Below are 226,354 nucleotides of genomic sequence, written 5' to 3' on the forward strand. Positions count from 1 at the left end.
GGCGTGTGTGTGGAACATGGGACCCGAGTGTGTAGTAGTCAAGTGATGGGGTGACGCAGGAAGGTAGTCGAACCGGCGCGATGGTTGTCGCCGGCCAAGCATGTAGGACTGAGTCTAGGCAAATCCGGGCTCTGTATGTCTGAGATGTGATGGGGAGCCGTTTGGTGAAGTCGATGATCCTATGCTGTCGAGAAAAACCTCTAGCGAGTCATGAGCCGCCCGTACCCCAAACCGACTCAGGTGATCAGGTAGAGAATACCGAGGCGATCGAGCGAACCATGGTTAAGGAACTCGGCAAAATGCCCCCGTAACTTCGGGAGAAGGGGGGCCCGGATCGTGAACCCACTAGCTGGGGGAAGCGTGAAGGGCCGCAGAGACCAGGCCCAAGCGACTGTTTACTAAAAACACAGGTCCGTGCGAAGTTGTAAGACGATGTATACGGACTGACTCCTGCCCGGTGCTGGAAGGTTAAGAGGACGGGTTAGCACTTGTGCGAAGCTCAGAATTTAAGCCCCAGTAAACGGCGGTGGTAACTATAACCATCCTAAGGTAGCGAAATTCCTTGTCGGGTAAGTTCCGACCTGCACGAATGGAGTAACGACTTGGGCGCTGTCTCAACCGTGGACTCGGCGAAATTGCACTACGAGTAAAGATGCTCGTTACGCGCGGCAGGACGGAAAGACCCCGGGACCTTTACTATAGTTTGGTATTGGTGTTTGGTTCGGCTTGTGTAGGATAGGTGGGAGACTGTGAAGCGCACACGCCAGTGTGTGTGGAGTCATCGTTGAAATACCACTCTGGTCGTACTAGATGTCTAACTTCGGACCATGATCTGGTTCAGGGACAGTGCCTGATGGGTAGTTTAACTGGGGCGGTTGCCTCCTAAAATGTAACGGAGGCGCTCAAAGGTTCCCTCAGCCTGGTTGGCAATCAGGTGGCGAGTGTAAGTGCACAAGGGAGCTTGACTGTGAGACAGACATGTCGAGCAGGGACGAAAGTCGGAACTAGTGATCTGGCCACGGCATGTGGAAGCGTGGTCACTCAACGGATAAAAGGTACCCCGGGGATAACAGGCTGATCTTCCCCAAGAGTCCATATCGACGGGATGGTTTGGCACCTCGATGTCGGCTCGTCGCATCCTGGGGCTGGAGTAGGTCCCAAGGGTTGGGCTGTTCGCCCATTAAAGCGGCACGCGAGCTGGGTTTAGAACGTCGTGAGACAGTTCGGTCCCTATCCGCCGCGCGCGTAGGAAACTTGAGAAAGGCTGTCCCTAGTACGAGAGGACCGGGATGGACGAACCTCTGGTGTGCCAGTTGTACCGCCAGGTGCATGGCTGGTTGGCTACGTTCGGAAGTGATAACCGCTGAACGCATCTAAGCGGGAAGCACGTTTCAAGATGAGGTTTCCCACCCTTTATGGGTTAAGGCCCCCTACAGACTATGGGGTTGATAGGCCGGAGGTGTACAGCAGTGATGCCCAGCCGACCGGTACTAATCGGCCGAGGGCTTATCTTTCATAAACCCTCAACAAAAACAACAACCATCGAAGACTGATTCTTTGATGAGACTGTTCGCGTCCACACCAACTAGCAACAAGCTAGAACTGAACAATGGCTTGGCCACCCCAAGCAGCTCTGCCTGGCAGCGAAAGCGCCGGCGGATGAGTGCGGGGGTGAGTCGATAGAGTTACGGCGGCCATAGCGAAGGGGAAATACCCGGTCCCATCCCGAACCCGGAAGTCAAGCCCTTCAGCGCCGATGGTACTGCAACCGAGAGGCTGTGGGAGAGTAGGACGCCGCCGGACAAAATTTCAGGTAGAGGCCGCCCTTTTGGGCGGCCTCTACTGCTTTTACCAGCACCGATCTTGTCTGCACAATGATCTGGGGATCTTTCGAAGTCGGCTGCCAGAGGCAGCAGTGAGGATGGCAGCTATGGCTGACGAGCGCCGTAGCAACAGGGGCGGTAAGCCCGCCGGACGCCCGGGGCGTCCGAAGAGCTCGGGTTCATCCGCTGGTGGCCGTGGAGGCCGATCGGGCGGCGGTCGGCCGGGCACCGGCGCCGGTCGCAGCAGCGACCGTCGTGACGGTGGCGGCGGCCGCGGAGGCGAGCAGCGCCGTGACGGTGCTCGTGGCGGAGACCAGCGCCGTGACGGCGGTCGTGGCGGCGAGGAGCGTCGCGACGGCAAGCCCTCGACCGGGCGCGGCGGTCCGCGCGCAGGTGGCCGTCCTGACGGTCCGAAGCGCGGCGGCGGCAGCGACCGCAAGGGCGGTTACTCCAAGGACCGCGGCGGCAGGCCTGGTGGCAAGCCGCAGCGGCGCTTCGACGAGCCGCGCGAGGAGCGTACGGCGGACCAGCGGGCCTACGACGGTCCGGAGCTGCCGGACGAGGTGACCGGCAAGGAGCTCGACCGGTCCATCGCGGCTCAGCTGCGCGGTCTCCCGGAGAAGCTGGCGGCGCGGATCGCCCGCCACCTGGTCGCTGCCGACATGTTCATCGACTCCGACCCCGAGCTGGCCTACCAGCACGCCAAGGCGGCCAAGTCGCGTACGCAGCGGATCGCCGTGATCCGTGAGGCGCTGGGGGAGGCGGCGTACGCGGCCGGCCACTACGCCGAGGCGCTGGCTGAGCTGCGCGCGGCGAAGCGGATGAACGGGGCGACGGCCTACCTGCCGATCATGGCGGACTGCCACCGTGCGCTGGGCCAGCCCGAGCAGGCCATCAAGCTCGCTCACAGCCCGTCCGTGGTGAACTTCGAGGCGCCGGCGAAGGCCGAGATGACGATCGTCGAGGCCGGTGCTCGCCGCGACATGGGCCAGTACGACGCGGCCCTGCGCATCCTCGAGCAGTCGCCGCTCAACAACAAGAGCCGCGAGCCGTGGGTGGTGCGGCTGCGCTACGCCTACGCCGACACGCTCCAGGACGCCGGCCGGGACAAGGACGCGCTGACCTGGTTCCACCGCACCTACGCGATCGACGCCGACGAGATCACCGACGCCGCGGCGCGGGCCGAGGCGCTCGAGAAGACGGTCGAGAGGGACTGAGTCCCTCATCGGTTCGGGTAGTCAGTGGCGATCGACCTCTGTGTCGGTCGCCACTGACCGTTTTGCCTCGATACTGGAGATCCTGGGCCGGGTAGGTAAGAATGGACTGCACAACTACATTCATGTGATCCACCGAAGTGTTTCCTTCACGCATGATCGAGCCCGCTGGGGAAGGCGTAGCTCGCGCCGCAACGAAGGAGATATTCGGTGACCACTCAGATCAAGGACCCGAGCGCCTCGCGTGGTATCGCCCGAGGCGTTGTGTTCGTGCATTCGGCTCCCTCCGCGCTCTGCCCTCACATCGAATGGGCCGTCGCGGGGGTTCTAGGTGTGCCGGTGAACTTCGACTGGACGGCGCAGCCCGCCCAGGCCGGCACCTACCGAGCCGAGCTCTTCTGGTCGGGTGCGATCGGTTCTGCGGCGGCCATCGCCTCGGCGCTCAAGGGATGGACGCACCTGCGCTTCGAGGTCACCGAGGACGCCACGTCCACCTCCGAGGGTGCGCGCTACTCCTTCACCCCCGACCTCGGCGTCTTCCACGCCGTCACCGGGATGCACGGGGACATCATGATCCCGGAGGACCGGCTCAAGGCCGCGGTCGTGAAGGCCTCTCTCGGCGACACCACGCTCGAGCTCGAGGTGGACAAGCTCCTCGGCAAGCCGTGGGACGACGAGCTGGAGACGTTCCGTCACGCGGGAGAGGGCGCGCCCGTACGCTGGCTGCACCAGGTCGTCTGAGCGACCCGTCGGCCGCAGAGCACGGCCGACGACCGACAGAGGCCCCGGAGCGTGAACTCCGGGGCCTCTGTGCGTTGTCTGGCCGGTGTCGGTCAGAGGGGGATGTTGCCGTGAGCACCGCGGCGTACGCCGACGGTCTGGATCGCGTCCTCGAAGGCGGCAGCGATCGCGCTGCGGGTGGCCGAGGGCTCGATGACCTCGTCCACGACGCCGATCTCGACGGCCTTGTCGACACCGCCGGCGAGACGCTCGTGCTCGGCTGCGAGCTCCGCCTCGACCTGAGGACGGAGGTCTGGCGCGACCTCGGCGAGCTTGCGGCGGTGCAGGATGCGGATGGCGGCGACCGGACCCATGACCGCGACCTCGGCGCCCGGCCAGGCGAAGACCTTGGTCGCACCGAGGGAGCGGGCGTTCATGGCGATGTAGGCGCCACCGTAGGTCTTGCGGGTCACCAGGGTGACCCGGGGGACCACACACTCGCCGAAGGCGTGCAGGAGCTTGGCGCCGCGGCGGACGACCCCGTCCCACTCCTGACCGACGCCCGGCAGGTAGCCCGGGACGTCGACGACGACGATCAGCGGGACGCCGAGCGAGTCGCAGAGACGTACGAACCGGGAGGCCTTCTCCGCGGAGAGGGAGTCGAGGCAGCCGCCGAGCCGCAGCGGGTTGTTGGCCACGACACCGACGGTGCGGCCGCCGAAGCGGCCCAGGGCGGTGACGATGTTGGGTGCCCAGCGCGCGTGCAGCTCCTGGGTGGTGCCCTCGTCGAGGATGTTCTCCACGAGCGGGTGTACGTCGTAGGCGCGCTTCTTCGACTCCGGCAGCTGCTCGGCGAGGTCCTTGTCCTCCACCGCGGCGACGTCGAGGCCGCCCTGGGAGCCGAGGAGGGAGGTGACCGTGCGGGCCTTGTCGAGCGCCTCGCGCTCGGACTCGGTGAGGATGTGGACGACACCGGAGCGGCGGCCGTGCGGCTCGGGGCCGCCGAGGCGCAGCATGTCGACGTCCTCACCGGTGACGGAGCGTACGACGTCGGGCCCGGTCACGAAGATGCGGCCTTCGGGGCCGAGGATGACGACGTCGGTGAGGGCGGGACCGTACGCAGCGCCGCCGGCCGCGGGGCCGAGGACGACCGAGATCTGCGGGATCTTGCCGCTGGCCTGCGTCATCGCGTGGAAGATCCGGCCCACGGCGTGCAGGGAGAGCACGCCCTCGGCGAGCCGGGCACCGCCCGAGTGCCACAGGCCGATGATCGGGATGCCGTCGGTCATCGCCCGGTGGTAGGCGTCGACGACCACACGGCAGCCGAGGTCGCCCATCGCGCCGCCCATGACGGTGGCGTCGGAGCAGAAGGCGACCGCGCGGGTGCCGTCGACCTCGCCGACGGCGGCCAGCATGCCGGAATCGTCGTCGGGGGAGATGAGCTTGACGGTGCCCTCGTCGAAGAGCGCCTTCAGACGGGTCAGCGGGTTGCGCGGGTCCTGGTCACGAGGAAGCTTCTGCTTCGCCGCGGGGGCCGGCGCAGGCGCCGTGATCGTCATCAGATGCTTCCGTAGACGACCGCGACGTTCGCGCCACCGAAGCCGAAGGAGTTGTTGAGCGCTGCGATGTCGCCGACCGGCAGGTCGCGCGTCTTGGTGGCGATGTCGAGCTCGACCGCGGGGTCGAGGTTGTCGAGGTTGATCGTCGGGGGCGACTGGCGGTGGTGGATCGCCAGCACGGTCGCGACGGTCTCGAGCGCGCCGGCTCCACCGAGCAGGTGGCCGGTCATCGACTTGGTCGAGGTGACCACGACGTTCTCGACGTGCTTGCCGAGGGTGGCGTGGAGCATCAGGCCCTCGGCGATGTCGCCCTGCGGGGTCGAGGTCGCGTGGGCGTTGACGTGGGCGATCGTGCTCGGGTCGATGTCGCCGTCCTCGAGCGCGCGCTTGATGGCGCGGCTGCCGCCACGACCCTCCGGGTCGGGCTGGGCGATGTCGTGGGCGTCGGCGGTCACGCCGGAGCCGAGGACCTCGGCGTAGATCCGGGCGCCGCGGGCCTGGGCGTGCTCGAGCGACTCGAGCACGACGATGCCGGCACCCTCACCGAGGACGAAGCCGTCGCGGGCGGTGTCCCACGGACGGCTGACCGAGGTCGGGTCGCCGCCGTCGGGGCCGGACGCCGTCTTGGACAGGGCCATCATGTTGGCGAACGCGGCGATCGGCAGCGGGTGGATCGCGGCCTCGGTGCCACCGGCGAGCACGACGTCGGCGCGGCCCAGACGGATCTGGTCGGCGGCCAGGGCGACCGCCTCGGAGCCGGAGGCGCAGGCCGAGATCGGGGTCTGAGCCGCGGCGCGGGCGCCGTAGGTCAGCGAGATGTTGGCTGCCGAGGCGTTGGCCATCAGCATCGGGACGGCCAGCGGGCTGACCCGGCGCGGTCCCTTGGCGAGAAGCGTGTCGTAGTTGTCGAGCAGGGTCGTCACCCCGCCGATCCCGGTGGCGACGGCGACGCCGAGACGCTCACCGTCGAGGCCGGCCTCGGTGGCCGTGCCTTCGAAGCCGGCGTCCTTCCAGGCCTCGGCCGCGGCGACCACGGCGAACTGCGCGGAGCGGTCCAGGCGCCGGGCCTTGACCCTCTCCAGGACCTCGGACGGCTCGACGGCGATGCGGCCGGCGATGCGTACGGGAAGCTCTTGAGCCCACTCCTCGGTGAGCTCGCGGATGCCGGAGCGGCCGGCGATCAAGGCATCCCAGGTGGTGGCTACGTCTCCGCCGACCGGGTTGGTGGTGCCCAATCCGGTGACGACTACTCGGGTGCGGCTGCTCATGTGGTCTCCGTGGGGTGTTCGGCGCGTTGGGATCGGGTGACGAAGGTCCGGCGGCTCGGCCTGGGAGGGTTGGCCGAGCCGCCGGGGCGCGTCAGGCGTTCGCGGAAGCCTTCTCGATGAAGCTCACCGCGTCGCCAACGGTCTTGAGGTTCTTGACCTCCTCGTCGGGGATGGATACGCCGAACTTCTCCTCGGCGGCAACGACGACCTCGACCATGGACAGCGAGTCGACGTCGAGGTCGTCGACGAAGGACTTGTCGAGCTGGACGTCGGCGACATCGATGCCGGCGACCTCGTTGACGATCTCGGCGAGGTCGGAGCGGATCTCTTCGGTGGTGGCCATGTGTGGTGCTTCCTCTCGGATTTTCTTTGTGGTGAAACTCTGGGTGGTGCGGGGGACTAGGGCAGGACGACGACCTGGGCGGCGTAGACCAGACCGGCGCCGAATGCGATGAGCAGAGCGGTGTCGCCCGACTGAGCCTGCCCTTCTTCGATCATCCGCTCAAGAGCCAACGGGACCGAGGCGGCCGACGTGTTGCCCATGGTGGCGATGTCGCGGGCGATCTTGACCGACTCCGGGAGCTTCATGGAGCGGGCCAGGGCGTCGACGATACGCATGTTGGCCTGGTGCGGGACGAAGCAGTCGAGCTCGTCGGCGGTGATGCCGGCCTTCTCGAGCGCCTCCTGGCCGACCTTGGCCATCGCGAAGGAGGCCCACCGGAAGACGGGGTTGCCCTCCATCGTCAGCCAGGGCGTCTCCTTGGCCTCGTTGGCCACGAACCAGTCGGGTGTCTGGATCAGCTCGGCCTTGTCGCCGGAGGAGCCCCACACGACCGGTCCGATCCCGGGCTCCTCGCTCGGGCCGACGACCGCTGCACCCGCGCCGTCGGCGAAGATGAAGGCGGTGCCACGGTCGTGCGGGTTGGTGATGTCGGAGAGCCGCTCGACGCCGATGACGAGTACGTGACGGGCGCTGCCGCCGCGGATGAAGTCGTTGGCCATCGCGATGCCGTGGCAGAAGCCGGCACAGGCGGCCGAGATGTCGAAGGCGGCCGGGTTGTCGGCACCGAGCTCGTCGGCGATCAGCGCCGCGACCGCGGGGGTCTGGCGCATGTGGCTGACCGTCGCGACGATGACGCAGTCGATCTGGTCGATGCCGATCCCGGCGTGCTCGAGGGCCTTGCGGGAGGCGGCGACCGACATCATCTGCACGGTCTCCTCGTCGTTCGCCCAGCGGCGCTCGACGATGCCGGATCGGGTGCGGATCCACTCGTCCGAGGAGTCGATGAGGCCGACGATCTCGCTGTTGGGGATCACCCGGCTGGGGCGGTAGCCGCCCACACCGAGGATGCGGGCGTTCGGGGCACCTGTAGGGGCTGAGATCACGAGTGCTGCGCTCCCGTCGGGTGCAGGCGGAGCAGGGGCTGACCGGGGGAGACGAGGTCGCCGTCCTCGACCAGCCACTCGATGACCTCGCCACCGTGGGCCGAGGTGATCGCGATCGTGTCGCGGAGGCTGGCGATCGCACCGATCTCGGTGCCGGCCGGGATCACGTCGAGGCCGGACACCGTCTCGGAGAGCTTGAAGGTGCCCTTGGAGGGGGAGACGACCATGCGCCAGGTCGGCGTGGTCTCGATCGGGTTGGCCTCGCCGTGCTTCTCGACGAACGCGCGGGCGTCCTCGAGCTGGTCGGGCGTCTTCAGGGCGAAGGTCTCGACGCCCTTGAGGGCTCGCTTGGCGATCCCGGTCAGGGTGCCGGCCGGCGGCATCTCCAGGATGCCGGTCACGCCGATGTCGGACATGGTGTCGAGGCAGAGGTCCCAGCGCACCGGGTTGGCGATCTGGCCGACGATCCGGTCCAGCGCCTTGGCGCCGTCGTGGACGATCTGGCCGTCCTTGTTGCTGATCAGGCGCGTACGCGGGTCGTGGGTCGAGACGCTCTGGGCCAGCCGGGCGAGGTGGCCGACAGCAGGCTCCATGTGCTTGGTGTGGAAGGCGCCGGCGACGCTGAGCGGCATCAGCCGGGCCTTGGCGGGCGGCTCGGCGGCGAAGGCCTCGAGCTGCTCGAGCGTGCCCGCGGCGACGATCTGGCCGGGGCCGTTGTCGTTGGCGGGGGTGAGACCGTGCTTCTCGATCGCGGCGAGGACCTCCTCGCGGACGCCGCCGAGGACGGCGGTCATGCCGGTCGGCGTCTTCGCAGCAGCCTCGGCCATGGCCTTGCCGCGCTCACGGACGAGGACCATCGCCTGCTCGGCGCTGATCGCGCGAGCGCCGGCGGCGGCGGTGATCTCACCGACGCTGTGGCCGGCGACGGCGCCGATCTTCGAGAAGGCGTCCGCGGGCTGCGGGAAGAGCTGCAGGGCCGCGACCAGGCCGGTGGCGACCAGCAGGGGCTGGGCGATCTCGGTGGCGCGGATGGTCTCGGCATCGGCATTGGTGCCGTAGTCGATCAGGTCGAGGCCTGCGACGGTTGAGAGCCACTCCATACGAGCGGCGAAAGCGGGGTCCTCCAGCCACGGGGTGAGGAATCCTGGTGTCTGAGCACCTTGTCCGGGGGCGACAATGACGAGCACGGAATGATGGTCCCGTCTGGAGGGGTCCTGGTTCACCTTCGGCGACAACGAATATCTGTCACGCAATCTTGTAGGAGTTCTACAATCCGCGCCGGAACCAGTGTCAGTGGTCCTGCTGTCGGCCGAGGATCAGCGCGACTTGCAGCGCCAGAGCGTCCCGTGAGTCGGTCGGGGTGAACCCGGTGAGCTCGGCGACCTGCTTGAGACGGTAGCGCACGGTGTTGGGGTGCACGAAGAGGGTCCGGCCGGTGGCTTCCAGGCCGCCTCCGGCCGCGAAGTACGCAGCCAGCGTCTCGATCAGCGTGCTGCGGGCCTCCACCAACGGCTGGTAGAGATGCTCGATCAGGTAGCGGTGAGCCCACGCGTCGCCGGCCAGGGCCCGTTCCGGCAGGAACGACTGACTGCGCGCCGGACGGGGTGCGTCGGGCCAACCGGGCGCCGCCCGGTAGGCCGAGAGCGCGGCCCGGGCCGAGTCGGCGGCGGTGGCAAGCCCGGTGGCCATCGGCCCGACCACGACGGGCCCGTCGGCGAAGAGGTCGGCGATGCGCTCGGCGGCTTCGAGGGGGTCTTCGATGCCACCGAGCAGCGCGACGAGCCGATCACCCTGGACCGCGCACAGGGTGTGCATGTCGTGGGCGCGGGCTCGGCGGCGTACCTCCTCCATGGCGGCGTCGAGGCCGATGCCCTCGGGCGCGTGGCCGAGGACGGCGCACAGCTGCAGGTCGGCATCCCAGCCGAGCGCGCTGGCCCGGGACAGGACGACCTCGTCGGTCTCGGCGCGCAGGACTGCGTCGACCACCAGCGCCTCGAGCCGGGCGTCCCACGCGCCACGCTGCTCGGCGGCGCGGGCGTAGACCTCGGCGGTGGCGAAGGCGACCTCGCGGGCGTAGCGGCCGATCGCCTCGTGCACGTCGGCGGCGTCCTCGGGGCCGAGCAGGTCGTCGATGTTGGCCTCGACCACCTCGATCGAGAGGCGGACCAGGTCGACGGTCTGCTGGAGCGTGATGATGCCGGTCAGCGCACGTGGCGCGACGCCGAACATCGAGGCGGCCAGGTCGGGCTTGGCGGTGTCGGCGGAGGCGCCGCCGGCGTACCAGCCGACGAACTCCTTGATGCCGGCCTGGACGATCAGGCCGACCAGGGAGCGGTTCTTCGCGGAGAGATCCTTGAACCACGGCATCGCGTCGTCCATCCGCGAGGTCGCTGCGGTCGCCAGCCTGCCGGTGGCACGCCGCAGCGCCTGCGCGGTGCGCTGGCGGGTGGGAGGGATCACTGCGGTCACGTTGTCCATTCTTGCGCTTAGTACATCTCATGACATGCCGAGTCGGCGCATCCGACCCCTCTGGCTCGCTTCGCTTCGCCAGACACGGGGTCAGATGCGCCGACTCGGCGCCACGAGAGTCAGGCGTCGCCGCCCTCTTGCATGATGCCCTTCGTCGCTGTCGGGTCGTCGATGCGGTAGGTGTCGAAGGCCTTCTTCACCAGCGCGGCGTCGATCTCGCCGGCCTCGGCCAGGGCCTGGAGGGCCTGGACGACGACGGACTGGGCGTCGATCTGGAAGAAGCGACGCGCGGCCGGGCGGGTGTCGGCGAAGCCGAACCCGTCGGCACCGAGGACGCGGTAGTCGTCCGGTACCCAGCGGGCGATCTGCAGCGGGACGGCCCGCATGTAGTCGGAGACCGCGATGACAGGGCCGTTGGACGCGGAGAGCTTCTCGGTGACGTACGGCGTGCGCGGGGTCTCGCCCGGGTGGTTGAGGCTCCACTGCTCGGCGTCGATGGCGTCACGAGCGAGCTCGTTCCACGAGGTGACCGACCAGGTGTCGGCGTTGACGCCCCAGTCCTCCTTGAGGATGCGGGCGGCCTCCTCGACCCACGGGAACCCGACGCCCGAGGCCAGCAGGCGGACCTTCGGGCCGTCGCCCTCGGCGGTCGAGACCTGGTGGATGCCCTTCAGGATGCCCTCGACGTCGACGCCCTCGGGCTCCTTGGGTTGGCTGACCGGCTCGTTGTAGACGGTCAGGTAAAAGATGACGTTCTCGCCGTGCGGGTGCTCCTCGGAGGTGCCGTACATCCGCTCGAGGCCGCTCTGCATGATGTGCGAGACCTCGTAGGCGAACGCCGGGTCGTAGTGGACGACCGCCGGGTTGGTCGCCGCGAGCAGCGGGGAGTGACCGTCGGCGTGCTGGAGACCCTCACCGGTCAGCGTGGTGCGGCCGGCGGTGGCGCCGATCAGGAAGCCGCGGCCCATCATGTCGGCCATGGCCCAGATGGAGTCGCCGGTGCGCTGGAACCCGAACATCGAGTAGAAGATGTAGAACGGGATCATCGGCTCGCCGTGGGTGGCGTACGCCGTGCCGGCAGCGGTCGCCGACGCGAGCGCCCCCGCCTCGGAGATGCCCTCGTGGAGCAGCTGGCCCTGTGCGGACTCCTTGTAGGAGAGCAACAACTTCCGGTCGACGCTCTCGTACTGCTGGCCGCCAGGGTTGTAGACCTTGGCACTCGGGAACATCGCGTCCATGCCGAACGTGCGGTACTCGTCGGGCGCGATCGGGACGATGCGCTTGCCGATCTCTGGGTCACGCATCCAGTCCTTGAGGAGCCGGACGGTGGCCATCGTGGAGGCGATCTTGTTCTTCCCGGAGCCCTGCTTGAGCTCGGAGTAGACCTTGTCGCCCGGCAGGGTGAGCGGCTTGAACTCGACCCGGCGCTGGGGGAGCGGGCCGCCGAGCTGCTTGCGGCGCTCCATCATGTATTCGATCTCGGCCGACTCCGGACCCGGGTTGAAGAACGGCGCGGCACCGGTCTGCTCGTAGGTCGCCTCGAGCTCCTTGTCGGAGATCGGCAGGAGCAGGCGGTCGCGGAACTTCTTCAGGTCCGCCATGGTCAGCTTCTTCATCTGGTGGGTGGCGTTCTTGCCCTCCAGAGCGTCGATGGTCCAGCCCTTGATGGTGTGGGCCAGGATCACGGTCGGCTGCCCGACGGTCTTGGTGGCCGCGTCGAAGGCCGCGTAGACCTTGCGGTAGTCGTGACCACCGCGGGGGAGCTTGCGGATCTGCTCGTCGCTCATCTGCTCGACCATCTTGCGCAGGCGCGGGTCGGAGCCGAAGAAGTTCTCGCGGACGTAGGAACCGGTCTCGACCGAGTAGGTCTGGAACTGGCCGTCGGGGGTGGAGTTCATCTTGTTGACCAGGACGCCGTCGACGTCCTTGGCGAGCAGCTGGTCCCACTCGCGGCCCCAGATGACCTTGATGACGTTCCAGCCGGCACCGCGGAAGTTGGACTCCAGCTCCTGGATGACCTTGCCGTTGCCGGTCACCGGGCCGTCGAGCTGCTGCAGGTTGCAGTTGACCACCCAGACCAGGTTGTCGAGCTCCTCGCGGGCGGCGACCCGGATGGCGCCGAGCGACTCGGGCTCACCCATCTCGCCGTCGCCGAGGAAGGCCCACACGCGCTGGTCGGAGGTGTCCTTGATGCCGCGGTTCTGCAGGTAGCGGTTGAACCGGGCCTGGTAGATCGAGTTGATCCCGGTCAGGCCCATGGAGACCGTCGGGAACTCCCAGAAGTCCGGCATCAGGCGCGGGTGCGGGTAGGACGAGATGCCCTGCCCGACGCCGTGCTGCACCTCCTGGCGGAAGCGGAAGAGCTGCTCCTCGGTGAGCCGGCCCTCGAGGAACGCACGCGCGTAGATGCCGGGGGAGGCGTGGCCCTGGATGAAGACCTGGTCGCCGCCGCCGGGGTGGTCCTTGCCGCGGAAGAAGTGGTTGAAGCCGACCTCGTAGAGGCTCGCGGAGGACTGGTAGGTGGCGATGTGGCCGCCCACCTCGAGGCCCTTGCGGTTGGCGGAGGAGACCATGACGGCGGCGTTCCAGCGGATGAAGGCGCGGATGCGTCGCTCGATGTCCTCATCGCCCGGGAACCACGGCTCGCGGTCGGAGGGGATGGTGTTGATGTAGTCGGTGCTCCGCAGGGCCGGGACGCCGACGGACTGCTCCCGGGCGCGCTCCAGAAGACGCAGCATGACGTAGCGGGCCCGTTCGCGCCCGCTCGACTCGAGCATCGCGTCGAACGAGCCGAGCCACTCACTGGTCTCTTCGGGATCGATGTCCGGAAGCTGGGTCGGTAGACCCTCGTGGATTACGGTCGGCTGGGCGGGGGTCGGGCCCTGCGGACCACCAGTCGTCTTGGTGGATTCTTCGGTCACATCCTCAATGGTCGCACGCGGTCGCGAGCGGTCGCGCACCCGCGGTGGGTTACTGGACAGTAGGAGGTTTCTGCTGGTCAACCCCGAAAATTCGTTGGTACGTCGAGTTGCTAATCTGCCGCCCGTGACCAGCCTGGATCGTGACAATGCCGTTGCTGACGTATTGGTGGTAGGTGAGGCACTGGTCGACGTGGTCACCACGTCCGACGGTGTGACCCGGGACCATCCCGGCGGCAGCGGCGCCAACGTCGCTGTCGCGCTGGGCCGGCTCGGCCGTCCGGTGCGCTACGCGGCGTCCTACGCCGACGACGCCCGTGGGCAGGCGCTGGCCGCCCACCTGGCCGGCTCCGGGGTCCGGATGGCCTGTGACCCGCACGTGCTGGCCCGGACCTCGACGGCGCAGGCGACCATCACGGCCGACGGGTCGGCGACGTACGTCTTCGACCTGGAGTGGAAGCTCGGCGAGGTCGCGGTGGGCACGCCGCGGTTCGTGCACATCGGATCGCTCGCCCCGGTGCTCTCGCCCGGTGCCGAGACGGTCTTCGCGCTGCTCGACGGGCTCCCGGAGTCGGTGCGCGTCCTCTACGACATCAACATGCGGCCCACGCTCACCGGTACCGGCCAGGAGGTCGTCTCGCGGATCGAGCGGGCAGCGGCGTACGCCGATGTGGTCAAGGCCAGCGACGAGGACCTGGAGACCCTCTACCCCGGGATCGGTCTGGACAAGGCGGCCGCGCGGCTGCTCGAGCTCGGTGCCGGTGCGGTCGCGGTGACCCGCGGCGGCGACGGCGCCAGCTGGATCACCGCCTCCGAGCGGATCGACGTCGAGGCCCAGAAGGTGACCGTCGTGGACACCATCGGTGCCGGTGACACCTTCTCCGCCGGCCTGGTCGACGCGCTGTGGGACGACTTCGACCGCGACCGCCGCGAGGTGCTCGCCCACGGCGTCCGGGCGGCGGCGGTCACCGTCTCGCGTGCCGGTGCCAACCCGCCGACCCGGGCCGAGCTGGGCAGCTAGGCCGAGTCTGCGAGAGCGGCCCGGAGCGCTGCTCGGGCGCGATGCAGGCGTGACTTCATCGCGGGCAGGCTCAGGCCCAGGTGCTTCGCGACCGTTCTGCCGCTGTAGCCGTGCACGTCGCGCAACAGCAGCACCTGCCGTTGGTCGGGTGGAAGCTCCGCGATGGCCGCGGAGACGAGACGAGCCTCGATCCCTGCCAGCGCGGCCTCCTCGGCCGACGAACTCGTTCGCAGGGGCAGATCGGTCACCTCGGCGAGGACGTGCCTCCGGCTGAGGGACCAGCGACGTACGCACTCGTTGCGCACGATCGTGAACATCCACGACGCCAACGCTCCGGTCGCTCGCAGTGTCCCGATCTTGCGGTAGAGGATGACCAGCGCCTCCTGCGTCGCATCCTCCGCGTCCTGCTCGCTCAGGCACAGCGACATGGCGAACCGCCGAACGTGCGGGTGGGCCCCTTCGACGAGCACCGAGATCGCGGCCACGTCGCCGGCCTGCGCTGACCGGACGACGGCCGTGTCGGGCCACGAGCGGCGCATGTCGGTCTGCTGGTTCATCATGGTCACCCCGCCCGTTGTGGCAGGGCGTCGAGCGCCGCGAGGACGTCGCGGTGACGGTATCCGCCGGTGGGCACGGTGACGATGTCCGCGTACGTGACCCGGCCGGTGGCGTCCACGATGACGGTTCCCGACTGCATCATCGAGCCGAGCAGGCGGCGGGCGAGGCCGAGGTCACCGTGGAGTCCGGGGACGACGGGGAACGGGACCTGCCGCCGCTCCACCCAGGCCCGGGCCGTGGTGGCGTCCTCGGGGACGGCGACCAGGACCCGAACGCCGCGGTCGCGGAAGTCTTTCGCGTTGGACGTGAGGGTGCGTACGTGGGCGTTGCACATCATGCAGGTCGTGGTTCGCATGAAGTAGACGAGTGTTCCCCGGTGGCCTTCCCCGAGGAGATCGGCCGTCATGCCGTCGCTCAGCTGCACGGAGGTGGACTCGATCGTGCTTCCTACGTCGATCACGTGTGTTCCTCTCTGTTCCGCCCGCGGCGCGGGCTGTCGCAGACAGGAGTGGTCCGGCGCGCAAAAGGATTCAGCTCGGCCGCCGCCGGTGGTCAGCTGGTCCCGAGCCGCTCGGCGAGCGTACGTCCCAGCCAGGCCGCCGAGCGGATGGCGCTGCCGCAGTTGGCGACGAGGACGCCCGGGCTCGGCTCGTCGACCACCAGGGTCTTCTGAGCGGTGTCGACGCCCCAGAGGATGTCGTCGACGCGGGCATCGCGGAGCCAGGGGAGGGTCTCGGCGAGACCGCTGTCGAGGATCTCCTTCCAGTGGTCGACGGCGCCCGAGGTGTCCTCGTCCTCGACGATGTCCTCCTGGCCGACGAGGACCCTCAGCCGCCCGTCGATGAGCTTCACGAAGACATAGCCGAAGCCGTCGCCGATCGGCACGATCGTGTGGGGCAGCTGCTCGCGTTCGGGCGGGACCGGGAGGTCGAGCACGAACAGCTGGCGCTTCTCCGGCTCCGCGCTGGCCTGCGGGAACACCGAGGCGTTCGCCGCGCCCATCGCGCCGAGTACCCTCCCGGCGCGGATGGTGCCACGGGAGGTCTCGACCACATGACCGCTGCCGTCGGGGCGTACGCCGGTGACGAGCGCGTCGACCAGCGTCGCTCCCGCTTCCCGGGCGTGGTCGCGGAGCATCCCGACGAGCCCGGTCGCGGAGACGTTGAGCGCGGGGATGTGCTCACCGGTGTGCAGCAGGTGGTAGGTGTTCTCGATCATCCCCAGGTCGGCGCCGGGCGCGGCACCGCGGATGTACTGCTCGGTCTGGGTCGTCATCTCGCGCTTGACCGGGTCGGGCCACGTCCACCGGATGCTGCCGCCCGCATAGCGATAGGTCGCGACATGGCCGGGGTCGTCGGCGGGGTCGTGGTCGATGAGGACCACCCGCAGGCCGGGCCGGGCCAGGAACGTGGCCGTCGCAGCGCCGATCGGGCCTGCTCCGCAGATCGCCACGTCGGCCTCCGCAGGCAGTGTCACGAGTCGGTCAGCGGGCAGGTCGGCGGGGAGATCAGTCAACGAAGTCCTTCCGGGTGGTACATCAGGCCGGTGCGCGAATATGCGTCCAGAAGGCTATCGGCTGGGGTACGTCCCTCGCTCAGCAACTGGTCCAGACCATCGAGGTGGCCGACTTCGTGCCGCAGGCCAGCACGTTCGGAGAGCGCCCGGCGCGCCGCCGCGAGCACCTGGCGGGCGCCGGCAGCGATCTCGGGATCGGCGAATGCCGCGGTCGCGGCCCGCTGATGGAGGTCGCGACTGGGCCTGTCGGCCAGTCCGGGCAGGTCGTCGGCGAGGCAGACGCCGAGCGTCAGCGCCGCGCCGCCGAGCAGCAGATCCCGGGTGAGGAAGGAGTCGAAGGCCTTGAACTCGATGCGTCCCTCCTCGCGAGGGATCCGCGGTGGGTGGACCATGGTGGGCTCGACGCCCGCGGTCGTCTCGACGAAGCAGCGCGCCGCCACCCGGCGCCAGGTGCGCTCGTAGGTGCGCTTGCTGGGGCCGTGCCAGACCTTTCCGGCGTGGAAGGGTGAGCTGAAGCTGAACGGCACCATGAACGGGCTGTAGTAGGTCAGCCTGCGGGTCACCTCGACGACCTGTGCCGCGGAGAGCCCCGGGAAGGACAGGTTGATGTCGGGGCCGTAGCTCAGGTTGGAGACCTCGGCGTGGTCGTACTCCCGGTGCTCGGCCCGCATCCGCTGCTCCCACTCGTTGAGCGGCGGGTCGAGGACGTACGCCTCGCGGACCGGGTTGAAGCCGACGATGCCCAGGTGCAGGCCGAGGGGCTCGAGACGCTTGGCGATGTCGCCCTGCAGGTCGACGAGCCGGTCGGCGGCCTCGGTGATGCTCGGGCAGATCGGGGTGCGGATCTCCACGCCCTTGACCAGCATCGTGGTGAAGGTGCCCTCGGCGTCGAACCGCTCGTCGCCCTCGAGGTACCAATAGCCGCTCTTGATGCCGAGGTCGCCGCGGACGAGGCCGTCGTCGGTGGTGCCGGAGCCGTCGGCGAGAGCGCGTTGGAGGGCGTCGAAGTCGAGGTCTTCGAAGTCATGGAATGTGCCCGCGTCGCGAATCGCACCCGCGCCTACGTCGGGTGACTCCGTCACCAGGGCATACTCGAACTCGAACCCGGCGGAGTAGAGCACGGCGCAACTCTAGGGCAGTCGGCGGGCCACCATCCGCATTTCTCGGAAATTAGGTTAGGCTCCCCTCATGTTTCGCGCGGACAAGCCGGAGACAAAGCCGGCGACACGGGTCGTGGTCACCTCGACCCGCCGGCTCAGTGCCGGGATGACCCGCGTCCATTTCCGTGCCGAGGACCTCTCCGCGTTCGACGGCAGCGTGTGCACCGACCGGTTCCTGCGTCTGGAGATCCCGGTCGGTGACGGCTCGACCGTCTGCCGCACCTACACCGCGCTCGACCCCTCCGTCGCCGAGGGCACCCTGGCCGTCGACTTCGTCCACCACGGTGACGAGGGCGTCGCCGGCAGGTGGGCTGCCGCCGCGGCTCCGGGTGACGTGCTGACCGTGCGCGGGCCCGGTGGGACGTACGCCCCGGACCCGGCTGCCGACTGGCACCTGCTCGTCGGCGACGAGTCCGGTCTGCCCGCGATCCGCGCGGCGCTGGCGGCGCTCCCGGCCGACGCGGTCGGCTACGCCGTGATCGAGGTGCCCTCCGCGGAGCACCTCCAGCAGGTCGAGGCGCCGGCCGGCGTCGAGGTGCGCTGGGTGGACGCCACGGTCGACCCGCCGCTGGAGACCGTCGTCCGCGAGCTGCCCTGGCTGCTCGGCCGGGTGCACGCCTTCGTGCACGGCGAGGCCGAGGTCACCATGCAGCGGATCCGTCCCTACCTGCTGCGTGAGCGCGGGATGCCGCGCGGGGACCTGTCGATCTCCGGCTACTGGCGCCGCGGCAACAGTGAGGACAGCTTCCGGGTGTGGAAGCGCAGCCAGGCCGCCGACCGGCAGGCTGCGTACGCCGGTCAGGCGCTGCGGTAGTCTGACGGCCATGTCGAGCCCTGAGGCAGCCACTGTGGGGGCTTTCGGTCACGCCGTCAGCCCCCTGAACCACTGAGGTTCGAGCCCTCCCGCCCTGGCGCGAAACGCGCGGGCGGTCGATAGGCCACCCCGGGTGCTGGCCGTGGTGACGAGACGCGTTCCGTCCGTTTCCTGCCTCGGAGTATCCACATGCCTCTCGCGCTCTACCTGCTCGCCCTGGCGGTCTTCGCCATGGGCACCTCGGAGTTCATGCTCGCCGGCCTCGTGCCGGACATCGCCGCCGGCCTCGACGTCTCGGTCGGGACCGCCGGTCTGCTCACGTCCGCGTTCGCCGTCGGGATGATCCTCGGCGCGCCCGTCATGGCCGCGTTCGCTCGCCGGTGGCCGGCCCGGGCCGCCCTTCTCGGCTGCCTGGCGCTCTTCGCCGCCTGCCATGTCGTCGCCGCCGTTACGCCGGCCTTTTCCGTGCTGTTCGCGACCCGGGTGGTGGCGGCGGTCGCCAACGCCGGGTTCCTGGCGGTCGCGCTCAGCACCGCCACCCGCCTCGTCGCTCCCGACCGGAAGGGCCGCGCGCTCGCCGTCCTGCTGTCGGGTACGACGCTCGCCACCGTCGCCGGTGTGCCCGGCGGGGCGCTGCTCGGCGCCGCCCTGGGCTGGCGGGCGACGTTCTGGGCGGTCGCGCTGCTGTGCGTGCCCGCCGCCATCGGGATCGCCCACGGGGTGCGGCCCGGCACGGTGGAGGCGTCGGTCCGGTCCGGTCCGTCCTTGGTCGCCGAGCTCGCCCAGCTGCGAGCGCCGCGACTGCTCGTCGCGATGTCGCTGGGTGCTCTGGTCAACGGCGGAACCTTCGCCGCGTTCACCTTCGTGGCACCGATCGTCACCGGCCCGGCCGGGTTGGCCGAGGTGTGGGTGTCGCTGGCGCTGGTGCTGTTCGGCATCGGCTCCTTCGTCGGGGTCGCCGCGGCCGGGCGGTTCTCCGACCGGCACCCGCGGCTGGTCATCGCCGTGGCCTCGCCCGCGCTGCTCCTGGGGTGGCTGGCTCTGGGGCTGCTCGCGGACCGTGCGGTGCCGCTGCTCGTGCTGGTGCTCGTCCAGGGCGTCCTGGCGTTCGCGGTCGGCAGCAGCCTGATCGCGAGGGTGCTCTACGCGGCCTCGGATGCGCCGACCATGGGCGGCGCCTACGCGACCGTGGCGCTCAACGTCGGTGCCGCGGCAGGTCCGGCGCTCGGGGCGGCCACCCTGTCGGGCACAGGCGTGCTCGGGCCGGTGTGGGTGGCGGCCGTCCTGACCGGGGTCGCGCTGGTCGCCATGGTGCCGTCGCTCCACCTGATCGCCCCGCGGGACCGGCCCGGGAGTGGCGTCGTGCCGACTCCGTGACCGGTCCGCGCGGCGCGACCCGATCAGGCCCGGGTCAGCGGGGCGCGACGATCTCGACCGGCCCGTCGACCCGGGCGGCGACCCAGGCGCGGTGGAAGTCGCTGCCCGGCGCGACCTCGGCCCGGCGCTCGGGCTCGCGGAGCAGGTCGACCGGGCACTCGAGCTGTCGGCGCGGTGTCGGAGCAGGGCGAGGACCGCTGTGCGCCGCGATCGCCTCGGCCAGCGCCTCGGCGACCGGCTTGCGCCGGTGGTCGACGGTGAAGAGACCGAGGTCGTACTCCCGCTCGGGGAAGTCGACCAGTGACCGGTCCAGGTCGTGGGAGCACCACCAGGTGATGCCGAACAGCGCCGGGTTCTGGACGACGTGGTCGACCGTTCCCCGGACGAACTCGCGGACGGACCCAGGGTCGATCTCCGGCAGGGGAGCGCCGATCTCCTGGAGCCAGACCGGGCGCCCCGGCTCGGTGGCGTACGCAGCAGCCAGCTCGACCAGGTAGTCGGCGTGCGTGAGCGTGGCCGGCCCCAGGGGCGCGTCGATCGCGCCGACGCCGTTGAAGACCCAGGAGTGCACGGTGCTCAGGTCGCCGAGCGTGGTGACGTCGGCAGGCGCGAAGGGATGGTCGGGCGCGTAGAAGGCGTCGTCGAAGAGCGAGTGGAGGCAGAGCAGGCCGGGGGCCGCCTTGCGGGCGGTCTCGAGGAGCTCGTGGGCCCACGAGCGCGAGTCGGCGATCGTGGTCGGGTTGGACGGCCACAGGTTGTTGACCTCGTTGCCGAGGGTGAGGGCGAAGACGTTGTCGCGGGTGGAGACCGCGGCGGCGAGGGTGTCGACGTAGGTGCGCAGGCCCGCGCGCACCTCCGGGTGGCTGAAGACCGATCGCTGGTGGTGGGTGAGCACCCACGAGGGCAGGAAGTCGAAGCTCGACAGGTGTCCCTGGACCAGGTCGACGCAGACGTCGAGGCCGCGGGCGGCGGCCAGATCGATGGTGGTGAGCACGTCGTCGACCGCCGCGGAGCGGATCAGCGAGCGGTTGGGCTGGATCCACGGCCAGACCGGGAAGATGCGTACGTGGTCGAGACCGAGGCCGGCGAGGTCGTCGAAGTCGCGGGCGATCTGGTCGGCGTCGAAGTCGAGCCAGGAGTAGAACCAGCCGGATGAGGGCACGTGGTTGGCTCCGAAGCGCAACGGGGCAGTGGCGGCGGGGGTCGGGTGAGCTGGCACCCGCGCAATATAAACCGTTTAAGTAAACCAGACAATCAGCGTCCGGCGGGCGGAGCCGTGCTCTCCCGCGGGACGAGGACCGGGGTGCTCGACTGGTGACGCACGGTGAGCGTCGGGTCGGCGATCAGCCGGAGCAGCTCACGGGCCGCCTCGGTGGCCCAGCCCTGGGTGTCACGGGTGAGTGCGGTCAGTGCGGGGTGGGTCAGCCGGGCCAGCAGGGAGTCGTCGAAGGAGAGGATCGAGAGGTCCTGCGGCACCCGTACGCCCATCTCCAGGGCGACGCCCAGTCCTGCCACGGCCATCACGTCGCTGTCGTAGACGATCGCGGTCGGCCGCTCCCGCCGCGAGAGGACCCGACGGGTGATGACGGCGCCCTCGGAGTCGCTGTAGTCGGTCGGGATCGAGACCACCTCGGCCAGCTCGTGGCGCGCCTTGGCCTCGGTGAGCACGTCCATCCGGCGCTTGGTGTGCAGGAACTGTGGCATACCGGCGACGTGGACGACGTGGCGGTGGCCGAGCGCTGCGAGGTAGTCGACCGCCTCGTGCATGGCCTCGCTGTCGTCGGCCCAGCTGTAGCTCAGCGACGTGTCCGGGAGCGGTCCGCCGAGCACCATCACCGGCACGTCGAGCGCCTCGAGCACGGCGAACCGGGGGTCCTCGATGAGCGGGTCGAGGAGCACGAAGCCGTCGACCCGCTTCTCGGCCGCCCAGCTGCGGTAGGCGGCCATCTCCGCCTCGGGGTCCTCGACTACGAGCAGCTGCAGCGCGGTGCCGTCCTCGGCAAGGCCGGCCTGCAGGCCGGAGACGACCTGGCCGAAGAAGGGCTCGAGCCCGAGCGTACGAGCGGGGCGGGACAGGATCAGGCCGACCGCTCCGGCGCGCGAGTTGCCCAGGGACCTGGCGGCCCGGTGGGGGCGCCAGTTCATCTCGTCGGCGACGGCCAGGATGCGTCGCCGGGTCTCCTCGCTGACTCCCGGCCGTCCGTTGAGCGCGAACGAGACCGCGCCCTTGGAGACGCCGGCGCGCTCGGCGATGTCCGCGATCGTGGGTCGTGCCATCGGGCAAGTCCTTCCTGGGTCGAGGCAGGAGGCTGATTGTGGCGCTCCTCACACGGATGCCTTGACGGCACACCTCGTTCGGTGAATAGTACGGCCCGAACTTAACCGCTTTATCAAAAGCTTTCAGCAAGGAGCCGAAAATGAGCGTACGCCGGTTGGTGGGGGTCGCCGCTGGATTGGCCATGGGCATCACTGCGATGACGGGTTGCGGGGCAGGTGACGAGCCGTCCGCCGGTGACCTCGAGGGCAAGATCGAGGGCAAGGTCTCGATCCAGACCTGGGCGCTGAAGCCCAAGTTCACCGACTACGTCGAGGGCGTGATCGCCGCCTTCGAGAAGGAGAACCCCGGCGTCGAGGTCACCTGGCTCGACCAGCCCGGCGACGGCTACGACCAGAAGGTGCTCACCCAGGCCCAGTCCGGTGATCTCCCCGACGTCGTCAACCTGCCGCCGGACTTCGCGCTGCCGCTGGCCGAGCAGGACCAGCTGCTCGACCTCGAGGAGACCGACGTCGACCTGGAGGGGACGTTCGTCGAGGGTGGCCTGCAGGGCTACCGGTACGACGGCCTCGACGGCACCTACGGCTACCCGTGGTACCTCGGCACCGACGTGAACTACTGGAACACCAAGCTGCTCGAGGAGAACGGCCTCGACCCGGAGAACCTCCCGACCGACTGGGACTCCCTCTTCGAGCAGGCGGCGACGTACCAGAAGACGGCCAAGGGCTCGTCCTACCTGGTCAGCCGCAAGCCGGGCATCAACGACTTCCAGAACCTCGGCGTCGACATCTTCAACGAGGACGGCACCGAGCTGACCTTCAACCAGCCCGAGGTGGTCGAGCTGGTGCAGAAGTTCGCCGACGGCTACGAGGCGGGCCTGCTGCCGAAGAACCTGCTCTCGGAGGAGTTCCAGGGCAACTCGGCGATGTACAACGAGTCCAAGGTCGCCTGGACCACCGGCGGTGGCCAGCACATCAACACGACGCTGAAGACCGAGGCCCCCAGCCTGGTCGACGTGACGACCTCCAACCACGCCTTCGGCGACGGCCCGCTCTACGTCCAGGGCCTCTCGGTCAACGCCGGGTCGAAGAACCTCGCCGCCGCCAACGCGCTCGCCCAGTTCGTGACCAACGCCGAGAACCAGAAGGCCTTCGCCGAGCTGGTCCCGGGCATCTACCCGAGCACCACCGAGTCCGCCGAGGACGAGTTCTTCGCCAAGAGCGACGGCACCAACGCCGGTGACGCCCAGGTGACCGCGTTCGAGACCCTCTCGACCGCGATCCCCAACAACCCGCGCTGGTCGCCGGCCATGGAGACGATCCTGCAGCAGCAGCTCGCCGCGGCGATCACCGGAGACGCGACCCCGCAGGAAGCCCTCGACAAGGCCGTCGAGGAATGCAACAAGATCCTCACCCAGTGACGAGTCCGATCACGAGGCCGGGCGGCCGGGTGCGTGACCACCGGTGGTTCACGCCCTGGCTGCTGGTCGCGCCGGCCGTGGTGTGGCTGTGCGTCTTCAACGTCTATCCCGCCCTCAACACCATCTACATGGCGTTCACGAACACCAAGCCACTGGGCGGCGGGGAGTTCACCGGGCTGGCCAACTTCGAGCGGATGCTCGACGACGACCAGCTCGTGCACGCGCTGACCAACTCGATCCTCTACATGATCGTCTGCGTACCGCTGCTCACCCTGCTGCCGCTGCTGCTCGCGGTGCTGGTGGAGAAGAAGCTGCCGGGCCTGACCTTCTTCCGGGTCACCTTCTACACGCCGGTGGTCGCCTCGGCGGTCGTGGTCGCGCTGATCTGGGGCTGGCTGCTCGACGACCGCGGCGCGATCAACTCGATCCTGTCGGCGCTGCAGGTGGTCACCGAGCCCATCCCGTTCCTGACCGACCGCTGGCTGCTGCTCTTCAGCGCGATCAGCCTGACGGTCTGGAAGGGTCTCGGCTACTACATGATCATCTACCTCTCGGCCCTCGGGAACGTCGGCAAGGAGCTGCACGAGGCGGCCGCCGTCGACGGCGCCGACCCGGTCCGCCGCTTCTGGAGCGTGACCGTCCCGGGCGTACGCGGCACGATGCTGCTGATCACGATCCTGATCACCATCTCGGCGCTGCGCGTGTTCACCGAGCTCTACGTGATGACCGGCGGCACGGGTGGCCCGGGCGGCAAGGTGAGCTCGATGGTCATGCTGATCCAGCTCTACTCCACGGGCTTCACCGGCAGCCTCGGCTACGCCTCCGCGCTGAGCCTGCTGCTCTTCGTGCTCACCCTCCTGCCGATGCTGCTGCTGGCCCGGCTCAACCGGAAGGACGGCTGATGACCGACACGCAACCGCGTGCGAAGCGCACGAGGAGGTCGTACTCCTTCCACCGGATGTCCACCGGCGAGATGGTGACGCGCTACGTGCTGCTGCTGGTGGTGCTCGCGATCACGGTCCTGCCGTTCGTGTGGCAGCTGTCGACCTCGCTGAAGTCGATCGACGAGGACGTCTACTCCTCGACCCCGAGCTTCATCCCGGAGCACCCGACGTTCGCCAACTACGTCAAGGTCGCCGAGGTCGTGCCGGTGGTCGACTACGCGATGAACTCGGTCGTCGTCGCGGTCCTGGTCGTGGGCGGGAACATCCTCGGCGCCACGATGGCGGGCTACGCGCTGGCGAAGCTGCGCTTCCGCGGGTCGAGGCTGGTGCTGGGCGCGCTGCTGGCCACGCTGATCCTGCCGGGGGAGGCCACGATCATCGCCCAGTACGTCACGGTCCGCTCGCTCGGGCTCACCGACACCCTTCTGGGCGTCGCGCTGCCCGGCATGATCGGGATGATCAACGTCCTGCTGATGCGGGCGGCGTTCACCGCGATCCCCGACGAGCTCGAGATGGCCGCCAAGGTCGACGGCGCCAACGCCTGGCAGCGCCTGATCCACGTCAACCTCCCCGGCGTACGCGGCATGCTCAGCGTCATCTCGATCTTCGCGTTCATCGGCGCCTGGGACGACTTCCTGTGGCCGCTGATCGTGCTGACCGACCCGGAGAACCTCACGCTGACCGTCGGCCTGCAGTATCTGTCCGGAACGTTCACCAACAACCCCCGCCTGATCGCGGCAGGCACCATGATCTCGTTCGTCCCGATCGTGATCGTCTTCGCGGTGCTGCAGCGCTACTTCTTCCGCGGGGTCGAGGAAGGGGCCATCAAGGGATGACCGAGGTGCAACTGACCGCCGCCGAGATCGCCCGCTTCGAAGAGGAGTCGGCCCGCTTGCTGGCCTTCGCCCGCGGGTCCCGTCACGAGGGCGGCGGGTTCGGGTGGCTCGACGAGCACGGTCTGCTCACTCCCGGACGGCCCGTCGAGACCTGGATCACCTGCCGGATGACGCACGTCTTCGGGCTCGCGCAGCTGCGTGGCGACGCCTCGGCCGCTGCGTACGTCGACCACGGCGTCGCCGCGCTCACCGGACTGCTCCACGACGCCGAGCACGGCGGGTGGCACTCCGCGGTCTCCCCGGAGACCGGCGAGGTGGTCAGCACCGTGAAGGAGGGCTACGCCCATGCCTTCGTCGTGCTCGCCGCCACCACCGCGTACGCCGCCGGCCACCCCGGTGGGGAGGCGCTGCTCGAGGACGCGCTGAGCGTGATGGAGGAGCGGTTCTGGCGCGAGGAGGACGGGCTCATCCTCGACGTGTGGAGCGCCGACTGGACATCGTTGGACGGCTACCGCGGCGTCAACGCCAACATGCACGCCGTCGAGGCGTTCCTCGCGGTCGCCGAGGTGACCGGGCGCCGGGTCTGGCTCGACCGCGCGCTGCGGATCCTGGAGCGGGTCGTGCACGGCTTCGCGCGCGAGCACGACTGGCGGCTCCCGGAGCACTTCTCCTCGTCCTGGACCGTGGAGCTGGACTACAACATCGACGATCCGGGGCACCCGTTCCGGCCGTACGGCGTCACCATCGGGCACCTCTTCGAGTGGGCGCGGCTGGCGCTGCACGCCCGGACCATGCTGGGGCCGGAGGCTCCTCCGTGGCTGCTCGAGGACGCCCGCTCGATGTTCGCCGCCGCGGCCTCGCGCGGCTGGGCCGTGGACGGGGCCGACGGCTTCGTCTACACCACCGACTTCGCCGACGAGCCGGTCGTGCGCGAGCGGATGCACTGGGTCGCCGCCGAGGCGGTCGCCGCGGCCTGGACGCTCTTCCGCGACACCGGCTCGGCCGATGCGCTGGCCGACGTACGCCGCTGGTGGGCCTGCTGCGAGGAGCACCTCGTCGACCGCGAGGGCGGTTCGTGGCACCACGAGCTCGATGCCCGCAACCGGCCCTCGGCCACCGTCTGGCCCGGCAAGCCGGACGTCTACCACGCCTACCAGATGGCGATCCTGCCGTTGCTCCCCTCAGGTGGCAGCTTCGCCGGTGCTGTGCTGAAGGGGCTCGCGTGAGCCTCACTCTCGGGAACGGGCCCGCCGACCCGGTCAACGCCCGTGCGGGCGTGGGGTACGCCTCGCCGCAGGCGTGGTGCTTCGAGGTCGAGCCGGGGGTCGGCCATGTCGAGGCGGAGCTGCCGCTGGAGGCGCCGATCGAGGTGGCCGCCGGGGACGAGCTGCGCTTCGTCGTGTTCCCCGAGTCGGCCTCGGCCGACCAGCGGCGGTGGGAGGCGACGTACGTCTGTGTGGACGGGCTGCTCGACGACGGCCGGCGGCTCAGCGAGATCGGGCTCGTGGACCAGTACGGGCAGGCGCTGACCCCGACCGGGCAGGGGGAGGGGAAGCGGTCCTGGGTGGATCAGTGGAACCTGCGCCGGGCGGCGCTGACCGGGCTCGCCGGGCGCCGGATCGAACGGCTCCTCGTCGTGGTGCGGGCGGCCGAGCTGCCGCTGCGGGTGTGGGTCGACGATGTCGCCGTCGGGCCCGCCCGCGTGCTCCCGGCCGCGCCGCTCGACCAGGTCGACACCCGACGCGGGACCCACTCCAGCGACCGGTTCTCGCGCGGCAACAACGCGCCGCTGGTCGGCCTGCCGCACGGCGGTGTCTTCGGGCTGCCGATGACCGACGCCTCGGCGGGCAACTGGCCCTACGCCTGGCACGCGCACCACCGTGAGACCGCCGGCGGACCCAACCGTCCGGCGATCGAGGCGTTCGCGACCTCGCACATCCCGAGCCCGTGGATGGGCGACCACGGGGTCTTCCAGGTGATGCCGAGCCCGCTCGTCGAGCCCGACGACGACCGGCGTGCGCGGGCACTCGGTTTCGACCACGCCGACGAGCAGGCCGGGCCGCACCGGTACGCGGTCGCGCTCGACGGCGGCGTCACCGCCGAGCTCGTCCCGGGCGACTTCGCGCTCGGGATGCGGTTCACCGGCGCCCGCTCGCTGGTGCTCGACCACCACGGCAGGATCCGGACGCTGACCTGCCAGAACGACCGGGGAGAGGTGGTCGTCCGTGCCCTCCTGGACGGCCGCGAGGGCAAGCCGGCCCAGCACATCCACCTCCGCGTCGCCGGGACCTCCCAGCTGCGCCTGGGCGGCGGCCGGCTCCGTGGCCACATCGCGCTGAGCGGGGCGGGGGCTGTCGACGTACGCCTGGGCATCTCGACGGTCAGCGACGAGCAGGCGGCAGCCAATCTCGAGGCCGCCGGGTCGTTCGACCAGATGGCCGCGCGGGCTCGCGCGGCGTGGGAGCAGGCTCTGGCGACCGTCGAGGTGGAGGGGGCGAGCGAGGACCAGCTGGTCTCGATCCGATCAGGGCTCTACCGGCTCTTCCTCTACCCCAACCGCTACGGCGAAGGGCCCACGCACGCGCACACCTCGCCCTACGACCTCGCCACCGTCCGGCATGCGCCGATGACGGTCACTCACGGCTTCTGGGACACCTACCGCACCGCCTGGCCGCTGCTCGCGCTGCTCGACCCGGCCGGTGCCGGTTCGCTCGCCGAAGGCTTCGTCGAGCACTTCCGCGACCGCGGCTGGACGCCGCGATGGAGCGCTCCGGGCGCCGAGGACTGCATGACCGGCACCACCTTCGACACGGTGGTCGCCGACCTGGCCCTGCGCGAGGTGCCCGGGATCGACCTGGAGACCGCCTACGCCTCGGCGCTCAAGAACGCGACCGTGCCGCCCGATGACGTACGCGTCGGCCGCAAGGGGCTCCGCCGCGGGATCTTCGCCGGCTACGTGGACACCGACACCCACGAGGGCATGTCGTGGACCCTGGACAACGCGATCAACGACTGGGGGATCTCTCGGCTTGCCCGGAGGTTGCGTGCGGGTGGATCACCCCGCACCTCGGAGGACCTCGCGGCGGAGGAGGAGTACTTCGCGCGGCGGGCGCTCGGATATCGCAACGTGTTCGACCGTGAGAGAGGGTTCTTCATCGGTCGCGACCCCGCGGGCGAGTGGCGTGGAACATTCGATCCCGACGTGTGGGGCCACGACTACACCGAGACCAACGCCTGGGGGACCGCGTTCACCGCACCCCACGACGGCGCCGGGCTGGCCGAGCTCCACGGCGGCGAGGAGGCTCTCGGCGCGAAGCTGGACGACTTCTTCGCCCGCCCGGAGACGGGCGCGGCCGAGCTGAGCGGCCACTACGGCTTCGCGATCCACGAGATGACCGAGGCCCGGGACGTACGCATGGGGATGCTCGGGCTCTCCAACCAGCCGGCCCACCACATCCCGTTCATGTACATGTTCGCCGGGCGGCACGACGACGCCCACCGGATCGTCCGCGAGTGCCTCTCCCGGCTCTTCGTCGGCTCCGACCTCGGCCAGGGATATCCCGGCGACGAGGACAACGGCGAGATGTCGGCCTGGTACGTCTTCGCGACGATCGGGCTCTATCCGCTGGTCCCCGGGACGGCGTCCTACGTGATCGTCCCGCCGTCGGTCCGGCGGACCGTGCTGCGGCCGACCGACGGCAAGGAGATCGTCATCGAGGCGGTCGGCACCGGAGGCCACATCCGCTCGGTGACGCTCGACGGCGAGCCCTGGGACGAGATCTCGGTCCCGCACGCCCGCCTGGCCGACGGCGCGCACCTGGTCGTCGAGCTCTCCGAGACGCCCTGCGGCTGGGCGAAGGCGTCCCGCCCGCCTTCTGCGTCCCGGACGGCTCCCGGTCTCCAAGTGACCGACGCGACCGTGGTGGTGCCGGACTCCCTGACCGACGACACCGGCGAGACCACGGTCGCGCTGAGGGCGGGGGAGCGGATGGAGGTCCCGCTCCTCGGCGAGCGGCGGCTCTCGCTCTACACCGTGACCTCCGCCGAGCCGGGCGACCTGGCCTGGAAGCTGGACTATCTCGGCCCCGACGGCACGACCGTGGCTCGCGAGGAGCGGGCTGATGAGACGTACGTCTGGGCAGGTCAGACCCGGGTTTTCCGGGTCAGGCGCGGGGAGCCGGTCGCGGCGGGAGCCGTACGGTTCACCGCGTCGACGGACTGCGTGCTCACGCAGCTGGAGTTCATCGAAGACGACGCCGACAACGCAGACAACAGACAGGACGAGCACTGATGCACGACGACGTACACCTCACCGAAGGCCGCGTGAGCCGGGTCCTCAAGGAGCGCCTGTGGCCGGCCGTGCACACCGCCTCGGCGCCCGTGAGCGTCGCCTGGCACGAGCTGCCCGGGGAGCCGATCGCTCCCGCGGAGGGGCTGGCGCTGACGTACGAGCCCTTCGAGGTCGGCAGCGACTGGGGTCCGGCGTGGGGGACCGCCTGGTTCCGGATCACCGGCACCGTGCCCGCGGAGTGGGCCGGCAGGCGGGTGGAGCTGGTCTGCGACCTCGGCTTCGACGTCAACATGCCCGGCTTCCAGTGCGAGGGGCTGGTCTACACGCCCGAGGGCGAGCCCATCAAGAGCCTCAACCCTCGCAACCAGTGGGTGCTGGTCGCCGACGAGGCGAAGGGTGGCGAGGAGATCGAGCTCTTCCTGGAGGCCGCGGCCAACCCGGTCCTGCTCGACTACCACCCCTTCCTGCCCACCCAGGAAGGCGACATCGAGACCTCCTCGAAGAAGAGGCTCTACACCACCCGCCGGGTCGAGCTCGCCGTCTTCGAGAAGGACGTCTTCGAGCTCTGCCTCGACCTGGAGACGCTCCACGAGCTGCAGGTCGAGCTGCCCGAGGGGCCGCGCAAGTTCCGCATCCTGCAGGCCATCGACGACGCCCTCGACCGTGTCGACCTGCAGCGGATCCGGGAGACGGCCGCCGATGCCCGGGAGGCGCTCGCCGAGGTCCTCGAAGCGACCGCGCACGACTCCGCCCACCAGATCGCCGCGATCGGCCACGCCCACATCGACTCCGCCTGGCTGTGGCCGGTTCGCGAGACGATCCGCAAGGTCGCCCGCACCACCTCCTCGATGACCGAGCTGCTCGGCGAGGACCCCGACTTCCGCTACGGGATGTCGAGCGCGCAGCAGTATGCGTGGCTCAAGGAGCACCGTCCGGAGGTCTACGCCAAGGTCAAGGCGGCGGTCGCCGAGGGCCGCTTCATCCCGCTCGGCGGCATGTGGGTCGAGTCCGACACCACGATGCCGTCGGGGGAGTCGCTGGTGCGGCAGTTCCTCTACGGGCAGCGGTTCTTCGAGACCGAGTTCGGGATCCGCTGCAAGGGTGTCTGGCTGCCCGACTCCTTCGGCTACAGCCCGGCGCTGCCGCAGCTGATGAAGCGGGCCGGGTTCGAGTGGTTCTTCACCCAGAAGATCTCCTGGAACCAGGTCAACAAGTTCCCCCACCACACCTTCGAGTGGGAAGGCATCGACGGCTCCCGGATCCTGAGCCACTTCCCGCCGATGGACACCTACAACTCCCGGCTCTCCGGCGCGGAGGTCGCCAAGGCCTCCCGCCAGTTCCGGGAGAACCGGATCGCCACCGGCTCGATCGCTCCGGTCGGCTGGGGCGACGGCGGTGGCGGCACCACCCGAGAGATGGCCGGCAAGGCCCGTCGTCTCCGCGATCTCGAAGGCTCCGCTCAGGTGTCCTGGCGTCACCCGGACGAGTTCTTCGCCGAGGCCCGGGCCGAGCTGCCGGACCCGGCGGTCTGGGTCGGCGAGCTCTACCTCGAGCTCCACCGCGCCACCCTCACCTCCCAGCACCTCACCAAGCAGGGCAACCGGCGCTGCGAGCACCTGCTCGTCGAGGCCGAGCTGTGGTCGGCCACCGCGGCCGTCCGCGGTCTGCTCGACTACCCCTACGACGAGCTGGACGCGCTGTGGCAGCAGGTCCTGCTCCAGCAGTTCCACGACATCCTGCCCGGGACGTCGATCGCCTGGGTGCACCGCGAGGCGGCGGCGCAGTATGCCCGGGTCGCCGAAGCGGCGACGGCCATCATCGAACGGGCGCTCACGGCGCTCGCCGGCGAGGGAACCGTCGCGCTGCGGGCCGACGGGCGCTCGGGTGCGGTGCTGGCGGCCGAGCCGGTGGCGGCCGTCTCCGTGGTCGAGAAGGACGGGACGTACGTCTTGGGGAACGGGGTCGTCGAGGTCACCGTCTCCGCCGAGGGCCTGATCACCTCGGCGATCGATCTCGCGACCGGGCGTGACGCGATCCCGGCCGGGGCCGAGGCCAACCTCCTCCAGCTCCACCAGGACTTCCCGAACATGTGGGACGCCTGGGACGTGGATCGGTTCTACCGCAACCGGGTCACCGACCTGCGCGAGGTCACCTCGATCGAGATCACCGAGGACGGGCTGGTCGTCGAGCGGCCGATCTCGCCCGAGTCGTCGACGACCCAGGTGCTCTCGCTGGCTCCCGGCTCGCGGGTGCTCGACATCGCGCAGAGCACCGAGTGGCACGAGACCGAGAAGTTCCTCAAGGTGGCCTTCCCGCTCGACGTCAAGGCAGAGCAGACGCTGGCCGAGACCCAGTTCGGCTACCACCGCCGCCCGACCCACACCAACACCTCCTGGGAGGCGGCGAAGTTCGAGACCTCGATGCACCGCTGGGTGCTGGCCTCCGAGCCTGGGTTCGGAGTGGCGCTGATCAACGACTCGACGTACGGCTTCGACGTGACCCGCCCGACGGCGCTCACCACCGAGGTGCGGCTCTCGCTGCTGCGGGCGCCGCGGTTCCCCGACCCGGAGACCGACCAGGGCGTGCAGACCCACCGCTACGGCCTGGTCATCGGTGCCTCTGTCGAGACTGCGACCGAGGCCGGGGCCGCGCTCAACACGCCGTCGCGCCAGATCACCGGCGCAGGTGCTGTCGAGCCGCTGGTGACCGTCTCCGGTGACGGTCTGGTGGTCTCGAGCGTCAAGCTCGCCGCCGACCGCTCCGGCGACCTGGTCGTGCGTGTCTACGAGTCGACCGGCGCGCGTACGCAGGGGGAGCTGCGCGTCGCGGAGAGCTACGAGCGGGTCGAGGAGATCTCGCTCGTGGAGGACCCGATCGCCGAGGTGAGCTCCGACGGCGGTGTCGTCGCGCTCAGTCTCGGGGCCTTCGAGGTCCGCACCCTGAGGTTCCACCGCAACTAAAGGAGACCAGCACCATGTCAGTTCCCCACATCTCACGCAGACACATGCTGCTCGGCGCGGGCGCCGCGGCCATCGGAGCGACCGCGGCCACCGGCCTCGCCCCCTCGGCGGGGGCGGCGCGCCCGCTCGCGTCGCCGACGCTGATGACCGGCTACGTCGAGGTCAACAACTACAGCATCGGCAACGTCGCCAAGTACGAGCTCGCCGGAGGCGGCAACGTCTTCGACATCGGTCTGATCTTCGCGGCCAACATCAACTACGACACCGTCGGCCAGCGGGCCTACCTCTACAACAACCCGCAGGTGCAGGCGCAGCTCGACGCCGCCGACGTGCACATCCGTCCGGCCCAGGCCAAGGGCATCAAGATCCTGCTCTCCGTGCTCGGCAACCACCAGGGCGCCGGCTTCGCCAACTTCCCGGACCGGGCGTCCGCCGAGGCGTTCGCCGACCAGCTCGCGGACGCGGTGACCCGCTACGGCCTGGACGGGATCGACTTCGACGACGAGTGGTCCAACTACGGCGCCAACGGCACCGGCCAGCCCAACGACTTCTCCTTCGTCTACCTGCTCCAGGCGCTGCGCTCGCGGATTCCGGACAAGCTGATCACCCTCTACTACATCGGCCCGTCCTCGCAGCGGCTCTCCTACGGCGGGGTCAACGCCGGCGACCTGCTCGACTACGCCTGGAACCCCTACTACGGCACCTGGGGCGTACCGAACGTCCCCGGGCTCGGCAAGCCCGAGCTCGCCCCCGCCGCGATCAACATCCAGGGCACCTCGGCCTCGACCGCCGCCAGTCTCGCCTCGCGCACGGTCTCCCAGGGCTACGGCGTCTTCAACACCTACAACCTCGGCTCCGCCGACGCGAGCGCCTACCTCTCCAACGTCACCCGCAACCTGTACGGCAAGGCGACCGTCTACACGGGCTGACCGAAAGGAGCGGTCGCCGCGGTCTGGGAGTATCGTTCGCGCACGGACCGCGGCGGCCGGTGCTGAGGGAGAAGAGGCGTAGATGGGTGTCACGAGCGAGAGCGGGCGGATCGTCGCGGGTGGCCGGAAGGGCACCTACGTACGTCTGGCCGAAGGCCCTCAGGAGCGCCACATCTCGCGCACCGACCTGGCCCGGAAGCCCGAGGAGCTCGGTGATCCGGTGCTCACCGTCGCCCACCTGTCCGACATGCACATCTGCGACCACCAGTCGCCGGCGCGGGTCGAGGTCCTGGACCGGCTCATGGACCCCGACGCCTCGACCCGGGAGCTGATCGAGGAGATCGGGACGTACCGGGCCCAGGAGCTGCTGACCGCACAGGTCGGGGCGGCGATGGTCGAGGCGATCAACGAGATCACCGAAGGACCCGTCGGCGGCGGCCCGCTCGACCTGGCGATCGCGACCGGCGACAACACCGACAACGGGCAGTACAACGAGCTCGACTGGTACCTGACGCTGCTCGACGGCGGCCGGCTGACCCCCGACTCCGGCGACATGCTGCACTACGAAGGCGTCGCCGCGCTGCCGGACAAGCGCTTCTGGCACCCCCAGGGCGAGACGTACGACATGCGCCGGGGCGACCACGGTTTCCCGCTCGTCCCCGGGCTGCTGAAGGCCGTGCGGCGTGCGATCGACTCACCCGGGCTCGAGGTGCCCTGGCTGGCCGTCAACGGCAACCACGACGGGCTGCTGCAGGGCACCGTGCCGGGCAACTCCGCCATCGCCGAGATCGCGGTCGGCGACCTGAAGGCGATCGCGATGCCCGAGCACTGGACCGACGAGGCGAAGGCGAAGCTCATCGCCGGGCTGATCTCCGGTGACCCGGCGGCGCTCGCGATGCTGGCCGAGCTGGAGCCGTACGAGGTGACCGCCGACCGGCGTCGCCGGCAGACGACGCTGCAGGAGTTCGTCGATTCCCACGTCCACGACGAGGCGAAGCCGCCGGGCCACGGGTTCCACGCCGGTGGCGAGTCCTACTACCGCCACGACGTCAACGACCAGGTCACCTTCGTCGTCCTCGACACGGTCAACCCGGCCGGCGGCTTCCAGGGGTCGATCGACGCCGAGCAGTTGGAGTGGCTCGACGCCGTGCTCGCCTCCACCGACTACGACGAGCGGCTCGCCGTGATCGCCAGCCACCACGACGTGGCCTCGCTGGTCAACGACATGAGCGGCGCGAGCGGCAGCCGGCGGGTCCTCGGCGACGAGATCGAGCAGACCGTCTCGCGTCATGAGAGCGCGGTCCTCTGGCTCAACGGCCACACCCACCGTACGTCGGTGAAGCCTCACGGCTCGTGGTGGGAGGTCACCGCGCCGTCCCTGATCGACTGGCCGCAGCAGGGCCGGGTGGTCGAGCTCATCTCTGACGGGGACGTGCTCACCATCGCCACCACGATGCTCGACCACGCCGGTCCCGCCCGGTGGAGCGGCTCCATCGAGGAGGTCGGCCACCTCGCCTCGCTGTCTCGTGAGCTGGCCGCGAACGACTGGCAGACGCCGAAGGTCCCCCTGGCCGAGCATCCCTTCTCCGGGACGGCCCAGGACCGCAACGTACTGCTCCATCTGCTCGATCCGAGGGCCTGAAGGGCCTCCGACACGCCGTTATCTAGCGGTTGACAGGCGGGTGGGGTTGCGTGGACCAGCGTTCTCCGCTGGACTACCACCAACCAAGTTCATGCAAGCGGCATGGACACATCAAGCCTTGGAGGAAAGACACGTGAGCTCGACCGCAGCCACAGGGCCTGCGGACCGGCTGGGCCTCAAGTCCGGCATGGTCATCCAGGAACTGGGCTGGGACAACGATACGGATGACGAGCTGCGGGTCGCCATCGAAGACGCCGTCGACGCGGACCTGGTGGACGGTGAGTACGGCAATGTCGTCGACGCCGTGCTGCTGTGGTGGCGCGACGACGACGGCGACCTCGTCGACGGACTCGTCGACGCGCTGACCGACCTCGTCGGAGGCGGGGTCATCTGGCTGCTGACGCCGAAGGTGGGCCGCCCGGGTGCGGTCGACGCGGCGGACATCGCCGAGGCCGCGCCGATCGCAGGACTGTCCCAGACCACCACCGCATCTGTGAGCAAGGACTGGGCCGCGACGCGTCTGCTGGCGCCGAAGACTCCTGCCTGATGGCAACGGTTCTCGGGGTCGGTGGACACCCGCAGGAGTCTTCGCGTGAGCGACGTTAGACTCCCAACGGTGTTCTCGACTACGGCTGCCAAGGCACGCACCGCCGGATCCGCGGCGATGATCCTGGCCGGTTCCGGCATCGTCCGGCCGGTCAGTCCGCTCGGGCTCGCACGGACCGGTCTGGCGCTCGCGCGCTGGGGCACCGGGCCGGCTGGAGGCTTCATCGGCCTCGCCCACCGCTATCCGCGCCGCACCGCGGTCATCGACGAGCTCGGGTCGCTGACGTACGCCGACCTCGACCGCCGCTCCAACGCGATCGCCCGGGCCCTCGCGGCCCGGGGGATCGGCGAGGGCGACGGGGTCGCGATCATGTGCCGCAACCACCGCGGGTTCGTCGACGCCACCCTGGCGGTCGCGAAGCTGGGCGCCGATGTCCTCTACCTCAACACCGCCTTCGCCGGTCCGCAGCTCGTCGGGGTGCTGGAGCGCGACAAGCCCGCGCTGATCATCCACGACGAGGAGTTCACCGGGATGCTGTCCTCGGCGGCCTCGGCCGAGCGCCTGGTCGCGTGGGTCGACTCCGACGATCCTGGTGAGACCCTCGAGTCGCTGGTCGCCGGCGACGCGCGGCCGGTGCCGCCGCCGAAGCGGCACGGCCGGATCGTGATCCTGACCTCCGGCACGACGGGGGCGCCCAAGTCGGCGCCGCGTCCGGAGGCCGGGTTCGACGCTGCGGTCGCGCTGATGTCGCGGATGCCGATGAAGGACGGCTGGCGCTGTTTCATCGCCGCGCCGCTCTTCCACACCTGGGGGCTCGCCCACCTGCTCTTCGCCGAGCTGCTCGGCACCACCATGATCCTGCGTCGCCGGTTCGACCCGGAGGACGCGCTGGCGACCCTCCAGGAGACCGGGGCCGACTCGTTCGTGGTCATCCCGGTCATGATGCAGCGGATCCTGTCGCTGCCGGAGGAGACGCTTGCTGCGTACGACCTGGAGGGGATCGCCTCCCGGCTGAAGGCCGTCGCGTCCTCCGGCTCGGCGCTGCCCGGCGACCTGGCGCTGGAGTGGATGGACCGCTTCGGGGACAGCCTCTACAACGTCTACGGCTCGACCGAGGTCTCCTACGCCTCGATCGCCGACCCCGTCGACCTGCGCGAGGCGCCGACCTCGGCCGGCAAGATCCCGTGGGGCACCAGGATGAGGATCCTCGACGCCGACGGCGTGCCGGTCCCCGACGGTGAGGCCGGCCGGATCTTCGTCGGCAACGGGCTGCTCTTCGAGGGCTACACCAGCGGCGGCGGCAAGGAGGTCGTCGACGGTCTGATGGCGACCGGCGACGTCGGACGGTTCGGTCCCGACGGCCGGCTCTACGTCGAGGGCCGCGACGACGACATGATCGTGTCCGGCGGCGAGAACGTCTTCCCGCAGGAGGTCGAGGACTGCCTGATGCGCCACCCGCTCGTCACCGACGCGGCCTGCGTCGGGGTCGACGACGCCGACTTCGGCAAGCGTCTGCGCGGGTTCGTCGTGGTGGTGCCCGGCACCGAGGACGGCGTCGATGCGGTCCTCAAGGACTGGGTCAAGGAGAATCTTGCTCGCTTCAAGGTGCCGCGGGAGATCGTCGTGACCGACGCTCTGCCACGCAACGCGACGGGTAAGGTGCTCCGCCGCGAGCTGGCCACCTGGGACATCGAGGCGGCAGGATCGAACGGCGAGAGGGCGGCAGGGCAGTGAGTGGACTTCAGATCGGCGGTCCGGCTCCGGACTTCACCCTCCGGGACCAGTTCGGGGCCGACGTCACGCTCACCGACTTCCACGGCAAGAAGGCCGTCGCGATCTTCTTCTTCCCGTTCGCCTTCTCCGGTGTGTGCACCGGCGAGATGAGCGGACTGCGCGACCGGCTCGACGAGTTCGTCACCTTCGACACCGAGGTCCTGGCGATCTCGTGCGACCCGGTCTACGCGATCCGGCAGTTCGCCGACACCGACCGGCTCAACTTCCCGGTGCTCTCCGACTTCTGGCCCCACGGCGAGGTCACCAAGGCCTACGACGTCTTCAACGAGCGCACCGGCGCCCCGCTCCGGTCCTCCTACGTCATCGACAAGGCGGGTGTCGTGCGGTGGGCCGTACACAACGACAACGCCGACGGCCGCGACCTCGAGGAGCACCTCCGGCAGCTCCACGCGGCCGTCTGAGCAGGTAGTTTACGGGTCATCAAAGGTCCATTAACAGGGTGGTTACATCGCTTTTCCTATGCCCTGGGCGGGATCTAATCTTGAGTTGTTGAGCCGCTGATGACCCGAGACGTCAGCGGCTCAACTTCCATTTCAGGGTTGGTACGTCGGCCCGGTTCGCCGGGCCCGCCCCTGATCGCGTACTCTTGGGGCGCTTCGGACGCATAGCTCAGTTGGTAGAGCGCCTCCCTTACAAGGAGGATGTCAGGGGTTCGAGTCCCTTTGCGTCCACCACAAGATCAGTCCTCCACGGCGATGTCGGCGACGGTGAGGTGGAAGACGGGATGGCGGTGTGCGTCGGCTGCGATGTCCTCGTCGGGGGAGTCCGCCGTCACGGCGAAGTAGGGCCGAGTCACCGGTACCTCGCGCAGGTACTGGCGCAGCACGGGAACGCTGGCCGACGGGTCCAGCTCGGTCACGTACAGCGTTTCAGATCGGCCGCCTCGGCTGAGCGTGACCTGACCGGCGGCGCGGGCGTTGCGCACCCAGTTGGTGACGCCGTAGCCGGCGACCAGCCAGCGCTCGCCGTCCCGGGCCATGACATCGACGGGCGTGGAGTGGGGTGTGCCCGTGCGGCGGCCGGGGACGGTGAGGATGTGTCGGTACGCCTTGCCGAGCCCCAGCCGGGTCATCGCCGCGAACGCGCGGTTGACCAGGCGTGTGACGGCGTTGACGCGATAGGTCCTGGCCATCGGCTTCTCCTCGGGTTCGTGGTCCGTCGGTGGTGACCTGGAGCGAATGACAGGCCGACCGCGCTGGTCCACGATACGGCGACAGCCGTCTCGCTGGTCAGCGCGGAGCTGCGTACGTCTTCGGTGGTGTCTGTGCACTGATTTCGTTTGCGGTGCCAGGCAGGAGGGTGCGGGCGGCGGCGAAGGCGATCAGGACGATCGCGATGACCATGGTCGCGGTGCCGGTCCAGCCGGCGGCGAAGGCGAGGCCGCCGAGCCAGCCGAAGAGGCTGGAGCCGGCGTAGTAGAAGAGCGTGTAGAGCGAGGTGGCCTGGGCGACGCCGCTGGTCGCCATGGGGCCTACCCAGCCCGACGCGATCGAGTGCGCGGCGAAGTAGGCGGTGGCGAACAGCAGCAGGCCGATCAGGACCGAGGCCAGCCGGTCGGGGATCGTCAGCGCGGCGCCGGCGACCATGGTCAGGGAAGAGGCCAGGAGTACGCGTCGACGGCCGAACCGGCCGGCGAGCGTGGCCGCCAGCCGGGCCGACACCGCGCCGGAGAGCCCGGCGAGGAAGATCACCGCGGTCAGGGACGGAGGCAGGTCGAACGGCTCGAGCTCGAGCCGGTAGCCGAGGTAGTTGAAGACCGCCACCTGAGCGCCCATGAGAAGGAATCCCTGCGCGTAGAGCGCCAGCTGGGCGGGGTTCGTGAGGTTGGCGACCATGCCCGGCCAGACACCGGCGGGGCGTGACCGTGCCGTGGCCGGGCGGGAGCGCTCGCGCGGGAGGGCGATGACCGCCACGGCGGCGCCGAGCGCGCTGACCACGCCGGCCACCAGGGCGGCCACGCGCCAGTCGCTCACGTCGGCGACCGGCGCCGCGATGAGCCGTCCCACCAGTCCGCCGACGACCGTCCCGGAGATGTACGTCGCGGCCGCGGCCATGGCGACGCGCCGGCTGACCTGCTCGTCGAGGTAGGCCAGGGCAAGTGCCGGGGTGCCGCCCAGGGCGATGCCCTGCCCGACGCGGAGGAGGACGAGCACGGGGAACGAGGTCACGAACGGAAGCACCAGCCCGATGGCAGCGGCGGCGAGGATGGCGATCGTCATCGCCCTGGCCCGGCCGATCCGGTCGGCGATCCACGACCAGCCGAGCGCGGCGACGGCGAGCCCGATCGTGGCTCCGGAGATGGTCAGAGCGGCCTGGGAGGCATCGACCTCGAAGTCGCGGCTGAGCGCCGGGATCAGCGCCTGGGGGTAGTACAGCTGCACGAACGTCGTCATCCCGATCGCGACGAGGGCGATCAGCACACGTCGATGTCCGGGTCCGTCCTGTTGGCTCATCTTCGTCACGCTAGGCAGTCCGAAACCATGCGTCCAATGCATTAGTGGTGTCGAAAGAATGCATCAACGCATACAGTGTCTGCCGTGGATGCCACCGCCAGAAATGTCCTGCCGATGCTCCCCGCCCTCGCTGCCCTCGCCGAGACGGGCCAGACGCTCGCCGCGGCCGACCTGCTGCAGATGCCCCAGCCGACGGTGAGCCGCATGCTCGCCCGGCTCGGCAGAGAGCTGGGCGTGGACGTGGTCGAGCGGCACGGACGAGGTCTGCGGCTGACCCGCGCCGGAGAGGCGCTCGCACCCCATGCCGCGGCCGCGGTCGCGGCGGCCACGGCAGGCATCGAGGCGGTCCAGGCTCAGGAGTCCGGCGCCCGCGGACGGATCGCCCTCGCCTTCCAGAGCACGCTCGGCGAGCGGGTCGTGCCGGCGCTGGTCAAGGCGTTCCTCCAGGAGCATCCGGGCGCGTCCGTCGACCTGATCCAGACCTCACGACCACGGTGCCTGGCGGCCGTCGCCGACGGCACCGCCGAGATCGCGCTGATCTCGCCGCTCGAGGAAGGCGCCGGTCTGCGCCGATGGCGGCTGCACACCGAGCCGCTCGTCCTGGTCGTGCCGCCCGGCCACCGCCTGTCGACACGTGCCCGGGTGAGCTTCGAGGAGGCTGCCGAGGAGATGTTCATCTGCATGAAGCGCGGCTACGGGATGCGTACGCTGCTCGAGGAGCTCGCCCAGGCCAGCGGCGTCACGCCCACGATCGGCTTCGAGGGCGACGATCTCGCCACCCTCCGAGGCCTGGTCTCGGCCGGCCTCGGGGTCAGCCTGGCACCTCGCGACCCCCACGGGGCCACGGGCTGTGTCGAGGTTCCGTTGACCAATCCGGAGGCGGTGCGGCACATCGGCGCCTGCTGGCTCGACCGCAAGCCCTCGACGCTGGCCGCTGCCTTCCAGGACCTGCTGCGCCGGCGCGGCCGACGGCTGACCGAGATCGGCCTGCGTCCGCCGACTGCCTGATCCGTCCTCCAGAAATCAGTGCGGCACCGGATCCGGCAGTGCCATCATGACGACATGGCAGGGCAGGCTCGGAACATCGGCAGGTGGCAGCCAACGGCGCCGAGGGGCTACTTCGACGGGACCGTCGAGGTCCTCCACCACGACCGCGCTCTGCCAGAGGCGTCGGTCAGCTTCTCCGGCGGCCCGGACCGCGTCCACACCGACGACTCCGAGACCGAGACCGAGTTCGACCCGGTCCGTCGCGTCGGCTTCACCGCCCCGCTCGCGGTCCGTGAGCCGCTCGTCTGGGAGGGCGACCAGGCCTGAGCGCGCGCCTCAGGAGTAGGTCGACGAGGTCTCGATGAGCACGTCGTGCAGGGCGAGCTCGGCAGCGCTGCGGACGCGACCGGTGCGGTGGGCGACGAGGATGCGCCTCGGGGGAGCGGTGTCGCCCAGGGAGATGACGCGTACGTCGGGATGCTGGTTGACGGTTGCCGTCCTGGGGGCGAGCGCGATCCCGAGACCGACGCTGACCATGGCCTGGGCCTCCTGGTAGTCGTTGGCCTGGAACGCGATGGTCGGGTTGAAGCCCGCGGCGACCGCGCTGCGCTGCAGGACTTCGACGACCGGGTGACCGCCCGCGCGGATGATCCAGGGTTCCTCGGCGAGGTCGGCCATCCGGACCGTACGCCGCCGGGCCAGGCGGTGGGTGGCCCCGACGAGCAGCACGGTGGGGTCGGTGAAGAGCTCGGTGAGCACCAGCTCGTCGTTGTCGACCCGCTCCCAGGCGTAGTCCCACAGGAGGGACATGGCGACCTTGCCCTCCTCCAGCATGCGCACGAGGTCGTCCTCGCGGCCGCTGTGGATGGTCAGCGCAATGTTGGGGTAGAGCTCCTTGTAGCGCCGGACCGCCAGGGGTAGGAACGAGCTGCCGATGGTGGGGAAGGTGCCGAGGGTGACGCTGCCGCGACGTACTCCTGCGATGTCGGCGAGGTCCGACTCGGCGGCTGCCAGCTGGCGCAGGACCTTGCGCGCGTGGGTGGCGAGCACCAGGCCCGCATCGGTCGGGGTCATGCCCCGGGCGTGGCGGTCGAGGAGCGGCTGGCCGGCCTCGCGCTCGAGCCTCAGAAGCTGCTGCGAAATCGCGGACGGTGTGTAGCCCAGCACCGTGGCGGCACTGGTCACGGATCCTTCCTCCACGATCGCCAACAGGATCTGCAGCCGTTTGATGTCGAGCACGACCCCAGTCTGCATGAAGGTCTGCTACATGGCCATGTAGGACCGTGCAGTGCTGCTTCCGCCGCGACGACGTGCAACGAGGCATGGGAACCGTGCCGGAGACGCCTGTTGAGCATGCAGTTTTACTACACGATGATGTTCGAACTCGCGATTGTGCTACAAGTCACCTCGCTCCAGTCTGTGTGGGTCCGGAGAGCCCGGACGACTCGGCTCAGGAGGCAATATGCGCGAGATCGCCGCGACATGGATGCGGGGTGGCACCAGCAAGTGCTGGGTCTTCCGTCGCGACGACCTGCAGGTCCCGGATCTGTCCGTCGACGAGGTGCTGCTGCGGATCTACGGCAGCCCCGACCACCGTCAGGTCGACGGGGTCGGTGGTGGCACGTCCACCACGAGCAAGGCGGTCATCCTGGCTCCCTCGGCGACGTCCGGGGTGGATGTGGAGTACACGTTCGCCCAGGTCGGCATCGAGGAGGCCAAGGTCGACTGGGGGAGCAACTGCGGCAACTGCTCCGCGGTGGTCGCGTCGTTCGCGATCAGGGAGGGCTGGGTACGGCCCGGGGCGTCCGAGACGGCGGTTCGGGTCCTCAACACCAACACCGACCAGCTCATCGTGCAGCGCGTCCCGACCCCCGGCGGCGTGCTCGACGAAGAGGCCTCCGCGACCATCCCCGGCGTCCCCTTTCTCGGCGCACCGGTGCACATGGGGTTCGTCGACCCGGCCGGCCGGAGCACCGGACACCTCTTCCCCACGGGGCATCAGCGCGACACCCTGTCCGAGGCGGCGGGCGGCGTGGTCGTCACGCTCGTCGACGCTGGCGCCCCGGTCGTCGCCGCCCACGCCGCCGACTTCGGTGTGCGCGGTGACGAGGACATCGCCGAGCTCGACATGGTGCCGGGCCTGCTGGCCCGTCTCGATGCCGTACGCCGGGAAGCGGGTGTCCTGATGGGACTCGCCCCGACCCCGGAGGCCGTCGCCCGGGCCGTTCCCAAGCTCGCGCTGGTCGCCGCTCCCGATGCGGCGAACGAGGAGGGGACCGACCTGACCGTCCGCATGCTGTCGATGGGGCGCTTCCACCCGGCGGTCCCGGTCACCGGCTCCGTGGCGCTGACGCTGGCCGCCGACGCCCCCGGAACGGTGGTGCACGACCTCGTCCCCGAGGGGCGGCCCACCACCGGCCTGCGGCTCGGCACGCCCGCAGGCCGGGTCAGCACCTTCGCCGAGGAGCACGACGGCGTCCCCGTCGTCGGCGTCGTACGCACCTACCGCCGTCTCGCCCACGGATCCGTGGTCCTGCCGGACCCGCCGCTGCTGCCGTCCGCATCGGCTTAACCATCTGACCCCTTGACACGGGATGCCCGTGTGAGGCTCGCTTCACCTGGAGGAACTCATGACCCAGCACGTCGATGAAGAGGACGTGGCCACGACTGCAGACGAGGATGCCGTCTCCGCGCAGGATCCGCCGGAACGCCCCGCGCCGAGCCCGCGACTCGCCGGCGCAGTCCTCGCAGGCTTCACCGCGTTGGCGGTGGGCGTCTCCGTCCTGGGCGGGGACTTCTTGAACCCGGCCGCCTCGACGGCCGACGGTGACTACTCGGGTGAGACCGTCGAGATGATGATCCCGCTGGCCGAGGGTGGCGGCACGGACACCTGGGCGCGGTTCGTCGGCGCCGAGCTGACCGAGGCGGTGCCCGGCTCGCCGGGCCTGGCGCCGGTCAACGACGACGGTGGCGAGGGCATCCTCGGCACCAACCACTTCATGACCTCGGCGAAGACCGATGGGACCGAGGTGCTGGTCAGCACGGCCTCGACGGTGGTGCCGTATCTCCTCGACATGCCGGCCGTGCGCTACGACTTCGACAAGCTCCGGCCCATCCTCGCCAACGGCACCGGAGCAGTCGTCTACGCCCGGACCGGCGCCGGCGTACGCGGGGTGGAGGACCTCGTCGGCCGCGACAAGCCCCTCATCTTCGGCGGCATCGCGGCGACCAGCCTCGACCTCACCACGATGCTGGCCTTCGACCTCCTCTCCGCCGACATCGACGCGACCTTCGGTTTCGAGGGCCGCGGCCCGGTCAACCTCGCGCTGCAGCGCGGCGAGGTCGACATCGACTACCAGACGACCTCCTCCTACGAGCCCGCGGTCGAGCCGCTGGTCGAGGACGGCACCGCGGTGCCGCTCTTCTCGCTCGGGCAGGTGGACGAGGACGGCGAGATCGTGCGCGATCCCAACTTCCCCGACCTGCCGACCGTCGTCGAGGTGTACGAGCAGATCCACGGCGAGCAGCCGGACCCCGAGGCGCTGGAGACCTATCGCGCCATCCTGGCGCTGACCTACACGTACCAGAAGGCGCTCTGGGTGCCCGAGGACACACCGGACGAGGCGGTCGAGCTGCTGCGCTCGACGGCGGACGAGATGGGCGCCGAGCCCGCCTTCCAGAAGTCCGCGGCCGAGGTGCTGGGTGGCTATCCGCTCGACGCCTCACCCGACCTCGCCGACCGGATCGGCGAGGCGTACCGCGTGGACGAGAGCGTCCGCGAGGACGTCCTCGAGCTGCTCGAGACCGACTACGACATCACCATCGAGCAGAGGTAGAACGATGACCGACGCAGCCTTCTCGGCCCTCGCCTCCCTGGCCGATCCCTCACTTCTCATCATGCTCGCCGTCGGCGTGGTGGCCGGCCTGATCATCGGCCTCATCCCCGGTCTCGGCGGCACGGGCGCGGTGGCGATCCTGCTCCCGATCACGTTCGGCATGGACCCCGAACCCGCTCTCGCCATGCTCATCGGCGCCCTGGCCGTCGTGCACACCTCGGACACCGTCGCCGCCGTGCTGCTCGGCGCACCCGGATCGGCCTCGGCCAGCGTGACGATGCTCGACGGCTACTCCATGGCGAGACAGGGGCAGGCCAAACGGGCGCTGTCCCTCGCCTTCCTCTCCTCGATGGCCGGCGGCCTGATCGGGGCGGTCGGGCTCACCCTCGCCATCCCGCTGGCGCGGCCGCTGGTGCTGTCCTTCGGCAGCCCGGAGCTCTTCATGCTGACCATCCTCGGCGTCTCGCTCGCCGCGGTGCTTTCGCGCGGCAACGTCGTCAAGGGCCTGACCGCCGGTCTGCTCGGTCTCCTGCTCGGTCTGGTCGGCACCTCGCCCACGACGGCCGAGGAGCGGTTCTCCTTCGGGTCGCTGTTCCTCAGCGACGGCATCTCCCTGGTCGCCGTCGCGCTAGGTGTGTTCGGTCTCGCCGAGATCGCCAGCCGCGTCGGTCAGCGCCGGGTGACCGAGAAGCCCGTGGAGCTCTCCGGCGGCTGGGGATCCGGCATCCGCGAGTGGATCACCCACTGGACCCACGTCATCCGGGGCGCCCTGATCGGCATCTGGGCTGGTGTCCTGCCCGGCGTCGGCGCGACCGCCGGCACCTGGCTCGCCTACGGGCAGGCCGTCGCCACCGCCAAGGACAAGCGCAAGTTCGGCAAGGGCGACCCCCGCGGCATCGTCGGTCCGGAGAGCGCCAACAACTCCGTCGAGGCCGGCGACCTGATCCCGACCTTCCTCTTCGGCATCCCCGGAGGCGTGCCGTCGGCGATGCTGCTCGGGATGCTGCTGACGTACGGCATCCAGCCGGGGCCGGCGATCGTCACCGACCATCTCGACCTGATGTACCTGATCGTGTGGGCGTTCGCGATCGCCTCGGTCGCGGGAGCGTTCCTCTGCTTCCTGGCCACCGGGTCGCTGGCGAAGCTCACCAAGGTGCCCTTCGCCGTGCTCGGGCCGGGTCTCCTCGTGGTGATGCTCCTGGGTGCGTTCCAGGAGGGTGGCCAGCTCGGCGACCTGTGGGTGATGGTCGTGCTCGGTGTCGTCGGATTCTTCCTCAAGGCGACCGGGATGCCGCGGGCACCGTTCCTGATCGGCTTCGTCCTGGCCATCCCGATGGAGCGCTACTACTACCTGACCGCGAGCCTGTACGACGGCGCCTCCTGGGTCGCCCGGCCCGGCGTGCTCGTCTTCGCCGCGCTGCTGGTCGTGCCCGTGCTGTGGTCCCTGGTCAAGCGGCTCCGCCGAGCGTCCGGGGCTGTCGACGACGGCCACCGTGACGAGCACGAGACCGACGAGAGCGATGCGGACGAGCTGGAGGGGTCGCTGGCACGTACGCCCTGGTCCCTCGGCGTCGCCGTGATCGCGGTGCTCGTCTTCGCAGGGGCGCTGTGGGTGAGCGGGTCGTTCTCCGACGAGGCGCAGCTGATGCCTCGGCTCGTGGCCCTGGGCGGTCTCGCCGCAGCGGCCGTGCTGACCTGGCAGGAGCTCCGGTCCCGGCGGGACGTCCCACGGAACAGCGGTGGTCCCGTCAGCGGTCCCGTCGACGAGCCGTCCGGTTCCTCCGGCGCGACCATGCTCGCCACCCGGGTCGAGCCGAGGCTCGACGCCCGGGCCCTGAGCCGGCGCCACGACCTGCTGATCGGGGCTCGCACCTTCGCGGCCATGGCAGCGTTCCTGGTGCTCGTCATGGTCGGTGGCTACCTGGCGGCGACGCTGGTGTTCACACCGCTGTTCCTCCTGTACGCAGCCCGCACCCGCCCGCGCACGGCGATCATCTACACCCTCGTCCTGGGTGCGGTGCTCCTGGCGCTGCCGTCGCTGCTGCCGGTCGACCTGCCGCTGGGTCTCCTGCAGTGACCGCGCCGATCTCCCGCCCGTCCACGTATCACCGAGAGGAACGCTGATGACCATCGTCGTCGCCTACGCCGACACTCCACCCGGACACGCCGCCGTCACGGCTGCAGTCACCGAGTCCCGTGAGGGCGAGACGGTGGTCGTCGTCCCCGCCGTACGCGGCGAGCGGATCCCCGAGGTGGGCGAGCTCGAGGGCCGCTGGCCCGATCTCGCCGGCCGCGTCGAGGTCGAGCGCGGAGACCTGGGTGACCCCAGTGACACCGTCGTCCAGGTCGCCCAGCGCCTCGAAGCACGTCTGATCATCCTGGGTCTGCGGGCGCGGACCCCGGTCGGCAAGCTGGTCTTCGGCAGCACCGCTCAGCGGATCCTGCTCGACGCCACCTCGCCGGTGCTCGCGGTCAAGCCGCCCGTGGCCGCCACCTGAGCGTGGACGAGGCGCCGCCGCATCAGCCATTTGGCTGATTCCCGGCTCAGCCTTGTTCGCGATGATCTGCCATGCCACCGCTGATGGAGTTGGTGGCATGGCAGATTCTCTTGTTCGTACGCGGTCGGTGGCCCGTCCGCACGTCGCAGACAGGTTGACCTCACGGCGGGGAGCGTGGCTGGCCCTCGGGCTCGCAGCGGTCGTGATGGGCGTGCTCTTCGGACTCTTCGGCGGGGTGGAGGCGCCGGAGCGGTCCGGGCAGGCGCCGGTGGGCTCGGAGTCGACGCGCGTCGGTGAGCTGATGGAGGAGTTCCCGGGGGCGGACCGTCAGGCAGCGATCGTCGTCGCCACGCGCGAGGACGGCGGCGAGCTCTCCGCGGGTGATCTCGAGGGTCTCCGCCCGGTCGGGGACGTGGCGGGTGCCGGCGAGCCCATGGTCAGCGAGGACGGGAGGGCGGCGGTCCTGTCGGCCCCGATCAGGGTCGGCGCCGACAACGCCGGGAACGAGGCGACGATCGAGGCCCTGCGTACGGCCATCGCGGCGAAGGCGCCCGACGGGATCATCCTCGAGGTGACCGGTGGGCCGGCGTTCGGTGCCGACATGGCCGCCGCCTTCGAGGGCGCGGACGTCACGCTGCTGCTGGTGACGATCCTGATCGTCGCGATCCTGCTGATCATCACCTACCGATCGCCGGTGCTGTGGCTCGTCCCGCTGATCGTGGTCGCGCTCGCCGACGGGCTGGCGGCGAGGGTCACCGCGGCGGCCGGAGCGCTGTGGAACCTCGAGTTCGACGCCGGCATCGTCAGCGTGCTCGTGTTCGGCGCCGGCACGAACTACGCGCTCCTGCTGATCTCCCGCTACCGGGAGGAGTTGCAGCAGAGCGACGACGACCGGGCGGCGCTGAGCCGCGCCTGGCGCACGACGGTTCCCGCGGTGCTCGCCTCGAACGTGACGGTCGTGCTCGCCCTGCTGGCCCTGGTCTTCGCCACGATCCCGATGACCCGCGGGCTGGGGATCCCGGCCGCGATCGGTCTGCTGATCGCGCTGGTGGCGGTGCTGTTCGTGCTGCCGCCGTTCCTGGCGGTGTGCGGGCGCAGGCTCTTCTGGCCGTTCATCCCTCGCCCCGGCGGGGCACGCACCCAGGGGCGTACGTGGCGGGTGATCGCCTCCCGGGTCGCGAAGCGGCCGGCGGCGAGCCTCGTCGGCGGGCTCGCGCTGCTCGCGGTGATGGCCGCCGGCCTGTTCGGCACCTCGGTCGGCCTCGACCAGGTCGAGAAGTTCCGGGTGCAGTCCGAGTCGGCCGCCGGCCTGGAGACGCTCTCGGCCCACTTCCCGCCCGGCGACGCCCAGCCGATCCACATCGTCGCCGACAGCACGGCGGCCGACGAGGTGGTGGCGGCCGTGGCCGAGGTCGAGGGAGTCGTACGCGCCCACCCGGCCGGAACCACCGACGACGGATCGCTCACGAAGATCTCCGTGACCAGCGCCTTCTCGCCCGGCACCGAGCGCAGCCTCGACCAGATCGCCGAGCTGCGTGAGGCCGTCCACCCGATCCCGGGCGCGGACGCGCTCGTCGGCGGTGCGGTCGCCACCGAGCTGGACGCGAAGGAGGGGAGCGAGCGCGACCTGCTGCTGGTCGCACCGCTGGTGCTCGCGGTGAGCTTCCTCGTCCTCCTCGCGCTGCTGCGTTCGCTGGTCGCCCCGGTGCTGCTGTTCCTGGTCAACCTCGCCAGCGCCGCGGCCGCGATCGGGGCGGGAGCCTGGCTGAGCCGGGTGCTGTTCGACCAGCATGCGCTCGACCTCCAGGTGCCGATCCTCGCGTTCCTGTTCCTGGTCGCGCTCGGCATCGACTACACGATCTTCCTCGTCCACCGCGCGCGTACGGAGGTGGCGACGGTCGGCACCCGGGCGGCCATGGTCGAGGCGGTCGCCCACACGGGCAACGTGATCACCAGCGCGGGCATCGTGCTGGCCGCGGTGTTCGCGGCGCTCGGGGTGCTCCCGCTGGTGGTCCTCGGGCAGCTCGGCCTGATCGTCGGGGTCGGTGTGCTCGTCGACACGCTCGTGGTGCGTACGGTGATCGTCCCGGCGATCTTCGCACTCGTCGGCGAACGAATCTGGTGGCCGAGCAGGTCGGCGGGGCGGGCCGGGAGAGTATTGGTCTCATGAGCGTCGTGCACATGCCGCTGGGGTGGACCGGCCCCTCGGGTTCCACCTCGGCCCGGTCGACGGTGCGGGCCATGGAGGTCGGCCAGCACGTCATCGCCGTCGTGCTGACCGCGATCGGTGTCAGCCGTGCCGTCGGCGACGGCGTGGCGCTTCCGGTCGCGGTCGCCTCGGGAGTCGCGATCCTCGGGTGGCACACCGCCGGGGTGGTCCTGCCCTCCCGGACACGCTCGCGCCGGCTCCTGGTGTGGTGGCTGGTCGGCTTCGCCGCGATCTGGACCGCCGCGGTCGTGGTCTCGGCCGAGTTCGTCTGGCTGGCGTTCCTGCTGTGGCTGCTCGCCGGTCACCTGCTGCCGCTGCGCTGGGGGCTGGCCTTCTCGGCACTGATCCTCGTGGTCGTGATCGTCGCCCCCGTCCTGGACCGCGGCACGACCAGCTATGCGGACGTCTTCGGCCCGGTCATCGGCGGCATCTTCGCGTTCGGCATCTCGCGTGGCTACCTCCAGCTCCTGCGGGACGCAGCCGAGCGCGAGCGGCTGGTGACCTCGCTGCGGAGCGCCCAGCAGGAGATGGCCGAGCTGCAGGACGAGCTCGTGCTGGCGCAGCGCCACTCCGGGGCCGTCGCCGAGCGCACCCGGATCTCGCGCGACATCCACGACACCATCGCCCAGGCGCTCTCCTCGATCCGACTGCTGACCCATGCCGGCGGCAGCCGCACCACGGACGAGGACGCGTCGCGGACGTTCGCGCAGGTCGAGGCGCTCGCCGGTGACAGCCTCGCCGACGTACGCCGGATCGTGGCGGCGCTGGCTCCCGCCGAGCTCGAGGACGCCGCGCTCGCCTCGGCGCTGCGGCGGATGCTCGACCGCGCGCACGACGAGGCGGGCTTGGTGGCCGAGCTCCATGTCGACGACACCCTCCCGCTGCTGCGGACCGAGGTCGAGGTCGCGCTGCTCCGCACCGCCCAGTCGGCGCTGTCCAACGTACGTCTCCACGCCGGCGCCACCCGGGTCGTCGTCACCCTGACCGACGACCAGGACTCGGTACGCATGGACATCAGCGACGACGGGGCCGGCTTCGACGTCGCCGCCTGGGAGCAGGACGCCGGCGCGGGATCGTCGAGCTACGGCCTGCGGTTCATGCGGGCCCGGCTCCGCGAGCTCGGCGGCGGGCTCGACGTGGAGAGCACCCCCGGCGAGGGCACCGCGGTCTCCGCCCATCTGCCGATCCACGTCGAGGGGCTGCGATGACGACGGTGCTCCTCGTCGACGACCACCCGGTCGTACGCAGCGGGCTGCGTGCGGTGATCGACGCCGGCGAGTCCCTGCGGGTGATCGGCGAGGCGGCCACGGGGGAGGAGGCGATCGTGCTCGCCGGTGACCTCCGTCCCGATGTCGTGCTGTGTGACCTGCGCCTCGGCAGCGGGATCGACGGCATCCGGACCACGGTCGCGCTGCGGGCGCTCGACCCGGCACCGGCGGTGCTGATCCTGACGACCTTCGACCGTGACGCCGAGGTGCTCGGCGCGATCGAGGCCGGTGCCGCCGGCTACCTCCTCAAGGACGTCGACCCGGGGGTCATCGTCGAGGGGATCCGGCGAGCCGCCGCCGGTGATATGGTGCTCGCCCCGGACCTCGCCGCGCGCGTGCTCAAGGGCATGCGCAGCCCGCTGCCACGGCTGACCGACCGGGAGATCGAGGTGCTGCGGCACCTGGCGCGGGGCGCCACCAACCGGGAGATCGCCCGCACCCTCTTCGTCACCGAGGCGACCGTGAAGAGCCACCTCGCGCACATCTTCACCAAGCTCGACGTCGACAGCCGGTCCCGAGCCATCCACGTCGCCCAGGAGACCGGCCTGATCTGAATCAGTGCTCGACGAGCCCGGACTGGTAGGCCCAGACGGCGGCCTGCAGCCGCGACTTCACCCCGAGCTTGGGCATCATCCGGGCCAGATGGGACTTCACCGTGGAGACCTCGAGGACGAGGGCCTGGGCGATCTCCTCGTTGGACATGCCCTCGGCGAGATGGAGCAGGATGTCGAGCTCCCGCGTGGTGAGGAGCTCGCTGCCGCGGGCGGCGGTCACGGGCTGCGTACGCCTCCGGGTGACGACCTCGCGCAGGACGCGGCGGGTCAGGGAGGTGTCGAGGGTGCCGTGACCGGCGGCGACGGAGCGGACCGCGGCGACGATGGCGTCGGGGTCGGCGTCCTTGAGGAGGAAGCCGGAGGCGCCGGCCTCGAGGGCGCCGAAGACGTAGTCGTCGATGTCGAAGGTGGTCAGGACCAGCACCGGGATGGGGTCGGCGACGTCGGGGCCGCAGAGCTCGCGGGTGGCGCTGATGCCGTCGCGGCCGGGCATCCGGATGTCCATGCAGACCACGTCGGGGCGCAGCGCCAACGCCTGCTCGACCGCGGCTGCGCCGTCCTCGGCCACCGCGACGACCTCGATGTCGGGCTCGGTCTCCAGCAGCGTACGCAGCCCGGCACGCACCAGCGGCTGGTCGTCGGCGACCACGACCCGGATCATCCGGACACCTCCGCGGTCTCGGCCGCCGGGATCCGCAGCCGGGTCTGCCAGCCCCCCTCGGCGGTCGGTCCGGCCTCGAGGGTCGAGCCGGTCAGATCGGCGCGCTCCTGCATCCCGACCAAGCCGAGCCCGCGACGCCTCGGGGACCCGGAAGGTGCGACGGGACCGGGCGGCGGCCCGTTGCGGACCGTCACCACCACCGCGGCCGGCTCCCGGGAATCGACGACCACCTCGCACGGCGCTCCCGGCGCGTGCCGGGCGGCGTTGGCGAGGCACTCCTGCACGGTGCGGTAGGCGGAGAGCTGGGCGAGCGGCCCGACCTTCTCGAACGCTGCCTCGGGACCCAGGTTCGAGAGCGACACCGGGAGCCCAGCACGACAGGCGTCCTCGACGAGCGATCCCAGATGGGAGAGGCGCTCGTGCCCGCTCGCCTCCTCGGCCTGCCCGGGGCTGCGCAGGAGCGTGACCAGGCCGCGCAGCTCGCGCAGCATCGCGGTGCTCTGGGTGCGGACCTGGCGTACGGACTCCTTCGCGCCCGCCGGGTCGGTGTCGATCTGCCGCTCGACCGCGCCGGTCATCACCGCGATGCCGGTCAGGTGGTGGGCGGCGATGTCGTGGAGCTCGCGCGCCATCGCGGTCCGCTCCTCCGCGATCGCCGCGGCGATCTGGGCGGCCTGCTCGCGGTCGACGGCGAGAGCGAGGTCGGTCCGGGCCTCCCGGGCATCGCGCCGCGCCCTCACGGTGGCGGCGAGCAGCGCCGGCAGGACGATCACGCCCGCGCCCTGGACGAGGCCGGCGAGGACCGCGGTGCCGGCCGCGAGGCCGATGCTCGTCTGGCTCAGTGCCGTTCCCGCCGCGACCAGCAGCCCGGCACCGGCCAACCCTCCGGCGAGCGCACGGATCCGGGGGAGCGGGGTCGAGGTCACCGCCGACCACACCGCGACCACCACGGCGGCCGAGGAGAGGCTGGTGACGTCGCCCGCGCCGCTCACCGCGAGCACGACCGCCCCCGCGGCGACGACCAGCAGCACCGCCAACGGCCGCGCACGCCGCCCTAGCAGCAGCACCGCCTGGCCGGTGAGCACCGCGAACGCGACCCACCAGCCGACGCTGCCGAGAGCCGGCGACCCAGCGACCGACGGGTCGGCGGAGTCGAGGCCGGGTGTGACCACCAGCAGCACCGTGGTGAGCAGCAAGACCACCAGGGGCGGGAGCAGTCGCGGCACGATCCGTGTCGTCACATCGTTCACGCGATCATCCTTTACGCAACCGGTCTCGGTCACCAGCATCTTTCGATGCAAGTACGAAGGTTCGCCCTTTTGCCCGGCGCGACAGGGTCGCTCCGATTCCTAGGTTCGGGTCACGGAATCGACCCAACTCGAAAGGGAACGACCATGACCACCACACTCCCGGTGACCCAGCCGGACCAAGGCCTACGAGCATTCGTACGCCGCCACCAGCTCTCCACGTTCTTCGTGCTCGCCCTGGCGGCGAGCTGGCTGGCCTGGACGCCCTATGTCCTGTCCAACAGCGGCCTCGGCCTCTGGGACCTCACCTTCCCTGGCGGCATGATCGGCGGGCAGCTCCTCGGGATGCTCCCGGGTGCGTACCTCGGCCCGATCGGCAGCGCCGCGCTGGTCACCGGGATCGTCGGCGGCCGGGCGGGCCTGCGGGCCTGGGTCCGGGGGATGTGGCGCTGGCGGGCGAGCTGGCGCTGGTACGCCGGCATCCTGATCGGCGTGCCGGCCGCGATCATCGTCTCGCTGCAGGCCACCGGGCACCAGATGGCGACGCCGTCGCAGGCGTGGCTGATCGTGGCGGTAGCGTACGTCCCGGGGCTGCTGATGCAGATGGTCACGACCGGTCTCGCCGAGGAGCCGGGCTGGCGCGACTTCGCTCTGCCCCGGCTGCAGCGCAAGGTCGGGCCGCTCGGGTCCGCCTTCGTGCTCGGTCCGATCTGGGCGCTGTGGCACATGCCGCTCTTCCTGACCGACTGGGGCGGCTGGCCGGAGGTCAGCTGGTTCGCGCCGCTCGTCTTCGCGGGCTTCTGCTTCACCTTCGGCATCGTGATGACCTGGGTCTTCAACCGCACCGGGCAGAGCCTGCCGCTGGCCATGCTCCTGCACGTCAGCGTCAACAACTTCGCGTCGGTGGCCTTCGCCGAGGTCTTCCCCGACGTCGACGCCGACGAGTTCCAGCTCGCGCTGCTGGTCGGGTCGGGTGTCGTCGCAGCGCTCCTTGTCCTCGCCACGCGCGGGCGGCTGGGATACGTAAAGGAATCGGCTCGGTCTGTATAGATTCAGCAGGTGCCTCTCCGTATCCGGCGCAGCGTCGCGCCGCTCGTCCTCGCCACCATCGCACTCGCCGTGTCGGCGTGCTCCTCCGAGAACACCGACGACGCCGGGGCGCAGAGCAGCCCCAGCCCGTCGGCGGAGAGCGGGTCCGCAACCCCGACGACCGAGCCGAGCACCGAGCCGAGCACCGAGCCGTCCGAGTCGGAGGAGGCCGGTGGGGAGTGCGCCACCGGCGACCTGACCTTCACGGTCTCCGAGGAGTCCCAGGCGGGTGGCTACTACCTGGTCACCGCGACCGCCAAGCCCGGCGTGACCTGCACCCTCGCGGGACGGACGATCGAGGCCGGCTTCGGCTCGGCCGTCTCCGGCGACGTGATGCCGAGCGAGCAGGCGGAGGGCGAGCCGATCACGATGACCGGCTCCACCAAGGCGTACGCCGGGGTCAACACGCACAGCGGAGCGCAGGACGGCGGCGTGCAGTTCGAGGAGATCATCGTCTCCGCGCACGAGGGCGACATGGACCCGGTGTCCCTGAAGCTGCCGAGCACCGCCGAGGTCGATCAGCCGATCGGCACCAACTGGCACACCGACGCCGCGAAGGCCGTGCCCTTCTCCAGCTGACCCGTCAGATCCGGCTGATCAGATCCGTTCGGCGACCGGCGCCTCGGAGGCCTCGGCCTCCGGGGCGCCGTCCTCGGCCGCGGTGAGCAGGAAGCGGAGCCGGGTCAGCACCAGGCCGGCGGTGAGGGTGCCGCCGATGACGACGAACGCCCACAGGTGGCCGAGGCCGCTGCCGATGAGGGAGCCGGCCAGCGCGGGGCCGAGGATCTGACCGAGGGTCAGGGTGAGCCCGAGCGAGGCGTTGTAGCGGCCACGCAGGTGGTCGGGGGCGATGGTGTTCGCCAGGCCGGTCACGATCGGCGCCCACAACGTCTCGCCGAGGCCGAAGATCGCCAGGCCGACCACGACGGCGGCCACCGCGCCGGCGACGGGCATCAGGTCCGCGGCCGCCAGCACGCTCCAGGCGAGCGACCAGGTCAGCACGGCACACGCCAGAGCAGTCGTACGCCGCCACCCCGATGTGAGCCGCAGCAGGACGACCTGCCCGCAGACGATCACGGCGGCGTTCGCGGCGAAGGCCCAGCCGAGGGCGGTCGCCGGCACCCCGGCCACGTCCACCGCGTAGGCGGTCGCGCCGGCCTCGAGCTGCCCGTAGCCGAAGGTCACCGCGAGCACGCCGCAGCCGACCAGGGCCACCGCCCGCCGGTCCCGGAGCACCTCGCCCCAGGAGCCGGCGGAAGCGTCGTCCGCGTCGCCCTGCGCGGGGCGGGCGGGGGAGCGGACCAGGAAGGCGAGCACCGCGGCATAGGCGAGGTAGGCGACGGCGTCGCACAGGTAGAGCGTCTGGAAGGTCTCCGGGCGCTCGACATCGATGAGGAACGCGCTGACCAGGCCGCCCAGGCCGATGCCCGCGTTGAGCCCCAGGAACGCGAAGCCGTAGGCGCGCTCGCGGTCGGCCGCGGGGACCATCGCGGCCAGCATGGTCGTCGTGCCCGGCCACAGCGGGGAGGCGCCCACGACCACGCCGGCGAGCACCGCCATCGTGGGAACGGTGCCGTCGACGAAGCCGAGCGACCCGATCGAGACCGCCTCCACGGCCAGCGCGCCCAGCAGCACCAAGCGAGGTCCGAAGCGGTCCAGGAGCGCTCCGACCCCGGGGGCGGCGAGCAGGCCGACCACGCCCATCCAGGCGAACATCCAGCCCGCGGTCGACGACCCGAGGTCCTGGACCTGGGCCATGTAGACGTAGAGGAACGGCAGGGTGAGGCCGTTGCCGAGGGAGGCGAACGCGAAGCCGGCGAGCACGCGAGCGGCCTGGCTGGGGGAGTTCGGCACGGGTGTGATCGTCCTCTCTCTGGCCCACCTGTCTGGCGGGGATGCGTTTAGGGTAGCCTCACTTAGGTTCGCCTAACCTAATCCCCCCGTGTCGAAGGAGACCAGTGAGCGCACCGCACTTGGAGCATCTGTTCCACCCCGACAATGCTCGTGAGTACACCAGCGGGATCACCGAAGCAATCAGACTGCTCGTCGACCAGCTCGCCACGCTCGAAGGCCCCACCACCGGGATCTCGCCCGAGACGGCCGCCGAACCGGTCGCCGAGGTCGACCTGGACAACCCTCTCGTCGACAGCACCGCGGCGCTCGCCGAGGTCAGCCGGCTGTGGCTCAAGGACGCGGTCTGGTTCCACGACCCGTCCTACGCCGCTCACCTCAACTGCCCGGTCGTCATCCCCTCCCTCGTCGGGGAGCTGCTGATCGCGGCCGTCAACACCTCGATGGACACCTTCGACCAGTCCGTGGGCGGCACGTTCATGGAGCGTCGCCTCATCGACTGGACCGCCGCCCGCGCCGGTTACCCCGAGGCGACCCGCGACGGCATCTTCACCAGCGGCGGCAGCCAGTCCAACCTGCAGGCGCTGCTCCTGGCCCGCGGCGAGGCGGAGCGCCGCGGCGTACCTCTGGACCGACTGCGCTTCCTGACCTCCGCGGACAGCCACTTCTCCATCGCCAAGTCGGCCCGTCTGCTCGGCATGGGCGAATCGGCCGCGATCGCGATCCCGACCGACGCCGAGCACCGGATGGACGTCGCCGCACTGCGCGAGGCGCTCGACGAGTGCGTCGTCGACGGCCTCGTCCCGGCGGCGGTCGTGGCCACCGCAGGCACCACCGACTTCGGCGTGATCGACCCGCTCCACGCCATCGCCGACGCCTGCCAGGACTTCAACGTCTGGTTCCACGTCGACGCGGCGTACGGCGGTGGGCTGCTGGCCTCGCCGAAGTACCGCCACCTGCTCGACGGCATCGAGCGGTCGAACTCGATCACGATCGACTACCACAAGACCTGGTTCCAGCCGGTCTCCTCCAGCGCGCTCCTGGTCCGCGACCTCGCGACCATGCAGCACGCCTCCTGGTACGCCGACTACCTCAACCCGCGGGAGTCGGAGAACCCGAACCAGGTCGACAAGTCCCTGCAGACCACCCGCCGCTTCGACGCGCTCAAGCTGTGGCTGACCCTGCGCACGATGGGCGCCGACCAGATCGGTGCCTACCTCGAGACCGTGATCGACCTGGCCCGCGAGGTCTACGACATCCTCAGCCTGCAGTCCGACATCGAGGTCGTCACGCCCTCCCAGCTCTCCACCGTCGTCTTCCGCTACGTGGACCCGCACCTGGACGAGGACGCCCTGGGCGACCTCAACCGACGGATCCGCGCCGAGATGTGGAGCGGCGGTCGCGGTGTCGTCGCCGCGACCAAGGTCGACGGCCGGCAGTTCCTCAAGCTCACCCTGCTCAACCCCATGGCCTCCGTCCAGGACGTGCTCGACATCATCGAGCAGGTCCGTACGCTGGGCCGTGCCGTTCCGGAGGTCGCCCGATGAACGCTCCCGACACATCAGCTCACGTCCATGACCTGATCGGCATCGGGCTCGGCCCGTTCAACCTCGGCCTGGCCGCGCTCGCCGACCCGATCGACGAGCTCGACTGCCTCTTCCTCGAGGGCCGCGACCGCTTCGACTGGCACCCGGGCATGATGCTCGACGAGGCCACCCTGCAGGTGCCGTTCCTCGCCGACCTGGTGACGATGGCCGACCCGACCTCGCGGTTCAGCTTCCTCAACTTCCTCAAGCAGACCGGGCGGATCTACCCGTTCTACATCCGGGAGAACTTCCTGCCCCACCGGCGCGAGTACAACCAGTACTGCCAGTGGGTCGCCTCGCAGCTCGGCTCCGTCCGGTTCGGGCAGCAGGTCATTTCCGTGGAGCACGACGGCGAGACGTACGTCGTCACCACCGCCTCCGGCGAGACACATCGGACCAGGCGGCTGGTGCTCGGGACCGGGACGAGCCCGCGGGTCCCCGAGTGCGCGGCCGAGGCGGTGGCGGCCGAGGGGCCGGCGCTGCACAGCTCGGAGTACCTGGCTCGCCGCGACGAGCTCGTGTCCCGGCGCAGCATCACCGTGGTCGGCAGCGGCCAGTCGGCCGCCGAGGTCTACCTCGACCTGCTGAACGCCCAGCCCGACCACGACTACCAGCTCGCCTGGCTGACCCGCAGCCCGCGGTTCTTCTCGATGGAGTACACCAAGCTCACCCTCGAGCTGACCTCACCGGAGTACTCCGCCTACTTCCAGTCGCTCCCGGCCGAGAAGCGCGACCGGCTGCTGAAGTCGCAGCAGAGCCTCTACAAGGGCATCTCGGGCGACACGATCGACGCGATCCACGAGGCGCTCTACACCCGCTCCGTCACCGAAGCGGCCGAGACCACGCTGCTGACCAACACCGAGGTACGTGGCGTGACCCGCACCGACGGTGGCTACCACCTCGCGCTCCACCACGTGGAGCAGGAGGAGGACTACGAGATGTCGACCGAGGCGCTGGTCCTGGCCACCGGTTACCGCGCCGGCATCCCGGACTTCCTGGAGCCGGTCCGCGACCGGATCCGCCTGGACGAACAGGGTCGCTACGCCGCCAGCCCGACCTTCTCGGTCGACACCGCCGACCGCGAGATCTGGGTGCAGAACGGCGAGGAGCACACCCACGGCTTCGTCGCCCCCGACCTCGGCATGGGCGCGTACCGCAGCTCGGTGATCCTCGCCGCCATCCTCGGCCGCGAGCCCTACCCGGTCGAGAAGCGGGTCGCCTTCCAGGAGTTCGGCGTCCCCGACCGCTTCAAGCTTCAGCCCGGGGTCTCGACAAGCTCGACCACCGTAGATATGGAGAACCGATGAGGATCACGATCGAACCGCTCGAGATCGAGGCCCACCTCGGCACCGTCCACTCCTGGGTGACCCATCCGCGCTCGGCGTACTGGATGATGCTCGACGCCACGCTGGAGGACGTCGCCGCGGAGTACGCGCGGATCGCCGCCCACCCGCACCACGACGCCTGGCTCGGCCGGGTCGACGGCGTGCCGGCGTTCCTGGTCGAGACCTACGACCCCGCGCGCAGCGAGCTCGCCGGGATCACCCACGTGCCCGACCTGGCGCCGGGCGACCTGGGCATGCACGTGCTGGTCGCACCGACCTCCGGCGAGCCCGTCTCGGGCTACACGACCCGGGTCTTCCGGGCGGTCATGCGGCACTGCTTCGCCGATCCCGGGGTCCGTCGCGTGGTGGTCGAGCCGGACGTACGCAACGAGCCGATCCGACGCAAGAACACCGAGGCCGGCTTCGTCGAGCTGCGCGAGATCAGCATCGGGGAGAAGACCGCGATGCTCTCGGTCTGCACCCGTGAGATGTACGCAGCCGCCCACCTGCGCCCGGAGAACGTGCGGGTCGCTCACCGGCACCTGGTCGCCAAGGCGATCGCGGAGTTCAGCCACGAGCGGCTGATCGCCCCGACTGCCGTCGACGAGGGGACCGACGGCGGCTGGGAGCTGCAGGGACCGTCCTCGACGTACGCGTTCTCCGCGCGTCGCTTCCTGCTCGACCACTGGGTCGTGGACCCGGAGTCGATCGTGCGACGCACCGGGGAGGCACGGGACGTGGAGGACGTGGTCGACGCGCAGGCGTTCGTCGCCGAGTTCGCGCCCGACCTGGGCATCCCGGACAAGCTGCTGCCGACCTACCTGGAGGAGCTGGCGGCGACCATCGCCTCGGCCTGCTGGAAGCTCGAGCACCAGACGCTGACCGCGGCCGACCTGGTCGACGCCGACCACCAGAGCGTCGAGGGGGCGATGAGCGAGGGCCACCCCGCCTTCGTCGCCAACAACGGCCGGATCGGCTTCGACATCGACGACCACGCCCGCTGGGCGCCGGAGACGAGCAACGACCTCAGCCTGCTGTGGGTCGCCGTCCCCCGGGACCAGTCCCACCTGGCCCTGGGCCGGGGTGAGGAGGAGGACCGCCTCTACGCGGCCGAGCTCGGTGAGGCCACGCTGGCCCGGTTCGCGGCGAAGCTGCGCGGGCTCGGGCTCGACCCGGACGGGTTCCGCTACCTGCCCGTCCACCCGTGGCAGTGGCGCCACAAGCTGGCGGTCACCTTCGCGGCGGACGTCGCCGCGCGCCGGATCGTGCTGGTCGGCTCGGGGGAAGATGTCCACCGCCCGCAGCAGTCGATCCGGACGTACTTCAACACTAGCCGGCCCGAGCGGCACTACGTCAAGACCGCGCTGTCGATCCAGAACATGGGCTTCATGCGCGGACTCTCCCCGGCCTACATGGCCGCGACCCCGGTCATCAACGACTGGGTCGCCGACCTGGTCGAGGGTGACGCGGAGCTGAAGGAGCGCGGTTTCGGCGTGCTGCGCGAGCTGGCCTCGATCGGCTGGACCGGCGACATCTTCCACGAGCTGCCGACCCCCTCGCCCTACCGGAAGATGATTGCCGCGCTGTGGCGCGAGTCGCCGGTGCCGCGGCTCGCCGAGGGGGAGCGGTGCGCGACGATGGCGGCGCTGCTCCACCGCGACGCGGCCGGTGCCTCGTACGCCGCCGAGCTGGTCCGTGCCTCCGGGCTGCCCGCCCGGGAGTGGGTGCGCAGCTACCTCGACGCCTACCTGCGGCCGCTGGTGCACTGCCTGCTGGCGTACGACCTGGCGTTCATGCCGCACGGCGAGAACCTGGTGATGGTGCTGCGCGACCACGTCCCGGTGCGGATGTTCATGAAGGACATCGGTGAGGAGGTAGCGGTGATGGGTGACCTGCCGCTCCCCGAGGAGGTCTCCCGGATCCGCGGTTCCTTCCCCGACGACGTCAAGGCGCTGGCCGTGCACACCGACATCTTCGACGGCGTGCTGCGCTACGTCGCCGCGATCCTCGATGATGAGGGGGTGCTGCCGGAGACCGAGTTCTGGGCCGAGGCCCGGGCGTGCATCGTCGACCACGCCGCCGACCACCCCGAGCTGGCCGACGCGGTCGCGCGCTACGACCTCCTGCGCCCGCGCTTCCGCCACTCCTGCCTCAACCGGCTGCAGCTGCGCAACACGCTGCAGATGGTCGACATCACCGACCAGGCCGAGTCGCTCATCTTCGCGGGCACCCTCGCCAACCCGGTCGCCGACCCGGTCGCCAGTCCGGTCGTATGACGCCCCCATCAAATGGGCTCTGCCGTGACGAGTGGGGCATCCCGCATGTGCGGGGTGCCTCGCTGACCGAGGTGGCCCGGCTCCAGGGCCGGGCCACCGCGCGGGACCGCGCCTGGCAGCTCGAGATCGAGCGCCTGCGCGGTGAGGGCCGCACCGCCGAGCTGCTCGGCCCGGCCGGGCTGGAGTGGGACACCTTCGCGCGCCGCGCCCGGATCGAGGCCGTCGCGCGCGCTGCCTACGCCGGGCTCGACGTGGAGACGCAGGAGTTCCTGGCGGCGTACGTCGACGGGGTCCGCACCGGACTCGCCGAGACGTCCTGCGTCGAGCTGGACGGGCCCGACGGGCTCGGGCCGGCGCCGGGGACCTGGCAGCCGTGGACGCCGCTGGCGGTCTTCTGGGTGCAGCAGATCCTCTTCGGCTCGTTCCCCTCGAAGCTCTTCGGCGCCCGGGCCGCGCGCGTGCTCGGCGCCGAGGCCGAGCTGTTCCGCACGGAAGGGTTGACCGGAGGCCTGTCCGGCGGCTCCAACGCGTACGCCGTCGGCGGCGGCCGCACCGGATCCGGTCTGCCGCTGGTGGCCGGGGACCCGCACCGGGTCTTCGAGGCGCCCAACGTCTACCTCCAGGTGCGGCTTGCGTGCACCGATCCCGACGACGCCTTCGACGTGGTCGGGATGACCTTCCCCGGCGTCCCCGGTGTGCAGCACTTCGCGCACGCCGGGTCCGTTGCGTGGGGGATCACCAACGCGATGGGCGACTACCAGGATCTCTACCGTGTCGACCTGCGCCCGGGCGGTGACGTGGTGCGGCGGAGCGTGGAGACGGTGCTCGTCCGTGGTCAGGAGCCGGTCTCGGTCGAGGTCCTCGAGACCGAGCGCGGGCCGGTGGTCCTCGATGATCCGGAGGAGGGCTGGGGCCAGGCGCTGCGTACGCCGGGCCACGAGCTCGGTGACCTCGGCTTCGGGGCCCTGCTCCCGCTGCTGCGGGCCCGCTCCGTCGCCGACGTGGAGGCGGCGGTGGCGCACTGGGTCGAGCCGGTCAACAACTGGGTGATCGCCGACGTGGCCGGCGACGTCGTCCACACGGTCGGCGGCCGGGTGCCCACGCGTGACGAGGCGGGGGAGTGGACCGGCTGGGTCGACCCGCCCCCGCGGCGTACGGCTTCTTCTGGCGGCGCTGTGGTGACCGCCAACGACCGGTGCATGCCGGAGTTCGACGTGCTCGCGACCGGCTTCGCGCCGCCGTTCCGTGCGCACCGGATCGGCGAGCTTCTCTCCGACGCAGGTCTGCTCGACGCGAAGGACGCGGTGGCGGTGCTCGCCGACACCACCCAGATGGCCGGTGGGCCGCTGCTGGCGCTGGTCCCCGCCGACCTGTGGCCGCAGGCCCTGGACGAGTGGGACGGCACGATGGACGGGTCGCCGGGCGCGGCCTGGTACGCCGCGCTGCGCGCCGAGGTCGTCGACCGGATCTGCGCGGCACCGGCGCTCGCGCCGCTGCGGGAGCCGTCGGAGCACGGGCCGCTCTACGAGCCCTGGTTCAGCCTGCCGGCCCGGGTGGCCAGTGCGCTGCACGTCATCCTGGCCGCCGAGAAGCCGTTCGGCCTGGACCTGCGTGAACTGGTGGCCGAGGCGGCGAAGGCCGTGGCCGGCCGCGAGCCGACGCCATGGCCGGAGAACCACCGCTTCTGGCCGCTGCACGCGCTGGAGCAGTTCGAGCTCCCGCACACCCGGTCCGCGCCCGCCACCCCGCTGCCTGGCGACACCGACACGGTCCGCTGCAACGCCTGGATCCCGGGCACCACCGTGACCGTGCGTGGATCGGTGGCCCGCTACGCGTGGGATCTCGCCGACCGCGACAACAGCCGATGGGTCGTACCGCTGGGTGTCAGCGGCGACCCGGACAGTCCCCACCACACCGACCAGCACGACGCCTGGGCCGACGGAGGCGCCGTACGCGTCGTCACCGACTGGTCTCTGCTCACCGAGGAGAAGACATGCCCCTGACCGACCCGGTCCTGACCATCCGCGACCTGGAGCCGTCGGCCGACATCGACCTGCTGTGCGGCTGGCTGCACGACGACCGGGCCCGCTTCTGGGGCATGGTCGAGAAGCCGCGCGAGGAGATCGAGGAGATCTACACCTGGCTGCAGGAGCAACCGCACCTGGCGGCGTACATCGTCGAGATCGACGGCGAGCCGGTCGCCCTGTTCCAGACCTGGGACCCCGAGGTCGACGAGCTCGGCACCTTCTACGACCGCCAGCCTGGCGACATCGGCGCCCACCTCTTCCTGGCCGACACCCCCACCCGCCAGGGCCGGACCGAGGGCGTCCTCGACTTCTTCATCGAGGAGGTCATCGTCAAGGCCAGTGCCCGTCGCATCGTCGTCGAGCCGGACGCCACCAACGAGGCGTCTCTCGCCCGGCTCGACGACTACGGCTTCAAGCGTGGCCCGGTCGTCCAGCTCCCGCACAAGGTCGCCCAGTACGCCTTCCTCGACCTGCCCTGACTCACGACAGCTTCTGGGCGACCTCGTTGAGGCTGGCCCGGAGCTTGTCCCGGTAGACGTCCTGCTGCTCGGGCAGTCGGGCGTCGCAGAACGCGGCCAGATCAGTGCCGGTGACCTCGACGGCGCTGCGGCCGGCGGCGGCTTCGGTCTCGAAGAGGTCGAGGATGTCGCGCAGGATGTCGACGATGTCCATGCCGTCGCTGGTGGTGAAGCGCCACATGTAGTTCTTCATCTCCGCATACACGGTGCGGTAGTCGGCGGGGAGCTCGTTGGCGCGGGCTTCCATGCGCTTCCAGTCCTTCTTGTCGCCGATGAGGCGGGTGAGGATGTTGTTCATGTTCTGCTTCTTTCTTCGGTGGTTTCGGCTCCCTGTTTTGGGGCCGTGGAAGAAGCGTGCAGGGCTGACGTAGCGTCAGGGTCAAGCACTGATCCGAAGAAAGTTCTCGAGAGCCTCAGGCTGCGAGTGTGTGGTCGAGAAGCACGTCGCGCAGCGTGAACTCTGCTCGAGACAGGGGTGGGTCTTGTGCCCAGGTCGCGGGTGGTGGGCTGACATAGGTGTGCCCGGTGGGTGTGATGGTGGTGATGCTGCCATCGGGTCCGGGTCGGGCTTGCCAGCCGATGGCTTCTTTCGCCTGGTTGCATCGTTCGCACAAGCCCTGCAGGTTCTGGGCGCTGGTTTCTCCGCCATCGGCGTGACGCTCGATGTGGTCGATGTTGCGGATCGGGGCGTCGCAGCCGACGGTCCGGCAGATCCCGCCATCCCGGGTGATGACGAACTCGGCCAGCCCGTCGGGTGCCTTCCTCGAGCGGGATTCCATCGCCACCAGCTGCCCGGCAGGATCGGTGAACAACCGGCGCACGAACACCTCGGCATCGGCCAGTGCCTCGCGGGCCCAGGCTGCGGGGACGGGGCCGTATCCCTCAACCATGGCTGACTGGTCGCTGTCGTTGGCGAGGGCGTCGGCGGTCATGACGATCTTGACCTCGATCCGCGGCTTTGCCCCGGCGCTGCTGCGCCCGGTGACGCGGTCGACCAGGGTGTCGGCCATGACCTGGCCCCGGGTCCGTTCGTCTCCGGCGGCACGGGCGGCGTTGGCGGCCTGGTCCAGGGCAGCGAACACCGCGACGCCGTCCTTGACCGGGAGCAGGGCACCGAGCCACGTCATCGTGTCGGGTGCCGGCCGCAGACTGACGCGCCGGTCTTTCTCGGCGTTGGCGGCGTGGGCGACGACGGAGGCCTGGTCGAGGCTGATGGCGAGTTTCTTGGCGGCGTTCTCGAGTTGCCGTAGCCCCATCGCCACCGCCTTCGCCGGCTGCCCGTTCGGCCCGGGTGCGCAGAGGTCGTAGTCGATGACGCGGCGGTCCTCCAATGAGAGGCACGCGGTCTCGCGGGCCAGGATGGTGGCCTGCCACTGCGAGAACAGGCCGGCCTTCATCAGGGCGAAGGTGTGCGGCATCCCGGTGATCAGGATCTTCGCCAGCCCGAGGAGCTTCGCACCTCTGGCCGGGGAAACCCGTCGCGCCAACGCGATCTGGGAGGCCACGCCTTCGCCGAGCTTGCGGGCAGGGACACCGGCCTCGGCCTGCCGGGCTCGAGCGGCTTCCTCAAGGCGTACCGACGCTTCTGCCTGGACGGCCTCCGCGGTGCACTTGACCTCTTCGAGGCGAGCGATCCAATCAACCAGCTCTCGCTCGGACGCACCCGGAGGTGGCCCGTCGAGGAGGCGGTCGATGGTCTCGTACATAGTGCTTATTATATGCTCTCGATCACGATCCTGCTACTCATTTATGCTGTTCAGAGGCCAGTTACGCAGTCAGTGAACAAGTCACGTGGCTGCTGCGCCACACTCTCGCCGCCGCCCCGATATAGGCGAAATCTTTCTCGATCGGGTGCCGAGTCAAGGATGGCCGAAGGCCACCGCGAAGCGGCGCCCGAAGGGCGTCCTTGACGCGGCGCGTGATCGAGAAACACTCAAAGAACGGGTCGGCGGCGAACCCTGAAACGGGGCCACACCCGCCCAACCGAGGTAAGCCATTCACCAAAACTATATGCAAATCGCATACAATCGGCCCATGGACCCCAGCCTCGAAGCAGCAATCAACGAGTGGCACACCTGCGTGAACGCCGCCGACCAAGAGCGCGCGAAACGCGCAGTAGGCGACCCAGTCGTCGTCCTAGGCCCGAAGGGCGCAGGCCCGATCACCCCCGCGCAGTTCGCCGAGTGGGTGGAGCGTTCAGGAATCAAGCTGACCCCCAGGTCCTGGCACCCGGTCAGCGAGCGCCTGATGGTGGTCGAGGAGGATGCCACCTGGCCCGAGAGCACGAAGCCCACGCGGGTGGCGACGGTGTTCCGCGCCTCCGGCGGGAAGATCACGGCTGCACTGAGACTGCCGAACCTCGAGGCCGCTCTCGAGCTGGCCTACGTGTGCCGCGAGATGGCGGCAACCGAATGACCGACCAGGGCCCGGGACAGGTCATGTTCCATTTCGTCCGACACTGGGCACGCCGGCCGGTCGCGACAGACGCGGCGGACGAAAATGGGCGACTCGTGCTCGTCTGCGAGGCAGTCCATGCGCTCGGTCAGCGCGGGGTCGCGGTGACCGTGAACGCGATCGCGCACGAGATCGGGATCGACCAGAGTGGAGCTTCCCGACTGATCAAGAGCGCCATGGCGGCGGACTACCTGACCATGGCGGCGTCTTCGACCGATCGTCGACGGCGCGAAGCATCACTCACTGCCGCAGGTCGGTCCATGCTCGACCAGGCGCATCGCTGGCAGGAGGACGTCTTCGCTGAGCTGACCACAGGGTGGAGCGACAGGAAGCGCCGCGACTTCCAGCAGGCGATGACTGATCTGATGGACCGCTCCTACGCCATCGACGCGTGAGCTGCTAGGAGTCGGCGACCATCTCGACCAGCCGCCCCATGGCCCCGAGCTCAGCATCGTGAACGCCCTCATCAGGAACAATGACGAGCGACCACAGCCGACTCCCGACAGCAACGTTCCCGACCACGAGATCCCCGTCGTCGTGCGACTCGATACAGACGAACGCCCGGTCGCCGACCTCCACAGGCGGAGGAGACGGGATGCAGTCCTCCCGGCTCGCGTCCAGCCCAGCCGAGACGGAGGTGTCGACCAGCGTCGTCACGAAGATCGCTCCCCGGTCGCTGGTGTAGGTGCAGACGTCGTCGTCGGCGGTGTGCGACCAGGACCCGGGGATGGCGCTGGCGACCTGGGCGGGCTCGAAGAGACACGGCCCGGAGGCCTCGACGGGGGAGGAGGTGGAAGGGCTGGGCCCAGGGCTGCCGCTGCTGGGCTCGCCGGACCCGCAGCCTGCGAGAGCGGTCGCCGAGAGGACAGCCGCGACGCTCAGCAGCTTCCTCGACACGTACGTCTCCTCTGGGGTTGCGGGGTTCCGCCAGTTTTGCAGGTCACCGTCGCAAGCCCGCAACCGAGGTTGGATCGGGCGCGGCGAGATCGGGGAGCTGGTGGCGAAGCCGCGCCAGCGCGTCGCTGGTCTGGGACTTGACGGTGCCGATCGAGACGCCGAGCGTGGCCGCGGTCTCGCGCTCGGTGAGGTCGTCGTAGTAGCGCAGGACGATGACGGCGCGCTGTCGAGGCGGGAGCCGCAGCAGCGCGTCCCGAACGGCGACGTTCGAAGTCAGGTCCGGGCCAGTCGCCTCCCGATCCGGGAGGTGTTCGACCACGGTCTCCCGCCACCGACGGGTGCGCCACCGGGTGGTGGCTTCGCGGGCGAGCACCTTGCGGACGTACGCCTCGGGGTTGTCCTTGATCCTGCCCCACTTCGGGACCACCTTGATGAGCGTGGTCTGGACGAGGTCCTCGGCGTCCTCGGCATGGCCGGTGAGGAGGAACGCCGTACGCAGCAGGGCTGGGCGGCGGCCGGCGACGAACTCCTCGAACAGATCGCTGTCAGGCGACGGCACGGCGCCTCCAGATGAAGATCGCGAGGGCTGCGGCCACGACGGTCGTGCCGGCTGTGATGGTCGGGACCCACGGCGACCTCGGACGAGGTGGGGCGGGCTGGTTCTTCACGGGCGAGCTGAGGAGGTTGAGAGCCAGGTTGGCATTGTCGACGTACTCCGAGAGCATCGTGGTTGAACCGTCTCGGATGTCGATGGCGACCAGGTCGCCCCGGGCGTCCTCGCCGTGGCGTTCCAGGGCCGCGAGGTGGAACTCGTCCAACCAGCAGAACACTCCGACATAGCTGCCCGGGATCGGATCGCCGTAGCCGTGGTCGTCGGCGTCCAGGTCCTTGACGTAGACGGGCGTTTCCGCACCGTTCCCGAAGATCGCGGCGATGCGCTTCGCATCGTGCGAGAGGGCGAGGAACTGGGTCCGGTCGATTCGCCCTGCGGTCTGAGGAACGTTGGCCGGCGTCGTGGAACCGTCGGTTTCGATGACGAGCGTGCTCTCGATCCCCGCGACGATGCTGCCAGCTGCGTTGGTGCTCGCGCCAGCGAGCGTCGCCGCGATGGCGACGGCCTGACCCGTGGCCAGGTCGAAGACCGAGCTGCCAGCATCGGCCGACGAGCAGCAGTCCCGCATCTGCCCGATCTCGACGCCGAGATGAGTGGGGTCGAACCAGACCAAGGCTCGGCCGTCGAGGCCATGCTGCGTCGACTGCATCATTCGCTCGACCTTGCCGGTGACGGTGTCGTAGACGGCATGACCGACGATCGGTGGGACATCGGAGAATGCGCTGCTGCTCGGCACTTTCGGACGTTCCGGGAGCGGATCGGGAACCGAGCCGGTGATCCAGTACGCCACGTACCGGCCGTCGGGTGACAGCGCGGCGTCACCGAGGTACTCCGGATGCGCGTCGGGTAGGTCGAGGAACCGGTAGTCGCCGGTGGTCGCCGAAACTCCGACCAGCCCGAATCCACGATCGGCCCAGCCCTTGCGCTCGGCTTGGATCGTCGCGATCAGGACCCCTGGCGGACCCTGATCGTCGGTCCCCGGGAGATAGGGGCTCGGCCTGTACATCCGTGCCGGGACGTACGTCTTCGTCTCGGTGTCCGTGACGGGCGGCTCGACGGCGCGCTGCTGCCAGGTCACCGAGCCCAGCGCGATCAGCACCAGACAGGCGACTGCAGCGATGGCGACGGTGCCGACACGCCGCGTACGTGCCATCCGGCGGCCACGACGCCACAGCTGCCCAGGCGGGGCGCCGCCGGTGGGTGCCTCACGGGCGAGGTCTTCGAGCAGGTCAGTCAGCACATCGGTCTCCAGATCGGTCGTCCGATGGCTTACACGTATCGAGCCCGGCGGAAGGTTGGGTGCCGATTTGAACAGAATTGACGTGCGGACTTTGCTGGATTGGGCAGAATCACCCGGGTGACCTCTGAGATCAGAGAACGGCTCGCGGGACAGCACGTCCTGCTCACGGGCGTGACCGGGTTCGTCGGGGAGGCGCTGCTGCACCTGCTGCTGACCGAGGTGCCGGACGTACGCCTCAGCGTCCTGGTGCGGCCCAAGGGGTCGACCCCGGGAGCGGCCCGGATCGCGAAGCTGCTGGCCAAGCCGATCTTCGAGTCGGTCTCGGACGCGCAGGTGAACGTCGTCGAGGGCGATCTCTCCGACCCGCCCGCGCTGCCGGACGATCTCGACGCCGTCGTGCACTCCGCCGGCGACGTCTCGTTCGACCCGCCGGTCGACGAGGGCTTCGTCACCAACGTCGTCGGGGTGCGCGAGCTGCTCAAGCGGGTCGAGGAGACCGGGCGCGACATCCACTACCTGCACGTCTCGACCGCCTATGTCTCCGGCCGGCGCAGGGGCCACATCCCCGAGGGGCCGGTGGACCACGATGTCGACGTGGACGCCGAGCTCGCCTGGGGGCTCGCGCAGCGCGCCGCCGTCGAGGAGCGCTCGCGCAGCGTCGAGGTGATCTCCAAGCTGCGCAAGCAGGCCGAGCGCGAGCACGGTCGTGCCGGCCTGATGACCGCCGCCGCTGCCGCCGAGGAGGCGCGCAAGAAGTGGGTGAAGGATGAGCTGGTCCGCCTCGGCACCGAGCGGGCGCGCTCGCTGGGCTGGACCGACTGCTACACCTTCACCAAGGCGCTGGGGGAGCGGGTCGTCGAGGCCCACGCCGCCCGTGGAAACCGGGCCACGATCTACCGCCCGGCGATCATCGAGTCGGCCGTCTCCCGTCCGCATCCGGGCTGGATCGAGGGCTTCAAGATGGCCGAGCCGCTGATCCTGGCCTACGGCCGCGGTGAGCTGCCGCTCTTCCCGGCCGCAGCCGACACCGCCATCGACATCGTCCCCGTCGACCACGTGGTCGCCTCGATCGTGGCCTGCCTGGCGCACCCGCCGCGGCACGGCGAGCCGGCCTACTTCCACCTCGCCTCCGGCGACCGCAACCCGGTGACGTTCGGGATGCTCTACGAGACGGTGCGCGCCTACTTCGAGAAGCAGCCGTTCGCGGCCGGCGACCGCGGTGCCGCTCGGCTGCCGGAGTGGACCTTCCCGGGCGGCGCCTCGGTCGAGCGGATGATGGCGACCGGGGAGAAGGTACACAAGCTCGCCGACACTCTGCTCGGCCTGGCCCCGCGCAGCGACCGCACCCGCGGCTGGGCCCGCGACCTCGACCGCCAGGGCCGGCGGCTGAAGTTCCTGCGGCGCTATCTGGACCTCTACAAGGAGTACGCCCAGGCCGACCTCCGCTTCGTCGACGCCAACACCCTCGCGCTCTACCGGTCGCTGTCGCCGGCCGACCAGGAGACCTTCGCCTTCGACACCGGCGTGATCGACTGGCACGAGTATCTCCACGACATCCACGTGCCGTCGGTGACCAAGCCGGTCCGTGAGCTCGACGAGCTGCGCAAGCTGCGGAAGAAGCCGGTCCCCGGCCGGATGCCGCGGATCTCGGCGGCCTCGCCCACCGACGAGAAGCGGGTCGCGGCCTTCTTCGACCTCGACGGCACCCTGATGTCCTCCAACGTGATCGAGACCTACCTGTGGCTGCGCCTCGGCGAGCTGTCGGGCACCAAGAAGGCCGCGGAGATCGCCCGGATGGCCGGCAAGGTGCCCAAGTACGTGTGGGCGGATCGTGCCGAGCGCAGCTCGCTGCTGCGTACGGTCTACAAGGAGTACGCCGGCGCGCGGCTCTCCGAGCTCGACGAGATCGTCGACCAGCACCTGACCACGCACATCCTCGGGCGGCTGGCCCCGGACGCGGTCCGGCGGATCCGGGAGCACCGCGCCGCGGGGCACGTGACGGTGCTGGTCACCGGCGCGATCCGGCCGCTGACCAGGCCGCTGCTGCCGCTGTTCGACCACATCGAGGCCGCCGACCTGGCCGTCGACGACCGTGGCTACTGCACCGGCCACCTGGCTGCCTCGCCGCTGGTCGGGGAGTCACGCGGCGCGTTCGTCCGCGAGTGGTCCCGCCGCGAGGGCATCTTGCCGGCCGACTGCTTCGCCTACGCCGACTCCCACTCCGACCTCCCGCTGCTGGCGGCGGTCGGACACCCGGTGGCGGTGCGGCCGGACGTACCTCTCTTCCGGCATGCCAAGAGGTCGCACTGGACGATCGTCGACTGGGAGTCCCCGGGACACGCCAGCCGTACGCTCGACCCGGCCGGGCTGAACCGATGAGGAGGAGCTGAATGCTCGCGCTCGAGATGTACCGCAGCGTCGCCAAGACCGCGCTGGGCAAGGTCGCCGGCGGACGGCTGCCGCTGCTGCTGACCGGGGCGGCGGCGCCGCTGCGGATGGTCACGCTCGACCCGCCGAAGGTCGAGCACGACGGGTGGGCCCGGCTGCGGGTCTCGCTCTCCGGCATCTGCGGGTCCGACCTGGGGATGCTGTCGGGGAAGACCTCCCTCTACTTCCAGCCGCTGGTCAGCCTGCCGTTCGTGCCCGGCCACGAGATCGTGGGCGAGCTGCTCGACCCGTGCGGCGACCTGGCGGCCGGCACCCGCGTGGTCGTCGACCCGGTCCTGACCTGCGCGGCGCGCGGGCTGGAGGCGTGCGAGACGTGCGCGCGCGGCGAGACCAACCGGTGCTCGCGGATCACCGTCGGCGACATCTCCTCCGGGTTGCAGACCGGGTTCTGCCACGACACCGGCGGCGGCTGGTCCCAGCAGCTCTCGGTGCACCGCTCCCAGCTGCACGTGGTGCCGGAGGGCTACTCCGACGAGCAGGCGCTGCTCGCCGAGCCGGTCGCCTGTGCGGTCCACACGGCGCGAAGGGCCGCGATCAAGCCCGGTGACCGGGTGCTCGTCTCGGGCGCCGGGGCGGTCGGGCTGCTGGCCACGCTGGCCCTGCGCGAGCTCACCGACGCCGGCGAGATCCTGGTCGTGGCCAAGCACGCCCACCAGCGCGAGCTGGCGCTGGAGTTCGGCGCCACCGAGGTGGTCGCGCCGTCCGAGACGCTGCGAAGAATCCGCCGTGCGACGAGCGCTTTCATGCTCGAGCCGGAGATGCTGTCATCGCCCTACCTCCTCGGCGGCGTGGACGTGACCATCGACGCGGTCGGCTCCAAGGAGTCCTTGCAGACGTGTCTGCACGCGACCCGCGCCGGCGGCCGCGTGGTGCTCTCCGGGATGCCGGCCTCCGCCGACCTGTCCGCGGCCTGGTTCCGGGAGCTCGAGGTGGTCGGGACGTACGCCTCCGCGCGGGGCTCCGGCGACTTCGCCACCGCTCTGGACCTGGTCGGCCACGACGCCATGTGCCGCCTCGCCAAGACCGTCGCGCCCTACCCGCTCCACCGCTGGCGCGAGGCCCTCGACCATGCCCACTCAGCCGGTCGGCTCGGCACCGTCAAGGTGGCGTTCGACCCCCGACGTACGTCATAAGGAGAGCCATCGATGACACGCCCAGGATTCGTTCTGGAGGTCGACGACCGTACGCCGCCCCTGCTCGTCCACGAGGGGCTCGGGTTCCGGCTGGAGGAGTTCCCGCAGGGCACCCGGGTGGTCTACCCGCCCGAGTCGCTGCCGACGGTGCCGGACGTGGACGAGGCGATCCGGGAGGCCCTGGAGAACCCGGTCGACTCCGAGCCGCTGCGCGAGCTGATGTTCCCGGGGATGCGGCTGACGATCGCCTTCGACGACCTCTCCCTGCCGCTGCCCACCATGAAGGCGCCCGACATCCGCGGCCGGATCATCGAGCAGGTGCTCACGATCGCGGCCGAGAAGGGCGTCGACGACGTCGAGATCATTGCCGCGCTCGCGCTGCACCGCCGGATGACCGACGCCGAGATGAAGCACATCGTCGGCGAGCGCGTCTTCCGCAGCTTCGCGCCGCAGGGCCTGCTCTACAACCACGACGCCGAGGACCGCGCCAACCTCGAGCACATGGGCGTCACCGAGAAGGGCGAGGACGTCGAGATCAACAAGCGGGCGGCCACCTCCGACCTGCTCGTCTACGTCAACGTCAACCTGGTCGCGATGGACGGCGGCCACAAGTCGGTCGGCATCGGGCTGGCCTCCTACAAGTCGATCAAGCACCACCACAACGCCAAGACGATGGTCCACTCGCGCTCCTTCATGGACCACAAGCACTCCGAGATGCACTCCTCGGCCTGGCGGATGGGCCGGCTGATCGGTGAGCACGTCAAGGTGTTCCAGATCGAGACGACGCTCGACAACGAGGTGTTCGGTCGCCCCTATGACACGCTCCTGAAGCGCGAGTGGGAGTGGTCCTTGCGCGACCAGGCCACCGTGCTCGGCCTGCGCCGAGGCCTGGCCGTGGCGCCGCAGAAGATGCGCCACAAGATGTTCCACGACCTGCGCTCCAACTACGGGCTGACCGGGATCACCGCCGGCGCCGTCGAGCCGGTCCACGAGCTGACCGTGCAGCGCGTCCACCAGCAGCAGCGGGTCAAGGTCGAGGGGCAGTCCGACGTGATGGTGATGGGGGTGCCGTATCTCGGCCCCTACAACGTCAACTCGACCATGAACCCGATCCTGGCCGCCTGCATGGGCCTCGGCTACTACTTCAACTCCTACCTGCGGCAGCCGGTCGTCCGCGAGGGTGGCGTCGCGATCCTCTACCACCCGCTCGACGAGGGCTTCAACACCCTGACCCACCCCTCCTACGTCGACTTCTATGAGGAGGTGCTGGCCGACACGACCGATCCCGCGCTGATCGGGCCGAAGTTCGAGGAGCAGTTCGCCACCGACCCCTGGTACGTCCACCTCTACCGCACCTCGAACGCCTACCACGGGGTCCACCCGTTCTACATGTGGTACTGGATCGCGCACGCGCTCGACCACCTCGGCGACGTCATCTGGGTCGGTGGCAACCCGAAGGCCGCGGCCCGGATGGGCTTCCGGTCGGCGACCACCTTGCGCGACGCGCTGGAGATGGCCAGCTCGACCGTGGGGCCGTCGCCGTCGATCACCTATCTGCGCAACCCTCCGCACCTGCTGGCGGACGTGCGATGAGCGCCATCGTCGGTCGAGCCGGATTCGTGAGGAACGAGCGAATCCGTGTCGAGACCAACACAATCGGTTCGAGCGCGGAGGGGACCGTGTTGGTTTCGACACGCCTCCGCCTAGCGGCTCCGGCGGCTCAACCAGCGGGGGAGGCGGCACGATGAGCGGCTTCTGGAAAGAGACAGTCCGCGACATACGCCTGATGAAGCGGGGCTGGCGGTGGGGCCACCGGGCGCAGGTGCCGCGGTCGGCGGAGCCGTTCGTGCCGCCGGCGACGACGACGGTCTTCGACAACGAGTGGTCGCGCAAGCCCGCCGCCCGAGCGGTCCGGGAGGTCGCCCAGGCCGGGCTCGAGGCGGTCTTCCGGTCACAGGTGAAGACCCAGGTCGAGGGCCTCGACGTGCTCGACCGGCTCGAGGGCCCGGTGATCTTCGTGGCCAACCACGCCTCACACCTCGACACCCCGCTCATCCTGCTGTCGCTCCCGGACCGGTGGCGACGCAAGACCGCGGTGGCGGCCGCGGCGGACTACTTCTTCGACACCTGGTGGCGGGCCGTGGGCTCCTCGCTGGTCTTCAACACGCTGCCGATCGACCGCCGTGGCGGCGCGCTCTCGACCCAGCCGGGGGAGGTGCTCGCCGAGGGCTGGTCGCTGGTCGTCTTCCCCGAGGGCACCCGGTCCAAGGACGGCACCGTCGGCCGGTTCCGGTCCGGCGCCGCCTACCTGGCGACCGAGTACGGCGTCCCGGTCGTCCCGATCGCCCACCGCGGCACCTACGCGGCGATGCCGCGCGGGGTGAACTGGCCCGGGAAGGACACCTCCGGGGGCCGCCGTCAGCTGACCGTACGCTTCGGGGAGCCGCTCCGCCCGGCCGACGGCGAGTCGGTGCGCGAGTTCGCGCCCAGGATCCGGGCGGCGGTGTCGCGGCTCCTCGACGAGGACGCCACCGACTGGTACGCCTCGATGCGTCGCGCGGCCGAGCGCAGCACCCCCGACCCGGCCGGTGAGGAGATCGCGGAGTGGCGCAAGGTCTGGGCGGCCACGGAGTCTCCCGACACCGAGCCGGACCGGATCAGGGCCTGGCACCGCTGAGGATCAGGACCAGCGCAGCAGCGCGGCCACCGGTGCGTCGCCGAGCACGCTCGCGGGCAGCACGCACACCTCCGCGTCCGTGAGGACCGCGGCGGCGATGAGCGCCTCGCCGGCCTCGACCGGGCCGGTGACTGGAGCCTCGCCGAAGGTGAGGCCGGGGTGGTCCGCCGGGTCGAGCGTGTGCCCGGCCAGGGCGCCGGGGTCGATCAGCAGGGTCTCGACGCGGCCGGTGACGAACGCGTCCGCGACGTCGCGTACGCCGGTGGCCGCGCGGTCGCCTCGGCCCCACGCCTCCTCGAGGCGGCGGACCAGGGCGGTGCGGCGGCGTACGACCCGGTCCAGCAGGGCGCTGCGGATCGCGTCGGCGCGAGCCTGGTCGCCACCGTCCGCGGCCCGCTGTCCGCTGGCCAGCTCGACCACCTCGACGGGCAGGTCGGCGAGGTCGGCGCGCAGCCTGCCGACCGAGGTCGGGTCGCCGCCGACGAGCACGAGGTCGTGGCCGTGGTCGCGGATCAGCCTGGTCACCTCGGCGGCGACCTTGTCGGCGTTGTGGCGCCAGACGTTGTCGGTGGTCTGCTGCATGCGGTAGGCCGCCCAGCCGACGTTGTCCTGGGTCTTGTGCACGTGCTCGAGCTCGTCGCCCTCGACGGTGTTCGTGCTGGTCGGCTCCGGCAGGCCCGAGTCCCACAGGGAGATCTCGCCACCGGTGTGGTCGACCAGGACCAGGACGAAGGGCGTCGAGGCGTCGCGGGCGGCGATCCAGGAGCCGAGGTCGGGCAGCGCATCCCAGGTGGCGACCTGGTTCGGCACCTCCGCGACGGCCACCTGGTCGTAGGCGATCCCCTCGGGCGTCGCGACGATGACGCGAGCCACCGGCGCCGGCTGGCGTACGTTCGTCTCCAGCCGCTCGGAGACCTGCGCCACGACATCCGGTGGCGCGCCCTGCGCGGAGAGCTCCTCGCAGGCGGCGCGCACGCGCAGCTCCTTGGCGTGGGCCGCGTTCTCCGAGTCCTGGCTGACATCGGCCAGCACGGTGGCGTACGGCCCCGGACGGGTCAACAGGTTGGTGAATCCAGCGGTGTCCATACCGGTGTGGTACCCACCTGCGGGGCATCTGACACGGGCCGGATCAGCCCGCCGCGCAGGTCACCTCGGTGACGTGCCACTCCTCGTCCTTGCCCTCCCCGGAGCGGGTGACCACGAGGGTGAACACCGACCGACCGCCGTCCGGGGTCAGCTCCACGGTGGCACCGGTCTCGGTGAGGTCGGTGGAGGTGATGCGTACCTTCTCCAGATGGCCGCGGGCGTCCGCCGTCTTCTCGGTCGGCGGAGTCTGGACCGAGGGGCAGGCCCGGGCCCACTGCGCGACCAGCTCCGGCTTCGCCTCGACCGTCGTCCAGCTCGTGGTCCGGGCGAACCGGCTGGCCGCCGTCTCGGCCTGTTCGGTGGCGTGCTCGCGGAAGCGTGAGCGGGAGTAGCCGTAGCCGGCCACGGAGATCAGCACCCCGACCAGCAGCAGGACCCCGACCTTGAGCGCGATCTCGCGCCACTCGCTGCGTTGCACGGGACGTTCCTACCACCAGCGGCCCCAGGACCCGAACCGGCTCGCGGATGAGAGAGCTCTCATGGTCGTCTCACGATCACCTCACCGCGGGTCGAGATGGTTCTTGCATGGCGCCGGGAACACCCGGGGCAGAACCGAGAGGACGAATGATGAAGAAGCTTCCGATGTTGCTGGCGAGCGGGCTGGTCGGCGTGGTCGCGGCCGGTGCGATCACCTTCCAGAGCGCCGCTGCGGACGACGACCTCGCCAAGCGTGAGGAGAAGGTGGGTACGCAGGTGACCACCGTCGACGACGTGGACGACGACGACGCGGACGACGCCGCCGACGTCACCCGTGACGACGCCGGGAACGACACCGTGACCAACGGCACCGGCGTCACCCGGGCGACCAAGGACGCCACTCGCGACAACACCCGGGACAACACCCGGGACAACACCAAGAACGACAACACCCGCGACAACACCAACGACCAGACCAGGTCCGAGGACTGAGCTCGACGATGACCGACACCTGGGGCATCGTCCAGGGTGACGCGATCACCCCCGAGCTGACCGCCATGCGGCTGCTCGGGGGCGGCTCGTCGTACGAGGCCTTCCTGGCCTTCGACGAGGTCACCTACGGTCCGGTCGTGGCCAAGGTGCTGCGACCGGGGCTGGTCGGCAGCGAGACCAGCCGCAACGCGCTGCGGCGTGAGACCGAAGCGCTGACCAACCTGAAGCACCCCGTCCTCGTCCGCGCCCTGCGCGAGGACCTCGACGGCGAGCGGCCGTACGTGGTGATGGAGCACGTCGAAGGCCCCCGGCTCTCGACGCTGATCCGCCGCCACGGGCGCCTGCCGGAGCAGCAGTACCTGCCGCTCGTGCTCGACCTCGCCTCCGCGCTGCACTACCTGCGCCGCTCGGGGTGGGTGCACCTCGACATCAAGCCGAGCAACCTGATCATGGGCTCACCGGCCCGGCTGATCGACCTCTCGGTCGCCCGGCCCGTGGCCGCGGCCGCCGCGCTGCGCCACGAGATCGGCACCGACGCCTACATGGCACCCGAGCAGTGCCTGCCCGGCGAGCGCGGCGAGGTCGGCCCGGCCAGCGACGTCTGGGCCTTGGGTGCGACCCTCTTCCACGCCGTCACCGGCGAGCGCCCCTTCGCCCACGGCGACCCGAGCGCCGCGGACCGCACCGAGCGCTACCCGCAGCTCGTCTCCCGCCCCGCCGCCCTCCCCAGACGTACGCCGCCCGAGATCGTCAAGGTCATCGAGGCGTGCCTGGCCCCGGAGGCCGGTGACCGCCCGGCTCCGGCCGAGATCGCCGAGACCGTCTCGCCCGCGCTGGAGCGACTTCCGCGGGCCTCGCTGGGCGGCCTGCGGATCAGCTGATCCCCCGGGCCCGGGTCAGGGCTGGAAGCGGTAGCCCATGCCGCGGACGGTCTCGACCCGGGCCGAGCCCAGCTTCTTGCGCAGATAGCCGACGTAGACGTCGACGACGTTGGAGCCGGGGTCGAAGTCCATGCCCCAGGCCAGGTCGAGCAGCTGCGCGCGGGAGAGCACCTGACCCGGATGCCGCAGCAGCACCTCGGCCAGGGCGAACTCGCGGGCCGAGAGGTCGGTCTCGCGCCCGTCGACCCGCAGCCGTCGCGTACGCAGGTCCAGCGCGACCGAGCCGGAGCGGAGCTCGCCCACCTCGGCGTCGGTGTTGTCCTGCTGCCGCAGGCGTACGTTGATCCGGGCCCGCAGCTCGGCGAAGCGGAACGGCTTGGCCAGGTAGTCGTCGGCGCCGCCCTCGAGCGCGGAGACGGTGTCGTGGACCGAGTCGCGGGCGGTCAGGACCACCACCGGCATCCGGGACCCCTGGGCGCGCAGCTGGTCGAGCACCTCGAAGCCGTCGATGGTCGGCAGCCCGATGTCGAGCACCATCAGGTCGAAGGCGCCGCTGAGCGCCTCCTCGAGCCCTTCGAGGCCGTCGGCGACGGTGGTCGTCTGATGGCCGTCGGCGCTCAGGCCCTTGGCCAGGAAGGCCGCGATGCGGTCCTCGTCCTCGACGATCAGGATGCGGGCCATGCCTCTCCTTCGGTGCGTGCTGGCAGGGTGAGGGTGAAGCGGGCGCCCGCTGGCGTCGCGTCCTCGACGCCGACGGTGCCGCCGTGGGCGGTGGCGATGGCGGAGACGATGGCCAGACCGAGGCCGAGCCCCGGCCGGTCGCCGGAGCCGGTCTCGGAACCGCGGGCGAACCGCTCGAAGATGCGCTCCCGGTCCTCGGCGGGCACGCCGGGCCCGGTGTCACGTACCCACAGCCGCAGGGTGCCGTCGACGGTCGCCGAGCCGACCGCGATCCGGTCGCCGGGCGCGGTGTGGCCGACCGCGTTGTCGCACAGCTGCAGCATCGCCTGGGTGACCCGCTGCGGGTCGAGGCGCCAGGTGCCGGGGGTGGCCGCGTCGAGGTGCCAGTCACGGTCGGCGAGTGCGCTGGCCTTGGCGAGGATGTCCTCGGTGAGCGTGTCGACGTCGACCTCCTCGAGCGTGAGGAAGTCGGGCCGGTCGTGCTTGGCGAGCAGGATCAGGTCGCCGACCAGACGGCTCATCCGGTCGACCTCGTCGAGCGCCAGCCGCCGGGTCTGCTCGACCTCGGCCGGGTCGGACTCGTCGAGGAGCTCGAGGTGGCCGCCGATGATCGTCAGCGGCGTACGCAGCTCGTGACCGGCGTCGTCGAGGAACTGCCGCTGGTCGGAGAACGCCTGCTCCAGGCGGGCCAGCATGTCGTTGAAGTTCCTGGTCAGGGCTGAGATGTCGTCGTTGCCCGACTCGGGCAGGCGGGCGGAGAGGTCGGTGGCGCTGATCGCGCCGGTGGCCTGCCGCAGCCGGGTCAGCGGGGCGAGCAGCCGCCCGGACTGCCAGGCCGCGACCAGGGTGACCAGTAGGGCGAGGAGACCCGCCACGATCGTGTAGGTCCGCATGGTGCTGCGCAGCTCGGCACGGTCCTCGTCGAGGTAGGAGACCACCAGGAGGGCACCCTCGGTCGTGCCAGTGGCGGTGTCCTGCCGCACGGGCTGGCTGGTGATGCGTACCTCGCCCTCGGCGGTGTCGAGATAGGTCGTCCCGCCGTCGACGACGACGCCGGCGACCGCCCTGCTGAACCGCGCCGTGGAGATCAGCGGGTCCTCGGGGAAGTGCGCGCGTGGCTTGCCGTCGACCCAGGCGACGAGGAGCTCGTCGTCGTCGGGCACGTTGCGGCTGAGGAACGTCCGCAGCAGGCCCTCCACGTTGTACGGCGCCCGGGTCTCGGGGTCGATGCCTTCGGTACGCAGTCGGGAGAACTCGTCGAGCTCCTGCTCCATCTCGCGCGTGGTCGCGGCGTCGACCCGGCCGAGCTCGACGGCGTAGACGATGAGACCGGCGCCGGCCAGGGCGAGGGTGACCAGGAGGGCGACCGAGGCGGTGATCCGGGCGCGTACGGACAGCCCCCGGCGAGGCGGTGGCGTCGTCCCGGGAGCCTGAGGGTCAGTCGTCGTCATGGCGGTCGTCGCGGTCATCGTCGTCATCATCATCGTCGACGGGACCGGGGGTGACGACCGGGACACCCGAGGGGTCCGTGCTCGGGGACGATCCGGTGCTCGGCGCGGACGGCGAGGCCGACTGCGAGGGCAGCACGACGGGCTCGCGCGGCGGCGGGTCGTTCTCGGAGGCTCCGGCGAAGGAGCCGGCGAGGTAGACGCCGACCGCCACGAGCACGACCAGCGGGAGGACGATTTTCAGGGTGCGGGACATGACCCTCCGATAGTGCCTGACGACCTGTCCGAAGTGGGGGTCCATGAGAGACCTCTCATCGATACAGTGATGCGGGTCACCACTTGCACCTGGAGGTAACGCCCGTGTTCGTCCCGTTCAGCGTCAACGACTTCATCGACCGTGCCGCATCCGTCTACGGCGAACGGGTGGGCATCGTCGACGAGCCCGACCAGCCGGCGGCCTCCCTCGGGGAGGTGACGTACGCCGAGATGAAGGCGCTCGCCAAGCGGATGGCGGCGAAGCTGGACGAGCTCGGCATCGGGGTCGGGGAGCGGGTCGCGATCGTCTCCCACAACTCGGCGCGGCTGCTGACCGCGTTCTACGGCGTCTCCGGCTACGGACGGATCTTGGTGCCCGTCAACTTCCGCCTCCGCCCCGACGAGGTCTCCTACATCGTGGAGCAGTCGGGCGCCTCGGTGCTCTGGGTCGACCCGGAGGTCGACGAGGCGCTCAAGGATGTGACCGCCAAGCACCGATTCGTGCTGGGCGACGACGCCAACCTCTACGCCGCCGAGGGCGTCGAGCCGGAGCCGTGGGAGCGGGACGAGAACGCGACCGCGGCGATCAACTACACCTCCGGCACCACTGCCCGGCCCAAGGGCGTGCAGATCACCCACCGCAACATCTGGACCAACGCGCTGACGTTCGGGCTCCACGCCGGGCTGACCGATCGTGACGTCTACCTGCACACGCTGCCGATGTTCCACGCCAACGGCTGGGGGATGCCGTTCGCGGCGACCGGCCTCGGCATCAAGCACATCGTGCTGCGCAAGGTCGACGGGATGGAGATCCTGCGCCGCGTACGCGACCACGGGGTCACCTACATGTGCGCCGCCCCCGCGGTGGCGGCCGCCGTGCTCGACGCGCTGCCGCAGTGGCAGAAGACCGAGGGAGAGATCCCGGGACGGGACAAGGTGCGGATCATCATGGCCGGCGCTCCGCCGCCGACGAAGACGGTCGTCCGCGTGCAGGAGGAGCTCGGCTGGGAGTTCATCCAGATCTACGGCCTCACCGAGACCTCGCCGCTGCTGACCATCAACCGCACCCGTGCCGAGTGGGACGACCTCGACCCGATGGAGCGCGCCGCGAAGCTGACCCGCGCCGGCGCGCCCGCGATCGGGGTGAGCCTCGACATCTCGCCCGACAAGGAGGTCCTGGCCCGCTCCAACGTGGTGCTCGAGGGCTACTGGGAGAAGCCGGAGGAGACCGAGAAGGCGCTGGCCGACGGCTGGTTCCACACCGGCGACGGCGGCAGCATCGGCGACGACGGCTACCTCACCATCTCCGACCGGATCAAGGACGTCATCATCACCGGCGGCGAGAACGTCAGCTCCGCCGAGGTGGAGGACGTCCTCTTCCTGCACCCCGCGGTCGCCGAGGTCGCCGTCATCGGCATCCCCAGCGAGAAGTGGGGCGAGACCATCCTCGCCCTCGTCGTCCTCGCCGAGGGCGCGCAGGCGACCCAGGAGGAGCTGATCGCCTGGTGCAAGGAGCGCGCCGCCGGCTACAAGGCGCCGACGGTCGTCGAGTTCCGAGACTCCCTGGCGCGTACGGCCACCGGGAAGCTGCAGAAGTTCAAGCTCCGTGAGCCCTACTGGGGTGACCGCGAGCGCAAGGTCAACTAGACGTCCGGCGGGTCGCTCAGGCCGTCGCCCTGGGGCGACGCCGGGCGGCCCGACGGATCACCGAGCCCGGCTTCGAGGCCAGGAGCGGGTCGAAGTCGTCGGTGATCGGGGTCAGGTCGGCCTCGTCCACGAAGACCGCGCCGTCGCGTACCTCTGCGACGAGGTCGCGACCGAGCACGGCGCCGGCGGTGCCCATGCCGCCCCAGATGGTGGCGTTGATGCCGAACATGTGCTCCGTGCTGCCCCCGGCGAGGAACAGCCCGGGGATGTGGGTGGTGACCCGCGGGCGGAACGGGCCGAGGTTCCTGATCAGCGGCGCGATGCCGTAGCAGGAGCCGTCGCTGGTCAACGTGAAGCGCTCCTGGGTGATCGGCGTGGAGGCCTCGCAGAAGACCATCCGCTCGCGGATGTCCGGGATCATCAGCTCGGCGGTGTCGAGTACCCGCTGGGTGAGCTCCTCCTTGAGGTGGAGGTAGCGCTCGTCACGGCCGTACGACGCTCCGTCGGTGGGGTCCTCGGAGACGTTCCAGAACTCGTGTCCCTTCGGTGCCCAGCTGACCAGCTCGAGCGTGGAGTAGCCCGCCGGCGCCGAGTGCGTACCCTCCGGGTCCTTGGCGGTGGGGCAGCTGATCCCGACGGGCATCCGCTCAGGACAGCGGCCCGCCTCGACCTCGCGGTAGTAGCCGTCGACGTCGTTGGTGGGCCACACCCACGCCAGCGGCGGCGTGCCGCGTTCGCGCAGGTCGACGTCGAGAGCGACGTAGACCGCGAACATCGGCAGCGTCATCTCCAGGTCCTGGAGCCGGCGCCGCAGGCGGCGGGTCAGGTGCTCGTCGCCGACCAGGTCGGCCCAGGTCCTCTTGAAGTCCGCGGCGGAGACGACGGCCTCGGCGCGGATCTCCTCGCCGTCGGCCAGACGTACGCCGACCGCCCGCCCGTCCTCGATGAGGATCCTCTCGACGCGGGTCTTGGTGCGCACCCGGCCACCGTGCGTGGTGATCACGTCGGTGAGGTGGGCGCCGATGACCTGCCCGCCGCCGCGCGGGTAGTAGGCGCCGGCCTGGAGGTAGTGGTGGAGGAAGCCGGCGTGCATCGCGGTGGGCGTGCGGTAGGGCGGCCAGGTGTAGTCGCCGTTCTCGGCGAGGATCACGGCCTGCGCGTCTGCGCTCAGGCCGCAGGCGTCCATCAGCTTCGTGATCGGCCGGATGCCCCAGCGCAGCAGGTGGTAGGGGCGCAGCCGCGGCTGCTCCCCGGCGGCGATGATCCGCATGACCCGTACGCAGCGCCGCAGCCCGGCCTCCTCGCCGGGGAAGGCCGCGATGAGCCGGTCGAGGTAGGTGTCCCAGCCAGTCGGCGTCTGGAACGTGGTGCCGGGGATCATCACCTGGCAGTGGCCCTCGGGTCGCTGGCGCAGCCACTTGATCCGCTCGGTCAGTGCGAGGCCGGACAGCGCGGTCTGCATCCGACCGCCGGGGCCGCACTCGCCGACGTAGTGGGTGCCGACGTCGAACTCGAACTTGTTGCCGGCGCGCCGGAAGACCTGGGTGCTGCCGCCGACGACCTGGTTGGCCTCGAGCACCAGGACCCGCTTGCCGTTGGCGGCGAGGTAGGCCCCGCAGGTGAGGCCGCCCGGCCCGGCGCCCACCACCACGGCGTCCCAGGTGTGGTCGTCGGCCTCGTGGCCCGGAGTGAGGGGTGTCGCGGTCTGCGTCATCACGGGTCGCTTTCGGAGCAGTAATTTGGAGTCGGACTCCAGTTAACTCGTTTCGACCCGTTCCGCCAAGTCCCGCCGTCCGTCAGGCAGGCGGAGCCTGGATCAGACCCTCGAGCAACACCAGGCCGGCTTCGATCACGGCGAGCTCGACGCGGTCGGGCTCCAGCGCCAAGGCGTCCCGGCGCAGCGCCAGCGCGGCCACCCCGTTCCAGGACCCGAAGAGGAAGTAGGACAGCAGCTCCGGATCCACCTTCCGGATGGCGCCGGAGTCCACCGCATCGCGGATGCTCTGCTCGAACTCGCGCCGCAGCTCGCTGAACCGCTCGACGACCTGATCCTCCACCGCCGACCGGGGGCCGCGCTCACCGGTGACCATCAGGTACTTCACGACCGACGGGTGCTCCAGCAGCAGCTTCAGGTAGGCCGACCCGACGCCGGCGAAGCGCTCCAGTGGAGTCGTCTGCGCGGCGTAGGCCGACCGCAGCGTCTCGGTGGCCACCGTCAGCAGCCGCTCGGTGACGGCTGCCATCAGCCCGTCCTTGGTGCCGAAGTGCACATAGACCGAGGCCGGAGAGATCCCCGCGAGGGCGGCTACGTCCTCGATCCGGATCTCCTCAGGGGCGTGCTGCGACAACAGCTGCTCGGCGGCCTCGAGCACCCGGGCGCGGGTTCGCTCCCGCCGGCGCGTCCCGCGCGCCGCGGCGTCGCCGGCCTGATCCTTCGGCTTCTGGGCGTGGTTCACCCGATCAGGGTAGGGCGCGGGCTGCGTCGCCACCCGGACGTGGGCGGCCGACCTTCTCGTCGGCCAGCGATGTGGTGGGACAGTTGCGCCGACTCGCCGGGTTCTGGCGGGACATCAGCGCCGGGTCGGGGGCGCGGCGCCCATGGCGGCCTCGGTGGTGGTGTCGACCGCGACGGCGAGCGAGCCCCTGTAGCCGGCGCTCGGGCTGCCGGTGAACGTGCCCATCTCGAGGTCGTAGCCGTCGCTGAAGACGTTGTCGGTGTCGAGGCTGACCTTGGCGAGGTTGTCGGTCGAGCCCTCGTAGGCGTCGTCCTGGTAGACCTTGGTCAGCATCTTCTCCGGGAACGCGACCTGCGAGGTCGCGATCGCGTTCTCGCCGGTGGTCGCCGACTCGGCGTCGGGGTAGACCTCGAAGTGCATGTGCGTCCAGCGGCCGTCGTAGCAGCCCGGGACGATCGTCGTGAAGGTCACCTGGCCGTTGGCGTCGGCGACCTGGACACCGCGGAGGTACGTCTCGTCCTCGACGCCCTCGGAGTACATCGAGTAGCGGCCCAGTGCGTCGCACTGCCACAGATAGACCGCGGCGCCTTCGAAGGGCACGTTGTCATTGGCCATGTCGGTGACCGTGAAGGTGAACCGCAGGGGCACGCCGTCGACGGTGGTGCCGCCGTCGAGGCTGGAGGTGATGTCGCTGCGTACGATCCCGGACTCGGTCAGCACGTTGGTGCCGTTGGTGCCGTCGGCCGGGTAGGGGCCGTTGGTCTCCTGCGGGATCTCGCCGTCGGCGGTCGCGGACGCGTCGGTCGCGGAGCCGCCCGTGGAAACGGAAGAGCCTGACGAGCCGGACGCCCCACAAGCGGCCAGGGCGGCGGCCCCGACGCCGACCCCGACGAGCCCGAGCACCCGGCGCCGGGTCAGCAGCGTCGAGATGTCGAAGCCGGCGCCCTGGTCGACCACCTCCTCCTCGGGGCGGGCCAGCAGGCGGCCTTCGAAGGTGGGGCCTTCAGGGGTGTGCTCGGGTTCGGGTACGCGGCTCATCTGGTTCTCCTTGACGTCGGTCCTGGTGCGTTGACCTGACTCTGACGTCCGGATCGGTGAGGATCTCGTGCCCCGCCTGTGAGGTTGCTGTGAAGCCGCGGCGGATCAGCCGACGCCCGGACGTGGCGCGGACTGGAGCTGCTCGGCCTGCTCCTTGGACAGCTTCGAGGCGTAGCCGCAGTAGGTGCAGTCCATCCGGCGCGACCTGCTGACGGGGAAGAGCGGGATGAAGAAGAGGGTGAACTTGTTGACGTTCTCGAAGAGCCGCTGCGCGGCCCGCTGCCCACAGTTCGGGCAGACCAGCGAGAGCGTCGCGAGCAGCCGCGTGTAGGTCTTGAACCCGAAGATGATCATGCCCACGAGTCTTGCACGCGGTCAGAGCCGGTGGACCTCGCGACCGTCGACGTACGTGTGGGTCACCCGGGTCCGGCCGAGGACGGTCGGGTCCGGGCCGAGGATGTCGTGGTCGACCACGACCAGGTCGGCCGCGTACCCGGTCTCGATCCGGCCGGTGGAGTCCTCCAGGCGGTTCAGGTAGGCGGTGCCGGTCGTGTAGCCGGCGAGGGCCTCGGCGACCGAGAGCGCCTCATCGGGCAGCAGCGGGGCGGCGTCGGTGGGCTGGTCGGGGGAGCGGCGGTTGACCGCGACGTGCATGCCGAGCAGCGGCGCCGGGTCGGAGACCGGCCAGTCGCTGCCGCACGCGATCCGGGCCCCCGTACGCAGCAGCGACCCGAACACGTACTGCTGCTCGCGCGCGGCCGGTGCCAGGAACGGCAGGGTCAGCACCTCCACCGCCTCGTCGAGACAGGCCCACAGCGGCTGGATGTTGGCGGTGACCTCGAGCTCTGCGAAGCGCGGCACATCGGCGGCGTCGACGACCTGCACGTGGGCCAGATGGTGGCGCAGCCCGCTGGCTCCGTTGGTCGCACGCGCGTGCGCGATCGCGTCCAGGCTGTCGCGGACCGCCCGGTCCCCGAGGGCGTGGATGTGGGCCTGGAAGCCGTGGGCGTCCAGCGCCGCGACGTACTCCGCCAGGGCGTCGGCCGGGATGAAGGAGAGTCCGCGGTTGTCGGTGACTCGGCCGTGGGTGTCCAGATAAGGAGAGAGCATCGCGGCGGTGTGGGTCTCGCAGACGCCGTCCTGCATCAGCTTCACGCTGGCCGCGTCCAGCCCCGCCTGGGCCGCGAGCGCACGGCGTACGACGAGCTCGGGCAGCTGCTCCAGGCCGCGGTCGCGGTCCCACCACTGGGCCAGGACGACCTTCGCGGTGAGCGCGCCGGAGTCCCGGGCGGCGATGTAGGTCGGCAGCGAATCGGGCATGCCGAGACCGTCGCCCACGAGCGCGTCCTGCCAGCCCACGATGCCGACGGAGTGGAGGTGGCGCTGGGCGGTCAGCAGGGCGTCCGTCAGGTCCTGCGAGGTCGGGGCGGGCACCAGCGAGCCGACCAGCGCCATCGCGCCTTCGTGCAGCGCGCCGGTCGGGTTGCCGGAGGCGTCCCGCTCGATCCGCCCGTCGGACGGGTCCGGCGTACGGGCGTCGATGCCGGCGATCTCGAGCGCGCGGGTGTTCACCCAGGCGGAGTGGTGGTCGCGGTTGGGCAGGAAGACCGGTCGGTCGGGAAGCAGGCGGTCGAGCGGCGAGGCATCCGGCACGCCGCCGGGGAAGGAGTCCATCGACCAGCCACCGCCGGAGACCCAGGCACGCTCAGGGTTGGCCGAGGCGTAGGACTCGATCGCGTCCAGATACTCCTCGAGCGTGGACAGACCCGTGAGGTCGCACTGGTTCATCTCCAGCCCGGCCTGGACCGGGTGCACGTGCGAGTCGTGGAAGCCGGGCAGGACCCAGCGACCGTCGAGCTCCTCGACGACGGTCTCGGGCTCGACAAGTGAGTCGAGCGACGGGCCGACGGCCGCGATCCGCCCGCCCCGGACGGCGAGGGCCACGTCCTCCCAGCGGCCCTCGCGCAGCACCCGGCCCCCGCGCAGCAGCAGCTCCGCGGGGAGAGCCCGTCCACCCATCAGGCCACGGCCATGGTGTCGGTGACCGAGGAGCCCGAGCGCTTGAGCACCCGCGCCACCAGGCCGAGGACCAGGAGCGTGAAGACCAGCAGGATGGTGGAGACCGCGGCGATCTCGGGCTTGAGACCGGAGCGGACCGAGGAGAGCACGTAGACCGGCCACGAGGTCGTGCCGGAGACGTTGATGAACGAGGAGATCACCGTGTTGTCGAGGCTCAGGGTGAAGGCGAGCAGCCCGCCGGCCAGGACCGCCGGGCCGACCAGGGGAAGGGTGACCTTGAAGAACGTCGCCACCGGCCGGGCATAGAGGTCCGCCGACGCCTCCTCCAGGGACGCGTCCAGCCCGACCAGGCGGGCCCGGACGATGTAGGTGACGACCGCGGTCGCGAAGAGCGAGTGACCGATCACGAGGCGTACGTAGCCGTTGTTGAAGGGCAGCAGCGACCAGTCCTGGCCGAGCGTCACGAACCAGGGGAGCAGCGCGATGCCGTCGACGATCTCGGGGGTCACCGAGACCAGCAGCAACAGCAGCGTGAACGGGCCCGTCCAGCGGCCCGGGAACCGGGCCATCGCCATCCCGGCCAGGGTGCCGAGCGCACTGGCCAGGATCGCCGCGATCACGGCGGTCTGCAGCGAGACGGCGACGGTGTGGCGTACGGTCGGCCGCTCGACGATCGCCGTGAAGGGCTCCAGGCTGAAGCCGTCCCAGGCGGTCAGCAGGCGGCCGCCGTTGAAGGAGTAGATGCCGATCACGATGATCGGGGCGAACAGGAAGACGAAGACCAGCGTGGTCCACACGCCGAGCGCGAGATTGGTTCCGGACGGCCTGCTCATGCGGTCGCCACCTCCTTCGTTCCGACGACCTTCGTTCCCCCGACGTTCGTTCCGATGACCAGCCTGGTCCGGCGCCCGACGAGCCAGCCCACGCCCCACAGCAGCGCGATGGCGAGGACGACGACGAGCATGGTGAGCAGGATGAGCACGACCGCCATCGCCGAGCCGAGCGCCCAGTTCTGCGCGGTCAGGAACTGGCTGGCGATCAGTGAGCCGACCATGGTGCCCTTGGCGCCGCCGAGGACGGCCGGGGTGACGTAGTCGCCCATCATCGGGATGAAGACCAGGATCACGCCGGCGACGATCCCGGGCCGCGCCAGCGGCAGCGTGACCTGGAAGAACGTCCGCACCCGGCCGGCGCCGAGGTCCTTCGACGCCTCGCCGAGGGCGCCGTCGACGCGGTCGAAGGCGACGTACAGCGGCAGGATCATCAGCGGGAGGTAGTTGTAGATCAGGCCCAGCAGCACCGCCCCGCGGGTGTTGAGCAGGTCGTGCGGGTCGCCGACCAGGCCGACGTCGGTCAGGAACCCGGCCAGGGCGCCCTCCGAGGAGAGGATCACCTTCCAGCCGATCGTCCGGATCAGGAACGAGGTCCAGTAGGGCACCATCACCAGCGCGACCAGCAGCCCACGACGGTGCGCGGGGACCTTGAGCGCCATGTAGTACGCAGCGGGCAGCGCGATCAGCAGGCAGGCGATCGTCCCCAGCACGCTCATCCACAGCGTCGCCCGGAAGATCGTGAAGAAGGTCGGGCTGAACGCCTCGGCGTAGCGTTCCAGCGACATCACCGCGTTGCTGTGGGTGCCGAACATCCCGGGCTTCTCGCCGAGGCTGAACCAGGCGATCTGCAGGAACGGCACCACGAAGAAGACCGTCAGCCACAGCCACGCCGGGACGGCGAGGACGAACCCGGGAAGCCTGCTGGACGCGCTCCTAGGCACTGGCGGCGGCCTTCAGCTTGTCGTAGACCTCCGTACGCCGGTCCTGGGCCTCGTTGACCGCACCGTTCTTCATCGTGGCGAGCTGCTCCTCGGTGAAGAAGATCATCTCCGGCAGCTCGACGTTGCGCTCCTTGGCCATCTCCTCGATGCCCACCGCGCCGGTGTTGTAGCCGATGTAGTCCATCTCCAGGAAGGAGTTCTCCGGCTCCAGCACGTAGTCGAGGAACGCGTGCGCGGCCTCGGGGTGAGGGGCGCCGGTCGGGATGCACCAGTTGTCCATCCACAGCTCGGTCGTCGGGCCGGGCAGGACCCACTTCCAGCGGTCGGGCTGCTTGTGCTCGAGGATGCCGAGGCGGGAGTCGCCGTTCCAGTTCTGCATGAGCGCGAAGGTGTTCTGCTGCATGGCGCCGGTGGCCGGGTAGGAGTCGAAGCCGGCGATGTGCGGCGCCCACTTCTCGACGGCCTCGGCCTCGTAGGCGTCGTAGTCGGCCATGTCCTCGGTGTTCCAGTCGATGCCGTTGGCCCAGAAGTAGAGGCCGGAGACACCCTGGGGGTCGTCGAGCAGCGAGGTCTTGCCCGAGGCCTCGTTCTGCATCGCGTCGATGAAGTCGTTCCAGGTCACCAGGTCGCGCTTGATCACGGTGGTGTCGTAGACGAATCCGGTCGTGCCCCAGCACTTGCACACCGAGTACTCGTTCTCCGGGTCCCAGTCCTGGCCGAGGAACTGCGGGTCGACCTTGGAGATGTTGGGGATCAGGTCCTTGTTGAGCGGGACGATGATCTCGTTCTCGATCAGCTGCGGGATGTAGACGCCGGTTGGCACCACGATGTCGTAGCCGCTGGTGCCCTTGGCCGCGACCAGCTTCGAGATCAGCTCCTCGTTGGAGCCGTAGGAGTCGAGGGTCACCTTGGGGCCGGTCTTGCCGAAGGCGTCGATCACCTCGGGGGAGTCGTAGTCGCCCCAGGTGTAGATCGAGAGCGACTTCTCGACCGGACCGCCGGTGGCGCCCGCGCCCGGCTCGACGGCGCTGGACTCGCCACCGCCGTCGGAACCACAGGCGCTCAGGGCGACACCGGCACCGGCGAGAGCCGCCAGGCTCAGGAAGTGGCGGCGGGAGAGCTCCTGGCGGATCGCTCGCGCGCCGGCATGGCTGGCCAGGATGCGTACGTTGCCGTTCTTGTCTACGGGCTTGCTCACTGTGGGCTCCTAGCGGTGGTCGGGTCGAGTGGGGTGTCGAGGGGGAAGAGACGTACGTCCTCGGCGGCCCAGCCGCAGAGGACCGGGTCGCCGGGGGAGAGCCGGACGGCGCCGTGGGTGGGGCGGCGGATGAGGAGGCTGGTCTCGTCGGTGACCTTGACGAGGTACTGGATCACCTCACCCAGCGGGGAGACCTGCAGCACCTCGCCGGCGACGGTGTTGAGGCCCTCGGCCCGGGTGCCGGGCTCGATCGAGATCAGCTCGGGACGGATCGCGGCCTGGTGGGCCTCGCCGGGCTTCCCGTCGGGCTTGGCGGGGCCCTCGACGACCACGAAGGGGGTCTCGACGGTGGTGCCGTCGGCGCTGACCTCGCCGTGCAGGAAGTTCTGCTGGCCGACGAAGCCGGCGACGTAGGCGCTGGCCGGCTGGTTGTAGACGGTGTCGGCGTCGGCGAGCTGCTCGATCCTCCCGGCCCGCATGATCGCGATCCGGTCGCTCATCGCGAGCGCCTCACCCTGGTCGTGGGTGACGAAGACGAAGGTGATCCCGAGGCGGGACTGGAGCAGCTTCAGCTCGAGCTGCATCTCCTCGCGCAGTTGGCGGTCCAGGGCGCCCAGCGGCTCGTCGAGGAGCAGGACGCTGGGCCGGTTGACCAGCGCCCGGGCCAGCGCCACCCGCTGCTGCTGGCCGCCGGAGAGCTGCGTCGGCGAGCGGTCGGCGAAGTCGAGCATGCGCACCATCCGCAGCGCCTCGACGACCCGCTCGCGGATCTCCGCCCTGGGCGTCTTGCGCTGCTGCAGGCCGTAGGCGACGTTCTCCGCGACCGACTTGTGCGGGAACAACGCGTACGCCTGGAAGACCGTGTTCACATCGCGCTGGTAGGGCGCGAGCCTGACCACGTCCCTGCCGCCGATCACGATGCTGCCCGAGTCGGGCTTCTCGAATCCGGCGATCATGCGCAGCGTCGTCGTCTTGCCGCAGCCCGAGGGACCGAGCAACGAGATGAACTCGCCGGCCCTGATCTCCAGGTCGAGGCCGTCGACCGCCGTGGCCTGGCCATAGGTCTTGGTCAGGCCGCTGATCGTCACCGAGCCGGAGGATGGGTCCGGGGTAGCTTTCGTGGTCATCGCTGCTCCAGTCGATTGTTCACTTAGCGCTGCATTCCACCACAAGATCCGGGGAAAAGTACGGAATCGGTTGTAAAAGAACGGTTACGAACTGGATTCCGTGCCGGGTGTCGCCGCTGGCTGTGGCCCCGGTGGCGGGATCTAGGGTTACACCATGCCGATCCCGCCCACCCCGCCGACACTGGCTGCCGTCATCTCGCTGCTGGACGACTGGTATCCGCCCGCCACCGCCGACGACTGGGATGCTGTCGGGCTGGTCTGGGGCGAGCCCTCGCAGCCGGTCTCGAAGGTGCTCCTCGCCGTCGACCCGACCCTCCCGGTCGCCGAGGAGGCGGCCGCCTGGGGTGCGGACCTGGTCGTCGTCCATCATCCGCTCTTCCTGAAGGGCGTGCACGGGTTCGCTCCGACGACCCCCAAAGGGCGTACGCTCTCGACGCTCGTCTCCGCGCGGTGCGCCCTGCTGACCGCGCACACCAACGCCGACCAGGCGCTCGGCGGGGTCTCGGAGTCGCTGGCGCTCGCCCTCGGGCTGAGCTCGCTGCGGCCGCTGGTGCCGGGGCTGACGCCTGACGTCGGCACCGGACGCGCCGGGACGGTCGAGCCGACGACGCTGGGTGCCTTCGCGGAGTCGGTGGCCGCGGCGCTGCCCGCGACCGCGGCCGGGATCCGGGTCGCCGGAGACCTCGACCGGCCGGTCTCGTCGGTGGCGCTGTGCGGTGGCGCGGGTGACTTCCTGCTCGACCAGGTGGCTGCGTACGACGTCTATGTGACCAGCGATCTGCGCCACCATCCGGCCTCGGAGTTCTGTGAGAAGGGTGGTGCGCTGATCGACATCCCGCACTGGGCCGCCGAGTGGACCTGGTTGCCTGTGCTGGCGAGGCGACTTCGGGAGGCATTCGGGGATACGGTGGACACCCGGGTCTCGGAGATCGTCACCGACCCGTGGACTTTGCGATTGTGAATAGCTGAGGAGAATCCGCTGAAAGCCGACCCGTTCGCCCAGGTGAAGCTGCTCGACGTCTGTGAGCTGGACTCGCGTGCGCTCCAGCTGCGCCACCGCCGTGCGCATCTGCCGCAGGCCGCCGTCGTGGCGGAGCTGCAGGCATCGAAGAAGACCACCGACGATGCCGTACGCGACGCCCGGGTCACCCGCGACGACCTCGAGCGGGTGCAGAAGAAGGCCGACGCCGATGTCGAGGCGGTCAAGACCCGCCGCCGGCGCGACCAGGAGCGGATGGACTCCGGGGCGATCAGCAGCGCCAAGGACCTCGAGCGCATGCAGCACGAGCTGGCCACCCTCGACCGCCGGATCTCGGTGCTCGAGGACGAGGAGCTCGAGGTGATGGAGCAGCTCGAGGAGGCTCAGGCGAACGTGACCCGGCTCGAGGCCGAGCTCGCCGAGATCACCGAGAAGCTGGCGGTCGCGGTCGACTCCGTCAACGTCGAGACCTCGAAGATCGACACCGAGCTCGCCGCGGTCGCCGAGGAGCGTACGCCGGCGCTCGAGGGCATCCCCGACGACCTGCTCGCCCTCTACTCGCGGCTGAGCGAGAAGATGGGCGTCGGCGCCGCCGAGCTGCGTGCCCGCCGCTGCGGCGGCTGCAACCTCCAGCTCGACCCGGCCGAGATCTCCCGCATCCGCGGCCTCGCCGCCGATGAGGTCGTGCGCTGCGAGGAGTGCTCCCGCATCCTGGTCCGCACCGCCGAGTCCGGCCTGTGAGCGAGAAGTCTGCGCGGGGGTGGAGCGCCGGAGCGGCTGCGACGACCCTCGTCCTGGTGCGTCACGGGGTCACCAAGCACACCTCGTCCAAGGCCTTCTCCGGAGGGCTCGGCGGCGACAACCCGCCGCTGACCCAGGAGGGCCGCGAGCAGGTGCTGCTGACCGCCGAGTGGCTCAAGCCGCTCGCCCCCGCGGTCGACGCCGTCGTGACCTCGCCGGTCCTGCGGGCCGCCGAGACCGGTGAGATCCTCGCCGGCACGCTCGGCGCCCGGCTGGTCGAGGAGCCCGGGTTCGCGGAGATCGAGTTCGGCAAGTGGGAGGGGCTCACCTTCGCCGAGGTCGCCCAGCAGTACCCCGAGGAGATGAAGACCTGGATGGGGGCGACCGAGGTCGCGCCGCCTGGCGGCGAGTCGTTCGACGCCGCGCAGGTCCGGGTGCTCGACGGGCTCTCCCGCGTCCTCGAGGAGCACGCCGGCCAGACCGTCGTGATCACCTCGCACGTCTCGCCGATCAAGCTGATCGTCGCCCACGCGCTCGGCACCCCGATCGGCGGCGTCTTCAACATGGAGCTCTCGCCCGCCTCGGTGACCGTGGTGGCCTTCTACTCCGACGGCCGCGCCTCCATGCGCCTCTTCAACGGCCTCCCGGTCGCCCGCGACCCCTTCGCCACCGGCACCTTCTGACGCTCGCCGGTCGCCGAGTCGGCGCGTCTGTCCCGGATCCCAGCGCCGAGTCGGCGCGTCTGTCTCGTGGTCGTGGGACAGACGCGCCGACTCGACGGTCCTTGATGGGACAGTCGCGCCGAGTCGGCGGGGACGGCTAGATCTCGGTGACGACGATGTCGAGCTGGGTGCCCTTCTTCGTCGGAGCGCCTTCTTCGACGGTCCAGCCGAGGTCGCGGAAGGCTTCGGCGAGCTTGGCGGGGGTGCGGGGGTTGGCGCCGGACTCGAGGAGGGCGCGGACGAGGCGGCCCTTGGTGGCCTTGTTGAAGTGGCTGACCACCTTGCGCTGGCCGTTGTGCTCGTGGAGGACGCGGACGGTGGCGGTGCGGGCAGGCACCGTGCTCGCCCCTTCGGCGTCGGGGCGCCAGAACGCGGCGTACGTCCCGGACCGGAGGTCCACGAGCAGACCGTCGCCGAGGGCCTCGGTCATGCCGGCGCCGAGGTGGGCGCGCCAGTGGGACTGGATGCCGCCGATGCCGGGGAGGGTGGTGTCCCCCGAGAGCCGGTACGCAGGGATCCGGTCGGCCAGGCCGACGAGGCCGAACACGGAGCTGGTCACCATGACCCGGCTGGTCGCGCGGCGCTTCGCGGCCGGTGACAGGGTCGCGGGGGAGAGGGCGTCGTAGAGGACGCCGGTGTAGATCCGGTCGGCGCGGGCGGTGGGCGCCTCGAACAGCCCGGCGTTCAACGTGACCAGCTCGGGCTGGGTCTTCGGGATGCCGAGGATGTCGACGGCGGCCTCGGGGCGGGTGGCGCACAGCTCGACCAGCGCGTCGATGACCTTGGCGCGCGCCGGGTTGAGCACCGGCAGGCTCAGGTCGTCGAGCGTGAGCGGGTTGCCGCGTACGGCCGCGGTCTTGCCCTCCGAGGGCGGCAGCAGGATCAGCACGGTGACTATGGTGCCGTCCGGGACCAGGATGGCCGAATCGAGGATTGGGTATCTTTCAAAGTGCCTGTGACCTGCGAGAACGCGGCGTGCCTACAGTCCAGAGATGATCGCCCTGGCCGCCGAACCCGCGTCCGAGACCAACCTCGGCGGCCTCCTTCTCGTGATCGTCATCATCGGGGTGTTCTGGATGATCCAGGACCTCTCGAAGAAGGCTCGGGCACGCTCGGAGCACCTCAGGGCGAAGCGGTCGCTGACCTCCTCCCAGCGCAAGGCGCTGGCCCGGATCAACAGGTCGGCGAAGGCGCACAACGGGTCCAAGAAGGACCTGTGGGAACAGTTCGCCGCCTTCAAGGGCAACCCGAAGGCCTTCGGCAAGGAGGCCGCCTCGCTGTACAAGACCTACAAGGCGAAGTCGAAGAAGAAGTAGCCACTAGAGTTCCGGCCATGGGCTCCGCACGCATCATCCGGGTGGCCAGTGCCGACAACGGTGTCGCCGCCACCACGCTCCGCGACGGGATCGCCGCGCTCCAGGCCGAGCTGGGGGTGACCCCCGAGTTCCCGCCGGAGGTGGAGGAGGCGGCGGCCGCCGCGGCGGGCAACCCGAGGCTCCCCGAGCTGGACCGCACCGACCTGCCGTTCGTGACCATCGACCCCGAGACGTCGATGGACCTCGACCAGGCGCTCCACCTGGAGCGCGACGGCGAGGGATACGTGGTGCACTACGCGATCGCGGACGTGGCCGCCTTCGTGTCGCCCGGCGACCCGGTCGACATCGAGGCCAACAAGCGCGGCGAGTCGCTCTACGCCGCCGATGCGAAGGTCCCGCTCCACCCCAAGGTGCTCTCCGAGGACGCCGCCTCGCTGCTTCCCGACCAGGTGCGACCGGCGCTGCTGTGGACCCACAAGCTCGATGCCACCGGTGAGGGGATCGACACCTTCGTCGAGCGCGCGCTGGTGAGGTCGCGGGCGAAGCTGTCCTACGACGGCGTGCAGAAGATGTTCGACGGCGAGGGATTCGGCGACACCGACTATGCCGGGTCGCTTCAGCTGCTCGAGGAGATCGGTGAGAAGCGGATCGCCCTCGAGGCGGCCCGCGGCGGGGTGAACCTCCCGCTGCGCGACCAGGAGATCTCGGTCGTGGGCGAGCACTGGTCGCTCGAGTACCGCGACCTGCTGCCGGTCGAGAACTGGAACGCCCAGATCTCGCTGCTCACCGGCTTCGCGGCCGCGGACCTGATGGTCTACGCCCGCGTCGGGCTCCTCAGGACCCTCCCCGACCCCGACCCCCGAGACGTCCAGCGGCTGCACCGCACCGCCCGGGCGCTCGGGCTGGAGTGGCCCGCGGAGATGCTCTACCCCGACTTCATCCGCTCGCTGGACGGCAAGAACGGCAAGCACGCCGCGATGGCGATCGCCTGCACCCGGCTGCTGCGCGGGAGCGGGTACGCCTCGTTCAACGGTGAGCTCCCCGAGCTGACCGAGCATTCGGCGCTGGCCAACGAATACATGCATGTCACCGCTCCGCTGCGCCGGTTGATCGACCGCTACGCCGGCGAGGTCTGCCTGGCGCTGTGCGCCGACCAGCCCGTCCCCGACTGGGTGACCAGCGCGTTCGCCACGCTCCCCGAGACGATGCGGGCCTCGTCCCGCACCAGCGGCGCCTACGAGCGCGGCGTGGTCGACCTCGTCGAGGCCGGGCTGCTGTCCACGCGGATCGGGGAGACGTTCGACGCGGTCGTCGTCGAGGTCGACGACGAGGACAAGCGGAAGGGCGCGATCACGGTCGAGGAGCCCGCCATCGAGGCCGGGGTCACCAGTGCGTCGGCCCTCCCGCTGGGCGAGGAGGTCCAGGTGCGGTTGGAGACGGCCGACGTCGTCGCCCGGAAGGTCGGCTTCACCATCGCCTGAACCGGCGGCCGGCCGCCCCGCGGGGGTCGGGGCGGCCGGCCGCGTCAGGAGATCAGCTCGTCGAGGCGGTTGTAGACCTCGGCGGAGCCCTCGATCACCCGGCTGTGCGCGCCGCCGATGGAGACGGGTACGTCACCCTGCACGGTGATGCGCCGCACCTCGCGCGGCAGCTCGTCGAAGTCGGCGACGGCGTAGTGCTGGGTGGCGCGGTTGTCCCAGATGGCGACGTCACCCTGCTGCCAGTGCCAGCGGACGGTGTTCTCCAGGGCGGTCACCCGGTCCTGGAGCAGGTTGAAGAGGGTGGCGCTCTCCTTCTGGTTCAGGCCGGTGAAGTGCTTGACGAAGTGACCCAGCACGAGCGCGCGCTCACCGGTCTCCGGGTGGATCCGGACCGCCGGGTGCTCGGTCCGGTAGATCGTGGAGACGAACTCCTCGCGCTTGCGCGCGGCCACGTCGTCGGTGGACTCGGCCTCGTCGGGGCGTACGTAGTCGTAGTCGTTGGAGTGGACCGCCCACAGGTCGTCGACCAGTGCCTTGAGCTGCGGGTGCAGCCTCTCGTAGGCGGTGGCGGTGTTGGCCCAGACGGTGTTGCCGCCGTACTCGGGGATCTCGGCGCCGCGCAGGATCGAGAACGCCGGCGGCCGGTCGACGAAGGTGACGTCGGTGTGCCAGGAGTTGGCGGCCATGCCGCGGTTGGCCTTCAGGGTCAGCACCCGGGCGCTGCCGGTGTTGACGGTCGGGTGGGCGGTCGTCAGCGGGCCGAGGCGCTCGCCGAACGCGATCTGCGTGCGGTCGTCGAGATGGTCCTGGCCGCGGAAGAAGACGACCTTGTGCTTCAGGATCGCGGCCCGGATCTCGGCGATCGTCTCGGCGGGCAGGTCGCCGGAGAGGGTCACGCCGTCGATGCGGGCGCCGATCCGCCCGCCGACCTTGTGGACGGTCAGCTCGTTGACGGGGGATGCTTCGGTGATGGTCATGCGTGGTCTCCTCTGACGGCGTCGGCTTGATCTGAATAAAGTCTAGTGAAATACATGACTTAAGACCACGGGTGTCTCACGAGACGTTTGGGCACTCCGCACAATGATGCGAGTGGGGGCCGGTGGATATCGTGCGCTCATGACGCTCGCCACATCCGAGACCGTGTTCACCTATGGCTCCCCGCAGCTCAAGTTCGGCACCGGCGCATCGGCCGAGATCGGCTACGACCTGGCGTCGCTGGGCGCCCGCCGCGCCCTCGTGGTGACCGATCCCGGCATCTCAGCGACGGGGCTGCCGCAGCGCGTGGCCGAGCAGATGAAGACGTACGACGTCGAGGCCGTCGTCTTCGACGGCGTCCATGTCGAGCCGACGGACGAGAGCATGCGGGCCGCGGTGCAGTTCGCCCGCGAGAACGGGCCGTTCGACGCGATCGTCGCGGTCGGCGGCGGGTCGAGCATCGACACCGCCAAGGCGGTCAACCTGCTGACCACCAACGACGGCGACCTGATGGACTACCTCAACGCGCCGGTGGGTCGCGGGCTCGCGCCGGCCAAGCCGTTGCTGCCGCTGGTCGCGGTGCCGACGACCACCGGCACCGGGGCGGAGTCGACGACCGTGTGCGTCCTCGACGTGCTGTCGCTGAAGGTGAAGACCGGGATCTCGCACGCACGCCTGCGGCCCACCCTGGCCGTCGTCGACCCGGACCTGATGATGACCCAGCCGGCCGGTGTCACGGCGGCCGCCGGGATGGACATCCTGTGTCATGCACTGGAAAGTCTCACTGCCCGCCCCTACACCTCCTATGAGCGCAAAGAGCCGTCGCAGCGGGTGCCGTACTGTGGCGCCAACCCCATCGCGAACGTGTGGTCGGAGAAGGCCATCTCGCTGTTGGCGACGTCGTTCCGGTCGGCCGTCGCGAACGGTGAGGACACGATCGCCCGGGGCGAGATGGCGCTGGCGGCAACCTTTGCGGGCCTGGGATTCGGCAACGCGGGGGTCCACATTCCCCACGCGAACGCCTACCCGATCGCCGGCCGCGTGCGGGACTTCCACCCGAAGGACTACCCAGGGGCCGAGCCGATGGTCCCGCACGGCATGGCGGTGGCGCTGACCGCTCCGGAAGCATTCCGCTACACCTTCGATGCGAATCCCGGCCTCCATCTCCGCGCGGCGCATCTGCTGGCTCCTGATGTGCTCGGTTCGGGGCCGGAACGGGATCGTCTGCCCCAGGTGCTGACCGACCTGATGCGCGACATCGGGATCCCGGCGGGGATCGGTGAGGTCGGCTACGTCGCCGCCGACATCCCCGACCTGGTCGAGGGTGCACTCAAGCAGCAGCGCCTGCTCGCCACCGCACCGAAGCAGCCGTCGGCCGAGGACCTGACCGGGATCTTCGAGAGGTCGATCACGCTCTGGTGAGGAATGCCCGGCGGGGCTACGACGTTCGGTTGGTTGTCTTCTTCAACTGTCTTTCCTCGACCAGACTCTTCCGGAGGTTCCCTCGGTGACGTCAGTCCCGCCGCGGCTCTTGCTCGCACTCGCCCTGCTCTCGGCATCCGCGCCGCTTGCGATCGACTTCTACCTACCCTCTTTCCCGCAGATCGGCTCCGATCTCGGCGCCGCGGCGAGCAACGTGCAGCTGACCCTCACCGCCTTCCTGATCGGGCTCGCGCTCGGCCAGATCGCCTGGGGCCCGATCTCTGACCGGTTCGGGCGCCTCAAGCCGCTGCTGATCGGATCGGTCGTGGCCGCGGTCGCCGGTGTGCTGGCCGCGCTGGCGCCGACCGTCGAGCTGCTGATCGCGGCCCGCTTCGTCCAGGCGCTCGCCGCCGCGGCGGGCATCGTGATGGCGCGGGCGATCGTGGCCGACGTACTCCACGGCTTCGCCGCCGCCCGCGCGATGTCGATCATGATGTCGATCAGCGGGATCGCGCCGATCCTGGCCCCGGTGATCGGCGGCGCCCTCGCCGGGTTCGTGCCCTGGCGCGGGGTGCTCGGGATCGTCGCCGCGATCGCGGTGCTTCAGGTCGTCGTCGTGCTCCTGGTGATCCGGGAGAGCCTGCCGGCCGAGCGGCGGAGCAGCCGGGTCGAGTACGCCGACCTCGGCCGCCTCCTCGCCAAGCCCGCCTTCCTCGGCTACACGCTGACCCAGTCGCTCACGTTCGCCACCCTGATGACGTACGTCTCCTCCTCCTCGTTCCTCTACCAGTCGGTGATCGGCACCTCGGCGGCCGTGTACGGCATCGGGTTCGCGGTCAACGCCGCCTTCCTCACCGTCGCCGGGCTGGTCTCGGCACGGCTGGCCAAGCGGCAGGTGCACCCGGCCCGGATCATCCGCTCGGCACAGCCGGTGATGGCCCTGGCGGCGTTGTCCGTGCTGGTCGTCGCGCTGCTGCCGGTGCCGAAGGTACTCATCCTGCTGCCGATCGTGGTCGTTACCACCTCCGTCGGCCTGATCATGGGCAACACCGGCGCCCTGGCCATCGAGCAGGCCCGTCCTTCGGTCGGCGCCGGCTCGGCGTTGATGGGCGGGATCATGTTCCTCGGCGGTGGCCTCGCCTCGCCGCTCGGTGCCGTCGCCGGCGAGCACACCGCGGTGCCGCTGGCGATCACCATGGTGGTCACCTCGGTCCTCGGCGCGGTCGCCTTCTCCCTCGCGCGGCGCTCGGTCGCCCGCAACCCGGAGTCGGAGGCGGCCTTCGCCACCGCGGCCTGACCTGCCGAGACGTCACCCCCGTCGGCCGACGTACGTGACGCCTCGGCGCTGACTAGGCTTCGCGGCGTGGAGCTCCGTGTTCATCAGCAGCGTGCGCTGTCCGCGCTGGGCGCGGCCTGGGAGGCGGGGCGGTCGCGGGCGTGGGTGGTGCTTCCGCCGGGTGCGGGGAAGACCCTCGTCGGGCTGGAGACCGCGCGGGACGCGATCGACGACGGGGCGAAGGTCGTCGTGCTCAGCCCCAACACGGCGATCCAGGGACAGTGGCTGCGGCAGGCGGCCGCACTGGGTATCTCGGCATCGTCGTCGCGGGAGCTCACAGCTCCGCTGACGTCGCTGACCTACCAGTCGGTCGCGGTCTTCGGCGATCCCGACGACGAGGCGGAGACCGGGGAGAGCCACCTGGCCAGGCTGCACGACAACGGCCGAGCCCTGGTCGAAGCGCTGCGAAGCGCCGGGCCGCTGCTGCTCGTGCTGGATGAGTGCCACCACCTGCTCGAGGTCTGGGGCGAGCTGCTGGGCGAGATCCTCCAGCTGCTGCCCGACGCGCGGGTGCTGGGGCTGACCGCGACGCCGCCCGAGGCGCTGACCAAGGAGGAGTCCGCGCTGGTCGGGACGCTGTTCGGCGAGATCGTCTTCTCGACCTCGATCCCGGCGGTCGTCCGCGAGGGCGACCTGGCGCCGTTCGCCGACCTGGTGTGGCTGACCGCGCCGACGACGGGGGAGCGGGAGTGGCTGTGGGGGAGCGCGGAGCGGTTCGAGGAGCTGCTCACCGCGCTGACCTCGGCCGATCTGGGCAGCGTGCCGTTTCTGACCTGGCTGGACCGGAGGTTCGTGGTGCGGTCGGAGGGCGCGCCGTCCTGGGCCGAGCTCGCCAAGGCGTCGCCCGACCTGACCACCGCCGCCCTACGAGCCCACCATCGGGGGCTGATCGCGCTGCCCGAGGGGGCGACGTCGACCGAGGCCCATCGTCGTGACCCGTCGGCCGAGGACTGGGTGGCGCTGATCGGCGACTGGGTGCGCGGACATCTCATGTCCTCCGAGGAGGCGGCGGACCAGGAGGCGCTGGCCGCGATCAAGCAGGCGCTGCCCGCGGTCGGCTACTCGCTGACCCGGCGCGGCATCCGGGCCGGCCGCTCACCGGTGGACCGGGTACTGGCCCGCTCCGAGGCCAAGACCGCGGCGACCGCGGCGATCGTCGACCACGAGCGGCTCGCGCACGGCGACTCGTTGCGGCTTCTCGTCGTCACCGACCACGAGCGGGCCTCGGCGACGCTGCCGGTCGATCTGCGTGGGGTGATCGCCGAGCAGTCCGGCTCGGCGCGGGCGGTGCTCGCGACCCTGTGCGCGTCCCACGACGACGTCCTGCTGGTCACCGGCGCCACCGTCGCCGGGCCGCCGGCGACCCTCGCCGCGCTGGTGGCGCACATCGCCGAGACCGACCCCGCGCTGGCCGCGGGCCTGGCGGTCGAGAAGGAGGAGGCGTACGCCACCCTCGTGGGGCGCTGGGGGAGCCGGCAGTGGGTCGCGCACGTCACCCGGTTCTTCGAGGCCGGCGGCTGCCGGGTGCTGGTCGGCACGCGCGGCCTGCTCGGGGAGGGCTGGGACGCCCGGTCGGTGACCGGGATCGTCGATCTCACCGCCGCCACGACCACGACGGCGGTCGTGCAGCTGCGCGGGCGGTCGCTGCGTACGGACCCCGGGCGGCCCGACAAGGTCGCCGTCAACTGGACCGTCGTCTGCGTCGAGGAGGAGCACCCGCGCGGCGACAACGACTGGAAGCGACTGGTCCGCAAGCACTCAGGCTTCTTCGGCGCCGACGAGGACGGTTCCGTCGTCGACGGCGTCGGCCACATCGACGAGTCCTTCTCGCCGTACGCCGCCCCGCCCGAGTCCGACTTCGACACCGTCAACGCCCGCATGGTCGCCCGATCGGAGGACCGTGCGGCGATCCGGGAGCGGTGGCGGATCGGGGAGCCGTACGCCGATGTCGCCGGCCGCACCGTCAGGATCCGCCTGCGCCGGGCGGGTGCGCTGCGTGCGCCGGCCGGGGTCGTCCTCGCTCCCCGACCACCCGGCTTCCGGCTGCTGGAGGGCCGTGTCCCGGAATGGCGGCTGCCGGCGAAGGCCGCCCTCGTACCCGCGGTGCTGGCGAGCGTCGTGCTGGTCGCGGTCCTCGTCGCCGGCGGCGGGGGAGCGGCGGCGCTCGGTGGCGTGGCCGGTGCGCTGTGGATGCTGTGGGCCGGTTACGTCTATCGCGACGGCACCCGGATCGCTTCCCAGCTGCGCCGGCGACCGAGCGTGGGCGCCGTCGCCGCGGCGGTCGCCGACGGGCTGCACGAGACCGGGCAGACCTCGGCCGGCGCCGGCGGGCTCGAGATCGCGGTGGATTCCGACGGCAGCTACCGCGTTCACCTGGCCGGGGTGCCCGAGAAGGAGTCGGCGCTCTTCGCGGCCTCGCTCGAGGAGGCGCTGGCGCCGATCGCGGCGCCCCGCTACCTGGTCTCGCGGCCGGTCGTGGGCGACGTGCACCCCCTCGCGAGCCTTCGCCTGGGGGTCTCCGGAAGGCACACCGCCGAGGCCGAGGCCTGGCACGCGGTCCCCACCGCCCTCGGCCGTCGCGCCGCCGACGCGAAGACGTTCCGTGCCGCCTGGGAGCGCTGGGTCGGCGGCTCCGGCCTGCTCTACACCGGCTCACCCGAGGGCGCCGGCCTCCTGGCCGCCCAGCGCGGCGCCGACCCCTTCGACGTCACCGCCGTGATCCGCCGCCACTGGTCCTGACCCCTCGGCCGTCTCGGCCGCCTCGGCCGTCAGTCGGCGATCGCCGTCCAGGTGGGGAACTTGGCGGTACGGCCGTCGCCGGAGGATCGGCCGGTGAGGCGGCGGTGGATCCACGGGCCGACGAACTCGCGGTAGTAGGCCAGACCCTTCTTGCCCGCAGCGGCCTCGAAGTCGAGGTCCCACCAGCCCTCGGGGACCTCGACGCCGAGCGAGTCGAGGACGCGGGCGGCGACGCGGTGGTGGCCGCGGGCGTTCATGTGCAGGCGGTCCTCGCTCCAGAAGCGGCCGTCGGTGAGGGTGGTGTCGGGCCAGTTGTAGGCGCGCACGATGTCGTCGCGGTGGGCGACCCGCTGCTCGACCAGGTCGACGAGCTCGTCGCCGCGACGCTGGAAGACCTTGCCGAGCGGGAGCCGGGCCGAGGGGTTGGCGCCGGAGAGCAGGATCAGCTGGATCCCGTTGGCGTCACAGGCCTCGAGCACCGGATTGAGGAAGTCGGCGATCGCATTAGCGTCGGCCTTCGGGCGGAGCATGTCGTTGCCGCCGCCGTTGAAGGAGAGGTGGGTCGGCTTCAGCGCGAGCGCGGCGGGAAGCTGCTCCTCGACGATCGGGCGGATCAGGCGCCCGCGGATGGCGAGGTTGGCGTACTCCACCCGGGTCCCCGACGCCGCCCACCCCTGGGCGACCAGGTCGGCCCAGCCGCGTACGTGACCGTCCGGGGTCTCGTCGCCGACCCCCTCCGTGAACGAGTCACCGATCGCGACGTAGCGCACTGCCTCCACGAGTCCTCCAACCCCAGTCATCCAACCCAGTAACCGATGCCGGATCCATTGCCAGCCTCTGGATTCTAGTCCGCCCGGGGTCTGACCATGACATCCGTCCCCGGGCTGACGTCTCGGCCGCCTCGGCTCCTCTACGGTGGCCCTGTGGAGGAGTTGGTACGCCCCTGGCGGCTCGGCCCGCGTGGGCGATGGTGGTTCGACGTACTGCTCGCTGGCACCCTGTTCCTGATCATCCCGTTCTACGCGATCCAGGTCATGCTGAACGGTGGCGCCGCGAAGGACGTCGACAGCAGCAGCCACGTCGCCGACCTCGTGCTCGTGGTGGTCCAGCTCGTACCCCTGCTGTGGCGCCGCCGGCACCCGGTGATCGTCTACGCGATCGTGGCCGGCGCCTGCGGCCTGCAGGTGCTCCTCATCGACTATCCGCTGGTCTCGCAGGTCTCCTACCCGATCGCGGTCTACTCGGTGGCCCGCTACGCCAGCCCGCGCTGGGGACTGGCCGCGCTCGCGGTGGGCCTCTTCGGCTCCGTCCTCGGCACCCACGACTGGATGAGCTCCGTCGACACCACCTCCACCGAGCCGCAGGACGGCATCAACTGGAGCACGTACGTCCCGGTCGCGCTCTCGCTCGCCACCTTCCCGGTCGCCGCCTGGGCGCTGGGCGCCCTGGCCCGTACGAGAGCGGCGTACGTCGACTCCCTGATCCAGCGCAACGAGCAGCTGCGCCGCGAGGCCGAGCAGCGCGCCGAGCTCGGGGCGACCCAGGAGCGGGCCCGGATCGCGCGCGAGATGCACGACGTGGTGGCCCACGGGCTGAGCGTGATCGTGGTGCAGGCCGACGGCGCGCGGTACGCGGCCGAGCAGGATCCGACCCTGGCGCCCAAGGCGCTGGAGACCGTCGCCCAGACCGCGCGCGAGGCGCTGACCGAGATGCGGCAGCTGCTCGGTCTGCTGCGCGACGGCGACGCCCTGACCCGCCCACAGCCGCGGCTGGGCGACATCGCGACGCTCGTCGAGGAGACCCGGGCCGGTGGGATGGAGCTGACCGCGACCCTCCCCGAGCCCGGCCTCGCCGTGCCCGAGGGCATCGCCTTGACCGCCTTCCGGGTGGTGCAGGAGTCGCTCAGCAACGTACGCAAGCACGCCGGTCCGGGCGCCGCGGCCAAGGTCACCGTGACGGCCGGGAGCGGCAGCCTCGAGATCGAGATCACCGACGACGGCCGGGGTGCTGCCGCCGATGCGCGCGAGTCCGGCGGTCTCGGCCTGGTCGGGATGGAGGAGCGGATCACCGCCCACGACGGAACGCTCGAGACCGGCCCGGCGGCGGGCGGCGGCTTCCGCGTCTACGCAAGGATGCCGCTATGACTGGCTCCACGACGATCCGTGTCCTTCTCGTCGACGACCAGGAGCTCGTGCGAGCCGGCTTCCGGATGCTCATCGACTCCCAGCCCGACCTCAGCGTCGTCGGCGAGGCCGGCGACGGCCAGGAGGCCGTCGCCGCGCTCACCCACGGCGGCACCGAGGCGGACGTGGTCCTGATGGACGTACGCATGCCACGCATGGACGGGGTCGAGGCGACCGGTCTGATCGCCGGCCGCGAGAGCGCACCGAGGGTGATCGTGCTGACCACCTTCGACCTGGACGAGTACGCCTTCGCCGCCATCCGGGCGGGCGCCGCGGCGTTCCTGCTCAAGGACGCCCGCCCCGAGGACCTGCTCACCGCGATCCGCACCGTGCACGCCGGCGACTCGGTCGTCGCGCCCAGCACCACCCGGCGACTGCTGGAGCACTTCGCCGCCTCCGCGCCCTCGACCAGCACGCCCGCCGCTGCCGAGCAGCGGCTGGCGGTGCTGACCGAGCGCGAGCGCGAGGTGCTCACGCTGGTCGGCCGTGGTCTGTCCAACACCGAGATCGCCGAGACCTTCGTGGTCGCCGAGGCGACCGTGAAGACCCACGTCGGCCGGCTGCTGGCCAAGACCGGTTCTCGTGACCGCGTCCAGCTCGTGGTGCTGGCCTACGAGACCGGCCTGGTCGGCCGCTGAGCCCGGAGATCCCTACGAGAGGTGATGCACCGGCGCCAGGTTGTAGACCGGCGTCTCGATCCCCTCGAACCGGGCCTTGAGCTGCAGCGCGAGGTAGAGCGAGTAGTGGCGCGACTGGTGCAGGTTGCCGCCGTGGAACCACAGCGCCTCCTGCTGGGTCGGCTTCCACATGTTGCGCTGCTCGCCCTCCCAGGGGCCGGGGTCCTTGGTGGTGTCGGAGCCCAGGCCCCAGCACTTCCCGACGCGGTCGGCGACCTCCTGGCTGATCAGGTCGGCGGCCCAGCCGTTCATGGAGCCGTAGCCGGTGGCGTACACGACCAGATCGGCGGGGAGCTCGGTGCCGTCCTCGAGAACGACGGCGGACGAGGTCAGATGCGAGACCTGGCCCTGCGCGAGCTTGACCGACCCGTCGGCGACCAGCTCGGCCGAGCCCACGTCGATGTAGTAGCCCGAGCCGCGGCGCAGGTACTTCATGAACAGCCCCGAGCCGTCGTCGCCCCAGTCGTGCCGGAACCCGGCCTTCTCCAGGCGTGCGTAGAAGTCGGCGTCGCGCTCGGCCATCTGCTGGTAGAGCGGGATCTGGAACTCGTGCATGATCCGGTAGGGGAGCGAGGCGAAGACCAGGTCGGCCTTCTCCGTGGTCATCCCGGAGGCGACCGCGCGCTCGGAGTAGAGGTCGCCGAGGCCGATGTCCATCAGCGTGTCGCTCTTCACGATGTGGGTCGAGGACCGCTGCACCATCGTCACGTCGGCGCCGTGCTCGAACAGCGCGCCGCAGATGTCGAAGGCGGAGTTGTTGGACCCGATCACGACCACCCGCTTGCCCTCGTACGCATCCGGCCCCGGGTGCTGGGAGGAGTGGTGCTGCTCGCCCTCGAAGATGTCCATGCCGGGCAGGTCGGGGATGTTCGGCTTGCCGGACATCCCGGTGGCCATGATGAGCTGCTTCGGGTGGAGGGTGATCTCCTCCCCGCCACGCTCGACGGCGACCGTCCACTCCCCGTCCTCCTCCGAGTAGGAGGCGCTGGTGGCCGTGGTCGAGGACCAGTAGGGCACCTCCATCACCTTGACGTAGGACTCCAGCCAGTCGCCGATCTTGTCCTTGGGCGCGAAGACCGGCCAGTTGTCGGGGAACTTCAGGTAGGGCAGGTGGTCGTACCAGACCGGGTCGTGCAGGCACAGCGACTTGTAACGGCCGCGCCACTGGTCACCGGGCCGCTCGTAGCGGTCGATCACGAGCGACGGTACGCCGAGCTGGCGCAGCCGCGCACCGAGCGCGATGCCGCCCTGCCCGCCACCGATGACCAGCACGTACGGCTGCTCGGTCAGGCCCAGCGTCTCCGCCTCGGCCTGCCGCTTCTCGGCCCAGGTGACCCGGTCGCGGTTGACGCCGTGCTCGGCACCCTTCGGGCGACGTTCGCCGCGGGGCTCCTCGTGGCCCTTGAGCTCGTAGAGCGTGGTCAGGAACGTCCACGCCTTGGGGCGGTCACCCTCGACCTTGAGCCGCAGCAGCCCGCGGCCGCGCCCGACGGCGGTCTCGAACGTGAACCACGCCGTGGTCACGCCGTCCGCGGTCGCCTCGGGCTCCTCGAGCGCGAAGCCGGAGGGATCGACCCGTTCCAGCGTGGCCGAGAGCAGGTCGGTGACCCCGGTCGGGTCCTCGACGGTGGTGATGTTCCAGGAGAAGGCGACCAGGTCGCGCCAGAAGCTCTTGGTGGCGAACAGGCCGGCGGCCCGAGGGATGTCGCGCGCCTTCAGGGCGGCTTCGAAGTCGGTGAGCCAGGTCTGCGCCGGACCGCTCTGCACGGCCGCGGGAGGGGGTTCGAGTGTCTGCGTCATGGCACCAGCACACCGCCGCGCGGGTGCCGGAGAAAGGGTTGCAACGGATTGCATGTGGCGCGGGTCACAGCAATGCACCTACCCTCGGAGGCGGAGGTGGACGCCAGATGACAGTGACCGGAGCAGTGCCGGCGGGAGCAGACCTGCCGCGCCTCGCCCGCGACCTCGTACGCGTCCACGACGCCGTCCTGTCCGGCAGCCGCCCGCCGAGCACGCCCAGGATCCTGGTCGAGCGCTCCTGGCGCCGGGTGATGAGCATGGGCCTGGAGCCCGGCAGCAGCAACGGCAGACGTACGCCGTCGGCGGCCGAGTGTGCGGCCAGGAGAGCCCGCTCGCCGCTGGCGACGGTGATCGGCGACCTCCGCGCGGTGCTGACCTCGGCGGCGGATGCCGCGACATACCTGATGGTGGTCACCGACGCCGAGGGTGTGGTGCTGTGGCGCGAGGGGTCGGCGCGGGTGCTCAAGATCGCCGACCAGCTCGGCTTCGTCGAGGGCGCGCTGTGGACCGAGCGCGCGGTCGGCACCAACGCCATCGGCACCGCGCTGGCCGAGGCCGCGCCGGTCGAGCTCTTCTCCGCGGAGCACTTCGAGCAGGCCCAGCATCCCTGGTACTGCACCGCCGCCCCGATCCACGATCCCCGCACCGGAGCGCTTCTCGGCGTCGTCGACGTCAGCGGGCCCGCGCTGACCCTGCACCCGGCGATCGGCGCCCTGGTCGAGAGCGCGGTGCGCCTGGCCGAGATGAGCCTGTGGCGCCACCACCAGGAGTGGCTCGAGCGGCTGCGCCGCGAGACCGACCACGTCGTCTCCGCCGTCGAGGGTCCGCTGCTGGTCGTCGACGACGACGGCTGGGTCGCCCACCACGCCGGGATGGCCGCCCGCGACCGGATCGCGGCACCCCGGCAGGACAAGATGCTGACCGTCCCGGGCCTGGGGCTGTGCCTGCCCGAGCGGGTCGGCGAGCGCGGCTGGCTGGTCCGGCCCACCTCGTCAGGGGCGGGAAGCCTGACCGCCCGGCTCGATCCGGACGGCACTCTGGAGGTCGTCTCGGAGTCGGGCAGCTGGCGCACGACGTTGACCCGGCGCCACGTCGAGATCCTCACCCTCGTGGACCGGGCCGGTCCACAGGGCCTCACCGCCCGCGGGCTCAGCGAGGCCGTCTTCGGCGACGCCGAGCACATCGTCACCGTCCGTGCCGAGGTCTCCCGGCTGCGCCGCTCGATCGGCGCCCTGGTCTCGACCAACCCCTACCGCCTGGCCGACGGAGTGACGTTGACCCGGGGATGACCCTGAGCCGACCCTTGCCGATCAACCCCAGGTCGTACGCCGGGATCAGCCCCCAGCCCGATGTGGGCTGACGCCTCCCGACGAGAGGCTCTGGGGCATGACACAGACCTCTGTTCCCACGATGACGGCCGCCGCCCGAGCGGTGGGCCTGACCAAGACCTATGGCAAGGGTGCCACCGAGGTGCACGCGCTGCGCGGGGTCGACCTGGAGATCCGCCGCGGCGCCTTCACCGCGATCATGGGCCCGAGCGGCTCGGGCAAGTCGACGCTGATGCACTGCCTGGCCGGGCTGGACCGCCCGACCTCGGGTGAGGTGGTGGTCGCGGGCCAGCCGCTGGAGAACCTCAACGACGACCAGCTGACCGTCTTCCGCCGGGAGAACGTCGGCTTCGTCTTCCAGGCGTTCAACCTGCTGCCGATGCTGACCGCCGGCCAGAACATCCAGCTCCCGCTGGAGCTGGCCGGCAAGCGGGTGACCGACGAGACCCGTGCCCGGGCGCAGATGATCGCCGACACCCTCGGCATCGGCAAGCGCCTGGGCCACAAGCCCTCCGAGCTCTCCGGCGGCCAGCAGCAGCGCGTGGCGATCGCCCGTGCGCTGGTCACCCAGCCCGCGATCCTGTTCGCCGACGAGCCCACCGGAAACCTCGACTCCGAGACCTCGGCCGAGGTGCTCGACCACCTCCGGCGCAGCGTCCGCGAGCTCGGCCAGACCGTGGTCATGGTGACCCACGAGGCCTCCGCCGCTGCGTACGCCGACGAGATCGTCACCGTCAAGGACGGGCACATCGAAGGGGTGACGCGCTGATGCGGACGGTGTTGTTCGCATCCCTGCGAACCTACGCCCGCCGGTACGCCGCGGCCGTGGTGGCGGTCGTCGCCGCGGTCGCGCTGATCGTGGTCACCAACGCGCTGACCTCGGCGACGAAGTCGGGCCTGTTCGCGGGCATCGACGCGCCGTTCCGGAACGCGGTCGGTGCGGTCGACTTCCCGAGCGAGGAGGTCACCGAGAAGTACGTCGAGAAGGGCGGCTGGGCGCTGGCCGCCTCGATGCAGCCGGTCCGGACCGAGAAGACCATGCTTGGCCAGGAGATCATGGTCGGCGCGGTCTCCACCGAGAAGCGCTGGCAGTGGCAGGAGCTCGAGTCGGGCCGGTTTCCGACCCGCGCCGGCGAGGCCGTCGTCGACGCCAACGCCGCCAAGACCAACAAGGTCGCCATCGGCGACACCCTGAAGGTCGGCACCGGGAAGTCGGCGGTCGAGACGACCGTGGTCGGTCTCGTGGACGCGCCGTCGATGTGGTCCGCGCCGGTCTACGTCACCTGGCCCGAGATGCAGGGCTGGAAGAACCAGTACGTCCAGACCGTGATGACCGCCGGCACCGGCGACGAGGCCGACAACTGGATGAACACCGACGACTACCTCACCGAGCTGCAGACCCAGCTCAACAAGGAGGTCAACGTCGTCGCGTACATGGTCCTGATCTTCGCCTTCATCGCGCTGTTCGTCTCCGTGCTGGTCATCACCAACACCTTCTCGATCCTGTTCGCCCAGCGGATGCGCGACTTCGCGCTGCTGCGGGCGATGGGCGCCACGAAGCGCCAGGTCCTGAGGTCGGTACGCCGCGAGGCGCTCGCCCTCGGCCTGCTCGCCTCGCTGCTCGGTCTGGTCGTGGGCGCCGTCCTCGGCTGGGGGATCGTCGCGGTGGTGCGGCAGCTCGCCGAGACCGCGCCGCTGGGCGACGTCTCCCTGGAGTGGCCGTGGCTCCTCAGCGCCTTCGTCCTCGGCACCCTCACCACCCTGGTCGCCTCCTGGCTGCCCACCCGCCGCCTGATGCGGCTCAGCCCGCTGGCCGCGCTGCGTCCGCAGGAGGGCTTCGACGTACGCGGCGCCGGCATGTTCCGGCTCGGGCTGGGCGGGCTCGCGACGCTGGCCGGTGTCGCGATCATCTTCGTGGCCGTCGGCTGGGACGACGCGCAGACCGGGATGCTGATCGTGCTGGTCGGCTGCGGGGTCACGTTCATCGGCGTGATGCTCCTCGGGCCGGCTCTGGTGCCGGGTCTGGTGCGGATCGCCGGGTCGGCCCTGGCGCGGGTCGCCGGATCGCCGGCGAAGCTGGCCGCGGCCAACGCCGGACGCAACCCGAAGCGCACCGCCGCCACCGCGGCCTCGCTGCTGGTCGGCGTCACGCTCACCACCGGCGTACTCACCGGGATGAACACCATCCGCGCCGCCACGCTGGACGAGATGGCGAAGCAGCACCCGATCGACATCGCGCTGCAGGCGGAGTCCGCACCGCTGGCCGACTCGGTCCTCGGGGACTCGAAGGCGGTCCCGGGCGTCGCGGACGCGGTCGCCGTACCGGGTGCGCTGGCCTCGGTCGAGGCCGACGGCAAGCCCGTCCCGGTGCCGGTCGTCGCCCCGCCCGCGGGCGACATCGCGATGAAGGACCTCACCGTGAAGCCGGGCACGATGGTGGTCTCGCCGGTCGCCGCCTCGACCTTCGTGGAGAACTCCTTCGAGGCGTCGGGGGAGAAGGTCGAGCTGGCCGTCGGTGGCCGGAAAGTCACCGTGACCCTGGACGTACGCGAGATCGACGGTGCCGCGCAGATCTCCGCGGCCACGCTGCGCGAGCTGACCGCCGACCCGCAGACGTACGCCGTCTGGGTCCGCGCCGACGCCGGAGCCGACCCGGAGGACCTGGCGGGGGCGCTCGGGGTGCTCGCCCCGGACGCCGAGCTGATCAACGGCAAGGCTCAGCGGGCCTGGGTCGAGCTCCAGCTGGACGTGTTCACCTGGGCGGTGATCGGGCTGCTCGCGATCTCGGTGCTGATCGCGCTGGCGGGCATCGCCAACACGCTGGGCCTCTCGGTGCTCGAGCGTGGTCGTGAGCACGCGCTGCTGCGGGCCCTGGGCCTGACCAAGCGTCAGCTGCGGCGGACGCTGGCCGCCGAGGCGGTGCTGCTCTCCGCGGTCGCCGCCGTGGTCGGCACGGCGCTGGGCGTCTTCTTCGCCTGGGGCGGCAGCGAGATCCTCATCGGTGACATGCTGCCCGACGCCAGCTTCGACCCGCCGGTGCTGCAGCTGATCGGTGTCGTGGTCGTCGCCGGCGTGGCCGGCCTGGTCTCCTGCGTGGTGCCCTCCAAGCGGGCCACCAGGGTCAGCCCGGCGGAGGGACTCGCGCTGGACTGACCCGGTCGGGACTGTGTTGGTCTCGACACGGACTCGTTCGTTCCTCACGAGTCCGGCTCGACCGACGGGATGGCCCGTCGGTCGAGCCGCGAGGCCGCCCGCGGCCGAGCGTGTCGAGACCAACACGGTCGCCTACTTGTTCGTCTTCTCCAGGTCCTTGGTCTCCTCCTGAGCCTCCGTGCGCGCGGAGGCGATCAGGCTGGTGGTGACCGTGACGGCGAGGATGCCGACGATGATCACCAGCGAGAGCCACGTCGGCACGACCGGGACACCGTCCCAGTGGCCGTGGGCCCAGTGCAGGCCGAGCTTCACGCCGATGAAGGCAAGGATCGCGGCCAGACCGTAGGAGAGGTGGACCAGCTTGGACAGCGCACCCTCGAGCACGAAGTAGAGGGCTCGCAGGCCGAGCAGGGCGAACGCGTTGGTGGCGAAGACGAGGTAGGGGTCGCCGGTGATGCCGTAGACCGCGGGCACCGAGTCGACCGCGAAGATGATGTCGGTCGCGAAGATCGCGAGCACCACGATGGCCATCGGCTTCAGGCCGATCTTGCGGCCGATGCGTACGGCCAGCATCTCGTCGGGGTCGACCTTCTGGTCGTGGCCCTGGAGCGCCTCGACGAAGAGCTTCACCGCGGTGACCAGCAGGATCGCACCGAAGATCAGGAAGACGATGTCCCACTGGGACAGCGCCGCGGCGCCCAGGGCGATGAAGATGCCGCGCAGCACGAGCGCGCCGACGATGCCGAAGAGCAGCACCTTCTGCTGCAGGTGGCGTGGCACCGCGAAGGCCGCGAGCAGCAGCATGAAGACAAACAGGTTGTCGACGCTGAGCGACTTCTCGACGATGTAGCCGGTGTAGTACTCGAACCCGGTCTGGCTGCCGTGGGCGTTCCAGACCCAGACGCCGAAGGCGAGCGGTAGCGCGACGTAGAAGGCCGACCAGCCGATGGCCTCCTTCATGGAGACGTCGTGGGGCTTGCGGGTCAGGACGAAGTCGAGGGAGATCAGCACCACGACGGCGGCGATGGTGACGGCCCACAGGGTGGGCGTGGCGATGGAATGCAGCATGCAGGGTCCTCAGGCGTGTCGATGAAACGTCTGAGGTCTCCCTCACCCCGGATCGGGGTGTCATTCCGGGACGGTGTCGGCACCGACGTACTGACCGGAATGAACTTGGTGAGGTACTCCCCTCGAGGTAAAGCGTATCGGTAACGCCGAACGGGTGTGCAAATCGTGGTCAAGGACGTCGGCCGGACGACACAATGGCGCGATGACGACGGAGTCACAGCCTTCCCTGGTCGACGACCTCTCCGCCAGCGTCTCCGAGGTGGTGACCGACGAGCTCTCGCTGCTGGCCGCCTCGACCGACCGGTCCGGATCGGTCGCCGCCGGTCTCCCGCTCGCCGTGGTGAGAGCCCACAGCGTCGCGGACGTCCAGGCGGCGATGCGGGTGGCCTCGGCACACCGGGTACCGGTCGTCCCGCGGGGCACGGGCACCGGGCTGGCCGGGGGAGCGGTGGCCGGCGCAGGCCACCTCGTCGTCGACCTGTCCGCGATGGACCGGATCCTCGAGCTCGACCCGGTCGACGAGCTGGCGGTCGTCGAGCCTGGTGTGCTCACCGCACGGCTGGACGCCGCGGCCGCCGAGGCGGGCCTGAGGTACGCACCCGACCCGGCCTCCGCGGCGATCTGCTCGATCGGCGGCAACATCGCCACCAACGCCGGCGGGCTGCGGTGCGTGAAGTACGGCGTCACCCGGGAGGCGGTCCTGGGCCTCGACGTCGTCCTCGCCGACGGCACCCTGATCCACACCGGCCGGCGCACCATGAAGGGCGTCGCCGGGCTCGACCTCACCGCCCTCTTCGTCGGCTCCGAGGGCACCCTGGGTGTCGTCGTCGGGGCGACCCTGAGGCTCAGGCCACGGCCGGTCTCCACGCTGACGGCGTCCGCTGCATACGCCTCGGTGGCGGCGGCCGCACGCGCCTGTGCCGAGGTCGCCGCCGCCCGGCGGCTACCGTCGATGCTGGAGCTCATCGACCGGCGGTGTCTCGAGGCGATCGACCGGTTCGCGGGCACCTCGTATGCCGCCCGCGGTGATGCGCTGGTGATCGCCCAGGCCGACGGGCCCGCGGCGGAGTCGGAGATCGAGGCGATCGCGGCCGTGCTCGGCAAGGAGGCCACCTGGATCGAGCAGGGTGTCGACGAGGGCTCCTCCGACCGTCTCGTCGCGACCCGTCGTCAGGTCCTGCCGGCCATCGAGGCCGAGGGTGCCTTCTTCATCGAGGACATCTGCGTGCCCCGCTCCCGGCTCGCCGAGGCGGTGGAGCGGATCTCCGAGATCGCGGACCGCCACGGCGTACGCATCTACACCCTCGCCCACGCCGGCGACGGCAACCTCCACCCGGTCATCGGCTGGGACCCTTCGCCCGGTGACGTCCCGGGCGTGATGCCGCCGGCGGAGACCGCCGCGGGCGACGAGATCTTCGGGCTCGCCCTCGAGCTCGGTGGCACCACCACCGGCGAGCACGGGGTCGGCCGGCTCAAGCGTGCTTGGCTCGAGCCCGAGCTCGGGGCCGACTCGATCGACGTCCAGCATCGGATCAAGGCGGCCCTGGACCCGCTGGGGATTCTCAATCCTGGTGTCGGGATCTGACCAACGCCATGACACTCTTTACCCGTGCGTGTCGGAATTGCTGCTGTCGTTCTGTGTCTCGGTCTTGCGGTCACCCTGATCGCCTGCGGCGGCGAGCCGGAGGCGGCCGACCCCACCTCGACCCCGAGCGTGGCGACGGTCGTGACCGAGATCGAGGGCGCCGACGGCACGTCTGCGACCGCGGGCGGCTACACGCTCGGTGACGTCCGGCTGCCGGCCGAGGCGGGCACCCCGGGCACGGTGAGCTTCACGATCACCAAGGACGGCGACCCGGTCACCGATTACATCGAGGAGCAGACCAAGGACCTCCACCTCTACGTCGTGCGCGACGACCTGGAGGTCTTCCGCCACCTGCACCCGGCCCAGGGTGAGCCCGGCGCCTGGTCCGGCGACCTGACCCTGCCGGCCGGCGGCACCTATCGGGTGGTCGTCGAGTTCGCCGCCCGGACTCCCGACGGCAAGGGGGACCAGGCGATGCTCGGCGCGACGGCGGAGGTCGCGGGGCCGGCCGAGGTGGACGTACCGGGCTCCGACGACGGCACCGTCATCGCCGCGCTGGAGGAGACCCCGAAGCCCGGGATCGACCAGGAGATCGGTGTCCTGCTCTCCGACCCCGCCGGCAAGCCGGTCAACCTCGGCACCTACCTCGGCGTCTACGCGCACGTGACCGCGTTCAGCCGCGAGACCGGCGAGGTCATCCACCTGCACCCGCTCGGCGGCCCCGAGAACGGCGAGGACGGCACCCGCCTCGGCATCCACGTGAAGCCGCCGAAGGCGGGTGACTACGTCTTCTTCGTGCAGGCGCGCGTCGACGGGATGATCCACACGCTCCGGCTCCCGGTCACTGTCTGACGGGGAACTCCAGCACGCCCAGCGGGCTCTCGAACTCACCGAGCCGCAGCCCGACGGTGGCCTCCCAGGTGCCGCCCTTGGGCAGCACGACGTCGGCCTCCCAGGTGCCCGCGCCGACCGACCGCAGGCCGAGACTGCCCAGGTCGACGTCGCCCGAGCGCAGCTTGGCGGTCGGGATCGCGGCCGCCTCGACCGGCTCGCCGGCCGCGTCCTGGATCTGCAGCCGGAGCACGTTCGGACCCGGACCCGCGGGGGTCAGGGTCGCGTAGACCCGGTGGTCGTCGCCGAGCTCCGCGGCCTGGGTGTTGGTCTGCGCGACCGTGGCCGTGCCGGCCCCGGTCGAGCCGGCGCCCGCCTGCGGCGGCTGGTCGACCAGGAAGCCGGTGACGCCGAGGACGACGACGAGCACGCCCGCCTCCATCAGTACCGCGCGGCGCAGCATCGAGCCCGCCTCGACGGTGTCGTCGTGGCCGGCCGCCTGGCGGACGCGGGGGAGGACCAGCAGCCGGTTGCCGGCCGCCATCACCGCGACCGCGACGACCAGGGCGATCTTGGTCATCAGCAGCGTGCCGTAGGTGCTGTTGAGCAGGTTCTCCCAGGAGCCGAGGATCCGCCAGCCCATCAGCACCCCGGAGACCGCGAGCGCGGCCAGGGACGCGGCCGCGAGCGTGGAGAATCGGGTGACGATCTCGGCCGCGACCGCGCCGCGCCGGGTGATCAGCGGCAGGGTCAGCGCGAGACCGACCAGACCGCCCAGCCAGAGCGCACCGGCGACGAGGTGGAGGACGTCGGTGATCGTGACCAGCCAGGCGGGTACGACCGCGCGCGAGTGGCCGACCAGGGCCGGGGCGCAGATCGCGACCAGCCCGGCGGCAGCGGCCAGGCGAGGACGTTCGCGCAGGGCGAGCGCGGCCGCGATGCCGAGGATCCCGACCAGCGCGCTGAGCCACTCCTTGCCGACCGAGGCCGGCGACCAGGCGTCGAAGGTGAGGATCGCGCCCGGTCCGCTCTCGCTCTGCAGCGCACCGCTGGCCGGTGCCAGGGCCACCAGTGCGACCACGGCGACCATGCCGGCGAGGATCTGGACCCGCTGAACGCGGGTGACGGCGCGGTCGGGGACGCGGTGCTCCCCGACGATCACCGCGCGGAACCAGACCAGGCCCACGACCAGCAGCAACGCTGCGTACTGGAGGAACTGGAGGACCCCGTGGATCACGGCCGTCGCCCGCGACGGCTCCGTGGACGGCGGCGGGGCGACGCTGAGGCTCGGGGCGCCGACCGCGAAGGTCAGCGAGCCCGAGATCGGGTGGCCGTCGGCCGACACCGCTCGCCAGGCGACGACGTAGGTGCCGTCGCCGAGGCTGCTCGCCTTCGCGAGCGCGACCTCCATCTCGGTGCCGCTCGCGGTCGCCTCGGAGGTCACCTCCTGACCCTTGGCGTCGTAGACCGTCACGCCCGCCGGAGGCAGCGTCACCGCCTCGTCGAAGGTGAAGGTGATCGTCTCCGGCGCTCGTTCGAGGACCGCCCCCTCCTCGGGGTCGGTGCCGATCAGCGAGGCGTGCGCCTGGGCGGGGGAGATGCCGAGCAGGACCGCGTACGCAGCGGCAGCAAGCACCACCAGCAGCCGAACCAGGCCGCGCCGGCCCGGGCCCCGGTGGTCGGGGCCGGGCCGGCGCGTCAGGGGAGCGCTCACGCCTTACGACGCCCCAGCGCGAGGGCGGTCGAGCCCGCGATCAGGCCGAGGATGCCGGCGCCGGCGCCGACACCGCCCCACAGGTTGCTGTCGTCGTCCTCGGTCTCCACGGCAGTGGCCGGCTCGGCCTTCTCTGCGGACTCCTCGGCGCCATGGCCGTGGCCGTCCTCGGCCTCCGCCGCGGTGACCTCGAAGGACGGGGCCGGGCTCTCGGGCTCCTCCGTGGCGCCTTCGGGGGTCTCCTCGATCCAGGCGGTCTCGCCCTTCTCGCAGGTCTGCACCGTCGGGAAGGCGAGGGTGCCCTCCTTCTCCGGCAGCTGCAGGGAGACCTCGAAGGCGTCGCGCTGGCCGTCTGGCAGCGGGGTCTTCGCGGTGTAGACGATGGTCGCGTCGCGCTCGGTCAGCTCGTTGCCGTGGGCGTCCTTGATCGGCTCGGCGAGCTTCTCGGTGGTGACCTTCACGTCGTAGAACGGCTGGCGCGTGGGGGTGACCGTGTTGATCCCCTCCGGCACCTGGATGGTGATCTTGTTGGTCGGGGAGCCCTCGCAGCCGTGGCCGACGCTGAAGGTCAGCACGGAGTAGGCGCCGGCCGCGGTCTCGGTCGGGGTGACCGTGACGTGCGCGGAGGCGGGAGCGGCGACCAGGAAAGTGATGGCCGCGGCAGCGATGGCGGGCGCGCCGAGGCGCGCGAGGGTACGTCGAGACATGGTTGATGCTTTCTGTGGAGTGTCTGCATGGTCGGGCGTGGGTGCCCGGGTGTCGGGTCGGGTCCTCAGGCGAGGACCGGCGGCCCGCGGCCGGCAGCGACGTACGTCCACAGGTGGTTGCGCAGAGCGATCGTCTGCGTCAGAGGGAGAAGGCGGAGCAGGATCGGGGTCCGCGGCGTCGTGAGCGCCCGGGAGATGACCTGCCAGGCCCGGCGGTGCAGCAGCCAGACGACGACGGTGAGCACCGCGGCCGCGGCGTGGGCGACCAGCATCGAGGAGTCGCCCGCGCCGGTCGAGTGCGCGTGGGCGGCAGGGGCTGCGTACGCCTCGAAGGCCTCGTGCATCCCCAGCTGCGCCGCCCCGGCCAGCACCGCCCCCAGGACGATCCCGACTCGTCGCTGCAGCACCACGACGCCTGCTCCGAAGGCAGCGAAACCCGTCGCCACCAGCCACAACGCGTCCGGCAGCTCCCCGCCGCCGGCCAGGTGGGCCAGGCTGGACCCGGTGGTGATCTCCACCGCCGCGAGCAGCGCCAGCCACACGCTCCCGCGCGTCGGCCGCACCACCCTCAGATCCACGCCGGACATTGTCGCAGACATGCCGAGCCGTCACGTACGTCGGCCGAGACGTCACACCCGTGACGTCTCGGCCGACGCGGCTGACCTCTCGGCGGTCAGCGGAGGATCGGCGGCTCGGTCTTCTCCTCGACCTCGTTCAGCGTGACGCCCGGGGCGAGCTCGACGAGGCGCAGGCCCTCGGGAGTGATGTCGAGGACGCACAGGTCGGTGATGATGCGCTGCACGACACCGAGGCCGGTGTAGGGGAGCGAGCACTCCTCGACGATCTTGTAGGAGCCGTCGCGGGCGACGTGCTCCATCAGCACGACGACCTTCTTGGCGCCGTGGACGAGGTCCATCGCGCCGCCCATGCCCTTGACCATCTTGCCGGGGATCATCCAGTTGGCCAGGTCGCCGCCCTTCGAGACCTGCATGGCCCCGAGGATCGCGGCGTCGATCTTGCCGGAGCGGATCATGCCGAAGCTGGTGGCGGAGTCGAAGAAGCTCGCCCCCTTGCGGACGGTGACCGTCTCCTTGCCCGCGTTGATCAGGTCGGGGTCGACGGCGTCCTCGGTCGGGTAGGCGCCGGTGCCGAGGATGCCGTTCTCGCTCTGCAGCACCAGCTCGACGTCGTCGGGGACGTAGTTGGGCACCAGCGTCGGCAGCCCGATCCCGAGGTTGACGTAGTCGCCGTCGGAGAGCTCCGCGGCGGCGCGGGCGGCCATCTCTTCACGTGTCCATGCCATGTCAGCGAACCGTCCTCTTCTCGATGCGCTTGTCGGCGGCCTGTTCGGGGGTCAGGGGCACGACACGGTGGACGTAGACCCCGGGGAGGTGGACGTCGTTCGGCGGGATCTCGCCGGGCTCGACGAGCTCCTCGACCTCCGCGATCGTGATCTGGCCGGCCATCGCGGCCAGCGGGTTGAAGTTGCGGGCGGAGTCCTTGAACAGGAGGTTGCCGTGGCGGTCGCCCTTCCACGCGCGGACGATGCCGAAGTCGGCGACGATCGCCTCCTCGAGCACGAACTCCTGCTCGCCGTTGCGGGTCTCGAAGGTCATCACCGGCTTCTCCGGCGAGGTCTTGATGACGTTGCCGGCGTCGTCGTACTTCCACGGCAGCCCGCCCTGCGCCACCTGCGTGCCGACGCCGGTGCGGGTGTAGAACGCGGCGATGCCGGAGCCGCCCGCGCGCATCCGCTCGGCCAGCGTGCCCTGCGGGGTCAGCTCGACCTCGAGGTCGCCGGAGAGGTACTGCCGCGCGAACTCCTTGTTCTCACCGACGTACGACGCGACGACCCGGCGCAGGCGCCCGGCGCCGAGCAGCAGGCCCAGGCCCCAGTCGTCGACGCCCGCGTTGTTGGAGACCACCTCGAGGTCGGTCACGCCCGCCTCGAGGATTGCGTTGATGAGCACCGAGGGGATGCCGCACAACCCGAAGCCGCCGACCGTGAGGGTCGCTCCGTTCGGGATGTCCGCGACCGCCTCGGCGGCTGAGGAGATGACCTTGTCCATGATGATCAGTCAAGGGCGGGTGCGTCGCTCGGTCAATAGATGATCGCGAGTTCACGCTCGATCTTTCGTTGAACGACCCCGCTGCCGCAGAGGCGTTCACTGAGCGGACGTCGACTATCGTACGTCTCATGGAACCCGGTCCCGGCTCGAACCAGCCCAGCGTGATCCGCCGCAGCGCGCACCTGCTGCGGCTGCTCGCCGCGCGCGAGCCGGAGGGCGCGACGACCACCCAGCTGGCGACGACCGCTGCCATCCCGCGCCCGACCGCCCACCGGCTGCTGAGCACGCTGCAGGAGGAGGGGCTGGTCGAGCGCGACAACACCACCGGCGCCTGGCACCTCGGGCCGGAGTGCTTCCTGCTCGGCGCCGCCGCGACCACCCGCCACGACATCACCCCGGCGGCCCGGGCAGCGGTGCTGCGCATCGCCCGCGAGACGGGGGAGAGCGCGTTCTTCTCCATCCGGCGCGGCGACGAGACCGTCTGCGTCCTGCGCGAGGACGGCAGCTTCCCGATCCGCTCCCACGTGCTCCACGAGGGCATCCGGTTCCCGCTCGGCGTCGCCTCGGCCGGCTTGGCGATCCTGGCGCTCATGCCCGAGTCGCGCCGCGAGGCCTACCTCGCCCGCACCGACCTCGTTCCCGCCTACGGCGAGGAGCACTCGGCGTCCGCTCTGCGGAAGCGCATCGCCGCGACCCGCGAGCGCGGCTTCGCGGTCAACCCCGGCCTGATCGTGGTCGGCAGCTGGGGTCTGGGCGCCGCCGTCTTCGACGCCCACGGGCAGCCCTACGGAGCGTTGAGCATCACCGGCATCGAGGCCCGCCTCGCGCCCCCGCGCCAGGCCGAGCTCGGCCGCCTCCTCCTGGAGGCCGCCCACATGCTCAGCTCTGGTTCGGAACCGCGGTGATGATCCCCGCGGTCATGATCTGGGCGAGCGCGGCGTCGGAGGCGAGCTGGGCGTCGCGGTCGTAGGTCGAGGTGAAGGCGAGGAGCTCGTCGGCTCCGGTGGTCTCGGCCAGCCGGTCGAGGCGGCGCCGGACGGTGTCGGCGGAGCCGGCGGTCGTCCGGGCGAGATGCGCCTCGACCCGCTCACGGAGCTGGTTCGACCAGGTCTGCGACCGGATCGCCGCGACCGGCTCGAGGGGACCGAACTCGCCGGTCTGCCGCGACCTGGCCATCGCCCATGCCTCCGGCAGCGCGAGCTCGGCGGCCTCGGCGTCGGTGTCGGCGACGAGCACGTCGACGGAGACCATCACCGAGGGCTCGGCAGCCCGCGAGGAGGGCCGGAAGTCCTTCCGGTACGCCCCGAGGACCTCGTCCAGCCGTGGGCTGTCGAGCACCGGACCGCCCACGACCACCGGCAGGCCGAGCTTCGAGGCGAGCGCGACACCGCGCCCCGTGGCGAGCACGAACATCGGGATCTGCTGGGCGGCCGCCGGCCGCGCGGTGACCGCCGCGGTGCGGTCGAGGTAGCCGCGGAGCTCCTCGATGTCCTCGGCGAACGTGTCCGGGTCGTCGAGATCCTGGCGCAGGGCGCGGCGTACGGGTGCGGTGAAGCCCAGCGTGCGCCCGAGGCCGACGTCGATGCGGCCGGGGTAGAGCGCGTCGAGCATGAGGAACTGCTCGGCCACGACCAGCGGCTGGTGGTGCGGCAGCATCACCCCGCCCGACCCGAGCCGGATCGTGGAGGTGTGCGCGCCGAGCGCACCGATCAGCACCGGCGGTGCCCCCGACGCGATCCCCGGCACCGCATGGTGCTCGGCGACCCAGAACCGGTGGTAGCCGAGCCGCTCGGCGGCCACCGCTCGCTCGATCGTGTGGGTCAGCGCAGCGCCCTCGGCGTACCCCACCCGCGTGCGGGACCGGTCCAGCATGGAGAGCTTCACGGTCATGACAACGACGCCGGGGGCCGGAGGCTTCCCGTCGGGGCTGGTGTGGCGAAGAACGCACCCGACAGGCGTGCGATGCGGGACACACATCCGCTGTCCGAGCCGTCGATCTCGGTACGCTGATGGCTTCAGCCAAATGACGACAGGAGCGGCTGGGTAATGGATCAAGACGTGCTTCGGCACGCACCGCTTTTCAGCGAGCTGGACGACGAGTCGATGACGGCGCTGCTCGCGATGATGGGCCAGACCCGCCTCAGGCGAGGCGAGGTGTTGTTCCACGAGGGAGACGCCGCGGACCGGCTCTACGCCGTCGTGAACGGCAAGGTGAAGCTGAGCCGCGCCGCGGCCAACGGACAGGACAACCTGCTGGCGATCCTGGGGCCGGGCCAGGTGTTCGGCGAGCTGTCGCTCTTCGACCCCGGTCGGCGCTCCTCGACGGTCACGGCCGTCACCGACGAGGTGGAGCTCGCCTCGCTCTCGCACGACGACCTGCTGGGCCTCCTCGACGGGCGCCCCAGCGTGACCCGTGGCCTGCTCGCCCTGCTGTCGGGCCGGCTGCGCCGGGCCAACGACGTGATCGGCGACCTGGTCTTCGCCGACGCTCCCCGCCGGGTCGCCAAGGCGCTCCTCGATCTCGCCGAGCGGTTCGGTCAGGAGACCGAGGAGGGCGTCCACGTACGCCACGACCTGACCCAGGAGGAGCTCGCCCAGCTCGTGGGCGCGGCTCGGGAGACGGTCAACAAGGCGCTCGCCGACTTCGCTGCCAAGGGCTGGGTCAGGCTGGAGTCGCGCTCGGTGGTCATCACCGACATGGAGCGGATCGTCCGCCGAGCCGGGTGATTTCTGCTCGTGAGCGGTGGGACCATCGAGCATGGTCTCACCGCTCGATGAGCTGCCCCAGCCGCCGGCCCGGCGGCCGGACCTCGACGAGGACTTCTCCGGTGGGCTGTCCGAGCAGTGGTGGATCCCGCACTACCTGCCGCACTGGACGACACCGGAGCGGTCCGAGGCTCGCTACCGGCTCGTCCCGGGTGGGCTCGAGCTGCGGATCGAGGCCGACCAGCTCGACTGGCGGCCCGAGGATGCGCCCCTGCGGGTCTCGAACCTGCAGACCGGCACGTACTCCGGCCCGGTAGGCTCCGCGCGCGGCACGCACCGTCACCGGGAGGACGGGCTGCGGGTCCGGACCGAGACCCCGCGACGGCTCCTGTTCGCGCCCGCTCGCGGTCGTGTCGACGTGACCGTCGCCGCGAGCCGGGACGACGGCTGCATGCTCGCGGCGTGGCTGGTCGGCACCGAGCACCTCTCCGGTGAGGACTCGGGGGAGATCTGCCTCTTCGAGATCGACGCGGACGCGATCGGCACGACCACGGTCGCCCGTTCCGGGGTCAAGGCGCACCACGACCCGCGCCTGAGCACCGACATGGCAGAGGTCACCGTCCCGTTCGACGCGACCCGGGCCCACACCTGGACGGTGATCTGGGACAGCCGGGAGACCGTCATCGGCTGCGAGGGTCTCGTCGTACGACACGTGCCCCAGGCTCCGACCTACCCGCTGTTCCTGATGATCGACCTCTTCGAGATCGGGCCGCCGTCCGGATCCCACCCGAAGACGGCGACCGTCCACCGCGTCCGAGGCTGGGCGTCGGCGTCAGAGGCTGACCCGGACCAGCTGGCGGAGCCGGCGTAGACCCTCGGTGCTCGGCCGCTCGGCCTCGGTGAGGGCGTCGATGAGGTGCTTCCGGACCGAGTCGGTCTCGAGGTCGAGGCCGATGGCCACGAGCTCGCTCGTCGCGTCCGGTGTGCGCCTGGCCGCGGCGACATGGGCGCTGCGTCCGACCAGGTTCACGTGGTAGCTGCGAGGTCCCTGGCCGGTCGCGACGGCGACGGTCCCCTTGATGCGGTACGCCGTCGGTGGCGGGTCCTCGAGAAGGTCGAGCAGCCGGGCCGGCTCGATCGTGCCGGGGGTCGTCACGGTCACCGATCCGGCGTGCTGGTGCTCGTGGTGGTCGGCGGCCGCCTCGCGCAGCAGCGCGGCGATCGGCAGCTCGTCGGGCGGGTCCTCGGGCACGGCGGGGTCGTAGACCAGCCGCGGGGTCGATGCGGCCGCCCACTGCGTACGCCACGTGGACCTCGGGGTTGTGCTCCCGCACCCGCGCTTCGATCCGAGCCAGGGTCTCCTCCCGCTCGGCCGACGGCACCAGGTCGGTCTTGTTGACCACCACCAGGGAGGCGGCTGCGAACCGGACCGGCGCCGGGCCCCGGCCGTCGTCGAGGGTGTCGAAGTAGGAGGCCGCGTCGACGACCTCGATGAGCCCACCGCGGCGTACGCGCTCGACGCCGCTGAACCGGACCAGCTTGGCCAAGGTGCCGGGCTCGGCCAGCCCGCTGGCCTCGACGATGACGACGTCGAGCCCGAGCCGCGGGTGGGTCAGCTTCTCCAGGGCGTCGTCGAGGCCGCCGGCGTCGGGCAGGCAGCACAGGCAGCCGCCGGCGATGGAGGCCGGCTCGTCGATCTGGCCGGTGACGAGGCCGGCGTCGACGTTGATGTCGCCGAAGTCGTTGACGACCACGCCCACCCGGGCACCGGGCTGGCGCAGCAGATGGTTGAGCATCGTGGTCTTCCCCGACCCGAGATGACCGGTGAGGATGACCACGGGAACGCGGGTGCTGGCGTTGGGTGGCACCGAGCCATCGTAGAGCCGGTGAGAACAGTTCCCGTTAGTGGGTCGCGGTGCCGAGATCTTGACGGCCGAGGAGGCCAGACCTAGGTTTGCCGCACAACTTCACATCCGCCACTCGAACTGCAGCGGGAGAGTCCTCGCCCATCCCGGGTGAGGCGCCGAAGGAGCAAACCTCCCCAGAATCTCTCAGGCCCCATGACCGCTGTGGTGAGGCGACCTCTGGAAAGTCAGGATCCGACGATCCTGCACCCACGGTGCAAACCGTCCCCGTCGGGGCGGTGAAGCTCTCAGGTAGCGATGACAGAGCGGGGAGGTCACCCGTCCACGGGTGCCGCTGTCGGCACCCACCACCAGGGAGCCTCCCGCACACATGACCTCATCCGTCCCTACCCCTCTGCACGAGATCCACCAGGCCCTCGGCGCCTCGTTCACCGACTTCGCCGGCTGGGACATGCCGGTCCGCTACGGCTCGGAGACCGCCGAGCACCACGCCGTCCGCACCGCCGCGGGGCTCTTCGACCTGTCCCACATGGGCGAGATCGAGGTGACCGGGCCCGAGGCCGGGCGAGCCCTCGACCACGCCCTGGTCGGCCGCCCGTCGGCGATCGGCATCGGCCGAGCCCGCTACTCGATGATCTGCGCCGAGGACGGCGGCATCATCGACGACCTGGTCGTCTACCGGCTCGAGGAGGAGCGCTACCTGGTCGTCGCCAACGCGAGCAACGTCCACGTGGTCGCTCCGGCACTGGCCTCGCGAGCCGAGGGCTATGAGGCCGTGGTCCGCGACGCCTCCGCCGAATGGGCGCTGATCGCGGTCCAGGGACCTGCCTCGGCGGCGATCGTGGCGGCCTTGACCGACCTCGACGTCCCCTCCCTGCGCTACTACGCCATCGACGCCGGCACCGTCGCCGGGATCGAGGTCCTGCTCGCCCGCACCGGCTACACCGGCGAGGACGGGTTCGAGATCTACTGCGCGCCCGCGTCGGCCGCTGCGGTCTGGGAGGCTCTCACCGAAGCCGGGACGCCGCACGGGCTGCAGCCCGCCGGGCTCGCCTGCCGCGACACCCTCAGGCTCGAGGCGGGCATGCCGCTCTACGGCCACGAGCTGAACCGCGACACGACGCCCTTCGAGGCCGGACTCGGCCGGGTCGTCTCCTTCGACAAGCCCGACGGCTTCGTCGGGGAGGCCGCCCTGGCCGTACGCCGCGACGAAGGCCCGCGCAGCGTGCTCGTCGGTCTGGTCGCCGCCGGGCGCCGCTCCCCGCGGGCCGGCTACGCCGTCGTGGACCCGGCCAGCGGCGACGAGATCGGCGTCGTCACCAGCGGCTCCCCGTCGCCGACTCTCGGACGTCCCATCGCGATCGCGTACGTCCGGCCCGATCTCGCCGCCGCCGGCGTCAAGGTCCAGGTCGACGTACGCGGCAGCCGCGAGGACGCCGAGATCGTCGACCTTCCCTTCTACTCCAAGAAATGAGCACCGCCATGAGCAACCCGACCCACCTGTCCTACACCGCCGAGCACGAGTGGCTCGAGAGCCGCGGCGACGTCGCGCGCGTCGGTGTCACCACCTTCGCCACCGAGGCACTGGGCGACATCGTCTTCGTCGAGCTGCCCGAGGTCGGCAGCAAGATCACCGGGGGAGAGAGCTGTGGTGAGCTGGAGTCGACGAAGTCGGTCAGCGACATCTTCGCGCCCGCCGACGGCGAGATCCTCGAGGTCAACGCCGCCGTCGTCGAGGACCCCGCGCTGATCAACAGCGACCCGTTCGGTGCCGGCTGGCTCTTCGAGATGCGCGTCTCGGGCGCCCCCGAGCTCCTCGACGCCGCGGCCTACGACGCTCTGATCGAGGAGTGACATGACCGCCGAGGTCGCCGGTTCCACGGCCGTGGCGATGGCGCTGAGCGCCTTCGACCTGTACTCGATCGGCATCGGCCCGTCGTCCTCGCACACCGTCGGCCCGATGCGCGCCGCGAAGACCTTCGTCGACGGTCTCGTCGCGGACGGTCGCCTGGATGCGGTGACACGGGTGAAGGCCGAGCTCTACGGGTCCCTCGGCGCGACCGGCCACGGGCATGGCTCCGAGGGAGCCGTGCTCCTCGGCCTCGAGGGGGAGGAGCCGGCGACCGTCGACACGCGCGCATCGTCCGGGCGGGTGGCGGCCATCCGCGAGTCCGGGGAGCTGTCGCTCGGCAGCCACGCTCTGATCCGTTTCAACAGCGGAACCGATCTGGTCATGCATCGCCGCGCCAGCCTGCCGGGCCATCCCAACGGCATGGTGTTCACCGCGTACGCCGCCTCGGGGGAGGTGCTGCGCGAGCGGACCTACTACTCCGTCGGCGGCGGCTTCGTGGTCGACGAGCACGCGGTGGGCGCCGCTCGGGTGGTCCCCGACCGCTCGGCCGTCCGCTTCCCGTTCGCCACCGGTGCCGAGCTGCTCGGCATCTGCGAGCGCGAAGGGCTCCGGGTCTCCGACCTCATGCGCGCCAACGAGCTGACCTGGCGTACGCACGACGAGATCCGCGCCGGCCTCCTCGAGATCTGGCGGGTGATGGCGGACTGCGTGCAAGCAGGCTGCGACCGTGATCCGGTCAGTGACGGCGTACTTCCTGGTGGTCTGCGGGTCCCGCGCCGGGCGCCGCTGCTCTACCGTGACCTGGCCTCCGGAGCCGGTGCCCAGGACCCCTTCCGGGTCATGGACTGGGTCAACCTGTTCGCCCTCGCGGTCAACGAGGAGAACGCGTCGGGCGGCCGCGTGGTCACCGCTCCTACCAACGGCGCGGCCGGCATCGTGCCCGCCGTCCTGCACTACTGGGTACGTTTCGTGGCGCCCGAGGCCGGGCTGGACGAGGCCGCGATCGAGGACGGCATCGTCCGGTTCCTGCTCACCGCGGCCGCGATCGGCATCCTGTGCAAGACCAACGCCTCGATCTCCGGCGCCGAGGTCGGCTGCCAGGGCGAGGTCGGCTCGGCCTGCGCGATGGCCGCCGGTGCGCTGTGCGAGGTGCTGGGCGGCACCCCGGAGCAGGTGGAGAACGCTGCCGAGGTCGGCATCGAGCACAACCTCGGCCTCACCTGCGACCCTGTCGGTGGCCTCGTGCAGATCCCGTGCATCGAGCGCAACGCCATCGCCAGCGTGAAGGCGATCAACGCGGCCCGCCTCGCCCTCAACGGCGACGGCTCCCACAAGGTCAGCCTCGACAAGGCGCTCAAGACGATGCGGGAGACCGGCGCCGACATGAAGGTGAAGTACAAGGAGACCTCCCGCGGCGGCCTCGCGGTCAACGTCATCGAGTGCTGAGCCGGGAGGGCTTCCTCGGCGCACGGCGCCGTCGCATGAAGTCGTCGTCCACGGGTACCACGTCTGAGGATGTCGATCACCCTTGTCACCGGAGCGTCGAGCGGGATCGGTCTGGCGGTCGCGCGCCTCGCCGCCACCCGCGGAGACCACGTCGTCCTCGTCGCCCGGGATCGCGAGTCGCTGGACGTCGCTGCGAGCGGTTGTGCGCGGCTGGGCGCCGCATCGACCATGGTGCTGACCCTCGACGTGGGGGACGACGATGCGGTGCGGGACGGCATCGGGGCGGTGCTCGACCGGCACGGGCAGCTCGACACGGTCATCCACTGCGCGGGAGTGGTGGCGCTGGGTCGCACGGAGTCCCTGCCGTCCGAGATCTTCGAGGGCGTGCTGCGCACCAACCTCCTCGGCTCGGTCAACGTGGCACGTCATGTGGTGCCTGTGCTGCGCCGGCGGGGCAGCGGAACGCTGGTCCTGGTCGGTTCCGCGCTCGGCCACATCACGGCGCCCTCGATGAGTCCCTACGTCATCAGCAAGTGGGGCGTTCGCGCGCTGGCCTATCAGCTGCGCCTGGAGAACCGCGACCGACCTGACGTCGCGATCGTGTACGTCGCGCCGGCTGGCGTGGACACTCCGATCTATCGCCATGCCGCGAGTGTCATCGGTCATGAGGGTCGGCCTCCGCCTCCGGTCTCGAGCCCCGAACGGACAGCCCGGCAGATCCTGCGCCGGGTCGACCGCGGCCGTGGCCGGCCACAGCTGAGCATGGCCGGCGAGGTGATACGGCTGGGGCATGCGCTGCCGCTTCTCCACGACCGGGTGGTCGCGCCGATCCTCGGCTTCCTGCTCACCGACCTGACCCGCCCCGTGGACCCGCATCCGGGCAACGTCCTGACCAGCATGAGAGGAGAGAACGCGATGCGCGGCGGCCGCGGGAACGCCGCCCTGGGTGTCGTGCGCAACCTGGCCGTCCGCATAACGCGCCGGGGGCAGGGTACCGCTAGGTCCAGTGACCCCGAGCCGCCGAGGACGTCTCCATGAGCACAAATCACAGGCTGGTCCACGCCTCACCCGAGCACGTGTGGGAGGTCCTCTCGGACGGCTGGCTCTACCCGCTCTGGGTGGTCGGCGCCTCTCGACTGCGCGACGCCGACAAGGACTGGCCGAACGTCGGCTCTCAGCTGCACCACTCGGTCGGCGTCTGGCCGCTGCTGCTCGACGACAGCACCGAGGTGCTCGAGTGCGATCCCGGGAGCAGGCTGTTGCTCCGTGCGCGCGGCTGGCCCGTAGGCGCCGCGCACGTCGAGATCACGGTGGAGCCGGCAGGCGAGGACACCGAGATCTCGATTCGAGAGCAGGCCGTCGCCGGCCCGGGCGCTCTGATCCCAAGGCCTGTGCAGGATCCGCTTCTCAAGTGGCGAAACGTGGAGGCTCTCCGGCGCTTGGCCTTCATCGTCGAACGCCGCCCATGAGTGAGGCCTCCTACGACGCGGTCGTCGTCGGTTCCGGGCCCAACGGCCTGGTCGCGGCCAACCTGCTCGCCGACAAGGGCTGGTCGGTGCTGGTGCTCGAGGCCCAACCCACCACAGGTGGAGCGGTCCGCAGCTCCGAGGACGTCCACCCCGGCTTCATCCACGACACCTTCAGCGCGTTCTATCCGCTCGCGGCCGCCTCGCCCACCATCCGTGGCCTCGGCCTGGACGAGTACGGGCTGCGGTGGAGGCATGCTCCCGCGGTCCTGGGCCATCCCATGCAGGACGGCAGCTGGGCGCTGCTGCACCGCGACCGACACGTCACCGCAGAGCTGCTCGATGCCCAGCACGCCGGCGACGGCGACGCGTGGTTGGAGCTGTGCGGTCTCTGGGACCACATCGGTGAACCCCTCGTCCATGCCCTGCTGACCCCGTTCCCGCCGCTGCGGCCGGGGGCCCACCTGCTCAACGCCCTACGTCGGGCAGGAGGCCTGGCGGCGGTGCGTACCCTGCTCACGCCGGCCGGAGACCTCGCACGCACCCACTTCGGGGGCGAAGCTGCGCGTCTGCTCCTGGCCGGCAACGCCGGACATGCCGACATCCCGTTGGACGCGCTGGGCTCCGGCACGATGGGACTTCTGCTCGCCATGCTGGGCCAGACCGTCGGCTTCCCCGTGCCGGAGGGCGGTGCCGGCATGCTCGCCGCAGCGCTGGAGCGCCGATTCCGTGAGCAGGGTGGCGACGTCCGCTGCGGTGCCGAGGTCATCCGCCTCGGCGTCGAGGACGGTCGCGTCACCGACGTACGCACCCGTGACGGCGACCGGATCAAGGTCGACCGGGCCGTGATCGCCGCCGTCGCGGCACCCCATCTGTACGGCCGGCTCCTCGATCCCACCGACGTGCCGCGACGTGTCGCGGCCGGCATGGAGAACTTCCAGCTGGACCCGGGCACGGTCAAGGTCGACTGGGCCCTGCGCAAGCCCATCCCCTGGCTCGCCGAACCCGCGTACGCGCCCGGCACCTTCCACGTCGCCGACTCGGTCGAGCAGATGACCGAGTCGTTGTCTCAGGTCTCCGCCGGCGTGATCCCCGATGCTCCGTTCCTCCTGGCAGGTCAGATGACCACCACCGACCCGAGCCGCTCGCCGGCCGGGACGGAGTCGGTGTGGGCCTACACGCACGTGCCGCAGACGGTGCTGCGCGACGCGGGGCCCGACGGGCTGCGCGGGCGATGGGACGAGGAGGAGCGCGAACGTTTCGCCGACCGCATGCAGGCGCGCATCGAGCGCCTGGCGCCCGGCTTCGGCAGCGCCGTCGCCGCACGACGGGTGCTCGGGCCCCATGAGTTCGAAGCTCTCGACGCCAACCTCATCGGCGGCGCGATCGGAGGCGGCACCTCCCAGCTCCACCAACAGCTGGTCTTCCGACCGGTGCCGGGCACGGGGCGGGCGGAGACCGGCATCACCGGACTGTTCCTCGGGTCCGCCTCCGCCCACCCCGGCGGCGGCGTGCACGGGGCCGCCGGCAGCAACGCCGCTCGCGCCGCCCTCCTGCACGATCGCCTTCGGTGGCGTGGTCGTCGTCAGGCACGGTCGACAACGACCCGGTGACGGGCCGAGCTCGACGGCGCGGCAGTCGCGAACCCCCGGCGTCAGGCCGCTACGCGGGCCGGAGCACCCGCGCCACGAATGAGTCGAGGTTGCCGAGCAGCCGGTCGACCTTCTGCTCGACGCTGAGGGTCTCGTGGACGACCGGGGTGTCCAGCTTGCGCTTGTTGCGCGCCTTGAGGGAGCAGTCGAGGTCGGCGCAGATGTAGGTGCCGACCGAGTTGCCGTCCTGTCCGGAACGACCGGCGCGCGAGGCGACCAGCAGCGCGACGTCACCGACCGTCGTGCACAGCGCGCACATCGTCTTCCGCGGCCCTCGCGTCTCGCGTGAGGCCCGGAGAGCCACGCCGCAGAGCCTGCCGTCGTGCTCAGTGACGAGGTAGTGGTTCTGCGGCGCCTTCGGGTCCTGCCAGCCGAGGTAGTCGAGGTCGTCCCACGGCCGTTCAGCCAGGTCAGCGGGCATGTTGAGGCGCTTGGTCGCACCCTTGGTGAGGTTGACGAACGAGGAGCGTACGTCGGTCTCGGTCAGCGGCTTCATGCTCATCAGGCTAGGATTTCCTACAACTGTTAGGCAACTCGTTATTCGGGAGGTTGTTGATGGGACGTCCAGGGCTGAACCGGACCGCGGTGATCGCGGCCGCCGCCGACCTGGCCGACGAGCTCGGCTTCGACGCCGTCACCATCTCGGTCCTCGCGCGCCACCTCGGCGTCAGGTCGCCGACTCTCTACTCCCACATCACCGGAGCCACCGACCTCCGCACCGCCGTCACCGCGTACGTCCTCGACGAGCTCGCCGACGCCACCAGCGCTGCCATGTCTGCGGGGGAGTCCCGCGACCTCCTCGTCGCCTACGCCAACGCCATCCGCGACTTCGCCCGCCGCTCACCCGGCCGCTACGACGCCACCACCCGTCAACGCATCCCACCCGCCCCGGGCTCGAGTTCCGCTCCGCCCTCGGTGGACGACGCGATCGCCGCCGGCCGCCGCAACGCGGATCTCGCCCTCGCCGTCGTCCGCAGCTTCGGAGTGGCCGAGGCCGACGAGACGTACGCCGTCCGTCTGATGTCCAGCCTCATCCACGGCTACATCACCCTCGAGCTAGCTGGCACCTTCGCCCACAGCCAGCCGCCGAGCGAGACCACCTGGCCCGACGTCCTCGACGACCTCGACCGCACCCTCACGCGGATAGCGACGGGGCGGCGTCAGTGACCGCGACGCGAGTGCCGCCTGCGGCGAATCTATACCCCGGAACGGGGATCTACTTCTCGGGCAGCCAGGCGGATACTTCGAAGTAGCTGACCGGCCGATCTCGGCACCCAGAGTCTTCGGCCGCAGCTCACCAGAAGGCGGAGGTGGCGCTATGCGCCGGATTCTCTTGGCGTTGACACTCTGCGTCGGCCTGCTGATCGCCGGCAGCCCCCACGCCTCTGCGGTCCCTACCGACCTGGACTCGTGCCCGACGGACAGGCCGACGTTGTACGACGTGACCATCGGCAACACGAACGTGGCGGACTTCGCCAGCGACGGCCATGTCTGGGCTCTCGACTCGTATCTCCAGCATGTCCAGGTGTGGAAGATCGGTCAGAAGCACTACTGCTTCCGCATCGAGTACGACGGCACCTGGACCAGCTTCGCGGGCGTCAGCCCGGGCGGCACCGGAACGATCAGCGAGGGCCTCACCGGCACCTTCTACGGCCTGCGGATCCTCCGGCTGACCGGCGAGTTCAACCCGCAGTATCCGCTCAGCGGTCACGTCGCCGACTTCGACTGGCAGTGCCAGGCGGACGGCACCTGCACCGGGCTGCGGCCATCGCCCGCCATGTACTTCTCGCCCATCACCAACGCCAACATCACCTGGTCCGAGTTCCACGCCACCAGTGCCGCCAACGGCACCTGGCACGACACGACGTACGGCTACTCCGGCGACATCACGGACTGAGTCTTCTCGGAAGTGGTCAGGCCGCGCCGGACCCTGCGCCGCTCCGTGTCGGCGACTGCTGGACCTGCCAGGCAGCGAAGGCGGCGAGCAGACCCCCGGCGATGCCGACCCACCCAGCCGGACCCACCTCGCCCTCCTCGCCGATCGCCTGCCAGGCGGCGATGACGACCCCGACGTAGTGGAGTGCGGTGAGGACACCGGCAGAGATCAGGACGGCGGTGGCGAACCGACGCCGGGAGGAAAGGAACAGCGTGCCGAAGGCCAGGCAACCGACCGTTGCGGCCGGCTCGAAGATGTATTCGGCGCTCGCGCCTTCCTCCACCTCGGTCCAGTACGAGCTGAAGCCGTCGTAGGGGATGAACAGCGCCACGGTGGCCACTCCGGCGCCCACCATGGCCGATACGAGCCAGACGGGCTCGACAGGGCCGAGGTCGCGGTCCCTCGGCGACACGCTCGAGCACGCCCGGCCTGCCACGACAGCCCCCACTCCGCCGCACACGACGAGAAGACCCAGGCCGACACCGACGCCGCCGATGTCCTCGAGGGAGAACTTCACCAGCCCGAGGCCGGCGGCGCTCATGAGGACCCCGACCACGATGAACAGTCCGGCTGCGTCGGCCGAGGCCAGCTGCTGGCGGCGGAGCCGGCCCGCAGCGAGGAGGAGAGCGAGGGCGGCAAGCGCCACCTCGAACGGCGTGACCACCGCGAACGAGTTCCACGACGTCGGGGCCTCGGCCAGGAACGGCAACGGAATCGCAGCCAGGAGCGCCACGGCAGCGATCGACGCGGCGGCCGGCACCCACGCGGGGGGCCGGGGCTCGGTAGCTGCCACCGGCCGCGGGCTGTGCTCGGGCTCGCGGTCGGGCTCGCGATCGGGCTCGCGCGCGACAGCGGCTCCGGGCACCGGCGCAGGTGTGACTGGTGTGTCTGGCGCAGGCGGCGCGACTGCCGGCTGCCCCGGGGCGGCGGGTGGCGGTGGGGGCGAGGTCTCGACGGGCCGGCAAGCTCGTTCGGCCGATCCGCGCACGACGCGCTGCGTGTCGTGCTCGGCCATGTCCTCCAGCGCCATCCGGGCAGCGGCGGCGCGATCGGGGTCCTCGTCGTCCAGCAACGCGGCCAGCTCCTCCACCGCCCCGAGACGTACGTTGGTGAACGGACTCGAGATGGCACCACGCAGGTCGGCCAGCACGTCCGCCGGCTCGGGCGGGCGGTTGCTGCGGGCGATGTAGAAGTCCCCCTGCACGTCGAAGACCCACTTGCCCGGAGTCTGCGACGGCGTGACGTTCCGTACCCGGTCGAAGGCGAAGTCGTACAGCTCGTCGACCGACACGAAGCCGTCACGGTCCCGGTCCGCCTCGCCGGTGGCCAGACCCTCGACCAGAGCCGAGGTGAACACCGACGGTTTGCCCTGGCCGGCAAGCTGGTCGCCCTCGAACGAGTACTCCATCGCGCTCGACGCCGTCAGCACGATCCGCCCGCGACCGTCGAAACGCTCCATGATGTCCATGCGCTCGTCGCCGCGATTCATCATCCCGCGCGCGAACGCGCCGCTGTAGCAGCAGTCCAGGAGCAGCACGATGCGCCGGGACCGACTCTTCGTCATCTGTCTGTTCACGTAGTCGGCGGGCAGGGACGTCGCGTCCAGGTGGTCGATCTCGGTGTCCGGCGTAGCGAAATAGAGCCTCCCGTCCTCATCCTTCACCCCGTGGCACGACAGGTGCAGCAGGAGGAGATCGTCGGGCCCGCGGTCGTCGAAGAAGCTCGAGACCTTGCGCCGGACCACGTGCTCCGGCTCGTTGAGCGACACCTCGACCTCGAAGCCCCCGATCTCGGCGTTCCGGAGCACGCCTGCCAGTTGCTCGGCGTCGGTGGCGGGCGCGCGAAGCCTGCTCAACCGCTGGTCGTGGTACGTGTCGTTCGCGACCACCAGCGCGCTGCGCCGCCCCGTGGTCATGGCACCGGTGAGGAGGCAGGCGGGTCCGGCTCCCCTGAGGCGTGCAGGGCTGCGACGAACTCATCGATGAGTCGATCCTGCTGCTCCCGCGACGCCGAGTCGATCTTGAGTGTCTGGTCGCCGATGGTGAGCTCGACCGCGTGGGCCCCGCGAGCAGAGGACATCCACCCGCGTATCGCTCCCACGATGGCGGTCACGGCGACCAGGGGCTCCTGGAAGGCCACGATCAGAACGCCGATCGCCGCGATGTCGATGCCACGGGTGCCGGCAGGCGCCTCGCCCGCGCTCGCGCGCTCGACATCATCGACGCCGAGGTCCAGCAGCTCCCGGCGCAAGACCGAACTGAGCTCCTCGAGACGCTCCACATCAGGATCGTGGATCGTGATGGTCATCTGGCGACTCATCCTCGGCTCCTCGCTTCAATACTCCCCCTACCGCCAGTGTCCTCCCGGACCGAGGGCTCGTCAGCGGTTTTCAGCGACATGATCAGGCCTTTCAAGTCGGGCCAGCACCGCTCGTGACACCTTCCTGGTGCGGCCAACCGAGTCATCCCCGTCAACCGGGCGCACGTCCCCAGGTGATGACCGTGCGTACGGCTGGATCGAGGGCGTCGGCGAGGGTGATGTCCGGCCGGGCGCCGAGAGCGCCGTTGATGCTGGAGAAGGCCGTGCGCAGCCCTGCGTAGATGGTCAGCGCCACGATCTGTGGCTCGCTGAACCCCGCGTCACGCAGACGCTCGATGTCTCGCGGTGTGCTGCTGCCGGGGGAGCGGGCGACGGTGCGTGCCCAGGCGGCCAGCGCGTGTTCGCGTTCGCTGAAGGGTTCCTCGTCGCCCGTGAGTGCGGCGATCGCAGTCTTTGGGTCGGACCAGGCGCTCAGGCGTTTGCCCCACGCGACAGCGCAGTAGGAGTCACCGACAGCCACGGCCTGGGCGATCACGATCATGGCTTTGTCGCGCAGTGTCAGTCCTGCCGCGTCGGCCGTGGCGTCGAACAGTCGCTGGAGCTGCTCCTTCATCTCCGGCTGATGTGCCCACACGCGGGTGAGGTCCCAGACATAGCCGTCGTCGGCGAGGTCTTCGGCGTACAGCTCTTCCTGGCCGGCGCTCGGCGCAGGTTCCTCCAAGAAAGTCACGAGCCCAGAACATCGGCGGCCGATTTACCCTGTGCCGAATTGGTGCCGTACGTCCCCGGTGTTGGGGATGGGAGTCAGGTCTCAGGCTCGCGGGCGATCCGCACGGTCGTGACGAGCCGTTGGCGTTGCGGCCACCGCGCCCGAACTCGGACTGGCCGAATCTGCCTGACGAATCTGCTAATCGAGTGGCATCTGACCGGTCGCGTGCATGACGATGACTATCCCGGTCCAGCATGGTCGAAGGAGGGAACGGCATTAGTCGGACCTCGTTCGTGAGTAAGCTTCGGGACCAGGTCATTCGACCGCTGATTCACAGCGCGCTGGTGGAGCAAGAGATCCCCGAGGTCACTGTCGCGGTCGTGGTCGGCACGGAGTTCGAGAGCTCTCTCCGGGACCGGGGGAACCGCATTGGACGTATCCCGAGGATGGGCACGAGTACGTATGGGCTCACGTCATATCAGCCCACGAACGCGGGAGCTGGGTGGCGGTTGGGGCGCTTAGAGGATCTCCATGATCCAGCGGTGCTGGTTGATGCGCTCCGGCAGTTGGGCTCGGATCTCGAGGACTGGGTGTGTGAGACGACATTCGCGTGGGGCGAGGAGCGCCATGCCCGGGTTCCGGAGATTCGAGACCTGCCTGAATGGTTGATCGCCGGTGACTGAGGGTGCAGGCGCCGGCGTTCACCTCAGACGTACGGCCGGATGGCGTCGATGATGCGCGACCAGTTCTCTGCGCCGTGGCTACGGGAGCGGGCCCAGGTGTAGTGGGCCTGGACGGCGCGGGGGAGGTCGGTGTCGATGCCGGCGGCCTCGCTGGCCTCGACGAGGTGGTCGGCGGTCGCGCCCATCATGGTGACGGTGATGAGGTGGCCGGGGTGGCGGCTGGCCTCGAGCTGGTCACCCATGACTTACGCCGCGTGGCCGAGCTCCGCCTTGGCTTGCCCGCCGTCAGAGCTGGCGAACGGACATTCGTTCGTACGACTTCCGACCTCAGAGTTGGGATCTCGGAGAAACACGGATGCTGGCAGCCGTTGATCGTCGGTACCGTGCGCCGGTGGAGACCGAACAGGCGCTGCGAGCGCGAAGTGTAGAAGAGCTCGTGGCTGCGTACGAGGCCGGCGAGCGTCCCCGATACGTCCACTTCTGGGGCCACACGCCAAAGGGGCCTGGTGTGGGCATGCACGTCTTAAGTCAGTGGTGGCCGAAAGTCTTCGCAGACGCTGATGGGCGGAGCTTTGCAAGCGCTGAGCATTACATGATGTGGCGCAAGGCCGTCCTCTTCGGTGATGACCGCACCGCTGCAAGGATCCTCGACGCTGCCAGCCCTGGGGCAGCGAAGGCACTCGGGCGCGAGGTCTCAGGCTTCGAGGATGAGGTGTGGCTCGAGCACCGCTGGCGGATCGTGGTCGAGGGGTCGACGCTCAAGTTCGGTAGCGACCCGGCGCTGCGCGACTACCTTCTTGCAACTCGCGGCCGGGTGCTGGTCGAGGCGTCTCCGCGCGACCGGATCTGGGGTATCGGCCTGGGAAAGAGCTCCCCGTACGCCGAGGAGCCAGCACGCTGGAACGGTCTGAACCTGCTCGGGTTTGCCTTGATGGAGGCCAGGAACCGGTTGTGAGGCCCTCGTCGATCGCTTCGGAACTTGGCACGGGGCGAGCAACGCCATGCCCGGCGCACGGAGCCTGATGGCCTGACGGATTGCCGTAAGGAATGGCAGCATAAGCACCCCGTCACCAGGAGGCCTCATGCCCACCGCAGCCACATTCGTCTCGCCGACCGACGGCACTGTTCTCGCAACCCGGACATGGGGAGCGGAGCTGTCGGCGCCGCGTGGCGTTGTCCAGATCGCCCACGGGATCGCCGAGCACGGGCAGCGTTACGACCGGCTCGCTCGGGCTCTCGTCGGGGCTGGGTACGTCGTGCGGGCGGTCGATCACCGCGGTCACGGCGGGTCCGTCGCGTCGGCCGACCAGCTCGGCCACTTCGAGTTCGAGGCGCTGGTGGCTGACGTCGCGGCCCTGGGTGCGCCGCTGCGCGAGGAGTTCTTCGGGATCCCGGTGTTCCTGGTCGCGCACTCGATGGGGTCCTTTGCGGCGCAGACGGTGATCGTGGACCGGTCCGACCTGTACGACGGTGTGGTGCTGTCGGGCTCGACCGCCCTCGACGTACTCGCTGGTGCGCTCTCGAGCGCCGAGGGTCCGGCCGGGCTGGAGGCGTTCAACGCCGGGTTCGAGCACCGGACCGGGTACGAGTGGCTCTCGCGCGACGAGGCCGAGGTCGATGCGTACGTCGCAGACCCGTTGTCCGGCTTCGATCTGCCCGACACCGCCGTGCCTCAGCTGTTCGCCGGCGCCGAGCGTCTGGCGGACCCGGCAGCCATTAGTCGGATCCGCCCCGATCTGCCGATTCTCGTCGTCTCCGGCGACGCCGACCCGCTTGCCGGAGGTGGCGCCCTGGTCGAGCTGCTGGGGCAGCGTTATCGCGAGGCCGGACTGAAGGATGTGACGGTGACGCTCTACCCCGGGGCGCGCCACGAGATCTTCAACGAGACCAACCGCGATGCGATCACCGCCGACGTGATCGACTGGCTCACGGCTCATTCCTGACTGTCGTGAGGGCGGCCTCCTTGCGGGGGGCCTCCCCGCGACAGCTCACCCCCGGCCGTAAGGCCGGATGGCGTCGATAATCCGTGACCAGTTCTCCGCGCGCCGTAGCCGCGGGAGCGGGCCCAGGCGTAGCGGGCCCGGGCGCCGGCGGGGTCAGTGTCGATGCCGACGGCATCGCTGGCCTCGAGGAGGCAGTAGGAGCCATCTTCGGGTGTACGAGATCGCCGGCGCGTCATCGCCGGGAGGATGGCCGGACTGGGTGCGCCAGCAGCCCGTTCAGCCGCGTCTGTCGGTTGTGGATCCGGTTACAGTCACCTCCGTGCCGGACGGATCCAGCAATACGTGGAAGCTCATGGAGAAGACGGAGGTCGTTGGCCTTCTCACCGTGACAGGGAGCGACTTCCCGTGGCTGGAGGGCGCCTTCGTCCCATCCGCTGGGTTCGACAAGTGGCGGGCGGTCTTCGCCGAAGAGAGCAGGCTCGTTGAACACGAGAACTTGGAGGAGACCGACGAGTACGACGCGTGGGAACTGCTCGTCGAGCAGATCACCGGGGCCCTGAACATGGTGGACCCACAAGGACAAGTGGTCGAAGAGTTCCTGCTCCACATCGACGGCGCTCATGCCAGTTGGCGTTGGTGAGCCCGATGGTGACAGACATCTACGGCGGTATCGAGATCCGTGATCCCTGGCCAGACGACGCGAATCAGGGTTGGATCAAGGCGATCGACCTGTTTCCTCTATTGGAAGACGGAGGACCCGCCGGCGCCTACCCGGCGTACGCGTTCCTGTTCGGCGTCCGAAACGAGTACGGGTTCAGCCCGATCGCCGAGGCGAGGGGATTACCTGCGGACGTCGCAGCATCGACACGGGAGTACCTCCAGCCGGAGTTGGACTATGGCCAGTTCGTCGTGTCGTGGCTGCTGTGGTCTGAGGTAAAGGACCTTGATCTCGATGGACCGTTCGGGCACATCGCCGGCCAGTTGGAGTGGAACGACGGGGCGTCGTTCTGGATCTCCAGGTTGATTCCAGCGGAGGTCGAAAGCGGAGTGCTCGCATTCGCGGGCGAACCGGCGTCGTCGCTGAATCTTGCCGAGGCGACGACATGGCAACACAACGGGGTCACGTACAGGTATCGACCGATGACTCTCGGGAGCTATTTCGGCGATGGGACACCGTGGGGGCATGTGTTCGCGGTCATGAGTGCTCTCGCCGGCAGGTTCGGCGATGAGGGCGTACGCCTAGTAGCGGGGTTTGACTGACATGCGAACGAACAAGGGTGCCGCCTGCTGACCATGCAGCCGACTCACGCCGAAACTCCGATGCGGGCGGCGACATGGGTCGGCAAAGGGGCATGGCTCCTCGGCAGGTAGCGGCTGTTCGTCGAGCGGATAGCGGGCAGTTGAGCGGGAGCACCTGGCGGTGATAGACGGGTTCCTCGCGGGGAAGCTGAAACCTGATGGCACGACACATCCGCGATCGGCGAGGATCAGCGCCATGTCTCTGACCTATCCCGAAGCATTCGACCTCGCGACTGCTGTGTCCCAAGCGATCGTGAAGGACGTCGGTGACCGGGATGAACTGCGCTCGACGCTGAGTTCGCTCTCGGGCAGAGAGTGGCTTGTGCTGGATCAGGCGGCACGGTCCTACCGCCATCCGACGACCCCGGTCTCTGGCCTCCGAGGTTGGCTGGACGAGTGCCTGAACGAACCCGACGGGTTCGTTGCTGCGGTGACGAGCATGCATGTTGACGGACGGTTCAGGGAACGGGCGACACGGGCGCTGGGCGGGGTCGCAGGGCCTCTTGCGGCTGCGGCTCTTGGCGTACGTCTCCTCGATCACGTCCCTCAAGTTCGTCAGGCTGCCGCGGAGTCTCTCCAGTACGCCGACATGGTGGAGCATCTGGATCGCGTGATGGACGTCGTTCTCGCCGGACGCGAGAGGCGCTTCGGCAGCCACGCCATCGAGCTTGTGGAGTCGCGCGTGCGCTCTGAGGTGGGGGAGGAGACGCTGGCGACGATGCTCATGGCGTCGCCCCTGATGCGGGTAAGACGGCGCGGCGTCGAGATGGCGCATGGAATCGGCCTGCTGCCGGTTGAGCGGCTTCGTGAGATCGCGCGTACCGAGACGGATCAGCTGGTCCTGGCCTGGTGTGCCGAGTGGCTGTTTGCCTCCAGGGAAGTGACGGACCTTGTCGATCTACTCGATGCTCGATCCGCGATGATCCGACAGGTTGTCGTGCTGGCCGTTGCGGACGACGACCTGACTGATGAGCGTCTGCTTGCGTTGGCAGTCGACCGGGTTCCGCGAGTTCGCGAGTCGGCTCGCTTCCGCGCGCGCAGGCGCGGTCTCGACGTCGCCGGCTGGTATCGAGCGCAACTGCAGCAAGACCTTCCGGGCCGTACCCAGGCCGCCGTCCTGGACGGGCTCCTTGCTGTCGGCGACGCAGCAGCAGACCTGCCGAGATTCGTCGGCGCGCTGACTAGTTCACGGCCCCGCGTGCGTGAGGTCGCCGTCCGAGCAGTCGCCCTCTGGGCGGGCCGCGACGAGGTACTTCGACTCTTGCCCGCGCTCCTCACAGATTCCAGCGGTCGGGTGTCCTCGGCCGCCGCACGTGCCCTCGGTCGGCTCGGGGCACCCGTCCGGATGGCGTCGGACGCATGGGCATCGGAACTTCGGTCGAACCGTCGCGCCGCGTGGCTCTTGGCGCGCTCCAACGGCGGTTGGGATCAGGTCGAGGCAGATCTCAGGCTCGCTGTAGACCAAGATGCTGAACTGGCCGGCCTCGGGCGCGCGCAAGTGTCGAACTGGTTGGAGGTCCGCGCAGCGACAACCTGGCAGCCGATGAGCGCTGAGCAGCGAGCCCGAATTGCTGCACTGCTGGAGATGTGGGACGGACAACCAGGCGCGAAACGTGCCATCGCCTTTCATGCTGGACTCAAGACCGAGGTTTCAGAGGACAACTACGACGACGGCGTGGCGGCACAGAAGTGGTGGTGGCGGCGTCGTTGACGTCTCGTCGCATGTGCGAGAAGAGCATGTGACGTCGTCTCCTGACCAGCTGGTGGAAGGAGTGAAGGCATGAGTCGGACCTCGTTCGTGAGCAAGCTTCGGGACCAGGTCATTCGGCCGCTGATCCAGAGCGCGCTGGTGGAGCAGGAGATCTCCGAGGTCACCGTCGCGGTCGTGGTCGGTACGGAGTTCTACAACTCGCTCCAAGACCCCGAGGAGCGTTGGACCTATCCCGAAGACGGGCACGAGTACGTCTGGGCGTACGTCACCTACCTGCCCACAAACGAGCGTTCTGGCTGGCGGTTGGGGCGCTCGGAGGACCTTCACGATCCGATCGAGTTGGTGAATGCGCTCTGGCAGCTGGGCTCGGACTTCGAGGACTGGGTGTGCGAGACGACGTTTGCGTGGGGCGAGGAGCGCCATGCCCGGGTTCCGAAGGTTCGAGATCTGCCTGAGTGGCTGACCGCCGGCGCCTGAGGGTCGCTCAGGCGCCGGTGAGCACCTCAGACGTACGGCCGGATGGCGTCGATGATGCGGGACCAGTTCTCCGCGCCGTACCCACGCGAGCGGGCCCAGGAGTAGTGGGCCTGGACGGCGCGGGGGAGGTCGGTGTCGATGCCGGCGGCCTCGCTGGCCTCGACGAGGTGGTCAGCGGTGGCGCCCATCATCGTCACGGTGCTGAGGTGGCCGGGGTGCTTGCCCGCCTCGAGCTGGGCGCCGAGGTCCTCGCCGGCGGCGAGCATCGGCGGGATTCCGGCGAGGGTCTGCATGAGCTCGGGCAGAGCAGCCGAAGGCTTGATGCCGCCCGTCTCCAGCAGCGCGACGGCGTGGAGGAGCGAGGAGAGTGAGGTCAGGAAGATGTCCAGGTTGGCCTGGTACATCAGTTGCGCGAGCCCCGGATCCTCGCCCAGGTAGCGGACCGACCCGATGCGGGCCAGCGCGTCCTGGTGCAAAGACAACACGGAGGCGGGGCCGCTGACATAGACGTACGCATCGGGCGTCCCGACCATCGGGGCCGGGACCATCACGCCGCCGGTGAGGAAGTGCGCGCCGCGCGCGGCAACCCAGGCGGCACCCTCACGCGTCCCGTCCGGCGACTCGGAGCCGAGGTTGACGATCGTGCGTCCCTCGAGCTCGTCGGTGGCGGAGTCGAGCACCTCGTACATCGCCTGGTAGTCGGTCAGGCTGAGGATGACCAGGTCGCTCGCCGCGACGGCCTTCGCCGGCGAGTCCGCCAGCTGGGCGCCGGCGGCGACGACCTCGTCGGCTCGCGAGGCCGTGCGGTTCCATACGGTCACCGGATGCCCGGCGGCGAGCAGGCTGTGGACCATCGCCTGACCCATGGGGCCCAGGCCGATGACGGTGACGGCGGTGAGAGGTTGATTCATGAGGACAATCCTCGGCCTTTACGTACGATAGCGGGAGTACCCACTATTTCCTGGGGTACTTACCAGAAGGTGAGTGAGGAGAACCCGATGGCGAAGGCGCCCCGAAACGGCCCCTACATCTGCGGCATCGACGCCGCGCTCGACGTGGTCAGCGGCAAGTGGAAGGGGCTGATCCTGTGGGAGCTCGACAACTACGGCGTACGCCGCTTCGCGGAGCTCCGCCGCGGCCTGCCCGGCGTCAGCGAGAAGATGCTGACCCAGCACCTGCGCGAGATGGAGCAGGACGGGCTGGTGCACCGGGAGGTGTATGCCGAGGTGCCGCCGCGGGTGGAGTACTCGCTGACCGAGCACGGACGCAGCCTCAACGCCGCGCTCGGGCCGCTGGGACGCTGGGGCATGGACCGTATCGCCCGCGAGCGCACCGAGCTGGTCGAGCACCGCGACGCCGAGATCCTGCCCCGACCGTCGTAACCGGCCTCAGGCCGAGACCGGCACGTGCTCGCGCAGGAACGCGAGCTGGTCGGCGATCACGGTGCTGAAGAGCGGCTCGACATACGGGTCGAAGTGGCCCCCGGGGTAGACACGTACGGTCGCGTCGGCCATGCGCGCAGCCGTCTCCTCCGCGACATGGCGAGGGGTGATCGCGTCCGACTCGACGATCTGGACCAGAGCAGGGCAGGTGACTCCGCGGGCCCATCGCCTCGGGGAGTACAGGCCGATCTTGAGCACGATCCGTGCGGCCACCTCGACGGGGTAGTCGCCGTTCTCGAGCCCGGACTCGGAGATGAGCGTGTCCATGCCGGGCAGCGCGTCGGGAGTGGTCATCACGGCGGTCTCCCCGGGTCGGCCTGCCGCGTCGACGTACACAGGCCCTCGCCTCGTCCAGGCGCTGATCTGGTCGCGGATGCCGGCCATCCCGACGCGCAGGCTGGGAACGAGGCCGGTCGCGCGGACGGCTGCGGGGCCGCTGACGTGCGGGACCTGGGCGATGATCGCCGCGAGCGGCTCGCCCTGTCCGGCGAGGCTGATGACGTGGCCGCCGGAGAAGGACGTACCCCAGGCGACCACGCGCTCGGCGTCGACCCCGGGAAGGCTGCGGGCGTAGGCCAGCGCTGCCCGCCAGTCCTGGTGCTGCATCGCCACGTCGAGCAGCTGGCGGGGCGTGCCGGCGCTCTCGCCGAAGCCGCGGTAGTCGAAGACGGCGACTGCGTAGCCCGCGGCGGCGAACTCCTCGGCGTAGGCATACAGCCGCAGGGCGCGGACGCCTCCGAACCCGTGAGCCATGACGATCACCGGGACGGGCACCGGCTGCCCGGACGGCCGGTAGACACGTACGGCGCACTCGACGCCCTGGGACGGGAAGGTCCCTTCGGACCAGGTGAAACGGTCGTTCACGGAGGACTCCCGGGCTCGTCTTGAATGGCGTGCAAGAAAGGTACGCGTCTTCTAGAACGGCAGTCAAGATAAGATTGCGTATGCCTCGAAACCGCAGACCCCAGGATCGTGAGGAGAAGCGGCAGGAGATCGTCCACGCCGCGGCGACTCTGTTCACCGAGGTCGGCTACGACGAGACGTCGACGACGAAGATCGCGACGGCCGCCGGCGTGACGACCACGACGATCTACTGGTACTTCGCGGACAAGGACGCGCTTCTCGTCGCCGTCCTCGATCATGTTCTCGAAGCGGCGCTCGCCGAGGCCGCTCTCCACTCACAACGTCCGTGGGCCGATCAGGTTCTCTGGGCCATCGATCGGTTGGAGAAGTATCGGCGGCTCGTCACGGTGGTGCATGCGCGCGCTTCGACCTCTGAGTCCATCGGCGCCTGGCACGACGAGTTCCACCGCCTTGTCGACTCGATGATGGTCGAAGGATTTCGGGCTGCCGGTGTCCCGGAGAGCGATGTGGGCGCGATGACGAAGATCGGTGTCTTCGTGGTCGAGGGTCTCCTGATGCACCCGCAGTCCGAGCAGGATCGTCGGGCTGTCGTCACCCTCCTCACGGATCAGGCCCGTCGGGGCTCCACCTCGTCCTGACGGGTAGGAAGCCCCGCGGAGGCCAGCAGAGCCAGCTTCTCCGCGTCGGGTGAGCCGGCGTCGGGGTGGTAGACGACGAGCATCAGGTCGTCGGTGCCGTTGATCGTCAGCCGCTCCCGGTTGAGGGTGAGCTCGCCGACCTGCGGATGGTTCATCTTGATCGGGGCGCCGGTCTGGGCGCGTACGTCATGGCGTGCCCAGAGCTGCCGGAACCGTGCGCTGGCCAGGGAGAGCTCGCCGATGAGCTCGATGAACCGAGGGTCGTCGATGTCGGTGCCCACCGCCTGGCGCAGGTTGCCGACGAAGCACTCCGTCATCGACTCCCACTCCGGGTGGAACTCCTGCTGGCTCGGGTCGAGGAACTGGTCGCGCAGCTGGTTGCCGCCCGGCGCGAGCCTCGGCGAGAGCGCGCGGGCGAGACTGTTGGCCGCGAGGATGTCGAAGTAGCGCCCCTCGATGAACGCGGGCTGCACCATCGAGTCGAGCAGCTTGAGCGCCCCGGGCGGGACGGTCTCCTTGCGTCGGCGTGGCCGACGGCGGCGGGGAGCCTCCGCGACCAGCGACATCACGTGGGCGGTGTGGTCGTCGTCGAGCTGGAGCACGCGGGCGATCGACTCGAGCACCTGCGCCGACGGGTTGCGGTCGCGGCCGCGCTCCAGGCGCAGGTAGTAGTCCGCGCTGATGCCGGCCAGCATCGCGACCTCCTCGCGGCGCAGCCCGGGGACGCGACGTACGCCCATGGCGGGGATGCCCGCCGCCTCGGGCGTCACCAGCGCCCGCCTGGCCTGGAGGAACGCGCCCAGCGGGTTCGTCGCCTCGCTCATCTCTGCCACCTCATGCCTCCAGCCTAGGTCGGCCCCGAGCGGACAGAGGGGGTCCTGTCAGGCCCCGGTCTGACCAGGACTCTGGGTGGACCCGGCCGGCGTGCCTAGCGTCGAAGACGGGCCCGACCGGGCCGTCTGTCGAAAGGGAAGAACACGCAATGACCGTCGCACTCATCACCGGCGCCAACAAGGGCATCGGCTTCGAGACCGCCCGCCAGCTCACCGAGGCCGGCTACGACGTCTACCTCGGCGCACGGGACGTCGAGCGAGGAGAGAAGGCCGCGGCCGAGCTCGGCGCGCGCTTCGTACAGCTCGATGTCACCGACGACGCCTCCGTCACCGCCGCTCTGGCGACCGTCGAGGAGGCCGAGGGGCGCCTCGACGTACTCGTGAACAACGCCGGTGTCCTCGTCGCCGAACCGCTCGACGGCCCGACCGCGCTGCGGGTCTTCGACATCAACGCGGTCGGGATCGTACGCGTCACCGAGGCCGCCCTGCCGCTGCTGCGCCGCTCGGAGGACCCACGCGTGGTCAACGTGTCCAGCAGCATGGGCTCGTTCTGGGCCAACACCACGCCCGGCCGGGTCGAGCAGGGGATGTTCCTGCCGCTCTACGCCGCATCCAAGGCCGCCGCCAGCATGCTGACGGTCCAGTACGCCAAGGCGTACCCCGACATCAGGTTCAACGCCGTCGAGCCAGGTCCCACGGCCACCGACATGACCGCCGGCTTCGGCATCGACGACATCGCCGGCCCGCCTGCGGAGAGCGCGAAGATCGTCGTACGCCTCGCCACGCTGGACCTCGACGTCCCCACCGGAACACTCCAGGACAAGGACGGCGAGCTCGCGTGGTAGTGGTCACATCCGGCGGTTATCGGCCGTTCGCGATTTGGGCGGGGGAGCGGAGCCTTGTGAACCTGAGGTAATGAGCCAACTGAAAAGTGAGACCACCGCCGGCGATCCCGGCGAGCGGTCTTTCCTCGGCCAGCCGCGCGTCCTCGCCAACCTGTTCGGCGTCGAGCTGTGGGAGCGGTTCAGCTTCTACGGCATGCAGGGCATCCTGGCGATCTACCTCTACTACTCCGCGGCCCAGGGCGGCCTCGGGATCAGCGAGACGGTCGCGCTCGGGATCGTCGGTGCGTACGGCGGTGCGGTCTACCTCTCGACCATCATCGCGGCCTGGATCGCCGACCGCCTGCTCGGCGCGGAGCGAACGCTCTTCGCCTCCGCCTGCCTGGTCGTCCTCGGCCACCTCGGCCTCGCGCTGATCCCCGGGATCGCCGGGGTCGGCGTCGGGCTCGTCCTGATCGCGCTCGGCTCGGGCGGCGTGAAGGCCAATGCGTCCTCCCTCGTCGGCACCCTGTACGCCGCCGATGACGAGCGCCGCGACGCCGGCTTCTCGCTCTTCTACCTGGGCATCAACCTGGGCGCCCTGGTCGGTCCGCTGCTGACCGGGCTGCTGCAGAAGCAGTGGGGCTTCCACTTCGGCTTCGGTCTCGCCGCGGTCGGGATGATCCTCGGTCTGGTGCAGTACGCCGTGGGCCGCCGCGCGCTGCCTGCCGCGAGCCGCGTCGTCCCCAACCCGCTTCCCGCCGCCGAGCGTGGCCGTTGGATCGGCATCGCGGTCGCCGCGGTGGCGCTCATCGTGGTGCTCTGCCTGACCGGCGTCATCACCGCGCCGCGCCTGGCCAACATCGTGATCGGCATCAGCATCGTCGCCGCGGTCGCGCTCTTCGCCGTCATCCTTTCCAGCCGGCTGATCTCCTCGGTCGAGCGGAGCCGGGTGTGGGCGATGGTGCCGCTCTTCGTGGCCAGCGCCGTCTTCTGGTCGCTCTACCAGCAGCAGTTCACCGTCATGGTGGTCTACTCCGACCAGCGCCTGGACCGCGACATCTTCGGCTGGGAGATGCCGGTCTCCTGGGTCAACTCGATCAACCCGGTCTTCATCATCCTGCTCGCCGGCGTCTTCGCCGCCCTGTGGACCAAGCTCGGCTCCCGTCAGCCGTCGACGCCGGTGAAGTTCGGTCTCGGCACCATCTTGATGGGGCTGGCGTTCTGGGCGTTCCTGCTGATGCCGAGCGGTGCGCACTCGGTGCCGCTGATCGGCCTGGCGTTCATCCTGCTGCTCTTCACCCTCGCCGAGCTGCTGCTCTCGCCGGTCGGCCTGTCCCTGGCCACCAAGCTCGCCCCGCAGCGCTTCCAGACCCAGATGATGGCGCTGTTCTTCCTCTCGGTCGCGCTCGGCACCGCGATGTCCGGCCGCCTGGCCGAGTTCTACGACGTCTCCAACGACAGCGGGTTCTTCTGGTGGGTCGGCCTCGCCTCCGTCGTCGTCGGAGTGCTCCTGCTCGTCGGCAACCGGCCCATCCGGCGGCTGATGGCCGGCGTGCACTGATCTCTGCGGCGTACGCGTCCGAAGGTGTGTTCCGGGCGAACGAAAATTCGTTCGCCCGGAACAGCGGCCACCCGGCCGCGGGGGCCTCACCCGAGTCATGCCCGCCTGGAAGGTGGGTCAGGCGTTCTTCCGGCGACGGGTGAGGAAGGTCCCGATGCCCCCGATGCCGGCGAGCAGCCCGCCGACGGCGAGAAGCGCTCCGTTCGGACCGCCCGTGTTCGGCAGGTTCCCGGTCAGGCCGGCATCGATCCGCGTCGGGACCTCGGAGTCTGCCTTGGTGCCGGCGACCTTGGTGCTGGCGACCTTGGTGCTGGCGTCCTTGGTGCTGGCGTCCTTGACGACGGCCGCGCACTTCTCCGACGTGTCGGTCTTGGTCTCGTAGACAGCCGGGACGACGACCGTGACCGAAGAGGCTGGCGTGTCCACCACGGTGACGTCAGAGGCCGGGCTGTCCTCCACCGTACGGGTGTCGACCAGGTCCCAACCCTCAGGCACCTCGGCGGTCCAGGATGCGTCGGCCAGGTTCGTGGTCGGCTCACCGTCCTCGACGAAGTAGAGCGTGACGTCGGGGTCGGTGTAGGCCTCCTTCGTGATCACGGTCTGCTCGTACTGCTCGCCGATCTGGGACAGGTTCAGGGGGTTGTCCTCGCCGTCCTGACCGTCCTCATCGGCAGGGGTGCCCGACGTGGTGGTCCAGGCGGTGAAGTGGTCCCACTGCCACGGGCCGAAGACGGCAGGAGTGGCCTCTTCGACCACGATGGTCTCGGTCCAGGCTTCCTTGTCGACGACGGTCTCGGTCCAGGCCTCCTTGTCCACGATGGTCTCGGTCCAGGCCTCCTTGTCCACGACCGTCTCGTCCCACGCCTCCTGGTCCACGACGGTGACGGTCTCGGTCAGGTCGCCCTCGGCGAAGCGGACCCAGCCCTTGTCGCCGTGCTCGTCCTCGCCGTTCCAGTTCGGCGTGCTCAGGTAGCGGACCTTCCCGGTCTCCTTCTGCCTGTAGGCGTAGCCACGGTCCCTGACGCGAGTCTCCTCGTGGGTGACCGCCTCATGGTGGACGACGTGGGTCTCGGCCGGGTGCTCGACGGTGTGGGTCTCGGCCGGGTGCTCGACCGTGTGGGTCTCAGCCGGGTGCTCGATGGTGTCGGTCACCGCGTCGGTGCCGGGCGTGTAGGTCCGGGTGTAGACCGAGTTGCGGAACTGGTTCTCGGTGAGGGCCTCGTGGCTCTCGCCGAGGACCACCTTCGAGAAGCGGGACTCCTCGTGGGTCACCGCGTCGGTGTGCTCCACATGTGTGACCGCAGGTGTGACGGTGGTGGTCTTCTTCTCGTCGGCGACCTTGACCTGAGAGGTCACGGTGGTCGTCTTGCAGTCCTGAGCGGCCTGAGCACCCGGGGCTGCCACGACGGTGGCCACTCCGGCAACGGCTACAGCCGCGAGGCCGATCTTGGTGGAGCTGTGCATGGTCATGGGTTCGTTCCTTCATGGGTTCATGCCTGCGGTGGGCAGGCAGGGCTGAGCTACCCGGGACCGGGCGGGCGGCCGCGGATGTCTGCCGGGGTCGGCCTGAGCCGATCTCGGGTGGAATCGCGGGGACCTCTTGAAACCGAGGAGCAAGTGCGGCGTGTGGGCCGCCTCGGCGAGGCCTGTGAGAGGAGGGTCTCCCGGCGCTGTCTCAGCGGGTTGCGGGAGTTCTCCCCACATACCCAACATTGGGGTAGACGGGACTTTCGACCCCCTTGTTCCCGGGCCCTGCTTGGGACCAGGTCGGGTGGTATCCACACACCCCATCCAGCGGCTGATGGCTCGCGGCACCGACCCGTCGTTGTGTCTGCCCGTACGTTAAAAGTGCAGGCAGTCGGGCCATTCGAGTCGGTAGCATCGTAAAGGTGACCACCGCAGCGAGCTGGAGAAGCCAGGCGCTTCGGCTGCTCGGCGAGGTGGTCCGGTTCATGGCGGTGGGCGGTCTGGCCACCGCTGTCTCGTTCGTGGGCTTCAACGCGCTGGCCCACGGCCTGCTCTTCGGCGCGGCTCCGCTGCGGAGCCATCCGATCGTCGCGTACGTGGTGGCCAACGTTGTCGCCGGAATCGTGGCGTACGTCGGGATGCGGCTGTGGGCCTTCCGGGAACGCGAGGCGCGCGATCAGACGACCGGTGTGATCAGGTTCTTCGTCCTCGGTGCGCTCACGATGGCCATCCCCGTCGTGTGCCTGTGGATCAGCCGCTACGTCCTGGGGCTGTCCAGCCCCCTCGCGGACAACCTGTCGGCCAACGTGATCGGGCTCGGGATCAGCACCGCGACGCGATTCTGGGTGTTCCGACGGTTCGTGTTCAACGAGCCCGTGGTTCGCGAGCCGTGGCGGCCTGTGGCGTGATGACCCGAGAAGGCAGGTGCTTCCGTGGCACGTGGTGACCACATCTTCGTCCACAGGGGTCGGGGTCGCTACTACACGCACCACGGCATAGATGGCGGTGACGGCACCGTCATTCACTACACGGGCACGGCGGCCACCGGCCGGCGCGTCGAGAGGAGCTCGCTCGAGTCCTTCGCCGATGGCGGCGAGATACTTCTCCGCACCTATCGAAGCCGACTGCCGGCGGACGAGATCATCAGCCGGGCTGAGTCCCGGCTCGGAATGAGTGGCTACCACCTGGTCAGGAACAACTGCGAGCACTTCGCGACGTGGGCCTCCACCGGCTCGGCCGCGAGTCGGCAGGTGCGCAGCTGGGCGGTGGCGGCGCCCGGGGCAGTCGCCTCCCTCGCCATGGCCCAGGCTGCCGGAATCCATCTGATCGTCCTGGGCACCGTGAGCATGTGTGCCTACGCCCTGCGGGGCCTGTGGCACCGTCGCAGCGGGTCACGGACGGCGGCCCTGCGCGTCGACGTCGACCGAGACTGCGCCGCCTGACCTGGCGTAGCCTGAAGACATGAGCGACGACGACCTGTACGGCGAGATCCCATCTCTCGATGAGCGATCCCGGCGCGCTCTGATGGTCGCCGAGAAGTGGATCGGGGAGGGCATCGCGGGGGTCGCGATCGGTGCCGCCGAGGATGGCGGACCGGCGGTGGTGGTCTACGCCCTCGACCCGGCCTCGGCGGCGGTGCGGTCGCTGCCCGAGGAGTGCGAGGGCCTGCCGGTGCGGGTGGAGACCGGAGACGCCTTCAGGACCGAGGACTGACGGCATCTCCGGGTCCGTGGGTCGATCACGGCCAGACACGCACTCCGAGGGAGAGCTGGACCAGCGCGATCGGGTTCAGGATCGTCGCCACGCTCGATCCGGCGAAGAGCAGCCCGACCGGGTTGTTCTGCAGGTCGAGCACCATCGAGCCGGAGTCGCCGCCGGCTGACATGTTGGTCGTGATGATCTGGTTGCAGAACTTCGCGACCTTGCCGGCGCCGTAGTTGACGTTCACGGTCGCCGCGACGGCGGTGACCCGGCCGGTGGTGAAGTTCGTGGTGCGGCCGGTCTTCTTGAGGAGCATGCCGACGGTCGCGGCCTTGGCGGCAGTGGCCGGGTAGCCGTTCCAGTAGACGTCGCGGTCGATGACGTGGAAGGGCACCTCCGCGACCGCGGCGTCCACGTAGTTGCAGGACCCGTCGAACCTGATCGGTACGAACCGGGCCAGCCGGCCGATCACGTCCGCCGGTGCCGTACCGCCGTCGAACGGGCCGGGCTGCAGGATCGGGTCGCCGATGCTCGCGTCGTTGGAGTTCGCGAGCACGTGGTTGTTGCTCAGGATGTAGTAGCGCGGCGGGATCCCCGGGAAGGTCCTCAGGTCGTACGCGCCCGCACCGATCGTGCCGGCGGTGATCTTGTAGTGCCCGACGCTGAACCCCGGACGGGCCGGCCGGATCCGGAGCGCCAGGGTCTGGGCATCGACCTCCTGGGTCTCCATGAGCTGCTGGCTGCCGCCGGCGAACAGATGCCCCACCTCGAGGACGTCGGTCGGCGTGCCGTCCACCGTGTCCGGGACGGTGTCCGCGTCGCTGACCAGCTCGGTCGGCATCTTCTGGCTGACCAGCACCATGACGCTGGGCGTATCGGTCTGCTCGCCGTCGGTGATCTTGAGGCCGACCCCGACACCGACCACGTTCTCCATGCCGAGCAGCTCCTCCTCGACCGACGCCTTCGAGTCGGCGACGGCCGTGAGCTCCTCGGGCACGGCATCCGACTGCGCCATGAACAGATCTTCGTTGTTCATGTTCGTTCCCCCTGTCGGCTCCAGGTCCTGGACCGTCCAGAACGACGACCGGAGCCTTATCCTCAGGAGCGCGCAACGGACGGCTCTGATACGGCGTCACGCCCGGCGGGAGGCCCGTCCTCACCAGGGGTTTCGTCCGCGAAGGGGAGTCGGCGCCGGCGATCCGGGGCTAGGGTGAAGACGATGAGCGACGTACGGCGCCAACGGGTCGCCCGCGCGGTCGACGTGCTGCGGGGGCAGCTGCGAGCGCCGTTCGCCGCGTCGACCGGCACGGTGGTGCTGCTCTGGGCATCGCTGACCCCGTCGCTGATGCCGCGCACCGCGCTCTTCCAGGCGTTGCTCACCGCCCTGTGCATGCTCGCCGGCTATGGTGCAGGCGCGCTGGCCGGCTGGCTGGTCCGCAGCTGCGGTGGACGGCTCACCGGCCGGGCGCGGGTGATCGCCTGGCGGGTCCTCGCCGTCGCGGGTGGCGTCGGCACCCTGATCATGCTGGGGCTCTCGCTGCGGTGGGAGAACGAGGTCCGCGACCTGGTCGAGGTCGACAGGGTGGGCGTCGTGCACCTGGTGCTCACCGTGCTGATCACCGCGGTCCTGTTCGCGCTGCTGCTCGAGCTCTCACGTGGCTGCAAGGCGCTGGGGCGGTCGATCGGACGGTTCCTGGGTCGCTTCCTGCCCGCTGCCGCGTCGACCGTGATCGGCGGACTGATCGCCGCGGTCCTGATCTACCAGCTGGCGATCGGAGTCGGCGGCGGTCGGCTGCTGGGAGCACTCGACGCCAGCTTCGCCGCGATCAACGAGGAGTTCAGCACCGACGTACCCGCGCCCACGACGCCCGAGCTCACGTCCGGTCCGGCCTCCTCGCAGGACTGGGACGACCTGGGCCGCCAGGGGCGGGTCTTCGTCGCGAGCGCCCCGACCGCCGCCGACATCGGCGAGTTCACCGACGAGCCTGCGCTGCAGCCCGTGCGCGCGTACATCGGGTCCGGACCGGAAGGTGTCGACATCCGTGACGAGGCGCTGGACGCGGTCGCCGAGCTCGAGGCGCTCGGCGGTTTCGACCGCGCGGTGATCAACGTGGTGACCGGCACCGGCCGGGGCTGGGTCAACGAGAACCAGGCCCAGGCGCTGGAGTTCATGTGGGGCGGCGACACCGCGACGGTCAGCCTCCAGTACTCCTACCTGCCGAGCTGGATGTCGTTCATCCTGGACCGGCAGCGGGCCCAGGACGCCGGTCTTGCCCTCTTCGACGCCGTCTACGGCCGCTGGCTGGAGATCCCCGAGGCCGATCGCCCCTTGTTGGTCGTGAGCGGGGAGAGCCTGGGCAGCTTCGGTGGCGAGGCCGCCTTCAGCGGCGCCCAAGACCTCGCGACCCGCACCGACGGCGCCCTGTTCGTCGGCCCGACCGCCGACAACCGGCTGTGGAACCGGTTCACCGACGAGCGTGAGCCGGAGACCCCTCAGGTGCTGCCGGTCCTCGACGACGGCGAGATCGTCCGGTTCGCCGACCGGCCCGAGGAGTGGGCGCTGCCCGGGACCTGGGACGGCACCCGGATCGGCTATCTCCAGCACGCGAACGACCCGATCACCTGGTGGTCGCCGGAGGTGGCGCTCGAGCGCCCGGACTGGTTGGCGGAGGAGCGCGGCCGCGACGTCTCCCCGAACGTACGCTGGATCCCCGGGGTGACGATGCTGCAGCTCGGCGTCGACCAGTTCTCCGCCAACTCGGTCCCGGCCGGGCAGGGCCACCAGTTCGGTACGGCGCCGGTCCACGCCTGGGCAGCGATCCTGCCGCCTCCGGGATGGACCGATCAGCGGACGGTCGAGCTCGCCGAGGTGATCGGCGACCGGAAGTGGCTGAGGTGACCGGCCACCGCTCAGGTCCGGTTCGGATCCCCGCGGGTGACGTCGACGTACTCGATCTCGATCGCCGAGAGGTCGATGCCGGGAGCGGGCCCGAGGAGGGTCGTGACGATGTCGAGGATCTGCGGGCGCAGGGTGTCGGCGAGGGGGTGGAGCTCGACGCCGTACCTGGCGACGAGCCGGATGTCGATGCCGGTCAGGCGGCCCTCGTCGACGTGGAGCTCGATGTTGTCGGGCGCGTGGGTCGGGTGCTCCTGGAGGAGCCGGCGCAGCGCCGCGCTGACGACGCGCGCGGAGACGAAGGTCGCCGAGCCTTGCTCGTCGCGCGCGGAGATGCCCTGCTCGGTGAAGGTCAGGATCGGCTCGGAGGGGACGACGACCCGGCGCACGCGCGCCATGATCGACTCGGCCAGGTCGACCCAGCCGGCGGGCTCGTCGGCTCGGGCGGCGCGGACGGCGCGACCGAGGGGGCTGGGATCTAGCGCCATCGTGCCATCCTCTCCGCGAGTGTGCGTCGACCGCGGTAGAGGTGTCCGCGGACGGCGCCGATCGGCATGGCCAGGGCGATGGAGATCTCCTCGTAACTCATCTCTTCGACCTCCCGCAGCAGCCAGGTCGCCCGTTGATGCCACGATAGTTCATTCAATGCTAGCTGCAGCGCCTCGAGCAGCTCGGCGTCCAGCACGGTCTGCAGCGGGTTGTCCGCAGCGGGCGGAGTGAGCCTGGACATCAGCCCGTCGTCGATCGGGGTCGCGCGTCGATTGCGCTGGAGATCGGCCGCGCGGCGGTGGACGAGACGGAACAGCCACGTACGTAGGGAGGAGTGCCCCGCGAAGCCGGACAGGCTCCGCCACGCCGAGACGAACGCCTCCTGGGTCGCCTCGGCGGCGTCCGTGGCGTCGCCCACCAAGCGAAGGGCGTAGCGATACATCGCCGGGCCGTGGCGATCGACGATCTCCCGGAAGGCCTCCTGGTCGCCCAGGCGGGCCGCGCGCACCAACGCCTCGTCCGTCGCCGACGGCTCAGCTGTCGCCTGCGGTTCCGACATCGCCCCCGAGTTTCTCTTCTGCCGCCCACGCAAGGGCAGCGTTCCGATACGAGGGAAGTTCTACCACCTCCAAGCAAAGAGATGTGATCCAGAACACACCACAATTTCTGTGACACATCGGTGGGACGTCGCGACCAACCAGCGTCAGCAAGACCGAACACGATCAGGAAGGTTCTTCTCATGACGCAGACGAAGTCCGGCGACACGAGCTCGACGACGAACGGCGCCGGTGGTCAGGCGGAGCGGAGCGACTCGGGTGCACTGGTGAGTGAGTACGGGCGTACGTCGATCGCCGACACGGTGGTCTCGAAGATCGCGGGCATCGCTGCTCGGGAGATCAGCGGCGTGCACGACCTCGGCGGCGGCGCGGCGCGCGCGGCAGGGGCGATCCGCGAGCGGATCCCGGGTTCGCGTACGAACCTCGGCCAGGGCGTCGCGGTGGAGGTGGGGGAGCGGCAGGCTGCCGCCGATCTCGACATCGTCGCCGAGTACGGCACCTCGATCCCTGACCTCGCGTCTGCGATCCGGCGCAACGTGAAGGCGTCGGTGGAGCGGATGACCGGCCTCGAGGTCACCGAGGTCAACATCACCGTGCACGACGTCTACCTCGAGGACGAGAGCGGCGACGCCGACCAGGATGCCGCCCGGCGGGTGGAGTGACCGTGACCGCCGACGCCGACCCACAGGGCCACGACGGCGCTGAGCCGGAGGTCGTGGACGTCGTCGCGGCCGCCGTGCTCGCGGTGCCCGGCGTCCACGACCTGCACGCCGGCGCCGGGGAGGTGGCCACCTACCTTCCCGGGCGCCGCGTCAACGGGGTGAGGCTGCGCGAGCCCGGCTGCGCGATCCACGTGGTTCTCCACTGGGGCGCACCGGTCCTCGGCACCACCGACGCGATCCGCGATGCCGTCCGGCCGTACGTGTCGGGCCCTGTGGACGTCACGGTGGAGGACATCCTCGCGCCCGACAGCACCGGCTCGGCCCCGCTCTGACCCTCAGAAGGAGAGAAACGTCATGACCAACTCGACACTCGGCCTGGTCGCCGGACTGTTGCTCACGATCGCCATCGTCACCGGTGGCCTGGTCGGCCTGTTGCTGGCCATCGTGCTGGGCGGGGCCGGCTACCTCATCGGCGGCCACGTCGACGGTGAGCTCGACGTCCGCAGCCTGCTGCGAGGACGTCGTGGTTGAGGCCCCGGTGCGTCCGATGCAGCTCGTGGACGCAGGCACCGAGACCGCTGACCCGACGGAGGACCGCGGGACCCTGGACGTCCGCAACAAGGCCCTCCAGCGGATCATCGAGCACGTCGCACTGAAGGTCCCGGGCACGGTGGTTCATCGCAGCGCCCTCGGCCGCGTCACCGGCTCGGCGTTCCCGAAGGCCGACATCACGGCCGAGGGCCGCGCCGTCCGGGTGAAGCTCGACGTCGCGATGGCCTGGCCAGGCAACGTGTCCCGCATCGCCACGGCAGCCCGCGACGCCGTACGCCACGAGGCGTTCCGGCTCTCGGGCATCGAGGTCCGGAGCGTGGACGTCACCGTGCACGCGGTCGACCCGTCGACCGCCGAAGACACCGGCAGGAGGGTGGAATGAGCACACAGACCATCGAACCGACGGTCGAACGGATCGTCCGTCCCGCGGCGCCACGCACCCAGCCGCGCCGTGCGCCCGTGGTCGTCCCGACGGCCATCGTGCTCGCCCTGGTGCTGATCGGGGTCGCTGTGGTCGCCGTCCGTGAGCTCCTGGTCAGCCAGGGATGGGCGACCGGCTCCCCGGTCGTCCCGGACCTGGTGGCCGGCCTCGACGGGGTCGGCCCCTCGGTCGGGCTCGCCGCCGTCGGCGGAGCGATCGCCCTCGTCGGGCTGGTGGTGCTCTGGCTCGCGCTGCGGCCCGGCCGGCGTACGCACCTCCGGGTCGCGGGCGATGCCGATCTGTGGCTCGCGCCCGGCGCCGTCGCGGCCGTGGCCCAGGAGACCGCCGACCGGCTCCCCGGGGTCATGTCGGCCGACTGCTCGCGCAGCACCCGGCGTCGCGCCGTCGTCGACGTCGTCGTGGCCGCCCGCAACACCCCCGACGGTCCTCAGGAGGCTGCTGCCGTGACCGAGCACGTGAGAGCCGTTCTCGACGACGAGGTCGGCCGGCTGACCGGGACCCCCATCAAGGTACGTGCCACGGAGGTGCCCCGATGACTCCCCGCGTGATCAGGTTCGACCGGCTGATGACCGTGCTCGTGGCGGTGCTCGTGATCGCCCTGGGTCTGCTGATCGTCGACTGGCACTACCAGTGGGTGCTCCGGAGCTACCCGGCCGAGCTGTCCACCCGCCTGGCGAGTGACATCGTGACCTCAGACTGGTTCCCCTGGGCGTTCGCCGCCGCGGGCATCCTGCTCGGCCTCATCGGCCTGGTGTGGCTGCTCTCGCACCTGGGCCGGCGCGGCCCGTCGACCCTGCGGCTCGACGCGAGCGACCAGACCGGGCGCGTCCAGGCCGACCTGCGCTCGATCGCCGATGCTGCCGCCGCCAGGCTGGAGAGCCTGGCCCCGCTGACCGCAGTCACCGGGACGGTGGTCACCATCCGGTCGCGGCCGGTGATCCTGCTGCGAGGTCGGATCGACCCTGCAGCCGCCGTCGAGCCGGTCGCCGACGCCGCCGAGATCTGCGCCCGGGACGTCGCCGCGGCGTTCCCCGACGACTCGATCACCTGCCGGGTCCTCGTCGACCCGCCACGGCGGGGGAGGGGCCGACAGCAGTCGCACGTACGCGTGCAGTGACAGCTGCTCGATGCCCCTGATGGCGTCGCGACCCCGCGCGGGGGCGAGGTCGCGACGTCGCCAGGGGCATCGAGCAGCTTGTCGACGAGCAGCGCTCAGCGCTTGGCCAGCACCAGCGCGTACGCCTCGTCCGGGTCGGTCCACCAGCGGAGGTCGTGGAAACCCGCCGCCTCGAGCTCGTCAGCGATGCTGTTCCGGCGGAACTTGCAGGACAGCTCGGTGAGGAGCTCCTCGCCCTCGTCGAACTTGATGACGAGGTCGAGCTCGCTCAGCTCCACACGGGCGGACTCCTGGGCGACGAGCCGCATCTCGATGCGTTCCTCCTCGGTGTTCCACCGCGCCAGGTGCCGGAAGTCGTCGGGGTCGAAGTCGGCGCCGAGGCTGCGGTTGAGGACGCGCAGCGCGTTGAGGTTGAACTCGGCGGTCACGCCGGCGGCGTCGTCGTAGGCGGCGACCAACTGGCCGGGGTCCTTGACCAGGTCCAGCCCGAGCAGCAGACCTTCCCCGGGCTGCATGGCGGCGGCCACCGATCCCAGGAACTGTTCACGTCCGGGACGGTCGTAGTTGCCCAGCGTGCTGCCGAGCAGTGCGATCAGCCGGCGTCCCGGGGTCGGCAGCTGCCCGAGGTGCTGGTCGAAGTCGGCGACGACCCCCTCCAGAACCAGCCCGGGCCGCTCCTCGGCGAGCGCGTCCATCGCCTGGGTGAGCGCGCTGGCGCTGACATCGACGGGAACGTACGTCGTCAGCCGGCCGGTCCGCTCCAGCGCATCGAGCAGGAGCCTCGTCTTCTCCGAGGAACCCGATCCGAGCTCGAGGAGCACCTCGGCGTCGGAGGCCTCGGCGATGTCGCGCGCGTGCTCGGTCAGCATCGCCCGTTCGGTGCGCGTCGGGTAGTACTCGGGCAGCCGGGTGATCTCCTCGAACAGCTCCGAACCACGCTGGTCGTAGAAGTACTTCGGTGGAAGCCATTTCGGCGACGCGCTCAAGCCGGTGCGGGCGTCCTCCGCGAGGCTCTGCCGCAGGTCCTCGGCGGTCAGCAGGGTGGTGATCCTGCCCCGGGCTGGTGTGCTGGAGCCGGTCCGGCCGTCGATGTCGAGGGTCACGCGAGGGTCTCCTTCGGGTTGTGACGAGGTGTGTCGAGCCGCCACCAGGTGGGCCCGCACGGGCTGAGGACGCCGATGGTGCGCGGCGGGATCGTGGTGGACGGAGCGCCGGGAAGCGGACGGTGGCTGACGACGTACTCCCAGGCCGCGGGTTGGGCGAGATGGCTGCCCTCGTCCCCGGTCAGCAGGGCGAGGTCCTCGCCGTCGCTGAGGAGGACGGAGAAGCCGCCGACCTCCAGCTCGTTGGCCATCTGGACCACGGCGGAGCCGACCGGCAGGCGCTCCTGCTGCGCCTTCTCGAGGACGAAGGGCCAGGAGCCCTCGATGGTGCCGCCGACCGCGACGGTCCAGGTGCCGAGTCGCAGCGGCGCCTGGCAGTCGTCATGCGGGCAGGCCCAGTCGGCGTGGGTCCGGGGCGGTCCGAGGATGCCGCGGTGGGCGCACGGGATCGCGGCGGACCAGGTCACGCACGACGCCCGTCGTCGGCGAGCCGGAGCCCGGTGACGGGCCAGCGCGCGCCGGGCGGGAAGAAGTTGCGGTAGGAGGCCCGGGTGTGTCCCGGCGGGGTGAGCGCGCAGCCGCCGCGGAGCACCATCTGGCTCGACATGAACTTGCCGTTGTACTCACCGATGGCGCCGGCGGCGGGATGGAAGCCCGGGTAGGGCAGGTAGGCCGAGGAGGTCCACTCCCAGCAGTCGCCGAAGAGCTGTCGCAGGCCGCCGGTCGCCGGGCCCGCCGCACGTGGGTGGAAGCTGTCCCGGTCGGCGAGGTTGCCGGACACCTCGTAGGTGCGGGCGGCGTGCTCCCACTCGGCCTCGGTGGGGAGGCGCTTGCCGGCCCAGGTGGCGTACGCGTCGGCCTCGTAGTGGCTCAGGTGGCAGACCGGCAGTCCCGGGTCGAGCGGTGTGGTGCCGTGCAGGGTGTGCTCGAACCAGACCCCGTCGGCCTCGCGCCAGTAGAAGGGCGCTTCCCAGCCCTCGGCGTTGACCCGTGCCCACCCGTCCGAGAGCCACAGCTCGGGACGTCGGTAGCCGCCGTCGGCGATGAACTCCAGCCACTCGCCGTTGGTGATCAACCGGTCGGCGAGCCGGTACGGCTCCAGCCACTGCTGGTGGCGTGGCAGCTCGTTGTCGAAGCAGAACCCGCCGCCCTCCGAACCGATCTCGACCAGGCCGCCCTCGATGTCGACCCACCCCAGCCGGTCGGTCCCGGCGCCAGCGACCGGGCTCCCGGCGTACGTCGGCTGCAGCGGGTTGAGCGACAGCACGTGCTTGATGTCCATGAGCAGCAGCTCCTGGTGCTGCTGCTCATGGTGGAAACCGAGCTCGATGGTGGGCGCGAGCTTGGCGAAGGTGCCCTCGTCCACGCGGTCGAGCAGATCCCTGACCCGGTTGTCGACGTTGCGCCGGTAGTCGCCGACCTCGTACGCGCCGGGGCGGCTGATCACGCCACGCATCGGCCGGGCGTACCGGGGCCCGACCTGCTCGTAGTAGCTGTTGAAGAGGAACCAGTACTGGTCCTGGAACGGTGTGAAGCCGGCCTCGTTCTCGGCCAGCACGAAGGTCTCGAAGAACCAGGTCACATGCGCGCGATGCCATTTGGTGGGGGAGACATCCGGCATCGACTGGACCGTCTGGTCCTCGGGTGAGAGGGGTGCAGCGAGGCGTTCGGTGTCAGCCCGGACTTCGTCGAAGCGGGCGATCGCGGTGGTCGGGTCCATCTCACGTCTCCTGTCGGGTCGTGCGGGGAGTACCAAGCAGCAGCACGGCGATCGCGCCGCTTGCTATGAACTACTCTGCCTGGTCGCCCAACCCGCGATCCGAACTCCGGGTGTCGGCAACAGCACAAACCAGCCCGACGGCAGGCCGGGTCGGCGAGAGCGAACGGGCTGGCCTGTAAGCCGGGCTCCATTCACTCGGGAATGGTTGTTGATGGACTTCGCCGGAAATATCTGGCTGAATGACAGGACTCGTCCCGACTGCATCAGCTCACGAAGCAGAACTCTCCAAGCCACGTCGCCGTGGGCTGATGGGATAGCTGTGGGTCTTGATCGTCGGGACGGTGCGATTGACTGGTGGAGTCCTAGAGATACCGGTGCCACTGGACCGGGCGCACTGCCTCCTGCCGCGGTGTGCAGGTCTAGTCATGGCCGAGGTGTGCCCAGGTCGGCTACGACTCGGGAACGTCGGTGTGAGCGGTCGTCGCACCTGCAGTCGTGGTTCCTCTCTGATTGATCGCGGCGTCCACTGCGGCGCCGATGCGCTTCAAGGCCATCAGGTCGCGCGGTTCGAGCGAGTCGATCAGATATTCGCGGACTGCCGCGACATGTCCGGGCGCCGCCGCGACCACGACGTCGTATCCAGCCTCGGTCAGGGTGGTGTTGGTGCGGCGACCCGCACCGGGTATCCGGGACCTGGTAAGGAGCCCTCGCTTCTCCAGTCGTCCGACGACGTGCGACAACCGCGACAGCGACGCCGACGTGCGTACGGCTAAAGAGCTCATCTGCATGGTCCGGTCGGGTTCCTCGGAGAGGACCGACAGCACCATGTACTCGAAGAAGGTCATCTGGGACTCGCGCTGCATCCGCGCGTCCAGGGCAGCGGGCAGACTGATCATGATCGCGGAGTTGGCCAGCCAAGCAGCCAGTTCATCACCGTTCAACCAGCGCGGCTCGTCGTCCGACCTGACGAGCGACTCCGTACCGGCCGCTGTGCCGCGAGGCTCTTCTGCGGCTGCCGGCGTTGCCTCGCGGGATGCGGAGCCGCCCTGCCCGGCCCTCGTGTCATGCCGCTGAGTACCCGTTGTCTTGGCCATGCGGCCAGCCTATGACGGCAGTTATTGACGCATCAAGTTCGAAAGAGGTAGAACTTGACGCATCAAGTTCATCTTGATGCGTCAAGTCTCTGGTCCGGTCGACGTACCGGCTGTGGGCCTGGCGAACCGATCCAGAGAGGAACACTCAATGCAGACCACGTCGCTCGGCGGGCTTGAGGTCTCGCGCCTCGGTCTAGGAGTCATGGGCATGTCCGCCTTCTACACAGGCAAGGACGAGTCCGAGGAGGACTCTGTCCGCACCATCCAGCGCGCTCTGGACCTCGGCGTCACCCACCTGGACACCGCCGAGGTGTACGGGGAAGGTGCCAACGAAGCCCTGCTGGGCCGGGCAGTCAGAGGCCGCCGGGACGAGGTGGTACTCGCCACCAAGTTCGGCCTGACGTCCCACACCGGCCGGCCGGGGGCGGACAGCACGCCGGCGAACGTCCGACTCGCTGTCGAGGGGTCGTTGCGGCGCCTGGGCACCGACCACATCGACCTGTACTACCAGCACCGAGTCGACCCGGAGACCCCGATCGAGGACACCGTCGAGGCCCTGGCCGACCTGGTCACCCAGGGCAAGGTCCGCTACATCGGCCTGTCCGAGGCCGCCCCCGCCACCATCCGCCGCGCACACGCCGTCCACCCGGTGGCCGCGGTCCAGAGCGAGTACTCGCTCTGGACGCGGGACCCCGAGACCGAGGTGCTTCCGGTGCTGCGCGAGCTGGGGATCGGTCTGGTGCCGTACTCCCCGCTGGGTCACGGCTTCTTGACCGGAAGCATCCGCTCACTGGACGGTCTGGACGCCGACGACTGGCGTCGTACCAACCCGCGCTTCACCGGCGGCAACCTCGAACGCAACCTTCGCATCGTCGACGAGGTCCGGGCTGTGGCAGCCGATACCGGAGCCACCCCCGCCCAGGTCGCCCTGGCGTGGCTCCTGGCCCAGGGCGAGGACATCAACCCCATCCCGGGCACCCGACGCGTCGAGCGACTTGAGGAGAACGTCGCCGCAGACGGGGTCCGACTCACCCCCTACCAGATCAGCCGGTTGGACAACCTGACCCCCGCGTCCGGCGACCGCCATGACCGCGACGGTATGGCCGCCATCGACCAGTGAAGGCGGCTCGGCGACCGCGCCGAACCGCACGAGACAACAGTGTCTCAACCGCAGAGCACCTAGCAGTAGACCGAATGGAGCAGCAGATCATGGCAAGCAGTGTGATTCGTGTCGGGATCATCGGCGCAGATACGAAGGCGAGCTGGGCCGGGGCATCGCATATCCCCGCGCTGGCGGCCCAGCCGCAGCTCGTGCTGGCGGCGGTGGCGACCCGGCGTGAGGAGAGTGCACGAGAGGCCGCCGAGGTATTCGGCGCCGAGCGCTGGTACGCCGACCCGTACGAGCTGATCAGCGACCCGTCGATCGATCTCGTCACGGTCGCCGTCAAGGTCCCGGCACACCGCGAGCTCGTGCTCGCGGCCCTCGCGGCGGGCAAGGCCGTCTACACGGAGTCCCCGCTGGGCGCGAGCGTCGCCCAGACCGAGGAGATGGCTGTAGCGGCCGGTTCCCTGCACACGGCGATCGGGCTGCAGGGCAGCCTCAACCCGTCGGTGCGCCGGGCGGCCGAGATCATCGCCCAGGGCCGGCTCGGGAGGCTGCTGTCTGCACGAGTGAGCGCGACGACCTTCGGGAACGGCCCGGAGTCGGTGAGCGCGTACGAGTACTTCGACAAGGCGGACGCCGGCGCCGGCTTCATGACGATCGCGGTGGGCCACGTACTGGACGTGATCGAGACGGTCCTCGGCGACATCACCGAGATCGATGCACGCACGGAACTGCTCTGGCCGGAGGTGAAGCTGGTCGATACCGGCACGACCACCACCCGCGAGGTGCCGGACCACCTCGACGCGATCCTCAAGACCTCGTCCGGAGCTCCCGTCGGAGTGCAGGTCCTGGCCGGTGTCCCAGTGCCCGATGCCCGGTTCAGCCTCGAGGTCAGAGGCGCCGACGGCTGGCTGAAACTGACCGGCGACCACCCCGCCGGCGTCCAGGTCGGCGACCTCACGCTGACCTCGAGCGTTGATTTCGAGGAGCCCGACCGCCCCGTCGCCACGGGAACCGGTCCGGCCGCGGCCGAGATCTGGACCGGTGCCGCCATCAACGTGGGCGAGGTGTACGCGAGTCTCGCGCGAGACATCGACGAGAACACCTTTGCGACGCCGGGCTTCACTCGCGCGCTGCACAACAGTCAGCTCGTCGCGCGAGTGGAGGAGGCCGCTCGCAGCGGGCGGCGACAGTAGAACACCTCAGCAGGGTGCGGGCTGCCGAGCGGACTCGGCGGTGACGCCTATGGCGTCGATGAAGACGATCGAAGAGTTCGCTGTCTCAGTCGCGGGACCAGGACACCGCGTTCATCGCCACATCAGCGACCCGGCGCAGTTCCGCCTCGCTCTTGCCTGTCGCCGCCTGAACGGCGATGCCGTACGCGACCGTCGTGATGTAGGTCGCCAGCGTGCGCGGATCCTCGGTCTCCGGCAGATCACCCTCGGCCCGCGCACGCTGAAATCGGGACTCGAGCCGCGCAGCGCCATCCTGGCGCCAGTCGACGAGGACCTTCTGGGCAGTGACCCCGTTGTCGCCGGCGGCGAGTGCAGCCTGGACGCCAAGGCATCCGTGGGGTGTCTCGCGACTCGTGCTGGCAGCGGCTGCGCCGCGAAGAATGGACTCGGCGACTTCGCGTGCGGTCGGCTCGGACAGCGCGCGGATTCCGTAGGAGGCTGGGCCTTCCGTGTAACGCTCGACCGCTCGGCGGAACAGCTCGTCCTTGCTCCCGAACGCCGCATACATGCTGCTGCGAGTGATGCCCATCGCCTCGGTCAGGTCCGTCAGGCTCGCCCCTTCGTAACCCTTGGCCCAGAACACTCTCATGGCTTGTTCGACGGCGTGGTCGGGGTCGAACTCGCGGGGTCGCCCCAGCTTGGTAGGCGATACGGGCATGGAAGTCATTGTGCCCCCTTACGGACCAGGCAGTCCAGATAGCGCCAGGATCAGGCGTTCAAGCCGCCGTCGATGGTGGGCACGGCTCCGGTGTTGAACGCCGCCGAGGTACCCGCGACGAAAGCGACTGGGACGCCTGTACAACCCCGCGCAGCGCGATGTCATGACGCGGGGGACCGAGCTGTCGCGCGGGCCGAGGGTGGTGCGAACACCTAGGCCTGACGCCCCGGGCCGTGACGCCTGCCCGCACGGTTGAGGGCTTGTGAATACATCGCAGCCCGTGTACGTTCTTTATGGACCGATCAGTCCCGAATTAACGTACCGGACCTCAGGACACGACCTCGCCACCGGGCCTCCGTGAGCGAGCACGCCGCAGCGGAAGTGCCGCCGGTGACATGAGAAGGAGAAGGATCATCATGAAAGCCGCCGTCATCACCTCGTTCGGCGAACCCTCCGTGTTGCAGGTTGCGGAGGCTCCGCGACCGGTGCCGGGTCCGGGTCAAGTGCTGGCGCGGGTTCGCGCCGCCGGGGTGAACCCGGCGGAGATCCTTGCACGCGCCGGAGCGTTCCGCCTGCGTGCTCCCGCCATCATCGGATTCGAGTTCGCCGGCGTCGTCGAGGCGGTCGGCCCGGGCGTCGACGAGGGCATGGTCGGCGACCGCGTCGCCGGGTGGCCGGACTCCGCCACCCAGGGCTCCTACGCCGAGTACACGGTCAGCAGCAACTTCGCGACGATCCCCGACGGCGTCTCCTTCGAGGAGGCCGCGGCCACCGTCATCGGTGCCGACAACGCGGCGAGGGGGCTCGGGCTGCTGAATCTTCGCCCGGGTGAGACGCTCGTAGTCACCGGCGCGAGCGGTGCTCTGGGAGGCGCCGCCGTGCAGTTCACGCGACAGCGCGGTGTGACGGTGATCGGCGTCGCCGGGACTGCCAACGCCGACTTCGTGAAGAGTCTCGGCGCGATCCCTGTCGCCCACGGCCCGGGCCTGGTCGACCGCATCCGTGCCGTCGCTCCCGACGGTATCGATGCCGCGCTCGACACCGCCGGCAAGGGACTCCTTCCCACCCTCGTCGATCTCCTCGGCGCCCCGGACCGGATCGTGACGCTCGCCGACCGCGATGCCGCACGATACGGCGTCGCATTCAGCCCGGGAGGCAGCGGGAATCGCGACCGGGGCCCTGTCCAGGAAGCCCTGAATCTGATCGCCGCCGGTGCGTGGACCGCACGCATCGGCCGGAGCTTCCCGCTCGACGAGGCCGCGGACGCCCATCGTCTCGTCGCCACGGGCCACACCCACGGCAAAGTCATTCTTCTTCCCTGACCCGGCCGACCGGCCATTCCACCACGACAACAATGAATTGGAGAATCCGAAATGCCTGCAGTCCTCGTCCATGGTGTACCTGATACCCACCGGCTTTGGGACACCGTCCGTTCCTATCTTCGACGCGAAGACATTGTGACGATCGATCTCCCCGGGTTTGGCGCACCCCTACCCGCGGGATTCACGTCGACGAAGGAAGAGTATCTCGACTGGCTTATTAAGAAGATCGAAGAAATCGGCGAACCCGTCGACCTGGTCGGTCATGATTGGGGGTCTCTGCTGACGGGCCGTCTCGCGTCCATCCGACCAGATCTGGTGCGGACATGGACAGGCATCAGCGGACCGATCGATCCGGAGTATCCGTGGCACTATCTTGCCAAGATCTGGCAGACGCCAGGCGAGGGCGAGCAATGGATGGCGGACCTCGACCTCGAGGCGTTCGCAGCGAGCCTCAACGAGGCGCAGATGCCGCGGGACGCGGCAAACGAATCGGTCCGGCATCTCGATGCCACTATGAGAGCAAGCATTCTGGCCCTTTACCGTTCGGCGATCGAGGTCGGGGCGGAGTGGAAGCCAGGTTTGAGCAACGTGACCGCACCAGCGCTGGTGATCTGGGGCCTGGACGATCCGTTTCTTCCTCACCGCTTCGCCGACGAGCTCGGTAATGCCACACGCGCACGTGCCGTCTTCAAGCTGCGCAGCTCGCACTGGCCGATGATCGAGCGTCCGGCCGATGTCGCGCGCGAGCTCGAGGCCCACTGGGCTCACGTGTAAAACCTGCGCTTGGGTCACTCGGGCTCGAACCCCGCGGCCGCTACGCGAACGGCAATAAATGCTCGCTCGCCATGGTGAGCCCGAGTGCCCACGCATGTGTCCGGAAACAAATCATCGTGACGCAGCCCGGAGAGCGTTGCCGGGGCTGCACAAGCCCGGAGCATCCTAATGACGAATTCAGCAAATACCCGGATCGGCGTCGGTCTTATCGGGGCGAGTGCCGATCGGGGTTGGGGCGGAATTGCTCACGTCCCCGCGCTGCAGGCGCTCGACGCGTTCCAGATCCGCGCCGTCAGTACGACTCGTATGGAGAGCGCGAACGCGACTGCTCGTCGGCTGGGAGCCGATCTCGCCTTCGACACACACGAGGCTCTGGTCGTGCGACCGGAGGTCGATCTGGTGGTGGTTGCGGTCAAGGTGCCGGAGCACAAGCAGATTGTCTCCGACGCGCTGGCCGCGGGCAAGATGGTGTATTGCGAATGGCCGCTCGCAAGGAACCTATCGGAGGCCGAAGCGCTGGAGGGGTTTGCCCGCGAGCGGCGGCTGCCGACGGTTGTCGGGTTGCAGGGCGGCCTGCACCCGCCGATCCTCTTCCTTCGCGACCTCATCGCGCAAGGCGTGATCGGTAAGCCGCTCAGCACGAGCATCCGAGCGCATTTGGCCGACGACATGTGGGTCGGCCGATATGACCCGTCGCTCGAGTACATGGCTCACGCAAAGCATGGCGCCACGCTTCTGAGCATCATGCTCGGCCACGGGCTCGAACCGCTTGCTCGCGTGCTCGGCACGTTCGAGAGCCTGTCCGCCCTCGTCGCCAATCAGCGCGGCGACGGCGTCCGCCTCTCCGATGGCGCCTCGCTGCCGAAGGACGCGCCGGATGAGATCGTCGTCGCCGGCGTTCTCGAAGGCGGGATCGTCACTTCGCTGCACTACAGCGCGGGGCAGTCTGCCGGATCGGCGATGGTATGGGAGATCCAGGGCACCGAGGGCAGCGTGCGTGTGGAGTCGGCGTCGGGCTACCTCCACTTCACCGATTTCACCATCACGCTGCGCCGCGGCAGCGAGCCTGTCCACGTGCTACAGGTCCCCTCCACTTATGCGGCTCCTGACCTGCAACTCGACGCACCCGCTGCGGGGGTCGCCCGCCTCTACGCCCAGTTCGCCGCCGACCTCCGCGACGGAACAGCCGATGCGCCGGACTTCGCGGTCGCACTCGATCGCCACCGGGTACTCGAGGCGATCACACGGGCCGCTGAAACAGGTCATCGGCAGTATCTGTCCCGCCCCGACCGAATGACCTCCAATCCTTGAACCCGGGAGAGGCACTCCTCCCGCAGGACCCGAGGAGATGGCGATCCGCGAGCTAACCCGACTTGATCAGAGTGCGCTTGTCTCGCGTCAAGTAGGTGGCAGAGATTACCGCTCTGGCCGGGCGGCCTCACACGGGTGCGAACGTGCTGCAGGTCCGCACGGGCGATGAACCTGGGGTCTGTGCCCCGTCCCGATCCTGCTTTACTTCCAGACCGGACGGTAGAGCACCCCGGAAAAGTAAATGGTCGGGGCCAGGAAAGCGGACGGGCTGGCCTGTAAGCCGGGTTCTGTGATCGGCGACCATCCATCTCGGACCATCGTTGCCGATGGCCTCTAGCAACCTACCCGCATGCTCGGGCGGACAGCCCTCGAGCGCATGCTGTCTGGTCTTGCTCCGGGTGGGGTTTACCTAGCTCCTCGTGTCACCACGAGGACTGGTGGGCTCTTACCCCACCGTTTCACCCTTACCGCTACCTGGAGGGTAGAGGCGGTCTGTTCTCTGTGGCACTGTCCCGCGGGTCACCCCGGGTGGCCGTTAGCCACCACCCTGTCCTGTGGAGCCCGGACTTTCCTCGACGTATCTCTACGACGCGATCGCCCGGCCAGCCCGTCCGCAGGAAAAGTCTAGTGCGAGGCGGGCTCGATGTGGGCATCCGGACCGGGGAAGACGAGCGACTCGTGGTCGCTGTCGCTCCAGCGTACGAGGTAGGGCGGGCTGCCGTCGGGGTGGCTGACCTCGATGATCTCGGCCTCCCGAACGTGGTCGCCGACGTGCTGGCCCATGACGACGAGGTGGTCACCGACTGATGCGTGCATGCGCGTTCACCTCCTAACCGTCACCATGGTGCTCCCATCGCGGGCCCGGATGGAATACCGTGGTGGGGTATCACGTTCGGAGGGTGTGATGACAGAGAACGAAGACTTCCAGTACGTAGCCCCGGCTGTCGTCTTCCCGGGCCAGACCTCGCACGAGGTGGCCTACCGGACGGCCCACGACCTGCTCTCCCGGCGCTTCCCGGTCGAGGCGCTGGAGATCCTGGAGCCGGCGCTCGCCGACGACCCCGACAACATCGGGCTGCGTAGCATGCGCGCGTGGGCCTACATGCTCCGGGCCCAGCTCGCCAAGGCCGAGGCCGAGCTGCGCTGGCTGGTCGAGCGCGACCCCAGCGACGCCTGGAGCCAGCACTCGCTCGGCCGCGTGCTGGAGCGCCAGGACCGCCTCGCGGACGCCCTGGGCCCGCTGCGCCTGGCGGCTGTGATGAGCGACGACTACGACCATCACGCAGCCGTCTACCGCGTACGCAACCGGCTGGCCGAGCGCGAGGAGTGAGCGTGGGGTGAGAGGGTGGTGGCATGGAACCTGACACCACGACTCTCACCGCCGAGCAGGTCGCCCAGGAGCAGCTCGAGGGCTGGACGTACGACTCCTCCGGGGAGGCCGACAGCATCGTCGCCCGCGTGGAGACCGGTGACTTCATCACCGGTCTCGCGCTGGTCAACGCGATCGGGGCCAAGGCCGAGGAGGCCAACCACCACCCCGACATCGACCTGCGCTACCCCTACGTCGAGATCCGGCTCTCCAGCCACGACGCCGGCGGCGTCACCAGCCGCGACATCGCGCTGGCGAAGGTGATCAACGCGCTCTCGGCCGAGTCCTCGCTCTGAGCCGGCCTAGGCGAGGCGCGTCATCTCGACGCTGACCTCGACGGCCGGCTCCGCGGGACCCGAGTAGATCCCGCCCAGCGGCTTGACGTCGGTGTGGTCGCGACCCGTGGCCACACCGACGTAGGTGTCGCCGGGCTCGGCACCGGTGGCCGGGTCGATCCCGTGCCACCCGTCGTCCCACCACTCCACCCAGGAGTGCGCGCCGCCGGGGTAGACGTAGCCGGAGACGTAGCGCGCCGGGATCCCGACCGTCCGCAGCGCGCCGAGCAGCTGGTGGGCGGCATCGGCCGGTGCGGCGGAAGCGACCGCGCGGGCGATCTCGACCGCGGCCTCGCCCGGCAGCCCGGCCGAGGCGGCGATCGCCTTGGCCCGACCCGCGAGCTCCTCCTCGGGCGCGACGTGCGCCGGCAGGCCGAGGAACTCGACGAACCGGTCCGCGACACCGGGCAGCGCGGCCTCCTCCCAGGTGAGCACGGGCGCCGCACCGGGCTCCCGGGAGACCTGGACGGTGCTGGTCGCGGAGACCTTCAGGGTCCGGTGGGCGTCGAGCACCTCGATCGCGGTGACCTCGTTGCCGAAGTAGTCCTTGTACTCATACGTCCACGGCTTGGGCGAGACGTCGAGCCGGTGGTGGACCACGATCTGGTTGGGCGTGGTCAGCGGCGTCAGGCGCGCCTGGTTGTAGGAGGCGACCGCCGGCCCGTCGTAGCTGAACGTCGTGGTGTGCACGATCCGGAACTGCATGCTCATCTCGATCAGACTCCTCAGACCGGCTGCCAGGCCAGTGCCTCGGCACCGGCGAAGTAGCGCTTGGTGACCGCCTCGGTGGCCTCGGCGCAGGTGACCTGGAGGCGCTCCATCTCGGCAGGCAGGTCCGCCAGCAGGTCGTGGAGCGAGCGATACTCCAGCGACGCCCGCATCCGGCCGATCAGCCGGTGAGCCTCGTCGGAGAAGCCGGCCCGCCGGGTCGTGCCCTCCAGCGTGTCCAGCGCTCCCTCGGCCCGCTGCAGCGCGTGCACCACCGAGCGCGGGAAGATCCGGTCCAGCAGCAGGAACTCGGCCGCCGCCTGCTCGGTCTCGACCCCCTTGTTGACCCGCAGGAACGCGTCGTACGCACCGCAGGCACGCAGCGTCGAGTTCCACTGCGACGCGCCGCCGGCCGAGGTCAGCGACGTGGTCGCGACCAGCCGCGAGGTCATGTCGGCACGCTCGACGTAGCGCCCGAGCATCAGGAACTGCCAGGACTCGTCACGCATCATCGTGGCGTCGGCGGTGCCGTTGATCTGGGCCACCCGGTCGCGCACCCAGCCGAAGATGAACGGCGCCCGCATGTGCTTGAACTGCCCGGCGGGGATGGCCCGGTAGGTGGTGTTCAGCGCCTCCCACAACGGCACCGAGAGCGTCTCCCGCGCGCCCCGGGCCGCCTCGCGGGCCGCCCCCAGCGCATAGGCCATCGAGGTCGGTGCGGTGGTGTCGTACGCCAGCATGTCCAGCGTCTGCGGCAGGCCGACCTTCTGGTCGGAGGAGATCTCGACACCCATCACCGCGAGCAGGGAGCGGCAGGCCGTCTCCTCGTCGGTGGCGGCGTCCTCGAGGATGTGCTGGGTCTGGACGTCGAGGATCCGTGCGGTGTCCTCGGCACGCTCCACATAGCGTCCGATCCAGAACATCGACTCGGCGATGCGACTCAGCATCACGCAACCCCCTGCGCTTGAGACTGACCCTGACTCTGACCCCGGTCGGTCGGCCGGGGCGACGTCGGTCCGGCGAGCACCCAGGTGTCCTTCGAGCCGCCGCCACGGGAGCTGTTCACGATCAGCTCGCCCTCGGCGAGCGCCACCCGAGTCAGGCCACCGGGAAGGACCCAGACCTTGTCGCCATCATTGACCGCGAACGGCCTCAGGTCCACATGCCGCGCCCCGAGATCTCCGTCGATGAAGGTCGGGACCGTGGAGAGCTGCACCACCGGCTGGGCGATCCAGGAGCGGGGGTCGTCCAGGATCTTGCCGCGCAGCACCTCCAGCTCGCGCGCCGAGGCCGCCGGCCCGATCACGATGCCCTTGCCGCCGGAGCCGTCGACGGGCTTCAGGACGAGCTCGTCGAGCCGGTCGAGGACCTCCTCGCGAGAGGTCGCGTCGCCCATCCGCCAGGTGTCGACGTTCTTGATGATCGGATCCTCCGCCAGGTAGTAGCGGATGATGTCGGGCATGTAGGTGTAGACGAGCTTGTCGTCGGCGACCCCGTTGCCGACCGCGTTGGCCAGGGTCACGTTGCCCATCCGGGCGGCGTCGATCAGCCCCACGCAGCCGAGCATCGAGTCGGGCCGGAAGTGGACCGGATCGAGGAACTCGTCGTCGATGCGCCGGTAGATGACGTGCACCGGGGCCAGCCCCTTGGTCGTACGCATCAGCACCTGCCCGTTGCGACAGACCAGGTCGCGCCCCTCGACGAGCTCGACCCCCATCGTCCGGGCCAGCAGCGCGTGCTCGAAGTAGGCGCCGTTGTAGACGCCCGGCGTCAGCACGACCACGGTCGGGTCGGCGACACCGGCCGGAGCGGCCGCACGCAGCGCCGCGAGGAGCTTCTGCGGGTAGTTGGCCACCGGCCGGATCCGGTGCTCGGCGATCGTCTCCGGCAGCGCCGCCGAGATCGCGCGACGGTTGGTCATGACGTACGAGACACCCGACGGGACCCGCACGTTGTCCTCCAGCACGCGGAACTCGCCGGCGTTGTCACGGACCAGGTCGATGCCGGAGACCTGGACGCGTACGCCGTTGGGCGGGTGCACGCCCGCGGCCGCGCGGTGGTAGTGGCTGGAGGTGGTGATCACCTCGCGCGGGATCACCCCGTCCTCGAAGACCTTGCCCTCGTCGTAGACGTCGGCGAGGAAGAGCTCGAGCGCCTTGACGCGCTGCTGGACGCCCTTGTCGATCGTCGTCCAGGCGTCCCGCTCGATGACCCGCGGCACGATGTCGAGCGGGAAGGCCCGCTCCTCGCCGCCGATGTCGAAGGTGACGCCCTGGTCGAGATAGCTGGCCTGCATCGCCTCGACCCGGCTGATCAGCTCGGAGGCGCTGAGCCTGCGCAGGGAGTCGCCGAGCCGCTGGTAGGGAGGCCGCAGCTCGCCGCCGGCGAACATCTCGTCGAAGGCCGGATCTCGAGTCTCGTAGGCGTCGAACATCTGGCTCATGGTGGCAACCTACTGAAATCCGTGTAACAGCGCTGTTGCCCACGCGAACATCTCGCACAACGGTAGGTTGGCGGCATGAGCGACGAGCACGCGGGCGAGTTCTACTACTGCCTCAAGCACCAGACCGTCGAGCCGTACGAGGGCTGCAAGGCCAAGGATCGTCTCGGCCCCTACGCCTCCCACGCCGAGGCCGCCCTGGCACTGCAGAAGGTGCAGGAGAACAACGAGCGGTGGGACAAGGAGGACAAGGCCTGGGGAGGTGACGCGGGCACCGAGGACAAGTGATCAGCGCGGGGTGACCCGGAGCAGGACGTCCTCGCCGCCACCGTTGTCGGTGGTGACGAGGAGGTCCCCGTCGGCGGCCAGCGAGACCGTACGCAGCCGCCCGTGGTCGTGCATGACCTCGGGCGACCGGTCGTCGGTGAGCTTGCCGGACTCGTCGAAGGAGATGATCCGCAGCTCCTGGTCCTTGAGCACGGCGACCGCGAGCGCCCCGCCGAACGCGCCCCACCGCTCCTGGACGGGGATGAAGGTGCCGCCGCCGGTGGCCACGGTGGGATTGCCGGAGCTCCAGGCCGCCTCGATCTGCTTCCCGGGCAGATCCTGGTCGGTCATCGGCACCGACTCGTCGTAGCCGGAGCCCGGGTTCCAGCCGTAGTCGCCGCCCAGCGTGATCTCGTTGACCTCGTCGTCGCGGTCGGGGCCGTGCTCGACCGACCAGACGGTGCCGTCGGCACGCTGCGCCAGCCCCTGCACGTTGCGGTGGCCGAAGCTCGTGATGAATCGTCGTGGTCCTTCGTCACCACCCCACGGGTTGCCCGGCCAGGGCTCGCCGTTCTCCGGGTCGAGCCGGAGCGTCTTCCCGCCCAGGGAGTCGAGGTTGCGCGGGTTCTCCTCGTTCGCGGCATCGCCGGTGCCGACCCACAGCGCGCCGTCGGCGCTGATCAGCAGCCGGCAGCCACCATGCCTTCCGGAGCTCGTGGGGAAGCCGTCGATCAGGGTCCGCTCCTGGGTGGCCCGGGTCAGTCCGGCGTCCAGGGTCCAGGAGATGACGCGTACGTCCTCACCACCGTTCCACCCCTGGCAGGTGTAGATGCGCCGGTTCTCGGCGAAGCCGGGGTCGACCTCCAGGCCCATCAGGCCGGTCTCGCCGGAGACCCAGATGTCGTTGTCCTCGAGCGGGATCTCGCGCCGCTCCCCGTCCTCGATCAGCGACAGGACCGCCCGGTCGCGCTCGGTGACCAGGAACCGGTCCTCGCCGAGGTCGGCGACGTCCCACGGATGGTCGAGCCCCTCGCCGGCCACCTCGACGTCGAGCTCGGGCACCCGGTCGGAGGCCGGCAGTACGGCCGGGGGAGCGGACGAGGAGGCGCTCGGCGGCGCACTGGCCGAACCCGACGGGTTCAGCGGCGGCGGGGTCGTGGCCGGAGAGGAGTCTCCGGCGCAGGCGGCGGTCGAGAGCCCGAGAGCGACCACGGAGGCGAGGGCTAGGGCAGCGCGCATGGTGCCGACGGTACTGGCCCGGTGGGCCCTAGGGTGGGCGGTTGTGACGAACGCCTTCAACGCGATGCGGAATCATCCCTCGGCCGTGCTGCTCGTCGGGCAGCTGGTCGCCGTCCTGGCCTACCCGTTCCTCGACGGCTCGACCGCCGGCCGCGCCGGGATCGGCGTCCTCCAGCTGTTGCTGCTGGTCGTCGCCGTCGCGGCCGTACGCCTCACCCCGGCCCTGTCCTGGGTGGCGATCCTGTTCGGTGCGCCCGCGACGGTCTTCGCGGTCTGGGAGGCGGTCGCGCCGGACGAGGGCTGGGTGGTCCTGGTCTCGGCCCTCTTCCACGTGCCGTTCTACCTGTTCGTCTCCTACGCGATGATCCGCTACCTCTTCCACGACGACGTCGTGACCCGCGACGAGCTCTACGCCACCGGAGCCGCGTTCACCGTGGTGGCCTGGGCCTTCGCCTATCTCTACGCGGCCGTGCAGGTGATCTGGCCGGGCTCGTTCGACACCCAGCGCACCTGGTTCGAGCTCCTCTACCTCTCCTTCACCACCCTGACCTCGCTCGGCCTCTCCGACATCGTCCCCGTCCAACCCCACTCCCGCTCGGTCGTCATGGTCGAGCAGGTCGCCGGCGTCTTCTACGTCGCGCTCGTGGTCGCCCGCCTCGTCGGCCTCGCCCGGCCGATCAGCCGCTGACCTGTTCCGCCTGTGGGAGCAGGACCCGAGAAGTGGTCGATCTGGGCCCGGCACTGAGCCGGCGGACGGCCCAGATCGACCACTTCGTCGGAGACGATCCTCAGAAGGTGTGCTCGGGGCCCGGGAAGGTGGAGCCCTTGACGTCGGAGATATAGGCCTCGGCGCCGTCGGAGAGGACCGACTTCACGTCGGCGTACTGCTTCACGAAGCGGGCCATCTTGCCGCTGCGCATCCCGAAGGCGTCCTGCCAGACCAGCACCTGGCCGTCGCAGTCGGGGCCGGCGCCGATGCCGATCGTCGGGATGTCGAGCTCCTTGGTGATCTGCGCGGCGACGTCGCCGGGGACCATCTCCATGACGACCGCGAAGGCACCCGCCTCCTGGACGGCCTTGGCGTCGTCGATGATCCGGTCGGAGGCGTCTCCTCGGCCTTGGACGCGGTAGCCGCCGAGCACGTGCTCGGACTGCGGGGTGAAGCCGATGTGGGCGATGACCGGGATGCCGCCCTCGGTCAGCTTCTTGATCACCGGGGCCATCTCGGCGCCGCCCTCGAGCTTCACGCAGTGGGCGCCGGCCTCCTTCATGAACCGCACCGCGGTCAGGTAGCCCTGCTCGGGCGAGGCCTGGTAGGAGCCGAAGGGCAGGTCGCCGACGACCATCGCCCGCTTCACGCTGCGGGAAACGGCGCGGGTCAGCGGCAGCAGCTCGTCCACGGTCACCGGAAGCGACGTCTCGTTGCCGAGGACGTTGTTGGAGGCGGAGTCACCGACGAGCAGCAGGTCGACCCCGGCCTCGTCGAAGATCTGGGCCGTGTACATGTCGTAGGAGGTGAGCATCGTGATCTTGTCGCCACGCTGCTTCATCTCGCGAAGATGATGCGTGCGCACCTTGCGTACAGGCTTGGCCGGCGCGCTGGCAGTCGCGTTGGCGGCGGCACCGTTCCCGTAGGGCGCGGTCTCCTCGGCAGAGGGGTTCGTGCTCATCATCGAGCCTTTCTGGTGTCATCTCGCAGCTCCCTGATGGAGTCCACGGACTGTCTCCAGCGTAGGTCCAGATGAACCCGTTGGCGCTGTGGTGGTGATCACAGCCGGTCGAACGGCGCGGCATAGCGGAACGGACCCCGAAGACCCGGTTCGTACGCAGCCAGCGGCCGTGCCTGGAAGTAGTCGCCCCACGCCGGATCGGGCGCCTCGATGCCGAGGGAGGAGGCGGGCACGAAGCCGAAGCGCGCGTAGTAGGCCGGTGAGCCGAGCAGCACGACGACCGGCTCGCCCATCGCGTCGGCGCCGCCGAGGACCGCGTGCATCAGCGCCGAGCCGACCCCGTCGCGCTGGCGCTCCGGGGAGACGCTCACCGGGCCGAGCCCGAGCGCGGGCCGGCCGGCGAGCTCGCCCCGCGTGGCCACGGCGTGGCCGACGATCTCGCCGTCCATCTCGGCGACCAGCGAGAGCTCCGGGACCCAACCCGGGTCCTCGCGCAGCCAGCCCACCAGCGTCGCCTCCCCGGGCGCGCCGTCGGGTTCGATCGGCGGGGCGGAGTGCTCCACCCCGGAGAAGGCGGCGGCGGTGACCGCCCGGATGTCGGCCACGTCCTCGGGACGCTCACGTCGGATCAGCACGGTCCGACGCTAAACCGAACGACAGCCCCGGCGCTCCTGGTTATCGTCGCGTCCATGCGGGTGCGAGAGGCGACGACGGCGGACCTCGACGCGGTGATCCATGTCGGTGTGACGACCTGGCGGGCGACCTACCCGCCGATCACCGGGGAGGCGTACGTCGAGAAGGGCATCGCCAGATGGTGGGCTCCCGAGGCCGTGATCCCCGGGATCGAGAACGGCCAGGTCCTGGTCGCCGAGGACGGCGACCGGGTCGTCGGCATGGCCGCCTACACGCCCTTCGAGGACCACGTGATGCTCTGGAAGCTCTACGTCCTCCCCGACGCCCAGGGCTCGGGTGCCGGTGGCGCGCTGCTGACGGAGGTGATCGGCCGCGCTGGCGACCTGCCGGTGCGTCTCACCCACCTGGCCGGCAACGACCGCGCCCATGCCGTCTACGAGCGCCTCGGCTTCGTCGAGACCGACAAGGTGACCAGTCCGATCGACGGCGGCCCGGAAGAGATCGTGATGGAGCGTCCCGCGGGCTGACCTCAGAGCCCCGAACTTTCGAAGATTGTCCGCGAAAGTCGTTCAGGGATGGTTGAAAGTCGCTGGCGGTCGCCACTAGCATCCAGCGTGACGCGCATCACACCTCACTCGGCGTCCCGACGTTCGGAGTCTCGATGTCTCACTTCCTCCACTCACGGCGCACCCGGACCCGGCTCGCGCTCGGATCGGCCGTCCTCGGGGTCGCGGCACTGTGCCTGGGCGGTCAGGTCGGAGCGGCCGCGACGTCTGCCGAGACACCTGCGACGACTGCGACCTGTCCGGCGCCCGACGCCCGCCCGAGCGTGGTCTTCCTCGATCTCGACAGCGGTGTGGCCAACAGCACCCTGAGCTCCGGCTGCACCATCAACGACGTCATCGACGACGAGCGGACGTGGCCGGCTCACGGGGCCTTCGTGGCGCACGTCCGCAGCGTCACCGCCGAGCTGGTCGCCACCGGTGAGGTGACTCGGGCCGAGGCCGGCCGGCTGCAGTCCGCGGCCGGCCGCTCGCAGGTGGGGAAGGTCGAGGGTTACGACTGGCTCTTCGACGGCTCGGCCGGCTCCTTCGACGACTGGGCGTACGCCGGCGACGGCGGGTTCGACCTGGTGCCGGACGGCACCATCCGCAGCCGCGCCGGCGCGGGTGGCGGGTTCGGGACCCTGTGGTACCCGGCACGGGAGTTCGGCGACTTCTCGCTGCGACTGCAGTTCCGCGACGACGCGCCCGGCGCGGCCCGCGGGAACAGTGGAGTCCAGGTGCGCTTCCCCGAGCTGTGGGGCCCGGTCGAGGGATGCCCGACCACCTACAACGGCAGCGAGACCGGCAACCTCTCCTGGATCGCGGTCAACTGCGGTCACGAGATCCAGGTCAACGACTCGCCGGAGACCGGAAGCAACGACCCCCGCAAGACCGGCTCGGTCTACGGCTTCGCCGACCTCACCCTGGCCCAGGCACGACCGACCCCGAAGGGCACCTGGAACGACCTCGAGATCCGCGTCGTCGGCCAGCACTACACCGTGATCCGCAACGGCGTCGTGATCAACGAGTTCGAGAACCTGCCCGGGCTGCCGTTCCCCGGCCGTCCGAACGACCCCGACTCCAGCAGCCGGGGCCTGACCGGTCATGTCGGGGTTCAGGCGCACGGGAGTGCCCCGGACGTGGTGTCCTACCGGAACATCCGCATCCGCGAGCTGTCCTGAGGTCGTACGCGGCCGGCGGCGGGCATCGGGTGGCCGGATAGCCGGTCGCGCCTAGACTCCCAGGTGTGGACTTCTACTCCGCCTACTCCCATGGCTTCGCGCGGGTCGCGGCGTGCACCATCCCGATCTCCGTCGCCGACCCGGCGGCCAACGCGCGCGAGGTGATCGCGCAGGCTCGCGAGTGCTCCGACGAGGGGGTCGCGGTGGCGGTCTTCCCGGAGCTGTGCCTCTCGGGCTACTCGATCGACGACCTCGTCCTGCAGCGGACCCTCCTCGATGCCGTGCACGCCGCGATCAGCGCGATCGTGGTGGCCTCCGAGGAACTGCTGACGGTGATCGTCGTCGGCGCCCCGCTGCGCCACGGCGACCGCGTGCTCAACACCGCGGTGGTGATCCACGGCGGCGAGGTGCTGGGCGTGGTGCCCAAGTCCTACCTCCCCAACTACCGGGAGTTCTACGAGAAGCGCTGGTACAGCACCGGCGACGATGCAGACGGCACCATCATGCTCGGTGGCGAGGAGGTGCCGCTCAGCAATGGCCTGCTCTTCCGCTGCACCGACGTCAAGGATCTCGTCTTCCACGTCGAGATCTGCGAGGACATGTGGGTCCCGGTGCCGCCGAGCGCGAAGGCGGCACTGGCCGGGGCGACCGTCCTGCTCAACCTCTCCGCGAGCCCGGTCACCGTGGGGCGCTCCGAAGCGCGCCGCCTGCTGGTGCAGTCGGCGAGCGCGCGGTGCGCGGCAGCGTACGTCTACACCGCCGCGGGGCCGGGCGAGTCGACGACCGACCTGTCGTGGGACGGGCAGACGATGGTGTACGAGCTCGGCGAGTTGCTGGGGGAGACCGAGCGGTTCCCCGACAGCGCCAGAAGGACCGTGGTCGACGTCGATCTGGAACGGATCCGCGCGGAGCGGATCCGGCAGAGCACTTTCGACGACAACCGTCGGGCAGAGGGCGGATATCACTCCGAGATCGAGTTCGAGCTCGCCCCGCCGCTCACCGGCGACGGGCTGCGGCGCAAGGTCGACCGGTTCCCGTTCGTCCCCGACGACCCGGAGAAGCTCGCGCTGGACTGCTACGAGGCCTACAACATCCAGGTCTCCGGGCTGGAGAAGCGACTGCAGTCGATCGGCCCGGACACGAAGATCGTCATCGGCGTCTCCGGCGGCCTCGACTCGACCCACGCGCTGATCGTCGCGGCCAAGGCGATGGAGCGTCTCGGCCGCCCGGCGAGCGACATCCTGGCGTTCACGATGCCCGGCTTCGCGACCTCCGACGACACCAAGTCCAACGCGATCCACCTGATGGAGGCGCTCGGGACGACCTACGAGACGCTCGACATCCGGCCCACCGCCACCCAGATGCTCAAGGAGATCGGCCACCCGGCCGGCGACGGCGAGCCGGTCTACGACGTGACCTTCGAGAACGTGCAGGCGGGGCTGCGTACGGACTTCCTCTTCCGCATCGCCAACCAGCGCGGCGGCATCGTGCTCGGCACCGGCGACCTCTCCGAGCTGGCGCTCGGCTGGGCGACGTACGGCGTCGGCGACCAGATGTCGCACTACAACGTCAACGCGGGCGTGCCGAAGACCCTGATCCAGCACCTGATCCGCTGGGTGATCACCACCGAGCAGTTCGACGGCACCGCCGACGAGGTGCTCCAGGCGATCCTCGACCAGGAGATCTCGCCCGAGCTCGTGCCGGGGGAGGAGCTGCAGTCGACGGAGCAGAAGATCGGCCCGTACGCCCTGCAGGACTTCACCCTCTTCCACACCGTCCGCAACGGCTTCACGCCCTCGAAGATCGCCTTCCTGGCGTGGAACGCGTGGCACGACGTCGAGGCCGGCGAGTGGCCCCCGGGGTTCCCCGAGGGCAAGCGGACGGCCTACGAGATGAAGGAGATCCGGGCCTGGCTCGAGGTCTTCGTGAAGCGCTTCTTCGCCAACCAGTTCAAGCGGTCGGCGCTGCCCAACGGTCCGAAGGTCTCCAACGGCGGCACGATGTCGCCCCGCGGCGACTGGCGGATGCCCTCGGACGCCTCGCCGGCGGCCTGGCTGGCCGAGATCGAGGCGCGGGTTCCTGTGGAGTGAGGTAGCTGTCGCCGGATCTTGGTGAAGCAAAAAGCTTCATTTCATTCAGGTGAAGCAAATATCTTCATTTTGGGTAAATGAAGGTATGATCTTCATGTGACGTCCGTGGCAACGGTGATCGGCGATCTCGTGGGCTCGCGCACCAAGTCCGACCGCGCGAAGGTCCATGAGGCGTTCGCCGCCGCCATCGAGAAGATCAACCGGGAGTGGCGACCGGTCACGCCGCTGCGGATCACGGTCGGTGACGAGTACCAGGGCGCCTTCGAGACCGTCGGGGCCGCGCTCCAGGCCACGTTCCGGCTGCGGATCGCGCTCGACCCCGTGGTCGGCGTACGCCACGGCATCGGCTGGGGCGCCACCCGGGTGCTCCGCGACGACCCGCGGGTGGAGGACGGGCCGGGGTGGTGGTCGGCCCGGGCGGCGATCGAGGCGGCGGAGGCCGCGGAGAACAAGGCGGCCACGCGCGGCGTACGGACCTGGTACCAGCCCGCGGAGGAGACGGGTGGTCCCGGCCCGGCCGCGGTCAACGCCGCCCTGATCTCGCGCGACGAGCTCTACTCGCGGCTGGATCGCTCCTCGGTGTCGGTGCTTTCTGGCATGCTCTCCGCCATGTCCCAGAAGGCCATGGCCGACGAGCTCGACATCACCCCCTCCGCGGTCTCCCAGCGGGTGCGCCGCGACGGCATCGCCGTGATCGTGCGCGCCGACGAGCTGTTGGGGGAGGTCAGATGAGCTGGATCGCCTTGTTGCTGATCGGGGTCGGCACGGTCGACTTCGCGCACGCGCTCATCGACCCGCTCCGGCGGATCCGCTGGGTGCCCGAGGCGATCGGGGCCGTGGTCGTGATCGCCTTCGGCCTGCTCTCGGCCCTCTTCGGGGGCGACCTGGCGGCGGTGATCGTCATCGCCGGGATCACGGTGCTGTGGGGGTTCCTGGCCCATCCGCCCGAGGGCTCGGACAAGAACCCTCACCCCGGGGTGCCGCTGGCCCTGCTGGGCGGGACGATCTTCCTCGGCATCCTGCTCGCGCCGGTGGCGGGCGAGGTCGCCGGGCCGGTCGCCGCGTGGGCGGACGGCGCGCCCTGGGCCTGGGTCGAGGCGGCGCGGCCCGAGGCCGTGCTGCTCGCCTTCGGTGGCCTGCTGGTGCAGATCTCGACCGGCAACGTCGTGGTGCAGCTCGTCCTCGACGTCGCCAAGGTGGCCAACCCGCTCGACGGGGTCGACGGCAACAACCTCAAGGGCGGCAGGCTCCTCGGCCCGCTCGAGCGGCTGACGATCTTCGGCCTCGGCCTCACCGGCAGCATCGCCGCCGCCGGCCTGGTGGTCGCGGCCAAGGGTCTGATCCGCTGGCCGGAGCTGCAGTCCTTCCGTGGGGAGACCGAGGGGCCGAGCATCAACGACGTGACCGAATACTTCCTGGTCGGCAGCTTCGTGTCCTGGATGACCTCGCTGGTGACCCTCGCCCTGGTCATCACCTAGGCCGAGACTAGATTGCGTGTCATGACAGTGGGAAAGGCTCTCGCGCTCGTGGTGGCCGCGGTGCTCCTCGTGGCCGGTGGAGCGCTCGCGCTGACCGGCATGGGCTATCTCGGCGGAGGCGGCACGAGCACCGCCTGGTCGGTCATCGGCGCGGCGCTGGCGGGGTTCGGTGTGGCGCTCGTCATCTCGATCTTCAGGGGTCCCGGCCGCTGACGCTGGCGCGGGAGTCCCAGCCGTAACGTCGGACCGTTAGTGTTCACGCATGGGCAAGCAACAGGACTTCGTGCTCCGCGCACTCGAAGAGCGAGACGTACGTTTCGTGCGGCTGTGGTTCACCGACGTGCTCGGCTATCTGAAGTCGGTCGCGGTGGCGCCGGCCGAGCTCGAGAGCGCCTTCGCGGAGGGCATCGGGTTCGACGGCAGCGCGATCGAGGGGTTCGCGCGGGTGACCGAGGCCGACATGCTGGCCCTGCCGGATCCGAGCACGTTCCAGATCCTGCCGTGGCGTACCGACGGCCCGTCGACGGGCCGGATGTTCTGCGACATCGTGATGCCCGACGGCTCGCCGTCCTACGCCGACCCGCGCTACGTGCTGAAGCGCACCCTGTCCAACGCCGCGGAGAAGGGCTTCACCTTCTACACGCACCCCGAGATCGAGTTCTACCTCTTCAAGGACAACCCGCGTGACGGCAGCGAGCCGACCCCGGTGGACTCCAGCGGCTACTTCGACCACACCGCCCAGTCGATGGGCGCCGACTTCCGGCGTGAGGCGATCACGATGCTCGAAGCCATGGGCATCAGCGTCGAGTACAGCCACCACGAGGGCGGTCCGGGCCAGAACGAGATCGACCTGCGCTACGCCGACGCGCTGAGCACGGCCGACAACATCATGACCTTCCGCACGGTCATCCGTGAGGTCGCGCTGAGCCAGGGCATCTGGGCCAGCTTCATGCCCAAGCCCTTCACCGAGCACCCGGGCTCGGGCATGCACACCCACCTCAGCCTCTTCGAGGGCGACGCCAACGCGTTCTACGAGCCGGGTGCCGAGTACCAGCTCTCCAAGACCGGCCGCAGCTTCATCGGCGGTGTGCTCCGGCACGCCCCGGAGATCACCGCGGTCACCAACCAGTGGGTCAACTCCTACAAGCGCCTGATCGGCGGGGGAGAGGCACCGGCTCACATCGCCTGGGGCCACAACAACCGCTCCGCGCTGGTCCGGGTGCCGATGTACAAGCCGCTCAAGGGCCAGTCGACCCGCATCGAGGTGCGCAGTCTCGACGCCGCCTGCAACCCCTACCTGGCCTTCGCCGTGATCCTGGCGGCGGGCATGAAGGGCATCGAGGAGGGCTACGAGCTGCCGCGCGAGGCCGAGGACGACGTCTGGGCGCTGACCGAGCGCGAGCGCAAGAGCCTCGGCATCGACCCGCTCCCGGAGAACCTCGACGAGGCGATCGGGATGGCCGAGGACTCCGAGCTGCTCGCCGAGACCCTCGGCGAGCACGTCTTCGACTTCTTCCTGCGCAACAAGCGCGCCGAGTGGGCCGCCTACCGCGAGCAGGTGACCGCTTACGAGCGCTCCCGGATGCTGCCCGTCATCTGAGCCAGCAAACTGGTTGTCAGGGAAACTCAAGCCCGATTCCACACTTCCGATCCGGTGCTGCCACACTGGATCGAACGGGAGAGTGGGAGTGATGTCGTTGAGTCTTCCCCGAGTGCTTGTGATTCAGCACGAGGAGACAGTTCCGCCGGCGTTGTTCGGTCATTGGCTGGCTGAGGCGGGCATGTGTGTCGACGTCTGTCGGGCGTACGCCGAGCCGATCCCGCCGCTCTCGTCGCTGGACGCCTCCTACTCGGGGCTGCTCGTCATGGGCGGCTCGATGGACGCTGACTCCGACGCCGAGCACCCCTGGCTCCAGGTCACCCGGGAGCGGATCGCCCAGGCCGCCGAGGCCGGCATCCCGACGCTCGGGATCTGCCTGGGTCACCAGCTCGCCGCGATGGCTCTGGGCGGCTCTGTGGAGCGCAGCCCGTTCGGGCTCACCGTGGGCGTCCACCAGGTCACCTGGGAGCCCGAGGTGCTCTTCGACCCGCTGATGCGCCTGCTGGCGGGCGACGACCGCGCCCTGCACTGGCACCGCGACGTCGTCGGTGAGCTGCCCGAGGGCTCCGTCAAGCTGGCCAGCTCGATCGACGGCCAGGTGCAGGCGGCGCGGTTCGCCCCGACCGTGTGGGGCGTGCAGTTCCACCCCGAGGTCGACGCCGCCGCGGTCGCCGTCTGGGCGAACGAGTCCGTCGAGGAGCTCGAGCAGATCGGGCGCAGCGTCGACGACGTGGTCGCGACCGCCACCTTCGCCGAGAACGAGCTGATCAAGACCTGGCAGCCGCTGGCCTTCGGGTTCGCCCGCCTGGTCCGCGAGCGCGCCGCCGCGGTCGCTCCTGGAGGCACCCGCGGCGGTGTCATCCCGACCCCTAGGCCCTGGAGCGCCTGACGCCGACCCGGGTGACAGAATCGGGGCCATGACGTTGCCAGGCAAGGGCGAGCTGCTCCGGCTCGGTTTCAACGATCCGGACACCGCCCTGGGAGACCTGGCAGCTCTCGGTCCCGGCACCCAGGAGCTGCTGGCGATCCTCGGGCAGGCCGCCGACCCCGACGCCGCGCTCGCGGGTCTGGTCACCCTCGCCGAGTCCCAGGGCGACGGCTTCGTCGAGGAGCTCGCCGGGGACGAGGGCACCGCGATGCGGCTGGTCTGCGTGCTCGGCGCCTCGCCCGCGCTGGCCGACCACCTCGCCCGTCATCCCGCGCAGTGGCGGGAGCTGGCCGACCCGACGCTCGGCACGACCAGGCCCGCGGCGTACGTCTTCCGGGCATCGCTGCTCGAGGCCGTCGGTGCGGAGCCGGGTGAGGAGTCGCCGGTGGCCACGGTCGCGGACGCGGAGGCGCTCGACGCGCTCCGGGTCGAGTACCGCCGCTGGCTGCTCCGGCTCGCCGCCCGCGACCTGGCCCACCAGCTCCCGGTCGACGATGTCGCCGCCGAGCTCTCCGACCTGGCCTGCGCGACGCTCGAGGCCGCGCTGGCGGTGGCCCGTGCGCGGGTGGGGAGCGACGCCGACAAGGTCCGTCTGGCGGTCATCGCGATGGGCAAGTGCGGCGGGCACGAGCTCAACTACGTCTCCGACGTCGACGTGATCTTCGTCCACGAGGCTGCCGACGGCGTCGGCGACGACGTCTCGCTGCGCGTCGCCACCCAGCTGGCCAGCAACCTGATCCAGGTCTGCTCCGCCCACACCGGCGAGGGCACCATCTGGCCGGTCGACGCGGCGCTGCGTCCCGAGGGCAAGGCGGGCGCCCTCTCGCGCACGATCCCCGGCCACGTCGGCTACTACGAGCGCTGGGCGAGCACCTGGGAGTTCCAGGCGCTGCTCAAGGCCCGTCCGGCCGCCGGCGACCTCGAGCTCGGCCGGGCCTACGTCGACGCCGTCAACCCGTTCGTGTGGAAGGCGGCCGAGCGCGACGGGTTCGTCTCCGACACTCAGGCGATGCGGCGCCGGGTGATCGCCCACATCCCGTCCAGAGAGGCCGACCGCGAGCTCAAGCTCGGCGCCGGCGGGCTGCGCGACGTCGAGTTCGCCGTGCAGCTGTTGCAGCTCGTCCACGGTCGCGCCGACACCGGGATCCGCCAGCCCACCACGCTCTCCGCGCTGGCGGCGCTGACCAGGGCCGGCTACGTCGGTCGCGAGGACGGCGAGGCGATGCACGAGGCCTACGCGTTCCTGCGGCGGATGGAGCACCGGCTCCAGCTCTACCGGCTCCGGCGCACCCACGTCGTGCCCGACGACGAGGAGTCCCTGCGCTGGCTGGCGCGCTCGCTCGGCTACCTGCGCGACCCGGTCGTGCGCCTGGAGAAGGAGTGGGGACACCAGCGGATCGAGGTGCGCCGACTCCACGAGAAGCTCTTCTACCGCCCGCTCCTCGACGCGGTCGCCCGGATCCCGTCCGGACAGGCGCACCTGTCGGCGAAGGCCGCCGAGGAGCGGCTGACCGCGCTGGGCTATGCCGACCCGAAGGCCGCGCTGCGACACCTGGAGGCGCTCACCACGGGCGTCTCCCGGCGCGCGGCGCTGCAGCGCGCGCTGCTGCCGGTGATGCTCCAGTGGCTCTCCGAGGGCTCCGACCCCGACGCCGGTCTCTTCGGGTTCCGCCGGATCTCCGACGCGCTCGGCGCCACGCCCTGGTATCTCCGCTCCCTGCGCGACGAGGGCCTGGTCGCGCAGCACTTCGCCACGATCCTGTCCACCTCGCGCTACACCACCGCGCTGCTCGAACGGGAGCCCGAGGCGCTGCGCCTGCTCGGCCACGATCTGGCCCCGCTCTCGGCCGAGGCGCTGACCGACGAGATGGTCGCCCGCGCCGCGCGCCGGCGCACCACCACCTCCGCCGAGGAGGCCGTACGCCACATCCGGGCCATCCGCCGGCGTGAGCTGTTCCGGATCTCGGCCGCCGAGCTCCTCGGCGAGGCCGGGATCGACACCATCGGCGCCGCGCTGTCGCGGCTCACGGACGCCACCTTGGAGGCCTCGCTGCGCACGGTCGTGGCGGAGGAGGTCGCCCGCCGCGAGATCGAGGAGCCGCCGACCAGGATCGCCATCATCGCGATGGGCCGCTACGGCGGCTTCGAGCTCTCCTATGCCTCCGACGCCGACGTGCTCTTCGTCCACCAGCCCGTCGAGGGGGCCGACCAGGGCGAGGCGACCCAGTTCGCGCTCAAGGTCATCGCCGACCTGCGCCGGCTGCTCGCCCTTCCCGGTGCCGACCCGCCACTGGAGCTCGACGCCGACCTGCGGCCCGAGGGGCGGCAGGGCGCGCTGGTGCGGACACTGCCTGCGTACGCCTCCTACTACGCGAAGTGGTCGGGCATCTGGGAGTCGCAGGCGCTGCTGCGCGCCGACGCGGTCGTCGGTGACCCGCAGGTGCGGGAGGCGTTCACCGAGATGATCGACCCGCTGCGCTATCCCGAGGGCGGGCTGACCGAGGACGAGATCATCGAGGTGCGCCGGATCAAGGGCCGCGTCGACCACGAGCGGTTGCCGCGCGGCGCCGACCCCAACACCCACCTGAAGCTCGGCCGTGGCGGGCTCGCCGACATCGAGTGGACGGCTCAGCTGCTGCAGATGCGGCATGCGTACGCCGTCCCCGGACTGCGCACCCCCCGCACCGTCGAGGCGCTGCAGGCTGCCCGCGATGCCTCGCTGATCGATGCCGACGACGCCCAGACCCTGATCGAGGCGTGGCGGATGGTGAGCCGGGTGCGCAACGCGGTCACGCTCGCGCGCGGACGCCCGGCGGACTCGCTGCCCGCGGGACCGGTCGAGCAGCACGCCGTCGCCGCCATCCTCGGCTATCCGGCCGGTGCCACCGACGAGCTGGTCAACGACTACCTGCGGATGACCCGGCTCGCCCACGGCGTGGTCGAGCGCGTCTTCTGGGAGTGAACGGACCGCGGGGTAGGGGCGGATCGCCCCTACCCCGCGAGCCGGCTACAGGTTGTTGTTGCGCGGCGGCAGCCAGCCCGGCGGGCGCTGGGGCCGGGGCTGCTGGGCCGGAGGCTCGTTCCCCAGCTCCTCGGCGGGCCGCCTGGCCTGGGGCCTGAAGAAGTCGGGCTGCCGCTCGGACGCGCCGTTGGCGGGGCTGCCGTTGGAGGGCTGCTGAGCGTAGGGCCGGGGCGTCCAGCGTCCGTTCTGGGGGCGCAGCTGGGTCGGACGCTGGGCGAACATGCCGCCGATACCCTCGCCGGCGGGCTGGTTCGCCTGCGGGCTGCCGGAGGCGGCCGGCTGCCGGGTGGGGAGCGGCTGCAGCGGCTGGTGAGGGTCGGGCTGCTGGCCGAACTGCCCGTGCTGACCGGACTGGCTGAGCTGACCGTGCTGACCGGAGTGACCGGAGTGACCGAGCTGGCCGGGCTGGCCGGCGAAGGGCGACCGCCCCATGCCCGGGAGCTGCGGCATCGCGTGGGCACCGGAGTCGGACATCCTCCGCTGGTCGGGGGTCCAGGGGTCGTCGAGATCGTCGTTGATGCCCGCGAACATGGTGCCGAAGCCGATCACGATCAGCATGCCCGCCGAGATCGCGAAGATCGGCATCGCCAGGTAGACCGGGTCGGCGCCGCTGACGTGGCCGAACTTGTCGTCGGGCGAGCTGTGGATCTCCAGGGCGAGCATGCCGGTGTAGTGCATCACGCACACGCCGATGCCCATGATGAAGGCTGCGGCCACCCGCATCAGGCGTGAGGTCACGTTGAAGGCGAAGAAGAGCGCGAGCGCCGAGGCGGCCAGCGCGATGACGATGGAGATGACGACGATCGCCGGCTTCCAGACCATCTTGGCGCTCATGTCCATGGCGTACATGCCGGTGTAGTGCATCGCGCCGACGCCGGCGCCGGTGACCAGCCCACCGACGACGTATCCCGTCTTGCCCCGCATCGCGGTGGCGATGAGCATCCCGACCATCGCGGCGACGATGGCGACGGCGAGCGAGATGAGGGTGGTGCCGATGTCGAGGGCGTACGCCACGTGGCTGTCGAAGGCGAGCATGCCGATGAAGTGCATGGACCAGATCGCGCCGCCGCCGATCGAGGTCGCTGCGCCGAAGAGCCAGAGCCAAGAGGTGGAGCCTGCGCCCGGCCGGAGGGCACGGCTCGCACAGGTCAGTCCGACCCATGATCCGAGGACGGAGATGATGAACGACATCCCGACCAAGGGCTGGCTGAAAGCCCCGATGGTGACTTCTTCAATGGTTGTCACGCGTTTCGACTTCCTCTCGTTCCTCGCCGGACGGGGTGTGGGGGATCGGCGGGGTAGATATGGAAACACATAGATGCCCCTCGGGGTATCCGGGATGCTCCGTAACGGGTCATGGTTCCGCTGTAGCGCAGGTCACAATAGAGGAACAAGTCCTCCATTTCCACGCAGGGGTAGGGTGTCTCCGCTATGCCCGGTGATGTATATGTGCTCGAGCTCGACGACATGCAGCAGTCGGCCGTCGACCTGGGAGACCCGACCCGCCTCGTCTTCGACTACATGAGGCGTGTCGGCGATGTTATCGACCGAATGCCCCCAGGGCCAGTGCGGGTCCTTCACGTCGGCGGTGCCGCGATGACGCTTGCGCGCTACGTCCACGCCACCCGGCCGCGCTCCGCGCAGATCGTGCTCGAGCCGTCGGTCGAGGTCATCGAGCGCGTACGCAGCGAGGCGCCGCTCCCACCGCGCAGCGGGATCAAGGTGCGTCCCGTCGACGGGAAGGCGGGCATCGGCGGCGTACGGGACGGCTTCGCCGACCTGGTGATCCTCGACGCCTTCGACGGCGGCTACACTCCGCCCGAGCTCACGTCCGCCGCCTTCGTCGAGGACGTACGCCGCGTGCTCGCGCCGTCCGGAGTCTTCGTCGCCAACCTCGTCGACCGCCCGCCGTTCGCCCGGGTGCGGGACTTCGTGGCGGTGGCCAGGGACCTCGGGGACGTGGTGGTCGGCGTCGAGCCGGCGACCTTGAAGGGTCGCCGACCCGGCAACCTGGTGATCGTGTGCGGCGCCGCGCCGGAGTCCCCGTTCGGGTCGCCGCCGCCGATGGAGTACCGCATCTTCGCCGGCCGAGCCGTCGCCGACTCCTTCGGTGGCGGGACGCGGCACTAGGCTGCGGGCATGTCGATCGAGCTCGCCCGCGCCCACCTGGACCGCTTCGGACGCGGTGGGGACATCATCGAGTCGCAGGAGTCGAAGGCGACCGTCGAGCTCGCCGCGGTGGCCCTCGGGGTGTCCCCGGCGGAGATCGCGAAGACGATCAGCCTCTACACCGAGGACCGCACCGCCGCGATCCTCGTCGTCGCGGCCGGCGACGCCAAGATCGCCAACGCGAAGTTCAAGGCCCACTTCGGCACCAAGGCGCGGATGCTCGCGGCGGAGGACGTGGAGCCGATGACGGGGCATGCGATCGGCGGCGTCTGCCCGTTCGGCAACCCCGCCTCGGCCGAGGTCTGGCTCGACGCCTCGCTCAAGCGCTTCGACATGGTCTACCCGGCAGCGGGCAGCGCGAACACGACCATCGCGCTCACGCTCGGTGACCTGGAGACGATCAGCGAGGCCCGGGGCTGGGTCGACGTCACCAAGCTTCCCGAGATCTCCTGACCGAGCTGGTCCGAAAGGGGGACAGCCCCGCCCTGCCGAAGCAGGAGCGGGGCTGCCTTGCAGAAAGCCGAAGTCAGACCGGGCGGACGTTCTCGGCCTGCGGGCCCTTCGGGCCCTGGGTGACGTCGAACTCGACGCGCTGGTTCTCGTCCAGGGTCTTGTAGCCCTGGGTCTGGATCGCGGAGAAGTGCACGAAGACGTCGTCGCCCCCGTTGTCCTGGGCGATGAAGCCGAAGCCCTTGTCGCCGTTGAACCACTTCACGGTTCCCTGAGTCATGAATCTAATCCTTGTGTACACAGGGCGACTCCGTGCCGCCCTTTGGGCGTTGAATCCACGAGTACTGATTTCTGCTTCTGCGGAAGACCAAGTGCTGCACGAACGGTCACCGAGAGCAACCGCGAAGCGCGTGGGGACGCCTCCTTCAACGCCGGTAAGCCTACATGCCACAAGCCGACTTCGGATATCCCCGAGTTTTCGGCGTTTCCGGCGCGGGATCCACCGCGAATCCGGTGTCGTATAGGTGGCCAGGTTTGACAACCCCGAGCATCGCATCGACAAGATCGGGGTACCGGCGATCTACCGACGAGATAGGGGCATGCGTGGACCAGCCATGGTGGCGCGAAGCAGTGGCGTATCAGATCTATCCGCGTTCTTTCGCGGACTCGAACGGCGACGGCCTCGGAGATCTGCAGGGCATCACCGATCATCTCGACTATCTCGCCGCGCTGGGTGTCGACGCGATCTGGATCTGCCCGTTCTACACCTCGCCGCAGAACGACCACGGCTACGACGTCGCCGACTACTGCGACGTGGACCCGATCTTCGGCACGCTCGAGGATGCCGACCATCTGATCGCGCGGGCGCACGAGCTCGCCTTGAAGGTGATCGTCGACCTGGTGCCCAACCACACCTCCTCGGCCCATCCCTGGTTCATCGAGGCGCTCGCCGAGGCGAGGTCCGAAGCGACGGGCACTGCCGAGCGGACCGGATCGAGCGCCCGTGACCGCTACATCTTCCGCGACGGCCGCGGCGAGGCGGGGGAGGAGCCACCGACCAACTGGCGCTCGGTCTTCGGCGGTCCGGCGTGGACCCGGGTCGAGGACGGGCAGTGGTATCTCCACCTCTTCGACGACGACCAGCCCGACCTCAACTGGCACAACCCCGAGGTGGTCGAGGAGTTCACCAGGATCCTCACCTTCTGGCTCGACCGCGGCGTCGACGGGTTCCGGGTCGACATCGCCCACGGACTCTTCAAGGAGCTGCGCGACCAGGTGGTCCCCGACGGGCTCGCGCTCACCTCGGACGCCGCGGTCATGTACCAGCGGGGCATCACCGACGCGCCGATGTGGGACAACCCCGGCGTCCACGAGATCTACCGCGCCTGGCGCAAGCTGATCGACTCCTTCGACGGTGACCGGATGATGGTCGCCGAGGCCTGGACCCCTGGGCCGGCCGAGCTGCGGCGCTACGTACGTGCCGACGAGTTCAACCAGGCGTTCAACTTCTCCTGGCTGCAGGCGCCCTGGTCCGCGGAGGCGTTCAGCGAGGTCATCGAGTCGACGCTGAAGGCGCTCGGCCCCTCGCGGGCGGCGCCGACCTGGGTCCTCTCCAACCACGATGTCGTCCGCCACCGCTCGCGCTACGGCGACGGTCTGCAGGCGCTGCACCGGGCGCGCGCGGCGACGCTCACGATGCTGGCGCTGCCGGGGTCGGCGTACCTGTACCAGGGGGAGGAACTGGGCCTGCCCCAGGTCTACCTACCGCCCGAGTATCAGGAGGACCCGTGGTCGGAGACCGGCGAGGGTGGTCGTGACGGCTGTCGGGTGCCGCTGCCGTGGAGCGGCTTCGAGCCGCCCTTCGGGTTCAGCCGTGTGGCCGAGGAGGACCTGCCGACGCAGCCGTGGCTTCCGCAGCCCGCCGAGTGGGTCGACCTCACCGTGGCCGCGCAGAACGGTGTCCGGGACTCGACGCTGGAGTTCTACCGGGCGGCGCTGTCGGCGCGGCGTACCTACGCGCTCGGAGCCGACGAGGACGTGGAGATCCTCGACGCGCCCGAGGGTGTCGTCTCGTTCCGGCGAGGCGGTGTCGGTGGTTCCGAGGACACCAGGAGCCAGCTGATCGTCGTCCTCAACTGCGGGATGGAGCCGACGCCGCTGCCCGAGGGCGAGATCGTGATGTACAGCGGCGACCCGGTGGTCGGCGATCTGCCCACCGACTCCGCGGTCTGGATCCTGGCGCCTGCGGTGAAATGATCCGGCTACGGCCGTGATCCGGCTCGGCCGTGGGTGGGCAGACAGCCGTGATGCATCGCGTGGTGGTGCCGGTGGCGGCTCTTGCGAAAGACGAGCGCCCCGACCGCGATCGCGGCGAAGACCCACCACGGCACGCCCATCACCATCAACCCGATCGCCACGAGCAGGAAGCAGGCGATCAGCGGGAAGGGCCGCGGCCCGTCTCGGCGCGGGCGGCGGGCGACCTGCGGCGGCTGCGGCGCGCTCCTCGGCAGGTCGGTGAAGAGCATCTCCAGGTCGGCGCGGACGCGCGCGGACCAGACCGCGTCGAGGCGCTCGTAGTAGTCGTCGTCGGAGAGCCGGCCGGTCGAGTAGTGCTCGGCGAGCCTCGCCGACGCCTCCTCCCGGTCGGCCTCGCTCACCCGCAGGTTGTCGAGGTTGCTCATGTCATCTCCCTTGTGAAGCTGCATCGACTGTCGGCGTAGTGTCCCGATATATCGCGAGGGTACGCCCGAAGGAATGCGGCCGCAAGGGACTTTCGTCGTGCTCGGCAGTCGGGGTCAGGTGAGCAGCAGGACGACCAGCAGGATCGCCGGCACGGTGGCCAGGGTGCTGACGAAGATGACGTCACGGGCCAGCAGCACGGCCCGGTTGTAGCGCTGCGCGACGACGAAGACGTTCTGGGCGGTCGGCAGCGCGGAGAGCACGGTCACCGCCAGCAGCGCCTCGGCGTCGAGCCCGAGCAGGAACCGCCCGATGACGTACGCCGCCACCGGCTGGACCACCTGCTTGGTCGCGACCACGGCGGCCAGGTCGAGCGGCGGCACGCCGCGACCCGGGAGCGGGCCGAGCCGGAGCGCGACCCCGTAGGCGATCAGCATCGAGGGCACCGCCATGCCCGCGACCAGGTCCAGCGGGTCGGAGACCGGTGTCGGCAGGTCGAGGTCGGTGACGGAGAGCGCCACCCCGATGAGCGAGGCGACGGTGATCGGGTTGGTCAGCGGGCGGCGCAGGACCGCCCAGAAGGAGAGCCTCGTGGCGCTCGCGTCGGCGTCGAGGATCACCAGCGCCAGCGGCTGGAGCACGAGCATCTGCAGCAGGAGCGTCGGCGCGACCAGGACCGGGTCGCCCAGGACGTACGACGCGATCGGGAGGCCGAGGTTGCCGGCGTTGGCGTAGCAGCCACACAGCGTCGCGACCACCGTGGTGCCGAGGTCGCGGCGGCGCAGGCGCGCGACGGTGACGACGAGAGTCGCCGAGACCAGCACGGCGCCGGCGACCGCGACCAAGTTGCCGGAGAAGACGAAGCCGAGGTCGCTGTCGTCCATCACCGTGATCAGCAGGGCCGGGCTGGCGACGTAGAACGCGAGCGTCGAGAGCGTGCGCTGGCCCTGCTGGTCGAGGATCTTGAGCTGGGCGAGCAGCGCGCCGAGCGCGATGAGGACGGTGATCGTGGCGAAGCCGGTGAAGACTCCCGCCATCTACTGCTCGCGCCGCAGGTCGAGGAGCCCGCGGGCGGCGTGCTCGGTGACGATGCGCTCGGCCTCGACCGCGTCGCGGGCACGGAGGGCGAGCACGAGGGCGCGGTGCTCGGCGTAGCGGTCCGCGCCGAACTCGTCGCCGGCGAGCAGGTGCGCCCGGGAGATCTCCCGCTGGCGCGACCGGCTCAGCGAGCGGGACTGCTCCAGGAGGCGTACGAGAACCGGGTTGTGGGCCGCGGCGTTGACCTGCTCGTTGAACCGGCCGAGCACGTCGAGGAACCGGTCGGCGTGCTTCTCGACCGGCTTGCCGTCGCGGTGGCGCGCCCGGATGAGGATCACCAGGTCGTCGGCCTCGTCGAGCAGCCGGTCGAGCTCGTCGAGCTCGTCGTCGGTGGCGTGCCTGGCGGCGAACCGGGCGGCCAGACCGCGCAGCGCGACCTCCACCTCGGCCAGGTCGTGGCTGGCGTCCTCCTCGATCCGGGCCACCAGGGTCGTACGCGGCCCCACCCGCTCCACGAGACCGTCGAGCTCGAGCCGCCGGATCGCCTCCCGGACCGGGGTGGGGCTCACGCCCAGGCGCTCGGCCATCCCGCGCTCGGTCACCTTGGCCCCGGGTTCGAGCTCGCCGGAGCCGATCTGGCTGCGTAGGGCCTGGTAGACGCGCTCGGCCACGGTGGTGGCCTCCGGCGTGGTCTCGGGGGAGGAGATCGACATGGCCACGATACTAGGCCACTTTTCCAACAGTGCCACCTCTTGACTATTTTGCTGTAGCAAAACTACTGTGAGCGCCGCCACATGTCATACAGGCCATGGGAGAGTCATGCAGAGATCACGGAGGTCCGTCTCGTGAGCACCACCATCCCCACCGCACCACCCCGGCAGCTCGGGCCTCGCCGGATCACCCTCCTCGTCGCGCTGGCGGTCTTCGCCCAGGAGTCGATGTGGAACTTCTACGACAGCCAGGTGCCGCCGCTGCTGCGCGAGCACCTGGCCAGCGCCGCCCTGGTCGGCTTCATCATGGGCATGGACAACCTGCTCGGCATCTTCATCCAGCCGTGGATGGCCAACCGGTCCGACCGGACGCGCACACGCTGGGGCCGGCGGATGCCCTACCTCGCCGTCGGGATGCCGCTCGCGGCGCTGCTGTTCGTGATCCTGCCGCACACCGCGGACGCGCTGCCGCTGCTGATCGTGGTCATCGTCGCGTTCGCGCTGGTCTCGAACTCGTTCAAGCCCATCGGAGAGGCCCTGGTGCCCGACTTCATCGCACCGGAACGACGCAGCCGCGCCAACGCCGCGGTCAAGATCGCTTCCAGCCTCACCGTGATCGTCGCCGCCGTGGTCAGCATCCTCCTGGTCGACGACCACCCCGCGCTCGCCTTCGCCGTCATCGCGCTGATCACCCTCGTCTCGGTCACCGTGCTGTGCCTCTCGATCCGCGACAGCTCCTCGCCCGGCTACCGCGCGGCGGTGGCCGAGGACGCCGCCGAGGATGCCGCGGAGGAGTCGACCGCGGTCGGCCAGGCACGCATCCGCGACACCATCCGGGAGATCGTGCGCGACCCCGACCGCAGCCGGCTGCTGCTGATCGTCGCGATCCTGGTCTTCGGCAGCGCCTGGGCGGGATCGCGCGCGCTGGTCACGCCCTACGGCATGGAGACCCTCGGGCTCTCCCGCGGCGAGGCCGGCGGGATCACGCTGCCGAGCGGGATCGCGTTCCTGCTCGCCGCCTACCCGACCGCGCTGCTCGCCGAGCACTTCGGCCGGCTGCGCACCATGATCGCCGGCATGGCGGTCTTCGCCGCCGGCATGCTCCTCGGCACCCTGGTGCAGACCCCGACCGGCACGGTCGTGGCCTTCTGCATCGGCGCCGCCGGTGCCTCGGCGTTCCTGGTCAACGCCGTCGTCGTGCTGTGGAACCTGGCACCCTCGGCACGGGTCTTCGGGACGTACGCGGCGCTCTATGCGGTGGGCTGGCAGGCCGGTGCCTTCATCGGGCCGGCGCTGATCGGCGGGGCCGTGGACGTCCTGGGCTGGCCCACGATGCTGCTCGACATCGCCGTCGTCGCCGCGGTCGCGGTCGTGATCGTGGTGCGGATCGACCGCCTCCAGCGGCGCAGCGACGCCGGGAAGGTGGTGTGAGCCCGTGGCCCGGATCCTGATCACGACCGACTACCTGCGGCCCGGCGACGAGGTCGACGAGCTCCTCCGCTCCCACGGCCACGAGACCCGCTACCCGTCCGGCGACCTCGTCGCGGACCTGGCCGAGGTCGACGGCGCCCTGGTCGGCCACGACCCACTCACCGCCGAGGTGCTCGCCTCCGCCGACCGTCTGAGAGCGGTCGTACGCACCGGGGTCGGCTACGACGCGATCGATGTCGAGGCGGCCGCCCGTGCCGGGATCACGGTCAGCAACCTGCCCGGGATCAATGCCAACGCGGTCGCGGAGTACACGATGGGCCTGCTTCTCGCCTCCGCCCGCAGGCTGGTCGAGAGCGCGGCCGGCGTCGCCGCCGGCGGCTGGCCGCGCGGGGACGGCCGCGAGCTGCGCGGCTCGACGCTGGGACTGATCGGCTACGGCGCGGCCGCCCGTACGGTGGTCCCGCTGGCCAGGGCGTTCGGGATGAGCGTGCTGTGCACGACCGGGGTGCCCGACGCCGAGCGCGCCGACGGGGACGTCGCGTTCGTGGAGCTGCCCGAGCTGCTGGCCGAGGCCGACTTCGTGTCGGTCCACACCGCACTCACCCCACGGACCCGCGGGCTGCTCGACGCCGCCGCGTTCGCACTGATGAAGCCCGGCGCGGTGCTCGTGAACACCGCCCGCGGCGCGATCGTCGACGAGGACGCGCTCGCTGCCGCCGTACGGGAGGGCCGGATCGCCGGCGCCGCGCTCGACGTGGTCACCGAGGAGCCGCTCCCGGCCGGGAGCCCGCTGCGCGGAGTGCCCGGGATCGTCGTCCACTCCCACCTGGCAGGGCAGACCGCCCAGGCCCGCCGGGCCGCCGGCATCGAGGGAGCCCGCGAGCTCCTCGACGCGCTGGCCGGCCGCCCGCAACACGCTGTCAACGCCCACCTGATCGAGAAGAGAGACAACAGATGACCAGCGACAACGCTGACTCCGTCAGCATCCTGGTGCCCAGCGGGATGCTCGGTGCCGGGTTCCCGGAGGAGACGATCGCGCGCGGGATCGACCTGGGCGCCGACGTGATCGCCGTCGACGGCGGCTCCACCGACTCCGGTCCCTACTACCTGGGCGCCTCGAAGCCGAAGACCACCGCCGCGGCGGTCGCCCGCGACCTGCGGATCCTGCTCCGTGCCGCCGCCGGGGCCGGCATCCCGCTCGTCGTCGGCTCCTGCGGCACCAGCGGCACCGACGACGGCGTCGACTGGGTCGCAGGGATCGTCGCCGACCTGCTCGCCGAGGAGGGCCTGTCGATGAAGGTCGCCCGGATCTACAGCGAGCAGCGCGCGGCCGACCTGAAGGAACCGCTCGAGGCCGGCCGGGTCCACCCGCTCCCACCGCTGGGCGACCTCGACGTCGCGACCCTCGAGGACTGCACCCACATCGTCGCGATGATGGGCCACGAGCCGATCGCCGAGGCACTCGCCGCCGGTGCTCAGGTGGTCCTGGCCGGGCGGGCGACCGACACGGCCAACGCGGCTGCGTACGCGCTGCTGAAGGGGATGCCCGCCGGACCGAGCTGGCACGCGGCCAAGATCGTCGAGTGCGGCGGTCAGTGCACGACCAACCCACGCGCGGGCGGGGTCTTCGCGACCGTCGACCGCACCGGGTTCACCATCGAGCCGCTCGACGAGAGCGCCGCCTGCACGCCGATCTCGGTGGCCGCCCACATGCTCTACGAGACGGCGAACCCGTATCTGATGAGAGAGCCGGACGGCACGCTGGACGTGCGTGACGCCGTCTACACCGCGCTCGACGACCGCCGGGTGCGGGTCGAGGGCTCGCGGTTCCACCACGCCGAGCAGCACACGAACAAGCTCGAGGGCGCCCGGATCACCGGCTACGAGACGATGTCCTTCACGGCGATCCGCGACCCGCTGATCCTGAAGGACATCGAGGGCTGGGCCTCCTTGATGCATCTCGTCTTCACCGAGCGCGTCGAGCAGACCCTCGGCCTGACCAGGGACGACTACGACTACGACCTGCGTCTCTACGGCTACGACGCCGTCCTCGGTGATCTCGACCCGTCCACCGAGCCGCCGCGCGAGGTCGGCGTGATGCTGCTCGTCCGCGCCGCCGACCAGGCGCTGGCCACCGCGGTCGCCAAGGTCGCGAACCCGTTGATGCTGCACCTGCCGGCCCAGGACATGGACTACCTGCCCAGCCTGGCGTTCCCGGGATCGCCCGCCGAGGTCGAGCGGGGCGCTGCGTACGAGTTCGTGCTCAACCACGCCGTCGACAGCATCACCCCGACCGCGATGTTCCGCACCGAGTTCAGCACCGAGTTCAGCACCCAGTTCAGCACCCAGATCGGAGAGAAGAACGATGCCTGAGACCACCCTGGGGGACCTCGCGATCGAGGTCCGTTCCAAGAACGCCGGGCCGTTCTGGATCACGATGGAGCTGTTCATGCGTGACGCCGACGGCTACCGGATCGCGGCCGACGAGACCTTCCTCCACGAGGGCGTCGTCGCCGATCTCTACCGGGTCGACCCGGGGTCGGTCCAGATCTTCCGGATCCCGTCGCTCAACGTCGTCAAGATCTCCTACCCGCGCCCGGTCTCGCAGGGATCGCTGCGCGACCGCGACGTCCACGCTGGACAGCACCATGTGCCGCTTGCCCAGCTCGTGGTCCCGTGATCTAGAGATCGACGTGGTCCCAGATCGCCTGCGCCCACCGCTCATAGCCCGCCGGTGAGGCGTGGAACCCGTCGGCCGCGAAGAAGGACGGCTCGGCGGGACCGAGGTCGGCCGAGCTGACCCACTGCACCGACGTACGCCCGGCGCAGACCAGCCGCGCCGCCACGTCGAGCGCCTTCCCGCGCTCGGCGAGGTAGCGCCGCAGGGTCCGGGGAAGCGACGGGAACGCGCCGAACTCCGGGATCCCGGGGAGCACGGTGTGGGCGGCGTGCTCCTGGAGGGTCTCGACGATCGCGGTCAGGTCTCGCGTCCAGGCCTCGACCGAGCGGCGCGCGAGGATGTCGTTGACGCCCACCAGGAGCACCGCGAGGTCCCACTCGCCGGTCACCTTCGTCAGGATGCCGTGCCGGATCCGCTCGCTGGTCGCGCCGTACTTCCCCAGCGCCCGCCACTCGACCGGACGCTCGGTCCGCTTCGCGATCGCACGCGCCATCGACCCGGCGAAGGCGAGGTCGTGCGTGGGTGCGCCCCGGCCCGACGCGGACGAGTCACCGATCACCAGCAGACGCAGCCGGCCGGCTCCGTCCCCGGCCTCCGGGCCGGGCACGAAACCCTTCGTCGGGCCCTCCGGACGGGACTCCTTGCCGATGGTCCGGTGGACGTATGCGGCCTGTGCGGCGACCAGTGGGAGCAGCAGTGGATTCATCGTCTCTCCCTCGGCGATTTGTCGTGACGTACGTGCTCTTCCGTCGTTCTACAGCGCGTGCTCCGGCGGGTCTCCGACGTTGGCTGAACGGTGGGCGAATCTCCCCGGAAGGTTTGACACAGAGGGTCCTCATCCCGGTCACCGTTGGGGTACAAGACAGGGGAATCGAAGACACGTGACCCGACTCACCGCGTGCCAGCCCTAGCATCACGCCCAGCTGTGAGCGCTCGACCACAACCCTCCCTCCACTCGAAGGAATGCGACGCCATGTCCGACTTCATCAGCGGCATCTTCAACCGTCACAAGAACGAGCAGCCAAAGGCCGGGGAGGGGGAGTCGACCGCCGTCTCCGCTCCCGCCTACGGCGAGAACCTGGCCGCCCCCGAGGCCAGTGCGTACGTCACCGAGCCCCCCGCGCCGCCGGTTGCCGAGCCGTCCCTCGAGCCGGCCGTCGAGCCGGTTGCCGAGACCGTCATCGAGCCCCTCGTCGAGGCCCCCTCGGTCGACCCGCTCTCCGACCCCGAGCACGTTGTCACCGACACCGAGGAGACCCCGGCCGCCGAGGTGGCCGAGCTCGTCGTGGAGGAGGTCGAGGTGGGCAGCGACATCGTGGGTGAGATCGCCGAGACCGAGCCCGTCGAGGCTCCCGTTGACGAGGTTTCGGCCGAGGTGGTCGAGACCGAGGGCACGTACGAGGCGCCGCTCGAGGGCGTCGACGCCGAAGCCCCTCTCGCCGAGACCGCCGAGGAGGTCGAGGAGACCGCTGCGGAGGACGCCGCTGTCGACGAGGCGGTCGAGACCGAGCCCGTTGCGGACGTTGCCGACGCCGACGTTGCCGACGCCGAGGTGACGGAGACCGCGGCCGAGGTCGCCGCCGAGGACGCTGTCGTCGAGGGTGCGACCGAGGACGTCGTCGAGGCGGCCGAGGTCGAGGTCGACGCCGAGGACACGTTCGTGCCCGCTGACGCGATCGAGGCCGACGAGGCCGAGGAGACCGCCGCCGAGCCGGAGGGTGAGGCGCTCGCCGAGGAGGTCGCTGTCGAGGAGCCGACCGAGGTCGAGGACGTCGTGGTGACCGCCGAGGAGGGTGAGGCGTCGGAGGTCGAGGTCGTGGAGTCCGTCGAGTCGACCGACGAGACCGGATCGGTCGAGCCGGATGCCGAGGCGACCGAGGAGACCGTCGGCGAGGCGGAGGACGAGCTGACCGATGCCGAGGCAGAGGAGGCGCTCGAGTCGGCCGATCCGGCCGAGTCGGTGGAGGTCGACGCCGAGCCGACCGACGAGGTGGCGGACGAGGCTGAGGAGGTCACCGACGTGACCGAGTCGGTCGAGGGCGACGAGGAGATCGTCGACGTCGTCGAGGACGAGGCGCCGGCCGAGGAGATCGCTGTCGACGAGGTCGCTGTCGACGAGGTCGCCGTCGAGGAGGTCGCTGCCGAGGAGGCGCCGGTGGAGACCGAGGACGTCGTCCCGGCTCCCGAGGCCGACGAGACCGCCGAGGTCGAGGATGCCGACGTGACTGCCGAGGCCGCGGAGGAGGCTGTTGACGAGCCTGCCGCTGTGGTCGAGGAGGCCGAGGTGACCGAGGAGGCCGTCCAGCCGACCGACATCGACGTGGAGGCACCCGAGGAGACCGAGGCCGCTGAGGTGGTCGTCGACGAGGCGCCCGCCGATGAGGTCACCGACGCCGTGGCCGAGGAGACCGAGCCCGTCGAGGAGCCTGCCGCGTCCGAGGAGGTCGTGACCGAGGCCCCGGCCCCCGGCTTCGCGCCTGAGCCGGTCGTCGAGCCGGAGCCGACCGCCGACTCGACCCTGACCGGTGTGCTGCGCGCCGCCCGTGCCGCCCGCGAGGAGCGCGGCAAGTCGACGGTGAGTGAGGGCCTCGTCGAGCGCCTGGTCCACCACATCGTCGCCAAGGTCGAGGGTGTGCACGCGATCGACGACGAGGGCACCGTGGTCGACATCGTCGACGACGTCGCGACCATCACCGTCTCCTACGTGATCGCGTACGGCACGCCGGTGAAGGCCAACGCCGTCACCATCCGCACCCGGGTCATCGAGGCGGTCGAGGACTACTTCGACATCGACGTCGAGGCCGTGGACGTCAACGTGAGCGACTTCCACATCGCCTGACCCCGCCGACGGCGTCTCGGTCCGGGTGAGCGATCACCCGGACCGGGGCGCCGTCCGCTGTCGCTGCTGAGCGCGCCTGCGGGCGTCGGCCCCGTCGAGGGCTGCACCGATCGCGCGCATCTGCTCGTCCTCGCGCCCGCCCGTCGTGGCGAGCGGGATCTCGGCGATGAACCGCCGCTCGCTCGCCGGGATCCGGGCGGCCACGGCCTCAGGGTCCGTCGCCGCCGTTCCGTACAGCCGCGGCCCGTCGAGGGCGAAGACGTCCAGCATCACGAGCCGGCCGTCGCCCCTGCGCATCACGTTGGTCGGGTTGAAGTCGAGGGGTCCTGGCCACGGCTGCTCCCGCCTCATCCGCTCGTGGATCCGGAGCGCCACCGCGAGGAGCTCGCCGCCGGGCTCCTGGATCGTGCGTACGAACGTCATCGCCTCGTCCTCCGGAACGGGGTCGAGCAGCTCGAGGATCTGCAGGTCCCCACCACCGGTGAGCTTGCGATGGCCGAACAGCGCCGGCACCTGACCGGTCGGAGCCGCCTCGCGGTAGAAGGCCGTGTTGTACGCGCCTGCCGGATCGAACGGGCTGATCCGGGCCGCTGCGCGTCCGTCCGGCGAGCTCAGTGCGACGGCCCAGTCGCCAGCTCCGCACCGTCTCCATCCGGCCTCGAGGAGCGCGGCTTCTACGTCCTTGTGGTCGGCGTCCGGGTGGATCAGCGCCAGGATCTCCTCACCTGAACCGGTCTCTGTGGTCATCGCCGACGACTCTAGTGACCTGCGTCGTTCGGCCGCCGTCGATTTTCCCGGGCCGCCGCGCCGCGAGCCATGAGAGAATGTCACCAGGCCTCGGAGCGCACCGCGCTTCGAGGCTTTCGCGTATGACCACTCTTCACACCGACCTCGACGACATCCCGAACCCTGTCACCGCTCGCCTCGCTCGGCCCGAGGACCATCTCGCCCTCCGCCATCTCTGGCTGCTCTTCCGCCACGACATGTCGGGCTTCAGCTCGACCCTCCCGTTCGCCGACGGCACCTTCCGCACCGAGCGCCTCGACGCCGCCCTCCGCTCCGAACCCGGCTGGCGCGCCTGGATCCTCACCGCCGGCGTCCATCCGATCGGGTTCGCGCTCGTCCGTGATGCCGACCAGCCCGTACGCGTCCTGAACAGCTTCTTCGTCGTCGCCGGTGCTCGCCGGGGTGGGCTCGGGCTCCAGTTCGCTCGGGCTGTCGTCTCTGATGCGCCGGGGGAGTGGAAGGTCGCTTATCAGGAGCGGAATCGTGCTGCTGCGCGGTTCTGGGAGCGGGTCACCGCGGGGTGTGATCGGTCGTGGTCTGACACCGTGGGGGCTGGGGGAGTGGTCGATACGTGGATCTCGTTCTCTGTGGGTGTCGAGACCCGGCACACCGGCGGTCGAGCTTGTCGAGACCGCCCTTGAGGAAACCTCGCTTTGGCGGCTGTGTATTCGTTTCAGGGTTCGCCGCCGACCCGTTCTTTGAGTGTTTCTCGATCGTGCGCCGCGTCAAGGACGGGCTTCGCCCGCCGGCTTCGCCGGTGGCCTGCGGCCATCCTTGACTCGGCACCCGATCGAGAAAAGATTTCGCCTGTATCGGGGCGGCGGCGAGAGTGTGGCGCAGCAGCCACGTGACTTGTTCGCTGACTGCGTAACTGGCCTATGACCAGCATAAATGAGTAGCGCCATGGTGCTCGCTCGCATATAATAAAGCACATGTACGAGACCGTCGACCGCCTCCTCGACGGGCCACCTCCCGGTGCGTCCGAGCGGGAGCTGGTCGACTGGATCGTCCGGCTCGAACAGGTGAAGTGCACCGCCGAGGCCGTCCAAGCAGAAGCAGCGGTACGCCTGGAGGAGGCGGCCCGCGTTCGCCAAGCTGAGGCCGGAGTTCCTGCCCGGAAACTGGGCGAAGGAGTGGCCTCCCAGATCGCGCTGGCGCGACGGGTCTCCCCGGCCAAGGGTGCAAAGCTGCTCGGGCTGGCAAAGATCCTGATCACCGAGATGCCGCACACCTTCGCGTTGATGAAGGCAGGGTCGTTCTCGCAGTGGCAGGCCACCATCCTGGCCCGCGAGACCGCCTGCCTCTCACGCGAGGACCGCCGGGTCATCGACTACGAACTGTGCGCGACCGGGCCCGCAGGTGAACCCGCCCGGGCGGTGGCGATGGGGCTACGGCAGCTCGAGAACGCCGCCAAGAAGCTCGCCATCACCCTCGACCAAGCAGCCGTCGTCAGCCGAGCCGCCAACGCTGAGAAAGACCGCCGCGTCAGCCTCCGACCGGCACCCGACACCATGACCTGGCTCGGAGCGCTACTCCCGATCAAGGACGGGGTCGCTGTGTTCGCGGCACTCGATCAGGCCGCCAACGCTGCCCGTGCCGCCGGTGACGAGCGAAGTCGGGGTCAGGTCATGGCCGACACGCTGGTCGACCGCATCACCGGCCGCGAGACCGGGGCGAAGCCGCGGATCGAGGTCAAGATCGTCATGACCGCCGACTCGCTCGCCAATGACGCCGATCAGGCCGCCATGGTGGAGGGCTACGGCCCCGTCCCTGCCGCCTGGGCGCGGGAGGCCTTGGCCGATGCCGAGGTGTTCGTGCGTCGGTTGTTCACCGATCCTGCGGGTCAGCTGGTGGCGATGGAGTCGCGGTCGCGGAAGGCACCCGATGGGCTGGCTGAGTTCATCGCCACTCGTGACGGCGGAGTCTGCCGCACCGTTGGGTGTGATGCCCCGATCCGCAACATCGACCACGTCCAACGCCATGCCGACGGCGGAAAGACCAGCGCCGAGAACCTTCAAGGGCTGTGCGAGCGGTGCAATCAGGCCAAGGAAGCGATCGGCTGGCGAGCCAGACCTGGACCCGACGGCAGCATCACCACCATCACGCCCACGGGCCATGTCTACACGAGCCCACCACCCGACACCTGGGCACAAGACCCACCACCGCTGTCCCGGGTCGAGCTCACGCTGCGCGACGTACTGCTCGACCACGCCCTCGCCGCATGACGGACGGTCACGCTAGGACGCGTACGCGATCTGTTCCTGGATCTCGAAGCGGAGGCCGTCGGCGGCGGCGATGTAGACGTCCTGGTCGACGAGGTTGCCGTGCATGCGCATCAGGCCGCGGGGGCTGGAGTAGCTGTGGCGTTCGGCGAGGTGCAGCGCGGGCTCGACCTCGAGGGAGCCACAGGCGTCGCCGACCTGACGCAGGAACATCAGCGACTCGTAGCAGGACTCGCCGACCGCGTTGAGGGAGGGCGCGTACTCGCCGAAGCGGCGGTAGTAGCGCTCGGCCAGGCCGGCCGACTCGGGGGTCGTGAGGCCGTCGAAGTAGGCAGCGGCGGCGAAGACGTTGGCGTTGGCACCGGCGCCGCCGGCGAGCAGGGTGTTCTCCTCGACCGCGGGGCTCAGCCGGGTCAGCGACGAGCTCAGCCCGGCGGCGGCGAACTGGCGGTTGAAGTGCACCGCGTCCTGCCCCATCAGCAGCATGATCACGCCGTCCTGCTCGCCGCCCTCGAGCCCACGCAGCACGCCGGCGAAGTCGCGCGTCCCCAGCGGGACGTACGTCTCGCTCACGACCTGCGAGGGCGAACCGTGCAACGCCGCGCGCGCCGTCGAGCCGGTGACCCGCGGGAAGACGTAGTCGTTGCCTACCACCGCCCAGCGGGAGACGCCATGGTTGGCCCGCATCCAGGCGGCGGCGGGGAGCAGCTGGTTGACCGGGCGCTCGCCGATCATGAAGACGCCAGGAGTCTCGTCGCCGCCCTCGTGCATGGCCGCGAAGGCATACAGGACCCTGCCGCCGACGCGGGCGGTGATCGCCTGACGTACGGCCGAGATGTGCCAGCCGGCGATGGCGTCGACCCGGCCGAGGTCGACCAGCCGGGCCACCTCGGCGGCGACCTCCTCGGGGGCCCGCCCGGCGTCGACCGCGACCAGCTCGACCGGTCGCCCAGCGATTCCGCCTCCGGTGTTGAGGTCGTCGGCGGCCAGCTCGCCGCAGGCCAGACAGCCGGGCCCGTAGATGCCGGTCGGGCCCTGCATCGGCACCACGAATGCGATCGAGACCGCCCCCGGAGGACGCGGTGCGAGGCCCAGGAGGGCATGGGAGGACGGGGTGAACGACGGTGGGGTCATCGACACCTGCTCCCGAACGGAATGTTGCCCTGATGACTCACCATTGAGCCGTTGGATGGTTAGGGTACGGCAGACAGCGATCGTGGGGAGGACTCATGAAGGTTGCCGAGACGGCCGGCACGGATCTGGCCGTGCTGCTCGCCCGGGCGCAGCGCCGGATCGAGCGCGCGCTCGCCGAGGTGTACGCCGACTTCGACGTCACCGCGGAGCAGTGGCGCATCCTCAGCGTGCTGCTCGACGAGCCCGGCCAGACGATGACGCGGCTCGCCGACGCCGCCGCGCTCCCGGCCGGCACGCTGACCCGCCACGTGGACCGCCTCGCCGAGCGCGGCCTGGTGCTGCGCAAGGTCCACCCCGAGGACAAGCGTCGCGCGGTCGTCGCGCTCTCGCCGGTGGGCGCCTCGGTCGCCCGCGAGATCCGTGCCCGGCAGCAGACCGAGCCCGTCGTCGACGTCGTCCGCGACCTCAGGGCCGTCCTCGACCGACTCGTCTGAGCTCTGCCGACTTGCGGCGTTTCCATCTGGAAACAAACCCTCGCCCGGCCTGACACATCGGCGAAACAACGCGTCCCTAGATTCCTTCCATTCGAGAGCAATTGTCCGATGGAAGGACCCCCATCCCGTGCGTACGAAATTCTCGAGCCGCGTCCTCGCGGCCAGCTCGGTGCTCGCCCTGGGCATGACCGCGACCGCGTGCGGCGGCGCGAAGACCGGTGACTCCGCGAGCAGCGAGAGCTGCGTCGACACCAGCGGTGACACCGTCAAGATCGGCTTCCTCAACTCCCTGTCCGGCACGATGGCGATCAGCGAGACGACCGTCTTCAAGTCCCTGTCCATGGCGGCCGAGGAGATCAACGCCGACGGCGGCGTGCTCGGCAAGAAGCTCGAGATCGTCAGCGAGGACGGGCAGTCCGAGCCGACCGTCTTCGCCGAGAAGGCGACCAAGCTGATCCAGGACGACTGCGTCGCGGCCGTCTTCGGCGGCTGGACCTCCAGCTCGCGCAAGGCGATGCTGCCGGTCTTCGAGGGCAACGACGCGCTGCTCTTCTACCCGGTCCAGTACGAGGGCCTGGAGTCCTCGCACAACATCTTCTACACCGGCGCGACCACCAACCAGCAGATCATCCCCGCCCTCGACTTCCTCAAGGAGGAGAAGAAGATCGAGTCGATCTTCCTGGTCGGCTCCGACTACGTCTTCCCGCGCACGGCCAACAAGATCATCAAGCAGTACGCAGCCGCCAACGGCATCGAGGTCCTCGGCGAGGAGTACCAGCCCCTGGGCTCGACCGACTTCGGCACGGTCGTCGACAAGGTCAAGGCCGCCGGCGCGGACGCGGTCTTCAACACCCTCAACGGCGACTCCAACGTGGCCTTCTTCAAGGAGTACAAGGGCAAGGGCCTGACCGCCTCGGCCATGCCGGTGCTCTCGGTCTCGATCGCCGAGGAGGAGGTCCCGGGCGTCGGCGTGGGCAACCTCGAGGGGCAGTACACGGCCTGGAACTACTACCAGACCATCGACAGCCCGGCCAACGAGAAGTTCGTCACCGACTTCAAGGCGGCCAACGGCGCCAAGGCGGTCACCTCCGACCCGATGGAGGCGGCCTACACCTCGCTCCACCTGTGGAAGGGCATGGTCGAGAAGGCCGACTCGTTCGCGGTCGAGGACGTCATCGACGCCTCCGACGGCGTCACCTACGACGCACCCGAGGGCACCGTCGAGGTCAACGGCGAGAACCACCACATCGCCAAGACCGCGCTCATCGGGCAGGTCAACTCCGAGGGCCTGATCGACACGGTCTGGTCGAGCGACAAGCCGATCGAGCCGGACCCCTACCTGAAGTCCTACGACTGGTGGAAGAACTAGCCCGTTGGACGCGCTGCTCGCCCAGGTCTTCACCGGCGTCTCCGCCGGTGCGGTCCTGCTCCTCATCGCCCTCGGGCTCACCCTGACCTTCGGTCAGATGGGCGTGATCAACATGGCCCACGGCGAGTTCATCATGGCCGGCGCGTACACCGCCTACGTCGTCTCGACGATCGTCGCCAGCACCGAGCTGAGCCTGCTGATCGCGCTCCCCGCGGGGTTCGTGATCGGCGGCCTGCTCGGGCTGGCGCTCGAGGCGAGCGTGCTGCGGTGGATGTACGCCCGCCCGCTGGACACGCTGCTGGTCACCTACGGTGTCGGGCTCGTCCTGCAGCAGGTCGCCCGCGACATCTTCGGGGCTCCGGCCAAGGAGGTGCCCGCGCCGGGCTGGCTCGACGGGTCGATCCCGATCCTCGGCTACGACTTCCCGCTGACCAGGCTCTTCATCCTCGTCCTCGCCGCGGTCTGCGTGGCGGCGCTGCTGGCGGTGCTCCGGTTCACCGCGCTCGGGCGGCAGATCCGGGCGACCGTAGGCAACCGCGACCTCGCCGAGACGATCGGCATCTCCACCCGGCGCACCGACCAGGCCACCTTCTTCATCGGCTCCGGCCTGGCCGGCGTGGCCGGGGTGGCCCTCACGCTGCTCGGCTCGACCGGCCCGAACCTCGGCACGTCCTACATCGTGCAGGCGTTCCTGGTGGTCGTGGTCGGCGGCATCGGCCACCTCAAGGGCACCATCGCGGCGGCGCTGGGCATCGGTCTGCTGCAGGCGTTCCTCGCCCACGCGCTGACCGGGTCGGTCGCGCAGGTGATCGTCTTCCTCGCGATCGTCGCCTTCCTGCAGCTGCGCCCGCAGGGCATCCTCTCGGTCCGCACCAGGAGCCTGGCATGAAAAGGATCTATCCGTACGTCGGCTGGCTGCTGCTCGCGGTCGCCCTGCTCGTCCTCGCCCCGGCGGTGCTCTCGGACTTCCGGCTCGGTCTGCTGGCCAAGTACTGCTGCTACGCCATCGCCGCGGTCGGCATCGGACTGGCCTGGGGCCGTGGCGGGATGCTGGTGCTCGGCCAGGGGCTCTACTTCGGCATCGGCGCCTACGCGATGGCGATGCACCTCAAGCTCGCCGACGCCGGTCCGGGCGGGGTGCCGGACTTCATGGCGCTCTACGGCGACGCCACGGTGCCGGGCTGGTGGGAGCCGCTGCGCAGCGGCGCTCTCGCGCTCGTCGTCATCCTGGTCCTGCCGGCACTGGTGGCGGGCCTGCTGGGGCTGGCCGTGTTCAAGCGGCGGATCAAGGGGGCGTACTTCGCCATCCTGTCGCAGGCGCTGGCAGCAGCCTTCGCGATCCTGCTCGTCGGCCAGGTGAAGACCACCGGCGGCGCCAACGGGCTCAACAACTTCCAGGGTTTCTTCGGGTACGCCCTGTTCGACCCCGCCAACAAGCGGATGCTCTACTTCATCGCCGCCGGGATCCTGCTGGTCTCGATCCTGGCGATGGCCTGGCTCTACCGCACCCGATTCGGTGAGCTGCTGGTCGCGGTGCGTGACGGTGAGGAGCGGGTCCGCTTCCTCGGCACGGACCCGGCCAACGTCAAGCTCGCTGCGTACGTCATCGCGGCCGTCCTGGCCTCGATCGGCGGCGCGCTGTTCGTGCCGATCGCCGGGATCGTCTCGCCCGACGACGTTGGCGTGGTCGCCTCGATCGGACTGCTCGCCGGGGTGGCGCTCGGTGGCCGGGCCTCGCTGCTCGGCCCCGCTGTCGGCGCGCTCCTGGTCGGCTATGCCGAGACCTCGCTCTCCGAGGCCTTCCCCGGCTCGTGGTCCTACTTCCAGGGGGCGCTGTTCGTGCTGGTCATCCTGCTGTTGCCGGGTGGGCTGGCGCAGCTGTTGGGGCTGGTGAAGGGCCTGGTCTCGCGCCGCTCGGAGGCCGAGAGGTCCGAAGAAGCGGATACGCGGGTGGGGGAGGAGGTGGCGGCATGACCGTGGAGACGTTGCAGGTGAGTGACCTGCGGGTCGAGTTCGACGGGTTCGTCGCGATCGACGGGGTGTCCCTGACCCTCGAACCCGGCCGGCTGCACTTCCTGATCGGCCCCAACGGCGCCGGGAAGACGACGCTGGTGGATGCCCTGACCGGTCTGGCGAAGGGGAGTGGTGAGGCGCGCTATCGCACACGCGATCTGCTCGCGCTGGCATCGCACCGGATCACCCGCCTCGGCGTGGGACGTACGTTCCAGACCGCGACGGTCTTCGAGGAGCTGAGCGTGCTGCAGAACCTCGACATCGCCGCCGGCGTCCATCGGGCGCGGTGGCGGCTGATGCTGCCGCGGCGGGGCATGCCCGAGCAGGTGGCCGAGGTGCTGGAGACGGTGGGGCTCACCGAGCTCGCGGACCGTCCGGCCGGGGTGCTCTCCCACGGGCAGAAGCAGTGGCTGGAGATCGGCATGCTGCTGGTGCAGGACTCCTCGGTGATGCTGCTCGACGAGCCCGTCGCCGGGATGTCGGCCGAGGAGCGCGAGGAGACCGGAGAGCTGCTGCGCCGGATCAGCCCGGGGCGCACCGTCGTGGTGATCGAGCACGACATGGACTTCGTCCGCCGGTTCGCCGACGTCGTCACCGTCCTGCACGCCGGGAAGGTGATCGCCGAGGGCACCGCCGCCGAGATCCGCGAGGACGCCGAGGTGCAGCGGGTCTACCTGGGCGACACGGTCGCCGCCGTGACCGAGACGAGCGCCCAGACGAGCACCGAGGCGAGCACCGAGACGAAGACTGGGGAGGACGCCTGATGCTGAGGATGGAGTCGGTCACCGGCGGCTACGGTCGCACCACGGTGCTCCACGAGGTCAGCCTCGAGGTGCGCACCGGCGCCGCGGTGGCGCTGATGGGACACAACGGCGCGGGCAAGACGACGCTGCTCAAGGCCGCGGCCGGGCTGGTCCGGCCCAAGAGCGGCCGGGTGCTGCTCGACGGCGAGGACGTCACCGCGCTGCGGCCGAGCGCGCGGGTGAAGCGCGGTCTCGGCTACGTCCCGCAGGGGCAGCAGAGCTTCGGCGACATGACCGCTCTGGAGAACCTCCGGCTGGTCGGCGACCGGGCCGGGATCAGCGAGATGCTCGACCTGTTCCCGGCCCTGAAGGACCTGCTCGGGCGACGCGCCGGGCTGCTGTCGGGCGGTCAGCGCCAGCAGCTCTCGATCGCGCGTACGCTGCTGACCAGGCCGAGGCTGCTCATCCTCGACGAGCCGACCGAGGGCATCCAGCCCAACGTGGTCGCCGAGATCGAGCGGGTGATCTCCGAGCTCACCGGACGCGGCGACCTCAGCGTGCTGCTGGTCGAGCAGCACGTCGGGTTCGCGCTGCGTACGGCCTCTGCCTACTACATCCTCGAGTCCGGCCGGATCACCGCGAGCGGTGACGGCGGGTCCGGGGCCCACGAGCACGTCCGATCCCAGTTGGCCGTCTAGAGAGTCTGGAGAGTTGGCGACATGCATCTGACCCCGTCCGACACCGAGAAGCTGCTGCTGTCCGTGGCCGGGATGGTCGCGCGCGACCGGCTCGCCCGCGGGGTGCTCCTCAATTACCCCGAGTCGGTCGCGCTGCTGTCCACCTGGGTGATCGAGCGGGCCCGGGAGGGCGCCTTGGTCTCCGACCTGATGACCCAGGGCCGCGCCGTGCTGACCCGCGAGCAGGTCATGCCCGACGTGGTCGACATGCTCGTCGAGGTGCAGGTCGAGGCCACCTTCCCCGACGGCCGCAAGCTCGTCACCATCCACCAGCCCATCGCCTGAAGCGGGAGATGTCCATGCAGTCCAGCGGTCCCGGAGCCGTACGCGTCGCCGACGGCACCATCCGGCTCAACACCGACCGGAGCGAGTCGGAGCGGCGTACGTTGGTCGTCCTCAACACCGGCGACCGGCCGGTCCAGATCGGCTCCCACATCCACCTCGCCGAGGTGAACTCGGCGCTCTCCTTCGACCGTGAGGCGGCCGAGGGGTTCCGGCTCGACATCCCCGCGGGCACCTCGCGCCGGTTCGAGCCGGGCGCGTCCCGGGAGGTCGCGATCGTGGCGTTCAAGGGCGCCCGCGTCGTACCCGGCATCCAGATCAAGCACAGCCAGATCGAGGAGGCGTGATGGTGGAGATCAGCAGGACCGAGTACGCCGCGCTCTACGGGCCCACGACCGGCGACCAGGTGCGCCTCGGTGACACCGACCTGTGGATCGAGGTCGAGGACGACCTGACCGTGGGCGGTGAGGAGTCGGTCTTCGGCGGCGGCAAGTCGATCCGCGAGTCGATGAACCAGTCCACGGTCTCCTCGGCCGACGGTGCACTCGACACGGTGATCACCAACGCCCTGGTGCTCGACCACTGGGGCATCGTCCGCGCCGACGTGGGGATCCGCGCGGGCCGGATCGTCGCCCTGGGGCGCTCCGGCAACCCCGACATCGCCGACGGCGTCCACCCCGACCTGATCATCGGGCCGGGCACCGACGTGGTCAGTGGTGAGGGGAAGATCCTCACCGCCGGGGCCATCGACGTCCACGTACATCTCCTCTCCCGGTCCCAGATCGTGGAGGCGATCTCGACCGGGACCACCACCATCGGTGGCGGCGGCACCGGACCCTCGGAGGGCTCCAAGGCCACCACGGTCACCGGGGGGCCGTGGCACCTGGCGACCGTCCACCGCGCGCTCGACGACCTGCCGGTCAACCTGCTGCTGATGGGCAAGGGCAACACCGTCTCCGCCGCCGGGCTGGCCGAGCAGGCGCTGGCCGGCGCCGCCGCCTACAAGGTCCACGAGGACTGGGGCTCGACCCCGGCCGCGATCGACGCCGCGCTGCGGGCCGCCGACGAGCACGGTCTGCAGGTCACGCTCCACTCGGACTCGCTCAACGAGGCGGGCTACCTGGAGTCGACCGTCGCCGCGATCGCCGGCCGCTCGATCCACGCCTTCCATGCCGAGGGCGCCGGGGGAGGGCACGCGCCCGACATCCTGTCGGTCGCCTCGCTGCCGCACGTCATCCCCGGCTCGACCAACCCGACCCTGCCGCACACCGTCAACACCGTCGCCGAGCACCTCGACATGCTGATGGTCTGCCACCACCTCAACCCGCGGGTACCCGAGGACCTGGCCTTCGCCGAGTCCCGGATCCGGGCGACGACGATCGCCGCCGAGGACGTGCTCCACGACCTCGGTGCGTTGTCCATCACCTCCTCCGACGCCCAGGCGATGGGCCGGATCGGCGAGGTCATCTGCCGCACCTGGCAGGTCGCCCACGCGATGAAGGCCCGCCTCGGCCCGCTGGGTGGTCCGGCCGACAACGTGAGAGCGAAGAGGTACGTCGCGAAATACACGATCAACCCCGCCATCGCCCACGGGATCGCCGCCGAGGTCGGCTCCGTGGAGCCCGGCAAGATGGCCGACCTGGTCCTGTGGGACCCGCGGTTCTTCGGCATCAGGCCCGAGGTCGTCATGAAGGCCGGCGCGCTGGTCTGGGGTGCTCTCGGCGACCCGAACGCCTCGATCCCGACCCCGCAGCCGGTGCTCATGCGGCCGGCGCTGGTCGGGCCGGGCGCTGATCACGCGGTCTCGTTCGTCGCTCCGTCGGCGTTGGATGCCGGGCTCGCGGACCGCCTCGGCCTGCGCCGCCGCCTCGTCGGGATCGAGCCGACCCGGGAGATCGGGAAGGCGCAGATGATCAACAACGATGCGACCCCGGACATCCGGGTCGAGCCCGAGACCTTCCGCATCCACGTCGACGGCGAGCTGATCGAGCCCGCCCCCGCGACCGAGCTGCCGCTGACGCAGCTCTACTCGATGTTCTGAGCGCGATGTCCGAGAACCTGCTCATGATGCTGCTGGCCGACGCCCGCCTTCCGGTCGCCGGCCACACCCAGTCGGGCCAGCTGGAGGCGGCCGTACGCTCCGGCCTCACCGCCGAGCAGGTGCCGGTCTTCATGCGGTCGCGACTGGCCAGCGTCGTACGGGTCGAGGCCGGCACGGCGGTGGTGGGGCTGCACCGGCTGCGCGCCGGGCTGCCGCTGGAGCAGGTCCTGGACGCGTGGGCGGCACGTACCCCGGCGGCGCCGATGCGGGACACCTCACGCACCCTCGGCCGGGCGCTGCTGCGCCTGGTCAGGCGGCTGTTCCCGGACTCGCCACACGTCGCGGAGGTGGCCGCCCTCGAGCGGCCGTGCCGTCCGCTCGTCCTGGCCGCGGCGGCCGCCACCGGTGGCCTCGCGCCGGCGTCGCTGGGCCGGCTGGTGGCGTACGACGACCTGCAGACCGTCGCCTCGGCAGCCCTCAAGCTGCTGCCCCTCGACCCGCTCGACGCCACCTCATGGGTGCACGACCTGCTCTCCGAGGCCGAACGACTCGCCACCGAGGTCGCCCCGCTCACCGACCCTCATCAGATCCCGGCGCCCAGTGCGCCCCAGCTCGACCTGTGGGCTCTCGCCCACGCCGACACGACCAGGAGGTTGTTCAGTGCCTGAAACTGTGACGAAGGATGGGACGACGGACGGCAGGGGACTGCGCATCGGAGTGTGCGGCCCCGTGGGGACCGGCAAGAGCTCGCTGATCGCGCTGCTGTGCCGCGAGCTCTCCGCCGACCTGGAGATCGGCGTGGTCACCAACGACATCTACACCGACGAGGACGCCCGGTTCCTCCGCTCCGCGGGGGTGCTCGACCCGGCCCGCATCAAGGCGGTCGAGACCGGCGCCTGCCCGCACACCGCCATCCGCGACGACGTCACCGCCAACCTGATCGCCGTCGAGGAGCTCGAGGAGGAGTTCGCGCCGCTCGACGTGGTCCTGGTCGAGTCGGGCGGTGACAACCTCACCGCGACGTTCTCCCCGGCGCTGGTCGACACCCAGATCTTCCTCATCGACGTCGCCGGCGGAGGCGACGTCGCCCGCAAGGGCGGCCCCGGCATCGAGCGTGCCGACCTGCTGGTGGTCAACAAGACCGACCTGGCCCCGTACGTCGGTGTCGACCCGGACGCGATGGTCTCCGACGCGGGGTCGGTGCGCGAGGGCCGTCCGGTCATCGCGCTCTCCCGCACCGACCGGGCCTCCGTCGAGGCGCTGATCGGCTGGGTCAGGTCCGAGCTGGCCCGGCACCGGGGTGGGTCCCTCGTCCCCGCCGACCCCGGGCCGATGGCGCCGCACTTCCACGCGGACGGCACCAGCCACGCCCACGATCACGACGCCGAGCATGTCCACGACCATCAGCACGCCTGAGCTGGCCAGCGGCTCCCTGACCCGGGTGCGGGTCGGGGCGGTCGACGGCGGCCGGGTGCGGGTGCAGACCGACGTCGCCGGCCCGGCGACGGCTCCGGCGCTGCGCCCGATGCTGCTCGCCAGCGACGCCCGCTCCGCGCGGATCTCGCTGGTCCCCGACGGCGCGATGCTGCTGGCCGGCGACCACGTCACGATCGGCGTCGAGGTGGGGGAGGGTGCGAGCCTCACCCTGGTCGAGCCGGCCGGGACGGTGGCGTACGACATGGACGGCGGCCGGGCGTCCTGGTCGGTCCGGATCGCCCTGGCGGCGGGCGCGACCCTGGTCTGGGCCGGCGAGCCGTTCGTCGTCTCTGCCGGCGCCGACGTCACCCGTGACACCCGGGTCACCCTTGCGCCCGGCGCCCGGCTCGCACTCCGCGAGACCCTGGTCCTCGGCCGGCACGGCGAACGCCCCGGCCGGGCGAGCACCACCTGGTCGGCGTACGGGCACGACGGCCGCCCCGTCCTGGTCGAGTCGCTCGACCTGGACGCGAGCTCGCTCGCCCCCGGCCTCCTCGGCCCGCACCGAGTGCTCGGGTCGGTCACGGCGCTCGGACAGGAGATCGCATCCGACGCCTTCCCGGACGGCCGGCTCGACCTCGAGCACGGCGGGACGCTGTGGCGTCACCTGGCGAGCGAGGCCCACGAGATCCCGCGACAGCCCTGGGAATGCGCCACGACTGGTTGAGGTTTCAACGGGCGTGACTGACATCGAGTTCGGCCTGGACACCTTCGGCGGGGTCACCCGCGACGCCGAGGGCAAGCCGCAGCATCACGCGCAGGTGATCCGCAACATCGTCGAAGAGGGCGTGCTCGCCGACCAGGTCGGGCTCGACTTCTTCGGGGTCGGGGAGCACCACCGCCGTGACTTCGCCGTCTCCAGCCCGGAGATGGTGCTCGCCGCGGTCGCCTCGCGCACCGAGCGACTGCGTCTCGGCTCCGCGGTGACCGTGCTCAGCTCGGACGACCCGGTGCGGGTCTTCGAGCGGTTCGCGACCCTCGACGCGGTCTCGAACGGCCGCGCAGAGATCGTCGCCGGACGCGGCTCGTTCACCGAGTCGTTCCCGCTGTTCGGCTTCGACCTCGCCGACTACGAGGAGCTCTTCGAGGAGCGCCTCGAGCTGCTCGCCGCGCTGCTGAAGGAGGAGAAGGTCACCTGGGAGGGCCGCACCCGTGCGGCGCTCACCGACCAGGAGGTCTTCCCGCGCACCGAGAACGGGCTGACCGCCTGGGTCGGCGTCGGCGGCAGCCCGGAGTCGGTCGTACGCACCGCCCGCCACGGCTTCGGCCTCTTCCTGGCGATCATCGGTGGTCCGGCCGACCGGTTCGCGCCCTACATCGACCTCTTCGAGCGCGCCCAGGACGAGTTCGGCGTGCCGCGGAAGCGCGTCGCCGTCCACTCGCCCGGGTTCGTCGCCGAGACCGACGAGCAGGCCCGCGAGACGGTCTACGAGGGCTGGCTGGCGATGCGCACCCAGATCGGCCGCGAGCGCGGCTGGCCCGCGCCGAGGCCCGGCGACTTCGAGCGTGAGATCGAGGGCGGCTCCCTCTACGTCGGCTCGCCCGACACGGTCGCCCGGAAGCTGGCCGGCACCATCAAGGTGCTCGGCGTCGACCGGTTCGACCTGAAGTACGACCAGGGCCAGGTGCGCCACGAGGACCTGATGAGCTCGATCGAGCTCTACGGCACCCAGGTCGTGCCGCTCGTCAAGGACATGCTGGGCTGATCAGCCCGTTCGATCAGCCCAGCCAGCTCGAGATCGGGTGGATCGCGAAGTAGACGGCGAACATGACCGCGACCAGCCACATCAGCGGGTGTACGGTCCTCGCATTGCCGCGGACGACCTTGATGAGCACGTAAGCCAGGAAGCCGGCGCCGATCCCGACCGAGATCGAGTAGGTGAACGGCATCAGCGCGATCGTCAGGAACGCCGGGATGGCGATGTCCGGGTCGGCCCAGTTGATGTCCTTGACCTGCTGCATCATCAGGAAGCCGACCAGCACCAGGGCGGGCACCGCCGCCTCCGACGGGATCACGGTCACCAGCGGAGCCAGGAACGTGGTGAGCAGGAACAGCACGCCGGTCACGACCGCCGCCAGCCCGGTCCGCGCACCCTCGCCGACGCCCGAGGCGGACTCGACGTAGGAGGTGTTGGAGGAGACACCACCGGCACCACCGGCCGCGGCGGCCAGCGAGTCGACGACCAGGATCGAGCGCGTACGCGGCGGGGTGCCGTCTTCGCGCAGCAGCCCGGCCTCGGCGCCGATCGCGGTCATCGTGCCCATGGTGTCGAAGAAGTCGGCGAGCATGAGCGTGAAGATCAGCAGCACCGCGGTCACGATGCCGACGTTCTGGAACGAGCCGAGCAGGTTGAACTCGCCCAGCGTCGCGAACGAGGGCCAGTCGACGATCCTGTCCGGGAGTGCCGGTACGTTGAGCGCCCAGCCGGTCGGGTTCTCGGCGCCGCCGGCGCCGAGATCCGCGATCGCCTCGACGATGATCGCCAGCACCGTGGTCACCGCGATCGAGATCAGGATCGAGCCGCGCACCTTGCGCACCCACAGGGTGATGACCAGGACGAGGCCGATCACGAAGACCAGCACCGGCCAGCCCGCGAGCTGCCCGGTCGGGCCCAGCTGCACCGGCACGGTGGTGTTCGCGGCGTCGGGGATGCGGCGTACGAAACCGGCGTCGACGAAGCCGATCACCGCGATGAACAGGCCGATACCGACCGAGATCGCGGTCTTGAGCTCACGCGGCACGGCATGGAAGACGGCCTCCCGGAACCCGGTCAGCACCAGCACGAGGATCACCAGACCCTCGATCACCACCAGCCCCATCGCGTCGGCCCAGGTCATCTGCCCGGCGATCGAGAACGCCACGAACGCGTTGAGCCCGAGCCCGGTCGCCAGCGCCAGCGGATAGTTGGCGACGAGGCCCATCAGGATCGTCATCACGCCCGCCACCAGCGCGGTCCCGGCCGCGATCGCGGCCAGGTTGTCGCCGCTCGTGCCACCGAGGAGGTCGCCGTTCATGTCCTCCGCGAACCCGAGGATCAGCGGGTTGAGGGCGACGATGTAGGCCATCGTGAAGAAGGTGACCACGCCACCCCGCACCTCGCGCCCGACCGTCGAGCCGCGCGCGCTGATCTGGAAGAACTGGTCAAGAGCGTTGGTGCGTGACGGGGTCGAAGTGCTCACGCCCGCATCTTCGCAGATGGCGACGGTCGACCGAGGCAGTCCCCTCAGCGTGCCGAGACCCGCTCGTCGTACGTCACAGCGGGCGGTCGAACATCTTTCGGTTGGCGAAGTTCTTGAAGCCGGCCCTTTCGAAGGCCTTGACCATGGCGATGTTGTCGGCGTCGCAGTCGCCGCGGATCTCGGTGGCGCCGGCGGCGGTCAGCGCACAGGTGCCGCGCGCGACGACGCCGGTCGCGTAGCCCTGGCCACGGGCGACGGGCGCAACCGCGACGAGGCCGATGACGGCCGAGTTCGGAGCAAACGCGGGCATGCTGAGCGCGACGGGGACGTCCTCTCCGTCATAACCGATCTCGAACCAGCCTGGTTCGTGCTTCAGTTCCATCATCTCGGAGATCGCTCCCGCGGCGGCCCCGCGCGGTCCGTGCTCGGCGATCTCGGCCAAGAAGCTCGAGTCCTTGGTATCGGTGAATGTTTCGGTGAGCAGGTCGACGAAGGGATCCGTGCCCAACTCCGCCATCGACCGCCAGTGCAGCCGTTCGTCCTGCGCGGGCGTCGGGTCCCCGGCGGTCCATCCGAACCGGCAGCCATCGCGCATGACCGTGAACCCGGCGTCGGTCAGCACCTTCTCGCGCAGTGCCGGGTCCCGTTGGTACTGAGGAGCCTGCGCGGGCGAGTCCAGTACATGCCCCTGCGACCCGGCCCCGAGCGAGCGGGCCAACTCCGCGGCCTCGGCCAGCAGAGCGGCTCCGGTCTCGAGATCTCCGGGCTCCAGCAGCACGATGTCCTCCGGCACCGTCCGGCCTGGGATCGTCCACAGAACGACGTTCCCGGTCAGCCGGCCCTCCGCCTCGGCGACCAGACACCACTCCGGTCTGGTGCAGCCGTTGTCCAGCAGACTGGTCAGGTACGCCGAGGTCGCGTCGTTCCGTTCGTCGTCGTCCGGGTGAATCGTCAGAGCGGGCAGTTCATCGGGGCGTGCAACGCGGATTGTCGTCATGATCAGAATCCTTCGTCGGTGAGTGTGCGCGGGGTGGAGTACGACGACAACGCGGCTCGCAGGCCGTCCCGAGCGGTATCGGCGGGTTCGTCGATGGTGGCGGCCCAGGCGACGTGGCCGTCCGGTCGGATCAGGAGGGCGTCGGCCGGGCGGTCGTCCGTCTTGGCGGTGCGGACGTCGAGGTGGGGCTGCCAGTGTCGGGCAGCCTCGCGAAGGTCCGCGCGCTCGGCGAGGTCGAGCAGCACCGGGCGTGCGGTGTGCAGCAGCTCGGCGATGTTGGTGGCGCCGTCGTCGGTGTGCAGCATGAGGTCGGGCACGAACGTGCCGGTCAGAGGATGGCCGTTGGGATTGGGCAGCGGGTAGCGGATGTCGGCGCCGGCGATGAGGGCTCCCATGCGCCGCGCCGGCTGTTCATCGGTGAGAAGCTCCTGGAAGACGGCCCGCAGCGCTTCCGCGGCGGGGTCGTGCCCACGCCGCAGCGCCACCTGTGCCTGCGTGTGCAGCATGGTGCGGGCACCGGCGAGATGGCGTTCCTCGTGATAGGTGTCCAGCAGGTCGGCGGACGCCCTGCCCTGAACCTCGGCGGCCAGCTTCCAGGCGAGGTTGACCGCGTCGAGCATGCCGGCATTGATGGCGACGCCGGTGGCAGGGAACAGGTGGGCCGCATCACCGGCGAGCAGGATCCGACCGTCGCGGTAGCGTTCGGCCTGCCTGGCCTTGAAGGTGAAGCGCGAGAGCCGATGCGCCTGTGCCACCGTAAGGTCCGCGCCGAGCACGCGGCGGATGCTGTCCTGCATCTCGGTCACCGACAGCGGAACGTCATCGTCGTACTCGGTGGCCTCGTCCTCGATCGTGTAGACCGACAGCACCTCCGACGTGGGTGATGCCGCCATCCCGAACAGACCGCGGTCCGTTCTGGTGAAACCCCCGCGGATGGTTCCGAATCCGGGCAGCTCGAGGTCGCCGCCGTCGAGCCGGGTCACCGAGTCGGGCACGGTGATCTGGGCCAGCCGGTTGACCTCGGGATAGACGGTGCCGGGGAACGGGATTCCGGCCATGTCGCGAACCCGGCTGCGGGCGCCGTCACAGCCCACCAGATAGCTGCCGCTCACCCGGTAGGTGCCGTCGGGCCCGCTGACCTCCGCGGTCACCGCGTCGGCGTCCTGGCTCACCTCCAGCACCTGATGTCCGCGCCGGATGTCGACGCCCAGCTCGTCGGCCCGTTCGCCGAGGAGCCGCTCGAGCTTCTGCTGGGGCAGCGGCAGGGCGTGCATCGGGGACTCCGGCAGCTGGGTGAGGTCGACATGGACTCCGCCGAACGGGAACCGAGGAGGCGGAAGCGGGTCGGTGCAGGCCGCTTCGAACCGCTCCAGCAGGCCGCGGTAGCGCAACAGCTCCAGGATCTGTCCACCGAGACCGCCCGCCTTGGGGGTGTCCCGGGGCTTCGGCTGTCGTTCCAGCACCAGCGGCCGCACCCCGGCCAGGCGCAGCTCGGCCGCCAGCATCAGGCCGGTCGGGCCCGCGCCCACGATGATCACGTCGGCATTCATTCCATCACTTCCATTCCGGCCGGTTCCGGCCTCGTACGGTGGACTACTTCTTCGCGGGTGCGTTCTTCGTGGGCGCGGTGGTGACCAGTGGCAGCGACACCGACGTGCTGGACAGGTCGATGCTGACAGTGCTGCCGGTGCCTGACTCGGCATCGGTGACGTCGTCGTTGGTTCCGGTCAGGATCAGGCCCAGCCGGTGCCCTGCCTTGAACTCGTAGTCCTGGGGCAGCATCTTCCAGGTGATCTGGTAGGCCTTGCCCGGCGTCAGCGGCGTCGGGTCGCTCAGAGACGTCCGGTTCTGTGCGTCCATGAACCCCCGGGTGACGACCTGGAAGTCGGAGTCGATCGTGCGGTCGGCCATCCGCCGGTAGCAGCTGCTGTCCTCGGCCGTGCTCGCGCCGACACAGTCCTCGCCGTCGGCCCACTGGAGGCCCTGCCACTGGGGGTCGGCGCCGTTGATCCGTGTGTCCTGGCCGTAGTCGACGAGCAGGACGCCCAGGTTGGCGGTCGGCTCGTCCAGGGTGACCCGCAGGCTCACCGACGGCGTTCCGGACAGCCGCGTCGCGCGCTGCAGCGGTGAGGTGAGGTAGGCGAGCCGGTGGGGATCGATGCCGGAGGGATCGGCGGCCACGGCGGCCTCGGTCTGCAGGGTGTCGACGTAGCTGCCGGTGCCGGTCGACGGCGTCCGGCCCAGGGAACCGTCCCGTTGCGGTCGCAGGGTCACGGTCCGCGTCGGCGCCGGCCAGTCGGCCTGGGTGATCCAGCGGTCCGGGCCGAGCTGCACGTCGGCGCGAGGCCGGCGCAGGATGTCGTTGGGGACGCCCATCAGCTCGTGGTCGAACCACTGGTGCAGGGTCTCGACCCACGCGTCCCGGCGGGCCCAGAACGGGTCGAGGTGTCCGTACTGCGTGACCCACACCTTGCGCTGCACGGTGCGAGGCAGCTTGGTCCACCACGTGGAGAACTCGTCGGCCGGCACGTTTCGGTCCTGCATGCCGTACACGCCGAAGACGCTGGCGCGTACGTTGCGTACGTTCGACACCGGCCCGGTCCGGTAGTCGAGCTCGTGCCAGTAGGCGTTGTAGTTGCCGGTCGCGTCATCCGAGCCGGCCCTCATACGCTGGTGCGCCGCGGCGCACTTCTCGTCCGGGTCGACGTCGACCCACGTGGCCATGAACTCCTGCCCGCCAGTGACGTCGGTGAGGGTGCCGTTCGCTCGCCACATCTCGTACCAGCTGCTCGGGCCGGCGAGCGGCACGATCGTCTCCAGGCCCGGCACGCCGGTGCCGGCGACGCCGATGGCGAGCGATCCCTCGTAGGAGTGGCCGATCATCCCGGTGCGACCGGTGGTCCAGGTGGCCTCCACCGGCTTGCCGTCGTCGTCGTACGCGGTCGCCCGGCCGTTCAGCCAGTCGATGACGGCCTTGCCGCCGAGCACGTCGGACGGACCGCCGGAGGTCGGGCAACCGTCGGAGAGCCTGGTGCCGATCATGTCGACCGACACGTACGCGTACCCGCGGGGCACGAAGTAGTTGTCGTAGAACAGCGGGAACTTCGTGGGGTTCCCGTCCGCGTCATAGGTCTTGTGGTCCAGCTGGAAGCCGACACCCGGTTCGTCGTAGTACGGGCTCTCGTGCATGATCACCGGGACCTTCAGCCCGGAGCTCGTCTCCTTCGGCCGGATGATGTCCACCCGGACGAGGTCCTTCTCCCCGTCGCCGTCGCTGTCGACCGGCGACTGCACCCGAACGTGCTCGCGGATGGCGTCCTGATAGGAGAAGACGGGCTGGGTGGTCCCGCCGGAGACCTTGATCGTCGGCGTCGCGGAGGCGACGGGAGCGCCGCCGACCACGAGCGTGGTCGCGAGCGTGATGGTGGCGAGGATTGCCCTCGATCGCGATGTGGACATGACCACGAAGGTAGAAGCCGGTCCGGGGCGACCGAATCGGTCACGACGACTTAACTCGACTTCTGCACGACTGCAGCGAGCTCTCCGCGGGAGGCGACGCCCAGCTTGGGGTAGGCACGGTAGAGGTGGTGGCCGACCGTCCGTGGGCTGAGGAACATCTGGGCTGCGATGTCCCGGTTGGACAACCCCTGGGCCGCGAGCGTCACGACCTGCAGCTCCTGCGGCGTGAGCAGGGCCAGCACGCCCGGATCTCGCCGGGTCGTCGTGGCGGCACCGCCTGCGACCAGCTCGCTGTGGGCGCGGTCGGCCCACGGGCGGGCGCCGATGTCGTCGAAGGTCTCCAGCGCCGCGGCGAGCTGTTCGCGCGCCTCGGCCTTCCGGCGGGTGCGGCGGAGCCATTCCCCGTACAGCAGCCGGGTACGGGCGTGCTCGAATCCGCGGCTGTCGCGCTCGTGGATCGTCAGCGCGCGGTGGAAGGCGTCGTCGCCGGGGGTCAGGAGGGCACGGCAGCGGTGCACGACGGCCTCGATCGCCGGTTCGGGCGCTCGCCGGGCCAAGGGCTCGAACCGGGCCAGTGCCTCTGCGGCGAGGTCGTGGTCACCCAGCCGTACCGCCGCCTCCACGAGGTCGGGCAGGCTGCGTTCGACGGGCAGCAGATGCTGTGCGTTGTCGTGATAGAGGGTCATCAGCTGGTCGAGCGCCTCCTGCGCTCTGCCGTACCCCAGCTCCAGCATGCCCAGCGCCCACGTCGCCCGGTGCGCCCCTCCGGCATGCGCGAGTGCCTGGCTGGCGAGCCGACGGCAGTTGTCCTCGTCGCCCCGGATGGCCAGCAGGTAGGCCTGGGTGCCGGCGGCGACGCTGGCCCAGTGGTCCTGCCCGGTGGTCTCGGCGATGTCGAGCGCCTCGGCAGCGGTAGCCATCGCGTCGCGGTACCGACCGAGGAAGGTCTGGGCGGCCGTCGCGTAGTAGAGGGCGGAGGGCAGCACCCCCACCCGCCCCTGCGCGCGGGCCTCGGCGGAGACCAGCGTGGCCAGCTCCAGCGCCTGCTGGTCCAGGCCACCCATGAGCGCGACGCCGCTGGTGATGAGCAGGTCCCTGACCTCGTCGGCGCGGGACTCCGCGGCTCGGGCGATCACCTTGGGGAGGTCCGGCGGGCGCTCGGTGGCCCTGTCGAGCGTCAGTGCGGTCAGCCATCGCTGCAATGTCAGCACCGGCCAGGCGGGATCGTCCTCGGGCAGTCGGAGCCGGTCGAGCTGGGCGGAGTCGGCCGTGGCGAGCCTGCTGTCGTTGGCGAACCAGGTCGTCTGCAGGACCTCCACCATGACGGCGACCGCCTCGCGCGGATCGTCCTCGGCGCGCCGGGCGGCTTCGGCCAGCAGGAGTGCATGTGCCTCGTGCAGGTCGCCGCGGCTCACCGCCGCGGTGGCGAGCACCCGGACCAGCGTCAGACGGGTGCTCGGAAGCTGTACGCGGGGGAGTGCCCGTTCGGCCAGGGTCTGGGCTCGGGTGAGCTGACCGGCCTCCATCGCCGCCTCGGCCGCGCCGGCCAGCAGCAGCGTGCGCTGGTCGGCGTCCTCGGCCAGCTGCGAGGCGCGCTCGTAGGCGGCCGCCGCGGCGGCGTAGCCCTTGCGAGTCAGAGCGAGCGCCGCGGTTCGGGCCAGCTCCGCGGCGACGTGGGCGTCGGGACTCGTGGCCGCGGAGGCCAGGTGCCAGGCACGCCGATCCGGTTCCGCCACGGCCGTCGCGAGCGCCCGGTGTGCCCGTAGCCGCTGGTCGAGCGGTGCGCCCTGGTAGACGGCGGCGCGCACCAGCGGGTGGCGGAAGGTGAGATGCTGCCCGGTCACGTGGATGAGCCCTGCCTGCTCGGCCGGGGCCAGGTGCTCGACATCCGCACCGAGGTCCGCCGCGGCGCTGAGAACGACCGCGAGGTCGCCGGTGTCGTCCGCCGCGGCGACCAGCAGCAACGCCCTCGTCGGGCCGGACAGCCGGAGCGCCTGGGCGTGGAAGGCCAGCTGCAGACGGCTGGTGAGCGGCAGCACGCCGGTCGTGTCGGCTGTGCGCAATGCGGCCGGGAGCTCCATCAGTGCGAGCGGATTGCCGCCCGCCTCGGCCAGCACGCGCCCCCGCACCTCGGGCGCCAGATCGCCGTCGTGCTCGTCGACCAGAGCAGCCGCCGCCTCGACCGAGAGCCCGGTCAGGTGCAGGTCGGGCAGGCCGGGCGCGGGGAAGGGCACGTCACCGGTGCGGACACCGAACAGCATGACCACGTCCTCGGCCCCGAGCCGGCGAGCGGCGAACAGCAGCGCCTCGGCAGAGGGCCGGTCCAGCCACTGTGCGTCGTCGATGATGCAGAGCACCGGAGTCCGTTCGGCGATGCAGGACAGCAGGGTCAGGACGGCCAGGCCCACCAGCATCCGGTCGGCCGGTGGGCCCGCGGCCAGCCCGAACGCGCCTTCGAGCGCCTGCCGCTGGGGTTCGGGCAAGGCGGGCAGGTGCTCGGCCAGGACGGGGTGGAACAGCAGGTGGAGGCTGCTGAAGGGGAGCTCGGCCTCCGACTCGATCCCGAGTCCGCGCAGCACCGGCATGTCGCTGCGGGAGGCGATCTCGTCCAGCAGCGCGGTCTTGCCGATGCCCGGCTCGCCGCGGATCACGAGCGCGCCACTCACACCGTCGCGGGCGGAGTCCAGCAATCGGGTGACGGCCTCGATCTCGGACTCTCTCCCGTGCAGCACGGGCGCCAGGTTAGACCCAGACGACTGATAGCCGTGGCCGAATCGAGTCGGCAATCAGGTCGTCC

General features: G+C 70.2%; 216 protein-coding genes, 1 tRNA gene, 2 rRNA genes, 1 other RNA gene, 1 pseudogene and 2 riboswitches (1 of these 223 running past the window's edge). Of the genes and pseudogenes, 132 read left to right on the forward strand and 89 right to left on the reverse strand.

Annotated elements, in window-relative coordinates:
• The 4 genes from HD557_RS07400 to HD557_RS07415 all read left to right on the forward strand — a co-directional run.
• Positions 1-1,514, forward strand: a 23S ribosomal RNA gene (locus tag HD557_RS07400); it begins 1,578 nt to the left of the window's first position.
• A 172-nt stretch (positions 1,515-1,686) separates the two neighbouring features.
• Positions 1,687-1,803 (forward strand): 5S ribosomal RNA (rrf, locus tag HD557_RS07405).
• A gap of 127 nt (positions 1,804-1,930) precedes the next feature.
• Positions 1,931-3,040, forward strand: coding sequence for a tetratricopeptide repeat protein (locus HD557_RS07410; protein WP_196873425.1), 1,110 nt, complete (start codon positions 1,931-1,933; stop codon positions 3,038-3,040).
• Between the two features lie 207 nt (positions 3,041-3,247).
• Positions 3,248-3,778, forward strand: a complete 531-nt coding sequence (locus HD557_RS07415) for a DUF3145 domain-containing protein (RefSeq protein WP_008364247.1) — start codon at positions 3,248-3,250, stop codon at positions 3,776-3,778.
• Positions 3,779-3,870: 92 nt separating this feature from the next.
• On the opposite strand, the gene HD557_RS07420 is transcribed toward HD557_RS07415, so the two are convergent.
• The 7 genes from HD557_RS07420 to aceE form a co-directional block, all read right to left on the reverse strand.
• A complete protein-coding gene (locus HD557_RS07420) occupies positions 3,871-5,316 on the reverse strand; it encodes an acyl-CoA carboxylase subunit beta (protein ID WP_196873426.1) in 1,446 nt (481 codons plus the stop codon).
• Positions 5,316-6,584 (reverse strand): beta-ketoacyl-[acyl-carrier-protein] synthase family protein, encoded by a 1,269-nt coding sequence (locus HD557_RS07425; protein ID WP_008364249.1) that lies wholly within the window; start codon positions 6,582-6,584, stop codon positions 5,316-5,318. Before HD557_RS07425 ends, HD557_RS07420 begins: the two co-directional genes overlap by 1 nt.
• A 91-nt stretch (positions 6,585-6,675) precedes the next feature.
• Positions 6,676-6,927: an acyl carrier protein gene (locus tag HD557_RS07430; protein ID WP_008364250.1), complete on the reverse strand. Its 252-nt coding sequence runs from the start codon at positions 6,925-6,927 to the stop codon at positions 6,676-6,678.
• Positions 6,928-6,983: 56 nt separating this feature from the next.
• The gene (locus HD557_RS07435; protein WP_008364251.1) at positions 6,984-7,970 is read right to left on the reverse strand and encodes a beta-ketoacyl-ACP synthase III; all 987 of its coding nucleotides are present in this window, start codon (positions 7,968-7,970) and stop codon (positions 6,984-6,986) included.
• The gene (locus tag HD557_RS07440; RefSeq protein ID WP_008364252.1) at positions 7,967-9,157 is read right to left on the reverse strand and encodes an acyltransferase domain-containing protein; all 1,191 of its coding nucleotides are present in this window, start codon (positions 9,155-9,157) and stop codon (positions 7,967-7,969) included. The genes HD557_RS07435 and HD557_RS07440 overlap by 4 nt, the downstream gene beginning before the upstream one ends.
• Before the next feature lie 103 nt (positions 9,158-9,260).
• Positions 9,261-10,448, reverse strand: a complete 1,188-nt coding sequence (locus tag HD557_RS07445; RefSeq protein ID WP_008364253.1) for a PucR family transcriptional regulator — start codon at positions 10,446-10,448, stop codon at positions 9,261-9,263.
• Between the two features lie 110 nt (positions 10,449-10,558).
• Complete coding sequence (gene aceE, locus HD557_RS07450) at positions 10,559-13,294, reverse strand: pyruvate dehydrogenase (acetyl-transferring), homodimeric type (protein WP_445321547.1); 2,736 nt, start codon at positions 13,292-13,294, stop codon at positions 10,559-10,561.
• 190 nt (positions 13,295-13,484) lie between these two features.
• Here aceE and HD557_RS07455 point away from each other — a divergent pair, with 190 nt between their 5' ends.
• Positions 13,485-14,378, forward strand: a complete 894-nt coding sequence (locus HD557_RS07455; protein ID WP_307785557.1) for a carbohydrate kinase family protein — start codon at positions 13,485-13,487, stop codon at positions 14,376-14,378.
• Here the strand turns inward: HD557_RS07455 and HD557_RS07460 are convergent.
• From HD557_RS07460 to HD557_RS07475, 4 genes are all read right to left on the reverse strand, one after another.
• Positions 14,375-14,935, reverse strand: coding sequence for an RNA polymerase sigma factor (locus HD557_RS07460; RefSeq protein WP_231380218.1), 561 nt, complete (start codon positions 14,933-14,935; stop codon positions 14,375-14,377). The two genes, HD557_RS07455 and HD557_RS07460, sit on opposite strands and share 4 nt — an antisense overlap.
• A 5-nt stretch (positions 14,936-14,940) precedes the next feature.
• Positions 14,941-15,396: a peroxiredoxin family protein gene (locus HD557_RS07465; protein WP_196873429.1), complete on the reverse strand. Its 456-nt coding sequence runs from the start codon at positions 15,394-15,396 to the stop codon at positions 14,941-14,943.
• Between the two features lie 92 nt (positions 15,397-15,488).
• Positions 15,489-16,451, reverse strand: coding sequence for an NAD(P)/FAD-dependent oxidoreductase (locus tag HD557_RS07470; protein ID WP_196873430.1), 963 nt, complete (start codon positions 16,449-16,451; stop codon positions 15,489-15,491).
• Positions 16,448-17,572: a glutamate-cysteine ligase family protein gene (locus HD557_RS07475; protein ID WP_196873431.1), complete on the reverse strand. Its 1,125-nt coding sequence runs from the start codon at positions 17,570-17,572 to the stop codon at positions 16,448-16,450. The genes HD557_RS07470 and HD557_RS07475 overlap by 4 nt, the downstream gene beginning before the upstream one ends.
• 67 nt (positions 17,573-17,639) lie before the next feature.
• On the opposite strand from HD557_RS07475, the gene HD557_RS07480 reads away from it, so the two are divergent.
• Complete coding sequence (locus HD557_RS07480) at positions 17,640-18,425, forward strand: siderophore-interacting protein (protein WP_196873432.1); 786 nt, start codon at positions 17,640-17,642, stop codon at positions 18,423-18,425.
• Positions 18,426-18,614: 189 nt separating this feature from the next.
• Positions 18,615-19,802, forward strand: coding sequence for a Cmx/CmrA family chloramphenicol efflux MFS transporter (locus HD557_RS07485; RefSeq protein ID WP_196873433.1), 1,188 nt, complete (start codon positions 18,615-18,617; stop codon positions 19,800-19,802).
• Positions 19,803-19,836: 34 nt separating this feature from the next.
• Here the strand turns inward: HD557_RS07485 and HD557_RS07490 are convergent, their stop codons facing one another.
• Positions 19,837-21,021 (reverse strand): glycoside hydrolase 5 family protein, encoded by a 1,185-nt coding sequence (locus HD557_RS07490; RefSeq protein WP_196873434.1) that lies wholly within the window; start codon positions 21,019-21,021, stop codon positions 19,837-19,839.
• Between the two features lie 35 nt (positions 21,022-21,056).
• Positions 21,057-22,079, reverse strand: coding sequence for a LacI family DNA-binding transcriptional regulator (locus tag HD557_RS07495; RefSeq protein WP_196873435.1), 1,023 nt, complete (start codon positions 22,077-22,079; stop codon positions 21,057-21,059).
• Positions 22,080-22,261: 182 nt separating this feature from the next.
• Between HD557_RS07495 and HD557_RS07500 the strand changes: the two genes are divergently transcribed.
• From HD557_RS07500 to HD557_RS07550, 12 genes are all read left to right on the forward strand, one after another.
• Complete coding sequence (locus tag HD557_RS07500) at positions 22,262-23,497, forward strand: ABC transporter substrate-binding protein (RefSeq protein ID WP_231380219.1); 1,236 nt, start codon at positions 22,262-22,264, stop codon at positions 23,495-23,497.
• Positions 23,494-24,399: a carbohydrate ABC transporter permease gene (locus HD557_RS07505; RefSeq protein WP_374221679.1), complete on the forward strand. Its 906-nt coding sequence runs from the start codon at positions 23,494-23,496 to the stop codon at positions 24,397-24,399. Before HD557_RS07500 ends, HD557_RS07505 begins: the two co-directional genes overlap by 4 nt.
• On the forward strand, positions 24,399-25,277 hold the full coding sequence (locus HD557_RS07510) for a carbohydrate ABC transporter permease (protein WP_196873436.1): 879 nt from the start codon (positions 24,399-24,401) through the stop codon (positions 25,275-25,277). The genes HD557_RS07505 and HD557_RS07510 overlap by 1 nt, the downstream gene beginning before the upstream one ends.
• Positions 25,274-26,503 (forward strand): AGE family epimerase/isomerase, encoded by a 1,230-nt coding sequence (locus HD557_RS28110; RefSeq protein ID WP_231380220.1) that lies wholly within the window; start codon positions 25,274-25,276, stop codon positions 26,501-26,503. Before HD557_RS07510 ends, HD557_RS28110 begins: the two co-directional genes overlap by 4 nt.
• Positions 26,500-29,568, forward strand: coding sequence for a GH92 family glycosyl hydrolase (locus tag HD557_RS07515; protein WP_307785558.1), 3,069 nt, complete (start codon positions 26,500-26,502; stop codon positions 29,566-29,568). Before HD557_RS28110 ends, HD557_RS07515 begins: the two co-directional genes overlap by 4 nt.
• Entirely contained in the window at positions 29,568-32,528 is a 2,961-nt protein-coding gene (locus HD557_RS07520; protein ID WP_008358184.1) for an alpha-mannosidase, read from the forward strand. Before HD557_RS07515 ends, HD557_RS07520 begins: the two co-directional genes overlap by 1 nt.
• Positions 32,529-32,542: 14 nt before the next feature.
• Positions 32,543-33,457: an endo-beta-N-acetylglucosaminidase H gene (locus HD557_RS07525; protein ID WP_008358182.1), complete on the forward strand. Its 915-nt coding sequence runs from the start codon at positions 32,543-32,545 to the stop codon at positions 33,455-33,457.
• 82 nt (positions 33,458-33,539) lie between these two features.
• On the forward strand, positions 33,540-35,099 hold the full coding sequence (locus HD557_RS07530; RefSeq protein ID WP_196873438.1) for a TIGR03767 family metallophosphoesterase: 1,560 nt from the start codon (positions 33,540-33,542) through the stop codon (positions 35,097-35,099).
• A 133-nt stretch (positions 35,100-35,232) separates the two neighbouring features.
• Complete coding sequence (locus tag HD557_RS07535; RefSeq protein WP_196873439.1) at positions 35,233-35,646, forward strand: DUF3052 domain-containing protein; 414 nt, start codon at positions 35,233-35,235, stop codon at positions 35,644-35,646.
• Positions 35,647-35,715: 69 nt separating this feature from the next.
• Positions 35,716-37,380: an AMP-binding protein gene (locus HD557_RS07540; RefSeq protein WP_196873440.1), complete on the forward strand. Its 1,665-nt coding sequence runs from the start codon at positions 35,716-35,718 to the stop codon at positions 37,378-37,380.
• Positions 37,377-37,841: a peroxiredoxin gene (locus HD557_RS07545; RefSeq protein WP_196873441.1), complete on the forward strand. Its 465-nt coding sequence runs from the start codon at positions 37,377-37,379 to the stop codon at positions 37,839-37,841. Before HD557_RS07540 ends, HD557_RS07545 begins: the two co-directional genes overlap by 4 nt.
• Before the next feature lie 197 nt (positions 37,842-38,038).
• Positions 38,039-38,114 (forward strand) — tRNA-Val (locus HD557_RS07550).
• A gap of 5 nt (positions 38,115-38,119) precedes the next feature.
• Here HD557_RS07550 and HD557_RS07555 read toward each other — a convergent pair.
• Positions 38,120-38,572 (reverse strand): nitroreductase/quinone reductase family protein, encoded by a 453-nt coding sequence (locus tag HD557_RS07555; protein WP_008358172.1) that lies wholly within the window; start codon positions 38,570-38,572, stop codon positions 38,120-38,122.
• A gap of 97 nt (positions 38,573-38,669) precedes the next feature.
• The gene (locus HD557_RS07560; protein ID WP_196873442.1) at positions 38,670-39,893 is read right to left on the reverse strand and encodes an MFS transporter; all 1,224 of its coding nucleotides are present in this window, start codon (positions 39,891-39,893) and stop codon (positions 38,670-38,672) included.
• 84 nt (positions 39,894-39,977) lie between these two features.
• On the opposite strand from HD557_RS07560, the gene HD557_RS07565 reads away from it, so the two are divergent.
• Positions 39,978-40,901, forward strand: coding sequence for a LysR family transcriptional regulator (locus HD557_RS07565; protein ID WP_040755053.1), 924 nt, complete (start codon positions 39,978-39,980; stop codon positions 40,899-40,901).
• Between the two features lie 54 nt (positions 40,902-40,955).
• On the forward strand, positions 40,956-41,207 hold the full coding sequence (locus HD557_RS07570; protein ID WP_008358167.1) for a hypothetical protein: 252 nt from the start codon (positions 40,956-40,958) through the stop codon (positions 41,205-41,207).
• A gap of 9 nt (positions 41,208-41,216) precedes the next feature.
• On the opposite strand, the gene HD557_RS07575 is transcribed toward HD557_RS07570, so the two are convergent.
• Positions 41,217-42,134 (reverse strand): LysR family transcriptional regulator, encoded by a 918-nt coding sequence (locus tag HD557_RS07575; RefSeq protein ID WP_008358165.1) that lies wholly within the window; start codon positions 42,132-42,134, stop codon positions 41,217-41,219.
• Between the two features lie 208 nt (positions 42,135-42,342).
• Between HD557_RS07575 and HD557_RS07580 the strand changes: the two genes are divergently transcribed.
• The 7 genes from HD557_RS07580 (at position 42,343) to HD557_RS07610 (ending at position 51,245) form a co-directional block, all read left to right on the forward strand.
• On the forward strand, positions 42,343-43,452 hold the full coding sequence (locus HD557_RS07580) for a PrpF domain-containing protein (RefSeq protein ID WP_008358162.1): 1,110 nt from the start codon (positions 42,343-42,345) through the stop codon (positions 43,450-43,452).
• A 58-nt stretch (positions 43,453-43,510) separates the two neighbouring features.
• Positions 43,511-44,716 carry a Bug family tripartite tricarboxylate transporter substrate binding protein gene (locus HD557_RS07585; RefSeq protein ID WP_008358160.1) on the forward strand — a complete coding sequence of 402 codons (1,206 nt, stop codon included), beginning with the start codon at positions 43,511-43,513 and terminating at the stop codon, positions 44,714-44,716.
• Between the two features lie 4 nt (positions 44,717-44,720).
• Positions 44,721-46,793 (forward strand): tripartite tricarboxylate transporter permease, encoded by a 2,073-nt coding sequence (locus HD557_RS07590; protein ID WP_196873443.1) that lies wholly within the window; start codon positions 44,721-44,723, stop codon positions 46,791-46,793.
• A 46-nt stretch (positions 46,794-46,839) separates the two neighbouring features.
• On the forward strand, positions 46,840-47,214 hold the full coding sequence (locus tag HD557_RS07595) for a universal stress protein (RefSeq protein ID WP_008358156.1): 375 nt from the start codon (positions 46,840-46,842) through the stop codon (positions 47,212-47,214).
• Between the two features lie 97 nt (positions 47,215-47,311).
• Complete coding sequence (locus HD557_RS07600; RefSeq protein WP_231380221.1) at positions 47,312-49,384, forward strand: MMPL family transporter; 2,073 nt, start codon at positions 47,312-47,314, stop codon at positions 49,382-49,384.
• Positions 49,381-50,631 carry a sensor histidine kinase gene (locus HD557_RS07605; protein ID WP_231380222.1) on the forward strand — a complete coding sequence of 417 codons (1,251 nt, stop codon included), beginning with the start codon at positions 49,381-49,383 and terminating at the stop codon, positions 50,629-50,631. The genes HD557_RS07600 and HD557_RS07605 overlap by 4 nt, the downstream gene beginning before the upstream one ends.
• On the forward strand, positions 50,628-51,245 hold the full coding sequence (locus tag HD557_RS07610; RefSeq protein WP_196873444.1) for a response regulator: 618 nt from the start codon (positions 50,628-50,630) through the stop codon (positions 51,243-51,245). The genes HD557_RS07605 and HD557_RS07610 overlap by 4 nt, the downstream gene beginning before the upstream one ends.
• Before the next feature lies 1 nt (position 51,246).
• On the opposite strand, the gene HD557_RS07615 is transcribed toward HD557_RS07610, so the two are convergent.
• Together HD557_RS07615 and HD557_RS28925 are read right to left on the reverse strand one after the other, a co-directional pair.
• Positions 51,247-51,906: a response regulator gene (locus HD557_RS07615; RefSeq protein ID WP_196873445.1), complete on the reverse strand. Its 660-nt coding sequence runs from the start codon at positions 51,904-51,906 to the stop codon at positions 51,247-51,249.
• Complete coding sequence (locus HD557_RS28925) at positions 51,903-53,156, reverse strand: sensor histidine kinase (RefSeq protein WP_196873446.1); 1,254 nt, start codon at positions 53,154-53,156, stop codon at positions 51,903-51,905. The genes HD557_RS07615 and HD557_RS28925 overlap by 4 nt, the downstream gene beginning before the upstream one ends.
• A 144-nt stretch (positions 53,157-53,300) precedes the next feature.
• On the opposite strand from HD557_RS28925, the gene HD557_RS07625 reads away from it, so the two are divergent.
• Complete coding sequence (locus HD557_RS07625; RefSeq protein WP_008358146.1) at positions 53,301-54,203, forward strand: type II CAAX endopeptidase family protein; 903 nt, start codon at positions 53,301-53,303, stop codon at positions 54,201-54,203.
• Positions 54,204-54,212: 9 nt separating this feature from the next.
• Complete coding sequence (locus HD557_RS28930) at positions 54,213-54,821, forward strand: DUF4232 domain-containing protein (protein ID WP_196873447.1); 609 nt, start codon at positions 54,213-54,215, stop codon at positions 54,819-54,821.
• An 18-nt stretch (positions 54,822-54,839) separates the two neighbouring features.
• Here HD557_RS28930 and HD557_RS07635 read toward each other — a convergent pair whose 3' ends face one another.
• A complete protein-coding gene (locus HD557_RS07635; RefSeq protein ID WP_196873448.1) occupies positions 54,840-56,096 on the reverse strand; it encodes an MFS transporter in 1,257 nt (418 codons plus the stop codon).
• Positions 56,097-56,200: 104 nt separating this feature from the next.
• On the opposite strand from HD557_RS07635, the gene HD557_RS07640 reads away from it, so the two are divergent.
• The 5 genes from HD557_RS07640 to HD557_RS07660 are packed head-to-tail and all read left to right on the forward strand — an operon-like array spanning position 56,201 to position 63,786.
• Complete coding sequence (locus tag HD557_RS07640) at positions 56,201-57,640, forward strand: pyridoxal phosphate-dependent decarboxylase family protein (protein WP_307785560.1); 1,440 nt, start codon at positions 56,201-56,203, stop codon at positions 57,638-57,640.
• Complete coding sequence (locus HD557_RS07645) at positions 57,637-58,986, forward strand: lysine N(6)-hydroxylase/L-ornithine N(5)-oxygenase family protein (RefSeq protein ID WP_196873449.1); 1,350 nt, start codon at positions 57,637-57,639, stop codon at positions 58,984-58,986. The genes HD557_RS07640 and HD557_RS07645 overlap by 4 nt, the downstream gene beginning before the upstream one ends.
• Positions 58,983-61,280 (forward strand): GNAT family N-acetyltransferase, encoded by a 2,298-nt coding sequence (locus tag HD557_RS07650; protein ID WP_196873450.1) that lies wholly within the window; start codon positions 58,983-58,985, stop codon positions 61,278-61,280. The genes HD557_RS07645 and HD557_RS07650 overlap by 4 nt, the downstream gene beginning before the upstream one ends.
• Positions 61,277-63,283, forward strand: coding sequence for a penicillin acylase family protein (locus HD557_RS07655; protein ID WP_196873451.1), 2,007 nt, complete (start codon positions 61,277-61,279; stop codon positions 63,281-63,283). The genes HD557_RS07650 and HD557_RS07655 overlap by 4 nt, the downstream gene beginning before the upstream one ends.
• Entirely contained in the window at positions 63,274-63,786 is a 513-nt protein-coding gene (locus HD557_RS07660) for a GNAT family N-acetyltransferase (protein WP_196873452.1), read from the forward strand. Before HD557_RS07655 ends, HD557_RS07660 begins: the two co-directional genes overlap by 10 nt.
• A gap of 1 nt (position 63,787) precedes the next feature.
• Here the strand turns inward: HD557_RS07660 and HD557_RS07665 are convergent, their stop codons facing one another.
• Together HD557_RS07665 and HD557_RS07670 are read right to left on the reverse strand one after the other, a co-directional pair.
• Complete coding sequence (locus HD557_RS07665; RefSeq protein WP_196873453.1) at positions 63,788-64,123, reverse strand: DUF1048 domain-containing protein; 336 nt, start codon at positions 64,121-64,123, stop codon at positions 63,788-63,790.
• 115 nt (positions 64,124-64,238) lie between these two features.
• Positions 64,239-65,531 (reverse strand): HNH endonuclease, encoded by a 1,293-nt coding sequence (locus HD557_RS07670; protein ID WP_196873454.1) that lies wholly within the window; start codon positions 65,529-65,531, stop codon positions 64,239-64,241.
• 328 nt (positions 65,532-65,859) lie between these two features.
• Between HD557_RS07670 and HD557_RS07675 the strand changes: the two genes are divergently transcribed.
• The gene (locus HD557_RS07675; RefSeq protein ID WP_231380223.1) at positions 65,860-66,240 is read left to right on the forward strand and encodes a hypothetical protein; all 381 of its coding nucleotides are present in this window, start codon (positions 65,860-65,862) and stop codon (positions 66,238-66,240) included.
• Positions 66,237-66,674: a MarR family winged helix-turn-helix transcriptional regulator gene (locus HD557_RS07680; RefSeq protein WP_196873456.1), complete on the forward strand. Its 438-nt coding sequence runs from the start codon at positions 66,237-66,239 to the stop codon at positions 66,672-66,674. The genes HD557_RS07675 and HD557_RS07680 overlap by 4 nt, the downstream gene beginning before the upstream one ends.
• 4 nt (positions 66,675-66,678) lie before the next feature.
• Here the strand turns inward: HD557_RS07680 and HD557_RS07685 are convergent, their stop codons facing one another.
• From HD557_RS07685 to HD557_RS07695, 3 genes are read right to left on the reverse strand one after another with little or no spacing between them, the layout of a single operon-like run.
• Positions 66,679-67,176 carry a hypothetical protein gene (locus HD557_RS07685; RefSeq protein ID WP_196873457.1) on the reverse strand — a complete coding sequence of 166 codons (498 nt, stop codon included), beginning with the start codon at positions 67,174-67,176 and terminating at the stop codon, positions 66,679-66,681.
• 43 nt (positions 67,177-67,219) lie between these two features.
• Positions 67,220-67,735, reverse strand: coding sequence for a SigE family RNA polymerase sigma factor (locus tag HD557_RS07690; RefSeq protein ID WP_196873458.1), 516 nt, complete (start codon positions 67,733-67,735; stop codon positions 67,220-67,222).
• On the reverse strand, positions 67,722-69,029 hold the full coding sequence (locus HD557_RS07695; protein ID WP_196873459.1) for a hypothetical protein: 1,308 nt from the start codon (positions 69,027-69,029) through the stop codon (positions 67,722-67,724). The genes HD557_RS07690 and HD557_RS07695 overlap by 14 nt, the downstream gene beginning before the upstream one ends.
• A 117-nt stretch (positions 69,030-69,146) precedes the next feature.
• Between HD557_RS07695 and HD557_RS07700 the strand changes: the two genes are divergently transcribed.
• From HD557_RS07700 to HD557_RS07715, 4 genes are all read left to right on the forward strand, one after another.
• The gene (locus HD557_RS07700) at positions 69,147-71,408 is read left to right on the forward strand and encodes an HAD-IB family phosphatase (RefSeq protein ID WP_307785561.1); all 2,262 of its coding nucleotides are present in this window, start codon (positions 69,147-69,149) and stop codon (positions 71,406-71,408) included.
• 11 nt (positions 71,409-71,419) lie between these two features.
• A complete protein-coding gene (locus HD557_RS07705; RefSeq protein ID WP_008358102.1) occupies positions 71,420-72,610 on the forward strand; it encodes a zinc-dependent alcohol dehydrogenase in 1,191 nt (396 codons plus the stop codon).
• A 12-nt stretch (positions 72,611-72,622) separates the two neighbouring features.
• Entirely contained in the window at positions 72,623-74,203 is a 1,581-nt protein-coding gene (locus HD557_RS07710; protein ID WP_008358100.1) for a lactate racemase domain-containing protein, read from the forward strand.
• 193 nt (positions 74,204-74,396) lie between these two features.
• Positions 74,397-75,287, forward strand: a complete 891-nt coding sequence (locus tag HD557_RS07715; RefSeq protein ID WP_231380224.1) for a lysophospholipid acyltransferase family protein — start codon at positions 74,397-74,399, stop codon at positions 75,285-75,287.
• A gap of 3 nt (positions 75,288-75,290) precedes the next feature.
• Here the strand turns inward: HD557_RS07715 and HD557_RS07720 are convergent, their stop codons facing one another.
• Together HD557_RS07720 and HD557_RS07725 are read right to left on the reverse strand one after the other, a co-directional pair.
• Complete coding sequence (locus HD557_RS07720; protein WP_196873461.1) at positions 75,291-76,373, reverse strand: baeRF2 domain-containing protein; 1,083 nt, start codon at positions 76,371-76,373, stop codon at positions 75,291-75,293.
• 43 nt (positions 76,374-76,416) lie between these two features.
• Positions 76,417-76,851, reverse strand: a complete 435-nt coding sequence (locus HD557_RS07725; protein WP_008358094.1) for a hypothetical protein — start codon at positions 76,849-76,851, stop codon at positions 76,417-76,419.
• A 149-nt stretch (positions 76,852-77,000) separates the two neighbouring features.
• On the opposite strand from HD557_RS07725, the gene HD557_RS07730 reads away from it, so the two are divergent.
• Positions 77,001-77,342: a hypothetical protein gene (locus HD557_RS07730; protein ID WP_196873462.1), complete on the forward strand. Its 342-nt coding sequence runs from the start codon at positions 77,001-77,003 to the stop codon at positions 77,340-77,342.
• Positions 77,343-77,350: 8 nt separating this feature from the next.
• On the forward strand, positions 77,351-78,223 hold the full coding sequence (locus HD557_RS07735) for a serine/threonine-protein kinase (RefSeq protein ID WP_196873463.1): 873 nt from the start codon (positions 77,351-77,353) through the stop codon (positions 78,221-78,223).
• A 15-nt stretch (positions 78,224-78,238) separates the two neighbouring features.
• Here HD557_RS07735 and HD557_RS07740 read toward each other — a convergent pair whose 3' ends face one another.
• The 3 genes from HD557_RS07740 to HD557_RS07750 are packed head-to-tail and all read right to left on the reverse strand — an operon-like array spanning position 78,239 to position 80,608.
• Positions 78,239-78,904 (reverse strand): response regulator transcription factor, encoded by a 666-nt coding sequence (locus tag HD557_RS07740; RefSeq protein ID WP_008358089.1) that lies wholly within the window; start codon positions 78,902-78,904, stop codon positions 78,239-78,241.
• Positions 78,889-80,373 (reverse strand): sensor histidine kinase, encoded by a 1,485-nt coding sequence (locus tag HD557_RS07745; protein ID WP_008358088.1) that lies wholly within the window; start codon positions 80,371-80,373, stop codon positions 78,889-78,891. Before HD557_RS07745 ends, HD557_RS07740 begins: the two co-directional genes overlap by 16 nt.
• Positions 80,342-80,608 (reverse strand): hypothetical protein, encoded by a 267-nt coding sequence (locus HD557_RS07750; RefSeq protein ID WP_040755235.1) that lies wholly within the window; start codon positions 80,606-80,608, stop codon positions 80,342-80,344. Before HD557_RS07750 ends, HD557_RS07745 begins: the two co-directional genes overlap by 32 nt.
• Before the next feature lie 104 nt (positions 80,609-80,712).
• Between HD557_RS07750 and HD557_RS07755 the strand changes: the two genes are divergently transcribed.
• Complete coding sequence (locus HD557_RS07755) at positions 80,713-82,254, forward strand: AMP-binding protein (protein WP_008358083.1); 1,542 nt, start codon at positions 80,713-80,715, stop codon at positions 82,252-82,254.
• A 16-nt stretch (positions 82,255-82,270) separates the two neighbouring features.
• On the opposite strand, the gene HD557_RS07760 is transcribed toward HD557_RS07755, so the two are convergent.
• The 9 genes from HD557_RS07760 to HD557_RS07800 all read right to left on the reverse strand — a co-directional run bounded on the left by HD557_RS07760 (position 82,271) and on the right by HD557_RS07800 (position 91,866).
• Positions 82,271-83,968 carry a phytoene desaturase family protein gene (locus tag HD557_RS07760; protein ID WP_196873465.1) on the reverse strand — a complete coding sequence of 566 codons (1,698 nt, stop codon included), beginning with the start codon at positions 83,966-83,968 and terminating at the stop codon, positions 82,271-82,273.
• Between the two features lie 82 nt (positions 83,969-84,050).
• The gene (locus tag HD557_RS07765) at positions 84,051-84,710 is read right to left on the reverse strand and encodes a TetR/AcrR family transcriptional regulator (RefSeq protein WP_196873466.1); all 660 of its coding nucleotides are present in this window, start codon (positions 84,708-84,710) and stop codon (positions 84,051-84,053) included.
• Between the two features lie 114 nt (positions 84,711-84,824).
• Entirely contained in the window at positions 84,825-85,748 is a 924-nt protein-coding gene (locus HD557_RS07770; RefSeq protein ID WP_196873467.1) for an intradiol ring-cleavage dioxygenase, read from the reverse strand.
• A 105-nt stretch (positions 85,749-85,853) separates the two neighbouring features.
• Positions 85,854-86,102: a zinc-ribbon domain-containing protein gene (locus HD557_RS07775; protein ID WP_040755044.1), complete on the reverse strand. Its 249-nt coding sequence runs from the start codon at positions 86,100-86,102 to the stop codon at positions 85,854-85,856.
• A gap of 21 nt (positions 86,103-86,123) precedes the next feature.
• On the reverse strand, positions 86,124-87,767 hold the full coding sequence (locus tag HD557_RS07780) for an amidohydrolase (protein WP_196873468.1): 1,644 nt from the start codon (positions 87,765-87,767) through the stop codon (positions 86,124-86,126).
• Complete coding sequence (locus tag HD557_RS07785) at positions 87,767-88,600, reverse strand: ABC transporter permease (RefSeq protein WP_196873469.1); 834 nt, start codon at positions 88,598-88,600, stop codon at positions 87,767-87,769. Before HD557_RS07785 ends, HD557_RS07780 begins: the two co-directional genes overlap by 1 nt.
• Positions 88,597-89,541, reverse strand: a complete 945-nt coding sequence (locus HD557_RS07790; RefSeq protein ID WP_008358074.1) for an ABC transporter permease — start codon at positions 89,539-89,541, stop codon at positions 88,597-88,599. The genes HD557_RS07785 and HD557_RS07790 overlap by 4 nt, the downstream gene beginning before the upstream one ends.
• Positions 89,534-90,739: a polyamine ABC transporter substrate-binding protein gene (locus HD557_RS07795; protein WP_196873470.1), complete on the reverse strand. Its 1,206-nt coding sequence runs from the start codon at positions 90,737-90,739 to the stop codon at positions 89,534-89,536. Before HD557_RS07795 ends, HD557_RS07790 begins: the two co-directional genes overlap by 8 nt.
• Positions 90,736-91,866, reverse strand: a complete 1,131-nt coding sequence (locus HD557_RS07800; RefSeq protein WP_008358072.1) for an ABC transporter ATP-binding protein — start codon at positions 91,864-91,866, stop codon at positions 90,736-90,738. Before HD557_RS07800 ends, HD557_RS07795 begins: the two co-directional genes overlap by 4 nt.
• Positions 91,867-92,020: 154 nt before the next feature.
• Here HD557_RS07800 and HD557_RS07805 point away from each other — a divergent pair, with 154 nt between their 5' ends.
• The 3 genes from HD557_RS07805 to HD557_RS07815 are packed head-to-tail and all read left to right on the forward strand — an operon-like array spanning position 92,021 to position 94,269.
• Positions 92,021-92,827, forward strand: coding sequence for a Nif3-like dinuclear metal center hexameric protein (locus tag HD557_RS07805; protein WP_196873471.1), 807 nt, complete (start codon positions 92,021-92,023; stop codon positions 92,825-92,827).
• Positions 92,828-92,869: 42 nt separating this feature from the next.
• On the forward strand, positions 92,870-93,586 hold the full coding sequence (locus HD557_RS07810; protein WP_008358069.1) for a zinc ribbon domain-containing protein: 717 nt from the start codon (positions 92,870-92,872) through the stop codon (positions 93,584-93,586).
• On the forward strand, positions 93,583-94,269 hold the full coding sequence (locus HD557_RS07815; protein WP_196873472.1) for a histidine phosphatase family protein: 687 nt from the start codon (positions 93,583-93,585) through the stop codon (positions 94,267-94,269). The genes HD557_RS07810 and HD557_RS07815 overlap by 4 nt, the downstream gene beginning before the upstream one ends.
• Positions 94,270-94,405: 136 nt before the next feature.
• Here the strand turns inward: HD557_RS07815 and yaaA are convergent, their stop codons facing one another.
• Positions 94,406-95,197 (reverse strand): peroxide stress protein YaaA, encoded by a 792-nt coding sequence (gene yaaA, locus HD557_RS07820; protein ID WP_008358066.1) that lies wholly within the window; start codon positions 95,195-95,197, stop codon positions 94,406-94,408.
• A gap of 103 nt (positions 95,198-95,300) precedes the next feature.
• Here yaaA and HD557_RS07825 point away from each other — a divergent pair, with 103 nt between their 5' ends.
• Positions 95,301-95,624, forward strand: a complete 324-nt coding sequence (locus tag HD557_RS07825; RefSeq protein WP_008358063.1) for a hypothetical protein — start codon at positions 95,301-95,303, stop codon at positions 95,622-95,624.
• Positions 95,625-95,641: 17 nt separating this feature from the next.
• Positions 95,642-97,105, forward strand: a complete 1,464-nt coding sequence (locus tag HD557_RS07830; RefSeq protein WP_196873473.1) for an RNB domain-containing ribonuclease — start codon at positions 95,642-95,644, stop codon at positions 97,103-97,105.
• Between the two features lie 44 nt (positions 97,106-97,149).
• On the opposite strand, the gene HD557_RS07835 is transcribed toward HD557_RS07830, so the two are convergent.
• Positions 97,150-98,082, reverse strand: coding sequence for a TauD/TfdA dioxygenase family protein (locus HD557_RS07835; RefSeq protein ID WP_196873474.1), 933 nt, complete (start codon positions 98,080-98,082; stop codon positions 97,150-97,152).
• A gap of 139 nt (positions 98,083-98,221) precedes the next feature.
• Here HD557_RS07835 and HD557_RS07840 point away from each other — a divergent pair, with 139 nt between their 5' ends.
• The 3 genes from HD557_RS07840 to HD557_RS07850 all read left to right on the forward strand — a co-directional run bounded on the left by HD557_RS07840 (position 98,222) and on the right by HD557_RS07850 (position 103,577).
• On the forward strand, positions 98,222-99,502 hold the full coding sequence (locus HD557_RS07840; RefSeq protein ID WP_196873475.1) for a hydroxyacid-oxoacid transhydrogenase: 1,281 nt from the start codon (positions 98,222-98,224) through the stop codon (positions 99,500-99,502).
• Between the two features lie 85 nt (positions 99,503-99,587).
• On the forward strand, positions 99,588-100,799 hold the full coding sequence (locus HD557_RS07845; RefSeq protein ID WP_196873476.1) for a multidrug effflux MFS transporter: 1,212 nt from the start codon (positions 99,588-99,590) through the stop codon (positions 100,797-100,799).
• Positions 100,800-100,865: 66 nt separating this feature from the next.
• Entirely contained in the window at positions 100,866-103,577 is a 2,712-nt protein-coding gene (locus HD557_RS07850; RefSeq protein ID WP_196873477.1) for a DEAD/DEAH box helicase family protein, read from the forward strand.
• A 29-nt stretch (positions 103,578-103,606) separates the two neighbouring features.
• Here HD557_RS07850 and HD557_RS07855 read toward each other — a convergent pair whose 3' ends face one another.
• Positions 103,607-104,356: an SGNH/GDSL hydrolase family protein gene (locus HD557_RS07855; protein WP_008358053.1), complete on the reverse strand. Its 750-nt coding sequence runs from the start codon at positions 104,354-104,356 to the stop codon at positions 103,607-103,609.
• Between the two features lie 144 nt (positions 104,357-104,500).
• Here HD557_RS07855 and HD557_RS07860 point away from each other — a divergent pair, with 144 nt between their 5' ends.
• Together HD557_RS07860 and HD557_RS07865 are read left to right on the forward strand one after the other, a co-directional pair.
• Positions 104,501-105,721, forward strand: coding sequence for a sensor histidine kinase (locus HD557_RS07860; protein ID WP_196873478.1), 1,221 nt, complete (start codon positions 104,501-104,503; stop codon positions 105,719-105,721).
• Entirely contained in the window at positions 105,718-106,398 is a 681-nt protein-coding gene (locus HD557_RS07865) for a response regulator (protein WP_196873479.1), read from the forward strand. The genes HD557_RS07860 and HD557_RS07865 overlap by 4 nt, the downstream gene beginning before the upstream one ends.
• 12 nt (positions 106,399-106,410) lie before the next feature.
• Here HD557_RS07865 and HD557_RS07870 read toward each other — a convergent pair whose 3' ends face one another.
• Complete coding sequence (locus tag HD557_RS07870) at positions 106,411-108,237, reverse strand: flavin-containing monooxygenase (RefSeq protein ID WP_196873480.1); 1,827 nt, start codon at positions 108,235-108,237, stop codon at positions 106,411-106,413.
• Positions 108,238-108,344: 107 nt separating this feature from the next.
• On the opposite strand from HD557_RS07870, the gene HD557_RS07875 reads away from it, so the two are divergent.
• The 3 genes from HD557_RS07875 (at position 108,345) to HD557_RS07885 (ending at position 112,718) form a co-directional block, all read left to right on the forward strand.
• Positions 108,345-109,526, forward strand: coding sequence for a GAF domain-containing protein (locus tag HD557_RS07875; protein WP_196873481.1), 1,182 nt, complete (start codon positions 108,345-108,347; stop codon positions 109,524-109,526).
• 97 nt (positions 109,527-109,623) lie between these two features.
• Positions 109,624-110,334: an ABC transporter ATP-binding protein gene (locus tag HD557_RS07880; protein ID WP_008358043.1), complete on the forward strand. Its 711-nt coding sequence runs from the start codon at positions 109,624-109,626 to the stop codon at positions 110,332-110,334.
• Positions 110,335-110,342: 8 nt separating this feature from the next.
• Positions 110,343-112,718, forward strand: a complete 2,376-nt coding sequence (locus tag HD557_RS07885; protein ID WP_307785562.1) for an ABC transporter permease — start codon at positions 110,343-110,345, stop codon at positions 112,716-112,718.
• Positions 112,719-112,850: 132 nt separating this feature from the next.
• On the opposite strand, the gene HD557_RS07890 is transcribed toward HD557_RS07885, so the two are convergent.
• Positions 112,851-113,786: a TerC family protein gene (locus HD557_RS07890; RefSeq protein ID WP_196873483.1), complete on the reverse strand. Its 936-nt coding sequence runs from the start codon at positions 113,784-113,786 to the stop codon at positions 112,851-112,853.
• Positions 113,787-113,988: 202 nt separating this feature from the next.
• Here HD557_RS07890 and HD557_RS07895 point away from each other — a divergent pair, with 202 nt between their 5' ends.
• A complete protein-coding gene (locus HD557_RS07895; protein WP_196873484.1) occupies positions 113,989-115,371 on the forward strand; it encodes an FAD-binding oxidoreductase in 1,383 nt (460 codons plus the stop codon).
• Positions 115,372-115,395: 24 nt separating this feature from the next.
• A complete protein-coding gene (locus tag HD557_RS07900; RefSeq protein WP_008358035.1) occupies positions 115,396-116,223 on the forward strand; it encodes a hypothetical protein in 828 nt (275 codons plus the stop codon).
• Here HD557_RS07900 and HD557_RS07905 read toward each other — a convergent pair.
• The 5 genes from HD557_RS07905 to HD557_RS07925 all read right to left on the reverse strand — a co-directional run bounded on the left by HD557_RS07905 (position 116,213) and on the right by HD557_RS07925 (position 120,692).
• Complete coding sequence (locus HD557_RS07905; RefSeq protein WP_008358033.1) at positions 116,213-117,916, reverse strand: copper resistance CopC/CopD family protein; 1,704 nt, start codon at positions 117,914-117,916, stop codon at positions 116,213-116,215. The genes HD557_RS07900 and HD557_RS07905 overlap by 11 nt on opposite strands.
• Positions 117,913-118,623 carry a YcnI family copper-binding membrane protein gene (locus HD557_RS07910; RefSeq protein ID WP_008358031.1) on the reverse strand — a complete coding sequence of 237 codons (711 nt, stop codon included), beginning with the start codon at positions 118,621-118,623 and terminating at the stop codon, positions 117,913-117,915. The genes HD557_RS07905 and HD557_RS07910 overlap by 4 nt, the downstream gene beginning before the upstream one ends.
• Positions 118,624-118,688: 65 nt before the next feature.
• Entirely contained in the window at positions 118,689-119,210 is a 522-nt protein-coding gene (locus tag HD557_RS07915; RefSeq protein ID WP_374221697.1) for a cell division protein FtsQ, read from the reverse strand.
• 86 nt (positions 119,211-119,296) lie between these two features.
• Complete coding sequence (locus tag HD557_RS07920) at positions 119,297-119,926, reverse strand: 3-oxoacid CoA-transferase subunit B (protein ID WP_008358027.1); 630 nt, start codon at positions 119,924-119,926, stop codon at positions 119,297-119,299.
• 1 nt (position 119,927) lies between these two features.
• Complete coding sequence (locus HD557_RS07925; RefSeq protein ID WP_008358026.1) at positions 119,928-120,692, reverse strand: CoA transferase subunit A; 765 nt, start codon at positions 120,690-120,692, stop codon at positions 119,928-119,930.
• 128 nt (positions 120,693-120,820) lie between these two features.
• Between HD557_RS07925 and HD557_RS07930 the strand changes: the two genes are divergently transcribed.
• Entirely contained in the window at positions 120,821-121,597 is a 777-nt protein-coding gene (locus HD557_RS07930; RefSeq protein ID WP_196873486.1) for an IclR family transcriptional regulator, read from the forward strand.
• Here the strand turns inward: HD557_RS07930 and HD557_RS07935 are convergent.
• The gene (locus HD557_RS07935) at positions 121,572-122,582 is read right to left on the reverse strand and encodes an LLM class flavin-dependent oxidoreductase (protein ID WP_196873487.1); all 1,011 of its coding nucleotides are present in this window, start codon (positions 122,580-122,582) and stop codon (positions 121,572-121,574) included. The two genes, HD557_RS07930 and HD557_RS07935, sit on opposite strands and share 26 nt — an antisense overlap.
• A gap of 156 nt (positions 122,583-122,738) precedes the next feature.
• On the opposite strand from HD557_RS07935, the gene HD557_RS07940 reads away from it, so the two are divergent.
• A complete protein-coding gene (locus HD557_RS07940) occupies positions 122,739-123,419 on the forward strand; it encodes a Crp/Fnr family transcriptional regulator (protein ID WP_008358019.1) in 681 nt (226 codons plus the stop codon).
• 31 nt (positions 123,420-123,450) lie between these two features.
• A complete protein-coding gene (locus tag HD557_RS07945; protein WP_196873488.1) occupies positions 123,451-124,269 on the forward strand; it encodes a family 16 glycosylhydrolase in 819 nt (272 codons plus the stop codon).
• On the opposite strand, the gene HD557_RS07950 is transcribed toward HD557_RS07945, so the two are convergent.
• Positions 124,231-124,650, reverse strand: coding sequence for a GTP-binding protein (locus HD557_RS07950; protein WP_196873489.1), 420 nt, complete (start codon positions 124,648-124,650; stop codon positions 124,231-124,233). The genes HD557_RS07945 and HD557_RS07950 overlap by 39 nt on opposite strands.
• A 127-nt stretch (positions 124,651-124,777) precedes the next feature.
• Positions 124,778-125,194 (reverse strand): annotated as a pseudogene (locus HD557_RS29160) (GTP-binding protein); the annotation flags it as partial.
• Positions 125,195-125,379: 185 nt separating this feature from the next.
• Positions 125,380-125,475, forward strand: a riboswitch (glycine riboswitch).
• A gap of 1 nt (position 125,476) precedes the next feature.
• A riboswitch (glycine riboswitch) is annotated at positions 125,477-125,577 on the forward strand.
• Positions 125,578-125,633: 56 nt separating this feature from the next.
• On the opposite strand from HD557_RS29160, the gene gcvT reads away from it, so the two are divergent.
• The 6 genes from gcvT to HD557_RS07985 all read left to right on the forward strand — a co-directional run bounded on the left by gcvT (position 125,634) and on the right by HD557_RS07985 (position 131,640).
• Positions 125,634-126,737, forward strand: a complete 1,104-nt coding sequence (gcvT, locus tag HD557_RS07960) for a glycine cleavage system aminomethyltransferase GcvT (protein WP_196873491.1) — start codon at positions 125,634-125,636, stop codon at positions 126,735-126,737.
• Between the two features lie 8 nt (positions 126,738-126,745).
• A complete protein-coding gene (gene gcvH, locus HD557_RS07965; protein ID WP_196873492.1) occupies positions 126,746-127,117 on the forward strand; it encodes a glycine cleavage system protein GcvH in 372 nt (123 codons plus the stop codon).
• A gap of 37 nt (positions 127,118-127,154) precedes the next feature.
• The gene (locus HD557_RS07970) at positions 127,155-128,561 is read left to right on the forward strand and encodes an L-serine ammonia-lyase (RefSeq protein WP_196876331.1); all 1,407 of its coding nucleotides are present in this window, start codon (positions 127,155-127,157) and stop codon (positions 128,559-128,561) included.
• Positions 128,562-128,630: 69 nt separating this feature from the next.
• On the forward strand, positions 128,631-129,599 hold the full coding sequence (locus HD557_RS07975) for an SDR family NAD(P)-dependent oxidoreductase (protein ID WP_196873493.1): 969 nt from the start codon (positions 128,631-128,633) through the stop codon (positions 129,597-129,599).
• On the forward strand, positions 129,596-130,030 hold the full coding sequence (locus HD557_RS07980) for an SRPBCC family protein (RefSeq protein ID WP_196873494.1): 435 nt from the start codon (positions 129,596-129,598) through the stop codon (positions 130,028-130,030). Before HD557_RS07975 ends, HD557_RS07980 begins: the two co-directional genes overlap by 4 nt.
• A complete protein-coding gene (locus HD557_RS07985) occupies positions 130,027-131,640 on the forward strand; it encodes a phytoene desaturase family protein (protein ID WP_196873495.1) in 1,614 nt (537 codons plus the stop codon). The genes HD557_RS07980 and HD557_RS07985 overlap by 4 nt, the downstream gene beginning before the upstream one ends.
• 49 nt (positions 131,641-131,689) lie before the next feature.
• Here HD557_RS07985 and HD557_RS07990 read toward each other — a convergent pair whose 3' ends face one another.
• A complete protein-coding gene (locus HD557_RS07990) occupies positions 131,690-132,175 on the reverse strand; it encodes an FBP domain-containing protein (RefSeq protein WP_231380227.1) in 486 nt (161 codons plus the stop codon).
• A gap of 59 nt (positions 132,176-132,234) precedes the next feature.
• Here HD557_RS07990 and HD557_RS07995 point away from each other — a divergent pair, with 59 nt between their 5' ends.
• Positions 132,235-132,846 (forward strand): TetR-like C-terminal domain-containing protein, encoded by a 612-nt coding sequence (locus HD557_RS07995; RefSeq protein WP_196873497.1) that lies wholly within the window; start codon positions 132,235-132,237, stop codon positions 132,844-132,846.
• A 151-nt stretch (positions 132,847-132,997) separates the two neighbouring features.
• On the forward strand, positions 132,998-133,576 hold the full coding sequence (locus tag HD557_RS08000; RefSeq protein WP_196873498.1) for a hypothetical protein: 579 nt from the start codon (positions 132,998-133,000) through the stop codon (positions 133,574-133,576).
• 16 nt (positions 133,577-133,592) lie between these two features.
• On the opposite strand, the gene HD557_RS08005 is transcribed toward HD557_RS08000, so the two are convergent.
• The 3 genes from HD557_RS08005 to HD557_RS08015 form a co-directional block, all read right to left on the reverse strand.
• Positions 133,593-135,530 carry a caspase, EACC1-associated type gene (locus HD557_RS08005; RefSeq protein WP_196873499.1) on the reverse strand — a complete coding sequence of 646 codons (1,938 nt, stop codon included), beginning with the start codon at positions 135,528-135,530 and terminating at the stop codon, positions 133,593-133,595.
• The gene (locus tag HD557_RS08010; protein WP_008357995.1) at positions 135,527-135,934 is read right to left on the reverse strand and encodes a hypothetical protein; all 408 of its coding nucleotides are present in this window, start codon (positions 135,932-135,934) and stop codon (positions 135,527-135,529) included. The genes HD557_RS08005 and HD557_RS08010 overlap by 4 nt, the downstream gene beginning before the upstream one ends.
• 151 nt (positions 135,935-136,085) lie before the next feature.
• Positions 136,086-136,664, reverse strand: a complete 579-nt coding sequence (locus HD557_RS08015; protein ID WP_196873500.1) for a carboxymuconolactone decarboxylase family protein — start codon at positions 136,662-136,664, stop codon at positions 136,086-136,088.
• A 272-nt stretch (positions 136,665-136,936) separates the two neighbouring features.
• On the opposite strand from HD557_RS08015, the gene HD557_RS08020 reads away from it, so the two are divergent.
• A complete protein-coding gene (locus HD557_RS08020) occupies positions 136,937-137,326 on the forward strand; it encodes a hypothetical protein (protein ID WP_307785563.1) in 390 nt (129 codons plus the stop codon).
• Between the two features lie 23 nt (positions 137,327-137,349).
• On the opposite strand, the gene HD557_RS08025 is transcribed toward HD557_RS08020, so the two are convergent.
• Entirely contained in the window at positions 137,350-137,568 is a 219-nt protein-coding gene (locus HD557_RS08025) for an imine reductase family protein (protein WP_196873502.1), read from the reverse strand.
• A gap of 149 nt (positions 137,569-137,717) precedes the next feature.
• Between HD557_RS08025 and HD557_RS08030 the strand changes: the two genes are divergently transcribed.
• From HD557_RS08030 to HD557_RS08055, 6 genes are all read left to right on the forward strand, one after another.
• Positions 137,718-138,281 (forward strand): NADAR family protein, encoded by a 564-nt coding sequence (locus HD557_RS08030; protein WP_040755037.1) that lies wholly within the window; start codon positions 137,718-137,720, stop codon positions 138,279-138,281.
• Positions 138,282-138,408: 127 nt separating this feature from the next.
• Positions 138,409-139,269: an alpha/beta fold hydrolase gene (locus HD557_RS08035; RefSeq protein ID WP_196873503.1), complete on the forward strand. Its 861-nt coding sequence runs from the start codon at positions 138,409-138,411 to the stop codon at positions 139,267-139,269.
• Between the two features lie 211 nt (positions 139,270-139,480).
• Entirely contained in the window at positions 139,481-139,909 is a 429-nt protein-coding gene (locus tag HD557_RS08040; protein ID WP_008357989.1) for a hypothetical protein, read from the forward strand.
• A gap of 5 nt (positions 139,910-139,914) precedes the next feature.
• Positions 139,915-140,529, forward strand: a complete 615-nt coding sequence (locus HD557_RS08045) for a hypothetical protein (RefSeq protein WP_008357986.1) — start codon at positions 139,915-139,917, stop codon at positions 140,527-140,529.
• Positions 140,530-140,764: 235 nt separating this feature from the next.
• Positions 140,765-142,279 carry a HEAT repeat domain-containing protein gene (locus HD557_RS08050; RefSeq protein ID WP_008357984.1) on the forward strand — a complete coding sequence of 505 codons (1,515 nt, stop codon included), beginning with the start codon at positions 140,765-140,767 and terminating at the stop codon, positions 142,277-142,279.
• A 69-nt stretch (positions 142,280-142,348) separates the two neighbouring features.
• Entirely contained in the window at positions 142,349-142,756 is a 408-nt protein-coding gene (locus HD557_RS08055; protein ID WP_008357983.1) for a hypothetical protein, read from the forward strand.
• A gap of 26 nt (positions 142,757-142,782) precedes the next feature.
• On the opposite strand, the gene HD557_RS08060 is transcribed toward HD557_RS08055, so the two are convergent.
• The gene (locus HD557_RS08060; protein ID WP_008357981.1) at positions 142,783-143,667 is read right to left on the reverse strand and encodes an NAD(P)-dependent oxidoreductase; all 885 of its coding nucleotides are present in this window, start codon (positions 143,665-143,667) and stop codon (positions 142,783-142,785) included.
• Between the two features lie 87 nt (positions 143,668-143,754).
• On the opposite strand from HD557_RS08060, the gene HD557_RS08065 reads away from it, so the two are divergent.
• Complete coding sequence (locus HD557_RS08065) at positions 143,755-144,138, forward strand: winged helix-turn-helix transcriptional regulator (RefSeq protein ID WP_008357980.1); 384 nt, start codon at positions 143,755-143,757, stop codon at positions 144,136-144,138.
• Positions 144,139-144,144: 6 nt separating this feature from the next.
• On the opposite strand, the gene HD557_RS08070 is transcribed toward HD557_RS08065, so the two are convergent.
• The gene (locus HD557_RS08070; RefSeq protein ID WP_008357977.1) at positions 144,145-145,062 is read right to left on the reverse strand and encodes an alpha/beta hydrolase; all 918 of its coding nucleotides are present in this window, start codon (positions 145,060-145,062) and stop codon (positions 144,145-144,147) included.
• An 80-nt stretch (positions 145,063-145,142) separates the two neighbouring features.
• Between HD557_RS08070 and HD557_RS08075 the strand changes: the two genes are divergently transcribed.
• The gene (locus HD557_RS08075) at positions 145,143-145,700 is read left to right on the forward strand and encodes a TetR/AcrR family transcriptional regulator (RefSeq protein ID WP_008357975.1); all 558 of its coding nucleotides are present in this window, start codon (positions 145,143-145,145) and stop codon (positions 145,698-145,700) included.
• Here the strand turns inward: HD557_RS08075 and HD557_RS08080 are convergent.
• Positions 145,670-146,524: a helix-turn-helix domain-containing protein gene (locus HD557_RS08080; protein ID WP_196873504.1), complete on the reverse strand. Its 855-nt coding sequence runs from the start codon at positions 146,522-146,524 to the stop codon at positions 145,670-145,672. The two genes, HD557_RS08075 and HD557_RS08080, sit on opposite strands and share 31 nt — an antisense overlap.
• Positions 146,525-146,682: 158 nt before the next feature.
• Here HD557_RS08080 and HD557_RS08085 point away from each other — a divergent pair, with 158 nt between their 5' ends.
• Positions 146,683-147,378, forward strand: a complete 696-nt coding sequence (locus tag HD557_RS08085; RefSeq protein ID WP_008357971.1) for an SDR family NAD(P)-dependent oxidoreductase — start codon at positions 146,683-146,685, stop codon at positions 147,376-147,378.
• 70 nt (positions 147,379-147,448) lie between these two features.
• The gene (locus tag HD557_RS08090) at positions 147,449-148,918 is read left to right on the forward strand and encodes a peptide MFS transporter (RefSeq protein ID WP_008357968.1); all 1,470 of its coding nucleotides are present in this window, start codon (positions 147,449-147,451) and stop codon (positions 148,916-148,918) included.
• A gap of 117 nt (positions 148,919-149,035) precedes the next feature.
• Here HD557_RS08090 and HD557_RS08095 read toward each other — a convergent pair whose 3' ends face one another.
• Positions 149,036-150,388: an LPXTG cell wall anchor domain-containing protein gene (locus HD557_RS08095; protein WP_196873505.1), complete on the reverse strand. Its 1,353-nt coding sequence runs from the start codon at positions 150,386-150,388 to the stop codon at positions 149,036-149,038.
• 419 nt (positions 150,389-150,807) lie between these two features.
• On the opposite strand from HD557_RS08095, the gene HD557_RS08100 reads away from it, so the two are divergent.
• Genes HD557_RS08100 through HD557_RS08110 form a run of 3 tightly spaced genes read left to right on the forward strand, consistent with a single transcriptional unit; the run spans position 150,808 to position 152,098 of the window.
• Positions 150,808-151,293 carry a GtrA family protein gene (locus HD557_RS08100; protein ID WP_196873506.1) on the forward strand — a complete coding sequence of 162 codons (486 nt, stop codon included), beginning with the start codon at positions 150,808-150,810 and terminating at the stop codon, positions 151,291-151,293.
• A gap of 24 nt (positions 151,294-151,317) precedes the next feature.
• Positions 151,318-151,827, forward strand: a complete 510-nt coding sequence (locus HD557_RS08105) for a lecithin retinol acyltransferase family protein (RefSeq protein WP_196873507.1) — start codon at positions 151,318-151,320, stop codon at positions 151,825-151,827.
• Positions 151,828-151,846: 19 nt separating this feature from the next.
• Positions 151,847-152,098 (forward strand): hypothetical protein, encoded by a 252-nt coding sequence (locus HD557_RS08110; protein WP_008357952.1) that lies wholly within the window; start codon positions 151,847-151,849, stop codon positions 152,096-152,098.
• 25 nt (positions 152,099-152,123) lie between these two features.
• Here HD557_RS08110 and HD557_RS08115 read toward each other — a convergent pair whose 3' ends face one another.
• The gene (locus HD557_RS08115) at positions 152,124-153,122 is read right to left on the reverse strand and encodes a trypsin-like peptidase domain-containing protein (RefSeq protein ID WP_196873508.1); all 999 of its coding nucleotides are present in this window, start codon (positions 153,120-153,122) and stop codon (positions 152,124-152,126) included.
• 183 nt (positions 153,123-153,305) lie between these two features.
• Here HD557_RS08115 and HD557_RS08120 point away from each other — a divergent pair, with 183 nt between their 5' ends.
• Positions 153,306-154,985, forward strand: coding sequence for an alpha/beta hydrolase (locus HD557_RS08120; protein ID WP_196873509.1), 1,680 nt, complete (start codon positions 153,306-153,308; stop codon positions 154,983-154,985).
• A gap of 11 nt (positions 154,986-154,996) precedes the next feature.
• On the opposite strand, the gene HD557_RS08125 is transcribed toward HD557_RS08120, so the two are convergent.
• Together HD557_RS08125 and HD557_RS08130 are read right to left on the reverse strand one after the other, a co-directional pair.
• Positions 154,997-155,470 carry a hypothetical protein gene (locus HD557_RS08125; protein ID WP_008357949.1) on the reverse strand — a complete coding sequence of 158 codons (474 nt, stop codon included), beginning with the start codon at positions 155,468-155,470 and terminating at the stop codon, positions 154,997-154,999.
• Positions 155,461-156,030, reverse strand: coding sequence for an RNA polymerase sigma factor (locus tag HD557_RS08130; protein WP_196873510.1), 570 nt, complete (start codon positions 156,028-156,030; stop codon positions 155,461-155,463). Before HD557_RS08130 ends, HD557_RS08125 begins: the two co-directional genes overlap by 10 nt.
• 180 nt (positions 156,031-156,210) lie before the next feature.
• Here HD557_RS08130 and HD557_RS08135 point away from each other — a divergent pair, with 180 nt between their 5' ends.
• Genes HD557_RS08135 through HD557_RS08160 form a run of 6 tightly spaced genes read left to right on the forward strand, consistent with a single transcriptional unit; the run spans position 156,211 to position 158,801 of the window.
• Complete coding sequence (locus HD557_RS08135) at positions 156,211-156,690, forward strand: Asp23/Gls24 family envelope stress response protein (protein ID WP_196873511.1); 480 nt, start codon at positions 156,211-156,213, stop codon at positions 156,688-156,690.
• 2 nt (positions 156,691-156,692) lie between these two features.
• On the forward strand, positions 156,693-157,022 hold the full coding sequence (locus HD557_RS08140; protein WP_008357944.1) for a hypothetical protein: 330 nt from the start codon (positions 156,693-156,695) through the stop codon (positions 157,020-157,022).
• Between the two features lie 22 nt (positions 157,023-157,044).
• Positions 157,045-157,221 (forward strand): hypothetical protein, encoded by a 177-nt coding sequence (locus tag HD557_RS08145; protein ID WP_008357942.1) that lies wholly within the window; start codon positions 157,045-157,047, stop codon positions 157,219-157,221.
• A gap of 16 nt (positions 157,222-157,237) precedes the next feature.
• Positions 157,238-157,624, forward strand: a complete 387-nt coding sequence (locus HD557_RS08150; protein ID WP_196873512.1) for an Asp23/Gls24 family envelope stress response protein — start codon at positions 157,238-157,240, stop codon at positions 157,622-157,624.
• Positions 157,621-158,220 carry a DUF6286 domain-containing protein gene (locus tag HD557_RS08155; RefSeq protein WP_196873513.1) on the forward strand — a complete coding sequence of 200 codons (600 nt, stop codon included), beginning with the start codon at positions 157,621-157,623 and terminating at the stop codon, positions 158,218-158,220. The genes HD557_RS08150 and HD557_RS08155 overlap by 4 nt, the downstream gene beginning before the upstream one ends.
• Complete coding sequence (locus HD557_RS08160; RefSeq protein WP_196873514.1) at positions 158,217-158,801, forward strand: hypothetical protein; 585 nt, start codon at positions 158,217-158,219, stop codon at positions 158,799-158,801. The genes HD557_RS08155 and HD557_RS08160 overlap by 4 nt, the downstream gene beginning before the upstream one ends.
• Positions 158,802-158,896: 95 nt before the next feature.
• On the opposite strand, the gene egtD is transcribed toward HD557_RS08160, so the two are convergent.
• The 4 genes from egtD to HD557_RS08180 all read right to left on the reverse strand — a co-directional run bounded on the left by egtD (position 158,897) and on the right by HD557_RS08180 (position 162,718).
• Positions 158,897-159,904 carry an L-histidine N(alpha)-methyltransferase gene (egtD, locus tag HD557_RS08165; RefSeq protein WP_307785564.1) on the reverse strand — a complete coding sequence of 336 codons (1,008 nt, stop codon included), beginning with the start codon at positions 159,902-159,904 and terminating at the stop codon, positions 158,897-158,899.
• Positions 159,901-160,371 carry a hypothetical protein gene (locus HD557_RS08170; protein ID WP_196873515.1) on the reverse strand — a complete coding sequence of 157 codons (471 nt, stop codon included), beginning with the start codon at positions 160,369-160,371 and terminating at the stop codon, positions 159,901-159,903. The genes egtD and HD557_RS08170 overlap by 4 nt, the downstream gene beginning before the upstream one ends.
• Positions 160,368-161,624 carry an ergothioneine biosynthesis protein EgtB gene (gene egtB / locus HD557_RS08175; RefSeq protein WP_196873516.1) on the reverse strand — a complete coding sequence of 419 codons (1,257 nt, stop codon included), beginning with the start codon at positions 161,622-161,624 and terminating at the stop codon, positions 160,368-160,370. Before egtB ends, HD557_RS08170 begins: the two co-directional genes overlap by 4 nt.
• A gap of 449 nt (positions 161,625-162,073) precedes the next feature.
• On the reverse strand, positions 162,074-162,718 hold the full coding sequence (locus HD557_RS08180; RefSeq protein WP_196873517.1) for a MarR family winged helix-turn-helix transcriptional regulator: 645 nt from the start codon (positions 162,716-162,718) through the stop codon (positions 162,074-162,076).
• A 148-nt stretch (positions 162,719-162,866) separates the two neighbouring features.
• On the opposite strand from HD557_RS08180, the gene HD557_RS08185 reads away from it, so the two are divergent.
• Entirely contained in the window at positions 162,867-163,838 is a 972-nt protein-coding gene (locus HD557_RS08185) for an aldo/keto reductase (protein ID WP_196873518.1), read from the forward strand.
• Positions 163,839-163,927: 89 nt separating this feature from the next.
• On the forward strand, positions 163,928-165,019 hold the full coding sequence (locus HD557_RS08190) for a Gfo/Idh/MocA family protein (protein ID WP_196873519.1): 1,092 nt from the start codon (positions 163,928-163,930) through the stop codon (positions 165,017-165,019).
• 85 nt (positions 165,020-165,104) lie between these two features.
• On the opposite strand, the gene HD557_RS08195 is transcribed toward HD557_RS08190, so the two are convergent.
• Positions 165,105-165,716 carry a TetR/AcrR family transcriptional regulator gene (locus tag HD557_RS08195; RefSeq protein ID WP_196873520.1) on the reverse strand — a complete coding sequence of 204 codons (612 nt, stop codon included), beginning with the start codon at positions 165,714-165,716 and terminating at the stop codon, positions 165,105-165,107.
• A gap of 416 nt (positions 165,717-166,132) precedes the next feature.
• Between HD557_RS08195 and HD557_RS08200 the strand changes: the two genes are divergently transcribed.
• From HD557_RS08200 to HD557_RS08210, 3 genes are all read left to right on the forward strand, one after another.
• The gene (locus HD557_RS08200) at positions 166,133-167,038 is read left to right on the forward strand and encodes an NADP-dependent oxidoreductase (protein WP_196873521.1); all 906 of its coding nucleotides are present in this window, start codon (positions 166,133-166,135) and stop codon (positions 167,036-167,038) included.
• 51 nt (positions 167,039-167,089) lie between these two features.
• Entirely contained in the window at positions 167,090-167,812 is a 723-nt protein-coding gene (locus HD557_RS08205) for an alpha/beta fold hydrolase (protein ID WP_196873522.1), read from the forward strand.
• Positions 167,813-167,980: 168 nt separating this feature from the next.
• Positions 167,981-169,123, forward strand: coding sequence for a Gfo/Idh/MocA family protein (locus tag HD557_RS08210; RefSeq protein ID WP_196873523.1), 1,143 nt, complete (start codon positions 167,981-167,983; stop codon positions 169,121-169,123).
• Positions 169,124-169,383: 260 nt separating this feature from the next.
• Here the strand turns inward: HD557_RS08210 and rnpB are convergent.
• An RNA gene (rnpB, locus tag HD557_RS08215) (RNase P RNA component class A) lies at positions 169,384-169,733 on the reverse strand.
• A gap of 14 nt (positions 169,734-169,747) precedes the next feature.
• On the reverse strand, positions 169,748-169,939 hold the full coding sequence (locus HD557_RS08220) for a DUF1918 domain-containing protein (protein WP_196873524.1): 192 nt from the start codon (positions 169,937-169,939) through the stop codon (positions 169,748-169,750).
• Positions 169,940-170,027: 88 nt separating this feature from the next.
• Between HD557_RS08220 and HD557_RS08225 the strand changes: the two genes are divergently transcribed.
• Together HD557_RS08225 and HD557_RS08230 are read left to right on the forward strand one after the other, a co-directional pair.
• Entirely contained in the window at positions 170,028-170,453 is a 426-nt protein-coding gene (locus HD557_RS08225) for a tetratricopeptide repeat protein (protein WP_231380229.1), read from the forward strand.
• A gap of 23 nt (positions 170,454-170,476) precedes the next feature.
• Positions 170,477-170,788, forward strand: a complete 312-nt coding sequence (locus tag HD557_RS08230; protein ID WP_008357788.1) for a 4a-hydroxytetrahydrobiopterin dehydratase — start codon at positions 170,477-170,479, stop codon at positions 170,786-170,788.
• Between the two features lie 6 nt (positions 170,789-170,794).
• Here HD557_RS08230 and HD557_RS08235 read toward each other — a convergent pair whose 3' ends face one another.
• The 3 genes from HD557_RS08235 to HD557_RS08245 are packed head-to-tail and all read right to left on the reverse strand — an operon-like array spanning position 170,795 to position 173,978.
• Positions 170,795-171,538, reverse strand: a complete 744-nt coding sequence (locus tag HD557_RS08235; protein WP_008357787.1) for a transglutaminase family protein — start codon at positions 171,536-171,538, stop codon at positions 170,795-170,797.
• Positions 171,539-171,552: 14 nt separating this feature from the next.
• The gene (locus tag HD557_RS08240; protein ID WP_008357786.1) at positions 171,553-172,482 is read right to left on the reverse strand and encodes an alpha-E domain-containing protein; all 930 of its coding nucleotides are present in this window, start codon (positions 172,480-172,482) and stop codon (positions 171,553-171,555) included.
• Complete coding sequence (locus tag HD557_RS08245) at positions 172,482-173,978, reverse strand: circularly permuted type 2 ATP-grasp protein (protein ID WP_008357785.1); 1,497 nt, start codon at positions 173,976-173,978, stop codon at positions 172,482-172,484. The genes HD557_RS08240 and HD557_RS08245 overlap by 1 nt, the downstream gene beginning before the upstream one ends.
• A gap of 75 nt (positions 173,979-174,053) precedes the next feature.
• On the opposite strand from HD557_RS08245, the gene HD557_RS08250 reads away from it, so the two are divergent.
• Positions 174,054-174,263, forward strand: coding sequence for a hypothetical protein (locus HD557_RS08250; RefSeq protein ID WP_196873526.1), 210 nt, complete (start codon positions 174,054-174,056; stop codon positions 174,261-174,263).
• Here HD557_RS08250 and HD557_RS08255 read toward each other — a convergent pair whose 3' ends face one another.
• Positions 174,264-175,481 carry a PQQ-dependent sugar dehydrogenase gene (locus tag HD557_RS08255; RefSeq protein ID WP_196873527.1) on the reverse strand — a complete coding sequence of 406 codons (1,218 nt, stop codon included), beginning with the start codon at positions 175,479-175,481 and terminating at the stop codon, positions 174,264-174,266.
• A 43-nt stretch (positions 175,482-175,524) separates the two neighbouring features.
• On the opposite strand from HD557_RS08255, the gene HD557_RS08260 reads away from it, so the two are divergent.
• Complete coding sequence (locus tag HD557_RS08260; protein WP_196873528.1) at positions 175,525-176,169, forward strand: potassium channel family protein; 645 nt, start codon at positions 175,525-175,527, stop codon at positions 176,167-176,169.
• Positions 176,170-176,269: 100 nt separating this feature from the next.
• On the opposite strand, the gene panB is transcribed toward HD557_RS08260, so the two are convergent.
• Both panB and HD557_RS08270 read right to left on the reverse strand, forming a co-directional pair.
• Entirely contained in the window at positions 176,270-177,154 is an 885-nt protein-coding gene (gene panB / locus HD557_RS08265; RefSeq protein ID WP_196873529.1) for a 3-methyl-2-oxobutanoate hydroxymethyltransferase, read from the reverse strand.
• Between the two features lie 95 nt (positions 177,155-177,249).
• Positions 177,250-177,786, reverse strand: coding sequence for a GNAT family N-acetyltransferase (locus HD557_RS08270; protein WP_196873530.1), 537 nt, complete (start codon positions 177,784-177,786; stop codon positions 177,250-177,252).
• A 54-nt stretch (positions 177,787-177,840) separates the two neighbouring features.
• Between HD557_RS08270 and HD557_RS08275 the strand changes: the two genes are divergently transcribed.
• The 9 genes from HD557_RS08275 to HD557_RS08315 all read left to right on the forward strand — a co-directional run bounded on the left by HD557_RS08275 (position 177,841) and on the right by HD557_RS08315 (position 188,568).
• Positions 177,841-178,311 (forward strand): GNAT family N-acetyltransferase, encoded by a 471-nt coding sequence (locus tag HD557_RS08275; protein ID WP_196873531.1) that lies wholly within the window; start codon positions 177,841-177,843, stop codon positions 178,309-178,311.
• A gap of 134 nt (positions 178,312-178,445) precedes the next feature.
• A complete protein-coding gene (locus tag HD557_RS08280; protein ID WP_231380230.1) occupies positions 178,446-179,510 on the forward strand; it encodes a 3-keto-disaccharide hydrolase in 1,065 nt (354 codons plus the stop codon).
• 65 nt (positions 179,511-179,575) lie between these two features.
• Positions 179,576-181,600, forward strand: a complete 2,025-nt coding sequence (locus tag HD557_RS08285) for an NAD(+) synthase (RefSeq protein WP_196873532.1) — start codon at positions 179,576-179,578, stop codon at positions 181,598-181,600.
• A gap of 96 nt (positions 181,601-181,696) precedes the next feature.
• A complete protein-coding gene (locus tag HD557_RS08290) occupies positions 181,697-182,332 on the forward strand; it encodes a SatD family protein (RefSeq protein WP_196873533.1) in 636 nt (211 codons plus the stop codon).
• Positions 182,329-183,078, forward strand: coding sequence for a hypothetical protein (locus HD557_RS08295; protein ID WP_196873534.1), 750 nt, complete (start codon positions 182,329-182,331; stop codon positions 183,076-183,078). Before HD557_RS08290 ends, HD557_RS08295 begins: the two co-directional genes overlap by 4 nt.
• Positions 183,079-183,099: 21 nt before the next feature.
• Complete coding sequence (locus HD557_RS08300; protein ID WP_196873535.1) at positions 183,100-183,291, forward strand: hypothetical protein; 192 nt, start codon at positions 183,100-183,102, stop codon at positions 183,289-183,291.
• Between the two features lie 49 nt (positions 183,292-183,340).
• Positions 183,341-184,678, forward strand: coding sequence for a type I glutamate--ammonia ligase (glnA, locus tag HD557_RS08305; protein ID WP_008357768.1), 1,338 nt, complete (start codon positions 183,341-183,343; stop codon positions 184,676-184,678).
• 181 nt (positions 184,679-184,859) lie between these two features.
• Complete coding sequence (locus HD557_RS08310; protein ID WP_196873536.1) at positions 184,860-185,567, forward strand: type 1 glutamine amidotransferase; 708 nt, start codon at positions 184,860-184,862, stop codon at positions 185,565-185,567.
• A 28-nt stretch (positions 185,568-185,595) separates the two neighbouring features.
• Entirely contained in the window at positions 185,596-188,568 is a 2,973-nt protein-coding gene (locus HD557_RS08315; protein ID WP_196873537.1) for a bifunctional [glutamine synthetase] adenylyltransferase/[glutamine synthetase]-adenylyl-L-tyrosine phosphorylase, read from the forward strand.
• A gap of 45 nt (positions 188,569-188,613) precedes the next feature.
• On the opposite strand, the gene HD557_RS08320 is transcribed toward HD557_RS08315, so the two are convergent.
• Entirely contained in the window at positions 188,614-189,873 is a 1,260-nt protein-coding gene (locus HD557_RS08320) for an MHYT domain-containing protein (RefSeq protein ID WP_196873538.1), read from the reverse strand.
• A gap of 186 nt (positions 189,874-190,059) precedes the next feature.
• Here HD557_RS08320 and HD557_RS08325 point away from each other — a divergent pair, with 186 nt between their 5' ends.
• Both HD557_RS08325 and HD557_RS08330 read left to right on the forward strand, forming a co-directional pair.
• Positions 190,060-190,758 carry a spermidine synthase gene (locus tag HD557_RS08325; protein ID WP_196873539.1) on the forward strand — a complete coding sequence of 233 codons (699 nt, stop codon included), beginning with the start codon at positions 190,060-190,062 and terminating at the stop codon, positions 190,756-190,758.
• Positions 190,759-190,767: 9 nt separating this feature from the next.
• Complete coding sequence (locus HD557_RS08330) at positions 190,768-191,250, forward strand: YbaK/EbsC family protein (protein WP_008357757.1); 483 nt, start codon at positions 190,768-190,770, stop codon at positions 191,248-191,250.
• A 73-nt stretch (positions 191,251-191,323) separates the two neighbouring features.
• On the opposite strand, the gene HD557_RS08335 is transcribed toward HD557_RS08330, so the two are convergent.
• Positions 191,324-191,527 carry a cold-shock protein gene (locus HD557_RS08335; protein WP_008357755.1) on the reverse strand — a complete coding sequence of 68 codons (204 nt, stop codon included), beginning with the start codon at positions 191,525-191,527 and terminating at the stop codon, positions 191,324-191,326.
• A 323-nt stretch (positions 191,528-191,850) separates the two neighbouring features.
• On the opposite strand from HD557_RS08335, the gene HD557_RS08340 reads away from it, so the two are divergent.
• Entirely contained in the window at positions 191,851-193,503 is a 1,653-nt protein-coding gene (locus tag HD557_RS08340) for a glycoside hydrolase family 13 protein (protein WP_307785565.1), read from the forward strand.
• A gap of 5 nt (positions 193,504-193,508) precedes the next feature.
• Here the strand turns inward: HD557_RS08340 and HD557_RS08345 are convergent, their stop codons facing one another.
• From HD557_RS08345 to HD557_RS08355, 3 genes are all read right to left on the reverse strand, one after another.
• Positions 193,509-193,928 carry a DUF1707 SHOCT-like domain-containing protein gene (locus HD557_RS08345; RefSeq protein ID WP_196873540.1) on the reverse strand — a complete coding sequence of 140 codons (420 nt, stop codon included), beginning with the start codon at positions 193,926-193,928 and terminating at the stop codon, positions 193,509-193,511.
• Between the two features lie 114 nt (positions 193,929-194,042).
• On the reverse strand, positions 194,043-194,963 hold the full coding sequence (locus HD557_RS08350; protein ID WP_008357748.1) for an AEC family transporter: 921 nt from the start codon (positions 194,961-194,963) through the stop codon (positions 194,043-194,045).
• Entirely contained in the window at positions 194,964-195,677 is a 714-nt protein-coding gene (locus tag HD557_RS08355; protein ID WP_008357746.1) for a GntR family transcriptional regulator, read from the reverse strand.
• Positions 195,678-195,809: 132 nt separating this feature from the next.
• On the opposite strand from HD557_RS08355, the gene HD557_RS08360 reads away from it, so the two are divergent.
• The 4 genes from HD557_RS08360 to HD557_RS08375 are packed head-to-tail and all read left to right on the forward strand — an operon-like array spanning position 195,810 to position 199,785.
• Complete coding sequence (locus tag HD557_RS08360; RefSeq protein WP_196873541.1) at positions 195,810-197,105, forward strand: MFS transporter; 1,296 nt, start codon at positions 195,810-195,812, stop codon at positions 197,103-197,105.
• A 4-nt stretch (positions 197,106-197,109) separates the two neighbouring features.
• Positions 197,110-198,063 carry a phosphoglycerate dehydrogenase gene (locus HD557_RS08365; protein WP_196873542.1) on the forward strand — a complete coding sequence of 318 codons (954 nt, stop codon included), beginning with the start codon at positions 197,110-197,112 and terminating at the stop codon, positions 198,061-198,063.
• Complete coding sequence (locus HD557_RS08370) at positions 198,060-199,478, forward strand: acyclic terpene utilization AtuA family protein (RefSeq protein WP_196873543.1); 1,419 nt, start codon at positions 198,060-198,062, stop codon at positions 199,476-199,478. The genes HD557_RS08365 and HD557_RS08370 overlap by 4 nt, the downstream gene beginning before the upstream one ends.
• Positions 199,471-199,785 (forward strand): DUF4387 domain-containing protein, encoded by a 315-nt coding sequence (locus HD557_RS08375; RefSeq protein WP_008357739.1) that lies wholly within the window; start codon positions 199,471-199,473, stop codon positions 199,783-199,785. Before HD557_RS08370 ends, HD557_RS08375 begins: the two co-directional genes overlap by 8 nt.
• Position 199,786: 1 nt before the next feature.
• Here the strand turns inward: HD557_RS08375 and HD557_RS08380 are convergent, their stop codons facing one another.
• Positions 199,787-200,491, reverse strand: a complete 705-nt coding sequence (locus HD557_RS08380; RefSeq protein ID WP_196873544.1) for an SGNH/GDSL hydrolase family protein — start codon at positions 200,489-200,491, stop codon at positions 199,787-199,789.
• A 267-nt stretch (positions 200,492-200,758) separates the two neighbouring features.
• Between HD557_RS08380 and HD557_RS08385 the strand changes: the two genes are divergently transcribed.
• Positions 200,759-202,624 (forward strand): hypothetical protein, encoded by a 1,866-nt coding sequence (locus tag HD557_RS08385; protein ID WP_196873545.1) that lies wholly within the window; start codon positions 200,759-200,761, stop codon positions 202,622-202,624.
• A gap of 33 nt (positions 202,625-202,657) precedes the next feature.
• Here HD557_RS08385 and HD557_RS08390 read toward each other — a convergent pair whose 3' ends face one another.
• Positions 202,658-203,371, reverse strand: coding sequence for a hypothetical protein (locus HD557_RS08390; RefSeq protein WP_196873546.1), 714 nt, complete (start codon positions 203,369-203,371; stop codon positions 202,658-202,660).
• A gap of 122 nt (positions 203,372-203,493) precedes the next feature.
• Between HD557_RS08390 and HD557_RS08395 the strand changes: the two genes are divergently transcribed.
• Positions 203,494-204,051, forward strand: coding sequence for a GNAT family N-acetyltransferase (locus tag HD557_RS08395; protein ID WP_196873547.1), 558 nt, complete (start codon positions 203,494-203,496; stop codon positions 204,049-204,051).
• 291 nt (positions 204,052-204,342) lie between these two features.
• Positions 204,343-205,635: an HNH endonuclease gene (locus tag HD557_RS08400; RefSeq protein ID WP_196873548.1), complete on the forward strand. Its 1,293-nt coding sequence runs from the start codon at positions 204,343-204,345 to the stop codon at positions 205,633-205,635.
• 12 nt (positions 205,636-205,647) lie between these two features.
• On the opposite strand, the gene HD557_RS08405 is transcribed toward HD557_RS08400, so the two are convergent.
• A complete protein-coding gene (locus HD557_RS08405; RefSeq protein WP_008357728.1) occupies positions 205,648-206,766 on the reverse strand; it encodes a substrate-binding domain-containing protein in 1,119 nt (372 codons plus the stop codon).
• 95 nt (positions 206,767-206,861) lie between these two features.
• Here HD557_RS08405 and HD557_RS08410 point away from each other — a divergent pair, with 95 nt between their 5' ends.
• The 13 genes from HD557_RS08410 (at position 206,862) to HD557_RS08470 (ending at position 217,627) form a co-directional block, all read left to right on the forward strand.
• Positions 206,862-207,260: a MarR family winged helix-turn-helix transcriptional regulator gene (locus HD557_RS08410; protein ID WP_196873549.1), complete on the forward strand. Its 399-nt coding sequence runs from the start codon at positions 206,862-206,864 to the stop codon at positions 207,258-207,260.
• A 127-nt stretch (positions 207,261-207,387) separates the two neighbouring features.
• The gene (gene urtA, locus HD557_RS08415; protein ID WP_008357725.1) at positions 207,388-208,629 is read left to right on the forward strand and encodes an urea ABC transporter substrate-binding protein; all 1,242 of its coding nucleotides are present in this window, start codon (positions 207,388-207,390) and stop codon (positions 208,627-208,629) included.
• A gap of 4 nt (positions 208,630-208,633) precedes the next feature.
• Complete coding sequence (gene urtB / locus HD557_RS08420) at positions 208,634-209,518, forward strand: urea ABC transporter permease subunit UrtB (protein WP_008357723.1); 885 nt, start codon at positions 208,634-208,636, stop codon at positions 209,516-209,518.
• On the forward strand, positions 209,515-210,603 hold the full coding sequence (urtC, locus tag HD557_RS08425; protein ID WP_196873550.1) for an urea ABC transporter permease subunit UrtC: 1,089 nt from the start codon (positions 209,515-209,517) through the stop codon (positions 210,601-210,603). Before urtB ends, urtC begins: the two co-directional genes overlap by 4 nt.
• On the forward strand, positions 210,600-211,406 hold the full coding sequence (gene urtD / locus HD557_RS08430; protein ID WP_196873551.1) for an urea ABC transporter ATP-binding protein UrtD: 807 nt from the start codon (positions 210,600-210,602) through the stop codon (positions 211,404-211,406). Before urtC ends, urtD begins: the two co-directional genes overlap by 4 nt.
• Positions 211,406-212,083 carry an ATP-binding cassette domain-containing protein gene (locus tag HD557_RS08435; protein ID WP_196873552.1) on the forward strand — a complete coding sequence of 226 codons (678 nt, stop codon included), beginning with the start codon at positions 211,406-211,408 and terminating at the stop codon, positions 212,081-212,083. Before urtD ends, HD557_RS08435 begins: the two co-directional genes overlap by 1 nt.
• A gap of 21 nt (positions 212,084-212,104) precedes the next feature.
• Positions 212,105-212,407 carry an urease subunit gamma gene (locus HD557_RS08440; RefSeq protein WP_008357715.1) on the forward strand — a complete coding sequence of 101 codons (303 nt, stop codon included), beginning with the start codon at positions 212,105-212,107 and terminating at the stop codon, positions 212,405-212,407.
• Between the two features lie 8 nt (positions 212,408-212,415).
• Positions 212,416-212,751 (forward strand): urease subunit beta, encoded by a 336-nt coding sequence (ureB, locus tag HD557_RS08445; RefSeq protein ID WP_231380232.1) that lies wholly within the window; start codon positions 212,416-212,418, stop codon positions 212,749-212,751.
• On the forward strand, positions 212,751-214,445 hold the full coding sequence (locus HD557_RS08450) for an urease subunit alpha (RefSeq protein WP_008357710.1): 1,695 nt from the start codon (positions 212,751-212,753) through the stop codon (positions 214,443-214,445). Before ureB ends, HD557_RS08450 begins: the two co-directional genes overlap by 1 nt.
• A gap of 5 nt (positions 214,446-214,450) precedes the next feature.
• The gene (locus HD557_RS08455; protein WP_196873553.1) at positions 214,451-215,113 is read left to right on the forward strand and encodes an urease accessory UreF family protein; all 663 of its coding nucleotides are present in this window, start codon (positions 214,451-214,453) and stop codon (positions 215,111-215,113) included.
• A gap of 49 nt (positions 215,114-215,162) precedes the next feature.
• On the forward strand, positions 215,163-215,861 hold the full coding sequence (gene ureG / locus HD557_RS08460; RefSeq protein ID WP_307785739.1) for an urease accessory protein UreG: 699 nt from the start codon (positions 215,163-215,165) through the stop codon (positions 215,859-215,861).
• Complete coding sequence (locus tag HD557_RS08465; protein ID WP_196873554.1) at positions 215,836-216,588, forward strand: urease accessory protein UreD; 753 nt, start codon at positions 215,836-215,838, stop codon at positions 216,586-216,588. Before ureG ends, HD557_RS08465 begins: the two co-directional genes overlap by 26 nt.
• A gap of 13 nt (positions 216,589-216,601) precedes the next feature.
• Complete coding sequence (locus HD557_RS08470) at positions 216,602-217,627, forward strand: Atu2307/SP_0267 family LLM class monooxygenase (protein WP_196873555.1); 1,026 nt, start codon at positions 216,602-216,604, stop codon at positions 217,625-217,627.
• Between the two features lie 13 nt (positions 217,628-217,640).
• On the opposite strand, the gene HD557_RS08475 is transcribed toward HD557_RS08470, so the two are convergent.
• The 5 genes from HD557_RS08475 to HD557_RS08495 form a co-directional block, all read right to left on the reverse strand.
• Positions 217,641-219,101 carry an NCS2 family permease gene (locus HD557_RS08475; RefSeq protein ID WP_196873556.1) on the reverse strand — a complete coding sequence of 487 codons (1,461 nt, stop codon included), beginning with the start codon at positions 219,099-219,101 and terminating at the stop codon, positions 217,641-217,643.
• A gap of 73 nt (positions 219,102-219,174) precedes the next feature.
• Positions 219,175-220,098, reverse strand: a complete 924-nt coding sequence (locus HD557_RS08480; protein ID WP_196873557.1) for a GNAT family N-acetyltransferase — start codon at positions 220,096-220,098, stop codon at positions 219,175-219,177.
• A gap of 2 nt (positions 220,099-220,100) precedes the next feature.
• Positions 220,101-221,648: an FAD-dependent monooxygenase gene (locus HD557_RS08485; protein ID WP_196873558.1), complete on the reverse strand. Its 1,548-nt coding sequence runs from the start codon at positions 221,646-221,648 to the stop codon at positions 220,101-220,103.
• A gap of 43 nt (positions 221,649-221,691) precedes the next feature.
• The gene (locus HD557_RS08490; RefSeq protein ID WP_231380233.1) at positions 221,692-223,557 is read right to left on the reverse strand and encodes a CocE/NonD family hydrolase; all 1,866 of its coding nucleotides are present in this window, start codon (positions 223,555-223,557) and stop codon (positions 221,692-221,694) included.
• A 50-nt stretch (positions 223,558-223,607) separates the two neighbouring features.
• Complete coding sequence (locus HD557_RS08495; protein WP_307785566.1) at positions 223,608-226,289, reverse strand: helix-turn-helix transcriptional regulator; 2,682 nt, start codon at positions 226,287-226,289, stop codon at positions 223,608-223,610.
• Positions 226,290-226,354: the final 65 nt, after the last annotated feature.

Source organism: Nocardioides luteus, assembly GCF_015752315.1.
Classification (GTDB): Bacteria; Actinomycetota; Actinomycetes; order Propionibacteriales; family Nocardioidaceae; genus Nocardioides.

Excerpts from the sequence above, each read along its gene's own strand:
- HD557_RS07895 (WP_196873484.1), top strand. The coding sequence starts at position 113,989 with ATGACGACGGAGTCACAGCCTTCCCTGGTCGACGACCTCTCCGCCAGC.
- HD557_RS07740 (WP_008358089.1), bottom strand. The coding sequence starts at position 78,904 with ATGGCCCGCATCCTGATCGTCGAGGACGAGGACCGCATCGCGGCCTTC.
- gcvH (WP_196873492.1), top strand. The coding sequence starts at position 126,746 with ATGAGCAACCCGACCCACCTGTCCTACACCGCCGAGCACGAGTGGCTC.
- HD557_RS07775 (WP_040755044.1), bottom strand. The coding sequence starts at position 86,102 with ATGATCATCTTCGGGTTCAAGACCTACACGCGGCTGCTCGCGACGCTC.
- HD557_RS08195 (WP_196873520.1), bottom strand. The coding sequence starts at position 165,716 with ATGCCCGTATCGCCTACCAAGCTGGGGCGACCCCGCGAGTTCGACCCC.
- HD557_RS07940 (WP_008358019.1), top strand. The coding sequence starts at position 122,739 with ATGGATCAAGACGTGCTTCGGCACGCACCGCTTTTCAGCGAGCTGGAC.
- HD557_RS08135 (WP_196873511.1), top strand. The coding sequence starts at position 156,211 with ATGACGCAGACGAAGTCCGGCGACACGAGCTCGACGACGAACGGCGCC.
- HD557_RS07615 (WP_196873445.1), bottom strand. The coding sequence starts at position 51,906 with ATGATCCGGGTCGTGGTCGCCGACGACCAGCCGCTGGTGCGTGCCGGG.
- HD557_RS07840 (WP_196873475.1), top strand. The coding sequence starts at position 98,222 with ATGACGCTCGCCACATCCGAGACCGTGTTCACCTATGGCTCCCCGCAG.
- HD557_RS07625 (WP_008358146.1), top strand. The coding sequence starts at position 53,301 with ATGACCACCACACTCCCGGTGACCCAGCCGGACCAAGGCCTACGAGCA.
- HD557_RS07600 (WP_231380221.1), top strand. The coding sequence starts at position 47,312 with ATGGCAGATTCTCTTGTTCGTACGCGGTCGGTGGCCCGTCCGCACGTC.
- HD557_RS08230 (WP_008357788.1), top strand. The coding sequence starts at position 170,477 with ATGGAACCTGACACCACGACTCTCACCGCCGAGCAGGTCGCCCAGGAG.
- HD557_RS07825 (WP_008358063.1), top strand. The coding sequence starts at position 95,301 with ATGATCGCCCTGGCCGCCGAACCCGCGTCCGAGACCAACCTCGGCGGC.
- HD557_RS08315 (WP_196873537.1), top strand. The coding sequence starts at position 185,596 with ATGACGTTGCCAGGCAAGGGCGAGCTGCTCCGGCTCGGTTTCAACGAT.
- HD557_RS07655 (WP_196873451.1), top strand. The coding sequence starts at position 61,277 with ATGACGCCCCCATCAAATGGGCTCTGCCGTGACGAGTGGGGCATCCCG.
- HD557_RS07735 (WP_196873463.1), top strand. The coding sequence starts at position 77,351 with ATGACCGACACCTGGGGCATCGTCCAGGGTGACGCGATCACCCCCGAG.
- HD557_RS07575 (WP_008358165.1), bottom strand. The coding sequence starts at position 42,134 with ATGCAGACTGGGGTCGTGCTCGACATCAAACGGCTGCAGATCCTGTTG.
- HD557_RS07785 (WP_196873469.1), bottom strand. The coding sequence starts at position 88,600 with ATGAGCAGGCCGTCCGGAACCAATCTCGCGCTCGGCGTGTGGACCACG.
- HD557_RS07760 (WP_196873465.1), bottom strand. The coding sequence starts at position 83,968 with ATGACGCAGACCGCGACACCCCTCACTCCGGGCCACGAGGCCGACGAC.
- HD557_RS08075 (WP_008357975.1), top strand. The coding sequence starts at position 145,143 with ATGCCTCGAAACCGCAGACCCCAGGATCGTGAGGAGAAGCGGCAGGAG.
- HD557_RS08310 (WP_196873536.1), top strand. The coding sequence starts at position 184,860 with ATGTGTGTCGACGTCTGTCGGGCGTACGCCGAGCCGATCCCGCCGCTC.
- HD557_RS08130 (WP_196873510.1), bottom strand. The coding sequence starts at position 156,030 with ATGTCGGAACCGCAGGCGACAGCTGAGCCGTCGGCGACGGACGAGGCG.
- HD557_RS07985 (WP_196873495.1), top strand. The coding sequence starts at position 130,027 with ATGAGTGAGGCCTCCTACGACGCGGTCGTCGTCGGTTCCGGGCCCAAC.
- HD557_RS07425 (WP_008364249.1), bottom strand. The coding sequence starts at position 6,584 with ATGAGCAGCCGCACCCGAGTAGTCGTCACCGGATTGGGCACCACCAAC.
- urtC (WP_196873550.1), top strand. The coding sequence starts at position 209,515 with ATGAAAAGGATCTATCCGTACGTCGGCTGGCTGCTGCTCGCGGTCGCC.
- HD557_RS07590 (WP_196873443.1), top strand. The coding sequence starts at position 44,721 with ATGACCGACGCAGCCTTCTCGGCCCTCGCCTCCCTGGCCGATCCCTCA.
- HD557_RS07975 (WP_196873493.1), top strand. The coding sequence starts at position 128,631 with ATGTCGATCACCCTTGTCACCGGAGCGTCGAGCGGGATCGGTCTGGCG.
- HD557_RS07805 (WP_196873471.1), top strand. The coding sequence starts at position 92,021 with ATGCCGATCCCGCCCACCCCGCCGACACTGGCTGCCGTCATCTCGCTG.
- HD557_RS07500 (WP_231380219.1), top strand. The coding sequence starts at position 22,262 with ATGGGCATCACTGCGATGACGGGTTGCGGGGCAGGTGACGAGCCGTCC.
- egtB (WP_196873516.1), bottom strand. The coding sequence starts at position 161,624 with ATGGACCCGACCACCGCGATCGCCCGCTTCGACGAAGTCCGGGCTGAC.
- HD557_RS08450 (WP_008357710.1), top strand. The coding sequence starts at position 212,751 with ATGGTGGAGATCAGCAGGACCGAGTACGCCGCGCTCTACGGGCCCACG.
- HD557_RS08240 (WP_008357786.1), bottom strand. The coding sequence starts at position 172,482 with ATGCTGAGTCGCATCGCCGAGTCGATGTTCTGGATCGGACGCTATGTG.
- HD557_RS08200 (WP_196873521.1), top strand. The coding sequence starts at position 166,133 with ATGAAAGCCGCCGTCATCACCTCGTTCGGCGAACCCTCCGTGTTGCAG.
- HD557_RS08405 (WP_008357728.1), bottom strand. The coding sequence starts at position 206,766 with ATGACCCCACCGTCGTTCACCCCGTCCTCCCATGCCCTCCTGGGCCTC.
- urtD (WP_196873551.1), top strand. The coding sequence starts at position 210,600 with ATGACCGTGGAGACGTTGCAGGTGAGTGACCTGCGGGTCGAGTTCGAC.
- HD557_RS07875 (WP_196873481.1), top strand. The coding sequence starts at position 108,345 with ATGACAGTGACCGGAGCAGTGCCGGCGGGAGCAGACCTGCCGCGCCTC.
- HD557_RS07990 (WP_231380227.1), bottom strand. The coding sequence starts at position 132,175 with ATGAAGCCGCTGACCGAGACCGACGTACGCTCCTCGTTCGTCAACCTC.
- HD557_RS08455 (WP_196873553.1), top strand. The coding sequence starts at position 214,451 with ATGTCCGAGAACCTGCTCATGATGCTGCTGGCCGACGCCCGCCTTCCG.
- HD557_RS08250 (WP_196873526.1), top strand. The coding sequence starts at position 174,054 with ATGAGCGACGAGCACGCGGGCGAGTTCTACTACTGCCTCAAGCACCAG.
- HD557_RS08055 (WP_008357983.1), top strand. The coding sequence starts at position 142,349 with ATGAGTCGGACCTCGTTCGTGAGCAAGCTTCGGGACCAGGTCATTCGG.
- HD557_RS08245 (WP_008357785.1), bottom strand. The coding sequence starts at position 173,978 with ATGAGCCAGATGTTCGACGCCTACGAGACTCGAGATCCGGCCTTCGAC.
- HD557_RS08000 (WP_196873498.1), top strand. The coding sequence starts at position 132,998 with ATGCGCCGGATTCTCTTGGCGTTGACACTCTGCGTCGGCCTGCTGATC.
- HD557_RS07595 (WP_008358156.1), top strand. The coding sequence starts at position 46,840 with ATGACCATCGTCGTCGCCTACGCCGACACTCCACCCGGACACGCCGCC.
- HD557_RS08160 (WP_196873514.1), top strand. The coding sequence starts at position 158,217 with ATGACTCCCCGCGTGATCAGGTTCGACCGGCTGATGACCGTGCTCGTG.
- panB (WP_196873529.1), bottom strand. The coding sequence starts at position 177,154 with ATGATGAGCACGAACCCCTCTGCCGAGGAGACCGCGCCCTACGGGAAC.
- HD557_RS07925 (WP_008358026.1), bottom strand. The coding sequence starts at position 120,692 with ATGGACAAGGTCATCTCCTCAGCCGCCGAGGCGGTCGCGGACATCCCG.
- HD557_RS07480 (WP_196873432.1), top strand. The coding sequence starts at position 17,640 with ATGTTTCGCGCGGACAAGCCGGAGACAAAGCCGGCGACACGGGTCGTG.
- HD557_RS07770 (WP_196873467.1), bottom strand. The coding sequence starts at position 85,748 with ATGAGCCGCGTACCCGAACCCGAGCACACCCCTGAAGGCCCCACCTTC.
- HD557_RS07420 (WP_196873426.1), bottom strand. The coding sequence starts at position 5,316 with ATGACGATCACGGCGCCTGCGCCGGCCCCCGCGGCGAAGCAGAAGCTT.
- HD557_RS07570 (WP_008358167.1), top strand. The coding sequence starts at position 40,956 with ATGGCAGGGCAGGCTCGGAACATCGGCAGGTGGCAGCCAACGGCGCCG.
- HD557_RS07920 (WP_008358027.1), bottom strand. The coding sequence starts at position 119,926 with ATGGCATGGACACGTGAAGAGATGGCCGCCCGCGCCGCCGCGGAGCTC.
- HD557_RS07650 (WP_196873450.1), top strand. The coding sequence starts at position 58,983 with ATGAGGATCACGATCGAACCGCTCGAGATCGAGGCCCACCTCGGCACC.
- HD557_RS07830 (WP_196873473.1), top strand. The coding sequence starts at position 95,642 with ATGGGCTCCGCACGCATCATCCGGGTGGCCAGTGCCGACAACGGTGTC.
- HD557_RS08370 (WP_196873543.1), top strand. The coding sequence starts at position 198,060 with ATGACCAGCGACAACGCTGACTCCGTCAGCATCCTGGTGCCCAGCGGG.
- HD557_RS07580 (WP_008358162.1), top strand. The coding sequence starts at position 42,343 with ATGCGCGAGATCGCCGCGACATGGATGCGGGGTGGCACCAGCAAGTGC.
- HD557_RS07865 (WP_196873479.1), top strand. The coding sequence starts at position 105,718 with ATGACTGGCTCCACGACGATCCGTGTCCTTCTCGTCGACGACCAGGAG.
- HD557_RS08480 (WP_196873557.1), bottom strand. The coding sequence starts at position 220,098 with ATGACGACAATCCGCGTTGCACGCCCCGATGAACTGCCCGCTCTGACG.
- HD557_RS07605 (WP_231380222.1), top strand. The coding sequence starts at position 49,381 with ATGAGCGTCGTGCACATGCCGCTGGGGTGGACCGGCCCCTCGGGTTCC.
- HD557_RS07800 (WP_008358072.1), bottom strand. The coding sequence starts at position 91,866 with ATGACCACGAAAGCTACCCCGGACCCATCCTCCGGCTCGGTGACGATC.
- HD557_RS07890 (WP_196873483.1), bottom strand. The coding sequence starts at position 113,786 with ATGCTGCATTCCATCGCCACGCCCACCCTGTGGGCCGTCACCATCGCC.
- HD557_RS08010 (WP_008357995.1), bottom strand. The coding sequence starts at position 135,934 with ATGAGTCGCCAGATGACCATCACGATCCACGATCCTGATGTGGAGCGT.
- HD557_RS07445 (WP_008364253.1), bottom strand. The coding sequence starts at position 10,448 with ATGGACAACGTGACCGCAGTGATCCCTCCCACCCGCCAGCGCACCGCG.
- HD557_RS08225 (WP_231380229.1), top strand. The coding sequence starts at position 170,028 with ATGACAGAGAACGAAGACTTCCAGTACGTAGCCCCGGCTGTCGTCTTC.
- HD557_RS07980 (WP_196873494.1), top strand. The coding sequence starts at position 129,596 with ATGAGCACAAATCACAGGCTGGTCCACGCCTCACCCGAGCACGTGTGG.
- HD557_RS07835 (WP_196873474.1), bottom strand. The coding sequence starts at position 98,082 with ATGACCATCACCGAAGCATCCCCCGTCAACGAGCTGACCGTCCACAAG.
- HD557_RS08235 (WP_008357787.1), bottom strand. The coding sequence starts at position 171,538 with ATGAGCATGCAGTTCCGGATCGTGCACACCACGACGTTCAGCTACGAC.
- HD557_RS07870 (WP_196873480.1), bottom strand. The coding sequence starts at position 108,237 with ATGACGCAGACACTCGAACCCCCTCCCGCGGCCGTGCAGAGCGGTCCG.
- HD557_RS28110 (WP_231380220.1), top strand. The coding sequence starts at position 25,274 with ATGACCGAGGTGCAACTGACCGCCGCCGAGATCGCCCGCTTCGAAGAG.
- HD557_RS07660 (WP_196873452.1), top strand. The coding sequence starts at position 63,274 with ATGCCCCTGACCGACCCGGTCCTGACCATCCGCGACCTGGAGCCGTCG.
- HD557_RS08380 (WP_196873544.1), bottom strand. The coding sequence starts at position 200,491 with ATGAATCCACTGCTGCTCCCACTGGTCGCCGCACAGGCCGCATACGTC.
- HD557_RS07730 (WP_196873462.1), top strand. The coding sequence starts at position 77,001 with ATGAAGAAGCTTCCGATGTTGCTGGCGAGCGGGCTGGTCGGCGTGGTC.
- HD557_RS07680 (WP_196873456.1), top strand. The coding sequence starts at position 66,237 with ATGACCGACCAGGGCCCGGGACAGGTCATGTTCCATTTCGTCCGACAC.
- HD557_RS08295 (WP_196873534.1), top strand. The coding sequence starts at position 182,329 with ATGAGCTGGATCGCCTTGTTGCTGATCGGGGTCGGCACGGTCGACTTC.
- HD557_RS08080 (WP_196873504.1), bottom strand. The coding sequence starts at position 146,524 with ATGAGCGAGGCGACGAACCCGCTGGGCGCGTTCCTCCAGGCCAGGCGG.
- HD557_RS07555 (WP_008358172.1), bottom strand. The coding sequence starts at position 38,572 with ATGGCCAGGACCTATCGCGTCAACGCCGTCACACGCCTGGTCAACCGC.
- HD557_RS07645 (WP_196873449.1), top strand. The coding sequence starts at position 57,637 with ATGAACGCTCCCGACACATCAGCTCACGTCCATGACCTGATCGGCATC.
- HD557_RS08410 (WP_196873549.1), top strand. The coding sequence starts at position 206,862 with ATGAAGGTTGCCGAGACGGCCGGCACGGATCTGGCCGTGCTGCTCGCC.
- gcvT (WP_196873491.1), top strand. The coding sequence starts at position 125,634 with ATGACCTCATCCGTCCCTACCCCTCTGCACGAGATCCACCAGGCCCTC.
- HD557_RS08050 (WP_008357984.1), top strand. The coding sequence starts at position 140,765 with ATGTCTCTGACCTATCCCGAAGCATTCGACCTCGCGACTGCTGTGTCC.
- HD557_RS08490 (WP_231380233.1), bottom strand. The coding sequence starts at position 223,557 with ATGTCCACATCGCGATCGAGGGCAATCCTCGCCACCATCACGCTCGCG.
- HD557_RS07710 (WP_008358100.1), top strand. The coding sequence starts at position 72,623 with ATGACACGCCCAGGATTCGTTCTGGAGGTCGACGACCGTACGCCGCCC.
- HD557_RS08115 (WP_196873508.1), bottom strand. The coding sequence starts at position 153,122 with ATGAACAACGAAGATCTGTTCATGGCGCAGTCGGATGCCGTGCCCGAG.
- HD557_RS07665 (WP_196873453.1), bottom strand. The coding sequence starts at position 64,123 with ATGAACAACATCCTCACCCGCCTCATCGGCGACAAGAAGGACTGGAAG.
- HD557_RS08465 (WP_196873554.1), top strand. The coding sequence starts at position 215,836 with ATGTCCACGACCATCAGCACGCCTGAGCTGGCCAGCGGCTCCCTGACC.
- HD557_RS08485 (WP_196873558.1), bottom strand. The coding sequence starts at position 221,648 with ATGAATGCCGACGTGATCATCGTGGGCGCGGGCCCGACCGGCCTGATG.
- HD557_RS07745 (WP_008358088.1), bottom strand. The coding sequence starts at position 80,373 with ATGACCGCGACGACCGCCATGACGACGACTGACCCTCAGGCTCCCGGG.
- HD557_RS07670 (WP_196873454.1), bottom strand. The coding sequence starts at position 65,531 with ATGTACGAGACCATCGACCGCCTCCTCGACGGGCCACCTCCGGGTGCG.
- HD557_RS08335 (WP_008357755.1), bottom strand. The coding sequence starts at position 191,527 with ATGACTCAGGGAACCGTGAAGTGGTTCAACGGCGACAAGGGCTTCGGC.
- HD557_RS08355 (WP_008357746.1), bottom strand. The coding sequence starts at position 195,677 with ATGTCGATCTCCTCCCCCGAGACCACGCCGGAGGCCACCACCGTGGCC.
- HD557_RS08275 (WP_196873531.1), top strand. The coding sequence starts at position 177,841 with ATGCGGGTGCGAGAGGCGACGACGGCGGACCTCGACGCGGTGATCCAT.
- HD557_RS07750 (WP_040755235.1), bottom strand. The coding sequence starts at position 80,608 with ATGTCCCGCACCCTGAAAATCGTCCTCCCGCTGGTCGTGCTCGTGGCG.
- HD557_RS07530 (WP_196873438.1), top strand. The coding sequence starts at position 33,540 with ATGGGTGTCACGAGCGAGAGCGGGCGGATCGTCGCGGGTGGCCGGAAG.
- HD557_RS08220 (WP_196873524.1), bottom strand. The coding sequence starts at position 169,939 with ATGCACGCATCAGTCGGTGACCACCTCGTCGTCATGGGCCAGCACGTC.
- HD557_RS08085 (WP_008357971.1), top strand. The coding sequence starts at position 146,683 with ATGACCGTCGCACTCATCACCGGCGCCAACAAGGGCATCGGCTTCGAG.
- HD557_RS07560 (WP_196873442.1), bottom strand. The coding sequence starts at position 39,893 with ATGAGCCAACAGGACGGACCCGGACATCGACGTGTGCTGATCGCCCTC.
- HD557_RS08205 (WP_196873522.1), top strand. The coding sequence starts at position 167,090 with ATGCCTGCAGTCCTCGTCCATGGTGTACCTGATACCCACCGGCTTTGG.
- HD557_RS07915 (WP_374221697.1), bottom strand. The coding sequence starts at position 119,210 with ATGTCCGGCGTGGATCTGAGGGTGGTGCGGCCGACGCGCGGGAGCGTG.
- HD557_RS08125 (WP_008357949.1), bottom strand. The coding sequence starts at position 155,470 with ATGGCGCTAGATCCCAGCCCCCTCGGTCGCGCCGTCCGCGCCGCCCGA.
- HD557_RS08060 (WP_008357981.1), bottom strand. The coding sequence starts at position 143,667 with ATGAATCAACCTCTCACCGCCGTCACCGTCATCGGCCTGGGCCCCATG.
- HD557_RS07720 (WP_196873461.1), bottom strand. The coding sequence starts at position 76,373 with ATGGACACCGCTGGATTCACCAACCTGTTGACCCGTCCGGGGCCGTAC.
- HD557_RS08435 (WP_196873552.1), top strand. The coding sequence starts at position 211,406 with ATGCTGAGGATGGAGTCGGTCACCGGCGGCTACGGTCGCACCACGGTG.
- HD557_RS08180 (WP_196873517.1), bottom strand. The coding sequence starts at position 162,718 with ATGGCCAAGACAACGGGTACTCAGCGGCATGACACGAGGGCCGGGCAG.
- HD557_RS08390 (WP_196873546.1), bottom strand. The coding sequence starts at position 203,371 with ATGACCACAGAGACCGGTTCAGGTGAGGAGATCCTGGCGCTGATCCAC.
- HD557_RS07510 (WP_196873436.1), top strand. The coding sequence starts at position 24,399 with ATGACCGACACGCAACCGCGTGCGAAGCGCACGAGGAGGTCGTACTCC.
- HD557_RS07780 (WP_196873468.1), bottom strand. The coding sequence starts at position 87,767 with ATGGGTGGACGGGCTCTCCCCGCGGAGCTGCTGCTGCGCGGGGGCCGG.
- HD557_RS07930 (WP_196873486.1), top strand. The coding sequence starts at position 120,821 with ATGGAACCCGGTCCCGGCTCGAACCAGCCCAGCGTGATCCGCCGCAGC.
- HD557_RS08005 (WP_196873499.1), bottom strand. The coding sequence starts at position 135,530 with ATGACCACGGGGCGGCGCAGCGCGCTGGTGGTCGCGAACGACACGTAC.
- HD557_RS08155 (WP_196873513.1), top strand. The coding sequence starts at position 157,621 with ATGAGCACACAGACCATCGAACCGACGGTCGAACGGATCGTCCGTCCC.
- HD557_RS08110 (WP_008357952.1), top strand. The coding sequence starts at position 151,847 with ATGAGCGACGACGACCTGTACGGCGAGATCCCATCTCTCGATGAGCGA.
- HD557_RS08210 (WP_196873523.1), top strand. The coding sequence starts at position 167,981 with ATGACGAATTCAGCAAATACCCGGATCGGCGTCGGTCTTATCGGGGCG.
- HD557_RS08330 (WP_008357757.1), top strand. The coding sequence starts at position 190,768 with ATGTCGATCGAGCTCGCCCGCGCCCACCTGGACCGCTTCGGACGCGGT.
- HD557_RS08345 (WP_196873540.1), bottom strand. The coding sequence starts at position 193,928 with ATGAGCAACCTCGACAACCTGCGGGTGAGCGAGGCCGACCGGGAGGAG.
- glnA (WP_008357768.1), top strand. The coding sequence starts at position 183,341 with ATGGGCAAGCAACAGGACTTCGTGCTCCGCGCACTCGAAGAGCGAGAC.
- HD557_RS08280 (WP_231380230.1), top strand. The coding sequence starts at position 178,446 with ATGTCTCACTTCCTCCACTCACGGCGCACCCGGACCCGGCTCGCGCTC.
- HD557_RS07495 (WP_196873435.1), bottom strand. The coding sequence starts at position 22,079 with ATGGCACGACCCACGATCGCGGACATCGCCGAGCGCGCCGGCGTCTCC.
- HD557_RS07610 (WP_196873444.1), top strand. The coding sequence starts at position 50,628 with ATGACGACGGTGCTCCTCGTCGACGACCACCCGGTCGTACGCAGCGGG.
- HD557_RS07880 (WP_008358043.1), top strand. The coding sequence starts at position 109,624 with ATGACACAGACCTCTGTTCCCACGATGACGGCCGCCGCCCGAGCGGTG.
- HD557_RS08145 (WP_008357942.1), top strand. The coding sequence starts at position 157,045 with ATGACCAACTCGACACTCGGCCTGGTCGCCGGACTGTTGCTCACGATC.
- HD557_RS08090 (WP_008357968.1), top strand. The coding sequence starts at position 147,449 with ATGAGCCAACTGAAAAGTGAGACCACCGCCGGCGATCCCGGCGAGCGG.
- HD557_RS08185 (WP_196873518.1), top strand. The coding sequence starts at position 162,867 with ATGCAGACCACGTCGCTCGGCGGGCTTGAGGTCTCGCGCCTCGGTCTA.
- HD557_RS08300 (WP_196873535.1), top strand. The coding sequence starts at position 183,100 with ATGACAGTGGGAAAGGCTCTCGCGCTCGTGGTGGCCGCGGTGCTCCTC.
- HD557_RS07945 (WP_196873488.1), top strand. The coding sequence starts at position 123,451 with ATGGTCTCACCGCTCGATGAGCTGCCCCAGCCGCCGGCCCGGCGGCCG.
- HD557_RS08440 (WP_008357715.1), top strand. The coding sequence starts at position 212,105 with ATGCATCTGACCCCGTCCGACACCGAGAAGCTGCTGCTGTCCGTGGCC.
- HD557_RS08190 (WP_196873519.1), top strand. The coding sequence starts at position 163,928 with ATGGCAAGCAGTGTGATTCGTGTCGGGATCATCGGCGCAGATACGAAG.
- HD557_RS07910 (WP_008358031.1), bottom strand. The coding sequence starts at position 118,623 with ATGTCTCGACGTACCCTCGCGCGCCTCGGCGCGCCCGCCATCGCTGCC.
- HD557_RS08400 (WP_196873548.1), top strand. The coding sequence starts at position 204,343 with ATGTACGAGACCGTCGACCGCCTCCTCGACGGGCCACCTCCCGGTGCG.
- HD557_RS07675 (WP_231380223.1), top strand. The coding sequence starts at position 65,860 with ATGGACCCCAGCCTCGAAGCAGCAATCAACGAGTGGCACACCTGCGTG.
- HD557_RS08045 (WP_008357986.1), top strand. The coding sequence starts at position 139,915 with ATGGTGACAGACATCTACGGCGGTATCGAGATCCGTGATCCCTGGCCA.
- HD557_RS07995 (WP_196873497.1), top strand. The coding sequence starts at position 132,235 with ATGGGACGTCCAGGGCTGAACCGGACCGCGGTGATCGCGGCCGCCGCC.
- HD557_RS08350 (WP_008357748.1), bottom strand. The coding sequence starts at position 194,963 with ATGGCGGGAGTCTTCACCGGCTTCGCCACGATCACCGTCCTCATCGCG.
- HD557_RS07935 (WP_196873487.1), bottom strand. The coding sequence starts at position 122,582 with ATGACCGTGAAGCTCTCCATGCTGGACCGGTCCCGCACGCGGGTGGGG.
- HD557_RS07460 (WP_231380218.1), bottom strand. The coding sequence starts at position 14,935 with ATGAACCAGCAGACCGACATGCGCCGCTCGTGGCCCGACACGGCCGTC.
- HD557_RS07585 (WP_008358160.1), top strand. The coding sequence starts at position 43,511 with ATGACCCAGCACGTCGATGAAGAGGACGTGGCCACGACTGCAGACGAG.
- HD557_RS08035 (WP_196873503.1), top strand. The coding sequence starts at position 138,409 with ATGCCCACCGCAGCCACATTCGTCTCGCCGACCGACGGCACTGTTCTC.
- HD557_RS07410 (WP_196873425.1), top strand. The coding sequence starts at position 1,931 with ATGGCTGACGAGCGCCGTAGCAACAGGGGCGGTAAGCCCGCCGGACGC.
- HD557_RS08325 (WP_196873539.1), top strand. The coding sequence starts at position 190,060 with ATGCCCGGTGATGTATATGTGCTCGAGCTCGACGACATGCAGCAGTCG.
- HD557_RS08255 (WP_196873527.1), bottom strand. The coding sequence starts at position 175,481 with ATGCGCGCTGCCCTAGCCCTCGCCTCCGTGGTCGCTCTCGGGCTCTCG.
- HD557_RS07525 (WP_008358182.1), top strand. The coding sequence starts at position 32,543 with ATGTCAGTTCCCCACATCTCACGCAGACACATGCTGCTCGGCGCGGGC.
- HD557_RS08375 (WP_008357739.1), top strand. The coding sequence starts at position 199,471 with ATGCCTGAGACCACCCTGGGGGACCTCGCGATCGAGGTCCGTTCCAAG.
- HD557_RS07430 (WP_008364250.1), bottom strand. The coding sequence starts at position 6,927 with ATGGCCACCACCGAAGAGATCCGCTCCGACCTCGCCGAGATCGTCAAC.
- HD557_RS07705 (WP_008358102.1), top strand. The coding sequence starts at position 71,420 with ATGCTCGCGCTCGAGATGTACCGCAGCGTCGCCAAGACCGCGCTGGGC.
- HD557_RS07970 (WP_196876331.1), top strand. The coding sequence starts at position 127,155 with ATGGCGCTGAGCGCCTTCGACCTGTACTCGATCGGCATCGGCCCGTCG.
- HD557_RS08385 (WP_196873545.1), top strand. The coding sequence starts at position 200,759 with ATGTCCGACTTCATCAGCGGCATCTTCAACCGTCACAAGAACGAGCAG.
- HD557_RS08395 (WP_196873547.1), top strand. The coding sequence starts at position 203,494 with ATGACCACTCTTCACACCGACCTCGACGACATCCCGAACCCTGTCACC.
- HD557_RS08095 (WP_196873505.1), bottom strand. The coding sequence starts at position 150,388 with ATGACCATGCACAGCTCCACCAAGATCGGCCTCGCGGCTGTAGCCGTT.
- HD557_RS08025 (WP_196873502.1), bottom strand. The coding sequence starts at position 137,568 with ATGGGTGACCAGCTCGAGGCCAGCCGCCACCCCGGCCACCTCATCACC.
- HD557_RS07485 (WP_196873433.1), top strand. The coding sequence starts at position 18,615 with ATGCCTCTCGCGCTCTACCTGCTCGCCCTGGCGGTCTTCGCCATGGGC.
- HD557_RS08150 (WP_196873512.1), top strand. The coding sequence starts at position 157,238 with ATGCAGCTCGTGGACGCAGGCACCGAGACCGCTGACCCGACGGAGGAC.
- HD557_RS08120 (WP_196873509.1), top strand. The coding sequence starts at position 153,306 with ATGAGCGACGTACGGCGCCAACGGGTCGCCCGCGCGGTCGACGTGCTG.
- HD557_RS08065 (WP_008357980.1), top strand. The coding sequence starts at position 143,755 with ATGGCGAAGGCGCCCCGAAACGGCCCCTACATCTGCGGCATCGACGCC.
- ureB (WP_231380232.1), top strand. The coding sequence starts at position 212,416 with ATGTCCATGCAGTCCAGCGGTCCCGGAGCCGTACGCGTCGCCGACGGC.
- HD557_RS07520 (WP_008358184.1), top strand. The coding sequence starts at position 29,568 with ATGCACGACGACGTACACCTCACCGAAGGCCGCGTGAGCCGGGTCCTC.
- HD557_RS07715 (WP_231380224.1), top strand. The coding sequence starts at position 74,397 with ATGAAGCGGGGCTGGCGGTGGGGCCACCGGGCGCAGGTGCCGCGGTCG.